The following is a 230,686-nucleotide window of genomic DNA, read 5'->3' as shown; positions in this document are numbered from 1 at the left end:
TGATTTAAAGTGTGAAATTCGGTAATATGCGCACAAAACATTGACCGTGGTATTTTCGATGAGACATTTAAAATCGACCGTTCATCCAGACATAGAGCATTTGGATGACAAAATTGTTTTTCAGCGCAATGCAGCGCGAGCCATTGTACTTGATGGTGAAGATGTGCTGTTGCTCTATACAGAACGTTACCATGACTACACGCTACCAGGCGGTGGTATTGATGATGGTGAAGATGTCATTGCTGGATTAGTCCGTGAATTAGAGGAAGAAACGGGCGCCCAAAATATACATGGTATTAAGCCTTTCGGAATCTTTGAGGAGTTTCGTCCGTGGTACAAGGATGACGCTGACGTGATGCACATGGTGTCGTATTGTTATACATGTAAAATCGAACGTGAGCTAGGCGAAACGGCGTATGAAGATTACGAAGTTAAAAATGGAATGCGCCCGGTATGGATGAACATTCACGAAGCAATTGCACACAATGAAAAAACGATGGCAGAAAGCCCGAAAAAAGGCATGAGCATTGAGCGCGAAACGTTTTTGCTTCAGTTGATTTCTAAAGAATTACTATAAACAGCTAGCTTGCATCATTACGACTTAGCATCTGTTGGCGCTATTGTTGGCAAAGATTTTAGAGCAATAAAAAAGTCCGGACTCCCCCCCGGAACCCGGACTTATTCCAGACGCGCAAGCGAAGCGTCATCTTGATATGTTAGATTTGTTTCGAACTATGAAAACAATAGCTGTTTTACATTTAGTGTGTAAATGATTATTAGGTCTGACCATTGGTTTTCATGTTTTTTTGCAAACACAATGTGACGCATATCTACCCAATTGCCAAGCGTAATTGGGGCGCTTTTTAGTAAACCACTACTCTTTCTTATCTTTGAGATACCTTACCTCAACTTTTTTGCACACGTTTGCATAGAGATCACGAGTTTTCAAATTCGCCGAACAGGATCTTGTAATTTTACGTTTCTCTGACATTGAGCTCTGTCGTAGCTTTTATCACAAATTAACTAGCGGAGGCAGTCGGCTAAAGTCGACCAGCGGTTGTGAAATCATAGGAGCGTCTGGAGCAAACAAGAGTAAAGGTTGAAATGATGAGGATTGTAACTGACCGATATCTATCAACTTTTCCAATGCATAGAAGCGGCTGACGTATTGACGAGTCTCGTTAGGCAGCGTGAGTTGTTGGAAATCTCGACTTCCTGCTCGCTGAATAGCACGTGCAACACGTCCTTCTCCGGCATTGTATGCAGCTAAAGTGAGAGCCATATTTTGATCGAATTTGTTGTATAAAAACGCCAGGTACTTGAGCGCGGCCGTTGTGCTGGCTTCTGTGTCAAAGCGATCGTCTTGTTTTGTATTTATCGTTAATCCGAATCGTTTCGCTGTGGTTGGTATCAATTGCCAAAGTCCGGCGGCGTTAGCATGAGAAACGGCTTTGGGATTGTAAGAAGACTCTAACATTGGCACTAAGGCTAGGCTATTTGGTAATGAGTGGTTTTGAAGCTGTTTGAAAATGTGGTTAATTACCGGCTTGGATGAATCGAGACGCTTGGCAATTTGTGGCTTGTATGGGGCTAATACTTGATACTGCGTTTGAATATCGACAGCATTTGGTTTTGCCTGGCATGTGAATGGAAGGTAGGACAGAAAGGCAATAAAAATAAAAAGGCCTACAGTACTCAGCCGAGATGGCGACTGAATCTGTAGGCAAGACGAACATCGTTTAGAACGATTTATCTTCATAAGTGTGTTGCACAGGTTGTTTGAGTTGACTGACCAACTCATGGAACGCCGCAGAGCTGTGGCCATTGCTCTGATTGTATTGTTGGCACTGACTTACCAACGTTTCCAATAGCGCCCATTGTTTTCTAGCTTGCATACCTATTTGGGCAGGCAAAGCATTGAAAATTCGTTTTACGCTGGCGTCATTACACGCTAACCCCAGCGCTCGCATACACTGGCTTCTGTCATTGGCGGAGCGGCTGAGTTTATTGAGTATCGGCATTTGTTTCTGAACATTGTCGTTCAGTGCTTCTCCATCAAACTTTAAGTACAATACCTTTTGCTGCTGCAGCAAAGGAAGCAGTTGTTGATAAAGCTTAATATCCTCAGATATAGAGCGAACAAATTGTTGAATTCGCTGCGATACTGCGCTTGCCATGATGTCTTCCTAGCGTTTTATTACTCGTGACCTGTATGGAACTGCATGATTGCCTTGGATAGCACTTTTGTATCTAGGCTAAGTTCACCACGCGCTAATGCGTTGCGTACTTGTTCTACTTTTTCCATATCAACATCAGGTAGTGATGCCATTTCAGCTTGAGCGCGATCTATCGCTACGGTATTCGCTTGAAATGCAGGCTCGTGTACTTTGCTCTGTTCGACGACGTCGACAGGCTGTTTGCTTGCTTGCTGTAATTTTGTTTGTGGGACATGACCGCCCGCGACTTTGTCGATTTTCATGCTGTGGTCCTCATCATCATGTTCTAAATTAAGTAGGCGGTTAGAATGTGATAAACATTAAATATTTTTTTTGTACTCGAAGTTCAGTGTTACTGACGAGAGCCAAAATTAAAAAATGTTACCCCGAGTCAAAAAATCAAAATTGAGTATGAACCTGGTTTAATCCAGTTACGACTGCTCTTATGACCTTGCCCGAACTTGGGTTTTCCACGTCAATTTGTTGCCCTTTCGCTCCATCTTCTAAGGCGACTCCTTTTGTGCTGGCACTAAATCCATTTTTGCTCGCAATGACTATGACTTCATTGCCTTTCTCGATTAGAGGTGGGGCCGACAAATTGGATGGATTAACCACTTGTCCAGCCCTCAAACGACGAGAGGTTTCTAAGCCTACTGCTTGCTCGGGGCGAGTATAAAAATCGTCTTGGCGAGAGATGGTTCGGGTTTCAAGCTTTATGTGTTTAGCCGTTACGACTTCATTTCGGCCAACCGTGGTTGTCGCGACCAAAACAGGCAGAGTCAGCGAAGACTTTATCGTAACGTTAATTCGCCATGGTGATGCGATATTGTCGCAGCTGACTGAGCGCTTGAGGTTACCGACTGGCAACGTGTTGTTGTCACGACCTGTGATAACTAAAGGAGATTCACATTCTGGCAAGTGATTGGCTGAACCGGGCACCCACATGTCGAAGTCCAGTTTGTACTTCCCCCACTGATTGGAGAGCGCTACGCGATCCACCTCTTGTTCGAAATCCGTTGCTACAACGGACCTTATCTCTTCAACGCTTAGGGTTTTGTCATTGGTGTTGGCGAATGCTTGTTCTGATGTCAAAGCGAGTAACGTCAGCATTATTGTTGAGGAAGTGGACACTTTCCTCTTGTTTTTAATGCTTTCCGAGAACCGGAAGTTTGGCTTCCATCCTTGTTTGTAAATCATTGATATATATAGCTATTTTTTATGGCACGTATCTTGTTTGTATGTTGGCGTATTCGAGCCAACTGTAAGGAAGATGCATGGCGATCACATTTGAAAATGCTTTAGGAGTACATCCAGAGGCACTTAATTTTCGCGTTCAGCGTACCAAAGTCCTCGCCAGTAACCTAGCAAATGTTGACACCCCTGGGTATTTGGCGAAAGACCTAAGTTTCACCACCGTAATGAACCAAGTGACGGCAGGTGGTGTGAACAAACCGGTGCCAAAGTTCCAGGTTCAGGCCCAATACTCGGTGCCTTACCAGAATAGCAAAAATGGCAACACCGTAGAGCTTGGTGTTGAACAAGCAAAATTCACGCAAAACAACATGGACTTTCAAACTAGCCTGACGTTTCTCAACATGAAATTTAATGGCTTAGCGAAAGCGATTGAGGGACGTTAATTATGTCATTCACTGATATTTACTCGATCACTGGTTCCGCGATGACAGCACAAACTGTGCGTCTTAATACGGTAGCCAGTAACTTAGCAAACGCAGATGCAGTATCTGCAAATCCAGAAGATGCTTATAAAGCGCTTAAGCCAGTATTTGCGACTGTGTACCAAAAAACGCAAATGACAACAGAAAATGGAGCTTATCCCAATGCAGAAGTTCGCATTGTTGACGTTGTTAAAAATGCTGGAGATGCAGAGAAGCGTTTTGAGCCGAACAACCCACTGGCTAATGATGAAGGCTATGTGTTTTACCCAGATATTGATGTAGTTGCTGAAATGGCAGACATGATGTCCGCAACACGCAGCTTCGAAACGAATGTTGAAGTATTAGCCAATGTAAAAAGTATGCAGCAAGGTCTGCTTAGATTAGGGCAGGGTAGCTAATGAGTATTGCACAATACACCCCTTTATCGTCTGACGCTCCAGTAAATACAAAAGCAAAAGACAGCAACGGTATCTCACCAAACCCTAAAGACATGAACAGTGCTTCTTCATTGGAGAATGAGTTTATTTCTTTGATGGTGGCTCAAATTCAAAACCAAGACCCACTTAACCCCCTTGATGGTACGGAATACGTTGGTCAATTGGCTCAGTTCTCGCAGGTACAAAGTACCGAGAATATGTCTAAGACAATGCAACAGAGCATGGTGTTACTGGACAACATGCAAGTGCTATCAACAACGGGCCTTGTTGGGCAAACGGTTTACGTCAACGCGGATGAATTTCAGCTTGGTGAAGACGTACAAAACGGAAAAATCGAACTCGCTCATAGCTCAAACCAAGTCACGTTAGTTGTTAAAGATGAATTTGGTCAATCAACTAAAGTGCCACTAGGTGCTCACGGCAAAGGTGACGTCGACTTTTCAATTAATCCTGAAGAACTTGGTCTTAAACCAGGCAAATACTCAGTGGCCGTAGAAGTGCAAGAAGGGCAAGCAAGTCCAAATGTGCTGATGGCAGGCACTGTTGAGCAAGTGCGCATTCCTAATACCGGTGGCGCAGCATTAGTCAATGTCCATGGCGTTGGCAACGTTCCTTTCTATCAAATCACTCAGTTTGGTGCTTAACCAAATACGGAAATCAGAGGTCTATTTATGAGTTTTAACATCGCACTAAGTGGTCTGGACGCGACCAACACAGAGCTAAACACAATCAGCCACAACATTGCCAACGCATCAACGTATGGTTTTAAAGGTGGGCGCACAGAATTCTCCGCTGTATACAACGGCATGCAACCTGGTGGTGTGGAAGTCGCGTCAATTTCACAGAACTTCGACAAAGACGGCAGTATCACAGGAACTGGCCGTGCGATGGACCTAGCTATTAATGGCGGTGGCTTTTTTGTTACTAAAGATAATATGGGTCAAATGTTGTACACACGTTCAGGTGTGTTCTCAACGGATAAGAACAACTTTGTTACGGCTAACAGCGGTGCAAAGCTTCAAGGTTACAGTGTCGATAGCAACAACAACCTAATGACAGGTTCTGTGGGTAATATTCAGGTATCGACTTCCTCACTGAATGCTAAAGCAACAGACAGCTTAGATTTTGTTGCGAACTTCGACGCAAGCGCGTCTGTTATTGATAAAGCCGTAACGCCATTCAATCCAAAAGATCCAAGCTCATTTAACTCGTCTTACACAACAAAAGTCTACGACTCATTGGGTAACTCGCACACGGTAACTCAGTACTTTACTAAGACTGCTTCTAACTCGTGGGAAGTGAACGTTCAAGTAGATGGCGGTACGACGCCAGTAGCAACTGTGCCTGTAACGTTTGGTAAAGATGGCTCGCTTTCAACACCAACTGCGCCGTTTAATGTTTCATTCCCTGCAGCAGGCGCGAACGCGATGAGTGTAGACATTAACCTGAAAGGCAGCACGCAATTTGGTGCAGCTTTTGGCGTAAGTACTAATAGTCCTAACGGTTACACATCAGGTGAACTTGCAGGTGTACGCGTTGAAGGTAACGGCATGGTTTACGCGACTTACACTAACGGCCAATCACAGCTACAAGGTCAGGTTGTTCTTGCTGATTTTGCAAACACACAAGGCTTAGCGAAAGTGAGTGGAACATCATGGACTCAAAGCTTTAGCTCAGGTGCTCCAATTATGGGTGTTCCGGGTTCAGGTACGATGGGTGACCTAACTCCGGGTGCATTAGAAGGTTCTAACGTTGACTTAACCAGCGAGCTTGTTGCTCTAATGACTGCACAACGCAACTACCAAGCAAACGCAAAGACAATTTCTACCAGCGACAAGCTTACTCAAGCTTTGTTTAACGCGGTGTAATGGGAGTTTTGCATGGATAGTTTGTTATTTACGGCAACGTCGGGTGCCAGCCGAGTTCTTAAAGCGCAGCACGTTCGTTCAAACAACTTATCAAATGCTGATACTGCGGGTTTTCGAGCGGATATGGAGCGTGTGCGTAGTGTAGAGATGCAAGGCCCAGGTTTTGATGGTCGCACTATGGTTGTGACCAACTCTGCCTCAACACGTTTCGACGCTGGCGATATTGTGAAAACAGGACGTCCGTTGGACGTTGCGGTTATGGGTGAGGGGTATCTCTCTGTAGAAACCCCAGCGGGTAACGAAGCTTACACCCGTGCAGGCAATATTCAGGTCGATACTTTTGGCGCTCTAACAATCAATGGGTTCCCTGTCCTCGGTGACAATGGTCCTTTGGTTGTGCCGGATTACCAAAAGATTGAAATCAGCGAGCGTGGTCAAGTCTCAGTGATCCCACCAGGTGGCGGCGCAGAAATTGTGGCAGGCACTTTGAAGTTGGTTAAACCGGAAATTAATCAACTGCAAAAAGAGAGCGATAGCTTGCTGCACAGCGTAGATGGCGTGCCATTCGCGGCAGATGAAACCGTGCAACTCTCTCCTGAGCACATTGAGGGCAGTAACGTATCTGCTATTGATGAATTGGTTAGTGTGATGTCGCTGACGCGCAACTTTGAAATGCAAGTTCGCATGATGAAAACGGCGGAAACTCTAGCAAAAGCTGGTAACAAATTAATGGCGGCGAGCTAAGTCTCGCCCCGCAAGGAGTAAAAAATGCATTCAGCATTATGGGTAAGTAAAACAGGCATGGCAGCGCAAGACACGAAGATGACTGCCATTTCTAACAACCTAGCAAACGTAAACACGGTTGGCTTTAAGCGTGACCGAGTCGTATTTGAAGATCTTTTCTACAGCATTCAGCGTCAACCAGGCGCACAAGTAGACCAAGTTAACGAACTACCAAGTGGTATTCAGCTAGGTAGCGGTGTTCGCGTTGTTGGCACACAAAAAGTGTTCACGCAAGGTAATACCCAAAACACAACGCAAGAGTTGGATCTTGCTGTAATGGGTCAGGGTTTCTTCCAAATAGAAAACTCGGACGGACAGATCATGTATACACGTAATGGTCAGTTCCATCGAAACTCAGAAGGCTTAATGGTGAACAGTCAGGGCCTGCCTTTAGAGCCTCAAATCCAGATCCCAGACAATGCGGTCTCTTTCTCTGTGGGTGTTGATGGCACAGTGACTACAACAACAGCAGACGATCCAACACCTCAGCAGCTTGGTCAAATTACACTTGCAAAATTCATCAATCCAGCCGGCTTAGAGGCCATGGGTGGCAACTTATTCCGTGAAACGGAAGCTAGCGGTCCAGCTGATGAGCTGATTGCAGGAGCTGATGGCGCCGGCATTATCAAGCAAGGTGCACTGGAAGGGTCAAACGTACAAGTAGTAGAAGAGATGGTCGACATGATCACCACTCAACGTGCGTATGAGATGAATGCGAAAGTGGTCTCTGCTGCAGATGACATGCTGAAGTTTGTTTCGCAATCAATGTAAGTATGAAATTGGTGATGATGAAGGAAAAAGCAATGAAATGGCTTTCTAAGAGTTGGGCAGTAGCCGCCGTGTTGCTGGTGGGATGTGCTGGCCGTCAGGAATTTATTCCGCCTGAGCCGAATGCTGAGGAATATGCACCACCAACGCTCGATTACACGCTGCCGGAAACCCAATCTGGTAGCCTTTATCGTCACCAATACACGATGACTCTGTTCCAGGATCGTCGTGCTTACCGAGTTGGCGATGTATTAACGGTTCAATTATCAGAAGAAACCTCATCGAGTAAAAATGCGGGTACTAAGTTCGGTAAAAGTTCAGCAATTAACTTTGTGGCGCCGACCATAGGCACGAAAACTATCGATGAGTTAGGGGTTAGCGTGGATGGCAAACGTAACTTCGATGGCAGTGCATCAAGTTCACAAGGCAACAAGCTTCAAGGTGCCATTACGGTAACGGTACACGAAGTATTACCTAATGGCGTATTGCGTATCAGCGGTGAAAAATGGCTTCGTCTGAATCAAGGCGACGAGTTTATTCGTCTAACCGGTATCGTCCGTGTGGATGATATTAACCGCAGTAACCAAGTTTCTTCTCAACGAATTGCTGATGCAAGAATTACCTACGCAGGTCGCGGAGCGCTAGCTGACAGCAACGCAGCCGGGTGGCTAACTCAGTTCTTCAACAGCCCATGGGTACCTTTCTAATGAAGACAATGCAATCTTTCTTTATGTCTCTCCTATTGGTGTTGACCTTGGGACTACCAGGCACTTCACGTGCTGAAGCGGAAATTCCGATCATGGACTTGGTCGATGTTCGCGGCATTCGAGAAAACCAACTGGTTGGTTATGGTTTGGTAGTTGGCTTAGCCGGCCAAGGTGACCGAAACCAAGTGAAATTTACCTCTCAATCTATTACCAACATGCTACGTCAGTTTGGGGTTCAAATTGATGACAGTATGAACCCTAAGCTACGAAATGTGGCTTCTGTGAGTGTGACAGCGTCCGTTGACCCAATGGCAGGCCCAGGACAAACGTTGGATGTGGTTGTGTCTTCAATCGGTGATGCAAAGAGCCTTCGCGGTGGTACGTTATTGCTAACGCCTTTACGTGGTATTGATGGCGAAGTGTACGCGATTGCGCAAGGTAACGTGGTTGTGGGCGGCTTATCTGCAGAGGGGCGAAGTGGCTCCAAAGTAGAAGTAAACACACCAACGGCGGGTCGCGTTCCGAATGGTGCGACTTTAGAGAGAGAAATCAAAACTGATTTCAACCAACGTGATGAAATCACCCTAAACCTGCGCAAGCCTAGCTTCACTACAGCAAAAAATATTGCGCGTGAAATTAACAACACTTTTGGGCCTAACGTTGCAGTTGCGATCAATAAAGCGCGCATTGATATGCGTGCACCAAAAGATACACAGCAGCGTGTCGTCATGATGTCGATGCTTGAAGAAATGAGCGTCGTTGAAGGCCGTAAACCTGCTCGTATTGTCTTTAACTCTCGCACTGGCACCGTAGTGATCGGTAAGAGTGTCAAAGTGAGTGAAGCAGCAGTAAGTCACGGTAACTTGACCGTGCGAATTTCTGAATCACAACAAGTTAGTCAGCCTAATGCGTTTGCAAATGGCGATACGAAAGTCGTTAACCAAACGGACCTTGATGTGAATGAAGATCTCGCTCAGATGGTGATTTGGCCTCCAGGCACGGAACTTAACACCATAGTTAATGCGGTAAATAGTTTAGGTGCCACGCCTACAGACTTGATGTCTATCCTGCAAGCTTTGAGTGAAGCGGGTGCATTGAACGCTGAATTGGTCGTGATATAAGGAGTTAAGGATGAAGCTAGACAGTACCAATGAACAAACTCAGTTAAATTCGATGCTTTATCACGACAACAGTGCATTGGCTCACATCAAGCATAGTCGTGATCAAGAAGGCGCACTTGAAGTCGTCGCAGGTCAATTTGAGGCAATGTTCCTACAAATGGTGTTACGCCAAATGCGTAGCAGTAGTGATGCTCTTGCTGATAAAGACAGCCCGTTTGCCAGTCAGCAACAAGGGGTATTCCGTGATATGTATGACGGACAGCTGGCGATGGAACTAGCAAAGAAACAGAGCTCAGGCATTGCCAATATGCTCATCCAGCAGCTGAGCCCGTCTATGCGTGAGGTTGCTTTCGATGCTGCGCGCAACATCTCATCCGCTAACGATGGTAAAGCTTCGAATTCTGAATCTATCTCACAAGTAGATTCTAAAGAGGTGGAGAAGAATTCAAGCCTATTTAATACCGCTTCTCAAGCCGTCGCCTCTGTTAAACAGGTATTCGGTGAGGCCGGTATGACTACCGCGTTTTCTCAGCCGTTGATCAGAAAAATGGAGCTGTAAATGAACCTAGTTAATATTGCCCTTTCAGGTTTAGGCGCGAACCGTGTGGCCCTAGACGTAACCGCGCAAAACGTGGCAAACGTGAATACCGTGGGTTACAGTCGTCAACAAGCGTTGATGGCGTCTGTCGATGATGGTAAAGCCAATCGCTTAAGTCCAGGTTTAGGGGTAGAAGTCACTAGCATTCGCCGCGTTACTGATCAATTTCTGATTAAGCAAACGTGGTCGACTAACAGTATGGCGGCATACGCATCTGGATACACCAGTAACATGAGTCAGCTGGAGAATACGCTTGGTGCCGATGGTTTCAGTATATCGGCTGGCTTGGACTCACTAAACGCCGCGCTTAACGATGCGACCGTTAAGCCAGAATCCATACCCTACCGCCAGCAGATCATTAACGAATCTGAAGCTTTGGCCCGCCGTTTTAATACGCTTACCGAATCTTTATACAATCAACATAAAGACATGAGCGACCAACGTAATGCAGCGCTTAACCACGCGAATAGCCTTATGGAAAATATCGCGAAGGTGAACAAGCAACTGGTAGAGATGCAAGGTACAGGTGGTAACCCATCACAGTTAATGGATGAACGAGATAGGTTAATCGGTGAGTTATCTCAAACCATTGAAATCAAAACAACACAGCAGCATGACGGCAGTGTTCAGGTCACACTAACCTCTGGTCAACCGCTTGTGATGGGTACGGACCATGGCAAACTGGAAGCCATTCCTGACCCGAGTGATCCTTACTTGGCGGACTTACACGTCACGTTCTCGAATCAAAGCTTTGCGATTGGTGACTCGCTTGGTGGCAAATTAGGTGCGATTAATGACTATCAAACCGAAGTGTTGAAACCAAACCAACTGGCTCTGAATGACATGGCGAAAGCTCTCGCGGATGAATACAACGCCGTGCTTGCAACTGGCAAAGACTTAAATGGCAACCCAGGTAAACCTTTGTTCAGCTATGACCCAGCAAACCCTGCAGCCAGTTTGGATATTACCAAGCTAACTCCAGATGAGCTTGCGTTCTCAAGTGATGGAACACCTGGTAACGCAGATGCGTTGCAATCATTGATCGAGTTAAGCAACAAGCCAGTGGCGGTATCAGGTTACGGCTCAGTAAGCTTGAACGATGCCTTTAGTTCAATGGTGGGTCAAACCGCAATTAAAGCACGCCAAGCTAATGCTGATTATCAAGCGAAGTTAGCCATGAACAAGCAAGCGCACGCAGCTCGCGATAATGTTAGTTCCGTAAACAGCGATGAAGAAGCGGCTAACCTAATGATGTTTGCTAATGCGCACAATGCCAACATGAAAGTGATCAGCACAGCAAATCAACTGCTCGATTCTATTCTGCAGTTATTCTAAGAGGAAAGTTTAGATGCGAATTAGTGACAATCAATTTAGTCAAATGATGTTGCACAGCTTGCAGAGCAATAGCGCGGGATTAGGCGAAGCTTTGCAACAGATGTCTACTGGCAAGCGCTTAACCAAGCTGTCTGACGATCCAATGGCTTCGATCAAGTTGCTTAACTTAGACCGAGAAACCAGTGCGATTGCTCAGTACAAAAACAACATTGAAAACGTAAAAACGACGCTATCGAGTCAAGAAACCCATTTAGATTCGATCAAAGAAAGCTTAAAAAGCATGCGAGACATCGCGCTTTGGGGTGCGAACGGCTCTCTTACTGACGAAAGTCGTGGCGGTATGATTACAGAGCTTAAGAGTTACCGTGATTCTATTGAGTCGTCTTTTAACGCGCAGGATGAAGAAGGGCACTACCTTTTCTCTGGTACTAAAACGGATACTGCGGCTGTAAGTAAAGCGAGCGGCAGCTACGTAATTGAAGGTAATAGTGACAAGCGCGTAGTAACAATTGCTAAAGGTGTCACGATGGATTCCAATATGACTGCAAAAGAAATATTGGACCTTGGGGGAGGCCATAACGTGCTTAACCAAATTGATGCGCTGATCAAAGAGTTTGAGAGCCCTACCGCCAACTTCAGAGCTGAAGTTGAGGCGAGTATCAGCGCTATCGACGATACTTTTTCAAACGTACTAGGGACCATGACTGAGATTGGTGGTCGACACAACAACTTAGATCTTGTTGGTGGCGCGCACAGTGAAAACAAGCTGTTCGTTGACAAAGTATCTGGAGACCTCTCTGCTCTGGACTATGGTGAAGCGTCGGTACGATTGAGTAATTACATGGCCGCTTTGCAAGCAACGCAAGCAAGCTATGTGAAGATCGATGGTTTGTCGCTGTTTGACCGTTTATAAGGTTAGGAAGTTCTTTTTATGGTAATGAGTACAGTAGAGGTTAGACCCCATAGCATACGCTTAGGTGGACAAGAACAAGCCTCTATCATGCCGACCCGTTCTGCAGACTCAAGTACGGCAATTAAACCGCGCCCGGCGCAAATTCAGGCTGACACTGCGTCAGCCTACTCTGTATCTGGTATTCAGCTTACGCAGGGTCAGCAGCAAGCCACGGCGGTTCAGATCGCGTCCAAATCGCTGCAGGTGATTGGCAAAGAGCTCACGCAAATTAAACGTGGTTTGACGCAAGCTATTAATCAAGGCGTACAAAATGTTCCTGGTTTGCAGGATACATTGGTTCGTTCTAAAGCCACCATCCAAAAAGTCGTTGAGCAAGCACGTTTCGATGGCCAGAAAGTCCTAAATAACGAACTGCACTTAAAACTGGATAAAGCGGATATTCGTCGCTTTTCTATTCCAGGTTTGAATGTTCATCGCTTAAGCGACAAGGCCGAGCAAATCCGTTTGGATTTTCCTCAAGGTCAAGCGGTGATGATTCAGTTTGATGGACAATCAGACGGTGAGCGAACGGTCAAAATGCTGGATCGCAGCTTGATTGCGTTAGGAATGCGAGCCTCATTAGCCGATGATGGCAGCATTTTATTTGAAGCCAGAGACAACGCTTATCAACAAATGCAGCAAAAGGTGATGGTAACGGGGGAAGGGCACCGCTTCCCTGCGGGACAGCCTAACGTTTTGAACTTAAAGTCTGAGCCAGATGGTATTGCGGAGCTCGGGTTTGATCTAGGCTCACGCGACGGCATCAAGCAGACGATTGCCAAAGTAAATCAGCATCTGAAACAAGTTCAAACGAGCTTGCAGGAAGCGAAAGCTTTTCATGGTGAACTGAATACTCAAATGCGTTCTATCCAAACCAAAACCGCACAGCTTTCAGTCAATGAAGTGAATGCAAAACTGGATGGATTCATGCAAAAGTCTGGCGAGTTTACTTCGACTTTTCAGGCATTGAATGCGCAAGCAAACGTGCGTCGTCATACCGTGGTCGCTTTACTGAAGTAACGAACACTCCAATGATTCCCGGCTTTACACTGTTATCGTCCCCCAATAACGAAAACAGCGCACTGTCGGGAATCTCTCTTTGACTCGTCTAGGGCTCGAGTGCTTTTGCCACCGAACGATTCAATTTCTGGAATAGCCATCCAAGTGCTATCAAAGATGCACCTAAGCCTAAGAAGCTTATTGCTCGCCAGAACCCATCCAGAGAGCTCACATCCCATAAGAATACTTTCAGTGCGACACCGGCAAGGACCACTAGACCGACACGCTGCATCATCAGCCCCTGTTGGGTCACGCCGCGCCAAGTCAGCAATCCACCTACGAGCAAGCCAGCCACTGAATAACTGAACAACTCTGCCATGCTGGTTGGCTGATACAGCATCATCGATGTGGTTTGCCAGAATTGACGGATAGACATCCCCAACCAAATGGCTGCAAGTAAAAAGCCTAGACTAGCAATCGCAAATCGATGAACTTGCAACGTATTCCAGCGCTTAAACGTTGCGATAAGCAGGATGCAAGCTGGTAACAGCCAGCCGATACTCAGCATGTTAAAGATGGGAAGTGCTTGTGCCGAGACGTTATCAGTCACCAACGGCGATTCTGCCGTATTAAGCAAAATAATCAATATAGCGAACGCGCACCAAAGCAAGTAACTATAGATTTCGTAGATACGGCTTAAGCGTTGCGCAAATTGGCTGCGGTAGCTGTATACCAAACCCATAACTAATGCTTGATTGGCAAAGACTGCCGCACTTGTGAAGTCGATGTGCCCCAAGTAACCATATTGCCCCGTTAACCAGTAGTTAGTTTGGGTGAACAATGCCATTAAGAATACATGTAAAAACGCCCCTTCAAACCAGTTGGTCAGTTCTCGGTCCACTTGTTTTAGTGTTGAACGAGCATAAGACAAGATGAAGAGAGAAGGCATATAACTCACAAGAACCCAAGCCCAATGCCCAGCTTCTACCGGTTGCCATTCGGGGATGAAAGGTAGCAGCGTGAGTCGGATAACCAGTATTCCCATTGTCACTTTAATCGCCCAACTCGCAGGTCGAAATAACCCGACTTGAGCCTGTAAGGCCATTATCGCAACTTGTATTGAGATTGCTGTTGTTAACCAAGTATCGCTCAACCAAACAAAAGCGATACCTACGATTAAAGCATGCATAACGGCAGAGCATTCTAATGCCAACGAACGTGCACGCTGACCAAGCACAACATAGTAAGTGGCCATCAATGCGCAGAAGGTAGTCCAATACCACAGGTAGCCTTGCATAAATTCGTCAACATAAAGCAACGTAATTAAGCTCATCGCGGGAGCCAGTACCAGCAGAAGCAGCCCACTGAGTTGCGAACGGTCACTAAGTGATTGGCAATATGTTCGATAGCCGATCAGTGCAATACTCACCGCCAATGCGAATAGAATGCTAGCTTCTCGCTCTAACATATACAGCGCATCAAAAGCGATGGTAAGAACAATCAGCGCGGTTGCTGAGACGAGAATAGATGGCAAAAATACACGTAATGACCAGCCTGTACGAAGTGCTGGTAGCCAGATGATCGCAACAAGCAGCGTATAACAGTACGCCATTTGTAGAGTGTTCAGCTCCGGCATTCTGGTGACGGCAGAAAAGGTCAATAAAGCAGTTGCGAGAGCGGTAGCGGTCGGCGAGTTTGTCCACTTGCTTTGATAGTGACGAAAGCGAGGATTGAGCATCCAACCCATTCTCGGAACCGCGAAAATGAGATACAAAGTGATGGAGAGATAAATCGCGAGCCACGAGAACAACCGTTCTGTTGGTACACTCTCAATCAACAGCAACATCCAAATGACATGTGGAATCGCGATACTTGGCGTAATCCATGCCCTACGCACTTTTTGCATCAATAAGGTCGCCGCGAACGAAATCGCGCAGATGTATCCGGCTAACAAAAAGTAGTTGGGTTCACTACCTCCAATCCACAGTGGTGCTGTGTAGCCACCAATTAAGCCAAGCACGGCCATTAACGGCCCTTGTCGCAATGATAATGCTAAACTGAAAAATGCCGCTGAAGCCAAGATGATCAACGAGATACTTGGCGTTAGCATTTGATAAACCACAAAGGCAAAAATGACGGTGCAGTAAATGCCCGTTAATCCCGTACCGGTAACGGCAGCAGGAACATACGTAAAGCCTTGGGCTCGTGCTGCCCGCTGCGGATTCTGTTGTTCTTTACGGTGAAACCACTCGCCAACAAGCACCATAAGTAATGAGATCACAAAGGCAAAGGACACTCGCATAAATGGCGAAAACTGGATGTGACTACCAATCACCTGTACGAGATAACCTCCACCGATCAGCATGGCCAATGCGCCTACCCAAACCAACCAATTTTCTTGAATGTTGCTAAGCAGGCTCTGAACTTTACTCTGAAGGAATGACTCATTTTCTTGACTAAAAACATCCAGTTGCACTTCTCTTATCTGGGCGTACCCTTGATTCGCAGCGCTCTGGTCCAAGTCTAGGTTGGCAGCTGGATCATGTTCCCCAGAGGATGAGACATTTTTCTGTGGTGATTCTATGTGAGGTGACGTCGCTACAGATGGTGTGTCTTTTTCGATGCTGGATTGTTGGTGCGCTTGTTGGTTTGAGCCCCCATGGACACTGGCTCGTAGTGATGTGACTTCCTCACGAAGTTTGGTTAGTTCTTTTTCTAAAAGTGCAGCTCGGTTGGCGGCTTTCACTCCGATGAGGATGGCGAGACACGCCATGAACAGTGCTAGTATTACGTACAATCCATTTCTCCTTGCGTACGTCGCGTGACCCACGATTCTTAACTTTGAGCACTTACGCTAAAGCTTAGTTCATGCTCTATGCCTTAGCCTCATATAGTGCTAGGTTCCGCGCTTTCTTTAGAAATCATTCTACATAATGAAACTCAATGCGTAATGATGAATTCGACAAAGTCGCACACTTGTGTGCCACTTTAAGACCTGATGAACAAAAATGAGTCGTTAAGTCATTGGGGGTCAACTATATTCATAGTTCTGATGCGATCGCCAAAGGACTTCAAACATGTGCGTTTCGTAGCGATGTCATCGAAGGTCAGTCGTTTGATTTGCACGTTCGGTTGTTTCTATTTGACCGTAAGGCTGAATGTATTCGGGTATAGCGCATTCACGCGAAAAAAGACAAAAACAGGTAATTATTGATGCAAGTGGGTAATGAAGCGCTGGTGCTGTCAGCGGTTGGGGTTATTGGTTTAGGTTGCCAATGGTTAGCTTGGCGATTGCGTTTGCCAGCGATTTTATTTTTGTTGTTGGCAGGGCTGATCGTCGGGCCATTTATGCAGTGGTTAAATCCTGATGAGATATTAGGTAATTTGCTCTTTCCGTTGGTTTCTTTAGCGGTGGCAGTGATTTTATTTGAAGGCAGTTTGACCTTAAACTTTAAAGAAATTCGTGGCGTGAGTGGTTCGGTATGGAGCATTGTTTCCATCGGGGCGATCATTTCGTGGGCAGCGACTAGTATCGCAACACACTATTTCCTCGGCTTTACTTGGGAGCTTGCCATGTTGTTCGGCAGCTTAACCGTAGTAACAGGGCCGACGGTCATCGTGCCACTTCTACGAACCGTAAGACCTAACAGTACGCTTGCTAACATTTTGCGATGGGAAGGGATTTTGATTGACCCGCTCGGTGCGCTTTTTGTTGTGATGGTTTACGAGTTTATCGTATCTCACAGCGCGATAAATAGCGTCGAAGTGTTTGGGACGATCATTGCTGTCGGCGTCATGCTAGGTGCGGCCTCAGGCTATGCAGTTGCGACGATCATGCGTCGCTCTTGGCTACCGGAATATTTGCAGCCATTTGCGGTTTTGATGGTGGTTCTAGGTGTATTTTCGGTCTCTAACCACATTGAGTCTGAAGCTGGGTTACTAACCGTCACCGTAATGGGTATGTGGCTCGCAAACGCTAAAGACATCAATATTCAGCAAATTCTGCACTTTAAAGAGCATTTAACCATTTTACTGATCACCGGATTGTTCATCTTCCTTGCGGCTCGAATCAGTCTGGATGATTTTGCTGCGCTAGGTAGCGGTGCGTTATTGTTGTTTGTATTTATGCAGTTAGTGTCGCGTCCGTTATCGATTTTTCTTTCAACCTTCCGCAGCAACTTGCGTCTCAAAGATAAGCTGTTTTTGTCTTGGGTTGCACCGCGCGGTATTGTTGCTGCTTCGATTTCGTCTCTTTTCGCGATCAAATTGACCGAATACGGCATTGATGAAGCGATTTTACTGGTCCCTATGACCTTCATGGTGATTATAGGAACGGTCGTGTTACAAAGTGCGACGGCACGTCCTATAGCGCTGACATTGGGCGTCGCAGAGCCAGCACCACGCGGCTTCTTGTTGATTGGTGCTAACCGAGTTGCAAGAGAAATAGGGCAGGCGCTGGCGCGTTATGACCGTCGCGTATTAATGACTGACTCAAACTGGGAGTACATCAGTCAGGTTCGTATGTTGGGATTGGATTACTATTACGGCAACCCTATTTCTAGTCACGCGGACGACAACTTGAACTTGATAGGAATAGGTCAAGTGGTTGCATTAACGCCCGATCAGCATTTCAACATTATGGCTTGCATGCAATTTGTCGACGAGTTTGGGGAAGATAAAGTTCACTGCTTGCAAAAAGTGAAAACCAACGGCAATGGTAGCGAGAAGCACTCCGTGGCTCAGGAGTACCACGGTAAATTGCTGATGGGCGGTAACGTAAGCTATACGCAGCTGGCCAGTTTATTGAGCCGCGGTGCAGAGATAAAACACACGAAATTGAGCGACAACTTTACGTATCAAGACTACTTAGCGCACCACAAAGGGAACTCGGTAGTACCGTTGTTCCACGTTGAAGAAAAAGGGAAAATTCAATTCTGTGATGACCCTGAGCAGTTTGCTCCAACCACCACAAGCACCGTTGTGTCTCTGATTCTGTCAGAAAGCGCAAAGTAAATTAGAGAAGTATGCGGCTCATTTTTATCGTGGTGTCTCGCACGCTGATTACTTCAACTTGGTGAAACACTCGCCTGCTTGTTTAAAACAGAAGGCGAGTTTCTCTTCCTATAATGTCAGAGTAAGTCGTGATTCATTACTGGTTTCGGAAAAGTAATCTCGTGAATTCAGAAAATTCGCATTGACGTTACTGATAAGGATCGCAATACTGCGCGACTGTTTTACTTTAGGGTGACATTATGGCTCCGCAAACTAACCGAAAAGATTTACATCTAGACGCTGTTTTACATCATGACATGAGCATGAAGCATAAAACGGCGGGCTTTGAGTCTGTCGAGTTTGAACACTGCGCGCTGCCAGAATGTGACTTTCAGGCGATCGACCTTTCGACAGAGTTTCTTGGCCACCGACTGGCGCTGCCGTTTCTGATTAGCTCAATGACAGGTGGAGCAAAAGACGCAGAAGTGATCAATTGTCGTTTGGCTGAAGCTGCCAGTGAATTAGGCATTGCGATGGGCGTGGGTTCGCAGCGTATTAGCTTAGAAGAGCGCCAACACGCAGGTCTAGGCAAAACCATTCGTGATTTAGCCAAAGATGTGCCGCTTTATTCGAACCTTGGAGCCGCTCAATTGCGCGACAAAGGTAAACTTGATAATGCGCAGCGTGCGGTTGAATCCATTCAAGCGGATGCGTTGTTTGTACACGTAAACCCAATGCAGGAAGCGTTTCAGAAAAATGGCGACCATAATTGGATTGGGGTCTTACACGCTATCGAGCAGCTTAAATCTCGCGTGAATGTTCCGATCATTATCAAAGAAGTCGGTTTTGGTATAAGTGGTCACGTTGCGCAGCGATTGGTTGACGCCGGTGTGGATGCTATTGACGTAGCGGGCGCGGGTGGCACAAGTTGGAGCGCGGTTGAAGGCTATTGCCAAGATAACCCGAAAATGCAGCGTGCAGCCGAGCTTTTTCGCGATTGGGGTATCCCGACGGCAAAATGTTTGACTCAAATAAGAGCACAGCATCCTACATTACCTTTGATCGCCTCAGGTGGTGTGCATAACGGACTTGAAGCGGCGAAAGCCATACATTTGGGCGCCAATCTCGTTGGGCAAGCGGGCGCAGTCTTGAAAGCGGCTACCATAAGCACTCAAGCGGTGGTCGAGCACTTTGAGCAAATGGCGTTAGAGTTACGTTTATCATGTTTTGGCACGGGGTCTTCTAAGATCAGCGCATTAACGCAAGCGCGCTGCCTATAGGTGTTTATGGTGTCATTTACGCAGCTTGGCTCAATAATTTTTCGGTGTCTTAACACGTAGACTGATAATTTCGTTATAGTTGATACAAAAGTCACTTCAACAAGTGACTGCTTAATTCAGACCGTTGAATGGGCATTTGTTGAAGCGATTGAGTTTTATTTTAATATTGTTTGCAACTGGAACCTTAAATTTATGAAAAAACTAGTCATGCTGATGTTGGCGGCTTCTGCTTTAACCGCTTGTAGTGATGAAGTGGGCACTGAAGGCTGGTGTAACGACATGCGCGATAAGCCAAAAACAGAATGGACAGCAGACAACGCAGTAGACTTTGCGAAGCACTGTGTTCTTCAAGATGGTGTGGGCAGCGAGCAATGGTGTGAGAACTTGAAAGATAAGCCAAAAGGTGACTGGAGTGCAAACGAAGCTACCAGCTTTACTAAGCACTGCATTTTTTAAGCACAGCGGAAAGCGCCTTTTCTGAGGCGACATTCTGTGAGGTAAACACCAAGCGTTATTGCTTGGTGTTTTTGTATCTAAAATAGCTCGATTTTTCACGTGTCGAGCGCACTTCCCTCTGAATGGAATGTTTTACATTTTCGTTTCATTTTTGAAAACCTGTATTGCCTGTCTTTAATTTTTCGTATTGCAGTGGCATGGTGTCGAGATAGCCATCTAATTCAATTAGATTCATAACAAAAAGGAATTCAAATGGAAGTACTAAAAGGCTCATGTCTGTGCGGCAAGGTAAAGTTGGAAGTGGCAGATGAATTCAAGTACATGGGAAATTGCCATTGCTCTGAATGCCGCAAGTTCACAGGTTCTGACTATTCATCTGCCGGTGGTATTGCGTTGGATAAACTGCTTATTATCCAAGGGAAAGAAGATATTCAAACTTATCAGAAAAGCGAAAATACCATGCTATGCTTTTGTCGCCACTGCGGATCAAGTCTGTATTCGAAAAAGAACAATGGGATCGTCAATATTCGCCTTGGTATCTTGGATGACACACCTTCTCACAAGCCCGATTTCCATATTTTTGTCGCGTCGAAAGCGCCGTGGCTCGAGATATCGGATAACCTGACTCAATTTGATGCAGGGCCAAAATAGAGTTGTTGTAGATAAGTATTTAGAAACAGAGCGCGTTACAATACGCTTGCGACGCGCTCTGTGCTTTTACTTTGTATATTAGAACGGAGACGACTATTTGGCGTCTTGTAGTTCTTCAAAGCCACCTGCATTGTGCAGATTCGTAAAGCCTTGCGATTGTAAGTATTGATACGCTTTGCCAGAGCGGTTACCACTGCGACAGTACAACACGATAGCTTGATCTTTATCGACGTCTTGAAAATGTTTATCAAGTTCAGATAAAGGGAAGTTGACGGCATTATCCAAATGCCCTTCAGAAAACTCTTGCGGCGTACGCACATCGACAATCATCGCGCCCTTGTCAATCAATTGCCACCCTTGTTCAGCGCGTTCAGAAGCCGACACGTTGGGGGAGAGGAAGCTCACGCACAATGTTGCAAGAAATAGAGATACGGCCTTTTTCATTGTTTGATTATCCTTTTTAAGAGTACGTAACCACTCTAGATTTGATTGAGCATATTTTCCATCATAAAGAGATGCTAAGTGGTTGTGAATGCGATAATTCGATAGAAAATTTTATTTAATTTAATAAAAAATTTTTATCAAATTCACCTCTTGAACTCTCATTTTTCGACCTTATTATTTTCATCGAAAGCGAGCTGTCGACTCGCAAATCCATCTTGATGTTTATTTTGTCTTTTATTTTTGGTTCCAAGTAGGAGGCACTTAAAAATGAAAATTCGTCCTTTAAATGACAAGCTAATTGTTGAAAGACAAGAGGTGGAAAATAAATCTGAAGGGGGAATCGTTTTAACTTCTCAGTCGGTGAAAAAATCAAACCGCGGGAAAGTCATTGCTGTTGGTTTAGGTAAACGTCTTGAAAATGGCGAACGCGCTGCGATGGAAGTCAAAGTGGGCGACCAAATCATTTTCAATGACGGTTACGGCGTGAAAACCGAGAAAATTGACGGCGCAGAATACTTAATTCTGTCCGAATCTGATGTGTTAGCAATCGTTGAGTAATTATTTTTGTAGTAGTTTTTTGAGGAGATAACCATGGCTGCAAAAGACGTATTATTTGCTAATGACGCACGTCAAAAAATGCTGAAAGGTGTGAACTTACTGGCGGACGCAGTAAAAGTGACACTAGGCCCGAAAGGCCGCAACGTTGTGCTTGATAAATCTTACGGCGCGCCAACCATCACCAAAGATGGCGTGTCTGTAGCGAAAGAAATCGAACTGAAAGATAAGTTCGAAAACATGGGCGCACAAATGGTGAAACAAGTGGCGTCCAAAGCGAATGATGAAGCGGGGGACGGTACAACGACGGCTACCGTACTGGCGCAATCTTTCATCAATGAAGGTCTTAAAGCGGTAGCCTCTGGCATGAACCCAATGGACCTAAAACGTGGTATCGACAAAGCCACTGAAGCGGCGGTTGAGAAACTACGTGAAATGTCTAAGCCATGCAGCGACAAAGAATCCATTACCCAAGTGGGTAGCATTTCTGCAAACAGCGATCGCGCGATCGGTGAAATCATTGCAGAAGCGATGGAAAAAGTGGGTCGCAATGGCGTGATTACGGTTGAAGAAGGCCAAGGTCTAAACAACGAATTGTCTGTGGTTGAAGGTATGCAATTCGACCGCGGTTACTTGTCGCCATACTTCATCACTAACCAAGAAAATGGCAGCGTCGAGCTAGACAACCCATACATCCTATTGGTGGACAAAAAAGTCAGCAGCATCCGCGAGCTATTGCCTGTACTAGAAGAAGTGGCGAAATCTTCTCGCTCGCTATTGATCATTGCTGAAGACATCGAAGGTGAAGCGTTAGCGACATTGGTTGTGAACAACATGCGCGGCATCGTGCGTGCGACCGCGGTGAAAGCGCCTGGCTTTGGTGACAACCGTAAAGCGATGATGGAAGACATTGCGGTACTAACTGCTGGTACGGTCATCTCTGAAGAAATCGGCCTAGAGCTCGAAAAAGCAACGTTAGAGCAACTAGGTAGTGCGAAGAAAGTGACCATCACCAAAGACACAACAACCATTGTGGGTGGTGCAGCAGAAGCAAGTGCGATTGCTGATCGTGTGGCTTCGATTGAAAAACAAATCGAAACAACCACCTCTCAATACGATAAAGACAAGCTTCAACAACGTGTTGCGAAGCTTTCTGGCGGCGTAGCGGTGATCAAGATCGGCGCTGCAACCGAAGTTGAGATGAAAGAGAAGAAAGACCGCGTGGACGATGCGCTACACGCTACCCGCGCAGCGGTTGAAGAAGGTATTGTTGCTGGTGGTGGTGTTGCCCTAACTAAGATCGCGAAAGAATTGGCGGATCTAAAAGGCGACAATGATGACCAAAACGTGGGTATCCGAGTTGCGCTACGTGCAATGGAAGAGCCTCTTCGTCAAATCGCAACTAACGCAGGTGACGAAGCTTCTGTTGTGGCGAACGCTGTCAAAGCGGGTGATGCCGATTACGGTTACAACGCTGCAACAGGTGAATACGGCAACATGATCGAAATGGGCATCTTGGACCCTGCGAAAGTAACACGTTCAGCGCTTCAATTCGCAGCGTCTGTTGCTGGCTTGATGATCACCACTGAAGCGATGATCACCAACCACGTTGAAGACAAAGAACTTGATATCTAACGTCATCAATCGTTAGTGATTAAGTAAGCGTTAAAATAACAATAACATTGCAAAACCTAAGCGGGCTCGCTTGAGCCCGCTAATCAGTCATTTGAGGTAAGTGTTATGACCCGTTTACCTGCGTTTTCTTTCTCAATATCTGAGCCGGGCGGTAATGAAGCTTCGTCAACGTGGCCGACTGCTATTCACTTCCCCCTCGTTCCAGCTGGGCCAGAGTTTTCGATCGAAAATGCTCTGCCTAAACGTCCGACAGTGACGATATTCACTATCGATCTGTCTCAGTTATTTAAAGGGGACGCTCGGGTCATCCATTAACTGTATCGAAACAGCCAGCGCACGTTGGCTGTTTTTTTCTAATTTAAAGTATTGATAATGTAGATTTTTAATTGATTACTGCCACTTGTTCAATGATCAATTTGAACTGGGGTAATCGGACCGCAAGCGCACTACACCTTTAAGCCCAGCATTGCGCCGAAAATGATCAATCCCGCCCCACATGCTTGATTGAGTCGATGCTTAATCTTCAACAAGAAAGCTTGTAGCTGGGATGACGTGAATAAAACAGCAACGATAGAAAACCAAATACCATGCAGCGCAATCATATAAATCCCGTAAAAAAAGGCGATGTGTTGCTGATTAGAGTCGGGAGAAATCACTTGGCTAAAAATACTCAGAAAAAACAGCATCGTCTTGGGATTGAGTAAATTACACAGAAACCCCTGCATGAAAAATCGCCACATTGAATACTCGCTCTGTTGAACGGTTTCTGAGTTTGATGCAGGTTGCGAGGAGAATATTCCTTTAATCCCAAGGTAGACAAGATAAGCGGCCCCAAGATAGCGCACGAGATTAAACAACCATTCATTTTGTGAAATTAAGTAACTGATCCCCAGCATGGAGTAAGCGATGTGGATGCTGATCGCCATGCTGATACCAATCGCACTATACACGCCTGCTTTTCGTCCTTGATTTAAGCTATTTCTTAATACCAAAACAAAGTCTGCGCCAGGGCTAATGACAATAAGCACACCTAATAACGCAAGAGTTACAAATTCCATATCGATTTCCTGTTTGAATGATGAAGTCTGGGATGTAGCGAAATTGTAGGCGTCTTTATTACTGACTATAATCGAAAAACATTCCCATATTGGTGAGAAAAACTCACAGATGCGTCACCTGAAATCTTTTTATGTCTTCCACGTTGCGGCGAGTTCTTCAAGCTACACTGAAGCGGCTGACAAACTGAACATTACCCACGGAGCCGTGAGTAAGCAGATCAAGCAACTTGAGCAATATCTGTCTCAACCTTTGTTCTTCAAAGAGGGCAGGAAAGTCGTGTTGACGGCGGAAGGCGAATTACTCAAGACATACACAGAAACGGCATTCCAAACGCTAGAAACAGGCGTGAATACGCTTATTCAAGAGAAGCATCAGCATCTTGAAGTGTCTTGTGAACCGACATTAACCATGCGCTGGTTGATGCCAAGGTTGGCCGCGTTTAATGATGAACACCGTGCTGATGTTCGTTTGTCGACGGCTGGTGGCCCGGTAACATTAGGATCAACTGGGCTTTCGATGGCGATTCGTCGAGACGATTTTGCGCAGCATCACGATTACGACAAAACCATTCTTGTGGAAGAGTGGGTGGGGCCGGTATTTTCTCCTGAGTATTGGCAATCCATTAAAGACAATTTGAAAGCAGCTCGATTGTTGAATAGCCAAACCAGACCGAATGCTTGGGCGGATTGGCAGCAATCAACACGTTGTGAAACTTTCAACGGCAACACTCAGCAATCATTCGCGCATTTTTATTTTTGCATACAAGCCGCAGTGGATGGCTTAGGCGTCGCAATGGGATCGTATCCTTTTGTCATGGACGATATTAAGCGTGGTAATTTGGTCGCACATTTGGGTTTTCTCCATCAAGTTGCAATTACGTTTTATTGAGTCAAGATAAAAAGCGTACAGAACTCGAACATAAATTTATCACGTGGTTACAAACGCAAATGGCAGAGTGTGTGCCACTGTCATCACAGCAGATTACGCAAGGCGAATAGAAGGCATAGAGCGAGATTACGTCAGTCAGTTTTATGGAAAAAGGCTTAGGAAATTGGAAATGGAAAACCTCAATATTGTTGAAATCAAATCATTTGTTCCGGCGAAAGATTACGCGCTATCAAAACGCTTTTATGAGGCGATTGGCTTTGAAATGGCATCGGACTTCGGTGATGTAGCATACTTCTCTCAAGGTAGCTGCGCGTTTCTTTTACAGAATTTTTATGAGCCAGAACACGGCAATAACTTCATGATGCACTTGCTCGTAGAAGACGCAGAAAGTTGGCATCAGCACTTATCCAAAGTGGGTCATGAAGAATTTGGTTCGCGTTTGACTGAGCTGGTCGAGCAACCTTGGAGCATGCGCGAATGTTGTTTGTTTGACCCTAGCGGCGTTTTATGGCGAATTGGTCAGAACATGAATACTGACTAACGCCAGTCTTATTTTCACCACATCTACGCGCAGGTATTGAGATCTCGATATCTGCGCGTTTTCTTTTTTACTTAACCTTGCCAACGTTTCTCGCGCACTCACGCCTTTTTCGAGGTGGTGTGCGATGGGCTAACGCCAAAAAACTCCTCAAGCAGCATGGCTTTGAGTTCCGCTCTGACTTCTGCGCCACCGATTAACGCCAAAAGTGCGAGTCCTCCTGGAATAAGGATGACCATTAATATCGGTCTTAAAATATACGAAAAGCAGAAGATGGTCGGGAAGAAAATCAATCCTTGGCCTAGTTTGTTTAATACGTACATGAGCGATTCCTTTTGTTTTTATATAAAATGAGCGTGCTCAATTTTATAAATGAGCGCGCTCAATTTGTCAATCTCAACCACGCAAGGTATGATCCTTTCAGGCTCATTAAGCAGACACATCAATGACGAAGCGACAACAAACCAGAGATAAAATTCTAAAAGCCGCATGGGCATCTTTTGCTCAAAATGGCTATGACATGACGACCACAAGGCAGATAGCGAGAGAAGCAGGAGTAGCCGATGGTACAGTGTTTAGCCATTTCCCGACTAAACTGTCGATTTTGCGCGAAGGGATGCTGGCGCAACTGCAACAGATCAGCCAAGAAACGCTAGTCAGTGTGGAAGGTAAAACCGATATCGACATTGGTTTGGCGCTGACGGAGAAATACTATCGCTACTATTTTGCGAACGTTGAGCTGAGCCGAGCTTTGTTGAAAGAAGTGATTTGGGATTTGGATTATTATCAGTCGTTTAACCAAGCTTTGTTTCAATCTGTAAACGGAAGCTCCGTCCTTGAGGGAAAAATACCGCTGATTTTTGACTGCTATTTTATGACGTTAATCTCGCACTTGAGCCGTGCAGAACCGGATGTTGAAGCGGCACTTGAAGAGCTTCATGCTAAGTTTCAGCAAATCATTGCGACTGCATAACATGGCCCCAACGCAGGATCTGAAAGAATATACTGCCTGTCATTTTATTTGCTGGGCTCCCATTTTCTCGTTTCAGTTGGCGTCTCACCAAATAGCCGCTTGTAGCTTTGACTGAACTGCCCGAGATGGAAAAAACCAAAGTCAAAAGCGATTTCTGCAATTGTTCGATTATCTTCAGGGCTTTGTAGCACTCTACGTACTTGATTCAGGCGCATTCGATGTATGAACTGCTTTGGGGAAGTATTACAGCAATGTTCAAAGGTGTACTGTAGTGTGCGACGACTGACGTGTACTGCGTCACACAGTTCACTGACGGTTATCGGTGTACGGTAGTCTAGATCCTGTAGCTGTTGTTTTATACGGTGCATCACGTGTTGACGATGAGAGATTGATATCGGATGGCTCGTGTGCAGTGAACTGAGTGAGAACAACTCCAGCACAATATCTTTTAAGATTGCTTGATGTGTGGTTTCAGACCATCTTGGCTCGGCGGAACCAAGTAACGTGCCTAAGTAGTATTTAAGTTGTTGAATGTGTTTTTCCGTCAAACCCGTTAAGTGTAATGTGTTGTTTTGGATACTCCCAAGCTCAAGTTGATTTTCTATGATGTGAACGAAGTTTTTGTCGAGCACTATTCCATAGATAGAAAACTGCTCCGGTGTCATTAACTCAAAATCAGCGCCACCTTGCCTAAGCAAAAGTTGGCTTGAATTAAACTGACTGTGATTTAGGTGTAGCGGCTTATTTTCCGCACTCAAACCCAACCAAATACCTCCCTCTTCAACCCTGCATTGCTGTCTTAGCGAGCGGTTACTGTCTTCACGAAACACATGGAAATTGGGAAATCGTCGTTCTCGAATTTGACCTAAAAATCGACCATCGCTGAGTTGGTCATATTCCTGTTGCCAGTTTATCAGACTCGCAGCTTGTTGGTTTGCATCCTTAGTGTGATGGATGCACAGCATTGGTGCAGTTTGGGGCATTTGGTTACTCATCCTTGTGATGCTCATTCCTTTTTTGTGAGTCATGTTGGAGCAGTATTTACATAACTCATTGTTTATTATTGGTTTATAAATGTTGCCAGTTTTTGATAACGCTACGGAACACATTTGGCAATACTTTCTTAAAGCTTATTGATAGTTCAGCAAAAAGCGAACCAAATAGTGAAGAGGAAGAGCAATGACGGCAACTTATCGTCGGCAACAAGGAAGTAAAGTCTATACCTTTAAGTCATTAGCTGACTTGATGGCGAAAGCGACACCGGAGCGCTCAGGCGATGCGTTAGCCGGGGTTTGTGCTCAGTCAGCGGCAGAACGTGTAGTCGCACAAATGGCGCTGTCTGAGTTACCACTTAAAACGTTTCTTAACGAGGCGGTTATTCCATACGAAAGCGACGATATCACTCGCCTAATTATCGATACGCATGACCTTGAAGCCTTTAAGCCGATTGAGCACTTGACGGTCGGAGATTTTCGAAATTGGCTGCTGAGTGAAGAAGCCGATGGTGAAACATTGGCTAAAATTCGTCAAGGTTTAACACCAGAAATGGTGGCCGCAGTCAGTAAGATTATGCGCAACCAGGATTTGATTCTCGTTGCTAAAAAATGCCAAGTTGTCACGGCTTTTCGGAATACGATAGGTTTGCCGAGTCGCCTGTCTACTCGCTTACAGCCGAATCATCCCACTGATTCTCTCAACGGTATCGCAGCGACCATTTTTGATGGTCTGATGTACGGAAATGGCGATGCGGTTATCGGTATCAATCCGGCAACAGATAATGTACCTCAAGCTATTAAGTTAATGAACTTAATGGATGAGGTGATTCAACACTATCAAATACCGACTCAGTCTTGTGTGTTAACTCATGTCACGAACACGATCGAAGCCATTGAAATGGGTGCACCAGTCGATCTCGTTTTTCAGTCGATAGGCGGCACGCAAGGGACGAATGATACCTTCGGAATCGACTTGTCGATTTTGAAAGAGGCCCATGAAGCCGCGCTGTCTTTGAATCGAGGTAGCGTAGGAAACAATGTGATGTATTTTGAAACCGGACAAGGTACAGCGCTGTCTGCGAATGCATTTCATGGGGTCGATCAACAGACTTGTGAAGCCCGTGCTTATGCTGTCGCGAAACAGTTTGATCCTTTGTTGGTTAATACTGTCGTTGGGTTTATTGGCCCTGAGTATCTGTTTGATGGTAAACAGATCATTCGTGCTGGGCTTGAAGATCATTTCTGTGGGAAGCTGCTTGGTTTACCTATGGGTTGCGACATCTGTTACACCAATCATGCCTATGCCGATCAGAATGACATGGATAACTTGCTGACACTATTAGGTGTGGCCGAGTGCTCGTTCATCATGGGTATTCCTGGGTCTGATGACATCATGCTCAACTATCAAACTACCTCATTTCACGATGCCCTTTATGCAAGAAAAGTACTCGGTTTGAAGCCAGCACCAGAGTTTGAACAATGGTTAATGGAGATGCAGATTTTCGAGAGCGTGCAAGACGTTCGATTAAGTGAGCAAATCTCTCGCTCGTTTTCGGGAGCAATTAACCAACTGAATAAGGGGTATTCTCATGGGTAAAGTAATCACCATTGCTCAGTCCCCACAAGATGAGTCTGAAGTTGTCACACATAACCCTTGGGGCAAGTTACGCGACTTCACCTCTGCTCGGATCGCTCTGGGTCGCAGCGGGAACAGTGTACCAACCAACGAGTTACTCTCATTTCAGCTGGATCACGCCCAAGCTATGGATGCAGTGCATTGCAGTTTGAATACTGAGTCTCTCGTTGCTGGTTTGTCGGACTCTTACTCGATTCTTGAAAATACCTTAGAACCTCCTGTCATAGTTAGCAGTCAAGTGAGTGACCGACTTATGTACCTGCAAAGGCCCGATTTAGGACGGCTGCTTGATGAATCTTCTTGGCAAACGCTCAACTTGATAGCAAATGAGCATAACACTGACATTGATCTTGCGATTGTTATTGCTGATGGACTTTCTTCCGTCGCAATTCAAAACCATGCCGTGCCTGTTGTTACTCGATTGATTTCTCTTTTAAGCGCTGATGATGAACATCAATGGAAATTCGCACCTATCACAATCGTAAAGCAAGGAAGAGTAGCGGTAGGGGATGATGTTGGTGAATGTTTTAACGCCAAGGCCGTGCTGGTTTTAATTGGAGAGAGGCCCGGTCTAACTTCTCCGGATAGCATGGGTATGTATCTCACTTGGGGGGCTAAACGAGGCTCTAAAGATTCCCAAAGAAACTGCATTTCCAATGTGCGTCCCCAGGGGCTCAACTATGACGATGCCTGTGAACGCGCATTTTACTTGCTCAAGGAGGCTCGAAAATTACAACTGTCAGGAGTGAACCTGAAAGATCGCTCCGATATCAATGAGCCAAGTGGCGCAAGCGTTGAAGATAAACACAGCGACAACTTTTTAATTTCATCAAAGTAGAAGGATTTACTATGTCTAAACATCAGGAGTACTTGGCCAAAAGGCAGCTAAAAAGAGGCACCGCAGGTTGGATTTTACTTGCTGGCTTAGGTGTCTCGTATGTTATATCTGGTGACTTTGCCGGTTGGAACTTTGGCATCGCTCAAGCAGGATGGGGAGGCTTTCTTATTGCTGCTATCGCGATGGCAATAATGTATTTCACGCTAGTATTGTCTTTAGCTGAAATGTCTGCGGCGATTCCTGCTGCGGGTGGTGGTTACAGCTTCGCAAGACAGGCGATGGGGCCGACAGGCGGCTTTTTCACTGGCTTATCAGTTTTGATTGAATATGCGCTCGCGCCTGCTGCGATAGTGATTTTTATTGGCTCAGCAGTGAATGAATTGGTTGGTATCGATGGCCCTGTTGTTTACGCACTTTTCTACGCCGTCTTTATCGCTATTCATATGGCAGGGGTAGGCGAAGCTCTCAAAGTAATGATGGTCATCAGCGGTTTGGCTGTGCTAGCTATTCTCATTACTGCTGCTGTGCTTATTGATCACTTTGACGTTAATAACTTATTCGATATTGCTCCGGCGACGGCTCAGGCAACAGAAATCTTGCCGTTTGGGTGGTATGGCGTATGGGCTGCGTTGCCATTTGCAATGTGGTTGTTTCTTGCGGTTGAAGGTGTGCCTTTAGCGGCAGAGGAGGCAAAAAATCCGGCAAAAGATGTTCCCAAAGGCATCATTGGTGCGATGCTGTTTTTATTGCTAACCGCAACTCTCGTAGTCGTCCTTTTGGCTGGTGCGGTTGGCTCAAAGGTCATAGGCGATAGCGCGGTGCCATTAGTTGACGCCCTAAAGCTTACGGGCAATTCAACGGTAGCAATGGCCGTGAACTTACTTGGATTGGCTGGCCTTATCGCTTCTTTCTTTTCAATCATTTATGGTTACAGTCGCTTGGTGTTTGCGCTTTCCCGCGCGGGTTATTTACCGCAAACTTTGTCATTAACCAGTGACAAAAAAGTGCCTTCTCGTGCGCTTTTGGTTCCGGGCGTTTTTGGGTTCTTGGTTTCACTTACGGGTGAGGGGGACTTAATCTTGGCGATGGCTGTTGTCGGTGCGACTGTATCGTACGCATTAATGTCCTTGAGCCATATTTTATTGCGAATTAAACAGCCGGAATTAACTCGTCCATATAAAACGCCTGGTGGGATAATTACTTCGAGTATTTCTCTGGTGCTTTCTTTGATCGCAATGACAGGTGTTTATGCTTTTGATCCCTCAGCCTTTTTCATGACAATGGGATTGTTTCTTATCGGTGGTGTTTATTATGGGTTATACAGCCGCAACAAACTGGTGGCAGCAACCGCCGAGGAAGAGTTTGCCATGCTGTCTGTAGCAGAGCTAGAGCTTGAATCAGATGTCGTACGATAGTCACTTTGATTCTTGTTATTCAGCATATTAAGGGAGCCATAGGCTCCCTTTGTCATTTCTATCAAAAGTGCATAGCGCACAAATGCATCACTTTAACTTTATAAGCGGTTAATCATGTGAAAGTCTAGTCTGGATAACGATGGCGCAGATCCATCACAGGTAAAGGTTAAGTTTTCAAGGAAAGAGCATGATAAACAAGGTATTTAATACACTTTTGGGAACAGAGTTACCGATTATTCAAGCGCCAATGGCCGGTGTGCAAGACAGCCAAATGACCATAGCCGTCAGTAATGTTGGCGGGCTTGGCTCGTTACCTTGTGGAATGCTGAACAAAGACGCCATCGTAAAAGAACTTAAACTTATCAAGCAGGCAACTAACCGACCGTTTAACCTCAATTTCTTTTGCCATGAAATGCCGGAGTATGACGCCAACAAGCACGAAAAGTGGCAAAAAACGCTGCAACCGTATTTTTCCGAGGTTGATGCAACCGTTCAGGCTCAGCCAAACGCTCCGACAAGGATGCCTTTCAATCATGATATTGCTGACGCGATTGAACCATTTGCACCGCCAGTGATCAGTTTCCACTTTGGTTTGCCAGACGATGATCTGTTAGCTCGAATTAGAGGGTGGGGAGGGAAGATCCTTTCGTCAGCGACTACGGTGGACGAAGCACTTTGGCTAGAAGCAAAAGGCGTTGACGGTATTATCGCCCAAGGCTTGGAGGCTGGTGGACACCGAGGTATGTTTTTATCGGATGATTTAACTACTCAATTAAGTTTGATGGCGTTATTACCACAAATCGCCAAACGGGTGAATTTGCCTGTTATTGCTGCAGGCGGAATCGCTGATAGAAGTGGGGTGGAAGCCGCGTTGAGATTAGGAGCGAGTGCCGTTCAAGTTGGCAGCGCCTATTTGTTGTGTGATGAGGCGAAAACATCGTCTTTACATCGATATGCCATTGCCAGTGAACGCGCGCAACATACCGCTGTGACCAATGTTTTCTCGGGCCGACCAGCGAGAGGCATTGTGAATCGCGCGATGTCGGAGCTAGGCTACATCAGTGAGTTTGCGCCGAAATTCCCATACGCCTCCATTGAAATGGCTCAACTAAGAGCGCTTATGGAAAAGCAAAACCGAGATGAATTCACACCGTTGTGGTGCGGACAAAACTCGTCGGGTTGTAAGGAAATATCGGCGGCAGAAATGACATTGTCATTAGTGGAAGGCATCGATTTAAACTGATATGCATCTTGCCTTTTAAAGCGATGCTGACTGAATGGTTACGAGTTATCCCTGTATTTATGTAGTAAATCTAATGGGATGTGGCAGTAATCATTCGGAAAGTTTGTGAGTCTGTCTTGGTGCTCATCATCACTTGGCACATAATTTGTGAGTGGCAGTACTTCTACGGCGATCTTGTCGGCGTCCGGTCGTGCTGCGATAAACGCTTTCGCGATGGTGAGATGCTGTTCGTTTTGGCTATAAACACCAGTACGGTACTTCTCACCTACGTCTTCACCTTGCTTGTTAACGCTGTAAGGGTCGATTATCTCAAACAAATACCCCATTAAAGTTTCAACCGAAACTTGCTCAGCATCGAACTGGGTTTTCACGCACTCTGCGTAGCCATCGTATTCGGATTGAGTGTTATCCGTTGTGCCATTTGCTCGCCCGGCTTCTGTGTTGATTACGCCCGGAAGGTGGCGCATAAATTCTTGCACGCCCCAAAGGCAGCCGCCTGCGAAGTAAATTTCTTCCATTACTTTGATCCTAGTCTCTATCGTTGTTGGGATGTAGGGAGTTAACCCCTCTTCTTCCATCCCATTTTCGTTGCCCTATTATCTGTTGATGGGAGCGATATTCGCAAGGTACAGCTTGGCTAATCAGACCACGCGTTTTTTCCTTTTTACTTTCAAGTTCTTTTCATATGAAACATCAGGTGAGTATACTGTAAGCTCATCAATAAGGAGCGAACCTGTGAACCCAAGACAAAATGAAATCCTGCAATTAGTGAACGACCGTAAACGCGTTCAAGTCACAGAGCTTTCTGACATCATTGGCGTGTCGGGTGTGACCATCAGACAGGATTTGAACTTTCTGGAGCAACAGGGCTACCTAAAGCGCGTTCACGGCGCAGCTACCGCGTTGCAAAGTGATGACATTGATGCCCGTCTAGAAGTACGTTTCGATATTAAACAATCGCTCGCAAACCAAGCTGCGGATTTGGTCGCACCGAATGAGACAGTGCTGATTGAAGGAGGCAGTGCCAATGCGTTGTTGGCTCGGACATTGGCTGAGCGCGGCGATGTGACCATCATTACGCCATCGGCGTATATCGCCCATCTCATCCGTAACACTTCTGCCAACATTATCTTGCTTGGTGGCGTGTATCAGCACCAAGGCGAGAGCTTGGTCGGACCGCTGACTAAGTTGTGTATTGAGAACATTCATTTCAGCACGGCCTTCTTGGGTATTGACGGCTTCCATCAAGACACTGGCTTTACTAGCCGCGACATGATGCGCGCTGAGATCGCAGAAACCATCATTGCGAAAAAAAGGCGCAATATTGTTCTAACGGATTCTAGTAAATTTGGGCAAATTTATCCCTCATCAATTGGTAAGACTGACGAAATATCAGTGCTGCTGACTGACAAAGCCGCTCCGAAAAGCGACCTTGAGCAAATCAAAAAGCGAGGTGTGGAAGTTATATTAGGCTGATTAAGCCACGCTTCGTTTTCGCTTCGCGAGCATTGCTGTTGGGGAGAAACCGGTGACTAGCATAGTGCCGCTAAGCACTAGAATTGTTCCTATGATGGTGTTAGAGCCGACGGGCTCATCTAGCACCAAGTAGCCCCATAAGATACCAAAAACAGGAACAAGAAAAGTGACAGTCAGTGCTGACGCTGGGCCGATATCAGAAACTAAGCGGAAATAGAGCAAATAAGCGAACCCTGTACATACAACGCCGAGCGTGACAACAGAGCTCCATTCGAAATGACTTGGTTCTGCACGCATTGGTAAGAATGGTAGCAGCGGCAGTACCCAAATAACCGCCGCCCACATGCTGCCGTGAGCATTGTCAAAAGCAGGCACTTGTGGCGCATTTTTAGTGTAGTTGGTAGCAATGCCATAGCTGAAAGAAGCCATCAAACTGGCGGCAATAGGGAGCATGGCTTCTTCACCTATGGTTGAAGTATCTAAGCCGACCAAGACTGCAACGCCTCCAATGCCTATTAGCATACCGAGAACAGATTTCGCTGTGAGTGGGCTGCGGTACCAAACAAAGCCAACTAGTGCTCCCCATATTGGGGCGGTTGAGTTCAATATTGCTAAAGTTGATGCATTCAGTGTCTGGGCTGCGTACGCAAAGAGTAAAAATGGAACTGCGCTATTGAATAAGCCAATAATAAAGAAGTGTTTAGTATGCGCAGTTAACGTGAGTTTCTTCTTCAAATATACGGCGATCAATAACAAAGCGACGGCGGCAAATGTAACTCGAAATTCGATTAAGTAAGCCGGCCCGAATGTGTTGGCGGCGACTCGCATAAACAGAAACGAGCCACCCCAAATAGCAGCGAGGCAGAGTAAGCGAAAAAAACTGACGGCAGTCATTTGACATCCTTGGTCGAGGTCTAGCGCCTCATCGATTAATTGTTGCGCTAACAGTGAATTAAACCAAGGATGAGGTCAACCAGAAATGTAATGCCAGTTCCGGATCTGGCTAGCTTGGGCTCACGTTGATGGTGTGTTGTTGATTTGTGATGACTTAATGGCTCTCTGACCATACTGCGAATTCATTTCCACTCGGTTCAGTGAAGTGGAATCGACAGCCGCCGGGGAATTCGAAAATAGGGCGGATAATTTTTCCACTATGCTGCTCTACTTTTGTCTGAGTGGCCTGAATGTCTGAGCTATAAAATACTAAAAGTGCGCCACCATTTGCGGTTTGGTTTATAAACTCAGATTTGAAGAATCCGCCATCCAACCCTTGTCCTGAAAATGCAGAATATTCTGGACCATAATCGGTAAAGCTCCAGTCAAAAGCACGCTCAAAAAATTGTTTGGTCGCACTGACATTAGTGGAACCAAATTCAACGTAATTCAATTTTTCATGTTGATGCATGGTGAAATCCTTCTCGGTTACTATCGTTTCTAGGCGAACTTTTCTACGATGATGTCGTCCGCTTTTTCGACAAATAATGCGCCATTATCTCTGAGCTCTGTCAGCACATTCTCTACATTATCAGGCAGCACCGCACGAGTTGAAGCAAGATTAACTACCACATTGTAGCCAAGTTCCAGTGCTTGCATGACGGATTTTTTCACACAAAAGTCTAAGGCAAGGCCACCGATAACTAAGGTATCAATCCCGTTGAACTTTAGAAATTCATGCGCGCCTGTCGTTTTGGTGTCGGCAATATCATGGAAAAAAATACCGTAAGGGTGTGCGTCAGGATCCATACCTTTATTAACTTGAAAATCATAGTCCAACACGGGTGGTAAGCCATCTAGCAGCTCAGAACCTGTTGTGCCAAGCACACAGTGGCGGTTCCACTTTATATCCACATTCGGTAAACCAACGGGCTCAAGCATATTGGCTGGCGATTCTGCATCCCATTTTGCTTTCGGTGGGTGCAAGTCACGACTGACCAGTTTTAATCGGCCTTTGGCATGATTGTTCAAAAGTTCCGGTACGATTTCCAACGCACCTGCAACGGGCAGTTCATCTGGACATAACTCACTAAAGCCTTTCTCTGGATCAACGTCGATCACTGCTGTAGTTTGATAGTTTACTCGAACAGTCATGGCAGACTCCTTGTCTGTCTGATTGTCTGCGTTTATCCACGCAAACAGTTTTGAAAAAAGGTTACTTCGTCGCTAGTCAGCGTATATACCATTGCGGGTTTTCCACCTTTGCCTTTGTTGGTTGAAGCGACTTTATTAGTGGGTTTTAGTACGCCTGAATCTATCAAGCGGCGCTTAATCGTCATTCGGCTGATATCAATACCAAACTCTTGATAAGCAGAAATGATGTCCGCAACCAAAAACTCTTTGTCTAATGCAAACAAAAGAACCGATGTGTATTCAATGGATGCACGAAGCTTTTGCCACGCTTTTTCAATGGTTTTTTGATGATCAAATGCGAGGGTTTCTTCTCCATTGAGAATAGCCTGTAGCGAAAACCATTTAAGTTGGCATTCCGGTACACCTGCATTATTTATTTGCTCTACATTGTTACGATCAACTAAGGCGTAGTGCGTAATGTTTAAGCTCCAGTCTTCTGGATCGCGCTTTGGATCACCGTCGATAAACGCTTCGCTAAAATGGCGAGGGTAGGTATGGATTTTCTCACGGCAAATTCGGCGACGCGCCGCTTCAAAGTTTTCATCGGCCGGGCGTCCGCCTTCACTGGTTAAGTCTTTATCAAAGACAAATCCGCCCGGTAGTGCCCAGACTCCATGGTATGGCCGATTTGGATTTGAACGTTTAATCAACAACACTTCCAATCCCTTATCGGCACAGCCAGATAGCCTGAATGGAATAATGTCGACAGATACGATCATGGTTGGGTCCTAATATTGATTTGTAAGTAATCTAGCGCATAACAAGTGGTCAATCAATGGGTAAGTAACGAGTTGTTAGAAACGTTTTCGGTAGTGTTCTTAATACGGTTTGAGCATAAATTTACGGATGACTCTGACTTATTCACAATGTTTGCTCGAATTCTAGACAAAAAAACCTTATAAAAATGAGTGGTTAGTAACAAAAGTTGACAAACTATAGATGGGTGTTTATTGTTTACGCAAATTAGTTAGTAACAAAAAGTTATATACCCAGGAAGGGCATGTAGAAGGGCACCTAATGACCACCAAACTATTTTCTTCCCGCATCATTCAAAGCGCTTTGGATTTCGATGTCTACAAAGTCAATATGATGAGCGCTGTAACAGCGCTTTACCCTGATGCGATGGTGTCATATAAGTTTATCGTGCGCAGTGAGGAAGACCTCTCTGAGCTTTTGCCTGAGGTAAAAGCCGAAGTCCTTAAACTGCAAGATATTCAATTTACGCAAGAAGAAATTGAATATATTAAGCGTGTCGCGCCTTACCTGAATCCTGACTTTGTTGATGCACTGCGCCATTTCCGTTTCAACCCACAAAGCGATGTCTCTTTCCATAACAAAGCCATGGCTGATGGCTCAAGCCAGTTAAGAATTACTATTAACGGTTTGTGGCGAGATACCATCTTGTACGAAACGATCATCATGAGCATCGTGTCTGAAGTTCGTAGCCGTCAGCGTTGGTCAGATATCCCTGTTGTGCAATTTACCACTGTTTTAGAAGAGAAAATTCGGCACCTAAAGTCGGAACTAAAACGTCGTAACATCACTAACTTTAAATTTTCTGACATGTCGACGCGTCGACGTTTTTCCTTCCAAGCTCAGCGCACTATGCTGGAATATTTGTGCCAGGAAGTGCCGGAATGTTTGACAGGAACAAGCAACTATCACTTAGCAAAAGAGCTGAATTTGACGCCTATCGGCACCGTTGCTCATGAATGGTTTATGGGACACCAAGCTCTGGTGAATGTGCGAGATTCGCAAAAAGTGGCGTTGCAACGTTGGCAAAAAATGTTTAATGGTGCACTAGGTATTGCGTTAACCGATACGATTGGTATCGATGCTTTCCTTAAAGACTTTGATGAAGAACTAAGTAACGCGTACTTCGGTGTACGTCACGATAGTGGTTGCCCTTATAGCTGGGGTGAAAAAATGATTGCACACTACCAGTCGCTGAATATAGACCCATTAACAAAAACACTGGTGTTTACCGACGGACTTAACTTCGAACAAGCGTTAGATATTTGCGAGTATTTCCAAGGACGTATTCAGGTGAGTTTTGGTATCGGTACTTTTCTTGCCAATGATATGGGTGATTATGTCAATAAAGATGGTGAAGCCTACCAGCCACTTTCTATCGTGATAAAAATGGTCACGTGCAATGGTTCACCGGTCGCCAAAATCAGTGACGAACCTGAGAAAGCCATGTGTGAAGATATCTTCTTTTTGATGAATCTCAAGCGCCGCTTTGAACAACCTCTTGATTTAAATGAGTGTCGTAAAATGATTGATCGTTTAGAAACTGAAGGTCAAAATTATCTCATCGACGCGTAGGCGTTATCCTCTCTCCATGATAAGCACCCTCTATCGTCACGACAAATTTATATAGGTAAACGTGGAGGGTGATTTCGTTATAGTAATATACAGAAGTAACCAGATACAGCGCAGGAAAGCACTCAAAAGTTGATGTGTTATCTGCCTTTGATAGGTGTAAATCGATACGTTACAGCATCGTGGACGGTGTATCTCATCCGACACTAAACTCAGTCTAATCACGTAGTTTATTCCCACGTACCATGAGCTCACTCGGGTATAGACGTCTATCTGCTTTTATGACTTTGGGCTTCACGTAGTTGCTTGAATCAGGAGTCAAAATGAACCTAGTAGTACATTTGCAAAAGAAAGCGATCCGAAAATATGGCTATGAGATGGCCACTCGCCAAGCATGGAAGTGTGGTATCAAGGCAAATCTTGTAAAGCGCGTGATTGGCCTTTTTAAAGGACAAATTGTTTGTGTGGTTGAAGGTTGCCGAGCAGAGTTTTCTTCTCCTCTTAATAACCCCCTTCACGAAGATGGCAAGCAGGGGCGATATGTGTTTGTTGGCGGTGTATGCTGGGAACCAAATAACATTATAGCGCCTGGTTTCCCTGATTTTATGTTTATGCACGTGCGTAATCTAAGCCACCGTCATAAGTATTTAACGGATGACGAACTATTTTTGAGCTTGGCTTAAAAATAAATCTCATAGACTAGTCCAGCCCAATCATAATCAGTAGTGATACAGTTTTAGCTCTGTTGACATTCTGCTGAGTGTTTCTTGACGTATCTCTTATAAAACAGTGTTTCTTTACTTGTTAATAACAGAGGGTTTGTTTTCGTCTGATGTGATTTCCCTTTTGCGATTTACCATAACGCTCATCAAAGCAAACCATACTGGGATGTAAATCATGAATATGAAATCTATCGCAATTGCAACGGCAGTTGTTGCTGTACTAGCAGGCTGTAAAGACAAAACGCCACCAGCTCCAACTCAAGCAAACATTACTTTGGTTGAAGCGGTGACTGAAACGGTGAAAAAGCCGCACCAAGTATGTAAAGACGTGGTAGTAACCGAGCAAGTTGCCCCTGCGGATGACAATAAAATTATTGGTACGGTTGGTGGCGCAGCAGCTGGAGCAGCGCTGGGCAACCAAATCGGTGGTGGCTCAGGTAAAGTGATTGCAACTGCAGCTGGTACGATTGCTGGTGCACTGACAGGTCGTAAGATCCAGGAGAATGTGCAAAAAGGTGATGTAGTAACAACGACGAAAAAACAGTGTCATACAGAATATACGACATCTGATAAAGTAGTGGGTTACGACGTCACTTACGAAGTTTCAGGTGCACCAACGACGGTTCGTTTGGCGAGCAAGCCAGCGACAAAAACGTTCCCAATTCAAGATGGTAACGTTGTTCTACCACAATAGTTAGCGACTTAACCGAAGCGATTAACAAGCCCTTTTATCTTTGAGATGAAAGGGTTTTTTCACATAAGCGGCGTTTTCATCTGTTTTCCTATTGGAATGTGCGGCCAGAAATACCCGTTAATTTCCGCGTTCGATACAATCACTTTTCTTAAAGTACGAACGGAAAAAACATGGAAGATTTTTACCTGACCGAGCACGGTCTGGCTGGTTATTTCGAAGCGCAATGGTTCGACAAGTTCATTGAGGATCAACAGATTGAGATGATAAGCAGTCGCTCAAAACAAGTCCCACTTTCTTTTTTGTCATCACCTCACTGCTCTCAAGTTGCTGATTTTATTGCGCAGGCGGTAATCGAAAGCAGCGTTCAGCCGTATTCCCTACTTGAGGTTGGGGCGGCGCTGGGAAGAAATTATTATGAGTTAGTGCAACGCTTACCTAACCTTAAAGAAGCGACGCTTGTGGAGCCTTCAAATAGGTTAATGGATGGCTTGAAGCAACTATTAATAGAAGAACAACGCGTCGAGCTTACTTACCTTCACGATGTGAACACCTTAAACACTTTAGAGGTAGAGAATAGAGATATCGTACAGAAATGTGCTCATGTTGATTTGACGCTAATTAACCAGTCTTTTGAGCTCGATACTCTCCAATCTCGCTTTGATTTAGTCGTATGTTTAAATGTGATTGATCAATGTGAGTCGCCACTTAGCGTGATCAATGCTCTAAAAAAAACCACCAAGGTGGGTGGGCTGATCGTTGTCTCTTGCACTTATCAGTGGAACGCGAAACACATCAAAAATAAAGAAGAGGCGGTTGATGATATCAAAGAATACTTTGCTGAAGGCTGGCGTCTAGTGTCGGAAGCCGAGCATGAATATCGCATCCGGTTTAATGATCGCTTTGCAAGGCAGTTTTTATCTCACGTAGTCGCTTACGTAAAAACCGATTAGAGCCACATAAAAAAACCGAGCACTTACGGCTCGGTTTTTTAGTCTTTGGGTTAGAGCACAACTTTAAGTAACGTGCGCTTCTTGTTGCTCTTGCAACTTTTTCTTGCGACGTTCTCGTTTAGAAAGCCAAACCAGAGGCACAACAATCATAATGGTTCCTATTGCCATAAATATATCTGGCACTTCTCCAAACCAAATCAATCCCACAAACACGGCACCAATTAAGCCACTGTATTCAGCGCTGGCAATTTTGTTGCTATCGATCGAGCGGTAAGCGATGACACATGTTGCTGCATAAATCATGATGAACAGACTTGATCCAGCAGCAACAGGGAAAGCACTCCAGTCCCAAGGTTCTGCTTCGATCAGAACAAGCAAGAAGGCTACTGGAATACCTGCCAAGTTTGTCATCAATAACGTTTGCATCACAGACTGATTTTTGGGCAGTTTTCGAATGAGCAAGTTATTGATTGCTAAAGTAATTGCAACAACTAAAGCTGAAATTGCTGCCCAATCGATTTGGTCTGGACGAATGATGACTAACACACCGGCAAAGCCCATTATCGCTGCGGCGACCGATTGCTTAGACAACTGTTCTCCAAAAAAGATTGCTGCAAGTGGCAACATGATCAATGGCGCGGCGTAAAAGATCGCGTTCGCAGTTGCGAGCGGTAAAGATGAGATCGCCAAAACCATGAATATTGCACCAAGTAACCATACGTGAGCGCGAACAGCGTGCCACTTAAACCCTTCAAGAAAAGGCGCATTTTTTGTTAGCAAGTAGACTGGCAGCAGGAAAAGCACCGCTGAAATTTGTCGGAAAAAGACAAATTGAAAAATAGGCACTTCATTTCCGACACTTTTAATTAAAGAGTCCGAAAGCACCGCAATGAGATTTCCAACAATTAATAGCAGCATCGCTGCTCCGACCGATGTAACTTTCACTTTTTCCTCTCCTCTTTCTTTGCCAAAGAGTAGGTGATGTCATAGGATGAAGTGAAGTGATATTTATTAGTTTAAGTATGAGATTTTTAGATAATGAAATTGCCACCACTCAGAGCGGTTCACTGTTTTGAATCTGTTGCCAGAAACTCTAGCTTTTCGCTTGCTGCTGAAGAACTCAATGTGACGCAAAGTGCCGTTAGTCACCAGATACGACTATTAGAAGATTATTTGGGTGAATCATTATTTATCCGTCAAGGCAGAAAGCTCTCTTTGTCCGATACGGGCACCCGCTATTTAGAGGATATTAGCCCAGCAATTAGCTCAATTGCGATGGCCAGCCAAAAGGTGCGAGAAGGGGACAAAGGCAGCATACGGTTGGCGATTTATAGCTCGCTTGCCGTAAAGTGGCTTATTCCGCGTTTGTCTGATTTTAAGCGCTTACATCCAGAAATCGATCTGACACTCAATATGGTCGTTGGTGATCCTGAACAGACAGACAGCGTTGGCGATTGTTTTATTACGGTAGAAAAGCCAAAGCGAAACTACATGTCGGTAAAGTTATACGCGGAGACGTTGTATCCGGTCTGCAGCCATAAAATTTGGAAAGAGTTGCAAGATCAACCGATTCCAGAAGCGCTTTGGCGATACCCTATTTTGTCGACAGACTCAATTTATCGTGAGAGAGGAAAAGACTGGGCTGAGTGGTGTAGAGCGGGCGGTTACACCTTGCCGAAAGATGTCGATGTTCAACATTTTAGTCATATGTTGTTGGCAATTGAGGCGGCGCGTTATGACCAAGGCATCGCATTTGCGAATGATTTTATGCTTAATGAAAGAGATAAAGCGCACGATTTGGTGTATATCCCTTCTCATGGATTGGAAACCGGCGACAGCTTCTATTTTATTCATAAAAAGAGTCGAGCCAAGCAAGCGGAAATCATCAAGCTCACTAACTGGTTGAAGCAGCAATGCTTGTGAAATGACTAAATTGTCAAAATTAAGAAAGAAAGTGGCAAAGTTGTGTCTAAATATTTCATGTTTTATTGAGTTTTTATTCATTAACATCCACTTGGTTTTGAAACCAAGTGAAATGGATAGCATGGCATGCTTAAGGATGGGCAAAACACAACCTCAATAATTAACAGGCAGTGAAATACAATGTTTAAAAAAACATGGCTAATGACAGCCCTTCTAGCAACATGTTCTGTTGCAAACGCAGCTCCTTACGTTGGTGCATCTGTAGGTCAAGCATCGTTTGGTGATGTTAATGGCTCTATCAATGGTGGTGGTACTAACGCTAGCACTAAACTTAAACTTGAAGATGACTCAAGCCTTTCAGGCAAAGTATTCGGTGGTTACAAATTCAACGAATACATTTCTCTAGAAGCAGCCATTGGTGGCTACGATGCTTTAGACGGCAAAGTTGTTACTGTTGGTGACATGAAGTATCTATCGATTCAGCCAAAAGCGACTCTACCGATTGGCGATCGTTTCAACCTTTTTGCTAAAGCTGGTCTTTCTTACTTCAATGCTGAATTCAAAATTAGCAACTCTGTGATTGACGGTAGCGCAGGCCATACCACCATTTCTGACAGCACTGTAACAGGCATGTACGGTTTAGGCGCAGAGTTCGCTATTACTGAAAACTTTGCTCTACAAGTTGAATGGGAATACATGATGCCTGAGCTAGACATTGCGAAATTTGGCAATGAAAAAGTAACGGTTGATGCAGACATCAATGTATTCTCTGTAGGTATGAGCTACCGTTTCTAAGAATACTTATTCAAGTTACCTCTTGGCTTAGTAAACGTTTTTGACTTCTGTTGGTTGAGCTGAGTCCAAGCTTTGAATTTGTTTAGATATAGCACAGGAAGTTTAGTTGCTAAGCGTCCTGTGCTATTTTTTTGCTTTGGAATAACTCTTAGGAATCTTTGTGAACGATGTCAATCTTAGGTATCTGGATCTACTGTTAAAGCACTTTGAACCTCACCAGTATCACCTTGTTACGCTTTCTGAGCTAGAAGCGGTGATTTGCACGTCGAGGCGCAATGTTTCTATTGTGATGAAAAAGCTTGCCACTTACGATTGGGTCGATTGGCAACCTGCGATTGGCCGAAGTAACGCTAGCCGTCTCAGTATTAATATTTCCCTCCAACAAGCGATGACCGAGTTTTTGGTTGAGGAGCTTGGCAGAGGAAGAATGAACTCAATAACGAAACTTATTGATTGGTTCGGTCAAACCGCGGTTAGAGCACTAACTATCGCTTCTGAAAAAGTGAATCGATTGAATGAATCAAATAACGCTATTTTGATTTCTTCTTACCCTTGGGTATCCAAAATCGACCCTGCGAATACTTACCGTCACACTGAATTACACGTCGCGAAAAGCGTTTATGATGTATTGCTGACCCAAAATTCCAATGGTGGTATCGAGCCATCGTTAGCACACGAATGGAAAATGGAAGGCAAGGTAATGACGTTATGGTTGCGGCCAGGCATATATCGCCATGATGGCGAGCCCCTTAACATACAGGATGTGGTTTGGAGTATAGAAAGACTTAGGGAGATAAAAGGACCAGTTCACGAGCTCTGGCAGTGTATTGATAGCGTGGTTGCAGAAACATCTAACTGCTTAAAAATTATATTGAAGTATCCGAACAAGTTGTTTCCATACATGCTAGCAACTCCTCATGCGTCTATTCTGTGTCGAGATGTCGTCTCTTTCGGTTCTAGTTATTCCTACCACATAGGGACTGGACCATTTAAAATCAGCGGCTGGAACCAGGAGAGTATGACTCTTGAAGCGCACAAAGAGTATTTTTCAGCACGCGCATTGTTAGATCAAATAACGCTGTCTCATGGTGATGTTAAAACCTTAAATATGTTGAGCTTTAACCAAAGCTCCGATCACGTTGAAGTGGAAAAAATTAGCGCATTTTCATATTTGACCTACCGCGAACGCGTGGAATCCCAACTCACAAAAGAGACTTGGTATCAACTCGCTGATTACATCCATGTGCAAAAGCGAATTTATGATGCGCCAAGTGCCGTTGACAGCATTCAGTTAGAGACTCACGAGCAAGATTTATCAATAACAGATGGTGTTGTGATACCTAAACTGAAAGGTAAAGTGGTATTAGCTGAACCTGTCTGGACGATTCCGAGTTTAATTCGTCATTCCGAATGGTTGCACAGTGTGATTCGTGCAACGGGATTGGAGTTGGAGATCGTCGTTATTGATGACATTAGTTTTCCTGAGGTAGTGTCTCACCAAGCAGACTTGCTCTTCATTGAGGAAGTCATGGAAGCACCATTTGAATATGGCATCTTCGAATGGCTGTCGATAGCAACTGGACTGCGTTTTAGTTTTGATCAAAGCCAGATGTTAAGCCATAGAGAAAAGGTTCGCAGAGCGATGGCAGATGATCACTCGCTACAGTCTTTATTAAACCTAGAGAAAGCGCTGCGCGATCAGTACCTATATTTGCCTTTGTTTGTTGGCTACGAAGAAGTGACAAAAACACAGCAAGTGCGAGGTGTGCAGGTGAAGAATACAGGCTATAGCGACTTACATAGGTTATGGATTGCTCATTCACACTAACGTCTGTGTGCAAGATGATGCAAATGTCCAACGCATAAAGCCATCGAAATGATGGCTTTATAAGGGCGTGTCGGATTAGAAGTTGTACGACACACTTGCGCCAACAACCCATTGGTTTGCACTATCAACGATAGAAGAGTCGCTGATACCGCTGCCTAGGCGCGTGTATTGTGTCATTTGGCTTACTTGCCAGTTGTCGTTGATCGGCATAACAAGTTTGTAGCCCACACCATAGCTTACCGTTGAATCACCTTTGTATGCTTTGCGGTTTGCGTTTGCTTCGCGTTGTTTCACACCAAAGTAGTAATCTACGTAGTCTTCACTTTGATAAGTTAGGTTAGCAAAAGGAACAAAATCAACACTACCGAATTTCATGATGTGGAAGTAAGTCGCGCCCGCTAAGTAACCTTTGTAAGCACCACTGATATCGTGCTGAAGGTACGTAGAAATGACGTTGTTTTGATCCAGTGTAAAGTCTGCGTTTAAACCTAGATCGACGGCGAAGCGGCGTTTATCTGTGCCTTTCAGGCTTTTCGCTGTATCACCGTCGCGCATTACACCGCTACCTACAAGGTAGGCACTCATGTTGATTAACTCATTGGTGTTACCGAAGAAGCGGTAGTTAATGCCACTTAGGTCGGCATTAAAGTCGTCACCATGGTAACCACCGTTGAGAATTGGTGCTGTATTATGCTTTTGATCTTTGAAAAGATCGCTGCCTTGAGCCACACCAGCTTCTACGTTCCAACCGCCTTCGTTGTTGTAGATGTTACCGTTACGAATGTAAGTATCGCCAGCGAAAGCTGAGCCAGCAGCTGTCAGAGTAAGTAGTGCAATTAATGTTTTTTTCATCATTTTTCCGAGTTGTTCTGTTTTGTTTTGAACACTGTACAAAATGACGTTGTAAGCATCTATCGGCAAAGCGTATGGAAATGTAATGAACAATCAGGGTAAGAAGCAGAATGTTGCTTCAGAATAGAAAGGTTGCTGGAATAGCTTTCGTTAAAATAACGAAAAATCCGAGCTGGGGTGGCTCGGATTTGGAGTATTTATCAGGTATTGATACTAACTTCTTACTGTTTCGTTAAGTTGTATAGTGGTGCTAGGTCACCCGTTACTTTTTCGCCATTCATGTCTAGCTTCATAAGTACGTTTTCACCAACAAAGTATTGGTTTGGTGCATCTTCATTTGTCAACGTTACGATGCTGCCATTTGCGTCCCAAGTGAATTGACCTTCAGATTTTGATTGACCGTCTTCTTTGTCTTGGTAGCTTTCTTCAAGTACGTAAGTGCCATCTTGATTTAGTGTGATGGTCATATCGATACCAGCACAATCCGCGCAAGGTAGTGTTCCTTTGTAGGTGCCGTTCCAGTCCAGAGCACTTTGTGCGTTGTGTTCAGAGTCTACAAATGTCTCTTCAGTAATTACCTGTTCTTCTTCTACTGGTAACGTGTCAATTGTCTCAGTCGTAACGTCTGCACTGGTGGTGACTTCAGTTTCCGTTGCCTGAGGTACTTCAACTGCGCTTGTTTCGGCAGGTTTCTCATCTTGACAGCCTGCAAGAATGATTACCGCGCCTGTTAGTGCCAACATTGTCTTTTTCATTTTATCCCTCTTTAAATCAAGATTTTGTATGAGAGTAATAGTAGACATTTATCGAGGATTTGCGTCATCAAAAAGCAATAGAATGATCTAACTATGTCAATAAAACCGGATATGAGCATGAAATTGTCAGGAAAATCAGAACAATGTAAATGTTGCTTTGGGTATCAAGCTTGAGCCCACAGATAAATATCTAAAAAGGGGAGTGGGAGTGAGTTAATTGATAACAGCCCACATTGTTGTGAGCTGTATTATCAACATCATCTAAGAAACGTTATTGAAGCTTGAGCGTGAAGTGCCTCGTTTTGTGCTTCGTTGATCAGAAAACAGCTCCGCAATAACCTGACGATTTAATTCGCCTTTCAAATGGCCGTGCTCATCGATGACGGGCAGTGAATGTTCACACGACATGACTTCAGTCAGCACTTGCTCAATGGCTAAATGTGGAGAGATGATAGGCACCTCTTCATAGATATCATCACGCCAATCTGATATATGAGTTAACTTCGCTGCGTTTAGCAATCCTTGCTGTGTTATCACGCCTTGATAGCCTGCATTGGTCTCATGGTAGGCATAATCACGTTTAACACGTTTCATTTCACTTAGTGCATCTTCAATGGTTTCAGCGCGAACACAGTACGAAGGTGGCTGCATCAGCGTTTCGACTGTCAGTGCTCGCGCTCTATTGACGTCTTTTACAAAGGCTTCAACGTACTCATCGGCAGGATGCAGTAAAATTTCGTCTGGTGAACCTTGTTGGACAAGTTCACCGTCTTTAAGAATCGCGATGCGATCGCCAAGTCGAAGCGCTTCATCTAAATCATGAGTAATGAAAATAATGGTTTTGTGCAGCTTCTGTTGCAGCTCTACCAGCTGATCTTGCATTTCGCTCCGAATCAGAGGGTCCAATGCTGAAAAAGCCTCGTCCATCAACAGTATTTCGGCGTCGGTAGCCAGTGCCCGTGCAAGGCCCACACGCTGTTGCTGTCCACCCGATAGTTGAGCAGGATACTGGTGCTCATAACCCGTCAGTCCAACGGTTTCTAACCATTCATTTGCTTTTTCTAAGCGCGCCTCTTTATTCATTCCCTGAACTTCCAAACCATATGCGATGTTGTCGATAACAGTGCGATGAGGCAGCAAGCCAAAGCGCTGGAACACCATAGACATCTTGTGACGGCGAAACTGTTCAAGCTCTTTGTTCGAAAGTTGCATGACATCCACCCCTTCTACCAAAATCTGCCCCATGGTTGGATCGATTAATCGGTTGAAGTGGCGAATCATGGTGGATTTTCCAGAACCGGATAATCCCATAATGACAAAAATTTCACCCTTTTGAATTTGCAGGTTGATGTCTTTTAGTCCGACCGTGTGGCCCGTTTCCGCTAAAACCTGCTCTTTACTATGTCCCAACTTAACGCGCTCAATCACGCTATTGGGCTTGGGGCCGAAGATTTTATACAGACCGCTGATTTCGATAAGTGGACTAGTCATGTTTTGAGTCTCCTAAATGAGCTTGAGTGCGTTTCGCATACGCTTGTGAAGCACGATCAAAAAGGATTGCTAGGGCGACAATTGCTAAACCATTGAGAAGACCAAGAGTGAAATATTGATTGGTAATAGACTTTAGAACAGGCTGACCTAAACCTTTTACCCCAATCATTGATGCGATGACCACCATTGACAGTGCCATCATGATCGTTTGGTTAATTCCCGCCATGATGGTTGGCATTGCAAGCGGAAGCTGAACCCCAAAAAGCCGTTGCCGAGTGCTGGCACCAAATGCGGTTGCGGCTTCCAATACTTCTTTATCAACTAGACGAATGCCCAAATTGGTTAAACGAATAACCGGTGGAATCGCGTAGATCACTACTGCGATAAGGCCAGGAATTTTCCCGATGCCCAATAACATCACAACTGGAATGAGATACACAAATGCCGGCATGGTTTGCATGACGTCGAGTAATGGTGTTACCACCGACTGAATGCGATTAGAGCGCGCCATAGCGATGCCGATAGGGATACCAAGTGCGATGGCAAGCATAGTACATACAGTGATGATACTGAGCGTACGCATAGTGTCTTCCCACATTCCAAAATAGCCAATCAGAACCAGCGAACCAAAACATGCAGCGGCCAGTTTCCAAGAGCGGCTGGCGGCATAAACGAGAGTGGTGCAGACACCTAAAATAATGAACCAAGGTGTAGAAATCAGAAGTTTTTCAAACCAGACAAGAAACGCAAGGAGCGGATCAAACAGAGACTCAATGAGTTCACCATACTCGCGAGAGAAATCTCTGTAGGCGCCGTCGAGTGTTTTGCGAATCGCCCTGAGATCAGAGGCATCCATTTCCGGGAATTCGCTGAGCCAATTTGAGTCAGACATATGTACTTCCTTTTTCTGATATACCTAAGCGCTTTCAAGAAACTTAATTTGGCAAGAAGAGTAGGGCACCTAGGCCAAGTAATGGTCGTTCGACAGGTTCTTTATCGAACGTATTACTCTTTAAGCTCAGGCGAATATCGTCAAACTTCTCTTTTTCGTTCCTTAGGTATACATCCTTTAAAATAAAACAATCATTAGTGTTCAAACTAATGATTTGCTTGGATTATAGTTTTTCTTCTTCAATAAAATGAACACATTAGCGTGTATTTGTATGAAAAATCTGCGCAAACTAACGTTTTTATTATCCGGTTAATTAGAATTGATCTTTTTGCTCGTTTGTCATCGAAATTTCTAAATTATTAGATGTCTAATTAATGCTGATGTATTACGTATTTGTCGTGTTGATTTTTGCAAACTTAGTTTATTGGCATATGCTAAAAATGTTATTGGCATATGCCAGTTTAAGGCGTAATTTGACTCCGTGTTTTTGAGGGACAATGATGGCAAGACCAAAGATAGAAAGACGAATATGCGGACGTGCGGCTCACCACTGCTTTAAGCCCAATGGCATTCCATTTAATCAGTTGGAGCAAGTCGCCATATTACCAGAAGAGTTAGAAGCGCTACGTTTAGCCGACTTAGAGGGGCTTAGCCAGCAGCAAGCTGCGGAGCAGATGGGCGTTTCTAGACAAACTTTTGGTAACACAGTAAAAAGTGCAAGATTGAAAGTCGCAAAAAGTTTAGTTGAAGGTCATGCATTAGTTTTTCCGAATGAGGAGTCAAACTTATGATTTATGCTATTCCTAATGATGGTGAGCGGGTGGCAAACCACTTTGTAAAAGCACCATACATCGCTATTTATTCTGATACTGACGGTATGCTAAAAAACTTAGCGAACATTGCTTCTATGCCACAAGCGGGTTGTAATGCGAAGTCTCAGTTGATTCAGTCTCTACAAGGGTACAATGTGGATGCTGTTCTTGTGCGAAATATTGGTGAACGTGTATTGGCAAAGCTACTTAGCAGTGGCACGCCAGTATTTAGGCTGTCTACTCGTAGTTCATTGGAAGATGTGCTTGCGGTTCCAAGAGAGCCTTTGATTGAGCCCTCTCAAGGACGCCCATCAAACAATCATAAGAAAAGTGTTCACAAACAAAAAGGCGGCTGCGGCTCCTGTGGTTGTGGTGGCCAAAAATCAAAAACCTCCTTGTTGGCAAGACCTAAAGCGCTACTCAAAGCGACATCTAGCCCTGCTATACTTAAGCTAGAGTCGATGGCTAATAAGGCAGGCTAATATGGTTTGGTTATTTACCTTTCTTGGTTTTCTCGCAATCATTTTGTTGATGTCACTTGGCGTCATTTTTCACAACAAGCGCATTCAAGGGAGTTGTGGTGGTTTGAATAATGTCGGCGTTGACAAGGTGTGCAATTGTGAAACCTCATGCGCAGAACCTGAAAGGCGTTTATATCAAATCTCAGAGCCTAACTCATCACCTGAGCGCTAAGGCTTTTGGCCCATTGCGGCAAGGTTTGCCGAAACCAGTCCAAATATTTGCTGGTCTGCGGATTCTCTCTGGAGACCAGTATGTTGACTACCTCGACAACGATCCACGCTTTTGCTAGTCCGATATCGCGCGCCAATTCTGTTGTTTCACCTTTCTCTGCGCACTCTATATACTTGCCTGCTACGTTCAAGTAATCATCAAATGTGCCCATGCCCTCGATGAGCGGCGCTAAATCTATCGCGACATGCCCTGTAGAAAAGCGTTCCCAGTCGAACAGCACCAGCTCGCCATTTTCGCGCTGTCCCCAGTTTCCAGCATTCGAGTCTCCGGAGATCAAGTTCTGTCCATCGAAAAGATGCGCCGATCGTTGTTGGAGGTTGTGGAAGAACTGCTCTGTCTCTGAGCCCAGTTCAAGTGTAGCGAGTGCTTGTTGAGTCGCTTGTGGTGTCCACTGGTGGCGGTGATAAACACCATCTGATGTTGGTGGAAGTTGGTGCAGTTTGACGAGTTGTTCAATGACTCGATCATCTTCAAGTAAGAATGCTTGCTCGACTGCGTGGGGAACGTATTCAATGTGCAGAACGTTTTTCTGGTCGTCGAATTGAATCAAGCGCGGTACGTGTATTCCAAGCGCGTTAAACTGTTCGGCATAGCGTTGATAAAACGCGACTTCTATTTGAGTAGGGTTACGTTTTTCTATTACTTGGACGCCATCTTTTTCGATGAGAAAAACTTTGGCACTGCCCATTTGGTTGAGTTCTTGCTGCGACACCGGACTTCCTGTCTTCATGTAGAGAGAGCTCACCTTAATCGCTGCACTCACGTTTGCCAATAGCCACGACAAAGTGCCTCAAAAATATTAAATGCAACTGTTTAAATATGATTTTGTCGTTGGTGTCTAAATTTTACACAGTTACGCCTGTACTCCGATAAATTCGTTCTACGCTTACTATTCGTCTTAATAAAGGAGAACCAAAATGGCTGTAATGAAGCAGGATATTCCAAATCGTGTAACGGTTTACCATGACAATATCGATCAAGAACAAGAGCTGAAAAATGCGATGCTGCCAGAGAAACCGCGCTACTTTAACGGTGCTCCGACTTACAAAGCGAACAGCATCGAAGAGTTTGAAAGCAAAATCAGTCAGATAGGTTTGTCTCTCGATAAATAATTTTTCTTTTACCTAAAAGCGCCCTCAAAATGAGGGCGCTTTTTTGTTTATGTGATTGATTTGAATCTTAGGGAATTAACCTTGTTGTGTACTGCCTTGGCAGACCTGTTTTTGCACTGCTGGTGGCGCAGGCTCGTAATGGCTTAAGGTCATACTAAAGCTGCCTTCACCACCAGTGATGGAGCGTAATCGACGAGCGTAATCTTGCAGCTCGTTTACAGGTGACTTGGCTCTGAGTAAGGTGAAGCTGCTGTCGATTGGCTCGGTGCCTTCGATTAAGCCTCGGTTTCCAGATAAATCTCCAGAAACATCGCCAACGTTCGCGGTTGGGATGTGCAGTTCCATCTGGACAATGGGTTCTAGCACAATAGGATCTGCGTTGTTAATCGCATCTAAAAAGGCTTTCTTACCTGCGATGACAAACGCAATTTCTTTCGAATCGACGGAGTGATATTTACCGTCATAAACGGTGACTTCCACATCCTTAATTGGGTTGCCAGAAATCGCGCCTTCCTCTAACGCTTGCAAAATACCTTTTTCAACAGCAGGAATGAGCGCGGTTGGAATGGCGCCACCCACTACTTTGTTGATGAACTTAAATCCGGCACCACGTTCGAGTGGACGAACCTTCAATTGCACTTCACCAAACTGGCCTGCACCGCCACTTTGTTTTTTGTGTCGATAATGCCCTTCGGCAGGTTTGGTGATGGTTTCAAAGTATTCGACGCTTGGTTGGCAGGTTTCGACGTCCAGTTTGTACACGTTCGCCATCTTTTCTAATGCGACTTTGAGGTGAAACTCCCCTTGGCCGCTGATGATGGTTTCGTTGGTGCGAGCGCGATGTTCGATGCGCAGAGAAGGGTCTTCACTGGCAATTTTATTCAGCACATCTCCTAATTTTTGCTCATCTCCACGCTTAAGAGGCTTCAAGCACAAAGAATACATGGAGTCAGGAAGGTCCAACGTTTTGAGTTGAACTCCATCTTCTTCGTGAGAGTCATGAACGATTGAATCGAATTCGAGATCATCCACTTTGGCTAAAACGCAGAAGTCGCCTGCAAGCGCGCGAGGGATCTCGGTTCTATCTTTGCCCTGCAGTTGATATAAGTGCCCAACTTTAAATGCCTTGTTGCTTTCGCCAATATAAAGCAGGCTGCCCGCATTGATTTCACCCTGATACACACGTAAGTAGGCAAGTTTTCCCATATATGGGTCGACGCTGACTTTGTACACGTGTGCGACGGTGTGCTCTAAGGTTTCGCAATTTACTTTGATTTTTTTGCCGTTCTTTTCCAGTAGAGGAGGGTTACCCTCGTTTGGCATGGGCATGATCTCCGCCAAGGTGCGCAGCAGCAACTCGACGCCCGCGCCGGTTTGTGCTGAGACAAAACAGACCGGAATCACATGTCCAGTTCTCAGTGCTTCTTCAAACGGATCATGCAGTTGCTCTGCGGTGAGTTCGGAGCCTTGTTCCAGATACAGTTCCATCAGTTCTTCATCGACTTCGATGACTTGGTCAATTAAGGTCTCATGAGCTTCATCTACCGTTGCAAGTAAGGTTTCTCGTCCCAATTCTGGTTCGAAATAGCAGTCAACTACAGATTCCCCGTCAGCCGAAGGTAAGTTGATCGGCAAGCAGTGGTCACCAAAATGCTCAACGATGTTCTCCATCAATCTTTCTAACTGATTACCGTGGTTATCGAGCTTATTGATGATGATCATCTGACATTTTTGCTGCTCTTTAGCAAAGGTGAATAAGCGATCGGAAGTTTGGTTTAGTGGGGTTTGAGGGTCGATGACAAGGGCAGATGTTTCAACGGCAGGAAAAACGCTGATAGTACGGCCAAGTAACTCGTTTTGTCCCGGAGTGTCGATGATATTGAGCCGGTGTTTATTCCAGCGCAGTGCGACTGGCGTTGCTTCAATACTGTGTTGATATTGGATGGATTGAGGGTCGAAGTCGGTAACGGTATCGCCTTTTTCTACGCTGCCTAAATGGTGCGTGGCATCGCAGGTGAAGAGCAGTTTTTCTATCAGCGTGGTTTTACCGGTCCCGGTTTGGCCGACAAAAGCGATATTGCGTATTTTGTTGATAGGCATAGAGCCTCCTTGCAAGATGGCGTGAAAAACCTACGAATTGCTAGGAAGTGGGTTGTTATAGAAACCCACGCACTGCATTGGAGTAGGGCGGGATTACCGCCTATTCGTTTTCCACGTCATTTTCCGGATGACTCGATGCATAAGACCACCTTCTTGGACTACTGGAATCTTAGCATGCCTCAATAACCATATAATTTATGTGACTTATTTCATGATGGGGCTGATTGTCTTTTAATCGAGATCATAAACTCAGAGGTTCTGACTTTTGGAGCAAAACCTCTGGATTGTTTAGGCTATTTGGAAAGAACGATTTCGCCGTCGCAATAAACCAAGCTTGGCGTTACATCTTGTCCGAGCAGCACCGGGCCATCAAGATCGACAACGCTTGCCTGAGCTGCAATAGGTAACGCGGCTCGCATCGCCAGCGACGTCCCCAACATACAACCGGACATGAGGCTAAAACCGAGTTTTTGGGCGTCGTCGGCTAATAATAGTGCTTCAGTGAGCCCGCCAGTTTTATCTAGCTTAATATTCACCATTTCATATTTGCCAACCAACTGATGCAATTGCTCTCTGGTGTGACAACTTTCATCGGCGCAAAGTGGAATGGGGTGCGGAATGCTGGCGAGTACGTCATCGCAGTCTTGTGGCAACGGTTGTTCGATCATGGTGATGTCTAGCGGTTCGAGTTGAGCAAATACCGTCGCGAGGTCGAGGCCTTGCCATGCTTCATTCGCATCTAAAACAATTTGCGCGTGCGGCGCAGCATCGCGTACTGCTGCAACGCGATCAAGTACGTGTTCACCATCCAGTTTTACCTTTAGCAGTTTTGCGCCTTGACTAACGTAAGCTTGCGCCTGTTTGGCCATCGCTTGCGGCGTGTCGATAGAAACCGTCATCGCCGTCACAATCGCCTCTGGTAACGCAAAGAGGTCGTTAACCTGCTGCTTGTGGCTCAAAAGCGCGTGAAGATGCCAAAGGGCGCAATCCAATGCATTTCTTGCCGCCCCCGCGGGCAATAACGATTGAAGCTGGCTTTTGAGAACCATGACATCAGCTTCGCCTTTGGCATACAAACTTTGCAGTTCATGTGCGGCGTGAGAAATCGCCTTAATCACCGATTCAACCGATTCACCATAACGAGGGTATGGCGTGCATTCACCTTGGGCGGTCATGCCTCGATGTTCAATTGTCACTCGGACTACGTGGCACTCTGTCCGACTGCCGCGAGAGATGCGAAATGGTGTCGCCATGGCAATCGTGACAGGTTCTACATGAATTTTCATCTCACTAGTTTTCCCTAAACCGCAGTTATTTTCTAAACCGTAAATGTTTCTTAAATCGTAAGGAGCCTATCTGCAACCGCATCAACGCCAAAACGTACAGGGTCGGTGACGGGCACTTGGTATTTGTCGCTCCAATCCTGGCATAACTGGGCAGCATCTTCTTCGCTGAGCGCCGAAGTGTTTAAGCAAATACCCACTAATTGAGCGTTTGGATTTGTTAGGCGAGCAGCGGCCAGATTCGCTTCTATCGTTTGTTCAATGGTTGGCAAGCTCGCATGTGGTAAGTTGCGGATGTGCGGGCGACCAATCTCATGGCACAGTATCAGAGCGTCAGCTTGTGCGCCGTGAAGTAAGCCCAAACTTACGCCAGCAAACGAAGGGTTAAATAACGAACCTTGCCCTTCGATGATGTCCCAATCGTGATCGGTGAACTCAGGGCTGATCGTTTCTACTGCGCCGGAGATAAAATCGGCAACTACGGCATCAATTGAAATGCCACTGCCTGCGATGAGAATTCCAGTTTGACCCGTTGCTTTGAACTCTGCGCGACAGTTTTTACGCTTTAATGTGTGCTCAATGGCGAGGGCAGAGTACATTTTGCCAACGGAGCAATCTGTTCCTACAGTAAGTACTCGCTTGCCTGCGCGAGCTTTGCCATTGCCGACCTTGAGCGGGACATCATAATGGCGAACATCATACAGTTTGGTTAATCCGCGTTGTTCTAGATCGGCAAGAGGAGAAAGTTCCGCCAAACGTTGGTGCATGCCCGATGCAATTTCAAATCCCATCTCTGCCGCTTCAAGTAAGGTTGCTTGCCAAGCTTCGGGAATGACGCCTCCTGGATTTGCCGTGCCGAGCACCAGCGTTTTTGCTCCTTGCTGCTGCGCTTGTTGTAGTGTCATGTCGGTTAAACCAAGCGATACGGTTTCTGGCGTCAGGCGGATTTGGCCAAGACAAATCTCAGGTCGCCATTGGTATATGCCACGCGCGGTTTTTGCTGCGAGTGGATCGGTTACATCGCCAAGAAAGAGTAGGTAAGGTTGAGCAATTTGCATGATGGTTCCCTTCGTCATCGTTATTGCTCATTAATGTAGCCAGACTGATTTAGGAAACCGAATGCTTATTTGTTAGGCAGGTATAACTTCAGGTTATACCTTTAACCCATCTGTTGTTTTAGGGCGGTGATAAATTGCTTTGTCGCAATGGATTGAGGTGTGTGCTCTGCGAATAAAATAGAGACGGAGAAGGACATATTTGGCTCCAAAGCATGCACGGAAACGGCATTATCTTGGCGATATTGTTTTGCAGTCCAAGGGTCTACAATCGCGAATCCTGCTTCGTTTTTCACCAGTTCAGCCGCCGCGGAGTAGCTGCGGACGGTAATGGCATGTTGATAATGCTCGTCACGCGCTGACAAGGTTTGATGTAACAGCAAGCCCAGAGGGTCTCGGCTATCTAAACCGATAATGGGTAAATCGTGACTGATGAGTTCTTCTAAAGTGACGGTTTTTTCTGTGGGTATCGCTGCGCTTTTAGGGGCAATTAGCGCCAAGTTTTCTTTTAATAACATGTGTCCCATGATCGCTGGTGGCGTTTCTTCACCGAACGCAATGGCGACATCCAGTTCATGTTTCAGTAAACCTGAGCACAGCTCATCGCGATTAGCCGTTGAGAGCTCAAAGGAGATGCCGTGCTCTTTCGACAGCAACGCGACAGTCGGCGCTAACAAGTGTGCGGCCAAAACAGGCGGAGCACCGACTCGTAAATGTTGAGTTCCCTGTTTGACTTTGTTGGTCAGAGAGCGAAATTGTCCGAGTTGTTGATAGACTTTTTCAGCCTCTGGCAATAAGGCTTTGGCTTCTTGAGTTGGAACGAGACGGCCCTTTACACGCTCAAATAAAGCGAAGCTCAGTTGTTGTTCTGTATGGGCGAGAACTCGAGTGACATTAGGTTGGGAAACGTGCAGTAAGCGAGCCGCGCCTGACACCGTTCCTGCTTGCATAATGGCGTAAAAGACTTCTAATTGCCTTAAGTTCACTGCGATTTCCCTCTGCTCATGTTGGTCACCTCAGAATACCCAACCTTGCTGATAAGCGATAGAGGTAAAAGTGCTGGCGTAAAAAATAGGAAGACGATGTTGGTTGCCTTCCTATCTCGCTTTTTCAATTTCTCAACTTCTCAATTTCTATGCTTCACTTTGCTGCTGCATGAAGGGGTAGGTCGTTAAACGGCTCGACGTCTCGACTGAGTAATCCCATCAAAATCACTGCTAACACCATGACAGCAGCCGCGATTGCAAAACCGTATTGTGTTAGTTCGTAATGACTCAATATTGCAATCAGGACGTAACTGAGAGATTGAATGGTGGTGGCAAACATGCTGATGCCGCCATCGACGCGACCTCGTTGATGAACCGCTACGGTGTGATGCATCCAGTTGACTCTCGCAATGCGATTTAGCGCGTTAAATACGCCAAACAGCGCCGTAAACAATAAGATGGTCAGCGGGCTCATCGCAAAACTCATCCCGATAAGCGCAAAAGAGACCATAACCATCGAAGCGAACATAATGTGGCTATGGGAGGCACGGCTTAGCACTTTGGTGACAATAAAGCCGGTTAGCAACGAGCCGAGGCCAAAACTGATGTTGAACCCTGCAAACCAATCGCCAGAGATGCCTTGTTCAGAAAACCAAATCGGCACCAGTTTGCTCAAATACGTCAATGCAGGATAAGAGAGGCAAGAGAGCAGAATAAAGCCATAAAATCGGGGTTCGAGACGGAATATTTGTTTGCTCTCTTTGAGTTGCGCGATGAAAGCAACGGATTTTGATGCCCTTAATTGTTGGGTATAAGGCGTCAGAATATAGAACATCGCTGCTAACGCAGAGGCGCTGGCCGCAAACAAAGCAAACTCTTTCATACCCCACATTTCAAGCAAAACAATACCCAACGCGCCAGCTCCGAGGGTCGTGGATTGCATTACAATTTCTTGCTGACCCGAAATTTTCGCATACTCATGGTGCTGATAATTTTCTTGGGTGAAGGCATTGTTGGTCGTCCATGCAAAATTACTCGAAACCCAATACACCAATTGCGCAAAAGCCAGCAACCAGTGTGACTCAAACCCTAACCAATAAGCAATGAACACCACCAAAGCCATACCCGATTGAATCCATTGATTGAGCACGAGTAGTACTTTGCGTGAATGTCGGTCAATTAAAGTGGAAAAGAAAGGCGTTGCTAGAAAAGCAATCGCGGTGCAGCTCAGAGAAACTAAAGCGACGAATGTACCCATGTTAGGTTCGGAAAGCATGACCCATGGCAGTGCCATCATGAACAAGCCAGAGGAGATACTGTCGAAGAAGCGGCCAGCTAAGTACGGCTGAGTTTTATTTTTCATTATGTTTGCCTCTAACTCCCGATGGATTTCAAAAGGTTGATGTCCAACTGTCTTGTGTTTAACAACCAAGTCGTTCGCGCTGAACACATTATCTTGAGATCGCCGGGGTTTAGCGTTAATTAAGATGGTGCAACTTTAAAACCTCAAGTAAACTTGAGGTAAAGCATTTTTTTAACAAAATTGATACACAGGGAGTCAAGGATGGAAATCAGCGTAGGAGAAGTGGCAAAACGTTCTGGAGTGAAAGTATCTGCCCTACATTTTTACGAGCAAAAAGGGCTGATTTCGAGTTGGAGAAATCAAGGTAATCAGCGTCGCTACCATCGCAGTGTGTTGCGCCGTGTTGCGGTGATCAAAGCAGCGCAGCAAGTTGGGTTGTCGTTAGAAGAAATTAAACATGCGTTAGATGAACTGCCGAAACACCAAGCCCCTAACAAAGCGCAATGGGAAGAAATGGCAAGCCATTGGCATGAACAGTTAGAACAAAAGATTCAAAAACTTAAAGCGTTGCAAAACGATTTAGGCGGATGCATTGGCTGCGGGTGCTTGTCGTTAGAAACCTGTGCACTGCGAAACCCAGAAGATGTATTAGGGAAAGACCACTCGGGGTCGAACTTAACGTTAGAAGAAGAGTAGCGATTATCTCTATTCTTTGTCGAAACTGTCGACTACGATCGCGCCCATCGAAGCAGGCATTGTGATGACGATAACGCGCTTTATCGCAACCAAAGGCTCATTCATGAGTGGCAGTTTATCAAGACAGAAAAGAACTAACGCTACCACAACGGCCGCAATGAGGTACGCGATAACCACACGAAAAATAAAGATGGATACGCGATTCTTGATGTGGCTTTGAAACACGCTTTGATACGCGAAAAAACTGAGGAAAATGACAGAAAGACTTAACAGCATGAGCAAGTTTGCCATTGGTAGGCTCTCACCCAATCGCCACGCTTCCTCCGAAAATGAGATCGGGACTGCTAGGGCAAAAGCACCAACCAATACTTGGCTAGCGTCTTCTAGATTAAAGTGGCTGCTCATGCTGTTTATTCCATTATTCGCTTGCTAGATGTAAGAGCTTTTCAAAACGCTCATTACCGTGCAGCAATTCGAGGTCTCGTTCTTCGGCAAGTAAATCACGAATGGATGGGCTGTATTCAATTGCGCGTTCCAAGTCTTCAATAGCTTGCTCTTCGATACCAAGGCGAGAGTATGCACACGCGCGTTGATACAATGCAGGACCGTTGGTGTAATCGACTTCAAGTACGCGGTTACAAATGCTAAGTGCCCAATGGTATTCGTTGATTTCCATCGCTGCGTCGGCTTTGTAAGTCAACGCTTCTAAATCACCTGGACGAATTAATAAGATTTCATCATAGATTTCAATACGTTGTTCTGGAGTTTGAGAGCTTTGTGCACGTAGCCATAAGTTATGGATCTCGTTGATTTTCTCAATCTCTTTGTTGTTTTCGCTGATAATGCGAGTTTTGCGTTTTAAATCTCGCTCAAGGGCGACAAACTTTTTCTCATATTCTTGGGCGATCTTCTCCAATCGTTTATCAGCCATCTCTTTGGTGTTGTGTTTAAACTCGCGCAGAGATTGCCATCCGACAAAGGCAATCAGCGATGCGACACCAGCAATGATGTAGAAGAAGTATGTAACGGTCACGTTGGCATAGTTCAACGATTTATCTGCGACCGTTAGCTCGCGATCGGTGATCTCTGTGATCATTCGCTTTTCTAGGCTTTGATAGTCCTGACGCAGCGCTTTTAGTTCATCTAAAATATAGCGTTCCATTAATGGTCTATCTAACAGATCCGATTCTGAATACTTTTCCTCCGATGCCATTGTTGGCAAGGCAAGTATCAGCGAGAAAAAAATACCAATAAATAAGCGCATATAACGTCCTTTCACGAGAAGAGTACAGATAGACCATGCAACAATAGCAAATAGCACAAACGTTTAGCAAAGTTATTACAAAAGAAATAACAGTCGTCTTCGTAGAAGTCATATTCTTGTTGTTTTTCAGTTTGTTCCTGGTGGTTATTTGTGGTGATATCTTTTATCCTCCTTACGAATTTATGATTAATGGAGTGAGCATGGACGCGCGAGCTAAGGATTACTTAGAACAATTCCTAGAATTATTATCACCAGAACAAAGGGAAGCTGTACCATCAGTCAGTGCTGACTATTATTGTGCCGACGAATACAACGCGAATGTATGCGCAGATTTGGTTCGTATTGGACAGAAAACTGCATCGTGCAGTTTGGAGCTTTGGTATCGAGAACATGGTGAAACCATGCCCCAAGTCGGTCATTTACAAGTAGTGACGAATTGGGATGGGGACCCGGTTTGCGTGATACGAATTACTGACGTAAGTACATGCAAATATGAGGATGTAACCGCAGAGTTTGCCTTCGCAGAAGGCGAAGGTGATAGAACCTTAAACTGGTGGCGTGATGCTCATACTGCATTTTTTAAAGCTGAATGCGATGAGTTGAACATCGATTGGCATGAGAAACGTACGCTGGTTTTAGAGCGTTTTGAAGTGGTGTATCCCGTCAATTAATCTCTGATAGCAGCACTGATTTGAAGTGCTGCTTTCTTTATCGAGAGACCATTTTTAGCGCTTTCGAGCGGTCACACTAAACATGTGCCAATGTTTTTGGCTTCCGACTACAGTGGTCCCGTCTTCATCTCTTTCATGCAATGAAATGAGGTCGTAACCTTCGAATAAGCTTTCCACTTCCTTTTTCGTTAATGCGGTAATGTTTGGATGCATTTCGGAGGTCACCCAGGAGTCTTTCACTCCCAAGAAATCGCCGCAGAAGATACCGCTCGGTTGTAATGCGCTGTCTATTTTTGTCCAGACTTGTTTGAAGCCTTTGTCAGGGCAAAAGAACAAACTGGCATTTGCGATAACCAAGCTGCACTGAGGATAATTAAACTCAGTAAAACAGCACTGCGAAACCGAAAATCGTTTATTACCTTCAAAGCGTGTTAAACAAGTTTTTACTGCATCTTCATTGCTATCACATGCGTGAACCTTAAATCCCTGTTCGAGTAGAAAGTGGCTGTCTCGACCTATTCCGCAGCCAATATCAAGAGCGACTTTGCCTTCTATCTTAAGTCGGTTTACGGCATTTTCCACGTTTGGGCGGTGAGGTTGGCTTAAAATTTTCTGATAGTATTCATTCCATTGCGCTGGCATTGAACTTCCTTATGTTGGTTGTGTCCCCTGCCCAAAACTAGCGTCCATTTTGTTTTGCTTGACTGGGGAGGTTTGCAGTATTGGCAGCTGTTATAGCTGATCTTCAATCGGTAATATTCCGGAGAACCAAGCGCCCATTTTTCGCCATACTCCTGCTTCTGGTTCGGAGTCGTATTCTTCGCCTGTTTTTACGTCGGTCCAGACAATGTCCCCGTCGCGCAGAGTTAAGGCGTAGGCGTTACTCGACAGTTGATTTGGCAGTTGTTCTAGAAACATTTGCACATATTCTGGCTGTTCGATAACAACGGCCATTTCGGTATTCAAAGCGGCCGAACGTGGGTCCCAGTTCATCGAACCAACGAAAAGTGTTTTGTTATCAATTGTCATTGCTTTAGCGTGTAAACTTGCTCTGCTACTCCCCGTGAGGCTCCACTTACTTTTGAGTTTCGCGCTCGCTTTTACTTCCCAAAGCTTGATTCCAGCTTCGAGTAGATCTTTTCGATATTTTGCGTACCAACCATGCACGGCAAACACATCGTTAGACGCGAGGCTATTGGTCACAATCGTGATATCAACGCCTCGCTTGGCCGCGTTACTTAATGCTTGAGTACCTGCTTCAGTTGGAACGAAATAGGGAGAAATGAGCACAAATGAATCCTCAACACTTTTAACCAATTCCGACAAATTATCAATAAGTTGGCTCTCTCGGGTCGCGACTTTATCGGGCAGATCAAACCATACTTTCGCTTCTCCCCAGTAGAGCTTGAGTTTGCCTTGTTTTAGATCTTGGTACATATCCAGTTGAGTGAAGTCATAGCGGCCGGTTGAAAACTTTTCCTCTAACCGGAGTTTATTGACCTGCTTTTGAATCGCTTGGTCGGTAATTTGCTGTGAATTCGGTGTAATCCATTCCATTGGTATCGAATAGGCGCTATTCCAGTAGAGGTCGAACTGATCGGCAGTTTGTTGTACCGCCTCACCATAGAGCAGAAGATCAAAATCACCAAACTCAACTTGCGATTCAAAAGAGAAGTATTCATTGCCGATATTTCTACCTCCGACAATGGCGGAAACACTGTCTGCAATCAGAGACTTATTGTGCATACGACGATTAAGACGTTCAAAATCGCTAGCAAGAGCGAACCAACGGGAGTCGCGATACTGATGTGGGTTAAATAAGCGGATTTCTATATTAGGATGTGCATTGAGGGCTGCCATCACATCGTCGTTTCGCTTTTGCATATCGTCAAGCAACAGCCTTACTCGAACACCACGCTTTGCCGCTTCATACAAGCGCCACGTTATTAGCTGACTCGTTTCGTCACCACGGTAAATATAGTATTGAAGATCAAGGCTTTTCTGGGCGGACTCGATCAAAGAGGTTCGAGCAAGAAGGGCATCGTGTCCCTGATTTAACGGTGCAAAGCCAGTTATGGACTTGGGGTCTCTCCCGTAAGCTTCAAAGTACTGCGCAAGAACAGAATCCTTTTGATAACCGAGCTGAAAGCTGGTGGACTTTTCACTGGCGTCATTCAACGATACGGATGAGCATGCCGATAAAATAGTGAGCAGCGAGGGGAAGAGCAACTTGGCGAGCGTTTGTAACAAAGCACATTTCCTTGTCTTACAGAGTGTTACCTACTCCAAATTATAGACTTAAGCTGACGCCACATGCACCCAGAACCGTTTGATAACGAGCGATTAATCAATGAATTGCCATAGAGCCTGCACTAAGTTCAACTTTTAGAGCGCAGATAATCATTTATTTTAATTATCATTATGGCCGTATTGGTCATAATCACTAATATCTGGTGATTATGACCAATAGCACACTGGATAAAATAATGGTTTTTCTATAACTATATGATTTTTAATAAGTAAATGCTTGGCATGTCATTTGCTGTTTAGAATAAAAGTTAAGTCAGAGCAACTTGCGCAGTTGGTTAATTTTTTGTTAATTTTATTGACTTTGAATTGGCAATAACTATCTAGTTCGCTGCTTAAAAGACTAGGCAAGCGCCGCTTTGATGTTTATTCAAATTCAATTCTCTCACCACCATGCTTACCGGGAGCAATGGACTGAATAAAAGTGTGGTGTTGAAAACAACAATAAAAAAGGATTTTCGATGTTAGCAAAACCCATATTACGTTGGCTTTTACCCTTCGTCGTCGTTGGAGGCTCTTATGCAGGATATGCTGCAATTGCCGCAACTGCGCCGGAAAAAGAGTCAACCAAAGATGCAATTACAGAACCTACTGTTCAGGCTTCTTCTCTTTTTCCTACTGATCACAAAGTGGTGATTACCAGTCACGGTGAATTAGTCCCTTTTGAAAAAACACACCTTTCCGCGCAAGTCAGTGGTGAAGTGATAAGTTGGCACCCGAATTTTGTAACGGGTGGCATCGTGAAACGAGGAGAGGTTCTTTTCACAATTGAAAGTGACAACTATGAAGCGTCGGTTTTACAAGCTGAAGCCGATTTAGCTAGTGCACGCGCAAACTTGATTGAGGAACAAGCGAAAGCCGAAGTTGCAAAACGTCAGGCAAAGAGACTGAGCGATAAGCAAGTGACGGATCTGTATTTACGCAAACCTCACGTTTTGAGCGCACAAGCCCAAGTGAAGTCGGCTCAAGCGGCACTCAAACGAGCAAAAAGAGAGTTAGAAAATTGCAAAGTCGTTGCACCTTACGATGCGCTGGTTGTTGAGCGTGATATTGGTGTTGGTCAATTTGTTACATCTGGTTCTCGAGTTGCCACGTTAAACAACATCGAAGTGGCAGAGGTGCACGTACCCATTGCCGGTTTTGATAGTGCATTTTTACCCGAATCCATTGGTGAACTCACTGCGACAGTGACGCAGCAAGGTGTGTTTTCTACCACTAGAGAAGGTCGAGTAGTTCGTGACTTAGGCATGATTGATAGCGCTACCCGAATGATTAACATGGTCATTCAAATCGCGGACCCATACGGTGTCGATAACCAGCAGCCTCCAATTAAATTCGGCTCCTACGTTGAAGTGAGCTTCACTGGTAAGGAACTTAAGCATATCTATCGCTTACCACAGGAATTAGTTAAAAACCGTACCGTGTGGGTGGTGAATGGCGATAATCAACTTCAACCCAGAACCGTCACGGTTTTGAGAGCAGAAGGTGAGTTTTTGCTGGTGGGCGAAGGTTTAGAGCAAAGTGATAAGTTGGTACTGACCTTACCAGAGTACCCTCAAAAAGGCATGGCGGTACAAATCGCAAAAAAGAGTGACGACTCCGAAACCGTCGTACAGTAAGTAGGAGTTTGTCATGGAAGATACTAAACAAAAGGGCTTAATTGCCTATTTTGCGAATAATCCCGTCGCTGCCAACCTTTTGATGGTGTTCATCATTATCATGGGTGTGGTGAGCTTTCTCTTTATTCAAAGGCAGATGTTTCCGAATATTGAGGTGAACTACATTGATGTTCGTGCGACTTATCCTGGCGCTTCTCCTCAAGAGATAGAAGAGAGTATTCTCGTTAAGGTCGAGGAATCGATTAAAGACGTCACCGGGATTAAAAAAGCAGTCTCAACGGCCTCTAGAGGTAGCGCGTATGTTTCCATCGAGGTAGACGTTAATGCCGATATCAAGCGTGTCTTAGATGATGTAAACCAACGTATTGATACCTTGTCTAACTTACCAGCGGGTATGGAACCAATCAATGTCTACCAAGTTGAATGGCGCCAAGATGTAATCGAAATGGGGTTAGTTGGGGACCGACCGCTCGAGGAGCTTAAACCGCTTGCTAAGCAAATCGAAGATGAATTACTTCAGTTAGAAAACGTCATGCTGGTGTATCTGAGTGCGCCAGAAGAAGAAATAGCGATTGAAGTTGACCCACTTGTTCTTCGTAAATACGACCTGACGTTGAGCGATATCAGCAGCGCGATCAGCCGTTACTCAGCCAACTTTTCTGCGGGCGAAGTAAAAACAAACTCAGGGATGATTGCAGTAAGGATTGAAAACCAATACTACCGTGGTGATGAGTTTAGAAATATTCCTGTAAAGCTTGGCGCAAATGGTGCAAAGGTTCTGTTGCAAGATATTGCCACAATAAAAGATGGCTTTACGGAAGAAGAGCGCTACTTTGAATACTCAGGTCAGAATGCGATCTACATGTCTGTTGAAGCAACTCGTGACCAGAACATTATCCCTGTTGCACAGTCCGTTCGTAATTATATTGAAACAAAAAACAAGACATTACCGCAGGATGTTAAGCTCAAAGTCTTAGTTGATACGACTTATTATTTAAATGGGCGTCTCGACATGATGTTGAAAAACTTGCTGCAAGGCGCTGCATTAGTCGCGATTATGCTGACCATTTTCCTACGTTTCCGCTTGGCTATGTGGGTAATGATTGGGCTACCTGTCTGTTTTCTCGGTGCCGTAATGATGATGCCTGCATTAGGAATCACGGTAAACATCGTGTCTCTTTTTGCCTTCATTATGGTGCTCGGTATTGTAGTTGATGACGCCATCGTGATGGGAGAGAGCGCTTACAGCGAAATTGAAGAAAAAGGCGGTGGCGTCGAAAACGTGGTTCGTGGTGTAAAACGTGTTGCCACACCAGCCACTTTCGGTGTGTTAACCACAATTGCTGTGTTTGCTCCTTTCTTGTTGTCTAGCGGTATTGATAGTGCATTCTTTTATGGTATCGCGGGGGTCGTGATTCTTTGTTTGATCTTCAGTTTGATTGAATCGAAGCTGATCCTTCCTGCACACCTTGCGCATACTCATTTTAAGCCAGTTAAACCAGGTGGTTGGCGTGACCGATTTAACCAACGTTTTTTTGGTTTTGTAAATGGTCCATATCGGAACTTTGTAACAACATGCACCCATTGGCGCTGGACAGTGTTTGCGGTGTTCTGTGGTTTACTGCTGATCAGCGCGGCTTTGATCAACGCGAATTATGTTCGGGTGATCCCTAACCCTAAAGTGCCGACTGACTATCCTGCGATCACTATTGAAATGAATGATACCGTTTCAAGTGAGCAGACCATCAGTGCACTCAAGACTATTGAACGTGTCATGCAAAAGATCGAATCTGAGACCATTGCAGAACATGGTCAAGGAATGATTCGTGATGTGCTGTCGTACAACAGAAGCCGCACCGAAGGTCGTGTATTAGTACCTCTGGTTGATGAAGAGTTACGCCCGTTCAATACATTTGAACTGGCTCGACGTTGGCGTGAAGCTATGCCTGTTATTCCAGGTATGAAGAGCATCAAAATCCGCGAGCAGAGTGCGGGTGGTGGTGACAGGGATGAGTTTGGCTACTTGTTGTTTGGTTCTAACATCAATGAGCTCAACGAGGCTGGGCGTTACTTGATAGAGCGTTTACAGCAGGAAGAAGGGTTATATGATATTTCATCTTCTATTGATTCTGGAAGCAAAGAAGTACTCCTGTCTCTTGCGCCTGTAGCGTACGATCTCGGTCTGGATCTCACCATGATCGCAGAGCAAGTTGGTGGCAGCTTTTATGGTGGCGAAGCACAGCGCATTATTCGTGATGGTGAAGAAATTAAAGTTATGGTGCGTTACCCGCAACTGACGCGTGAAGCATTCTCATCATTGCGTTACGCTGTGATTACAACACCAGCAGGTAAGAAGGTCATGCTAGGTGATGTGGTGAAGATCAACGAGCAGCCGGGCGTGAGTAGCATTCGACGTGAAGGCGGGTATCAAACCGTTTATGTTTATGGTTCGATAGACGAAGAATTGGTTGAACCTCAAGAAATCGTGAAGGTCATTGACGACAATATCTTACCGGATATGAAGCAAGCGTTCTCGAGTGTGAAAACAGAATTGGGTGGTGATATTGAAGAGCAGGCTGCGCAGCGTAATGAACAGATTTTGTTCTTTATTGCAGGCATGATCATCGTCTACATCTTGTTAGCTGTACCGTTAAAAAGTTATACCCAACCTTTGATTGTAATGTCCGTCATTCCGTTTAGTCTGACGGGGGCGATTTGGGGCCATTTCTGGCTAGGTTTAGACATCAGTATGATGTCGACATTTGGTTTGATCGCCGCTGCTGGCGTGGTTATCAACGACTCTCTGGTTATGACAGATTACGTAAACCAAGTGAGAGAAAAGGGTATGAACATCAAACAAGCGGTTGTTGAGGCGGGTTGTGCTCGTTTTCGAGCTATCACGCTCACCTCAATAACGACGTTTGCGGGTGTATTGCCGATAATGTTTGAAACGAGTTTGCAGGCGCGTTTTGTCATACCGATGGCTGTCGCTTTGGGCTTTGCGGTGTTGTACGCAACGGTTCTGACTTTAGTGTTGGTGCCTTGTTTGTATTTAATGCTTGAAGATATTAAAAATATTTTCAGATCGATTAAGAGGTTTATCCATCGTTTGATTAATCGTTTCAGAAAGTCGCCAGTGACGTCGAGCGTTGAAGCAAGCGTATCGAGTTAACAAGCTTGATGTTAACGATTAGGAGCAGCCTTCGGGCTGCTTTTTTGTTTCCGCATTTTGATTCAAAGTGATTTTTTAGTGGGCAGTTACGTAATTATCTGATGAGAAAACTGCCTGACAAAGCATTTCTAATATATATGTTTCTAATGTTTTAAATTCGCATGGTTAATTTGACACTTGGTTAGCGAAATTTACCAGACGAAGATAACGTTGAATATGAGTTTTTATTTAAGTTGTTGAAAAATAACAAAATAAAAGTTGGCATCGTATGTGCAATATATGAATTGTAATTAAAATTAACTGCTAATCCTCAAGGAGCTTATTATGAAAAGCGTATTTCTATCTACTCTAAGTCTTATTGCTGTAATGTCATCACCAATCGCTGCTGCTAACACTTTAGACAAAGAGGAGTGGAGCTCAGATTTACGTCAGGACTTTTCTGAAATGAAACATGAAGCTATAGCAGATATTCAGCAAATGAACATGGATGCCATTCACGCACGTGATGAGCGTATCGTGAAAAACATTAAAGATGAGCAAGAACAGTTAGTAAAGGTAACGTGCCACAAAGAGAAAGCAAGCAAGTCATAAACGCCGATAAAAGAGACTAACAGACGAAAATGAATCCAATACGAGTTCGGTGTTAGTTAGCAGTAAGCACTGACCTTGTTGCTCTACTTGCCAGCCTTTTAAGGCTGGCTTTTTTGTTTCTCATTTCATGGGTAGGGATCAGATCCTCAAGCTCATTATCAATAGTTGGCGTGTTTGATGAGCTATTGCTGGATGGAGCGGATGTAACTTTTAAAAGTGTAGATTTCAGTAAAGTGGAGGTGATGTTAGATATTTAAAATTTAGAAAAGATCCGATCTCCTTTTTGACCTTCATAATACCTTAGTATGTGGCTCACTTTTATTTGAAGAGGGATTAGTAATGACTTGGGAATTTATTGAAAGGAAAGAGGCTTTTGATTACATTGGGCTAAATAATAAGTCGGTTAATGAGGTTGAACAATTCTTACATGGAAGAGTGAGACTTTCAGCTGCACTCTTTAGCAATAAAAAACTATACTTATCAAGACAATCCCTCATCATGCTTGCGTCTCTGAATGAATATGATCAGAAGCAAGTTGTCAAAGAAATGTATTTTCTCTCATCTAATCCAAGCACACCGTCTGTAGTTAGACACAAACGCAATCCATTGCTTCGAATATTTCGAACTAGGTATCCCTTCAAAAATTATCATTACTTATTAACTTGTATCCTTAGAGACGGGAAAGTTGTAATTCATGATATTGCTTTTGATCGACAGTTGCATGGTAAGTCTATTTTTAAGCATTCACATCAAAGAACCCAAATGTATCATGTGAAGAAAGAAACAGGTAAAAATGGTGAGTATAATGGAGTGCAGAACAATGATGAAGCAAAGTTATTGTTGGCTGAGTGGGACCACACTAAAGCTCAAGTAACTCATCAAGTCAATACGCTTCATGCAACGGTAAATGGAATGTTGAATGATTATGAGAAAGCGGCGACACTGATGGGGGTACATACGCAGGTGGCGTACAAAGAAGATAAGCCAACAGAGTATACGTTGTTTCACAACCCTTCTGATAATGCGAAGCTGGACCTTATTGAATGTGTTTATGACAAAACTCGTTTTACTTCGCACAATGCTCAACACCTAGCAGCAGTAATGAAACAATGTGCAGAGCAGGGTAAGGAAGTAAAATGGACAGTGCATAGCCAAGGTGCCATTATTTTTAACTCTGCTCTTGAGTATGTTAGAAAAAATAATCCGAGCTTAAGACTATTGAATCAACAAATCGTTGTGCATGCAGGGGGAACAAATACAACGAAGATAGGGAAAAATGCACAGCAGCTTGGTTTGAAAGTTAATTACACAAAAACCCGAACGAATCCCTTTGATATTGTCCCAAATATTGCTGCGAGACAAACTCCATTATCTGCAAGTAGTCTCGTTCGTTGTTGTAAATTCTTGGGATTAGTGATGAATGGAGAGGTCACAGAGAGCCCACATACATTACCCTATTTCGGTGTGGAATCTTATCGACGACAACTGATGATGTCTGGTAATAATATGGCTAGTAAACGTTTAAAAGATATTGATGAATATTTAAAGAACAAGGGTTAGATATATGGGCCTTATTAAAATGTATAAAGATGGCTTTAGAGGAAAGCCAGATTTTGCAAACTTGTTACATAATGTATTCCAGATAGATGACTTAGTGCTGTCATTTGAGTGTCCGAACAACATATATGAAGGACATGTATACCAAGATTTTATTGAATTACAACGGTTCAATATTGATTCAAAAGTAGAGCGGCATGAAAAGTTTATAAAATTGGCCACGATTTATTTCTCTTTTCAAAATAAAATAATAAATCCACTATTACCAATCAATAAACAAGGTGGTTTATATATTCGGTTAAGGATTAAATCTTCAGATAAATATATTACTAGTGTTAATGAACTATCTTCATTTATAGAGAAAGAGTACGTGGATTTTTATCATGCTGTAGAGTCACCTGACGGCTCTCGAAAAGGTGATCATACAGAGTTGATGAATGATGCCATTGCGTACGCAAATCATCGTTGGGGAATGGACCCGATAAACGAAGAAAAAAAGAGAGCGAAAGAAGAGTTCCTTGTGGGAGAGTTTCTTCGTGGTTACCCTCCAATCAAATGCCAAGATATCAAGATTGGTGAAAATACATTTTCAAAATATGTAGAAGGAAATTTGGAGTATAAAAAAGACTATCGAAGAGTGTACAATTTGCCTATCAAAAATGAGTTTTACTTTAGTATTGAATTTTTATATGAAATCGAGCCTATGTTTGCTCAAAAAAAGTTTTTAGATTGGGTAAGACACGCGGATGAAATCTTTGAAAAAAATGTTTTAGAGTTGCTAGCACTGTCTCCGCTTATTGATTCACATACTACCTCCAAATCCGAAAGGTTGACAAAAAAAAGTTGATCCAGAGCGTTCATACTTAACTTAAAGAAAAAAGCCCGCGAAGAATGCTTTCACGGGCGAAAAAAGGGCACCAAATTGGGTGTCTATTCATTTTGGAGGTGGTCGAACGTCCATATAAAACTGACAATAGGCTTGGTGAGAGGCTTACCACCAGCGCGACCAACGAGGCTAAAGTTAACATTGTTGTAATGATTGTTAAAATGTTAATTCTTCAATCAATGTTTTCATTATCGTGAGTTTAAATTGTGAATGTGTTGCCTACGTGTATTTTTACTCTGTGAAATTCCGTTTTTGACAATAAGACATATTATAAATCTTGTGTTGGTTATTTGATTTGGTTATATAAAACTCAACATACTTAATCCTTAACTGTTCATATTCACACTTAATGAGACACAATAACTCTCTGTTTGTTAAGTGATTGTGTTTTTTAACGTGTTGGTGTTGAACAAAAAGCGACCTAAGCCGCTCTTGTTCATTTTGATAAGTTTACTTATCAGTCGTTTTAGATCTCTTCATGCTTATGGACTAGGCCGAAGTCAGCTAAAATGGCATACGCGGCAGGGATCATAAACAACACCAGAAGAGTGGATGCAAAGATACCAAACACGATGGAGATAACCAGTGGCTGAATAACCTGTGCTTGCAAACTGGTTTCAGTCAGTAACGGAAGCAAACCTGCTGCAGTGGTCATTGATGTTAGGAATACTGCTCTAAAGCGTTCCCGACTGGCTTTGACTACCGAGTCATGCACATTATCCCCTTCATCCACATGATGGCTTATGTACTGAACTAACAGAATCGAGTCATTCACCACAATCCCCGCTAGTGAGACAAAGCCCATCATACTTGGCATACTTAATGAGTGACCGAGTAGGATGTGTCCCCATACCACGCCAATAAAGGCGAGGGGAATCGCAAGCATTACGACGAATGGTTCCAAATAACTGCGGAATTGGTAACTCAGAATCGCAAACACGCCAAACAAACCAAGCAAGAAGCCTTTACCCATTGATGCGCCAGTTTCAGCGGTATCTTTGGCTTCACCTTCAAAATCAAAGCGAAGACCAGAATACTTTTGCATAAGTTTTGGCGCTTCATCTTGTTGGAACTGACGAATAATGGCGGTTGAGTTGGCTTTCGTATTGTCGATATTGCCGAATACGCTCACAGTGCGCAAGCCATCGATGCGCTGGATTCTTACGTAATTACGTTGGAAATCCAAAGTCGCAATGGTCGCGAGTGGAATTTGACTGCCATCGGACAAGATAATTGGGAAGTTTGCCAATTGCTGTAAGTCACCAGCTTGCGCTTTATCAAGGCGAACTTCGATGGAAATGTTTTCAACCCCAACTTGGATTTCGTCTGCGGTTTGGCCAAAGAAAGCCGCGCGCAATTGATTGGCGATGAGTTGGCCGTTAATCCCATAAGCTTCTGCACCCGGACGCAGTTTAACCAAGACTTCTTCTTTACCCATACGCATGTCATCCAACACGCCATGGACACCGTCAAACTCATTCAAGTATTGCTGAATGTCGATAGAGGCCGCTTTGAGCGCATCCAGATCATCATGTTTCGCTCGAATTTCAATCGCTCGTCCACCTGGCCCCATGGTCGGTTGTTTAAATACCAACGAGATAGGATCGGCAAGTTCACCAATGTCTTCACGCCATGCGTCGATAAATTCATCGATGAGTGTGTTACGACTCTCGGCGCCCAGCAAATCCAGACGTACCGTGGCAATGTGAGGGCCAGATTCATTCGCGTCGGCGTTAGCATTGAATTGACTGGTGATGTGCAGAACCAATGGATTGCCGTCTTCCACTTTCTCTGTCCATTCTTTATCTAGCTTTTGAGCGGAAGCGACGATCTTATCGACGACAGCTTCCGTTTGAGACAGAGAAGAACCCGGAGGAAGAATAATACGCGCTTCTGCAATGTCGCCATCCAGTTCAGGGAAGGGTTGGAACTTGAGTAAACCACCTACTAACGTGGCTGCGGAGATAAGAAGCAAGGCGACCACGCCACCCATAAAGGCATAGCGATACTCGACCACTTTATCCACTGCATTGACCAAGGTGGTGTTGCGGAAGTTTTCAAAAGAAGCGAGCAGCTTTTGTTTGAACTTCGGTGTCTTTCGCTCTTGCTTTTGTTTATGCAGTGAATGAGAAAGGTGGTTAGGTAGGATCAAGAAGGCTTCCACCAAACTTAAGCTCAATACGAGGATCAGAACTTGAGGAACTGCTTTAAGTACCGCACCCATTTCACCTTGCAGGAATAATAAGCTACCAAAAATACACACCGTAGTTAAAAAGGAAGAAATTACCCCCGGCAGTACCTTTTTCACCCCTTTAGTTACGGCATCATCGATCTCTTCTCCTCGGTCGAGGTGAGCGGCAATCGATTCGGCAATAACGATGGCGTCATCCATCATGATACCGATGGCCATGAGTAACCCGACCAAAGACATGATGTTGATGGACAGGCCAAGTTGCGCCATCAAAAATAACCCACCCAAGAAGGCAACGGGCAAACCAGCCGCGACCCAAAAAGAGTAGCGAAAACTAAAGAACAACCACATGGTGGCGAAGACCAGAATGATACCTTGCCAACCGTTTTTGACCATCATGGTCAGGCGATCCCAAAGTACGGATGAAAGGTCATTGGTCATTTGTAGCATCACACCGTCTGGCGCGATAGCTTGTTGTTCTTCTACAAATTGAGCAACCCGTTCCTTGATACGCAGTGCGTCATCTTCTTTGTTTTTGCTGACTTTTAGTAGGGCAGAAGGGTGACCATCGAAGAGGACTTTCTGTTCGTCCAATTCAAACCGGTCGGTAATCGTCGCAATGTCTCTTAGACGGATGATTGATCCATTTGGACCAGAGCCCACGACGATAGTCTCAAGTTCTTCTGGCGTAACGCGACGTTCGTCGAAGCGGATCAGAAAGTTCTTATCTGGTGTTTCGACATTACCACTTGGCAACTTGACGTTTTGACGACCAATCTGCTCCGCAATATCACCAACACTCAAACCAAGTTGTCGGATAGCTTGAGTGTCTAACTCTACTCGGTATTGGTGGTCAGAGAAGCCAGCAACTTCAACCAAAGAGACATCGTAATCGATTTTTAACGTGCGTTTAAGCTGTTCGGCATACGCTTTTAGCTCTGGCCATGTGGTATCTGCGGTGATGGCGACATCCACAACTGGCTCATTCCAATCTAGCTCTTGGACCACAGGAGACTCAATTTCTTGAGGGAAGTCGTTTATCGAATTGATCTGAGTTTGAACATCAACCAGCATGCGGCCGATGTCGGCTTCTTCATTCAGTTTTAAGATAAGACGCGCAGAGCCTTCAATCGCTTCACACTGAGTTTCTTTAATGTTGGCAAGGCCATCGACAGCATCTTCCATTCGGATACAGATGCTCTCTTCTACCTCTTGAGGGGAAGCGCCGGGGTAAACCACACCAGCTAGGATGTAGGGCGGATCAAACTCAGGAAAAGTTTCACGCTTAATCGTGGAAAGTGAAGAAATCCCCAATATCAGCAGCGTTAGCATCAGCAAGTTGGCTGCTGTTGGATGCTTGGCGAAGAATCGGATCATGAATCAGACTCCTCAATAGCCGTTTCTGACTGGTCAGGTGACTCTTTCAATAGCATGCCGTTAATCGCAGGCAGCAAATCGTTGATGATCAGCTTCTGACCTTGCTCTAGTTCACCATCGATCACCACTTGGTTATTGCGACGATATAACACTTCAACCGTGACGACTTGCAGACGGTTGTCATCTCCCATCAGGTAAATCTTATCGCCATGAAGCGCACGCTCTGGGATGACCCAACTCGGGTTCTCTTGTCCCTCAATCAAGGCACGCACAAACATGCCGTTCACCAATGGAGGCGCAGACGTTGGGTTTAATGCACGGTAGTCTTGTTCAATTTCCAGAATCACACCGGCAGTCGCTTGGCTTGGATCAACCGTTTCACTGATGCGTGCAACTTTCGCAGGCCAGCTTGCAGAGAGGTTACCGCTGCTGAGTTCAATGTTGGCATGAATCGCATTCATATCAGGTTGTGGAATACCAGATTCATCGCGGACAAACTCACCGATGCTCGCCGCCAAAGTTTGCATGTCATGAATGGATAGTTGAGCTTCCACTTCCATGACATCAATACCATGTCCTGTCACCATGGTTTGTTGGAGGTTAACCACTTGCTTTTTCTCAATTTCTACGTCAGCAATACGCAAATCGTAAGGAAGCGTGATGATGGTTTTATCAAGCGAGCGTTCGGCCTCATCCACTTTTGATGCATTAACTTTAACTAGGGCTTCCGCGACTCGTTTCTCATCCGGCATCAAACCAATTTGATTTTCAATATCCAGTACTAACTTACGTTGAGAGAGCGCGCTTTGCTCTTGCTGATCTACATCCGATTGAGACGTTAGGCCTTTTTTACGTAGGTTTTGCTTACGGTCTAACTCTTTGTTGGCGATGACCAGACGGTTGGCTTCTATCTTGAGGGTGCTTTTGAGATTCGCTTCTTCTTGGTTCAGCTTAGCCAGAGAGGTTTGGGCAGATTTGAGATCGGCTTGAGCTTGAACCAGTTTCAGTTCGTAATCGAGTGGGTCGATTCGCAAGATTTCCGTTCCTGCTTGCAGCACTTGTCCTTTTTCCAGTTGCGGATGACGGTAAACCACTTTGCCGGTCACTTCGGCTATCGCTTTCCATTCAACTTTCGGAGCGATTTTACCAAAGCCAATAGCAACAGGTGCAATTGCTTTGAGCTCAAGAGGAATTGTCTCGACCAACCTTGCACGATCACCCGCAGGCTTTACGGGCAAATCTGGCTTGAGGCTAATCGCTAAAAACAGAATGACGACCCCAACAGCAAGGGCAGGAAAGAACAGCAGCTTTTTATTCATTTTCATATTGGTCGCCCGAGTCTAAAAATCCATGTTTCATCAGTTGTATGTTGTGTTCGAATAATCGGTTCAAGAAGGCTTCTGAAAGTTCAATGCCATGAATGGCGAGCAGTGCTGGTGGTGCCATAAAAGGAAACACCATTAAGCTTATGTAAGAGACGCGACAAAGTTGAGGGTCGGCGTCTTTTCGTAAAACGCCACTGTCGATCAACTTATCAAAGATCACGCCTTGCATTGGCTTGCTGATATCTGCGAAGACCTTTTCGAGCAGTTTGCGTTGGGTTTCCGATGGGGGCATATTCATAACTTGGGCAACTAAGCGTGGGAACTGTGGTACCTTGATCATTTCGCGGTAGTAGGTACGCATTAGATCGAGAAAGTTTTGCTCGTTACTGTTGGATACCAACGTCTGCATCTGCTTTTGCATCGGTGACAGTGTTTCGCGCAACATGGTCTCGAACAAGCCTTCTTTGTTGCCAAAGTAGTAACGAATCATCGCCACGTTCACGCCTGCTTTCTGCGCGACTAGGCGAGTAGAGACCTTGTCATAAGCCATAATGGTGAAGAGTTCGCGCGCATGGAAAATCAGTTTTTCCCTTGCGTCGATATTATCTGTGGGTCTTCCCGCCCTTCGATGCGCTTCCGTCACAATCTTCTCTCAAAATATTAAACATTTGATTAATTATAAGACGCTGATTTCTCATGTGACATGTGAAAAATTAATCAGTATTTAATCAAGTGTTTAATTTGTGATGAAGAGAAGTAAAAAAGAGCAGAAAGAACTGCTCTTTGAACAAATAGAAAAGTATTTACTTAGGAAGAACGGTCTTGTGAGGCTAGCTCACCCCCAACTTAACACACTCCAATTCGGTCTGTTGGCGTGTTCTTTTAGTTGTGGGCATGGATTTACCAGATAAGCGTAGTTCGCGTATTCACAAAGCGGTAAATCGTTGATTGAATCGGTATAGAAATGGATTTCGGAATAACGCTCAGGCTGATTTTCTAGCCACTGTTTTAATCGCGTGACTTTGCCTTCACGATAACTCGGGATACCGTCGATTTCAGCAGTATAACGGTTGTTTTTCTCGATTAAATCAATTCCGAGTGCGGTTGGAATATTAAGACGGCGACCAACGGCTTCCACCAAAAAAGTGACGCTGGCAGAGATGATAACCATATCTATACCATCACGAGACAGTTGCTCAATCAGGGTTTTGGCTTGAGGGAACTGTTTAGGCAAAATATGGCTTTCAACACATTCTTCAACCAAGGCATTTACCTCTTCAATCGGCATGTTTTCTAGTGGCTTCATGGAGAACGCTAGATAGTCTTCCATGTCCATTTTGCCTTCAGAGTACAAGGCCATTAGACGCTGATCTTCCATAATAAATAAAGGATCAGTCGCGATGCCTCTATCAACCATAAACTCGTTCCAAATCATTGCGCAGTCAGCGTTTATTAGGGTTTCATCCATATCAAAAACATACAAAGGTTTGGACATGTTTAGGCTCTCACTGGTTGAATTTCGTTTAGGTTAAAGAGTAGCTCTAGTTGGCTGCCATTCGCTAGTAAGCGTTCTGAAGAGCGGTTAAGCAAGTCAACAGTGAGCTCACACTCCTCAACGTTCACTTGATAGCGAATAACATTACCTAGAAGCTGGTGGTTGGTGATCGTACCTACTTGTGGCGCTGAGATGTGGCTATCATATTGACGACCTTGCTCTTTTACATATATAGACTCTGGGCGAATCGCTACTTTCCATTCGGTATCAATGTTGAAGAGTTGCTTGGCTTTATTGGCCTCTACAAGGTTGTAGTGCCCCATGAAACCGGCCACAAACTCGTTAGCAGGATGAGTATAAATTTCTTCAGGTGTTCCTGCTTGAACAATTTCCCCTTTACTCATTAGGAAGATACGATCAGACATAATCATCGCCTCTTCTTGGTCATGAGTTACGAAGATAGTGGTGAGATTCATCTCTTTCTGAATGTCTCGGATTTGCTGACGAAGGTGTTTGCGGATTTTGGCATCAAGCGCAGAAAGTGGCTCATCAAGCAATAATATGCGAGGTTTCACCACCAACGCTCGAGCGAGTGCGACACGCTGGCGCTGACCGCCAGAAAGTTGATGCGGATAGTGTTTTTCTTTACCTGCCAGATCCACCAGTTTGATGACTTTAGCCACTTCACGTCGAATATCATCATTCGCAAGCTTTTTCATTTTTAAGCCAAATGCAATGTTGCCTTCGACGGTCATATTGGGAAACAGCGCATACGATTGAAAGACCATCCCAATACCACGCTCTTGCGGGACTTGATGCGTGATATCTTCTCCGTTTACCCAAATCTCGCCTCCATCGACAGGGTTAAGCCCAGCAAGGCTGCGAAGTAGTGTCGATTTACCACAACCGCTAGGGCCCAAAAGCGTAATGAATTCACCTTGCTCGATGTTAAAGTGAATGTCCTCAAATACGGTGTTATCACCAAAACGTTTAGTCAGATTTTTCGCTGTTACGTAGCTCATTGTTTGACTCCTCGGCTGAAACGACTTGCCAACCAAGTCAGTAAAAAAATAAATAGGAAGTAGGTCATCACTAAGGCAGACGTAAAGTGGCCGCTCGTCTGACGCATGTTATACAAGTAGATTTGCAGGGTTTCATAACGTGTGCCGACTAAAATATTGGCGAACACAAACTCTCCCAATAGAAATGAAAATGAAAGGAAAAGCGATGCCATCAGTCCTTTTTTGAGGTTAGGTAAAATGACCATCAAAAACGCTTTGGTTGTGCTTGCCCCTAGCAAGTGTGCAGCGTCCATTAAATCGTTAAGGTTAATTGCTTCGAAGCTATTAGAAATCGCACGATACATGAACGGTAACGCGATGGTGAAGTAAGTACCTACTAGAATCCAAGGAGTACCGATAAGGGAGATTTCACTGTCAGCATAAAGTTGAAGCAAGCCGACGGAGGACACCACTGGTGGTACAGCGAATGGTAGCAAAATCAATACGTTCATGAGCTTATCGAGCCTTGGAAAGTAGTAAAACACCACGAATATCGCTGGCAGAACTAGAATCACACTGAGGGTTAGCGAAGCAATACAAATAAACAGCGAACGCCCAAATGCTTGCAAAAAACGTGGGTCGGTCAGCAATTTAACGTACCAATCAAAAGTGAAACCATCTGGAAGCACCGTGGCACCCCAGCGTGATGAAAGCGAATAGACAAAGGTCGCTAAAATCGGGATGAGCATGATCCCAACAATGGAATAAACCACCGTTTTATGGAATCGATTATTAACGTTGTTCATGACTACTTCCTACCTGCATAGCTTTTCGAAATGAGCCATTGGTTAATCACTGTGATAAAGGCAAGTAACGCCATTAGAATCACCGAAATTGCAGCGGCGAGATTAGGTTCAAGGAACAGGTCTCCCGATACCAGACTCGCAATTCGAATTGTGATGACGTTATAGTTACCGGAGGTCAGCGCATAAACACTCGCATAAGCGCCAATTGCGTTGGCTATTAAGATAATAAAGGTACCGAATAAGGCTGGTGAGAGCACTGGCAGCGCGATTTTCGCCCAATACTGTGATGTTTTGGCTCCCAGTAGCGCAGCAGCAGCTTGCCAATCATCACTCAACGCGTCGAACGCAGGGTAGAGCAACAACACCGCCAGCGGGATTTGGAAGTAGATGTAAATGGCCAGCAGACCCCATTTACCATAAAGGTCGAAATCACCGAGTAAGCCATACTGCTTGAGCAAAAGGGTAATCGCCCCATTGGTGCCCAAAATAATGATAAAAGCGAATGACAGAGGTACGCCTGCAAAGTTGCTGCTCATGTTCGTAAACGCAATCACACCGTCGCGGACTTTAGAATCGACTCTGCGTAGAGAAGAGACCAACAGAGTCGCAATGGCTAAGCCAAAAATGCTCGACCATACAGCTAACCACAAACTGTTGCCAAACGCCTGCATCATAAAGGCAGAGCCGAGCACTTCAATGTAGTTATCGAAGGCAAACTCGCCATCGTAGATAAAGCTGTTTAACAGTACCCAAATCATCGGTGCGAGTTGAAATAGGTAGAAAAACAGCGCGAAAGGCACCAACCAAATGGCTGGCTTAAAGCGCTTTAACCAAGTACTTGCCAAATTTGAGCGTGATTCGCTAGAGCTAGGGGAGAGGACTGAACTTCTCATAGTGCTAACAATTCCTGAGTGTATGGCTTCGTGTGGTCAAGGTTTAGCAATTGACAAACGGTGCCACAAATATCAGTTTGCTTAATATGACAATCTTGATGGGTAAACTTATCACCAATGACAAACAGGGGAACTTCTCGCTCTTCAGGTAAAATCCCACCGTGAGAAAGATCGTTGTTCATGCCATGATCGCTGGTCACAATGATTTGATACCCATCAGCAAGCCATTGATCGATGTAGTTGGAAAGAATAATGTCTGCACCTCGCGCACAATTGCGGTATTGGCGAGAGTCTAGGCCAAACTTATGTCCTGTATCGTCGATATTCATCGGATGGATCAGTAAGAAATCAGGTTGATAGTTGCGGCGTAAATACTCTGCGTCCAGGAACAAGGCTTCATCAGGATAATGATCCCAATGGTAAAAGCAGCCGTGCTGGATATTCAGGGTTTCATCATGCGTGAAACGATCGCGAACAGGTTCAAATGGCGCGCGATTATAAAGCTCACTTACCCAGTGGTAGGCAGCCGCAGCGGTCACTTTTCCTTGGGCTTTTGCCAAACTGAAAATGGAATCGTGTTTGGATAGACGAACGATATTGTTGTTTACGATGCCGCTTTCTACAGGGCGAACGCCCGTTAAAATGCACTCATAAAGTGGGCGAGACATAGAGGGCAGCTCACACTGCACAGGATAAAGCGTTGCGCGAGTTTCTTGTTGGGAACGACTTTGTTCTAGAAGACCATTGAGGTAGCCCATGCAATCACGGGCTACCTGATAGTTCAGTCCATCTAGAACAACAAGGATGACCTTATTGCTCATAACGACTTACTCTTATTGCTGGTGGATTAAGACACTTTCTTGCCATTGACGTGGCAGCTTACGTGCGGACTTTTCCCAAGCTGAGAAGTCAGTCACTGGGTGAACATTGCTGTATTGGTCATTAGCAATTAGCTTGTCTTGCACTGCTTGAGGCAGTGTGATGTTGGTGCGGATTGGACGCGCATAACCTTCTGCTAAGTTAATTTGCCCTTGATCGCTGAAGATGTATTCACGAGCAAGCTTTGCTGCATTAGGGTTCTTCGCGTATTTATTGATTATGGTTGTATAACCAGAAATCACAGAGCCATCTTGAGGAATGCTCACTGTAAAGCGGTCGCGGTCAATTTTGTCGCGGTAGTTCAATGCATTGAAGTCCCACATGATCGCCACTTCCACTTCGCCTTTTTCTAGGTTGGCGATGTTCGGATCGGTAAATGAAAGACGACCTTGCTTCGCGAGTTCAGAAAAGAATTTGAGCGCAGGCTTGAGGTTGGATTCGTCTCCACCGTTGGCGAACGCTGCGGCGAGAACCGCGTTGTTTGCCTGTGCTGCTACGCCTACGTCACCTACGGTCACTTTGTAGTCGCCTTTTAATAGGTCATCCCACGTTTTTGGCGCGTCTTTTACGAGGTTATTGTTGGAGATAAAAGAAATAGTGCCAGTGTAAGCAAGTGCCCAATGACCATCTTCGTCTTTTGCCCAATCTGGGATGTCATTCCAAGTTGTTGGTTTATATGGCTGAGTGACGCCTTTTTTAACCGCTACACGTGCGAAGGCAAAGCCTACGTCACCAATGTCTGCGGTCGCGTTTTTTTTCTCAGCTTCGAATTTTGCGATTTCTTGAGCCGAGCTCATATCCGTGTCTTGGTGCTTAAGGTTGTAATTTGACTTTAAATCAGCCCAAGTGTCTTTCCAGTTTGCCCAACTGTCAGGCATACCAACACTGTAAACCGCCCCTTCTTTTTGTGCTGCTGCTACCAAAGATTCAATATCGGCTTCTTTCGCTACTGTTGGCGTAGCGAGCGTTACCGCAATGATTGCCGCTGGTGCGGTAATTGAACGACTTAGCAAAGTTTTCATTGTCTCCATCCTTCTGGACTAGGTCAGTAAGTTCGCTTTGTATGCTATGGATGGAATGTGACGATTTAGCGCAAGTAATTTGACAGTTTTGCTGATTTTATATGGCACTTATATTTCATACGTTCAGTATGTGTTCTGTTGATTAATGTCATTTTTTTGTTACGTAAACGCCTTATGTTATTCGTCAAATTATCGTTGGACTAGATCAGAATGAGAGCGACAGGCACCGGACAATTTGGTACCCAATTAGGAAAAATTAGAAGCAGCTTAAAACAGCAGATTCTTTCCGGCATCATGTCGGAAGGACAAAAACTGCCGTCAGAGAGAGAGCTCAGTGAGCTGTTTTCTACAACTCGAATCACTATCAAAGATGCGTTGGTGTCTTTGGAAACGGAAGGTCTTATTTATCGAGAAGAGCGCCGGGGTTGGTATGTATCTCCTGAGCGTATCTGTTACAACCCGTTGTCTCGTTCTCACTTCCATCAGATGATTCGAGAGCAGCATCGTATTGCAGAAACTAAGTTACTCAACGTGCGAAGTGAAATGGCCGCAGGTGAGTATGCCAAATCGTTAGAGGTGGAGCGAATTACCCCAATTTATGTAATTGAACGGTTACGTTTTATTGATGGGCGAGCGGTATTGTTTGTTGAGAACGTGCTCAAAGCGGCACTGTTTGAGGGTATATTGTCTGAGAACCTCACCATGTCCCTGACGGGCATTTATCGTGAGAAGTATGGTTACGAGACAAAGCGCTCTCGTTTTGATGTGATTCCAACGTCAGCTCCTGCTCATGTCGCTAAGGCGTTGAACCTAGCTGAAGGACAACCCGTTCTGAAAATTCGGCGGGTAAACTACAAACAAGATGGGCATTTAATGGACTGCGAATTCGAGTATTGGCGTCCAGACGCCGTGATGATTCGCATTGATAGCGTAGGATAAAGCGCAGAATTAAAAAGAGCCCAATGAAGGGCTCTTTTTCGCATATTGGTTAGAGAGGCGGTTTAAACGAGGCCTTGCTCTTTCGCCATTCTGCTTGCAATGCCGGGTGCTTTCCAAATGCTTGGCAGCAAAATGAAAGACACAGGCACGGCAGTAATTACAATGAAAGACTGCAATGCAGAAATACCACCAGAGCCCATTGAGATAAGCGCAATAGCGACAATACCCATAATCAGCCCCCAGAACGAGCGAATCACTGCGTTTGGTTCTGTTGAGCCCGTCATCACTACACTGATTGTGTAAGTCATCGAGTCACCCGTCGTCACGATAAATGTTGTCGTTAAGATCAGGAACAGAACCGAAATGATCATTGGGTAAGGTAATTCACCAGTAATCGCTAGCAGTGCTGCAGGCAAGTTAAAGCCTTCAAACGCAGATGAAATCAAACCAGGGTTATCAAGTTCAAACGCAAGGCCACTGCCACCAACGATACTAAACCAGAAGCAAGTAATCAGCGGTGCCGCGATGCTAATAGACATGATTAATTGGCGAATTGTACGACCACGAGAGATACGAGCAATAAAGATCGCCATCATTGGGCCATAACCGATAAACCAACCCCAGAAGAATACTGTCCACCAACTTAGCCAGCCTGTATCACCACGGTAAAGTGCCATAGGGAAGAAGTTATCCACCATACGACCAACGCCTTGCACGTAGCCATCAACGATAAAGCTTGTCGGCCCGAAGAACAGGATGTAACCAATTAATAGCACAGACAAAATGATGTTGTAACGACTGACGATTTGAATACCCTTGCTCAAACCGCTCAGTGCGGAAAGGGTATACATCAGGATCGCCGCCATGATAACCATGCTTTGCGTTACGAACGTATCTGGCAGGCCAAACAATGAGTTTAGCGCGTAGCTAATTTGTAAACCTAAGAAGCCGATAGGACCGATGGTTCCTGCTGCTACGGCAATGATGCTACATGCGTCAGCAACATCACCAATCCAGCCTTTAATGGCTTTATCACCAAAAACAGGGTAAAGCAGAGTACGCGGCTTAAGAGGCAGGCCTTTATCGTAATGCAAGTGCATTAAGACAATGGAAGATAGACCACCAAGGATCGCCCAAGCTAAGAAGCCCCAGTGCATAAAAGACTGAGATAGGGCATTGATTGCGGCAGTTTTCGGTGAGGCTTCCCCGTATAGAGGCGGAGCAGTCACAAAGTGCGCGATAGGCTCAGCAGCGGCCCAGAACACACCACCACCTGCAAGTAGAGTACAGAGTACGATTGACAACCACTTAAAGTTATCAATATCAGGTTTCGCTAGACCACCTAGGCGCACATAACCAGTGCGACCAAACGCAAGAGCCAAACCAATTAGGAAATTCAGAAGAAGCAGTACTTGCCAGTAAGCTCCGAAATATTTAGTAGCAAAGCCGAAGCCGGTGTTAACCATTGCGGTTAGAGAGTCGGTATTCGTTAGAGCAAGTAAAACGAATAGAGTGAGGAAGCTACCACTTAACCAAAAGACAGGATTGGTGAGTTCGAGGCGCTTGAGTAAAGATGGGGGATGAATAGCAGAATAGTCAGCATCCTGAATAGGCGCTGTGTGGGAGGCGGCATTCGTCATATTTGACATAATTACTTCGCTTTTTAGGGCTATGAAGCCGTGCATTTCCCCTCACATCGTTTCAACGAAAAGTGTGAGGATGTTCAAAAAGCCGATGATGTTAACATGTCGAAGTTGCAAATATAACCTTAGATTTCGATTAATTTTTAACAGGTTAGCCAAGTTGCTGATTTTTGGGTAGAGATCAAAAGAAAGAGTTTTTACGTGAAATGCACCGCATTTCGTATGTAATTAACATTTCCCTTGTTTTTGCATGGGATTATCAGGATTACATTGAGAAAACATGTTTTTCCCAAGCTAAGGTTTAACTCGATGGCTCACTTCGAACTTAACGGGCAGTGGATGCTTACCTCGCCACAGCGCCCCAATCTTGAAATTCCAATGTTTATTCCGGGCGATAATGTGTCGGCGCTTTTACAAGCAGAGCAGATTCCAGATCCTTATTTTGCCGATAATGAAAACAAAGTTCGATGGATTGAAGAGTGTGAGTGGCATATCTCACGTGAGTTTGACGTCGACGCGTTTACGTTGTCTGCCAAGCAAATTTGGATGACGCTAACTCGTGTCGATACCTTGGCAACCTTCTATGTTAATGGTGAGTTAGCACTAACTTGCAGCAACATGTTTACCCAGCAACGTGTGGATATTAAACCGCATTTAAAGCAAGGTACTAACACGATTCGGGTTGAGTTTGCTCGGGTGGATTTAGAAGGTATCGCAAGAGCAAAAAAACTGCCATTTCCTATTCCATCGGCAATGGGCAACAACCAAATTCCACACATGAACTTGATCCGCAAAACACAGTGCCATTCCGGATGGGACTGGGGCATTTGCTTGATGGTATCGGGTATTTACGACCCCATTCAAATCGACATTGTGAATGAGCTTTGGCTCAAAGGCTTCTCGACAGAGCAGCAATGGCAAGCCGATGGGAGTGTGTTTCTTGATGTAGTAGTTGAAGTGGAAACGGACAGTCAACGCCATGAAATGATGGTTGAATTTAATGGTGAGCGTCAATGTATTCAAACAAAAGGAAGTGGTCACTATCATTGCCAGTTCCACATTTTGGAGCCTCAACGCTGGTGGCCATCGGGTTATGGCGAAGCGTATCTCTATCCCATTACCATTTCTTGCAGAGAGCAAAAGTTAACGCACAACATTGGTTTGCGTCAGTTAACTCTAAATAATCAAGCTGATGAGCACGGCTCTGCAATGGAATTTATCGTCAATGGCGTACCGATTAATGCTAAAGGTGCCAACTGGATCCCTATTGACGCAATGCCGGGGCGAGAGTGCGAAACACGTTATCGCAACCTTTTGCAAAGTGCGGTTGACGCCAACATGAACATGATTCGCGTATGGGGCGGTGGTCAGTACGAGAGTGAAATCTTTTATAACCTTTGTGATGAACTTGGCTTGTTGGTGTGGCAAGACATGATGTTCGCCTGCTCGTTGTACCCATCAAACGACGAGTTTTTAAAAGAGGTAGAAGAAGAGCTTAGATTCCAAATCCCGAGGCTCAAGGAGCACCCATCAATCGCACTTTGGTGTGGTGACAATGAAGTGATTGGAGCTATTGGTTGGTATGACGAATCTAAGCGCAGTAAAGTCAAATACACGGTTAACTACGATCGCCTCAACCGCATGATTGAGAAGGAGATTACCGAGCAAGATAGCACTCGCCGTTTCTGGCCAAGTTCCCCATGTAATGGTGAACTGGATTTCGGTGATGCGTGGCATGATGATAGTAAAGGCGATATGCACTTTTGGGACGTTTGGCATTCAGGAAAATCATTCAGTGCCTACCTTGACGTGAATCCTCGTTTTTGCTCTGAGTTTGGTTTTCAATCTTGGCCATCTTTTGCTGAAGTTAAGCGGTTTGTCCCTGAGCAAGACTGGAATATTACATCCCCAGCTTTCGAACAACATCAGAAGAACCCTCGTGGTAATAGTATTATCACAGAGATGTTCACGCGCTATTTTCGTTTTCCCTCTGGATTTGAGAGCATGCTGTATTTAAGTCAAGTTCAGCAGGCAATCGCGATCAAAACTGCATGCGATCATTGGCGTGCCATTTCTCCAGTTTGTCGCGGCATGCTGTACTGGCAACTCAACGACAATTGGCCTGTCAGTTCTTGGTCTAGTTTGGAATACAGTGGTCGATGGAAGCAGTTGCACTACCATGCAAAACGCTTTTTTGCGCCGCAGTATTTGGTATTTTCCGAGCATACAGGCGAGTTGAGCCTACATTTGCTCAATGATGCCAAAGAGTCCGCAAGCGTCAACGCATTGCTCAAGTGGGTAGATTGGCAAGGGGAAGAAAAGCAATGTTGGAGCTTAGAACAAACAGTCATAGCAGACAGCAATACGATTTTGTGGCAATTGGATGAATCGATCGAGAAGGACGAACTTACGTCAGGCTTCTTCTATGTTGAAGCGCAAATCGGTGAAGACAGAATAAGCAACACATGGTTTAGTACTCATGAGCTAAAAACCTTGCCGATAGCGAAAGCCAATATAGGTGTCTCTATTGAAGGGAGGCGAATTACATTGATTGCGGATAAGCCTGCGTTTTTTGTTCATTTGGAGAGTGACGCTGATGGAAGGTTCAGTGACTCTAGTTTTACTCTGTTGGCCAAGGTTCCAATGACGGTTGAGTATTTAGGTGATGATGTTTCAGGTATGCAGCAGTCGTTGAGGGTATGCCACCTTAATGATTAAAGCGGGCATAGAACATCTATATGCTGATAACTAAAAAGGGAGCGTTTGCTCCCTTTTTAGTTACCAAGTATCCGTTATTAAGCTCAGGTTGAGACAGAAGTTTATTTAAGCTTCTGATGGACCCGATAGCTAACGACAAAGCCAATGTAGAATAGTGCAGCAAGAGTAATCACTGCCGTCGCGTACGCCAGCAGGCTGTTTAACCCTAAACCAAAAGCCAAAGTGAAGGCGATACCATGAATGGCTTCCGCAGGGATTCGGTACCAAGCAGCGTGGAAGGAAGATCCGAAGAGGATAAAGGTACTAAGTAAGACAATCGTGCCGCCTATAAAGCCGACCCATCTGCTGTTGTTCATGTTGCAGTCTCAGGGGTTACCGAGGTAACGTAACAAAATATTTCAGGATCGTATTATACAACCGATCATCGCGAAAAGCGCTAGAGAAATTTCGCGGATAAAACAGAGTGTTTTAATTCGAACAAAAGAATACGACCATAGCCAACTTAATACAGGAATAACAAAACATGTTGAGATTTATACAACGTCGCCGCATTAAGAAAGTGATTAAACTAATGAGTACCAGATTGGTGGTGGGATACGGCAGTCGTGAGTACTTTTCGGTTGGTCAGGTAAAGACGAGCACCAGCGAGTTAAGCGCGTGCCAACAAAAAATTGCGTTGGCATTATATGCGGATCCGCAACATCTTGATTTGGAAAACCAACCAGAGTTGCAAGCAATACGCTCAGACGTGGCGCATGATTTCTTTTCTGGTGCCGACTATACCGCTCAAGATGTGCTTAATTTACTCGGCTCTGGTGGCTGGAAAGGCGGCCGAATGGAAGATGGAATGTCTCATCATTTTGGTATGCACAGTCGCTATTAAAAACATGCGTTAATTTTATAAATTCGATAAATATTTTTGCTGTTAAAGATTAATTAAATTTTCTTTCAATTGGGTAACAATTACCTAATTATGCACCCGAATCCCAGCGCGTCGCTGGACTGGTTGGATTGCATACCATGAAATTAATCATCAAAGGATTGGGGCTGAGTGCTCTTGTGCTCAGCATGTTTGCTCATGCAGATAGCAAAACGTTGAACGTTTATGCATGGGGTGGCTATTTGCCGGAAGCATCGTTAAAAGCGTTTGAAAAACAAGAAGGCGTTACGATTAATTATTCGACCTTTGAGAATAATGAATCAATGTACACCAAGCTAAAATTGCTAAAAGGTTCTGGTTACGATGTGGTTTTTGCTTCTGCGTACTTCATTGAAAAAATGGGTCGAGAAGGACTGCTTTCGAAAATAGATCACGCTCAAGTGCCAAACATGCAAGACACAATGGACGGCTTACTTGGCCAAGCGCACGATCCGAAAAATGATTACTCGCTGCCTTATATTTGGGGCATTACAGGGATCAGCTACAACGAATCCATGGTTGAGCAACCAGTGACAAAATGGGCTGACTTATGGGAGTCTCAATACGAACAACAAGTTATGTTGATTGATGACGTCCGCGACGTGTTCGGTATGGCGCTGAAGAAAAATGGCCATAGCGTGAACACAAAAGACGAAGCTGAAATCGAACAGGCTTTTGATTCTCTAGTTGCGCTGAAAAACAACGTATTACTGTATAACTCAGATGCGCCGCAAGTCCCTTACGTGTCCGGTGAAACATCGGTCGGCATGCAATGGAACGGCAACGCATTCCAAGGACAGGTTGAAATGCCTGAGCTGAAGTTCGTGATGCCGGAAGAGGGCGCGGTATTATGGATGGACAACTTCACTATTCCGTCTGGCAGTAAAAACAAAGCATTGGCGCATAAATTTATTAACTTTATGTACCAATCAGAGAACCAAGCGGAAATCGTGACCAGTTTGGGTTATGCGTCGGCAACGAACGCTGGGCGTGACAAATTGCCAGAAGAGTTGAAAAATAACCGTACTATTTTCCCTTCATCAGAAGACATGAAAAAAGGCGAGTTTATTAATGATGTTGGCGCAGAAACGTTAGCGATTTACGAAAAGTACTGGCAACGTTTAAGAACGCAATAAGCAACGTCTTTGCCTATTGTTAGGCTTAAAATCGTTCAAATTTGGATTCCCCTCATCACGAAAGTGGTGAGGGGAATTTTTTATAGGCTTTGTACTGCGAGTGTTGCTACGCGGCACGCTTTACGAGGCAGAAGTGCTTTTTACCGCGTTGCAGTAACCAATATTGATCAAACAGTGGGAAGCTTAAACTCGGGTTATCAGCCCCCACTTTTTCACCGTTTACACTGATGGCGTTGTTGCTGATGTGTTCGCGTGCAACACGCTTCGAACTTGCTAAGCCCGACTCAATCAACAGCTCAACCAAATCTTGTTGTGTGCTCTGAATGCTTGGTAAACCATCCAACTCCAACTGTTTTAATTCACCCAAACTCAGTTGTTGCACATTACCGCTGAATAAAGCTTGAGTGATGCGCTCGGCGCTAGCTAGGCCTTCTTCGCCATGAACAAATCGCGTCATTTCCTCAGCGAGGATACGTTGTGCTTGTGGCTTACCTTGGCTTGCTTGGTCTTGCGCTTCAATGCTGGCAATTTCTTCGCAGCTCAAGAACGTGTAGTAACGCAGGAAGTGGTAAACGTCGGCGTCTTCTGCGCCAAGCCAGAACTGGTAGAACGCGTAAGGAGAGGTCTTGCTAGGATCTAGCCATACTGCACCGCCTTCGGTTTTGCCAAATTTGGTACCATCGGATTTGGTGATCAGCGGCAGAGTTAAGCCAAATACTTGCTCACCATTTTGACGGCGAGTTAAATCGATCCCGCTGACGATGTTTCCCCATTGGTCATTGCCACCGATTTGCAAACGGCAACCGTATCGACGGTTTAGCTCGGCAAAATCGTACGATTGCAGTAGGGCGTAGCTAAATTCGGTGAAGGAGATACCTTGGTCAGGTCGTTGCAGGCGTTGTTTTACCGATTCTCGGTTGACCATAGTATTGATCGAGAAGTGCTTACCCACATCGCGGAAGAAGTCGATCACATTGATCACTTTCATCCAGTCAGCGTTGTTCACCATGATCATCGGCTTGGTCAGTTGGTGGTTCATCAACTGCTGAATTTGATTAGAAAGATCGTTAACCCAGCCTGAGACGATTTCCTCTGAGTTCAGACTGCGCTCAGTCGCTTTAAAGCTTGGGTCGCCAATCATGCCCGTTGCACCGCCAATCAAGGCAACAGCTTGGTGTCCGGCATCTTGAAAGCGCTTAAGCATAATCAAAGGCACGAGGTGGCCGATATGCAAGCTGCCAGCTGTAGGATCGAAGCCGCAGTAAACGGTTTGTGGCTGTGAGAGAAGTGTCTGAATTTCTTCCAAATCGCTGGCTTGTGCAATCAAGCCACGATCTTGTAAATCTTGCAGTAATGGTGTCGTCATTCTTTTTGTCTGTCTTAGTGGTTGTTACATTTAGACTAAAACGCGACACCTTTTCTCGATATATCCCTTAAGGGACAGTTTTTATCTTGAATGGAGAATGAGGTGATTGAGGAAAAGCTGGAATAACTCACTCAATGAAGACACATTTAATTGCGAGTAAATTCGCTTTCGATGATTTTTGACCGTGCCTTGAACTAAGTGTAACCGCGCGGCAATTTCTTTGGTGTCAAACCCTTGAGCGAGAAGCGAAGCCACCTCTTGTTCGCGACGGGTGAGTGATTCTACGCCAAACGTTGCTAAAGCTTGCTCAATGGCTAATCGCATACTGCCAGAATAAGCACTCTGTGCAAAAACAGGCTCAGAAAAGGTAAATTCCGTTTGTTTCCAATGCTGCTGACAAAGCGACTGAATTATCGGGAAATAGGGCTTTAGCTTATTGATTTGTTGCTGAGAAAAGTATTTTCCATCAGTCATATATCCGAAGTACAGCATGACCCAACGGCCAGATTCAACTTCGACTAGCATGCTAAGCTCGTCTTTCCACCCTGTTTGATGATAGAACTGCTCGCAGTATGAGGTGAAGTCAACGCCTTTACGCGCCACGTCTTTGAGCGTAAATACGCCTTGTTGCTTTGTCTCGTTTAGTTTGAGAAAAAAAGGGTCATTTTGAAATGAGTCAGTAAGGTAGCGTTGAAAAAGTAACTCTCGCTCGTTCTCAATTGAGTCGTAGAGATAAATAGGATGTTTACCTTCTCGGTAACCTAAAATAACTGCGCAATCAAAATGAAAAAGAGTGCGAATGACACGCATAAGTTTAGGAGTAAAGTTAGGCGTGTTAAGAGCAGAAATTGCTTCTGCTAGCAGATTATTAAAGTTATTGTCAGGCATGGGATACCGAATTGCAGGTGGTTTTGCGCAAGCATAACCAAAAGCAATCCAACGAGAAAGGGAAGTCGCCATCTTCTGGTGACTTCCATAGAGAAAGTTGCGTAAGTGCTCAGTTTTGAGGAATCATATCCCCGTTAACTTATTGATAAGGGTGCATAACAACGGTTTTATTTAAGCAATTAGTTGCTATGCATTACTGCGAGTTAGTGAGCTCTTCGTTAACCCAATATTTAGAACCAGACACGTTAGCATCGATGAGCAAACCTTTAGCGTTCAACTGATAGACGGCGACGCCGCTGTTAAATTGTTTTGAAAGTTGCTCTGAATCTTCGCCCGCAACAGCAGAGGCTTCACTTGTGGCCTCCCATCCTTCGTTGACGAACGTATCAAAGTCTTCTTTGCTCTCAAACAGAACCACTTGTTGGTAAAATTTGCCGCCAGCGCCAAGTGCAACGCCCAAACCAAACATATTCATATAAGTGCGTTCTTCTGTTTCCTTATTCACTGCGACTCCTGACCCTGAGTTGGTGTGAAACAGCAAAGATAATTTACGAGAATCAAAGACCGCGTAGCCGTACGCGTTGTCGTAAATAGCTTTTGCCTCCGGCTTTTCATTAAATAACTTGAGCAAAGCGCTATCTGCCATTAAGTCCACGGCTTGGCGAGCTTCTTCTGGCGTATCGCCTTCCATCAGCTCATCAATTTTTTTGTCGGCAGCATCTATCCATTCTTTGCTTTTCTCGATGCTGGCTTCTGTCCATTCGCCTGCGGTATTGATCGCTTCCTCGGACCAATTCGTGAAATCTTGCCACGCTTGTTTTGAAAACGCTTTGGTGTCGTCCCAAGCATCTTGTGCAGTATCAGAAACTGCGTCGCCAAGCTCAGACATTTTATTGGAAATTTCATCCCAATCGGCATAAGCAGGGGATGCCAGGAGCATCAATGTAGTAAGGAGTGCGATAGGCTTTTTCATCAAATTCTCTCTGGAGTTATCGATATACCATTCATTTTAGGTCATCAGACTTTGATAATGAAATTGACTAAATGACGAACTTGAGAGAGGAATCACGAACTGATTGTGAAATGACGTGTGAATAACAAAGCCCTCACAAGGGGAGTGTGAGGGCTAGAGTTTATCGTGTGTTACTTGCTGCTAACTTTACCGAGTTTTAACCAAGTATCGATAACCGTATCTGGGTTTAGTGATACAGAGCTAATACCTTGATCCATTAGCCATTCCGCTAAGTCGTCGTGGTCTGATGGGCCTTGACCACAAATACCAACGTATTTGCCTGCTTTTGTTGCCGCATCAATCGCCATCTGAAGCATCACCTTAACCGCTGGGTTGCGCTCATCAAATAGATGTGCGACATCGCCAGAGTCACGGTCAAGACCAAGCGTTAGCTGAGTCATGTCGTTTGAGCCAATCGAGAAGCCATCAAAGTACTTCAAGAACTCATCGGCAAGGACCGCGTTGGATGGCAGTTCGCACATCATGATGACTTTAAGACCCTGATCGCCACGGCGCAGATCAAACTTCGCTAGCAAATCAATCACTGATGCTGCTTCGCTTGGTGTACGCACAAATGGGATCATGATTTCAACGTTTTTCAGACCCATTTCGTTACGAACGCGTTTGATTGCTTGAGTTTCTAGCTCGAAGCAGTCTTCAAACACTGGAGAAATGTAACGAGACGCGCCACGGAAGCCAAGCATTGGGTTTTCTTCATGCGGTTCGTAGGCTTTACCGCCAACCAAGTTGCTGTATTCGTTAGACTTAAAGTCAGACATACGAACAATAACGCGTTTCGGCCAAAATGCCGCAGCAATGGTTGCGATACCTTCTGTCAGTTTGCTTACGTAGAAATCGATAGGATCTTTGTAACCACGAATACGCTGAGTGATTTCTGCTTTTAGCTCATCGCTTTGTGCATCAAAGTTAAGTAATGCTTTCGGGTGGATACCAATCATCTTATTGATGATGAATTCAAGACGCGCAAGACCAACACCTTCATTTGGAATTTGTGCGAAGTCAAACGCGCGATCAGGGTTACCCACATTCATCATCACTTTGGTCGGCAGCAGTGGCAGTTCATCAACAGAAGAGCGTTTTACATCAAACTCAAGTTCACCTTGGTAAACGTAACCCGTTTCGCCTTCTGCACAAGATACTGTTACTGTTGCGCCATCAGTCAGTTTGCTTGTCGCATCGCCACAGCCAACGATTGCAGGAATACCGAGTTCACGAGCAATGATTGCTGCGTGACAAGTACGTCCGCCACGGTTGGTAACAATAGCAGAAGCTTTCTTCATCACTGGTTCCCAGTCTGGGTCAGTCATGTCTGTAACCAACACATCACCTTCCTGAACCAATGACATTTGGTCCAGAGAGTCAACCAAACGTACTGCACCTTTACCGATACGTTGACCGATGGCACGACCTTCAATCAAAACATCTGCTTTGTTCTGTAGCTCGTAGCGCTCAATCACGTTTTGTTCCGTTTGTGAACATACGGTTTCAGGACGAGCTTGAACAATGTACAGCTTGCCGTCGATGCCATCTTTTGCCCATTCAATGTCCATTGGACGCTGGTAGTGCTTCTCGATGATCATCGCTTGTTTGGCGAGCTCTTTGATCTCTTCGTCGTTCAGTGAGAACGTGTTGCGCTCTTCATCAGAAGTATCAACGATATCAACTTGTTTGCCGATCTCTTGGTTGTCAGAGTAGATCATTTTGATCAACTTAGAACCAAATGTTTTCTTAACGATCGGGTGTTCGCCCGCTTCAAGCATTGGCTTATGAACGTAGAATTCATCAGGGTTTACTGCGCCTTGAACGACCATTTCACCTAGGCCCCATGAAGAGGTGATGAAGACAACTTGGTCGAAACCAGACTCAGTATCAAGCGTAAACATTACACCCGAAGAAGCTTTGTCTGAACGCACCATACGTTGGATACCCGCCGATAGCGAGATACCACGGTGGTCGAAACCTTGGTGTACACGGTAAGAGATCGCACGGTCGTTAAATAGAGAAGCGTAAACGTGCTTAGTTGCTTCTAGTACTGCGTCGATGCCTTTCACGTTCAAAAACGTTTCTTGCTGACCAGCAAAAGAAGCATCAGGCAGGTCTTCTGCCGTAGCAGATGAACGAACTGCGACTGAAAGCTCAGGGTTGCCTTCAATCAGTTCTTGGTAGTTTTCACGGATTTCTTGTTCAAGGTCCGCAGGGAAAGGGGCCTCTAATACCCATTGACGGATGGTTGCACCTGTCTTACGCAGAGCTTCCACATCCTCAACGTCTAGTTCATCAAGTAATTGGTGAATACGCTCATCCAAACCTTCGTGGTCAAGGAATTGGTTAAACGCGTATGAGGTTGTCGCAAAACCATTTGGTACAGAAACGCCTGCGTTCGCTAGGTTAGAAACCATTTCGCCAAGTGAAGCATTCTTACCGCCGACTTTGTCGACATCATCCATGGATAGGCCATTGAACCAGAGGGTGTTCTTTTGCATGTCTTTCTCCAGAAACATTGCAGCTTAGTAGGGGGACTTAAATCGCTCTAAACAATCGCATGTTGGCTGTTATTACACGTTGACCATACATTGCTTCATTTAGATTGATATCAAAGGCAAACGATTACGTTCTGGCTGAAAAAAATTCAAAAGAATTTTTAAAGCTGTGGTGAACCTAACTGAAAGCCAAACTGATTTATTAATATTATGTTTACCATCCTACTCAAAAGATTTTGAAAAATTAAACAGAAATGCAAATAAATAACCAAAGTCGTGATGTGTTCTATGTTTCTGACGGTACGGCGATAACATGTGAGACATTAGGGCATGTTGTTCTCGGTCAATTTCCGTTCATTCCTAACGAAAAAACCTTTCCGTTTGTAGAAAGCCAGGACAAAGCTACTGACGTAGTCAAAGAAATTGAAACTTCCTACCAGCGCAATGGCGTCAAACCTCTGGTCTTTTTCTCAATTGTCGTTCCAGAAGTACGTGAAATGCTGCTTGAAGCGCCGGCATACAGTTACGATGTTTTGGAGAGTATTGTGCAGAAAGTGCAAGACGACATTCAGATGGCACCAAAGCCTAAGTTGCAGCGTTCTCGCAGCGTGGGGAAAGATTCCGACACCTATTTTGACCGTATTGCGGCCATTGAATACACATTGGCGCATGATGATGGCATTACGCTAAAAGGGTTGGAGCAAGCTGATATTATCTTACTTGGCGTGTCGCGCAGTGGAAAAACGCCGACTAGCTTGTATATGGCGATGCAATTTGGTTTACGTGTTGTGAACTATCCGTTCATTGCGGAAGATGTGAAGATGATGCGTTTGTTGCCTGAATTTGAGATCCATCGTCATAAGTTGTTTGGGCTGACGATCGATCCCGAGCGCTTGACTGAAATCCGTGAGAATCGTTTGTCTGGAAGTGATTACGCTAGCACAGAGCAGTGCAAGCTGGAGCTAGACACTGTTGAGGCTTTGTTTAGAAGAGAGGCGATCCCATATATCAATACGTCCTCTTTATCTGTTGAGGAAATTACTACGCGTATTTTGGAAAAAGCAGGAATGAAGCGTCGCTTGTTTGGCTAACAAGAGACGCTCATGTCGCTATGTGTAAGAGGAGGTGAGATGTATACCTCCTCTATCGAATGAACCTTAGACAGAATTAATAGTATTGGAACATCTTTTGGATGTCTTGATAGTTTTTGGTCTGAGTCAGTGACAGCATCAGTAAGATACGTGCTTTTTGTGGGTTCAATGTACCAGCGGCAACAAAGCCGTATTTTTCGTCATCAATTTCAGCATCCAAAGTGGTTGAGCCGCTAGGCGTTCGGGAGCTTCTTACCACAACAACGCCATCTTTACTCGCTTTCTCTAGCTCATCAAACACAGTGTGGTACAAGTTACCATTACCGACACCAGCACTTACGATGCCGTCAAACTTCGCATCCACAAAGGCTTTCACTGGCAAATTGGAGGCATTTGCATAGTTATAAACAATACCGACCTTAGGCAACTTAGTAAGCTTTGATACATCGAATGGGGTTTCTGTCGTATGTTTACGCTCTGGGCTTCGTTGATATTTGGCATCGCTATTATGAATGTAGCCGATAGCACCAAAGTTGGGTGACTGGAAAGTGCTGACGGAGGTTGTATTGGTTTTTGTCACATCTCGCGCATCGAAAATCGTGTCATTCATTGCGACTAGCACGCCACGTCCTTCTGAATCTTCATCGGTGGCTGTTACGACTGCATTGTATAAGTTGACTGGTCCATCAGCACTCATTGCGGTGGAAGGACGCATTGCACCGACGATCACGACAGGCTTTTTGCTCTTGACGGTCAGATCAAGGAAGTAAGCGGTTTCCTCTAACGTATCCGTACCATGAGTAATGACGATGCCGTCAACATCATCTTGAGCGAGTAGCTCATTAACTCTTTTCGATAATTTTAGCCACACTTCATCATTCATATCTTGTGAACCGATACTAACCACTTGCTCTCCAGAAATATCGGCAATGTTGGTCATACTCGGCACCGCAGAAATCAATGATTCAACGCCGACTTTACCTGCTGTGTAGTTTGACTCTGTTGCAGATTGACCTGCGCCTGCTATGGTGCCGCCAGTGGCAAGAATTTTAATGTTCGGAAGATCGGATTGCGCGAAAGACAAAGAACTAAGGCACAAACCAAGGGTTATCGTACTGAGGCGGAAAAGATTTTTCGTCATGGGAATCACCTGCTGTTAGGTTGGATGTTGGGGAACTCATCTATCCTAAAAACAGCGGGTTAGATTTTTTGAGTACTAGTTCAACAAATTGCAGATGAAGATCGTGATCAACTAATCACTTAAAGAATATCAAATCAACCAGTTAACCTAATTGACGTGCTTCTTTAACAAGTGAGATGTGCTAGTAACGTGCACAACGTGTTAAGCCCTATAATTTATTGATTTATAAATAAAGGAGGTAGGAGTCTCGTGATGAGGTTACTAAACATGAATTTAGCCGTGCAATTTTTCAAAGTTTACAGTGTAAAAAAAGCGGCTTTACCCCGGAACAGATAAAAGCCGCTTGCCAATGATGTGTTAATTCACATCTTATCGCATAATCATTTGTTCACGACCAGGACCCACAGACACCATTTTTACTGGTACGCCCATGAGTTCCTCAATGCGTAGAACGTATTTCTGTGCTGCTACTGGAAGCTCTTCAAACTTACGACAACCTGTGATGTCCTCGCTCCAGCTTTCCATCTTCTCGTAGATTGGCGCAAGAGAGGCAGTTTGAGGCCAGATTGGGTTTTCGCTGTGGTCGCCTTCGTAGCCAACACAGATTTTCAGATCGTTAAGGCCAGTCAAACAGTCTACTTTCGTTAGTGCAATTTCAGTTGCGGCTTGCAGTTCAACGCCATTCTTCGTAGCGACTGCGTCGAAGTAGCCCATGTCGCGTGGACGACCCGTAGTTGCACCGAACTCGCCAGCAAGTTCGCGGAAAGCGTCTTGCTCTTCCATTGCAGTGATCAACGTACCAGTACCCACTGATGAGCTGAAGGCTTTTGCAACCGCAATAACGCGTTCAGGACGAAGTGCCGGAAGGCCACTACCGATACCCGCGTACATTGATACAACGTTAGAAGATGTTGTCCAAGGGTACTCACCGTAAACAAGGTCACGACCCGCACCAAGCTGTGCTTCGAACAATAGAGTTTTGTCTTTCGCTTGTAGTTCTTTTAGAGGAAGCGTTACGTTGCAAATTGAATCGCGCCAAGGTGCAGAGACTTCTAGCAGCCAGTTCGCCAGTTCTTCAGCGGTTTGTTCAAACTCGAACGTCGGGTAAAGTGCACGCAGTTGCGGCAGTTTCCAATCCATCATGAATTGAAGGCGTTCAACCAATACTTCTGGTTGCTTCAACCAACCAACTAGGATGCCTTTCTTCATTACGCGGTCACCGTAAGCAGGTGCAATACCTTGACGAGTTGAACCGTATGCTTTGTCGCCTAAACGTTGTTCTTCTAGCGTATCTTCTAGTGCGTGTAGAGGTAGACACAGTGTTGCGCGATCAGAGATGCACATATTCACTTTTACGCCCGCTTCTTCAACTTCCGCAATCTCCTGAGACAGCAACGCAGGGCTGATAACCATACCCGGACCTAACACTGCCAAACAGTCTGGGTTGAATACGCCACTTGGTAGCTGGTGCAGCTTAAACGTACCTAGATCGTTAACCACGGTGTGACCCGCGTTGTTACCACCTTGGAAACGAATGCTCGCAGAAGCTTGCTCTGCCAAAAAGTCAACGATGCGGCCTTTGCCTTCATCACCCCAGTTTGCACCCACAACAACGATAGACGACATAATTTAATCTCCAAAAACAGATGCAAAAATCTTAAGGTGTTCGCCATAATAAGAGAAATTAATTATACTCATTAACTTGATAAGAATTTCATATCGGAATTGGCAATGTTAGATTTGAACTGGCTGCGAACCTTCGTAACTCTTGCAGAGGTAAAACACTTTGGTAAAACAGCGACGGAACTGCACATGACGCAGCCGAACGTAAGTTTGCATATCAAGCAGTTGGAGCAAGCCACGCGCACGAAATTGATTGAGCGAAATCCCGTGCAGTTGACGCAAGCGGGGAAGCGTTTGTTAGCTACGGCGCAGCGGATGCTTAATGAGCTGCAAATTTGTCAGTCGGATCTCAATGCCATCAACGATCTTACGCAGGGGACGCTTTCTATTGCGGCGAGCGATATTGTTTCACGTTTACTGCTTATCAAACCATTTCAGCAATTCAAAAGTGAATATCCGGGGATCGACTTGGCATTGTTCAATACCACATCTTCTCAAGCGGTGGATTTGGTGAAAAGTGCGCGTGCCGATATCGGCTTTGTTATCGCACAAAAAGAGAGTCAACCGCTGCATTTTACGCCTCTCACGCAAATTCACTGGTGTGCGTTTGGCGATAACATTTTTGAGTGGCAAGACAATCGAAAAGAGAGCCAGACGCTGATCCTGCTAGGGCACGATACTCGAACCCGAGAGCTGATTGATGCGTCTTTACCTGAACTAAATCTGCCTAAGCATCGCGTGATGGAAGTGGGCAGTGTGGAAGCACAAATCGACTGGGCGGAAGCGGGGTTTGGGACTGCTATTGTGCCGGATTTTTCGCTCGATCCGAGATTAAAGCTTTCTCGAGAAGTTACGCCTTTGCCAAGTTTTCCAAACACTGATTTCGGCTACATCGTGCGTCAAAATCAGGTGTTATCCAAAGCGGCAAAACAGTTGTTGGCTTGGGTTGGCGAGAATGTGTCGGTGGTTGAGGGCTAAGGCGATGAAAGAAAAGGCCATGAAAGAGACGAAGATTACGATTTCGCTCCCATCCTTGATTCACCGTATTGGGGGCGACCATGCCAAGCGAGCGAAAACACTCGCAGCAGAAAAACAGTGCGATCTTAAGCGAATTAGACGATCTCGTCATTGGCAAATCTCAGGCGAGGCTTTGGATGTAAAAGCGTTTTTAGAGCATCTCAAAAACGAAGAAGCAGAGACGATGCGATTTGCGATCAACAAGATCGAACAAGCTCTACTTGCTCACCAAGACAAATTGGAACCTTTGGACGTGAAGTTGATACGTTTGGTGAGACAAAACCCAAACATCACCTTAGCGGAGCTGATGGCTGAAACGAACTGCACGTTAGTTCAAGCTCGCACGGCACGATTTGATGCTGAGTTGCTTTAAGATCGGTTTGTGGTTTACTCACTTTATTAACAGATGTTAGGGTACCGATCAAAATCACTCACTAAGACCATTTTATTATGGATATTTGGCAGCTTCTCCTTTTTATCCCTGCTTGCTTTGCTCTAAATATGGCTCCAGGCCCAAACAATTTATTGGCAATGAATAATGCTCGTTGTTACGGCTTTAGGGCCGCGTTTACGGCCAGTTTAGGCAGAATTGCTGCTTTTTCAGCGATGATTGCGTTGTCTGCATCAGGTCTGGCTGTGATTTTGTATACGTCAGAAATGCTATTTTTGGCAATAAAGTTGGTAGGGGCGTTGTATCTACTGTGGATTGCGTTCAACCTTTGGCGTTCAGAGTCCAGCCCGATCTCTGACTTGGACAATTCGCGCAACTACGCAGGACTGGCGAAACAAGAATTTACGCTCGCTGCTGGCAACCCGAAAGCGATTCTTATTTTTACTGCATTCTTGCCGCAATTTGTTGATGCCAATGCCAACGTTCAAGAGCAGTTTTTTGCCCTTGGCTCCACGTTTTTGATATTAGAAATGGTCGCCATTTCAATCTATGCCATCTTTGGTTTGTACTTGAGACACTGGTTTTCAAACCCCAAAATGGCGAAACGTTTCAATCGCGGATGTTCGTTGTTTTTAGCCGCATCAGGTGCGAATTTGCTACTAAGTAAGCAATAACAACACATCATCTCCGTAGATTATTTTTCTATAAAAAGAGCCGCTGATGTTACATCAGCGGCTCTTTTAGTTGATGCATCGATTATTTATTGTTACCACATCAAATCGTCAGGCACGACGAAATCTGCGTATGGATCGTCTTCTGCTGGAATGTCCGATTCAGGTTCTTTTTGTTCGATGATGACGGACTCATCACGTTGAGCAATTTTATTCGCTACTCCACGTGGAATGACAACATAGCTTTCACCAACAATTGCGATTGCCAAAATACCTTTGATCAACTGCTCGCGGATAAGTGAATCTACATAAAGTGATTTCACTAGCGTACCGTGAGTGAAGTTGTATTTGATGTCGCCATCTTTTAAGTCGATCTTGTTCACCTCAATCAATTGATTGATCTGCGCTTTGATCTCTTTATTTAATCGCTCAGCATTTTGTTGCTCGCTCAATTGTTTATCACGCTCTAACTGTTGGCGTTTATTCTCTTCAACCGCCGCTTTTACTTCGCGTGCTTGAACGCGTGATTTTTTAGAGCCTTTCTTCGCTTTCTTTAGTTTCTTTTCATTAACTAAGCCAGCTTTCAGCATTTGTTCTTGAAGGGTAAGTTTTGCCATGTTTTATCCAGTTAGTGCGCAATTTTGGGCATTTTACCCACTATTGCCACTTGTAGTAAATAATAGTGCTTTCTATGGGTCTAAAATGTTTGGTTGGCTTGTTATCTCTTTAATGGAAAGTGCAAAGCGGGCCTTCTCCAAAGCCCGCGAGCATTACTGAAATCTAGGTGGGTTATGGCTGCCACTGTTTAGATGTGACGAGGTTATCCATCACTTTGTTTACCGCTTGATGCGCTTTGTCGACAATGGTGTCTATATCGTTACGATTCGCGATAAGCGGTGGAGCAAAACCGAGGATGTCACCATGTGGCATGGCGCGAGCGATTAAGCCTTGCTCTAAACAGGCCGCCGCGATTTGCGGGCCTACTTTCAAGTTTGGATCAAAGTGTGCACGGCGGAGCTTGTCTGAAGAAAACTCCAACGCATGCAACAAGCCAACGCCACGAGTATCACCGACCAATGGATGATCGTTAAACGTCTCCGCCATGCGTTGCTGCAAGTAAGCGCCGACTTCGGCTGCGTTTTGCACCAGGCCTTCACGTTCAATGATATCGAGGTTGCAGTTCGCGGCTGCCGCTCCCATTGGGTGACCAGAGTAGGTATAACCGTGTCCGATAGCACCCCATTGGTCGGTGCCGTTTTCTAGCACACTCCAAACTCGTTCACCGACGATCACGCCAGACAGCGGTTGATACGCCGAAGTTAATCCTTTCGCTACCGTGATGAGATCTGGTTTCATGTCGTAGTGCAGTGAGCCAAAATCGGAGCCGAGGCGACCAAAGCCACACACCACTTCATCCGCAATCAAGAGCACATCGTATTTGTCGAGCACTTTGCGAATCGCCTGCCAGTACCCTGCTGGTGGTGGCACAATACCGCCAGTACCGAGCACTGGTTCTGCAATCATTGCTGCTACCGTTTCTGGGCCTTCTTCCAAGATCATCGCTTCGAGTTGATCTGCGCAATATTGAGAGAATTCGAGCTCAGACATACTCTCGTCTTCACGGCGATAATAATATGGCGCGATGGTGTGTTTGATACGCTCAAGTGGTAAATCAAAATGGGCGTGGAACAGCGGCAAACCTGTCATTGAACCGGATGCGATACTTGAACCATGGTAGCCGCGGTCACGCGAAATGATTTTTTTCTTCTCTGGTAGACCACGAGCATTGTTGTAATACCACACCAACTTAAGTTGAGTTTCGTTCGCGTCGCTGCCTGACATGCCGTAGTAAACTCTGCTCATGCCTTCAGGCGCCATTTTGATGATGCGATCTGACAGTGTCACGAGCGCTTCGTTCGTATGACCGACGTACGTGTGGTAGTACGCCAGTTCTTTGGCTTGCTCATAAATCGCATCGGCCATTTCGGTCCTGCCATAGCCAATGTTTACACAATACAACCCGGCAAAGCCGTCTATCAGCTCGATGCCTTCTGAATCGGTGATGCGTATTCCGCTTCCGCTCGAGATAATTCTTCCCGGAAGCTCCCCGGCCGCATACTGCTTTAGGTGGGTTGAGGCATGAAATACTCTCTGACGATCGATCTCTAAAAGTTGTTGGGTTTTGTTACTCATGATCCTTCTCCTCGAATAATTGGATATCCATATTTCGTGTCTCAACTGCCACTGACGGTTGGTAAAGCGCCTAAGCAGCAGTATTTGATTTCGCTGTATTCTTCAAATCCGTGACGGCTTCCTTCTCGTCCAAGACCAGACTGTTTCACGCCGCCGAATGGGATAGGGTGCCCTGTCATTTTGACGGAGTTCACGCTCACCATGCCAAACTCCAAACCGCGCATGCAGTGCCAAATTTGGTGGATATCGTGACCATAAACATAGGCAGCTAAGCCGTATTCAGTGTCGTTGCTCATTTCAATCACGGTATCTAAGTCTTGGTAAGGCAATACGCCTGCCACAGGACAAAAATTCTCTTCGCGATACACCGCCATTTCAGGGGTTACATCGGCTAGCAATGTCGGCGCGAAGAAGTTTTCGCCTGGTACGGGCTGGTGGTATCCCGCTACCAATCGCGCGCCTTTGTCGAGCGCGTCACGCACCAAATCATGCGCTTTATCCACCGCAGTGCGATTAATAAGTGGTCCCATGGTGGTTTTTTCGTCTAAGCCATTGCCCAAAACGATGTGGCTCATTTCTTTGGCAAACGCTTCCAAAAACGCTTCGTACTTATCGTCAGGGACGAAAATACGGTTTGCGGCCAAGCAGTCTTGTCCTGCGGTTTGAAACTTCGCATCCACGGCGGCTTTGGCTGCTTGCTCGACATCCATATCTGGCAGCACGATGAAAGGGGCGTTACCACCGAGCTCCATACTGCACTTCTTCACGGTTTGTGCCGCGTCGCGTAGCAATAGTTTGCCCACTCGAGTTGAGCCTGTGAACGAGAGTGCTTTGACTTTATCGGAGTGACACAAGGTTTGTGACACCATCACCGCATCGCCAGTGATCACGTTAAATACACCAGATGGAAAGCCAGCTCGGTCTGCTAATTCTGCCAACGCTAACGCAGAAAAAGGCGTTTCACTGGCAGGCTTAATGAGCACCGGACAGCCTATTGCTAGTGCGGCAGCGGCTTTGCGTGTGATCATGGCATTAGGAAAGTTCCATGGCGTAATCAGTGCTGCGACACCAATTGGCTCGCGCACCGTTGATAGCTGCGCATTCGGAATATGACTTGGGATGGTTTCGCCATAACAGCGGCGTGCTTCTTCGGCAAACCAACGAACAAAGGATGCGCCGTAGTCAATCTCACCTACAGCATCACCTAGTGTTTTTCCTTGCTCCATCACCATCAAATGAGCAAGGTCTTGCTTTGATTCTAGAATCAGGTCGTGCCAACGCATGAGAATTTCAGCGCGCTCTTCTGCTTGCATTTTTCGCCATTGACGAAAGGCTTGGTCGGCTTCATCAATCGCTTGATAGAGTTGTTGCTGAGATAGCTTAGTGATGTAACCGATGACCGCGCCATCTGCTGGATTATCCACCGGATGAAATTGATCACCACTTACCCATTTGCCATTCACGTACGCTAAACCTCTCACCAAACGTACGTCTTTCATTATCGCCATCATGTCGTGTGAGGCTTTTAATTCTTCAGCGTGTAAGCTGTGCAGTGCTGCCATGAGTCCTTCTCCCAGCATCGTTGTCCATAATGAAACTGTAATGGAGAAGTGACCGAAATAATTTCTGATACCGAGGTTTAAAACGTCAGAACTTTCTTTTTAGTGCCGTAAAATATGGTGTTTTTTCTGTTCACGCCTGATACGCATTTTTCCTTTTATAACAAAGCGTTTTGGTTTACTTCGAATGTGCCCGCATCACGTTTGATTGTTTTTGTCACAATGTAAGTAAAGTAGCGCTCAATGCCCACATCTGAGTCTAACCAGTTGTCGATAAGCCGCTGATATTGGTCGATATCTTCTGACTGAATTTTAAGGATGTAATCGACACCACCGCCCGTGGCATAGCAATCAGTGACTTCTGGTGAATGTTGAACCAGTTGCTCGAAGCGTTTGAACGCTTGGGCGTTGTGTTCTTTGAGCGTAACTTCAACCATAACTGACGTTCGTTTGAACAAAATATCGGTATTTACTTTTGCTCCGTAACCTTCAATGATGCCTGCTTCTTCCAGTTTTTTGACGCGCTCCCAGCAAGGGCTCACGGATAGGTTGATGGCCTCGGCAAGGTGAGATTTGGTGATACGACCATTATCATGAAGTATTTGTAGAATTTTTACGTCGTAGCGATCGAGGCGCATTATGAGTCTCCCTGTTGAATACTAATCATTTCATAAAGGCTGATGACTGGTCGCTGTTATAAGGTGCTTTCCAGTTTGCTTCTGGTATGCCATTTGTTCTGATTTCTTTAGTTGGCTTTTCAATCAGCCTATCTCGCCGCAGTCTTCGGCTATAACTGCGATAGTGTCACCGATATTCACCATAGCAGGAAAACGACGTGCCGCGAAAATACCATTGCGCTGTGACTTGTACTCAACGGGGGCGGTACCTGTGCGCTCGGTCGAGAAGATTCTCACTAATACATCGCCCTTTTTGACGGTATCGCCAAGATCAAATAAGTATTCTGTGATGCCGTGGTGCTGGCTTTGCACATAACAACTTGCATCAGGCATATCTAATAACTTAGTTGGTTGGGTTGGTTGTTCGTAGTCACCGGGCAAGTTGCCTGAGAAGCGTAAGAAGTTGCGAATGCCACGGTCGGAATAAGCGATGGTTTCTGGAGTGCTGGTTCCGCCTCCTCTTAGTTCGGTGGTAACAAAGATTTTTCCCTGAGACTCCACGGCAGTGTCATACAGGCTGGTGGCGTCCATTTCGAGCAAGATCATGGTGTAAGGTGCGCCAAACAGTTTTGCACCTAATATGCAGGCTTCTTCTTGATCGAGATTGTCGAGACGATGGGCAGCGGCGAACGGCACGATATCTAACGTTTTACCACCTGAGTGAATGTCTAACGCAAAATCGCACTTAGGAACTAGGTAACGAGTAAAATAATCCGCAATTTTCTCGGTCACTGTGCCTATGGGGTTGCCGGGAAAGCTGCGATTTAAATTCCCTTTATCGATAAACGACGTACGTGAGGCATTTTGTACCGCAGGTAAGTTCATCATGGGTACAATAATGACACGACCTTGGATTTGATCTGCCTGAAGCGAGTTCGTCAATTTTAGCAGGCTGGTGATGCCTTCGTATTCGTCTCCGTGATTACCGCCAGTAAGCAGTGCGGTTGGTCCGTGACCATTTTTGATCACGGTGATAGGTATCATAATACTGCCCCAAGCGGAGTCGTCATGTGAATAGGGCAGCGTTAAAAAGCCGTGCTGTACACCTTCTCGGTCAAAGTCTATGGTGGCTGTGATCGAGCTTTTTTGCATATCAAGTCCTTTTAGTTCTCAGACCTGGCTCAACAGAGCTTAAGGTTTGAAAAATTAGTGTTTAACAAATAAGTGGCGTGGAAAGTCACACAATGTTTTTGCTCCATCATGGGTAATGACGATACTTTCCGTTGTTTCTAACCCCCAATCTTTGAACCACAGCCCCGGCATAAAATGGAATGTCATGCCTTCTCTCAAGATGGTTTTATCGGTGTCTCGCAAACTCATGGTTCGTTCCCCCCAATCTGGCGGGTAGCTCAAACCTATTGGATAGCCACAACGGGCACCTTCGCGTGAGAATCCCGCTTTATCGAGAACCTGGTTTAGTGCATTGGCGATGTCGGCGCAGGTATTTCCGGGCTTTGCCACTTTTAGGCCTGCTTCAAGTCCTAAAGTTAGGGCTTCGTCGGCTCGTTTGAACTTGTCGTCAGGCTCGCCAAGAAAAATAGTGCGTGAGAGTGGACAATGGTAACGGCGGTGCGCCCCTGCAATTTCAAAAAACGTCCCTTCGCCTTTCTTGAAGGGTCTGTCATCCCAAGTCAGGTGAGGTGCGGAAGCATCAGAACCTGATGGCAAAAGCGGCACAATCGCGGTGTAATCGCCAAAGTGGTCTTCATGCCCGAGCACGGCTTGGCGGTTAATCTCGGCAACAAGGTGGTGTTTCGGTAATCCTGGTTCAATCATGTCGAACGCGACGCGGTGCATATTTTCAACAATGCGAGCGGCACGGTACATGTATGCCAGTTCTTGATCGGATTTAACGGCGCGGCACCAGTTGACTAGTCCGGTTGCATCGAGAAGTTGAGCATTCGGTAGGTGCGTAGTGAGTGATTCGTAAGCGGTGGCGCTAAAGTAATAGTTATCTTTTTCTACACCGATACGACCACGATCCCAAAGGCGCGGAGCCAGTACGGCTTCGACCAGGAAATCCATCGGGTGTAGCGGCGGATTCATTACATAATGGTCTGGATAGTAGGTGATGTTTTCTGCCGACATATACGCAGTCCTGTATGCTCCGTTGGCATCTTGGCAGCGTCCAAACCAAACGGGTTCATCAGATGGACCAACAACGACACATTGTGGCACGTAAAAAGACCACCCATCATAGCCTGTCAGCCACGCCATGTTAGAAGGGTCATGAATGATAAGGACATCCAATTCTCTTTCTTCCATCGATTGCCGAACTTTCGTTAACCGATCCTGGAACTCATCCAGTGTAAAATGCAAAGCAACGCCTCTCATATTTTCTCCTTGTTAGAAATCCGACGCCTTATGGGCCTTCGGAGACGCTGAGGTATTTCTACCTTCTACCAGCTAGCCAGATCTGCGTTAAAAATGATTGCAATTTACCTCTGGGGTTGTATTTGGATTGAACGATGCTGTTTAACATGTTTGTTTAACCCATACATTTCATGTCAATCATTACAATTGTGGTTTATTTTTGTGCATTTCACCTCGTTTTGTGAGTTAAAGTTCGCCATTTGTTAAATGGAAGTTACAATGAGCGTTAAAAATGAATCAATTAAAATATTGTGTCATGACAATTTCTTTGAACCCGATCATTCGGCCAGGCACCGCTAAATACATCTCCATTGGTAACTATCTTGTCGAATGTGTCCGCAGTGGTTATCTAAAACCGGGAACTCGATTACCCACACATCGTGAGTTTGCAGAGCAAATTGGCGTCAGCGTACAAACGGTGAGCCATGCATATGGTTATGCAGAGAAAAAAGGGGCGATCGAGTCTTGGGTTGGGAATGGTACTTTTGTCAAATCAGGTTTTGTGGATGAAAGTACGGACACGGAGTTCATGCTGACACAAGAGATGAAAGAAACGCCGGATGAAATTGATATGTCGATTGCACATCCAGTGGTGACCGATCGCCACATTACGCTTTTTAATCAGGCGTTAATGGAGATTGCTGGGCAAACAAACAATCGTGGTTTGATCAGTAAAGCAAAGCCGGTAACAGGTCAGCCTCATCATATTGAGTCAGGAGTACGATTTCTAAGTAGCCAAGGGCTGGATGTGGGTGCCGATCAAATATTACTCACAAATGGTGCATGCCATGGTTTAACGTTGGCTTTAAGCACAGTTGTTGAACACGGTGATTTAGTTGCTTGTGGTCACTTGGTTGATCATGGCTTGATCTCTCGCTCGAGAATGCTTGGATTTAAGTTGCAACCACTTGAAATGGATGAGTTTGGTATAACGCCGGATGCATTTGAATGGGCATGTAAACACAAACCAATCAAGGTATTGTGTTGCACACCGAGCATGGCTAACCCGACTAGTGCGCATATGGATGTTGAACGCCGAGAGGCGATAGCGAATATTGCGCAGCAATACGACATCTATGTCATTGAAGATGACGTGTATGGAGCACTAGAACCTAACCGTGTCCCACCCCTTGCCACATTGTTACCCGAACAAGCTTTCTATGTCACCAGTTTAACCAAAGTTGTAGCGCCAGGCATGCGCACTGGCTATCTGACGGTCCCACGTCATTTTTTGCAGCACGCGATTGGTCGTTTAGCGGCAACGAGTTGGTCTGCGACTCCATTACCATTTGAAGTCGCTCATTTGTGGATCGAGAACGGTACGTTAAATCGACTTATTCGCTTTCAAGTCAATGAGTTTGCTAAGCGACAGCGAATAGCAAAAGCCGCTTTAGAAGGGCATGTTTATAGCTCGCACCCGAATGGACAGCACATTTGGTTGAGACTACCCGAGCAGTGGAATAGCGATGACCTGGTTGCTTCGGCAAAGCGTTCAGGGGTGCAGATCACGGGATATAAACCGTTTGTTCTCGATACTAATCAGCCAATGCCTTACGTGCGAATCAGCTTGGGAGCAGAAACAAACCGAGGCTACATCAAACACGGGTTATCTGTGATTGCTGAAATTCTCGATACCAACCCTCCCACCTCACACTTTTTGGTTTGAACGATAGGTTATTTATGCTTTTAACTGATGGGCTTAAACGTTTGTAACTGAGTTTTTTCTTGTCGCCATTGCCTTGGCGATTTTCCCGTCCAGCGACGAAAGTGGCGGCTGAAGACCGCAGTTTCTGCATAGCCCAGTTGCAACGCGATATCGGTAATACTCTGAATATTCTCATGCAATCGCTGTTCGGCGAAATCCTGACGCACTTGTTGTAAAAGCTGCCGATAATTTGTGCCCTGTTGTTTCAGCTTGTTTTGCAGCATTCTCGGATGCAGATCCAATGCTCTTGCAACGCGCTCAACGCTGCATTCTCCGGTTGAGAGCAGACGGCCAATCATGTTTGCTGCTTGGTCACTGAGATTGTTGGGGTAACGGGTTTGCAGCTCTTTGAGGTGCTGTTGAAAATGGCGCTCCAGTGCGTCTTCATCTTGGTGGTTCTTAGCGTTAAGCAGAGTCGCTTTAAGTAGGATACCGTCAAACTTATCACCGAAACGCAGTTTGTTCTGCTGGGCAAACTTGCTTTTTTCTACTTCCAATGTTGCGTGTTGAGTCAAATGTAGCGCGAAGTGACTTGCTTCAATATCAAGTAAGCTCGCAACAAACATCGCCAGATGCGACACACTGAGCTGCATCAACTGCGCGATACCTCGTTCGCTGTGCACATCAATATTGAGCGACAACCGTACCCAATCATCTTGTGGCGTCATGTTGAGAGTTACCCCTGACGAATGTAGATAGAGAAAATCATTCACCCGCGCCAAGGCATCACCGACCGTTTCCGCTCGAGAAACCAACATCGGCAAATCGCCTAAACTTTGCAGGTTTTGGCGCTCGGCGAGTAACGCACCAAACAACTGTTGCTTACAACGAGCAGCCGCTTCTTCCAGTAATTCAGCCAACCTAGGGTAGGCGAGATAGATATCGGGATCGCGAAACTGCGCGGCAGACAGGCCAACAGCGGCCATTATCTCTTGCGGATTCTGCCCCAGTTCGGAAACCAAGCTATCAAATTTATCGGCAGCGCCACTTCGTACGATATACATGTCTCGATTTTAAAATGTTAATAGGTTGTAAATCGCAATGTATCAAATTTACTTCGCAAAAGGTCAAGTGAGTGTCAGTGAGTTGATCTAGGTTACATTTTGATAACAACAACGCATGGATGAGAAGGTGTATGGAACTTATCAATAAAACGGCCATTGTGACTGGGGCAGCTGGTGGAATTGGCCAAGCCATCATTGCAAAGCTGAGAGAGCAAGGAGCCAAAGTGCTTGCTGTCGATATTTCAGAACAATCACTGCAAATGTACACAAGTTTTGACTCAAAGCAGTTGGGAACCTTTGTCGCGGACGTCACCGATTACCAACAAGTTGAAGCTATGGTGAAGTGCGCGGTCGAACAGTTTGGCTCGCTTGACATCATGGTCAACAACGCGGGCATCGGTGCACCGAAACCTCTGCTTGACCACGACCCAATTGCCGATTTTGAGCCGATCTCTAAGGTCAACCAAAATGGCGTTTACTACGGCATTCTTGCCTCTGGAAGACAATTCCAAGCGCAAGGCACGCCGGGCGTGATCCTCAATACTTCTTCTGTTTACGCACGAATGGCGTCTGAGATGACCTTTACCTACAACGTCAGTAAAGCCGCAGTCGATATGATGACCAAATGCGCCGCATTAGAACTCGCACCATTGGGTATTCGTGTTTGCGCTGTCGCTCCGGGACGCGTTGATACTCCGATGTTAAGGCAATACGAAGAGATTGGCCTGTGGGACCACATCCGCAAAGAACAGATGCGTCAAAACTTCACACAACCAGAAGAGATTGCTGATGTGGTGGCGTTTCTGGTCAGCGAGAAAGCCAACTGTATCAACGGTTGTACCATCAGCGCATCTGACGGTTTCGAGAATTTTAAGTACCCACTTATGGGATAGGCGAGTACGCCACATTACAGCAATAGCGAGGATGTAAGTTATGTCATTACCAGAAGTTATTCAGCACCAAGATTTCTTATTAACTCTTAATACCAATGAGGAGTCGCTCATCAAAGACGCGTTACCGGGTGTGGATGTTTACCCGTTGTTTCTTGACCCAGAAAACGGTACTTGGGTGATTCGTGCCAAATTCAAACCGGGTATCACTCTGCCTAAGCACTTCCACACTGGCGTGGTGCATTTCTATACGCTGAGTGGCGCTTGGCACTACATTGAGTACCCAGATCAAGTCCAAACTTCTGGTAGCTACTTATATGAGCCGGGCGGTTCGATTCATACCTTTCACTGCCCTGAAAGCTCAGGCGGTGCCGACGGTTTTATGGTGATCACTGGTGCAAACATTAACTTTGACGAAGAAGGTAACTTCATCAATATCATGGATGCGGGTTGGATTGAGCAGGTTGTTATTGCAACAGCGAAAGCACAAGGCTTCACCGCGCGCTACATCAAACCGGGTGCGATTGCTGGCCTGAGTGATGATCTTGCGGAGTAACCCCATGCAACAGATGAACAGTATCGTAATGCAGGATGGTAGTGTCCGCCTGAAGCAAGTCGAAATCCCCAAACCCGCTTCGGGACAAGTGTTGGTTCGCAGTCTCGCCTGTGGCATTTGTGGCTCCGACCTTCACATTACTCGACACGCGGATGAGGTATTTGATGTATTCCACCAGCTCGGGTTGATGCCTGATGAAGCCGGTGAGCACGCTCAAGTGATGTTGGGGCATGAGTTCTGCGCGGAAATTATCGAATACGGTGCCGATACGCAGCAAACGTTGTCCGTTGGTAGCCGAGTCACCTCAGTGCCGATGTTGCTCAGTCAAAATGGCGCGGGCATTGGTGTTACTCCGGGTACTTATGGCGCGTACTCTGAGTACTTCCTGCTTGATGAAGCGTTATTGCTACCTGTCCCAGACGGAATGCCGTCTGAGGCGGCGGCATTAACCGAACCACTGGCGGTCGGTTTGCACGCGGTCAATCGCAGTGAAATCGAGACGGAAGAAACCGCGCTGGTTGTCGGTTGCGGCCCTATAGGGCTGGCGGTGATTGCTGCACTGAAACAACGTGGCGTGAGCAATATTCTTGCGGTCGATCTTCAGGAAGAGAAACTGCAACTTGCTAGTGAGTTTGGCGCAAATCGATTGATCAACCCGACCAAGGAAGACGAGATCGCCGTTGGTGAGCAGTACGCGATGAACTCACGTCTGGTCATTTATGAGTGTGTGGGCAAGCATACCTTGATTGACGATTTTCTGCGCCGCGCCCCTGCCCGAGCGCGAATCGTCATCTCGGGTATCCATACTACACCTGCAATCATCAACTACGCGTACGCGACGGTAAAAGAGCTCGATTTGAGATTCTCTTACTACTACCAACCGCACGAGTTTGAGCAATGCCTACAAGCGATTGCCGAACATAAGTTGCCTTGGCAGAAAATGCTCACCGCCAAAGTGGGAATCGATGGTGTCGAAGACGCATTTACAAAGTTAATGACGCCAAATGATCACATCAAAGTCGTTATCGAACCTTGGCGCAGCGGCGCGTTAGAAGTGATTTAACTCTTAGCCAGATTAAGCTAGCTAAAACCAATTTTAGTTTGGTGACAGCCCCAACCGTAGCAGCTAGGTTGGGGCTTTTTTGTTAGGCCTGTTCTGCGCATTCCTGTTGCAGAGCAGGGTAATCGGTGTAGCCTCGTTCGTTTCCGCCAAACAACGTTGAGCCATCGAGTTCTGCCAACGGATGGTGATGTTGCAAGCGAGAGACTAAGTCTGGGTTTGCTACGAATGGCCGTCCGAATGCGACAAGATCCGCGTAACCTTTCTCTAATACTTCGTTTGCTCGTTGAGGATCGTAGCGACCGGCAACAATAATAGCGTTGCGAAAGCGCTTTCTAAGTTCGATTCGAAACGTCTCAGGAATCGTTGGTGCATCGGCCCAATCGGCCTCGGACAAGTGCAAGTAGGCAATGTCGCGCTCCTGTAGCTGTTTTGATGCCTCTAGGATCGTTGGCACGATATCTGGGCAGTCCATATCTTTAAACGTAATGAATGGTGCCAATCTCACTCCAACTCGATGCGCACCAACAGCGGCGATAACTGCATCCACCACTTCGATAAGAAAACGGATACGATTTTCTCGTGAACCGCCGTAGTTGTCTGTTCGATGGTTTGAGTTGGTTCTTAAGAACTGATCGATCAGATACCCATTCCCGCCGTGGATTTCTACACCATCAAAACCCGATTCAACGGCGCGTTTGGCTGCGTTCGCGAAATCACCGACAACTCGGTTGATATCCGCTTGTGTCATTGCGCGTGGCTCAACACAATCGACCATATTGCCGTTGCCTTGTTCATCTGCAATCCAAACTTGCGTCTCTACCGGAGCGAGCGCAGATGGTGCGATAGGCTGTTCACCATTTTGGAATGTTGGGTGAGACACTCTGCCCACATGCCATAGCTGACAAAACATCGCTGCGCCTTGTAATTTGACCGCTTGGGTCACACCTTGCCAGCCCGCCACTTGCGCATCGGTGTAAACGCCAGGTGTGAACGAATAGCCTTGAGAATCGTCCGAAATTTGTGTGGCTTCGGAAATGATCAGCCCGGCAGAAGCGCGCTGTTGATAATACGTTGCCATCATCTCATTCGGGATGTTGCCCGGCTGAGTGGTGCGTGCGCGGGTCATTGGTGCCATGACAATGCGGTTTTGTAGTGACAACGCTTTCAGTTGAGCTGGTTCAAACAGCTTATTTGTTCTTTGTTTCATGTTGCGCTCCTTAGATAAGTACTGGCACGTTGGTCGCTTTACGAGCGGTTGCCATCCAGTGAAGTACGGCTGGATCCCATTGCACTTCGGGCGCACTGAAAAAGCCGCGTAGAATGGAAAACATAATGGCTTGATCAACCAGTGACGTTTGCTTTTCTGAACTTAGGTTGAGCAAGGGTTTGGTTTGTTCTATCAAAGCGGCGACTTCTTTCGCAATCGCAGGTGTATCGTTAATCAAGGCTTCAAAATTTAACGCTTCGGTTTCTTTTTTTGCACGCCATGCTTGTTTAGCGGTTTCTGTTGCAAATTCCGGTAACGTCATGTTTGACCAACGCGGATATCCGACTTTTTGTAGCGGTAAAAACGCTTGTTTTTGCCAGTCTAAAACCGGTGCTGAGGGTTGGCTGCTTTCATTGGAAGATGCCAATTCAAGGAAGTAGTTGATGATGTCTAAGCTTTCCGCCATGGCTTCACCATCGTCTTTGATCAAAAGAGGAACTTGTTTTGCGCCGATGATGTTTGTGGTGGTGCTCTCGTCGTCATAAGCAATGTTGATGACGTCGAGTTGAATATTCAGCATGCCTGCAACAAAACGGACGCGGGCGCTAAAGGGGCAATGTTCATAAATGTACAGTTTCATTTTTTGTTTCCTATCTCTTGGCTGGGCAGGGCGTGTTGTTGTGCGTTGAACAGCGTTACGGCGTTTAACTTTGCCCTGTCACATAACGTTCTGGGTCTAAACAATGTTGATAGGGTCAGTATATGGATTCGACTTAATTTGATAATTGGGTTATATCTGAATTGATTATTCAGTTTTTCCAAATAATAAGGGCGCGAAGATGGATAAGTTTTCGGATATGACGTTGTTTGTCAGCATCGTTCAACATCAAGGTCTGGCAGCGGCGGGAAGGGAGTTAGGTTTGTCTCCGGCGACGGTAACGGCAAGGCTGCAAGCGATAGAAGAACGCTATGGCGTAAAGCTGCTCAACCGAAGCACACGCCACGTATCACTCACGGACGCAGGGGCAATGTACCATCAAGCTTGTCTGAACATCATTGATAGCGTGAAAGAGACGGAAAACTTACTGCAAACGGGTATTTCGGAAGTGCGCGGAACGTTGAAAATTTCAGCTCCACGAGATATTGGCAAACAAATTATTTCGCCGATGGTGTCGGCTTTTTCTGAGCAATATCCGGATGTGACGCCTTATCTTTATCTTAATGACAATTTATCGAACTTGGCTGAATCGGGGCTCGATTTGGTGATTCGTTACGGCGAGTTAGCAGACAGCAATCTCATTTCGCGCAGGCTGGCGTCGAGTCAACGCGTGCTGTGCGCGTCACCTGATTATTTGTCGAAGCAAGGTGTCCCAAACTGTCCACAAGATCTCGCGGATCATCGCTGCTTAGCCATGGTGCGCAGCAATGAAGAATTAAAAACGTGGCACTTTAAAGATGAAGAGTCTCACCAAACGATCACGGTCACGCCAAAGCGCTTTTCTGATGATGGTGAAGTGATTCGACAATGGGCGTTGGACGGTGCGGGGATTGCGTTGAAATCGATTTTAGATATTCAGCAAGACCTCAAACAACAATGTTTAGTAACGGTTTTGGATGGGTATATGAAAAACTTCAGCGCCTTTTCGCAAGGCGCTGAAGCGGATCTGCATGTCATTTATCAAAGCCGCCAATATCAACCGAAAAGAGTTCGCCTTTTTTTGGACTTTCTAGTTGAGCAATTTAGCGCGCTGAGTGATACCAGCAATCAGATCTAGATGCGATTCAGAGGTTTCTCGGCGGTGGCGATAAATCCCGACGGTACCAGGGTTTGGTTCGTTTTCCATGGTTAAGCATCGTAAGCCAAAGGATTCCAAATACGGTTTCAGGTGGCCGGTATAAGACATCACCGCGACGCTTTCTTTCAGTACATCAATACTGGCGAGCAGAGAATCCACTTCGTAAGTCGGTCTGTCATCCAGTTGCTGCCTTTCGCGTTCATTTTGCTTCGGGATTGGGTTATCGATGACGTGAGCGAATTTCTTAGCGTCATAAGTGACCGAAAGAGCGGGATATTCGTGCAGCATTTCTTCGGTGACGGTTTTCCCTAGCAGTGGATGGTTTGAGGAAACAAAATAGGCATCAACCGTTTGAAATAGTGGAATAAACGTAACATCGCATTTAGACGACAAGCCGACAATCTCGTGGCCGATGAAGAATTCAATCTGTTCGTTGATTAATGAATCCATCAAGCCTAAGTGGTTGCCAAATTCGACGTGCGTAGATGCCGAAGGCTGCTTGGTCAGATGTTCATTGAGTGCTTGTTTGACGAATAGCGGCCACCACGCATCGCCAGTACCCATTTTAATTTTTCCGACTTGGTACTGTTTCCGTTCATCAATACTTTGCATCATTTGGTTGTATTCATGCTGCATCGCGTTGCTATGGCGATAGAGGATGCGTCCGTATTCGGTCAACACCATGCCATTAGGATGGCGTTCAAACAGCGTTACGCCGAGATTCTCTTCCAGCTTCTTTAAATTGCTTGTTACCGTTGGCTGGCTTAACCCTGCCATTCTTGCCGCAGCGCTGATGCTTTGGCAGCGTGCAACCAGTAAAAATTGCTGCAGAGATTTGTCCATTTTCTTTCCCCTCTAAGAACGAGGGGTATTTTGCACAATTTCATTTATAAATCACAAATCTGTAATCTCATTTGATTGAAATTATGCGCATTTCATAGATCTACATCACTGTTGGGGTCTGACGTATAGATGTTATCTATAGCTCGCTCCTGACTTCCTATTTTCCCCTCAAAAAGGTGTTCTTTAGACTGTCACCAAAACAACAATCTAAGGGATGAACATGAAACCGAGTTTTATTGCGCTTGCTGTCGCGTCTTGTATTGGTCTTGCTGGATGTGGGTCAGATTCCTCTGATGCGCCAGTGTCAGTCGACAAACCAATTATTTCAGCCGACTTATATTTACGTGGTTTAAATGGGGATTGGGGCACGGCAGAGCATGCCAAGCTAAACTATTTGGGTAATAACGAGTACGAAACCGTACTGCGCGTCGCTCGAGGTAGCAATCAGTTCAAGATTGCTGATCCGGGTTGGCAGATCCAATACACCTATTTTGAGGAGCCCGCGGCGTTCGATAAAGCTCAGGAGTACCTACCAAAACCAGACACGAATGAAGCGTGTATGAACGATGATTGCAACTCTGAGATCACGTTTGAAGACAAAGGGTATTACAAGTTTTCTGTGAGCTTTACCGATGAAAGTCGCGCGACAATGACTGTGACGAAAGCAACGCAAGAAGAAGCGGAAAAATACTACTCTGATGCGATTCTCGACCCTGCAATGGTGCATGAAGGGCATCAGAGCAAAGAAGTGAAACTGTTCGCCAATTACGATGACTCGAGTGATACCGTGATTTTCTCGGTGAAAGATCCTAAAGCGGAGCTGCGTGAATTTGGTATTTCAACGACGACAGAATTGCGTGATGCGCTCGACCAAGGCTTAGTGATTAATGAGCAAACAGGGCCGCGAGTGGTGTCGGGTGATGTCGCGTTTGACGCGTTGTTTGCATTGACGATGAAAGAGCTAGACCAGCTTGCCGTTTCTGAAATCAAAGACGGCAATTACAACTACAACAACCCAATCAAAGCGGAAGTTTTTGAAACGGGCGCGAAGTGGCATTACGTATGGACGCGTGATTTGGCGTACGCAGCAGACCTTTCGCTTGCATTGATGAATCCAACTCGCGTGCAAAATGGTTTGAATTTCAAATTGTCTGCTTTCCGCGACACGACCGATCAGCAATACGATGGCGAGCAGATTGTGCAAGACACGGGCACGGGCGGCAGTTGGCCAATCAGTACCGACCGCACGACTTGGGCGCTTGGTGCAGAACGCTTACTTTCGGCATTGGATGGGGAAGAGTACAACCAATTTGCTGAGCGCGCTTACAAAGCGATCAGCAATACACTTGAAGCCGATCGCCTGGCGGCTTTTGATGCGAAATCCGGTTTATACACTGGTGAGCAATCATTCCTCGATTGGCGTGAGCAAACGTATTCAACGTGGACGCCAAACGATGTCAATACGATTGGTAGCAGCAAAGCGTTATCGACAAACGTGGTTCACTACCGCGCGATTCAGCTCGCGGCTAAGTTGGCAGAGAAGTACGATTCAACCAACGCGGTCAAATACACCGATTGGGCTGCACAGCTAAAAACCGCTATCAACGAGCAGTTTTGGAATGCCGAACGCGGTATGTACGTAAGTTATTTGTTTGATAATGGCAAAGACATCGCGGTCGACAAATATGACATGTTGGGCGAAGCACTTGCGATCATCAGTGGTGTGGCAAGTGATGCGCAGGCGAAACAAATCATGGCCAATTACCCACACAGTGAGTTTGGTGTGCCGGTTTACTTCCCTCAGCAACCGGACGTGCCTGTGTACCATAACCGCGCAATTTGGCCATTTGTTACCGCGTACAGCTTGCGCGCCGCGCATCAAACACAAAACGTGGCAGCAGTGAACAATGCCATTCAATCGTTGGTTCGTGGTACGGCAACTAATTTATCCAACATGGAAAACTTAGAGTGGCTTTCTGGTAAGTCATTCATCATCCATAGTGATCATGGTGAAGATCCAAGCTTGGATGGCCCAGTGATTAACTCTCAGCGTCAGCTTTGGTCTGTGGGTGGCTACTTGAACATGGTGGTAGAGACCCTATTCGGCATCCATACCGAAACAGGTAAGTTGGAAGTGAAGCCATTTATCACAAGTTGGGTGCGCAATAATTTGTTGGCTCAGTCTGAACAAATCACGTTGGAAAACTTTGCCTTCAAAGGAAAGAACTACTCGGTAACGATTGACTTGCCTGAAGTAAGCAAAGATGAAACAGGTTACTACCCAGTTGAAAATGTCACGATGGACGAAGAGGGGCATTTCCACGTGACACTGGGCGCGCTTGTGAATGTAGATAGTAGCATTACTTTAGTTTCTGGGGTGAAACCGTATGTGAGTGAAGATAGCCGCGTATATTCTCCGCAAGAGCCAACATTGGTGGTAAAAAGCGTTGATAATTCGGTTTCGATTGACGTGACGAGCAAGTACAACGTGAACTTGTATCGCAATGGCGAGCTGATTCAAAAGAACGTGATTGCTCAATCTTATTCCGATACGCCAACAGGTTTTGCTTGTTATTTGGCTGAAAGCATTAACGATAAAGGCTTCCGTTCTAACCCAAGCCAACCAGTTTGTGTCGGTGAAGAGATCCGCATCAAACTTGATGGCGAATATCAGCCACTCAAAGACAATATCTCAGTGGTTACGGTGAGCAAAGAGAGTGGCGTTGTAAAAGGTTCAGAGTCGTTTACAGCCCCTGTAACGGGCACTTACCAGTTTGATGCTTGGTACAACAATAACCTAGGGCAACTTAATACTGGCATCACGAACACCGTGAAACTGTTAGAGGTATTGGATGATGCAGGTAAAGTGGTTGATCAAGGTTACTTGCAGATGGGCCATATTGGTGAAAACCAAGGTATGCGTTACTCAACGCCAATAGAAGTGACGTTGGAGCAGGGAAAAACCTATCAGATCGCGTTGAAGGACCACTTCAATATGAGTTACCTCAAATCGAATGAAACCTACATTTACGCTGGTGGTATTGAGGGTGAAAAAAACGAAGCGCAAATCGCAGATATTCGAATCACACCTTTAATGTAGGCTGTTTTAACAAAGCAGTGTTCTAGAAAACTGTGTTCTAAGAAAGACAAAGCCGCTGAGATTATCAGCGGCTTTGTTGTATTTGCTATCGGTGGCCGTTTACAGATTAGTTTGCAGCCTGCGGACGAGGTTTACGGCGCTGACCTGACGGTTTGTTTCCTGCAGGCTTAGCATTGTTTGGCTTGCGGTTACCAGACGGTTTACCAGCGTTGCCACTCTTATTACCGTTTGGTTTATTTCCACTCGGTTTATTGCTATTTGGTTTGTTGCCGTTAGGTTTACGGTCATCTGGTTTACTGTTTGCACGACCTTGGCCTTCACGGTTGCCTTTAGGCTTGCCCGCACCGCCCTGGTTGGTGCTGTTTTTGTTGCCGTTGTTACCACCGTTGAAGCGACGTTTAGGTTTGTTTGCACCATTGCCTGCTTTCTTTTCGGTTGCCGGAGCGTTTTCGCCCGCAGCATTTGGCGCTTTTGGTTTTTTCGGCTTCTTAGGTTTTTTCGGTTTGATTGGGCGCGTATCCAGTTTAGATTCTGGCACCACATTGGTTGGCGCAAAACCTTCCAACTCTTTACGTGGTAGTACTTCTTGAATCAAACGTTCAATCGCAAACAACTCAGATGCTTCTAGCGCACACACCAGTGAAATCGCTTTACCTACTTCGCCCGCGCGGCCAGTACGACCAATACGGTGAACGTAGTCTTCTGCCACTTTCGGTAGCTCAAAGTTCACCACTTGCGGTAATTGCGGAATATCGATACCGCGCGCAGCAATGTCCGTCGCGACCAACACACGAATTTCACCCGATTTGAAATCCGCCAGTGCTTTGGTACGTGCGCCTTGGCTCTTGTTGCCGTGGATGGCAGCAGCCGGTAGATTTTGTTCGATCAGGAACTTCGCCAGACGGTTTGCGCCGTGTTTCGTTTTCGTAAACACCAGCACTTGCTTCCAATCGCCGTCTTTGATCAATTTAACCAACATCGGTGCTTTTTTCTTCACGTCTGCAGGGTAGATGCTTTGCTCAACCGTTCTCGCCGTCGAGTTCGCCGGGTTCACTGAAATCTCAACCGGGTTGTTCACCAAGCCTTTCGCAAGGTCGCGGATTTCATCCGAGAAAGTTGCCGAGAAAAGTAGGTTCTGACGCTGTTTTGGTAGCAGAGCTAGGATCTTACGAATGTCACGGATAAAGCCCATATCCAACATACGGTCTGCTTCATCCAGCACTAGCACTTCCAGTTGGTCGAACTTCACCGCATTTTGGTTGTACAAATCCATCAGGCGCCCTGGTGTCGCGACCAACACATCCGCACCTTTGCGAAGACGCAGCATTTGCGGGTTGATCTTCACACCACCAAAAACAACTGCACTGCTTAGTGGAAGGTGACGGCTGTACATAAACACGTTTTCTTGCACCTGAGCCGCAAGTTCACGCGTTGGCGTCAGGATAAGTGCACGAACTTGGTTAGCACGAACGCGAGGGCCGTTCGATAAACGCTCAAGAATCGGTAGCGTAAAGCCTGCAGTTTTACCTGTACCAGTCTGCGCTGCTGCCATTACGTCTTTCCCTTCCAAAATAGCAGGAATTGCTTTTGCCTGAATTGGCGAAGGGGTGTCGTAGCCTTTCTCTTGAATAGCTTTAAGGATTGGAGCAGATAGACCTAACGAGGTAAAACCCATATGTATGATTCTCAATTGTAGAGTTAGATAACAACGCGCCGAAAACAAATCGGTGCGAAAAGTGCGACATTCTGAGGCTTTTACGCGCAGGCTTCAACTAATTCCGTCATGGATAAATATTTGAACTGGATCTCATTTCTTTTTGGCAGGCAAAACTGATAACTGGTTTGGTCGATCGATTGAATGGTTTTACGTTGGCGATGCCCATTCTTACATCGCTATCACGGTATGCAGTTTTAGTTTATCAAATGCTGTTCGGAGTGTGGGGGAGGCTTGCTCTTTTCATTACTCCGCTTTTGCATGCATTAAAAACGCGCTAGTTAATTGCTGAAAGAGTGAATCTACCGACGGACGGTCGGATATATGATGGAAGAGCGGTGTGTGGACATCACCACGAATATCATCGTCATGACCACAAAAATGATTACACATTCGTACTGGTTCGACAATCTTCTCGACGTCGGCATCAATCAGAATGCATGCTTGTGACAATACCACTTGTCCGCCGCCTTTTTTAAGTAAAACACGCTGCGCGGTTCCCACGACTTTTTGCCCGCCAATGTTGAGGTTGTACTCGCCATCGCAGTAGGAATAAGGCGTAGCATGAACATCCACTTTCACGCCGAGCTGTTTAAAGAAAACCGTTAATATCGCACATAAATCGAGATACGCTTTTTTGATGTTGTAAGGCTCGCCTTCTGGCCAGTGGTAAATGTGAGATAGATTGATAATACCTGGCACCTGAGGGACTGGGGCACCACCGGTTTTACGAGAAAAGAGCTTCCAGCCAGACGTATTTAACGCATGTTCTAACTCATTAGACACTGGCCATTTCTTACCCGCGGGAAGCACGAGCGTTGGACTTTTTACTTGCCAAAGCAATAGCACTTGCGAGAGTTGGTTGGACTGAACTTGTTTAATGAGCTCATCTTCTTTGTCAAATGCATCAGCGACTTCCGTAGCTGTGAAGCGAATTAGCTTATTTTTAGCAACCAAACTCTATCCCTCGCGGCTATTTAATCATTACTGTTGTATCTCAGATACAGCTTTATTGCTAGGTCTGTGATTATTAGGTTTTTGCTCGCTAGCTGCATGATCACCTTTTGGATCTTTTCCGTTGTCCATTAATTCTACTTGAACACGCGATAAAAAGTTTTTGCTAGTCATCACATTAGCCATTCATAAAATCTGCCATCTATGAAAAATTTTGGCGATATAAGTATGAAAAAGCGAGTGATGACTCTCGCGTTAGCGGCATCATTAACGGGATGTGTGACGTTCCCAACTCAAGAATCTGAGCAAGTACAGGTGCTTTGGGACAATGTGAATGCGATTGAAAACTGTGAACTAATGGGTACCGTGATCGGCTCAGAAGGACACTTTTACGACTATTGGCTTCACGCCGATAAAGACATGGTTTGGGGGACGCTAAACCAAATGCGCATCAAGGCGGCAGATTTAGGCGCAGATACCTTGTACTTATATCAACCGTTGAGCTTTTCTACGTCAGTGACGATGTTTGCAAATGCTTACAAGTGCAAACAGTAGCTATTGGCTTGATCATAATTGAAAGACAGGCGCTGCTCGCCTGTCTTTGATGCGCTCTACAAATACTGGCTACCTTGCGTTAATTGACGTTTGCTGTCGCCACCGCTGATGTATCAGAAAACGACAATGTAAAGTCTCGCTCAGTATTAAGCACTTTGGCTGGAAACTCTAAGCTCAACTGCGTATGTGGCGCGACTTCTGAAGCAATGCTAGTAACGAATTTTCGGGTTTCTCCAGGAGAGATCGATATGTCACTTCCACCTTGTGATGAGAGCTCAGCGATACCCATTGTTTCAAGTGTGTTACCTGCAGTATCCGCCAGGTGTAATAAAGATTCTGACTTGTAGATTAATTCTCCACTTTCTGTGCGATATGCATTAAACGTGTTGAAATTTGGTTGTAACGATCCTTGTGATCCAATGTTAGTAACGGAAAATGTCACATTAGCGCCATCAAAGTTCTCGACTCTTACGAGTACGTTACCGTCTTGGTAACGAGCGGCTGCTGCCGCAGTTGCTTGTTGTTTCTGCCGCTGTTTCTCTTTTTCAATGTCGCTTAACTGTTTCTGCTCATTAGCGATTCGATTCTTTGCCATGTAGTACGACTGATCGACCATTGCTATTAAAGCGGGGATTGAATACAAAGTGAGGCCTTCCAAATGGTCAAAGTCGATTTTGGCATGTTGAGTACGTTTATGATTAGAAAATTGGCAGTAACCATCAATCAAACTGATGAAAGCCACTTCAAAAGTGCCTTGTAATCGGCTTACTTCCTGTGCTGCTTTCTCTAGATTTGAGCGGACTTTCCGAATCTCTTCCAAACTCTTTTGTGAAAGACGACCGTTTGGCGATACGTCGTTAGAAACCGAAACCAGTTCTTCGGTCACAAATGGATTGTTTTCGGCTGGAATCACCGTAGTTATACGGTTGGATTTGGTGATGTCTTCGCCCAATAAAACCATCATTTTTTGCGATGCGGCGCTTGTGTTGCCCGCTAATACGTCACTACAGTTTGGCGACGTATTGGCATACACGGCGAATGCGGTAAAAAGTGAAAGTGTAACGGACCAGCCGATGGTGACGAGTCCTGTCGTGGTTCGAGTATTCATCCTGATAACCCCTCTGTCATTTGGTGCGATTCACTGACGTAATTGCCAATCAAAAGATTGGCTCGCGACATTCAGAATGGTTCTGGTCAACCCTTCGTAGTGGGTCTGCCCACAGATGCTTTTTTAGTCGTTTATCAACCGCTAAGCCACGATTGATAAAGTGTCTGAAATTGAGAGCATTAACGCTGCGAAGTTGATGTCTTTGACTGAAAGATAGACGTAACTTTTCTAACCATCAAATACGTGATTGAGTTCTCATTTTTATATGAGTGAGAGGTTCAAGAGAAAACAGGCACTTACTGTAGAGAGTTGATTTGAAGGAAAAATATAAATTTTTTGGGGAACTTTTTTGATGCTGCCTTTGAGACTTTTTTTGAATCTCAAAGGCAGGTTCTTACACTCGCGCTCAATTACAACGTGTTGAGGACATCCGCGAGTCGAGAGACAGCTGTCGTCAGTTCTTCTGGTGTAGCATTGGTAAAGTTAAGACGCAGAGCGGCTTTTACCTTTGAACCTTCTGAATAAAAGACCGGGCTCGGCACTACAGCAACCCAGTTTGCGAGAAGGTTTTTCGCCAGTTCGAAGGTGTCGCATTCTGGAATTTCGACCCAAACGAACATACCACCATCGACGGGTTTGAGTACGCAACTTTCTGGCAGCTGTTTTTGCAGTTCAGCAAACATGACATCGTAACGTGATTTGTAAAGCGCACAGATGGTTGAAATGTGCGTTTCGAAGTTGTCATGTTGCAGCAGGCCATGCAGCAAAGCTTGCATAGGAATACTAGAGTGCAGATCGGCACCTTGTTTAATTTTGATAAGTGGCTCAAGGTAGCTGCTTTTGCCCGTAACTACACCAATACGCAAGCCTGGTGAAGCTATTTTGGAGAAAGAGCGCAATACGATGGAGTGCTGTGGGCAGAAGTCCGAAACCAGTGGAAGCGCTTCACCAGAAAAACGCAGCTCGCGGTATGGTGCGTCTTCAATGAACGCCACGTCGTATTGTATACAAAGCTCGGCAACTTTTTGGCGAGTCTCTAGCGCCCAGCATACGCCCGTTGGGTTGTGAAAATCGGGTACGGCGTAGAACATTTTTGGTTGCTGCGTGGCAAAGCATTGTTCGAGTTCTTCAAGGTTTGGGCCACACTCGGTTTGTGAAACGGTCACGATGTTGGCTTGCACTAGACCGAATACTTGCATAGCACCAAGGTAGCTCGGTGCTTCCATCACCACTTTATCGCCCGGGTTCACGTACGCACGCGCAATCAAATCTAGCCCTTGCTGAGAGCCCGTTGTGATCATCGCCAAATGAGATTCTGGCAGCTGGTAATAATCGGTCAAAAAGTTAAGTAGCGGGGCGTAGCCTGCTGTTGCGCCATATTGAAACACCTCTGGCATATTCGCGAGGTTTTCGAGCGTCGGTTTCATTAAGTCGATCGGGAAGGTTTTTTCGTCCGGTAAGCCACCTGCAAGAGAAATGACGTTCTTATCGCTCGCTGCTGCGAGGATTTCTCGGATGTAGGATGACTTAGTTTGTTGTAATGACTGTGCGATTTCCATGTGCTGTGCTTCTCGTAATTGTCTTTTTTATGTCAGAAATAGTATAGGTAAATTGCCAAGCTTGGTGTGTCCATTTATGCTGTTAAACATGTCCATTTATGCTATTTAAGCGAAAATTTACTCCGTGAGCCACCAACAAGTTTCTAGGATCAATGACGTGCTGTTTTACATTCACCAGGACATTAGCAGAGATTTATCGGCTAAAGAGCTAGCAGATGTAGCAGCCTATTCTGAACAGCACTTCCATCGTATTTTTAAAGATGTGGTAGGGGAGTCTGTCCATCAATATATCCGTCGCACAAGAATGGAATACGCCGCCAATCAACTGATGTTTGATACCAGCTCGTCGGTGTTAGACATTGCTAACAAGTGCGGCTTTAGCTCGGTATCTTCTTTTAGCCGAGCGTTTAAAGCAACGTTCGCTATGTCTCCTGGCGCGTGGCGAAAGCATGATTTACAAGTCGCAGAAAAGCCGTATCTAAAAGATCCGGAAGTGGCTGCGGGTTATCATCGGGTTGCTAAACGCGAGTTGCCAGAACCTAAAATTATGGAGGTTCCACAACGCTTTGCGGCTTATGTGCGGCATGAGGGTTATAGCCGTTCCATTCGCAATGCGTGGCTGATTTTGAAGGCGTGGGCAAGCTCTGAGAATCGGGACTTTTCGGTTCAATACGGTTTGCATCACTCCAACCCCGCTTGGGTCGAGCTCGATAAGTGTCGCTATGTGGCTTGTATGGCGATTGATAAGCCGCTTAAAGTACGCGGTGTCGTGAATCAAATGACGATTCCGGGTGGTTTGCATGCTGTTTTTCGCTTAACAGGGGTATATGGAGAGCTTCTTCCTCAATTGAGTATGGTGTTAGAGAAGTGGTTGCCGAATTCAGGCTTTAAGCAGCGTTCTACTCCCGCTTATGTTCACTATCATAAAAACCATTTCCTTAGCCATGATGAGGCGTTTGAGCTGGACTTCTATCTGCCCATCAGTTTTTTCTAACTGGAGTATTTATTTACTATCCGTAAGGAAGAGAATGCTAAGCTCTATATGGTGATTTTTTACAAATAATTGAAAATTAAATGAACATCGATCATGTAAAGCTATTTGTCCGTTTGGCTTCGACACACAACATCAGCATGGCTGGTCAGGAGCTTGGACTTTCTCCTGCTGTCGCTAGTGCGCACATCAACAAACTTGAGGACAGCTTAGGAGTTCGTTTAGTTCATCGCACCACACGCAAAGTTTCCTTAACTGAAGAAGGGCAGGCTTTTTTACCTCACGCGGAGGAGGTCCTTGCAACAGTGGAGGCAGCAAGGGGAGCTGTTGGATCAGGGCAGAGTGCGCCAACGGGAGTATTACGTATGACCGCTTCTGCAACTTTTGGTCGCTTACATATTGTGCCCGCATTAAAAGGTTTTATGGCGCGTTACCCAGGGTTAACCGTGGACTGCCGATTTTCTGATTCCATTATTGATCTGGTTGAGGGAGGTTTTGATGTCGCCATTCGTGTCGCTGAGTTGAAAGATTCTTCATTGGTCGCAAGAAAGCTTGCGCCAGATCGTCGTATTATCGTTGCATCACCAGATTATATTGAACAATTTGGGAGACCTAACAAGCCCCAAGACTTGACGAATCATGAATGTATTAACTTAGTTGGAATGAATAATTGGTCATTCAATACAAAAGATGGAATGTTCAATGTAAGAACTTCTGGTCGTTTTAAAACCGATAATGGTGATGCGATGAGAGACGCGACGGTAAACGGGTTAGGTATTTCTATCAACTCGGTTTGGAGTGTTTATCAAGAATTACAAAGTGGTCAGCTAGTGGAAGTACTCGAAGATCACCCTTTAGCGATGGATGCTGGGATTTGGGCTGTGTACCCAAGCTCTCGTTTAATTGCGCCTAAGGTGCGTGCCTTTATTGATTACTTTGCTGAATACTATGGCGCGCCACCTTATTGGGAAGAGGTTTAAAAGTCACAAAGACCATGATCCGTGCTCAGTTGGAATAGCAAAAAAAGCAGACCCATGCAGGGTCTGCAGTGTTAGAGAGATTAAAAGTCTGCGTCTGTATTAGTACCAACGGATACGTTAAGTCCGCTAGTTGATTGATAAATGCTGAAAGTTTCGCCAGCGACAATACCTTCTTCAGAATCGTCATTTGCCGTACAGGTATAACCGACCGAGTAAGTACCAGGTTCTACAAAACCGAATTCGTACTCGTAATTTGCATCATCAACGTCTTGAACCACGTTCGCTGCTGCGATTGGCATTGCTTGGCCTTCTGCGCCGGCAAATGGCCCCATGTTTTCTTCGGCGATATTTCCTTGATATAAGTAGACCGCGTGCGAATATCCATTTGCACTTGGGGTATCCGTTTCGCAGCTTTGATAGGTCAATGTTGCGACATCACCCTGAATCTCCCCCGTTGTAACCGTGTTAATTAAAGTGACGGAGGTGCGTTGAATGCTGTAGCCTTCGTTTTGGCCTGTTCCGTCTTTTAAGCCACGGCGCAGATCAAATTCAACTACGAACTCATTATTGTCAGGGTTGACTGCAAAGGTGTTGTTAAAGAACAGTACTCCAGAGTCAGGATCCTTTCCGACACCTTGTGGGCAAGCACCATCACCTTTGACGGTCAGTGGGATTTGATTTCCTGTCGCTTCGTCAATCACATACGATGGGTAGTTTGGATGATCGCCATCATTAGCAAACACGCAGAGTTTATAATTACCAGTTGGTATCAGTTCATCATCCACCAATTCCTGCGCGTCACTGCCTTGGAAATTGAGTAAGTTAACACTTAGTGGGAGTGGATCTTCACCTTCGGGAAGGGGGTTACCATCTTCGTCGACCAAATTGCCTTCTTCGTCTGTTTTATACACATCGAATACTTGTGGTATGCCACCATCCAGAGGAAGAAATGCAACTTTGTTATATGTGATCACCACTTCTGATACGTCATCAATAGGGGCATCTGATACGGACAAAGTAACAGGAGTCATTGTACTGACAGAGTCACTGTCTGAATTACAGCCAATAAGTGCAACGGCTATTGATGCACTGATTAGGCCAATTTTCATGCTGTTCATTAGATGTACCTTTTTATGAGAAGTGTATTAAATGTAGCTTATTATTGACAAAATACAGAATAACAACGAGCGGAGTTACCGGGTCGAAAACAGTGACGAACCATCATTAAGACGTTCAGTAAAAGTGTGCTCAAATCGACGATATTGTGCTCAATGAAGTGCTATGGTTAAGAATGTGTCGCTCAAAAAATGAGCGGGGATATACATCAATAACTCTAGCCAAGAGGTCTCTATGTTAGGTGAAAATCACTCATTAACTCATGAATTCCCAGAACATTTGGATACCATTACTCAGCTTGCCGAAAACGATGCATCATTTGCTGAAACCGTTAAAAACTACAATGCTTTAGATAAGGAAATCCGCGTACTAGAACTGCAAGGAAGCCCGATTGATGATCACGAAATGAACGTGTTAAAACATAATCGAGCTGAGCTCAAAGATTGGCTCCACTCGAGAATTATGGGTTCTTAGCGACGCAATGATCATCGGCTCGTAATCTACGAGCCGATTTTAGTTTCAAGGGACGATGCCAAGTATTCCAACATTAGGATTGCTGAGCAGGAGCTTGGAGTGGCAGGTGGCCTGTTTTTACCCAAATGACCGTTTCTTGCTCTACAAAAGGAAAGTGCTCACTCATATGTGGACTGCGTATCCAAGAGTAGGGAGGATAGGTTCCTAGCTCGTCTTTAAATTCCCCCGATAACACAAAAATTTCTTCACCACCAAAGTGACGGTGTGGTTGAAACTTCTCGCCTTTCGGCCATTTAACCAATGCGACATGTTCATGCTCAAAATCATGCAATGGCATGACTTTCAGCCCACCGATGCCAGGTAACCAATTCGCTTCGTTCGTGTTGATGCGAACTGTTTCAAGATCATCAGAATTGAATTGATTTAGTTTAACTAAAATCACACAGCCTTCTTTGCTATAGGGCGCATGTTGACTTCCAGGAGGGTTACGCAAGTAGGTTCCAGCAGGGTAGTCACCATCTTCGTCAGAGAACACTCCTTCGAGCACTAATATTTCTTCTCCGTGAGGATGAGGATGAGTCGAAAAGTGCGAGTTTGGCTCATACTTCACTACGCTGGTGGTGTGCCCTGATTCTTTGGCTTCTCTTTCCAAAGGTTTACGCCACACGCCTTTGGAAGGGCTGGCGATCCACTCCTGTTCCCCCGTTTCTATCACGATTCTTTTCGAGAAATCCATATTCAACATACTGAAATTCAGTTACTTATCTAATGATTGACTCTCAATAGTATACGTATAAAAAACATCAATTGATTCACTTGTTGATAGTCAAAATCAGGGATTGAATACGAGCTATCAGTCGGAACCGAGTTAAATTTCTGCTTGTGTAATGATAATTGTTATATTATAACATCGCAAAATTAAAATGTTATAACATAACAAAAGGAAAGAAGTAGTGAATAAGAAATTGGTTTCTCTCGCGATCGGTAGCATTTTTGCGTCCCCTGTTTTTGCCGATACATTATCGAACCCACAGATTGGTGTTGTTGTTGATGGCTACTACCAAGATGGTCAACGTCATAATTCTGAGCGTGAAGAGGGCTTTGGCCTAGGCCATACGGAATTGAACTTATCATCAAATATTGACGACAAGTTTCACGGTGCGTTGACCGCTGTTCTTGAAAGTCATGGCGATGAGACAGAATTAGAGCTTGAAGAAGCATTCATCGAAACTTTGGCATTGCCTTACGGTGTAAACGTGCGCGCAGGCCGATTCCTATCTGACTTCGGTTACCTCAACAATCAACACATGCACACTGACAGTTTCGTTGAACGCCCAATTGCTTACCGTACTTTCCTTGGCTCGCACTACTACGATGATGGTGTACGTGCAAACATCGTGTTGCCAACCGACCTTTATGTAAAACTTGGTGTAGAAGCGCTCAGTGGTAGCAAAATGTCTTCTGTCGAAGATGGTTCTGAAGTTGGCGTGTACACCACGACGCTGAAGCTTGGTAGTGACTTCTCCGAATCTTCAAGTTGGCAGTTTGGTTTAAGTTACCTGCGTAACGAAAACGGCAAGGTTAAAGAATTCGAAGATCACGACCACGGTCATGAAGAAGAGCATGAGCACGATCACCATCATGGCGCAGCAGTGACAGGTGCGAACCTTTACGGTGCTGATTTTGTTTGGAAATGGGCACCAGACGGTAATTACAAATACAGCAACTTCACGCTATCGGCTGAATACATGCTGTTAGACGGTGTGGTAGATAGCAAATATAAAAACGATGCAGAGTCACCAGACAACTTAAGCGCTTACTATGTTTCGGGTGTTTATCGCTTCAACCCAAGCTGGTCAGCAGGTCTACGTTACGGCGAAGCAGAAAGCTACGATGGTCATGCACATGGCGACCACATGCATTTTACTGAGCTGAATGATAAAGAAATGGATGCGATGATCGCATGGGATTCTTCTCACTTCGGTACTATCCGTGCGCAATACACTCGCATTGATAACCAAGACAGTGAGACAGACAACGTGTTCACTCTGCAATACGTGATGACATTTGGAGCGCACGGTGCTCATGCGTTCTAAGCTGACATTAAATAAATGTAGTTTGGTGATGATGGCGGCAGGAGCTGCCATCATTGCTTCGCCTGCTTCGGCTCTAAACATTTTCGTTTGTGAGCCAGAATGGAAAGCCTTTCTTGAAAGCCACGCGCCAGATGCCAGTATTTATTCAGCGACAACGGCTAAGCAAGACCCACATTACGTACAAGCTCGTCCTTCTTTGATTGCGAAGATGCGCCAAGCGGACATGGCAATGTGTTCGGGCGCAGAGCTAGAGGTGGGGTGGTTACCTATGCTGCAAGTTCGTAGCAGCAATGCGGCGGTGCAAAATGGTGCGCCGAGCATGATCTACGCGACGGACTTCGTGCGCATGTTAGATACTCATGCTCACGTTGACCGTAGCATGGGAGATATACACGCTCACGGTAACCCACATGTTCAATTTGCGGCAAATGACATGATTCCATTATCTCGTAAAGTCACGGAGCGCCTAAAAGCGATTGATCCCGACAACGCACAAAGTTACCAAGTGAATGGTATGAAGTTTCGTGCTCATTGGCGTAAAAAGCTTAAAGAATGGAATGAGAGAGGGGCTGCTTTAAAAGGTAAGCAAGTTGTCGGTTATCACGCGACGTATCGTTATTTGTACGATTGGCTCGGAATGAAGCAGATTGCCGATCTCGAACCTAAACCGGGCATTTCACCGACCACATCTCACCTGCAATCGCTTACCAAGTTAGATGCTGACAGTTTTGATGCGGTTGTTTACTCCTCTCATCAGGATCAGCGTCCAGCGAGCTGGTTGCAAGATCATACTGACAAACCTGTGATTCAACTGCAATTGACCGTTTCTGAGGGTGAAAGCTTGGATGAGATGTACGATCAGGTCATTGATGATTTACTGGATGTGTTAGTGCCGCCCGTTCCTGAGAAGATCTAAGTCATGGCGGATTATACATGGCTTTTACCTGCGGTTTTGTGTGGTTTAATTGCGTTAGTTGGCAACATCGTTCTGGGGCAACAAGTTCTTAATCGTCAGATCATCTTTATAGATTTGGCGGTGGCGCAAGTCGCGGCATTGGGGGCAGCACTAAGCCACTACTGGTTGAGCCAATACTCGCTGTTCTCAGGCTCATTCTTTGGCGAAATGATTGGCCCTTGGGTGATGTCTTTGATGCTTTGCGGTTTGATTGCCTTAATGGAGAAACGATACCAGCAACATTTAGAGCCCATGATTGGCAGCTTGTTTGTCGTGTCTGCATCGCTGGCGATCCTGCTGGTGAGCAAAGACCCACATGGCGGAGACTTTATTCAGGGCATTCTTAATGGGCAACTGTTATGGGCGACTTGGGCAGACGTTTGGCCTTTGGCACTTATTACCGCTGCGATGTTGCTATTAGTTTGGTTAAAACCTGCGTTTATGCGCGGTAGTGGTTTTTATCTGATCTTTGCTATTCTGATGCCCATTACGGTCAAGTTAACCGGCATTTATTTAGAATTTGCTTTGTTGGTGATTCCAGCTTTATGTGCGGCAGCATTGAAGGGAACTCGATTCTTTGTCGCCAGTATCAGCATTGGTATTGTTGGGATCTTATCGGGTATTGCCGCATCGGCTCGCTATGACTTACCGAGTGGTGCGAGTATTGTGATCACCCTGTTTATTGCTGGCATGTTGTTTAATCTCTTGCTTCAGCCTTTTCTGGTGAAAATAACAAAACCAGCTTTTGTAAGAGATTAAGAGACAAGTAATATTGGTCTGATGAAGTAGTATTTGAGTAATCAGACCAATACTTTTCTATCCAAGCCCTCCAATCGTGTAACTTTGCGCCTTCCAACACACTTTCTTACGTTGATCTTGCCATAGTCATCAAGTTGCCTTGATTAGTTCACATCCGACTCCCAGACTGTTTCTATAGTTTTTATAAGATATAAAAGACCCTGCGTATGAGAAGCGCAGTTGTAACGCGACTAGGCATAAAAACAAAAAACGCTAGGGATACAAGCGAATTTGTAATCTCAACATTTAAGGAAGACCAAGATGAAACCGGAAAAAGTAGCAGTAGTCACTGGTGCGGCTCGTGGTATTGGCCAAGCGATTTGTGAACAATTACTGGAGGATGGATTCCATGTTGTCGGGCTAGATATAGCGCCCGTGGAATGGAGTCAGTCGGCGCAGCTAAGCAGTTATCAAGTCAACTTGTGTGATGCCGAAGCCGTCAGTGAAGTAGTAGAAAGTGTTGTAGAGCAGCACGGAAGAATCGATGCTCTGGTTAACAACGCGGGCATCACTCGAGATGCATTGTTGCCAGATATGTTAGAGCAAGACTGGGACAGCGTGATCGACGTGAACCTAAAAGCGGTGTTCTTACTCACCCAACGTGTTGCTCCTGTCATGCTAGAGCAGGGCACAGGCAGTATTGTTAGCATTTCTTCTATAGTGGGAACGGATGGTAATATCGGCCAGAGCAACTACGGCGCAAGTAAAGGCGGCGTCATCTCAATGAGCAAAGGCTGGGCGAAAGAACTTTCAAGAAAGGGTGCACAGATACGCGTCAACTGTGTCGCGCCAGGCTTTATCGCCACCGACATGACCAAGAACCTGCCAGAGAAAGTCATTCAAATGATGGAAGGCAAAACCCCATTAGGGCGCATGGGCTCAGTTCAAGATATTGCCAGTGGCGTCTCTTTCCTAACCTCAGACAAGAGCGCCTACATCACAGGCCAAGTGCTCAAGATTGACGGTGGGCTGGTGTTATAGCTCGCTAATCAAAACGTCAAATACCAAACGCCCTTTACTTATATGAAGGGCGTTTTTGTTTGAGGAATGTTATTCGGGCTTTTGACACTTTCACTTTATTCGTTTCGCACTGCCGGACTTGTATGATTAAGTATAGAGTGAGTACACATAATTCACTTTTACATCGTTCTCTGTTATTAACCTAGATATGTAGCTAATCAAAAATATTAACTTCGAAATAGAATAGCTGTTGAGGTATTAAAGTATGATTTTGTTGCCCATGGTATTAATTTAAATGATAATGCCAAGAAATAATTAACTTTGAATACTCACTATGTACTTAAAAACTGTACTGTTTAGCGCGTCAACTCTTCTTATTTTGGGTTGTAACTCCGAATCAACTAACCCATCTACTGAAGAAAGCGGATGGATAGTTGTAAGCTCTCACTCCGAGCCAAGAAAGCATCAGGTAATTTACGAAAAACATAGCAGGAAAGGTCTAAGTCTTGCCACTAACGTTCCGGATCTTGACCTGCCTTTAACTTACCAACTGGCGAACCAAATTATTGAGGTCAAAGAAGAGCTTACATTTGGTGAAAATATTGACGGGAACCGCCTAACTTGGAAAGCTATTGGCAATGCTAAACTTAGAGAAAATCAAGTCCACTACGGAGTTAATAAAGATTACTCAGCTTCTAATGAAGGTATTGCTATCGGTTATGTTAACTTTGAGTCGAGGTTTGAGGCTGAAGGACAGCTTGGAATCGAAAAGTTAGTAATTGCGATGTATGACGATGTCAAGAGTGTCGAATTTTACTCTGGATGGGATAGTTCTAAAATATCTTGTTACCAAAATACGTTTGATGAAGACTTAGCTTGTTACGGTGAAATTTTAATTAACGACGATATAGTTCATGTTTTTGATAAATATCTGTCGTATGAATATGTAAACATGGTTTACGACACCGTTATGTCCAAAGGTCGAGAAGATATAATTGAGGCAGATTTTCAGCATCAAATTAAATACTTACTAGTCGAAGAGAATAACGTTGAGATGCATTAGCTTGATTACTTTTTGGTAATGAGTGGCTTTTCGAAGCCGAAGTGACCATGAGCAAGATTATTAGATTTTACAAAACTCATTTATGTTCAAAAAATGAGTTTTGTAGATATTAAAATGCATGGAGCCAAATTCTCTCACTGATTCTATGAAGTTTTTGTGCGCTCTAACCACAAGACAATCTATAAAAGACGTTGAGCCAACGTCTTTGCCACAATGCCACCTGTTAATAAGGCTTTCAATGCCTCTTTCTCATTACTATTCAAATGTGCGCTGGTTAATGATTTTTCTGTAAGTAACACAATTGAACGTGATAGAAGTAACAAAATGGCCTCTTAACGGTAACGTTCCCGAAAAGTTTATATATTATCGCCCTCATTGATATAAGTAGTAGAGACGCTCTGAGTCTGAGCGCTCTCAAATTCAGGCTTTAGATGGACATTTAAAGTCACCATAAGTTTGCGACTTTTCTTGGGAACGTTTGCAGTGTACCTAAGTATAAATTTACGTGAGACTATGGAAATGAAACTACACACTTTGACGATGGCAGTAGCGCTTGGACTGGTTACTGCACCTGCATTCGCAGCAACAGATGTTGACGCTCTTGAAAAGCGAATTAATGAATTAGAACAGAGACTTGAGCAGACAGAAAAAGCATCCACAGAAGCAAATGAGAAAGCCTCAAGCTTTGAGTTTCATGGCTACGCTCGTTCCGGGCTACTGATTAATGACGATCTGAATGGTGCAGTGGGTACTGGTCCTTACATGACGGCAGCTGGTGCTATTGGCGCTCCAGTTGGGCGATTAGGGGTAGAGGATGATCATTATGTGGAAGCAAACCTTATTCACAAACGTTTTGCAGATGATGGTTCCAGCGCATTGTTCCGAATCATGTTGGCAGATAGTACGGAAACCAATAACGAGTGGACGGCGAGCGAGAGTCAATTAAACGTTCGTCAGGTATATGCTGAGCTAAACAAGTTGAGTATGTTCTCTGAATCAAGAGCTTTTGCTGACGCGACGTTTTGGGCTGGTAAACGATTTGACCGTGATAACTTTGACATTCACTTCTTTGACTCGGATATTGTTTTCTTATCTGGTACTGGTGCTGGTGTGTATGACGTCCAAATGAGCGATTCGTGGAAAGCAAACTTCTCGATCTATGGTCGTGATTTTGGTGAGATTGATAGCTCGTCAACAGATGTTGAAAACTATATCGCGACAATGAACAACCGCTTCGGTAATTGGCAATTGATGCTGAGCGGCATGACGTCTGCTGATAACAATGATCGCGTAGAAGGCGCAGCGGACAAAGGTTTACATGCGATGTTTGCTTACCATGGCGATAACTTCTTTGGCATGAGTGAAGGCTTCTCTAAAACCGGTATTTTGATGGGTGATGGACTGGGTGCGGAACTTAAAGGCATCGGTTCAAACGGAGATTTGTTAGAAGACGCAAAAGCCGTACGCTTGTTCAGCTATGGTGTAACACGCATCGGCGACAACTGGCGTGTAGCACCTGCGTTGCTAGCAGAACACAGCCAAGATCGCTTTGCTGAAAATGATGAATTTACGTGGGCATCGTTCAACATCCGCTTAGCGCAAGAGTTTACGCAGAACTTTGAGATGGTTTATGAAGGCTCATACCAATACATGGACCTAGACAATGCGATTGATAAAGCAAGTGGCAGTTTTTACAAAGCGACAATCGCACCAACGCTTAAGATGTCTACCGCTGCAGGTTTCTTTGACCGTCCGGAGCTACGTTTTGCAGTTAGCTACGTTGATTGGAGCGAAGACTTGAATGGCTACTCGATTAGCCAGGATGCGGGTGCTGCAACGATGGGTGATGGTGGTGAAGTTCTGTTTGCACTGCAAATGGAAACTTGGTTCTAAAGGGATCTAACCGACAAAGAGTAATAAGAAAAGCGCCAACTGATTTCAGTTGGCGCTTTTTCATTAACAGGACTGACGCTCAATTGTTTTGAAGGTTAGTACCATCTTACTCATTTCAAAACTTCTGTTGGCAATTCTATCTAGTAGCAGTTTCGCACCATTTTCACCCGCTTTATCAAATGCATAGTTAAATGTTGATAAGGTTGGGGTGCACACTGATGCGAGCTCATCATCACCAACTCCTAGCACTAAAACGTCTTTACCCGGTGTTAACCCGAGCTCTTGAATCGCTCTCATCGCACCGATAGCAATACGGTCTGTCGCACAGAACAAGCCATCTAGCTTAGGGTTCTTTGTTAAGTGTTGTTTTGCCAATGAATAGCCAGAATCGATGGTAAAGTCACCACGAGCATGGAAGGCGATCTCAAAACCATGATGCTGTAGCGCTTGAACAAATCCTTCAGAGCGTTGCTTATCTACCGCGATATCGTCACCTTGCACACCAATAAAACCCATGGTTTGGCAACCTTTTGCAACCAGTCTATTTCCCGCTTCAAACCCTACTCGTGCGTCATCATGAATGATGCTTGGAATATTAAACATGGAACCATCTTGACCGACGAGCACAACTGGAACGGCTGAGTTTTGAATTGCTTTTACCAGCTTGGAATCGAGGTGGGTGGCGTAAAGAATGATCCCTTCAACCCGTTTTTGGTTAAAGATCTGAATGTATTCCAGTTCTTTTTCGTGGGCTTGGTGAGTGCTAGCAAGTAAGACGTGTTTCCCAGCTTTTTCAAGGACATCGGTTAATCCATCGACACCTTGGGATGTGGCATGAGAGGAAACCCGAGGAACAATGACACCAACCAGATTGGTCTTTTGAGATTTTAGATCTTTAGCGACTTGGTTCGGCACATAGCCACACTCCGCTACTGCTTGGCGGACCTTCTGTTTTGTCGCTTCTTTTACGCCATACTCATCGTTTATAACCCGTGACACTGTTGATTTTGATACGCCAGCCAGACGGGCGACATCATGCAGACTCGCCATTGTTCCTATCCATTCTGTTTTTCGTTTTTGGGATTGTTTGCAAAGAGAAGATGAAAAGCTCTTTGATAAGTAGCGATTCTAACCTCCTATACTGCTCTTAGGGAGAGAATTTGACGATCATTCTCACATTCTCTCTGCTTTATCTTTGATCATTTGGTCTTATTGAGCAAAAATCTGTTTTGCAAACGTTCCCGAAAATTTCGCAAGCTCAGATAATAATCCAATGGGGTATGAAATGAATTATCCGGCAGTAGCAAAAGAGTTGTTAACTCTATTAGGTGGTAAAAGCAACATCACCGCACTTGCACATTGTGCGACACGCTTACGCCTTGCCGTTGCAGATGAGCAAAAAATAGATGAACAAGCGATTGATAGCCTTGAAGGGGTAAAAGGGCAGTTCAAAGTTGCGGGTCAGTACCAAATCATTTTTGGATCAGGCATCGTAAACCAAGTTTATGCACAAATGGCGAAGTTGACGGGGATGAGTGAAATGTCCACCAACGACGTTGCGTCTGCTGGCGCAGAGAAACAAAACATTGTTCAGCGCGCGGTGAAAGGGCTGTCTGATATTTTCGTCCCAATCATTCCCGCAATCGTCGCTGGTGGTTTGTTGATGGGTATCTATAACCTATTGACTGCTCAAGGCTTGTTCATTGATGGCAAATCTTTGATTGATGCCAACCCAGGACTGACAGACTTGGCGAACATGATCAACACGTTTGCGAACGCGCCGTTTGTTTACCTGCCTATTCTGCTGGCATTTTCAGCCAGTAAGAAGTTTGGCGGTAACCCATATTTAGGGGCGGCGCTAGGTATGTTGATGGTTCACCCTGACTTGCTGAATGGTTGGGGATTCGGCGGCGCATCTGTGTCTGGCAACATTCCGGTTTGGAATATTCTTGGCTTTGAAATCCAAAAAGTGGGTTACCAAGGTTCGGTGTTACCGGTTTTGGTATCGGCATTCATTCTTGCGAAGGTTGAGCTAGGCTTACGTAAAGTCATACCTTCTGTTTTAGACAACCTTTTAACGCCATTACTGGCGATTTTCATAGCGGGTTTGCTGACGTTTACTGTCGTCGGTCCGTTCACGCGTGATATCGGTTTCCTATTGGGTGATGGTCTGAACTGGCTATACAACACTGCTGGCTTTGTTGGTGGTGCGGTATTTGGTCTTATTTATGCTCCGTTTGTTATTACTGGTATGCATCACAGCTTCATTGCGATTGAAACTCAACTTCTTGCGGATATTGCGACGACGGGCGGCACCTTTATCTTTCCTATTGCGGCGATGTCTAACGTTTCTCAAGGAGCGGCAGCGTTGGCGGTGGGCGTGATGAGCAAAGATAAGAAGATGAAAGGTATTGCGATTCCATCGGGTGTTACGGGTTTGCTGGGTATTACAGAGCCAGCCATGTTTGGTGTTAATCTAAAACTACGTTACCCATTTATTGCGGCAGTTTGCGCTGCGGCGTTATCGAGCGCGTTCATTACAATGTTTAATGTGAAAGCTCAGGCATTGGGTGCAGCAGGTCTTCCAGGCATCATTTCTATTACGCCAGAGAAGATTGGATACTACATCGCGGGTATGGTGATCGCGTTCTTGACCGCATTTGTTCTCACCATTGTTCTTGGTATGCGTGACCGCGCTAAAGTTGGTAGAAAAGCAGCGGCTTAATCTGAACTCCTTAAGGGTGGAGTCCCCCAAAATCCACTTCTTTTCCTAAATGTTTGGGGTGCTAGCCAAGCACTAATGGCTTGGCTAGCCTTTTTCAATTTTTACTTGGTAGTGAAGGTGTTCAACACGTTGGACTATCAGGGCTTTAATTTCAAGGTAAGCAAGATGAATCAAGTGTGGGTAACTGGTGATGCTGTTGTCGATCTAATACCGGAATCTGAGACTTCTTTACTCAAATGTCCCGGTGGTGCACCAGCGAATGTCGCCGTAGCAATTGCTCGTCTATCTGGTAAGAGTGCGTTTTTTGGACGTGTAGGTGATGACCCATTTGGTCGCTTCATGCAATCAACGCTCGATCAAGAGGGCGTGAGCACGGAATTTCTCGTTAAAGATCCTGAGCAAAGAACATCAACAGTGGTGGTGGATTTAGACGAGCAAGGTGAGCGCAGCTTTACGTTTATGGTAAAACCGAGCGCTGATCAGTTTATGTCTGTTGAAGACATCCCAAACTTTAAGCAAGGTGACTGGCTACACGTTTGCTCAATTTCACTGGCAAATGAGCCAAGTAGAAGCAGCACATTTGAGGCGATCAAAAGAGCAAAAGCCGCTGGTGGTTTCATTAGCTTTGACCCTAACTTGCGTGATGAAGTGTGGCAAGATCAATCAGAAATCCAAGCTGTCGTGATGAAGGCTGTAGCGATGGCCGATGTGGTTAAGTTCTCTGAAGAAGAGCTTTTGTTCTTAACTGACTCAACGTCGATGGCGCAAGGTTTACAACAAATAGCCTCTTTGAATATTGCTTTGGTCTTGGTGACACAAGGTGCGAAAGGTGTTTGGCGCGTCTTTGAAAGTCAGAGTGAACTGATCACAGGTCAAGTCGTTAGTCCGATTGACACCACAGGTGCGGGTGATGCTTTTGTCGGAGGGCTACTGGCATGCCTGTCTCGGCATGACGATTGGAAAAATCATCCTGTTGTTAGCTCTGCGATTCAATGGGCAAATGGCTGTGGTGCATTAGCGACGACGCAAAAAGGCGCAATGACCGCGCTTCCGACCCAGACAGAGTTGCTGCAATTTATTGGGCAATGATCTTCAGATCCAATTTCAGTTGAGAAAAATTATGAGCTTAAACAACCGTTGGACTGTAGAGCAAAGATATCGCCGACTTGAGCAAATCCCTCAGTGTGATAAAGAAGAAATGACACTTTCACGTCAGCAAGATAAAGGCTTTCCTAGTTTTCATATCGCCCCTAGATTTGGGCTGTTAAATGACCCAAATGGGTTGTGCTATTTCAATGGTGAGCACCACATCTTTTACCAGTGGACGCCTGTGGGACCAGTCCATGGAATGAAGTATTGGTACCACCTTTCTACTAAAGACTTCATCCATTTTACTGATCATGGTGTGGGTCTTCATCCCGACCAAGACTACGATTCACATGGTGTCTATTCGGGCGGTGCTTTGGTGGAAAACAACAAGGCTTTGCTGTTTTTTACTGGTAATAAGCGTGACCAAAACTGGAATCGAATTCCAACACAGTGCTTTGCCACCATGGATTCAGACGGCAACATTGAAAAGCACGGTGTGGTCATTGAGAACGAACATTACACGGAGCACTTTCGTGATCCAAAAGTTTGGAAGAAAGGCGACGACTATTTGATGGTGGTGGGAGCTCAAACCAAAACCGAGCATGGTTCAATGGCGCTCTATCAAAGCAAAGATTTGAAAACGTGGCAGCATAAAGGTCCAATTAAGACCAAGTTTTCTGACCTTGGGTACATGTGGGAGTGTCCTGATTTCTTTGAGATTAATGGTCAATCGGTGATGCTGTTTTCTCCACAGGGCGTGAGCAGTAATAATCCTTATGATTTCAAAAACATCTATTCTGTTGCGTATATCGTGGGTGATCAGTTGAACCTAGAGTCGATGACTTTAGAAAACCACCAAGATATTTTACAGCCAGATTATGGGTTTGATTTCTACGCCCCACAAACCTATTTAGATGAGAATGGGCGTCGCATTCTTATTGCATGGATAGGGTTGCCAGAAATCGACACGCCATCGGTCACACACCAGTGGGCAGGAATGTTGTCTCTTCCTAGAGAACTAACGTTGAAAGATGGTTTTCTTGTTCAAACTCCACTCCCTGAATTGGAGAGTTTAAGAAAAGAAGAGGTAGTCTTTGCACAGTCCCATACACTGGAAAGCACAAGTTGTTTGATCCAATTAGACCTTGAGGGCGATGGCTTTGAACTTGAGCTGAGTAACCTCAAAGGTGACAACATCGTCTTTAGTGCGACAAAGCACGAGTTTATGCTGGACCGTCGTCACATGTCTCATTTGTACGCAGAAGAATTTGGTAGCATTCGAAAAGCACCAAGATTGGACGCTAAGCAGACGATTGATATATATATCGACAATTCTGTCATCGAGATTTTCATTAATGGTGGCAAACACACGATGACCAGTCGTTTCTTTATTGATGACCTGAATACGGTAACGTTGAGAGGGTTGGAGCAAGCAAGGCTTTTCCCTTTGAAAGGTATTTCTGGTTTGTTTGAATCAGCTAAGTAACGGTTTTGAATACATTAAAACGCCCTTCATTGATTTAGTGAAGGGCGTTTTTCTTTCTAACTATCTAACTTAACTGCCTATCACGCACGTAAGTTGTTTGAACTAAGGTATCCAGAACAACTTCATTCTTGGTGACTTTGAAGTTTAGCGGTTGTTCTAAATCCCCAAATAGAGGTGCGCCGCCGAGTGTAGCTTACTCATCGTTGGCATCTCGAACCTAGTTCACATTACCGTGACGTTTTTACTTATAGCGTGAAAGAAAATCCCATAACCAAAGGTTCTAACTAAAAGAGATTACAGGACTTTTATTTAGCGAATTCGACCTAATATCTTGAGTATGCCTAATCGCAGTTGGCGAAGAGGTGATGTTAATAATGCTTGCTGGCGCGTAAGACCCGTCAGTTTGAAGATGCATTCAAACACAATAAGGGAAAACAATGGCTAACGAATACATTCCACCAAAAGTTTGGACAAACGATAATGAAAACGGCGGTCAGTGGGCGAGCATCAACCGTCCGGATTCTGGCGCACGTCATGAGCAAGAGCTTCCAGTTGGTGAGCACCCATTCCAACTTTACTCAATGGGTACCCCAAATGGTCAGAAAGTGACGATCATGTTTGAAGAGCTTTTGGCGGCTGGCGTAACGGCAGCAGAATACGATGCATACCTGATTAAGATTGGCGATGGCGACCAGTTTGGCTCTGGCTTTGTGGCTGTTAACCCAAACTCTAAAATTCCGGCATTGGTTGACCGTTCGGGTTCTGAGCCAGTGAACGTGTTTGAATCTGGCAACATCTTGTTTTATCTAGCAGAGAAGTTTGATCATTTCTTACCAAAAGAAGGCGCTAAGCGTGCTGAGGTAATGAACTGGTTATTCTGGCTGCAAGGTTCTGCGCCATATCTAGGCGGTGGTTTTGGTCACTTCTACGCGTACGCACCAGAGAAGTTCGAGTACCCAATCAACCGCTTTACAATGGAAGCAAAACGTCAGTTAGATGTATTAGACAAGCGTCTTGCGAACAATGAATTCCTAGGTGGCGATGAGTACAGCATCGCTGATATCGCAACATGGCCATGGTACGGCAACCTTGTGTTGGGTCGTGCTTACGATGCGGCTGAATTCTTAGACGTAGAAAGCTACAAAAACGTTGTGCGTTGGGCAAAAGTAATTGATGAGCGTGAAGCGGTAAAACGTGGTCGAATTGTGAACCGTTCATGGGGTGAAGAATGGGAGCAGTTACCTGAGCGCCACAGCGCAGAAGATATTGATAAAGTATTGAAACTTAAACCATAAGCAATCTTGGCCTAGCTACGTCAAATGAGTTTAGTTTTATCTATGCTTATACAGTGACCTTAATCAAATCTATAGCGCACCATATACGGTGCGCTATTTTTATTCTCATTTAGTCTCGAAATGCTAATTTATATCACCTCTTGAAGAGCATTTAGTTCGTAGATGAATCTTTAATGTATTTATATATTATGATGCAAAACAAAGCTCATATTTCCATGTTAAATATGGACTGGTCATACTGCTTTCTAATAATTAAATTATTTAAAAATTATAAACTGATTTTATATCCATTATAAATAAAATTAATGATAATTAATATTTGACATAACCACTAAATTTATGTGGAATATGCGGGTTGATTTGTTTTGAAGAAATAAAATCAATTTCTAGTACTTTTATTTAAGACAAGCTTAGCTTTTAGCGATGTTTAATTATTAATGCTTATATCATGAAAGAGGATATGTATGATGTCGTCGTTTGAGTCGTACTGGGTTGGGATACGTCAAAGAATAGCCGCACAAACCGAAGGTAACCGCAGTTTAAAGTCTCTAGTCATTAAAAAGCAGCGTGTGAACTTAAATAACAGTGGGTTATCCTTTCGCGCTAAGTCCGGATGTCTTATCCCTCACTGTTATACCAAGTTCTCTGATGAGATAAACCTAAAAACATCGAAAAAATCGTCTCTTAGTTTTAAAAAAGGAAAGCTGTACTTTTCTCCAGTTTAATAATAAATGAAATTTGCATAAATTATAATATTAGGTTTTTAAATTTATCGATAATTAATTGCGATTTTATGATGCGTTTTCAATATGTTTTCTTGGTAAATAATTAGCTGGGCTTATTGTTGATTGTTTTTGTTGTTTCCTATTTAGATATGGATAAAAGCTCAACTACTTTTCCTATACCAACTTACTCCCTGAATTGACTTGCGCGCTTTTTCTCCCCTCTCAAAAAACATAGCGTTACGGAATTATTTTCGCTCCTGTTTCATTCTTCAAGACGAAAGCTCTACCTACCTCTCATTATTTTCGACAAACATTGAGTAAAAGTAACCAATCGTAACAAGGTGGCTGTAACTGAGCGCCGTTTCAATATACTCGTTTTTTAACTAGGTAATCCCGCGCTTTGAATTCATTCGGGTACCGTTTGTAAGCCTTAAATGCTACTAAGATAAGATGTCATGATGAGAAAAAGTACTATATTACACACAGTGTTAATTACAGGGTTCGCTGCTGTATCCTCGTTGGCTTATGCTGCGCCTTCAGTTGTGCCAAATGCGCCGGAACTCAGTTCTCGTGGTTATGTTTTGATGGACTTCCATACGGGGAAAGTACTGGTTGAACGTGATGCCCACAAACGTTTAAACCCCGCGAGTTTAACGAAGTTGATGACTGCTTATGTAGCTGGTCAAGAAATTAATACAGGCAATATTACGTTGAATGATGAGGTTGTCATCAGCCGAAATGCTTGGGCAAAAAATTTCCCAGATTCTTCAAAAATGTTTATTGAAGTCAATACTTCCGTTTCTTTGTCTGACTTATACCGTGGTCTGATTGTTCAATCTGGTAACGATGCCAGTGTTGCTATTGCTGAGCATGTTGCGGGAAGTGAATCAGGGTTTGTGAGTTTGATGAATAGTTGGGCCGCCAAGCTTGAATTGTCTAACACGGCATTCACCAACCCTCACGGCCTAGACAGTGACGGTTTATATTCGACACCTTATGATATTGCCAAGTTGGGCCAAGCGATTATTCGTGACTTACCTGATATCTATCCGCTGTATAGCGAAACCTCGTTTACTTACAATGGCATCACTCAATACAACCGTAATGGCTTGCTTCGTGATCGTAGTATGAATGTCGATGGCATGAAAACTGGATATACAAGCGGTGCGGGTTATAGTCTAGCGACTTCTGCAACACAAGGTGATATGCGTCTGATTGCTGTGGTGATGGGAGCGAAGAGCGAGAATGTTCGTGAATCAGAAAGCAAGCAGCTGTTAAGTTATGGCTTCCGCTTTTACGATACGGTAATGCCGACTGAGGCGGGTGCGGAACTTGCGAAAGCTCGAGTTTGGATGGGCGAAAAAGACGAGCTTACTGTTGGCGTAGCTAACGATGTTTATCTCACTTTGCCAAAAGGAGATGTAAAAAAGCTGCAAGCGGAAGTTGAATACAACGGTGATTTAGTTGCGCCAATTTCTGAGCAACAAGTGGTTGGTAAAGTGCTTTACAAAGTCGACGGTAAGGTCGTAAATGAAGCCGAGCTCGTTGCATTGGAGTCCGTGGAGGAAGGCAGTTTATTCAAGCGAATTTTAGACTGGTTTAAGCAATTGGTCGCTAGCTGGTTCTAAACAGTAGCGAACTTCTGTCTATATCACTCTATCTTGTTAACTTTCTATTAAATCAGTTTACTAAGGCGACCAACGTGGTCGCCTTACGTTTTTGGAATACTCGTTGCGTTAAAACGCAGGCCTTCTTGTAAGGGTGTGTTTTACCTGACCAAGAGCGTTTTGTGTTTTTGGGTGCGAGAGAAAAGAAACTAGAACAAGAATGGAGTGACACGTGCACAAGATTTTATCTTTGACATTGATTTTATCGCTCATGGGCTGCGCTATGCCTTACCAGCAGGAGGTCGATAGCGGCCAATGTGTTGGAGTCATGACCTCTCAGGATGCATATGGTTATTTAAACCCAAACCATTACACGATGCAGGTACTCGCGCTAAAGCAAGAAAAAGATGTGAAAGATTATATTCGCTATATCGATCCTAAGCATCCGGTTTGGGTTAACTGGAAAAACAGCCGAGGCACGCGTTGGTATACGGTAACTGTTGGTGATTTTAAAACGAAACAGGATGCCTACAATGCGCTTTCTTCATTACCAAGCCGTGTAAAGCAGTCATCCCCGTTTGTGCTGACTTTTGCGGAAATGCAGCGTAAGCAACAAACGAGTGTTGTGAGAATGCGTTAGCCAACAAAAAACGGAAGCGATGGCTTCCGTTTTTGTATTTAGGAGTAAGCTTAAAGCGCCGCTAAAATCGTTTCTGCTTTGCTTGCTTCAAACTCTTTTGGCTCTTCAACGTTAAGCTTAGTCACTGTGCCGTTTTCAATGATCATCGCGTAACGTTGTGAGCGAATACCACCAAAGCCGCCTGTATCCATTTCAAGACCTAATGCTTTAGTAAAGCTAGCGTCGCCATCACCCAACATCAGAATCTCAGAAGCGTTTTGAGCTTCGCCCCACGCTTGCATCACAAATGCATCGTTTACAGAAACGCAAGCAATTAAATCAACACCTTTTGCCTTTAGCTCATCAGCTAATACCACATAGCCTGGTAGATGAGCTTCTGAACAGGTAGGGGTGAATGCGCCAGGTACAGCAAAGAGTACGACTTTCTTGTTCGCAAACAGTTCTGTAACGTCGTGGTTAACCATACCATCGGCAGTCAACTCACTAAGAGTTGCAACTGGTAGAGCTTGGCCTTGTTGAATCATGATTCTATTCCTTTTTGTGTGCTAGTTTAGCTTTCTCAGTCTAGCGTTTATAAATGCGGTTAACCACAGAGTCTTTGTAGGGTTTTAATACCTACGCGTTTGACCTAAGGCGTGGCACTGATGCCTTTATTGCAACGCTTCGTGCTGGTTTACGTATTGGCTAACAAGGTGACGATATTTCGCCTTTAACTCGTTATCGATAAAGCTGGCATCAATCGCGTTCATTGTAAATTGGGCAAGTTCACTCTTACTCATTGGATGTGCGTTGTTGACGGCCAGAAAGTTATCCGTCATGTAGCCACCAAAGTACACAGGATCGTCTGAGTTAATCGTTACGGCGACACCTTTTCGTAGCAAATCCACAATATTGTGATCTTTCATATCGTCGAATACACATAGCTTAAGATTCGATAACGGACACACTGTCAGTGGCATTTGGCTTTCGATTAAGGATTCAACTAATGCTTCATCATCAACACAGCGAACACCGTGATCCACACGGCTCACGTAAAGCATTTCAATTGCATCGCTAATATTTTGTGCGGGGCCTTCTTCACCTGCGTGAGCAACGGTAAGTAAGCCTTCTTCTACTGCTTGTTTAAATACGCGCTTGAATTTAGCTGGCGGATGACCTTGTTCTGAAGAATCTAGCCCAACACCAATGATCTTATCACGGTGTTTCAGAATAGCCTGTAGGGTCTCTATGGCGCTCTCTTCTGAAAGGTGACGGAGAAAACACGCAATAATTTGCGAGGTAATGCCAAGTTTTTCGTGACCATCTTTTAGCGCACGAGCGATTCCATTGATAACAGTGTCAAAGTCTATGCCGCGTTCTGTGTGTGTTTGAGGGTCAAAAAAGATTTCGGTATGAATAACGTTGTCTTCTTTACAGTGCAGTAAGTATTCCCAAGTGAGATCGTAAAAATCTTGCTCAGTACGCAGAACTCCCGCTCCTTGGTAATAGAGGTCGAGAAATGATTGTAAGTCTGTGAACTGATATGCGCTGCGTAGTTCACTCGGAGAAGAGTAAGGGATCTCGATGCCGTTTCGTTTTGCTAATTTGAATAAGAGTTCCGGCTCAAGTGAACCTTCGATATGTAAGTGCAGCTCTACTTTTGGAAGACCTTGAATAAATGCGTTCATATTCCACCTTATGTGTATTGTGGATGCAGTTACTCTAAGAATAGGTATAGATAGAAATAAATCGAACGCTATCACAAAGAGTAAGACCCACGATGATCTCAACTCTTCGTAATCAGCACTTTGCGGGAACTGGTAGAGACCCCCAAACCATATCATTGGGGTTATACGAAGCAAACGAGAGGGATTATACGCAAAAATATCGCTTTGGCTATACGCAAATAACCTAACTGTCATTAGTCACGGGGTTTCCTGTGAGCGAAACGACTATTTGCAAGTCACTTGAGTATAGAGGAGCCAGTTGTTTTTGCGTGTGTGAGAGGCACGTGTAATTAGAAGAGTAGTCTAAAAGAGTGGAGATTCGTTTGAGCAAAGGTAGGTGGCGGTACCTTGCACAACGATAAAGGCAGAGAAAGCACTAGAGAGCATTTATAGATCGAATAACTTATCAAATTCTCTTTGTTCCATAATGTCTTCTATGCGGCGTCGAGTTTTCTGCTTTACCGCCGCCGCGTTTTGTTCAGACTCTTTTTTGTCTTTTTCTGACTGCTTCTTACTTTTTCTAGCCATTGGATACCTTCCAAATTAGTTGCATTATCCATTAATGCATGAAAACTGAATCAGTTAACAGTAAAACTTCCTAACTTTGAACCTGAATCACAGAGAATAGTTCCAGATTGCGTTTTCTCACAATATTCAAAATCGATCATGAAGCTATGAGAAAGAAGTTTCGGTAATACGTGCCTTCGTAAAATATCACCATTTAATTGATGTATTTTAGCGTTCCAAGAGGTTTGAGGTTGTTCTAAATTAAATTCAATTTCTAACATTTATTCTCCTGTTTTTTAGTGATTTTCTCTTTGTTAAGTAATTGATACCAATGCCTTTGACGGCCAGTTCTTTTTGAGGACATGATTTTTCCTATAAATAATAAATTAAGCAGTACTATTCAGTTTATTTTAGATAGCACAAAGCAATGCCTAAAATTAGGCTGAGTGATTGATGAAAGAATATTTTTGAAGGAGAGAGGTTTGGTGCAGCATGGGCATGCTACACCAAGAAAAGCAGTCTTATAGAGGAGTTACTTCAGTCGCTTGAGGACCTTTTTTACCTTGCTCTACATTGAAGCTTACTTTCTGACCTTCAGTCAGTGTTTTGAAACCGTCAGAAACGATAGCGTTAAAGTGTACGAATACATCTTGGCCGCCGTTGTCTTGAGATAGAAAACCGAAGCCTTTAGTTTCGTTAAACCATTTTACTGAACCAGTTACTTTAGACATAAAAATACCTTTGAATTAAACATTAAAATTATGATTTGTTTTGTGGATCTTTTCTAAGCTATTGAATGTTCAATCAAGAGGAAGTTGTACGCAGGTGTCTGAATTGGGGATTCAAGATTTTACTGAGAGGAAACTTAAACTAAATGTTGCATTAACAGCTCTCTTCTAAGAGCCAAGGCACACTATACACCTTGTTTAGAAAATAGCTACATTTATTTTAGATAAATTAAATGTGCTCATTATTAACTCGATAAATTGTATTGTTCGAAAAAGTTGAATAAGTAGAACGAATAGTATGGCTCATAATTTTAGCTCATCAACCTAAAATAGAACCTTATCGATAGCCATAGATTGAACATGCGATTTGCAAGCGGTCACAAAGATAAACTAGGAGAACTAGTATGAGTACATTCAGAGAAATTCGTCAGCTTATTCCTGCGCAACCTACTGCTGATGGTGATGGAGTGAAAATTCGCCGAGTAGCGGGTTTCAATCATGCTAGCTTTTCTCCATTTTTGATGATGGATGAACTCAAATCAGAAGACCGTGCTGACTATATCGGCGGTTTCCCTCCGCATCCGCACCGCGGTATCGAGACGCTTACTTATATGTTGAAAGGTCATTTCCAGCATCGTGATCATATGGATAATGTTGGCGAGCTTCGTTCCGGTGGCGCACAGTGGATGGCAGCAGGAAGAGGCGTCATCCATAGCGAAATGCCTATTATGAGGGAAGGCGAACTGCATGGTTTCCAAATTTGGATTAACCAGCCTGCGAAAAATAAGATGCAGCCAGCTCAATATCATGACTTTCAACCTGAAACGATCACTGAGTTTGATACTCCGAATACGGGGGTTGTACGTTTGATTGCGGGTCATATGACTATAAACAACGAACGAATTCAGGGGCCGCTAACAGAGACAGGTGTTGCTGCCACGGTAGCCGATTGGAGAGCGATGGGTGGTCAAGCTTTGAATTTGAACACGGATCAAGACAACAACATGATGCTCTATGTCTATAAAGGTCGTATTCAATTAAAAGGTCGTGAGATCAATCAAGGCGAAATGGCCATTTTATCGAAAGGTGAATGGGTTGAATTGCAGGCCGAAAAAGAGAGTGGTGCACTGATCTTTATAGGTGAGCCAATTAATGAACCCGTGGTGCATTATGGCCCTTTTGTCATGAATAGCATGGAAGAGATAGAACAAGCCATCCAAGACTACAACTCTGGGTTGTTTGAAACTTACTAGTTTTGACAGTCTACTCGCTTTCTCAGTTAGCGAGCAAATTAAAACAGTTTTGAGCCTGAATATTGGGCTCGACCAGAAGCAAATACGATAATCCACTGCCATCGAATTTGCGTTAGCCACGTTTAATCCACGTGGCTTTTTTCTACTTCTGACTCCAGCGTATGATGGCTTCCTTTCCTGCTTCAATTCCTAACTCATAAGCATGACGCAGTGGTGCTGGCGATCGACTCAGCCGTTTCAACTTGAATGTTTCAGGAGGACACACTTGAATGATTTCGATACCAGGTGGTGGGTTGTTGATCAGCGCTAAGGTCTGATTGTAGCGAACTTCACGTGTCAACATCGGTTCAATTAATCCGGGCGTTTCTTTCAACATCCTCCTAGTTAGGGCGCTGAATCTTCCTCTTGGCTTTTGATAGCTTGCGGGCTGACTGCGTAAAACCATAATCTTTTTGGTTCCTCGATTTATTGCTTCTGCAACAGGAAGTGCGTCTGAGACGCCACCATCAACGTATCTAATTCCGTTCAGTGATACGCCATTTCGGTAAAGTACAGGCAGTGCGCTGCTGGCTTTCATTGTTTCTGCCAAGTCGTCGACATCAGGAAGGTGGTACTCCGCTTGCCCATTGTCTTGACGCGTCACGCCTAAAAAGAAAGGTCGTGAATCAGCTTTGAGCGCAGATTTATCGATGCCAAGTTCTTCGAGGGTGACATTCCACATCCAGTCTAAGTTCATCATATCACCACCACGTAGAAGTTGAGATGGAGAGATAAATTCTTTTCTTAAGCTGTAATCGAGGTAGATTTTTAAGTTACGTCCGGGCATTTTAGCTAAGTAGGCAGCCAAGTTGCTAGCACCCGCAGACACTCCCCAAAAGCTATCAAATGGAGAGAACTCGCTAGCAAGAAAATGATCGAGTATGCCGCATGAAAATACGCCTCGCATGGCTCCACCTTCGACAATCAATGCTCGAGAGCCTACTTTTTCCATCACTTCGCTCCACTCTTTATCAATCGGATAATAGCGTGCAGCTTAACGCATAATGGTTTTATACCCAAGTGGGCCAAAGGTCTAGGTTGCGTTCCTTTGAATAAAAAGGGCATCAACGGATGCCCTTGTCACTTTTAGCCTATGGAATTGCGGGTAATTGAGTCGCTAATTTAGTGAAGGAGACCGAGCGAATTAGCCCCCTTACATAGAGCCATACCTGTAGTCCCATACTGATCGTTGTTGGAATAGTTTGATGATCACTTGTTAAATAGGCATACAAACACTATCCAGAGCGTTGTAAGCAAAAGTAATGGGGTGAATACTTTCTGGATAGAAGCGCCATCAGTTAAATTGTAAATTTTGATGGATTCATTATAGAACGCTCGTTTGAATTCTTTGAAGCTAATGTCGCTCTTCGCATGCGACTGTTCATAGTGCTGGTGCGCAGCGTCCGATAGCTGGTATTCCAAGTCTTGGAGCTCGTACTCCTTGTTAAAAAACGCATCCCAAGCCGAAAGGCGGGCTATCGTTTTAGGAGATGGATCCCCATTTAGTTTCTCTAGACGCTTAGCATAAGCTGCTTGATATTTATCCACGGTATATTCCTGTCTGAATAGACGTTGAGTTAGAACATATGTAAAAAGAAAAATAAGTAATAAAAGGTTTTTTACGTTCTATACCTGTGATAAATGCTAAAAAGTTCAATGCTCTAGCACTCCGATGTCGCAAATGATATTGATGGAATTGCTCTGCGACAAATAAAATAATTACTCTAGATAACAACGAATTTTTGTTGTTTTTTAAAAAAACTGATCATGAGATTGAGTGGGGAGTTTTACCGAGAAGAATTTCGCTACTGTAACTCTCTATATTTACTCAAAAAGAGAAAATCTTAGAAGCTTTCTTTGATTGATGTGAGATATTTTAGGTCGAAAAGCATTAATTTTGGCTATGATTATAGTTCGTCTTTTTGTTGTTGAACTCTACTTCGAGGGGGAAAGAATCCATATTTCGAGCATAGGATAGCTCGCTTTTTCGTTACGTCGTTCTTGGAGTTTGAGTCAGTGACGACGCTATGAGTCTAGCATCTTGAACTCGATTGGGCGTATTAATTAATTATAAAAGTAAAGCAGTGCTGAGCTAGGATAAACTTCAACGTAAAGGTGACGGTATGAATATACAATCAGCCATTATTGAATATGCGATAGCGATTATAGGCTTACTTTTGACGGGCGTTACCCTCTGAGCATGACTGCCCAGAGGATAGAAAGCGCATTAGCTTTTTGCTAACGATTGATGTTGTATCGAGCCATTGCAGCTTCTTCTGACGATACAACCGTTTTACCAATTGGTGCGAGTGAAATAACCGCTAGCTTGAGGTGTTGGAGCGCAAACGGAATGCCGATTATGGTGACAAAGCATGCTGCGGCAGAAAGTACGTGACCGATAGCTAACCAAAGGCCTGCAAATACAAACCAAAGGACGTTACCAATAACGCCGAGCGGACTCGTGCCAATGTCCATTTCATTGGTCAATTCATCGCGTGAGATGGCCTCTTTACCGAATGGGAAAAAGGAAAAATTACCCATAACGATACACGCACGCCCCCAAGGTATTCCGATGATGCTAATAAAGGCCAAAATACCAAAAAACCACCATAGCAACCCCATAAATACGCCACCAAATACAAACCAAATGATGTTACCAAGTGTTCTCATTCTATTTCCTTTATTCTTGAATGTGATGATTCAGATACCTGAGAGCACCGTAAAACAAATCTAAACCGTCTGTTTTGTCGATGTGTGCTTTTGTGCCCTCATTCACCTGATTGATAGAATAATCGCCGTAGTCTTAACAGAGAATGAATGCCTTCCTTAAGGCAAGTCTTTTTAGTATAGAGCGTAATACTCAATCAAGCATATAGCCAAGAATCGCATTATCTAGAGACAACTTTCTCGAGATATTGACAAATTTGCTCTGCCAATCGATGGCTAGCAATGTTGCGTGTTACTACTTCATCAGCAATATTTCCAGACTCAACGACGCCAAACCAATCGAGCAACATCGAATGGAAACCTTTACTCGTTAGCATTGGCGTCCAGTCTTTCAAATTGATTTTTTGCTCTTGGTTAGCTTGCCATAGTTTGCCTTCAACGAAGGAGTCGAACTCAACTGCCTTGTTTGCATAACAAGCTTGAACGCGCTCTGTAGTGATACCGAAGTGGCGATTCATCGAGGCGTGGAGCAAAGTATCTCCATGTTGCCACTGAATATCTAAACGCGCCAACTGACCACCTTCAAGTTGATGAGTTACATAAGCATCTTTTAGATCGGCTTTGGCTGTGACGTTAACGCTGTCTAATGGGTGAATAAAATCATCAAATATAAAGGTACGAACATCCCCCGGTAGTTGGTGACGGTTCTTTTCCCAGCGTAGCGACTTTAAGTCAGATATGTTGCCTTGCTGCACTTGTGGCATATGTTGGTTGTAAAGTGGAATGTGACGACGGTTAAAGCCCACATAGAGTGGCTGTCTCTCTTTTTCGGCAATGTCGTACAGCTTTTCCACGTCATCAGCACTATTCGCTAATGGTTTGTCGACAAAGGTTGGAATTCCATGCTGCAGAAAAAATGCCGCTATTTGAGGGTGTACGCTTGTTGCCGCATGAATCATGACGGCATCGACGCCAAAGTGCAGAAGTTGCTGGTAGTCTTGGCAGATCTCTGAGATTCGATACTGCTTAGCCAGGCTCTCAAGTGTGTTTGGGTTGCGGGTACAAAATACAAGTTCGATATTTGGAAGCTGAGTGATAACAGGAAGGTATGCTTTCTGAGCGATATCCCCTAGACCAATAATACCAATTTTCATCCTAGTCCTTATCTCGATGTATGGATCGCGGACTGTCAGTATAACGCTTGGCGCGGCGATGAGTTTAAATACCTTGTTAGAAAAAGCCTGATTCACACTTTGAGCCAGGCTTTATTGAATGATTTAGGAAACGGCTCGGCAGGCTTTGAATATATCTAACTTGCTATCGTAGGCTTGAGTTTGTACATCCATAATGCCTAATAAAGAGTGGAACACGTTATCATGTGAGTATTGGCCTGCATTCTGTGCTTGTTTATACAAACAGTCGGTATTGATCTGCTTCGCTTGTTTAAAGCCCGAAGACAGCCACATAATCAAAGGAACACGTTTTTGGAAATCTGGTGCAAGGCCATAAGGCATACCATGTAAGAACAATCCGTTTTCGCCTAGTGACTCACCGTGATCCGATATGTAAATTAGCGCGGTATTATACTCAGACTCTAACGCTTTAAGTTTTTTGATGGTTTCTGCCAATACAAGATCGGTGTAGCGTATTGTATTGTCATATGTGTTCACTATTTGTTCGATGCTACAGTTTTCGATATCTGCACGTGGACAGTCTGGTTTAAAGAAGGCGTTGTCTCTTGGGTAACGCTGAAAGTAGGTCGGACCGTGGCTTCCTATAAGGTGCATGGCGACCACTCGGTTACCGTGCATATCCGCGACTTCCTGATCAAAATGATCTAATAGCGCCATGTCGTAACAAGTTTGGCCATTACACATAGGGCTTACTTGCTTTCGATCCACTTCGATTTTCTTGATCTTGTGGGCTACTTCTTTATCCCCACCGTCATTTTCTTTCCAAATGAGGTCAACCCCGGCGCGCTGCATTATATCGAGAGCATTGTCCTGGTTATCCGCTTTGGCGCGTTCAAACTCGTTTCGCGTGAGCTGTGAAAACATACAAGGCACAGATACAGCAGTCGCGGTGCCACAAGACGCGACGTCTTGAAATGAGATAACATCCAGTTTACTAGTATAAGGGTTTGTCTCTCGTGTATAGCCATTGAGTTGGTAGTTCTGAGTTCGAGCGGTTTCTCCTACGACAAAAACCAGTAGTGTTGGTTTGCTCTGTGCTTGCTGTACGGCGCTATTTGACTGCTTTGCATCTGTGCCGATTTCTCGATATGGCTCTGGCGTGGTGAAATATTTTTCCTTCACATACCCGGTCGCGCTGTAAACGAACTGGGTGGGTATGATGATTTTTTTTAGGTGGCTATTGTTGCGCCCTACAGATGCGTAGTCTTGATAGTACACGCTGGCAATGACGGCGATGACAGCTAGCGACGACAGCATCGATACTAATTTGGTAACATAGAAGTACAGTAATTGGTGACGTTGAGATTGCAGCTTGACCTTAAAGACAATTATCGCTGGGATAACTCCCATAATCAGCGTCCAAATTACAGAGTGAGCACTCAGGTAAGAACTCGCCTCGCTCGAATCGGTTTCAACAATATTGGCAATCATTCCAGAATCGAAAAGTGTGCCATAGTTATAGCTTGCGTAGCTCACCATACTTGAAACAATAATTAAAATTATAAAGAACGGCTTGCCGATCCAAGGCCAACTAAATAAATTAAAAAGGAAATTGAGCGCGGCAAGAAAGAAAATTGGTATTGTGATAATAAATCCAATTTTGACATTATCTAAGCGTGTAAAGATGCCGATCAGTTCTTTATAAATAGGGATATTTACGACGAGAGCGAAATACAGCGCCAACAGGAAAGTAAAGGTAACGTAAGAGATACCTCTCTGTTGTAAATCATGTGTCTTCATAATGAGTGTCTTGAATAAAAATTAGAGCAAGAACGAAGCCCAAATAAAAAGGGCAAGAGTTAACGCAACAAATACTGCTGCTGAGCCAATATCTTTGGCTCTACCACTGAGCTCGTGCCAGTCATCGCTAACACGGTCGACAACCGCTTCTACGGCGGAATTAATGAGTTCGACGATCAATACCAAGAACAGGCTACTGATCATCAGCACTCTTTCATATGTGGTGACAGGAAGGAAAAAAGCACAGACGGAAAGCACCAAGGCGAGAATCAATTCTTGTCTAAAAGCGGCTTCGTGTGTCCATGCGGCTTTCAATCCTTGAAATGAATAGCCGGTCGCATCCATGACACGGCGTATACCTGTTTTACCTGGCTTCAAAATATGACCTTACTATTTAAGCATTGGGATGGAACACATATCCCAGAGAGGTAACGAGATTAATCGTTACAGCGTGAAACATTTGTGAATAGAATCCATCGCGCGATAATTTAAGAAAAGTGCTTATTTAATCAAGATCGTAGACGGTATAGCCTTTGTTCTGGAGACATTTACGCAATACGAGAGATTGGGTTTTGGTTGAATCATTTGTTCCACTCAAAGCACCAGCTCCAGCTCCTACAGCTCCGCCGGCAGCAGCACCGACAGCCGCTCCACCTAATCCGTCTTCTAGCGCACCAGCAGCTGCGCCGATCAATGCGCCTGTAACTGCCCCATTAGTGGCTTCAGATTTCGCTGCCTCTGATTTGTCGACATTTTCTGCATAGCCTTGGCAGTAAAGAAAGTCTTGTTCATATGTACTAGGGTCAACATTGGTCATGTCGACGACAGGTTTTTGGTTGTAGGCGCAAGCTGTAAGCGTAGAAGTAAGCGCCATAATCAGGATAAAAGATTTATACATGAGTACTATCCATTTAGTGTGTGAATCTTATGGATTAAATGTACACTGTTTTATTGTTGGGCTCTGTCGCTTGAGTGTATTGAAGTGTCGTCTTCTGTAAACGGGGTAGGAAGGTTAAGTTAACTGTCTGATTTTTTGAGGCTAAGTGTGAAGCAAGCTCCTCCAAGTGGGCTATGGCAAATCGAAACTTCTCCACGTTGAAGCTCCATTATCTGTCTGACAATCGCCAAACCGAGCCCAAACCCGCTCGTCTTTTTGTTGCGAGATTCATCCGCGCTGTAAAATGGTTCGAATAGATGAGGCCAATGCTTTTCTTCAATACCTATGCCATCATCATGAACATTGATGAAGCAGCGGTGCTGATCGTGTTTTATCTCCACTAAAATCTGCTTATCTGCGTACCGCATTGCATTGCGCAGCAAGTTATCTAAGGCTCGCTTTAACAATTTTGGGTCAGCAAACGCGAGAACGTTTTCTGAGTTTACTTCTTGAAGCGAGATAGCGAGCGTAGTCTCTTTTTGCCATCTCTGTCGTAATTCTTTGACTAAGTTGAATAGGACGACTTCTTCTTGAGTTTGTAATGCTGTGTCAGGACGCTCCATCTTTGCGTAGTAAAGCAATTCTTCAACCATTTCTTCCATCTCGTCAATGTCTTCGACGATACTGTAAACATACTTTTTCTGTTGTTCAGTTAAGGTTGAATCCGATAACAAATCTGCTTGCCATTGTAAGCGGAAGATTGGGGTACGCAATTCATGTGCAACGGCGTTAGTTAGCATTTTATTGCTAGTGATCAAGCGAGATACTTTATCGGCCATCGTGTTAAAGCTTTTGTTTAACGTCCCAACAGACTTAGCGCTTGAGGTACTAGCTCGAGCCTTGAAGTTACCTGAGGCAAACTCAACGGTCACTCTCTCTAGCTCTCGAATTCGACGGCTTAAGAACCAGATCAACAATATGCAATACAGAGCAAATCCAGCTAAAAAGAACAACCAAACGATATTGTCGTCAAAGTTGGCTGCTTTAACCACAGGGCTATTCGGATTATCGCTCATTTTAAAGATAGGCGTGTTCGCATCTAGGCGGAACCAGATATCCCTTTCTTCATCGTAAGCGACGTTAACGGAGGTATCACTTTCAAACGCCTTTTTGATGTCTGTTGGAAGCTCTTCAAGCGTATGAGGCACCAACAAACGATGGCTTGATGTGGCAAATTGTTCCAACTGTTGTTGAGTATATTCTAATCCGTGTTCTTTATAGATAGGGTAGATCAGATCGTGAAAAGCTTGACCCTCATGCTCTTGTAATAGGTAGTCATAATCTGTGTTGATCTCATAAACTAAGAACTCGTATCCCCACAAGCTAGCCATAAACAGAATGATAAGGCCAACAAAGCTTTCCAGATAAATCCGTCTCATTATTCATTCCATGCATCAGGCATAAATAGGTAGCCTTTGCCGCGAACGGTAATGATTTTTTGTGGTGAGCAAGAAGCATCGCCTAGCTTCTTTCTCAGTGTCACTATGCGATTATCAATGGTGCGGTCTGTGCCATCGTATTCAATACCACGTAGTGTTTTGGTCAGCCACTCACGTGATAGTGTTTTTTCAGCATGCGTAGCAAGAACCCACAACAAATCGAACTCGCCGTCTGTCAGCGCAATTTCTTCTTGGTTCATTACGCACGATTTACGCAATCGGTTTAAACACAGAACACCAATTTGTAGGCCGTTTTCGGACTCGGTAGGCGCCGCCTCTTTTCTTCTTAATAGCATGCGAATACGAGCCAGCAATACGCGAGGTTTGATGGGTTTAGTAACAAAGTCATCTGCGCCTATTTCTAATGCGGCGACATGATCGAAGTCATCATCACTTGCTGTTAGCATCAACACTTTGCCTTTGTAGCATTCTCGGATTTGACGACATACACTCAGACCATCTTGTCCGGGTAGCATCAAATCTAACAGCACCACGTCTGGTTGTGTGTCAATAATCGCATTAGGTGCGTCCGTCCCATTGTCGATACATTTGACCTGAAAACCTTGTTCAACAAAATACTCTCCCAACATAGTTTGTAATTTGGGATCGTCTTCCACAATGATTAGAGATGGTTTGATTTGTTGTGCGTTCATTTAAGTGATGTATACAATATTTAATATCAATGGAACTTAAACAAATTTACGAATTATTTCAAATAAAGCTTTCTCAGAATAAGGTTATCGGATGAGTTAATTGGATAAAATTGCCAATTAATAATTTAAATCTAATCACCTATCACATTTAGAGAGATGCAAAAAGGCGCAACGTTTGCGCCTAGGTATGGAATCTTAAAGCGAAATTACCGCTTATTCGGTGGTACACACGACGCTGTTGTCGCTGCCAAATGCATTTGGAACGTAAGCATCAGCTTGTGGGTCATTTTCCCACTTCGCGTCATCGAGCAAGTAACGGAACTGAACATTCTGCGCTTTAGGTAAGCGGGTTTTAAATTTAAACTGACGACTTTTCTTCACTAATTTCATCGGTTCTGGCTGCCAGTTGTTGAAGTCTCCAGCAATTTGGACAGAGTCCCACTGATCTTTATCTAGCTCGAACGTGACTTCGACTTCATCTTTTGTCTTAAAGAATCTTTTTTTAAGCATTGATCTTTCCTTGTTCGTACAAAAACCGTTCTAACTATTACTCGTGTTTCATAATGATTTCAAGTTTTATCGAATTGTTGCTGGTACCTGATGAGGGGAGTATCCGAACGGTGAATAGCTCGTTGTGCTGGTTTCGTGTACTGAGGGAGCGTTAGAGAGAAAATTCACTAGCCTAAAATGGTCAAAGAACAGAGTTTGTTAGCGAGCCGAGAGTCCGTATCTTGAAGTCAAATCGTTATCATGTATTATCTTAAATCACCATTTTCCTTGATGTAGCTATGTTGAAGTTTAACCGTACATTGTTGACTGCGATAGTTTGCTTAGTTGCTATGCTTTTGAGTAGTGTCGCTCCTGTGGCGCAGGCTTCCGCTCCGATGAAAACAATTGAAGTACGCGATCTTATTGTTCAACAGGCTGCTCTGCACAAACAACTTGGCGTCAATGACGACTGCGTAGAATCACATCACGATGAGTCAGCCATCAATAAGGCACAACAATCTCACACGAGTTGTAGCTCTTCCTGCATGGTCAAAATTCCCGCCAACTTATCTCAAAACGACTTACTGCTTCTTCCTTATAGCCTTGCCTTGATTGATAGGCCTCTAGTCGAAAAAGTAGTGACAGTGATCACCAAACTTTATCGTCCTCCGATTGTTTAATTCCTCATCTCAAATTACTTGGGGTTTCCCCCTTTTTACCAAATGAAATGATTTGGCATTTGAATGCCATAAGGAAATAAACAATGAAAAAACTACTTGCCTTATGTAGTGCACTTTTACTGACTTTTACCGCTCATGCAGCGCAATTTGAAGAAGGGAAGCACTACAAAGTTCTGGATGTTAAGAAAGCATCGAAACCTGTTGTGACGGAATTCTTTTCTTTTTATTGCCCACATTGCTACAAGTTTGAGTCGCTTATTGAGCGTTTAAAACCTGCTCTGCCAAAAGAGGCAAAGTTTGAAAAGGTACATGTGGGGTTCATGGGCGGAGATATGGCGATTCCGATGGCCAAGTCCTACGCGACGATGGTGTCGCTAGGAGTTGAAGATACAATGATTCCTGCTATGTTTGCCCAAATTCATCAAAAGCGACAAGCGCCAAAAGACGAAGCTGAGCTGAAACAGCTGTTCGTTGATAATGGCGTCGAAGGTAAGAAGTTTGATGCGGCGTACAATAGTTTCGCCGTAAACTCAATGCAGAAAGGTTTTGATAAGCAATTCTCTGCCAGCACGTTGAGAGGGGTTCCGGGTGTGGTTGTGAACAATAAATACATTGTTTTGGCCAACGAAATTCGTACTTACGACGAGTACAATCAATTAGTTAACTACTTATTGACGCTGTAACTGTAAATAGCATTGAAGCTTAAAAATGGCGACGGTAGAGTCGCCATTTTTTATGCTTATCACTTTCGTATTATCTAAGAACGCTTGTACATGCTTGAGTCGGAACACTAGTCATAAATATGGCATGCGGATAAAACAAGCTAGCAGCAGTGATTGCAACATTACATGGCTGAGCAATCGTGGTTTTAATCACATTGGTAAGCACGGCTCCTGTATTATTTACTGTTTGAGCGGCGGCTTGTTGTGCTTGGTAAGACACGCAACCTGTCGTTGCATTGATCATCGCAGTGCTAAACAAAAGTTTGCGAAAAAACATATTCATATCCTTTGTGAATGCTTTGAATTACTTATATGTGGATTGGTTCATAAATGAAACAAAACAGTGTTCAAAATATGTGTGCATTCACGAAATGAACATTGTTTTATAAAAAGACGTTTTTTTGTGATCTTAGTACTGGACAGACCAGGTTATGAAACTAAAGCCAATCCGTGCATTACGATTACGCCGAAGGTCAGTTTGCTCCTCATTCCTTGATATCCCTTGGGCTCGGCGTCTTGTTCGACTTTCCTCACGAGCTTTTCTGCATACCAAACAGCAAGGTACCCAATTGCTAAGAGTAGGGTTGCGACTGCGTAATGTTTGTGGCCCTGCAGTAATGCGCCCCAAGCCAGTAAGACAAAAAGGTTGCTGAGAATTAATATATTTCGGCTAAGGCGATGGTAGTAATGCTCAATGCCATTACCCCAAAGGATGCCGGATAAAAAACTTAATATAACGGCGCTATATGCGATGAAAAATTGCTGACCACTTAAATTGAAGAATGAGATGTCAGTGAAAATCAGCCCTAAACTAAACACAAATGGAACCAGGCCTAAGTAACCGAGTTGTAGCATGGTTGAGCGTGTTGTCATGGTCGTCACCTTATAATTGTTGCTCTATCATATTGGTAAGCGTAGTACTTGTCGGTGATGTGGAGCTTGGAAAAGTAGCAATAACTTTACCTTCAGAGCTAATTAGAAACTTGTAGAAGTTCCATTTTGGTTTTATGCCTGCTTGGTTAGTAATCTGGTTGAAGACTGGGTTCGCATCTACACCTAATACTGAAGAGCGAGCCATCATTGGAAAGGTGACCCCGTAATCGAGATAACAGACTTTCGCTGTGTTTGTTTCGCTTCCTCTATCTTGTCGAAAGTCATTGCTCGGGAAACCGATAACGGTGAAGTTTTGGTCTTTGTAAGTTTGATAGAGGGTTTCTAACTGTTCAAACTGAGGAGTGAAGCCGCACTGGCTTGCTGTATTGACGATTAGTAGTGTCTTTCCCTTAAAGCTTTCGCATAGATCGACTTCTTCCGTTGAGTTTAACAACCTTTGCTTACCTTGAAGAATATCAGGGCACTCAGATGCAAGAGCAAGCGAATTCATGGAGAGAAAGCTAACGAGAGCGGCGAAGTTCAGTAATCCTTTCATGGTGTTGTTCCCCTTGTTTTCAATAAGTATAACTACTTAAGTGCAAAGAGGATCGATCAAAAAAGCCGCACAAATGCGCGGCTTTTTCAAGAGCTGAGATCTGACTATGCCAGTTTCAACTCGAACTGGTTCAGGTACATTACCATGTCTTCAATCGTCAGTACCGGCATGTTGTGCAGGCGACCGAATGCTACGATCTCCGGTGCCTTTGCCATCGTGCCATCTGGATTGGTCACTTCACACAGTACGCCAGCGGGTTGAAGCCCTGCCATTTGCATCAGATCAATCGTACCTTCTGTGTGACCACGGCGAGTCATTACACCACCTGGACGTGCGCGCAGAGGGAATACGTGACCCGGGCGAGCAAGATCTTCCGGTTTTGCGTGCGGGTTTGCCGCCGTTTTAATGGTCGTTACGCGGTCTGCTGCTGAAACACCCGTTGTTACACCAACTTTCGCTTCAATAGAAACCGTAAATGCGGTTTGGTTTGCGCTGTTGTTGTTTACCACCATTGGAGGCAGTTCCAGTTTGTCTGCTTGAGCATCTGTTAAGCACAAACAAACGATGCCGCTACATTCGCGGATCATCAATGCCATTTGCTCGTTAGTGAGGTGCTCGACTGAATAAATGATATCGCCTTCGTTTTCGCGATCTTCATCATCAAGAAGCAGTACGCCACGGCCTTCTTTTAAAGCGATAAGTGCGTTTTCAACGCGAGTAATTGGGTCGCCGAATTCGGCAAGTAGTGATGACTGATTCATGGTTAACTCCTAAATTTCACCAGAATCAGGGCGGTATGAGAGATCGCCGTAAAATACGATCAAAAAGAAGTGCACCAGCATTCTTAGCGATCTGACTCGCTATGCTGGTGTATTCTTATTCTCTTTCATCCGGACTATAACCGTCGGCTCTGGCATCTCACCAGATCTGCTGACCTCGACGAATCGAGCGCTCGCGGGCTCACTTGAAAAAGTATACCGCCGGTGGGGAATTTCGCCCCGCCCTGAGAACAATTAAAAATGTACCACTTCATCCAAGTTGTGAAGAAGTGGAGCTAGGATAGTACTGCGAACTGAATAGCTTGGAAAGTCGATTCCATCTGTATGATGGAAAAGTGTGCTATCGACGGAAATAATCTGTGCGAATAAAGTGATCAATCTGCTGCGGCACGAAGGTGTTGTAAATCAGGCTCGTATGCGTTTGCTTCACTTCGATATGATCTTGCATACCGTCCAGTCTTGTCTCTTCTACGGTAACGGTACCGTCCGACATGGTGTTGTCATTACGGATCAACAATGGGCGAGCGCCAATCGGCATCGTTCCTGCGATACTGCCGAGTTTTTGAGGGAAATCCCAGGCGTCATCATGTTTGTTTAATCCGTGGTGTGGCGAATTGCCTAAAATTGCACCCAATCCGAGATCTTGAATTCGACCTACAATGGACGCGCCTTTAAGAGGCGAACCGATAGCGACAACATGAGAGATTAAGTTAGTGCTCGGTTTTCTGTTGGCGAGATAGCGCTTAATCATCAAGCCTCCCAAGCTGTGTCCCACGAGCACGTTTGTGGTCAGTGGATTAAGCGAATGATCAATAGAATCAAACAGTGAAGACTCATCGATAGCAACAGTGTTATAGCTGAGTACTTGCGTTTCGTATCCGAGTTTTCTCAGCTTTTGGCTAAGAGGCTGCATGACCAGCCCATGCATATAAAGACCATGTAAGATGATGATTTTCATAATACCTCCTAGATTTATGACGTCGTAGATATCCTACTCTAATTAACAAAGAACTACTTGTGCTTTGTGGTGCATATTTACGTTTTGCTGCAAAGTTTGACTGCTGTAGCAAGCGACTCAGCCCAGTAAATCCTGTACTTGTTGTTGCAATTGATGACGATTTAAAGACGCAGGACTTAACACTTCACCGATTACAACATCCACTTTTGACCAAAAACGAGTCGGTCGTTTTGTGAGAGCATGTCCGCCTTTGTGGCTGAAAAAAGAACCCCAAAGCCCTTTTAACGCCATAGGGATGACAGGTACAGGGTTACGTTCAAGGATTTTTTCCACACCAGGGCGAAACTCACCCAATTGACCGTTAGACGTTAAACGACCCTCAGGGAAGATACAGACAACCTCACCGTCGTTAAGTGCTTGTTCAATCTGCTCAAATGCTCGTCGGTAAGTGTCGGCACACTTGCGTGGAGAACAGATCGGGATAACACCGGCATGACGGAATACATATTTAAGAACAGGTAGCTCGCTGATGGACTTGTCCATCACAAAACGAACCGGGCGAGTAGAGGTTCCCATCAAAATCAATGCATCGACATAGCTAACATGGTTAGCCACGATTAACGCAGCACCTTGTTCAGGAATATGTTGGCGCCCCTTTACGGACACACGATACATACAATGGCTGAGTAAATAACTGATAAAGCGTTGTGTAAATTCCGATACTTGGCGATAGACATAGATCGCCACGAAGAAGTTACCTATTGCCATCATGGCAAACAGTTCCACAATAGAAAGCTCCAGTACGCTGAGTACAACGATCGAAACCAAAGCAGACACCACCATAAACAACGCATTCATGATGTTGTTAGCAGCAATGGCACGTGCACACTCCCCTTTGTTTGAACGCGATTGGATGAACGCATAAAGAGGAACAATAAAGACACCGCCGCTTACACCAACAAGGAACAGGTCAATCATGACGCGTAGATGTTTTGATTCAGCAACGAAGTTTTGCACATCATAAAAGTGCACCGGAAGTGATAGATAACTCGGGACTGCCCATAGCAAGTCGACGCCAAAGACTGTCAGACCAAGGATACCGAATGGCAAAATGCCAAGCTCAACGTGGTTGAAAGAAAGTTTTTCACACAACCAAGAGCCTGTAGCGATACCAATGGAAAACAATGCCAACAGTAAAGAAACGACAGTGCTATCTGCGAACAAATGTTCGCGTGCGAAGTTAGGGAATTGAGTTAGGTAAGTCGCACCCATGAACCAGAACCAACTGATGGCAAGAATAGACATCCAGATGCCTCTCTGTTTTTTTGCCACTTTTAACGTGTTCTTTAAACCAGAAATCGGTTCAAATTTCGCTTTGTCATTCGATTGGCTAGGCATCGTTGGAATATTCACGCTGCTCATGAACCCAAGCAAAGACAAGGCAATCACGGTACAAGAAGCAATCAAGGTACCATTAGGAATGGCTAGCAGCAGGCCTGCGCTAAGCGTACCTATAAGAATCGAAAGAAACGTGCCCATTTCAACCCAAGCATTTCCTTTAACAAGCTCATTTGGTTTGAGCGCTTGTGGTAGCAAGGCGTATTTCACGGGACCAAAATAGGCCGATTGAGTGCCTGTCATAAACAGCAGAACCAGCATCAGCATGGCACTTTGGGTGGCAATAGCGGTTGCTGCGCAAGACATGATAGCTAGTTCGATGAGCTTTAGACGTCGGATTAATTTGGCTTTGTCCATGCTGTCAGCGACGGCACCAGCATGCGCTGAGAATAGAAAGAAAGGTAGGATGAATAAGCCTGCCGCCAAATTAACGAATAGATTGACGGATATTGGTAGGTTATCAATTTGGCTGTATGTCACCATCAATAACAGAACGTTTTTGTAGATGTTGTCATTGAGTGCGCCAAGGCATTGCGTCACAAAGTAAGGAAAAAAGCGTTTTGAGAAAAACATACGGGCCCCGATTAAACAAAGTCGAATGAGATGGGAGCACTTTATGCTCAATGAACGATTAAACCAGCTTTCTCTTTCAAGTGACGTTGTATGCCACCAAAAGTAACGAAGTTCGTTACTTTCATTTCCATTCGTTTATTGAGTTACTAATTCCGAGACTTCTGAGTAGGTTTTCTTTCCCATGGTTCAAACAGAGGGAACGTCCAACGACGCATCGCAATAATCAGAGAGGTGCCGTGCTTTTCGTCCATATCGAGAGAGCTATCATTTTGGCAAGCCTGATAAAACTCATCGATGACCTTTTGCAGTTTCTGTTGTAGCTTCTTGTTGGTTGGTACACTCATCAATCCTGTTGCCATGGAGAACTTTTCATCTTCACCAGAAAAGTAGCTTTGGAAAAAGGCGTCTTGAACTTGCTGTTGGAAGAACCGTTGAATAGGGCCGCCCATCTGCCACTTAAATGTCGGAGATATACGCAAACGAATTTTGTTATTTGGCTGTAAGTCGATGATGTTCAGACGATCCAAATGAGCAAGCTTTTGCACCAGTTCAAATTCATTGAAGGTGTATTGCTGAACGATTTGCTCAAACTGATAGCCATTTACAACACAGATTGCCACGAGTAGCAGGGCTTTATCATCAACCAACTGCTTTTCTTGCTCTAACGTTAGCGACTCTAGACCTTTATTGTGCGCAGCCGCAAGCTTAAACAGGTCCGCCATTTCTAAACCAATCAATTGGCAAATGCGTTCTAAGCGTTCAAGACTAATGTGTTGACCTTCAGCGAGTAAACGTTTGACGCTTCCTTCACTTAAATCAAGGTGTTGTGCAACATCAGCATAATGCAGCCCAGCTAACTTTAGTTGGCGTTTAAGCTCTTTAATTAACGTATAGCTTTCTGACATTTACGCTGTTACCTCGTCGTGTAACTGCTCTAGGTACGTTTGCATAAAGGTTTTGCGTTTTTGCGCTTCGCGTCTTGCTGACTCTGTGTTCATAGTTTCAGCGATTTTGAATAACTTGGTCTGAAAGTGATCCAGAGTGAATTGTTTATCGTTAAGTTCACGTTCTTCGGCAAATATATCGCTGTCGTTGTAAAGTTGCGCGTTAAATTGAGTGCTGACTTGAATGCATCGCGTCACGCCAATTGCGCCTAAAGCGTCCAGACGGTCGGCATCTTGGACGATTTTGGCTTCTAACGTATTTGGCCTGATGTTTGCGCTAAAGCTGTGTGCCTCTATCGCATGAGCAATGGCATCATGATATTGCTGCGGATAATCGATACTCTCTAAAAATGCTACCGCTTTTTTGGCTGCGATGATTGAGCTCTCTTTGCGATTTGGGTGATCTTTCGGGTAAGTAAAGCAATCATGCAAATAGGCAGCCGGTAATACAATCGCGATGTCTGCATTTTCTTCTTTGCAGAGCTGTTTCGCTGTTTTGACCACGCGTTTTACGTGTTTAAGATCATGAGCTGCATCTACTTGCATCTCTTGCTGCATAAATTCCAAAAATTGCGGTTCTATCTGGTTTAATGACGTCATGGTTCATATCTACAACTAAAATGAAGTCAGAAGTATGCCCAACGCTTAGAATAATTTCCAAGTGCGATGGTGTAATTGAGATTCAGCCACCAGAACCTTGTGCAACGTTTGGTACTGAGCCGTTTTATATGGCCTTTCAATGTGTTCAGTGGTTTATGAGACAAGAATAGACAGAGCGAGCAGTGATGTTTACCAGTAGAAAAAAGGCCTGACGATGTCGTCAGGCCTTTTTCGTTTCGCCGATCTTTTTAGCGTTTGAACGTTACTTGCTCTGCTTGTTCAAGATGAATATGAGTTGTTGCAGGCTGTGTTTCTGCAATCACTTTACCGTGACGAACAGAGTAGCGAACCGGCACTTGGCGACGTACTGCGTCAAAACCATTTTCTGCGGGAAGAATCAGTAAACTACCTGGTTTGCCTTCTTCAATGCCGTGCTTATCTTGAATGTTCAGTGTACGTGCTGAATTGGTGCTGATCAGATCCAGTGAGTTGTTGATTTGGTCGTAACCCATCACCTGACACACGTGCAGACCCATATGCAGCACTTGCAGCATGTTTGCAGTGCCTAGTGGGTACCAAGGGTCAAATACATCATCGTGTCCAAAGCAGACGTTGATGTTGGCATTCAGCATCTCTTTCACTCGTGTTACGCCGCGACGTTTTGGGTAATCATCAAAACGGCCTTGTAAGTGAATGTTCACCAATGGATTTGCCACGAAGTTGATACCGGACATGCGTAATAAACGGAACAGGCGAGATGCGTATGCACCGTTGTAGGAACCCATCGCTGTGGTGTGACTGGCCGTGACTTTATTCCCCATATCAAACTTGTGCGCTAATGCTGCCAGTGTTTCAACGAAGCGAGATTGTTCGTCATCGATTTCATCACAATGCACGTCGATCAGGCGGTCGTATTTTTGCGCTAACTCGAATACGTAGTGCAGCGATTCAATGCCATATTCGCGTGTGAATTCAAAGTGTGGAATCGCGCCAATCACGTCCGCACCTAATTTGACGGCTTCTTCTAGCAGCTCTTTGCCATTTGGGTAAGAGAGAATTCCTTCCTGCGGGAAGGCGACGATTTGGATATCTACCCATTCTTTCATCTCTTCACGCACTTCTACCATCGCTTTTAGGGCAATTAGGGTAGGGTCTGAAACATCGACGTGGGTACGAACGTGTTGTACGCCGTTTGCTATCTGCCATTTTAAGGTTTGTTTTGCGCGCGCTTTCACGTCTTCAATCGACAGCATTTCTTTGCGCTCAGCCCAACGTTCAATACCCTCAAACAATGTGCCAGAGATGTTCCAGCTTGGCTCGCCTGCGGTTTGAGTTGTATCTAAGTGAATGTGTGGCTCGCAGAAAGGCGCAACCGCCATACCGCCTTCAGCATCGATGATGTCACCGTTATGACTAAGCTCCACATCGTTGCTTTCAATGTGCTTGAATTGACCATCTTCAATCAAAATTTGCTGCAGACCTTCTTGTCCTTTTAGCGTTACGTTTTTGATCAGTAGTGTTGTCATGATGGTTCCTTACGCTGGCTGTGTAGCCAGTGCTTTTTTGTTAAGAATAGGATTAAGAATCAGGAAGCTAATTGCGCCGCCAAGTACAGCGTTAATCGGCACTACGCCAGGCAGGAAGTGTCCCGCACCAACGCCAATCACGACAGCGATAATGCCAGCCCAGTTAACGTTTTGGAATTGGGCGGCTTCAAAGTTTGCGTAGCGTTTACGGTTCGTGAAGAAGTCAGCGATGATCACACCGCCAATCGGTGGAATTGCCAAAGATAAGAAGGTCAGCCAGCCAACAAAGTTATTGTAGAGCCAGAGAGCGCAAAGTGTGCCAACAAGACCGTTCGCCATTGAGATGTATTTACTTGGTAAGCCTGTGATGTTGGAAAATCCAAGACCCGATGCGTAGAGCGCGTTGTCGTTGGTCGTCCAGATGTTCAAGCCAAGAACGATGATAGCTGGAATAAGAAGACCTTGCGCGATCATCACTTCAGAAATGTCTGATTGACCCGTCACCGACGCACCTGCCGCGCCAAAGATAAACATTAACGAGTTACCGATGAAAAATGCCACCATGGTGATCATCACGGCGCTGCGCGGCTTTTTACCAAAGCGTACGAAATCCGCCGTTAATGTACCAGCACTGACAAAAGAGCCGACAACCATCGCGAGAGCTATTGAAAAATCGAGTGGCTCGGTTGGTTGAACTTGTTGTAGTTCGCCAATACCACCAACGCTATTTACTGCCTCGATGACAGAGTAGCCGCCAAGTAGCGCAATGGCAGGAACGGCAATTGCTGACAACACCATCAGTGCGGAGATGCCAAAGTAAACGGTCGCGGTCATGAGCAAACCGGATACAAGGATCAACGTGTTGGTATCGATGCCCGTTGCTTTATGCACCGGAATCGCAAACATCGCGACACCAACTCCAAACCACCCAACTTGAGTACCGCCAAGAAGAGCGGAAGGAAGCCAAGAGCCTTTAGAACCAAAAGAGAAACGAGCAAGAAGGTGAGTAGAGAGACCAGTAGAAGCGCCGATGTAACCGAGGAAAGAAGTGTAAATACCGAGGATTAGGTTACCGATGAGAACAGCGAGGAAAAAATCATTGAAGGAGAGCCCAGTACCGAGAGAACCCCCAGTCCACATACTTGCGGAGAAAAAAGTGAGTCCTAACATCACCATTGTAAGTGATGCCACGCCTTTTCTGGCCGTGTTGGGAACTGGTCCAAGACTGTAATTATTGTCTCCAGCCATTATTACCTCCGCACATTGAAATATTTAATTATAGCACCTGGTTTTCAGGCAAACGGCGCGTATTATCGTGATGTAAATTTAATAGTCAATGATAAAATTGAAATTTAAACGTTTGCTTGGTTTTTGGTTTGTATTTTTTCCTTTAATAACAATGGTTTAATTTTCAAATTCTAAAATTGAAAAATTTATTTTTACGTATTTTCTATGATTTATAGACAGGTTTTCTATGTGAAATTAGTGTTTTGAATTGCCATTTGTTTTTATGGATTAAATTTATCTATAACTCTGGATTGTTCAGTCGATTTCTATGAAAAGAAAACGATTTCATGATGAGATTTTTGGTTTGGACGTTATTTGTTCTTTTCTTGGGTGTGTTTTCTTGGTTTTATTTTATGTAGGTGATTTATTTTTGTTGAGGCTGGTATTTCTAATGGTTTAGTGGGCGAATATTTGAATTTTATAAACAGTAAACAATCTGTTGTGGGTAAGAAAAGTGCAACCGAGCTCGGTCAGAGGATAAGAGGGCAATAGCCACATAAAAAAATAGCCAACCGCAAAGAGTGCGATTGGCTTATATACATGTGAACAAAATCAAGTTCACTAACAACGTCAGTTGGCTAGGTGACCCTCGGCTTAAGAAGGGTCGATTTATATAATGCAGTTACTGTGCCAACTTTAATATGCCCTAAAATACGTAGTTTCTGTGACATGCGTTGCTTAAAGTTTGAGTATGTTTGCAATTTGCAACTGCGTTATGCAATTTGACTCTATTATGCTAATGATTGATTAATAAACAATGAACCTTTTAAAGCATGACTAAACTCGCCGTTCCTAAAAAGGCGAAAAAACCAACTACATCTGTCACTGTTGTTAGAATCACCGAGCCAGCCAAAGCGGGGTCCAATTTAAACTTATCCAGAATAATGGGAATCAGCACACCAAATAAAGCTGCGGTAATAATATTGACGATAATGGCCAGCGCGATGGTTCCCCCAAGAACCGGAGATTGAAACCACAATCCGGCGAGCCCGCCGATGATTAACGCCCAAGCAATGCCGTTCAGAGAGCCAATACCCAACTCATTTTTCAAAAGCTTGAAGCGGTTACCTGGGGTGATCTGATTAAGCGCCATCGCACGAATCATTAGAGTGAGCGTTTGGCTGCCAGCAATGCCCCCCATGGATGCAACAATTGGCATGAGCACCGCCAAAGCCACCACCTGCGCAATTACATCTTCAAATAGTCCGATAGTGACAGACGCCAAAATCGCAGTAAGCAGATTGATGCCTAACCAAACACCGCGCTTTTGCGAGCTTTTTAATACTGGCGCAAACAAGTCATCGCCTTCATCCATACCTGTACCGGCCATCAAACGTGCTTCGTAGATTTCACGCTGTGTACTCAATGCAAACTGCCAATCGACTTCACCGATCAGTGTTTGGTCTGCATCAGTTACAGGGAGAGCGGGCAGTGTGCTGTGTTCTAATGCCTCTACCGCTTCAGGAAGCATCATTTTACTGTCTAGAACCGTCACAGCCTCAATAACGAGTGTTTTTAAGCGAGTATCGGGGTCACCACGTAAGATATCGAAGTAGTTGACCGTTCCACGATACTGTTTATTACGATTAATCAGATACACCTGTTGAGGTGTGTCGTAGCTATAGCGCTCCATTAACTGCTTAGCTGTCCCAATCGTAATGTTGAAGGGCAGGGTGATGATCTTACGTTCAGCCCAGTGGCCGAGTTCTTCATCAGCATACTCGTTTGCTTGATCGTAAAGTTCCAACTCATCTTTTTCTATCAACGAGAGCGCTTCGTTGATGATCGACTCTGGCAACGAATCGGCCCATTCGATGAGCGACAAGTTGTCGAGTTTAGCGAGAGTTAGCTTTAGCTCGACTTCAGATAACGCATTGATGATAGAGAAACGTACGTCCGCACGCATTTCCGTTAACACGTCGATATGTAGCTCTAGTGGTAAAGCTCGCCATAAGCGAACACGATCGTCGATTGGAAAGGCTTCTAGAATCAGGGCAACCGCGCCGGGCTCGAGGCCCGCTTCAATAGATTCATTGAGCGTTGCGACTTGATCCGCTTCTTCGGCTTGGCCAATTTGCTGGATTAGAGTGGAGAGATCTTGAAACTTGCTCACCGAGTACCCCGATAGTTAATTCGTTTTATGGAAGTATGGCATGTTATTGAGATGCACAACTATGCACCTTAACCTTGCTCAAGGTACTTGAAAGTAACAGAAAAACAATAGGCTATTCGCTGTTGATGATGAGATATGGCTGTACCAATTGGCGAATGTTCACTTTTGCGCCAATACGGGCTGCCAGCAAGTACATTCCGCCGATTTTTCTGTGTAAAAATAGGGCATCTGCTGGTGGAGTATGCCAGTATTCTTGCTCCATGCTTAGAATGGTGCCAGCCTCGCGAAGCTTTTGTGCTAAGCCGCTGGCTTTAAAGTCATAAGGCTCATCAACTAACATCGGTTCACATGCCATTTTCACTAGATCGAGAATCGCTTGGCGTTGGTCTGGAAGGATGGTTTGGCTGAAGAAGCCTATTTGTTCAAGCGCATTATTCAAGCCTTGTTCGTCATTGTTAACGACAGATGCGAAAGCTTGGCGATAACCAGTGCTGAACCGCTCGCTGTACTCTCGAGTGGCCCCGAAATCTAGCAAGCCGATTTGACGAGTGTTTTCGATATATAAGTAGTTGGCGAAATTTGGGTCGGTTTGTACCATCTTAAATTCGAACAGCTCCCTGAACAGTAATTCGAGTAGGCTGTGCATGACAAAATCTCGCGTACTCTGATCATAATGTTCGATTTGCTCAATCGGGCTACCATCAATGAATTCCATCGCGAGAACGGAGTCTGAGCAACTTTCAGTATGAATCTTGGGCACCACAAAATGAGGGTGCTCCTTCAAAGCGTCATGATAACGAATGGCAAATTGTGCCTCTCGTGCGTAATCGGCCTCGTCATGTAGCTGCTTTTTCGCTTCTTCGAGTAATCCTTTGTAGTCGACAGACTCGGGAATCAACCCAACGACCTTGAGCAGTGTACCGACATTATCGACGTCGCTATCGATACTTTTCCGTATGCCCGGATATTGCACTTTGACGGCTAGGTTATCGCCCGCATCGCTGTAGGCTTGGTGCACTTGTCCTATTGATGCACTGGCGATTGGTTTGAAGTTAAATGACAGAAACTCAGCTTTCCAATTCGTTCCCAGCGAACTTTCCATTACTGCGTTGAGTTGTTTTGCAGGCATTGGGTCTGCGTTGGAACGAAGACGGGAAAGAATATCGGCAAGTTCAGGTTCTAAAACATCACCAGCATCCATTGATAGCATTTGACCAAGCTTCATTGCAGCGCCACGCAGGTGAGCAAGTTGGTCAGTTAAGCGCGCGATGTTCTGTGGCGTCAGCAAGAGGTCTTTCGCTTTTGGTTTGTTGCCTTTGGCTATCTGCTTCGTGCCTTCTGCAATCACATTGCCTGCGACACGGGTAGCAAGTGAAGCGAACTTGCTGAATCTTGAGATGCGATGGGTAGGTAGGCTTCTTTCCTTTGCCGACATGAATCTTCTCCGCTATTTACTAACTAATTGTTATACGGGAAAAGGATATGTTTGGATACAAATGAAAAGAAAACCGCCAGCGTAACTGGCGGTTTGCGAGTTTAGATAGAGTAGAAGAAGTACAGTTGAGACTTCATTCGGATGATGATCCCGCGAATCACATCTAAGAAGGCCATGAAGCCTATCGGTTTTTCACCGCTGACCCATGCGAGGCCAACAGAGCCAACAGGGATGTCGTAGCCTTCTGGCTCATCAATCTTAAGACGAACAAAGTGGTGTTTGTTCTGTAAGTTCTTTCCAGTGGTGACACGTACGGAATCATCGAAACCCAGTAGATTACCTTGTGACTCACCTGTTGCTTCAACAATGCCTTCGACGGTCGCTGAGAAGATCTTACCTGGGTAAACGGACGAAGAGAATTCCGCTGGCTGACCCGGTTTGATGTTACGAATCGCCTGGTGGTTCACTCGCATTAGTACGTACTTTTCGTTGGTGTACATGTTGATACGCGGCATCATTGATACACGCTGACCTTCACGCAGGATAAAGTTGGTGACAAAGCCATCTGTTGGGGCATGAACTTTTGTACTATTCAAATCCCATTGCGCTTTTGCAATTTGCTCTTTCGCTTGGCGCAGTTCGGCTTGTTTGGTTTCAACTGCAAGTTCCGCTTTATGAATCGCCAGTTTTGCACGGGAAATATCGACTTGTTTCTTCTTGATTTGAGACTCAAGGGTCAACACGTTGTGACGTGCCATATCAACCGCACTCGATTGTTTGTCGATATCGCTTTCCGTTATGGTGTTGTGCACCACTCGGTTTTGCTCAACATAACGATCTAGCATTTTTTTCTGCAATTTGTAGTCAACTTTCGCCGCTTCCAACTGGCTCTTTGATGTTTCTAGATCTTGCACTAGCGCTTCGTGGTTAGCTTCTTCAATCTCGATGTCGCCTTTTGCTGTAGCTAATGCAACGCGAGCAGAATCAGCGGATACGTTCGCTTGATTTAATGCGATTTTGTATTGCGTTGGGTCAAGTTCATAAATGAGCTGACCTTCTTTAACTTGCTGATTCGGCTCAATGTAAATGTGGTCAACTTTACCTTTTACATTGGTTGAATCTGGACGCAATTGGATGTGTGGTGACTGCACGACAGAACCGCCGGATAAATCCATCGGGGTGAAGTTAATCAAACCTACCCAGACGAACATCAGCCAACTCAAACCGCCAAGATAAGCGAACGATTTGGTTGCTTTGTTCCAAGGCATGCCAACCAAACGCAGCAGATAGATGAAGAGAGCCCATACCGCTAAACCTTCTAACATTATGCTTCCTCTTTTGGCTGTGTTTCTGTTTGCGGTTTACTTTTCCATGTATCACGCAGATTGATGATGGCTTTTTCCATATCAACAAATGCAAAGATCACGGCTAGCACCCAAACCCAGTGCCAGACAAACCCTATCCAGGTCAGCGCAGTGATGAGCCCTATCTGATGATGGTCTTTGCTGTGTGCTTTATTGATAGGCAATTCATGGATTTTCCAAAAGCCGTAACACGCGCCCGCGACACTCGCAATTAAAACGACAGCAGCGACAACATGTAACGCCGTATCTGCGCCTGTACCGACAAATGGGACACTCAGTAAACTCATTAAACACTCCTCTATCAAACTGTTGGCGTATTGTGATCTGAATTTGATTTGCGGCTTTCTTTGTGACAGATTCAATCGCTATAGGATTAAATTTGATGTAATTGGTTATGAAAACGGTTCGGTTTATTCGCGCGATGGGCATTCTAAACATGCATAACCTCGCGTTATCTAAATACAATTTGGACTCGGATGAGTTAGGAATCCCAGTATCGGTGTTTCGTAACCCAATGACACTGATCCCGCTAAAAGCCGTTGCGGAATGGTATCGTTGTGTTGAACAAGCCAGTGCTGACCCGGATGTGGTGTTGAGTCTCAGCCGGGGTATTGAACTGCAAAAGCTAGGGCCAGTGGGACGCTGGTTATTCTCCGGCAATGATTTAGCCAGTACCATTCGGCGAGTGAATTATGGTGTGAGCAACCTACAATCAGGGGCGTTTTTTGCTGGCGAACAGTCGGGTAAAATCATCAAATGGACTTACCACAACCCGTTTATAGAAACGTCAGTAAAGGTGCACGATAGTATCCGCTGTGCGGTATTTATGATTAAGGTGTTACGCGAATTTCTTGGCAAAGATTACCAGCCTTTACGTGTCAAGGTTTCAGGCTCGAGAAAAAATACTGAGCGATACCGGGAATATTTCGGCTGCGAGGTGGAATGGAGTCAGCCAAAAACAGAGATATGGATCTCGGGAGATGACCGACTAGCTTCTCGCCAAGTGAGCCATCGAGAAGACAACCGTCTAGCGATGAGTTTTTCCGATTTGGATGATTTGCTTAATATGCCCGACCCAGAAGATGAGTTGAAAGTGATTTATGAAGTGGTGAATTACAGCAGCCATTATGGATTGCCAACGTTAGAGCGCGTTTCTTCTCTGCTTGATTTATCTGAACAGCAGTTTCAACGTCGTTTGCATAAATTAGGGCTCAATTTTTCGACGGTTTCTGGCTATGTATTGAGTAATATTGCAGCTGGTTTGTTGAGTAAGCGCGTGAGTATTGATGACATTGCCACGCGCCTTGGTTACACCAATGTGGCGAGCTTCAATCGTATGTTTAAGAAACATCGTGGATTAACGCCCAAGCAGTATACGGGAAGATTAGAGAAGTAGTGCTTCACTTATCTCTATGAGTACAAGCAATAAAAGCCCTCAAAAAAGTAGAGGGCTTTGTTTTTTTGTGTGTTGTTGTTTTATGTAATGGCTATTTTTTAGGGCGCCAACTTAGTGCACTTGCAACAGCGCCGATGGCAATTACATCCTTTTTTTGTTCGCTAAGTTCAGGGAGCATCTGTACCGCAATGGTACCGTTCGTCTGCACAGCGGCAATTTCTTGTGTGCCTTCCTTAAAGCTATACCCCAATGGAATGTCTACCGACATCATGGCGTCAGGACTAGTATGTACAGTTTCTACATTAAAGTGGGTGCTACCAATACGCACTACGCCTGTCTCTTTTTTCTCAAAGCTGATGTCGATGAGAGCGGATTTTGGCTCCATCGCAAACTCACCGACTTTTTTACCATCTTGAGTAATGTCACAGGTGTAAGGATCATTCCCACCAAAATCGACGCCCATGTAGTTAACCGACATACCGCCTCCAGTGCAGTTCAAAAGCCAAGTTTCCCCGCTGTCGATACGAGTCACTTCTGCGCCCATTGAACCTTCTTTGAAAGAGATACGGTTAAACCAACTTGAGTTAGAAGCACTGCGTGAATACTTGCCTTTGTACTTACCAGCAAAATCAAAATGGCCATCTGCACCGAATCCCCAAAAATCACCGTCGGTTTTGATCAGCATTTCTGGTTGTGCTTTTACGGCATCAGTACGATCCATGACGGCTAGGCCACCACAACCAACAAGGAGCAAGGGAGCGAATAGAATAAGTTTCTTCATGTTTTTCATTGTTTATAGCTTGGTTACATCTAGGGTTTGGTCGGTGAATTGGATGTTCTGAATGTCGTACAACTCGTCAGTGCCTGTATTTGGGCACTCAACAGAAACACTCTTTGCTTTGATAACAGTACATTCCGCCAGTTTGTGTGGCACGATATAGGTGTTGATACCGCCTTCACCATAAATGCTGTTGTCTTTGCTGTTGCCTTCAAAAGTATTGTTTTGATCATTACCGATCACATTCATCGCGTCGTCGCCAATGATCTTCACTTTTGTTAGCCACTGAGATTTGTAGGTGTACGCTTCTATCAAACCGTCTTTGTTGGGAGCCATACGGAAGGTAGGTACTGTGCCTGGATTTGTCTTTTCTGTGTAGAGCTTGACGCCCGCAGAGTCGATATTCGCGGTATATTGCAAGTATCCGTGGAATAAGCCACTGATCCAATCAACGGCTTGTGGATCTTGGGTTTGCATTTCTTCACGCGTTAACGCTTGGTAGCCATCTAAACCATGTCCGTTTGCTTTTGCTACACCCATGTAAGCTTCAAAAGCGGCAGCAAAATATTCGTGAGAATATGAAGGGCCCGTTTGTTTCACACTTTCAGGATCGAAGTCGTCCGATTTCCAATCGTCCCAGTCATACTGAGTAGGGCGCCACACCGTCGGTTTGCCCGATTGAATATCGTTATAGATGCTTAACGCATGAGCTTGAATGTCATTTTGCAGTGCCGCAGTCGCCGTGTTAGGTGCAATACCTTGCGCTTGGACCAAGTGTAAAATTTCTTCAAAAGCGGCGTCTCGTTCGGCTTTTTTACCAAGATTGGCGCAGTAATCGGCAAAATTACTCATGTAATGGCAATCGCCTTCAACTGTCAGTTCTCGATACATTAAAGATTGGCTATTCCTTAGCCAGTTTGGTGTTTCTTTACTAGTTACTAATGTTGACGCGATAGATGTGACAAGTGTATCCATATCATCTTCGTTAAGTACCATCATGCTTACAACAAACTTTTCTAGAGAACTCGTATCAAAAGAGTGTGCTAAGCCCGAGTTTGTAACTGCATCGTTCAATTTGTCTTGGCGAATCAGTTCGTTGATAAAGATTTTGGTTAACATCTCATCATTCTGTTCGTCGTTTTCGGTCAGCATTAGTGTGGCATCACGCTTGGCTAATGTCTTAGCGATACGAGACTTGTCAGCACCGTACTTAGAGTCTGGTTGGTTTGTGAGAAGGTGTTGGATGATTTTGGCTGCACGAAAGATTTTTTCATTATTCGCACCGTCATCAACAGCCACAATGTGAAATGTATCGTTGTTGTTTGCTTCGGAAAGGGAGATTTTCACATAGTGGGTGAAGCCAGCATCAGCAGCCACTTTTAACTTGGCTGGAAACTCTGTAGAAACGACAGTTGGGATTGTAACAGTGCTCAATGTTGGCATTGGTGGTGTTGGAGGTGTCGTTGTCGATGGTTTCGGATTAGATTCACTGCCGCCACAAGCAGTTAGACTTATCGCGCAAAATATGGCTAAAGGTGTTAATTTGGAATATCTCATTTCATGTTACTCGTAGACTTTATTAGAGCAAGAAACTTAGAAGCAACATAAAGTCCTGTCTATATAAGCAAACTAAGTCATATATGTTGATATTGTTTTTTGGTAAGACCTATTATTCGATATGTTTAAAAATATAGTAGATTTTTATTCCGAATTTTATTTTCTATGTGAAGCTATATTCTGATAATAAATAAGACATCAGGTTATTGCATGGTTTAAGGGGTATAGAATGATTAGGGTTATCGTATATGTATGGTTTGTAAGCGTATGTAAGCCTGTTTTTTATTAAAATTATCATTTAAGTGGGTTGCGCAGTATAGGACGAGCGATATACTCCCTCCATCATATTGGTGGAGTAAATGATTCATGGTGGGTAATACAATCTTACTGGTAGAAGACGACTCTGAGATTGCTCGATTAACCAAAATGTACCTCGAAGCCGAAGGATATACGGTAACTGTCATCGGTAACGGTCAAAATGCATTAGAAACGATTAAGGGGCTCAAGCCGGACCTAGTGCTGTTAGATTTGATGTTACCAGGAAAAAATGGCGCAGAAATATGCCAAGAGGCGCGTAAGTTTTATCATGGTATTATCATTGTTTTGACTGCGACCGATGATGAAATGAGCGAGGTGAGCTTATTTAAGTTCGGTGCTGATGATTACCTTACCAAACCGATCAAAGGCAATATCCTTCTCGCCCGTATTGAAGCAGCGTTGCGTCGCTATTGTCGTCAAGTTGATATCGTTGAAGAAGAAAAGCTGAGCCGATATGGCATTAGTCTTTGTCTTCGTCGCTCCCAAGCATTTTATTTGCAAAAAGATATTGGTTTAACGAGTTCTGAGTTTGAAATTTTAGAGCTCCTGATGCTGAATGTCGATAAGCCAGTATCTCGTGAATCATGTTGCCGTCTTGCCCGAGGCATTGAATACTGCATTACTGATCGTTCGATTGATATGCGTATATCGTCGCTAAGGAAGAAATTCTCCAAGGCTCATATCCATACGGCTACCATTAAAACCATACGTCACCACGGCTACATGCTGACAGGTAAATGACGCATGTTTTCCCTGTTTACTCGTCTATATGTGGGGTTAGTAACTGGCCTTGCGCTGACTGTTGCTTTGTTTCTCTTTATGGGGGAAGAGTACATGCGCAAAACAGAAGTTGGTGTTTTTTTGAGTGATGGTGCTTATTTTGTCGATCAATACATTGAGCAACGAGGCACTCCGGATTCTCTCTACAAGAAGTTAACCGAAAACGGCAAGCAAGATTTCTTTATCTTTGATTTAACATTGGTTGAAAACTGGGACGGATCACCGCCTTGTCGAGATTGTAATCTGCTGTACCGTATGCAAGGGATACCTGTTTATCTTATTGATGGCAGTACCTATGCTGCGGTATTCCCTTTGCCTAACACTTCGAAGAGTTTAGTTTTCAAAGAAAAAACGGATTTCTTTAGCCCACACGTTGATTGGAATGAAGATTCTGAGATTGTATTTATACTTACTCTACTTTTGGTTGTTGTATGCAGTTTAGGCATTATGGTTTACATACCTGTACGACGTCTTGACCGCCAAATTCGGCAACTAACGGCTGCGCAACAACAATTTGGTTCTGGTGAGTTGAATACGCGAGTCGAGCTAAAGCAATTTTCGCAACCCGTGAAAGAGCTCGCCCAAGGCTTCAACTGCATGTCTGAAGAGATTGAGAGACGAGTGCGCCAAACACACATCTTTACTCAAGCTATTCCTCATGAAGTGCGCACTCCGCTGAGTCGTATTCAGCTAGCGACGGATTTAGCTCGACGCACGAGTGGTGAAATGCAGGCAGAGTTACATGACGATATTGAACGATACGTTGATGTCGTGACGGATTTAACGTCCGACATTGTCATGCTGTCTCGCTTGAGTGTGAAAAACCACTCATGGATCGATTCTGTTGAAACCATGGAACTGCCACTTTGGTGTAAAAGCCGCATGAATTACCTAGGCTTAGAGTCCGCCATGTTGAGAGCAGAAAATAAACTCGCGAACCAATTGATTCACTTTCAGCCTACTTTGGGTAACCTTGTCCTCGATAATTTACTGCAAAACGCCAAGCGTTATGGTGAGTCCTGCGTTGAGGTGACGATTCGAACGGTAGCGGATTGCTGGAGCATCGATATTGAGGACGATGGTCCGGGCATCCCTGAGGCGATGCGAGAAGAAGTATTTATGCCATTTTCGCGCTTAGACAAAAGCCGCAACGCCGACATGAAAGGCTTTGGTTTAGGGCTTGCCATTGCTACCAGTGCAGCGCGGCAACTGGGGTGGGAGCTTTCTGTCGGCGAGAGTCACTTAGGCGGCGCACGTTTTACGGTGCTTATTCCTGCCAACGGTTAGAGTAGGCACTGCGGTAGTCTGGCTCTGCGATACCTTCATACAAATCGTCACAAGCTTGCAGCGGACCTACGACGGTTCGGTAGGGTAGGACACCTGCCCAAACAGGGATGTCCATGTCTTCCGCATCGTCGTTGACGCCAAAATTGCTGATTTTCACTGATGCTTCTAGGAGTGGAATACGCAGCAGCATGGTGGCTTTGAGTTCTTTTTCATTACTCAAACGGACTTGTTCTGTTCTCCCCGGAGCGATCTGTTCAATAAAGTGATTCAGCAACCTGTCTTTCTCTTGGTTATCTTCCACCATCTCAAACTGGCCAAAGACCACAACACTGCGATAATGCGCACTGTGGTGAAACGCACTTCGAGCCAATACCCAACCATCAAACAAAGTAAAGGTTAAGCACGTTTGCACTCCTTGTTTGAGTGAGCGTAACAGTCGACTGTTGTTGGCACCATGGATATACACGTAATCTTCGACACGCCATGCCAGCATAGGGATGACCACAGGGCCTGACTCGTTGGTTATCGCAATATGAGCGATTAGGCTTTCATCTATGATGGCGTGCAGTTTGCTAACATCAGAGACGGCTTTATGTGCGCCTTTCTTAATTTCCGTTCTATTGGTGTTGGATAGCATTTTCTCTCCTTGCTTGCTCACGATTACGAGCGATTTATCCTCATTCTTTGATTGCAATGTAGCGTTTAACTGGTAGCTTAAAGAGAGCCAGTTTTAACTAATGGATGGATCCAGTTTGTCTTTGATTGATATCGGTGACCTACATTTAAAAGACAGTGAAGGAACGCGTCAGCAAGCGTTGTTTTTGGCTATTCGCAAGAAAATTGTTCAAGGACTGTGGGTGAAGAATGGGAAGCTGCCTTCTACGCGGAAGCTTTCACAAGAGCTTAATCTAAGTAGGAATACCGTGATTTCTGCCTACGAACAGTTAGTGGCGGAAGGGTACTTGAACAGCCAAAAAGGTTCTGGCTTTTATGTTGCCGTAGAACTGCCAGAGCAGTACTTGCCTGAACCTAGTTCAGTTCAGAGAGACTCATCACCGAAAGCTCACTTTGATATCAACCGCGCATTTGCACCGGGTGTGCCGGATTTGGACGCATTTCCGATGGCGCAATGGCAAAAGTTACTCACTCGCCATATGTCTCGTACTTGCTTGTTGGGGAATCAAGATATTCAGGGTAGTTGGGCATTGCGCTGTGCTTTAGCTGACTACCTCGCATCAAGCCGTTCAGTGAATTGTTCTCCAGAGCGCATTATTATTACCTCTGGGGCGCAGCAAGCGTTGTCGATTGCGACGATGGTAGTGCTCAAACAAGGTGATAAGGTTCTGATGGAGCAACCAGGTTACGCGCAAATGCGGAAGTTGATTCAGTTCCAAAACTATCAATTTGAGCCTTTGTTCGTAAGAGAGACATTAGGTTTTGATGTGGAAGCGGTGACCACAAGCGATGCCGATGCCCTGTATATCACCCCAAGCAATCAATATCCGATGGGCACCACACTCAATACTGAGCAAAGAGGGAAGATCATCAACTGGGCAGTCGAACAGTCACGTTGGATCATCGAAGACGATTATGACAGCGAATTCCAGTTTGCTCATCGTCCCTATACCAGCTTACAGGGGCTAGCGGCTCAAATGGGTCGAGATGAGCGTGTGTTGTATGTGGGTTCCTTCAGTAAAGTGATGTTTAACGGATTGCGGCTTGGCTACCTTGTAGCTCCTGAACGTTTAGTAGAGCAATGTTTGGTGGTTAAGGATGCGTTAAGTGGTGATTCGCCGACGCATACACAAGAAGCATTGGCAGATTTTATTACTGAAGGTGGGTTATTACGTCATATTCGAAAAATGCGTCGACTGTACAAAACTAAGCATGAACAGATGCATTTATCCATTCAACAGCATTTTGGCGACCGTGTTTGCGTCGTTAGCCAAGCGGCGGGGCTTCATATTACGTTGAAATGGCAAGACGGTATGGATGAGCAGCGTTTTACGAAACTAGCAGAGCATGAAGGGATCATCTTGCGACCTTTGAGCTATTATGAACACCCAGATTTTCAAGCACGTCACTGGCATGGTGCCGTGCTTGGTTACGGCAATATCGCGTTAGAGAACATAGACGCTGGTATCCAACGTTTAGCTCACATATTTCGAAATGGGAAGCGATGACTATTCAACTACACGTGTTTGTCGCTTATGTCGCCACTGTTTCCAAGGCAGTAAAAGTAGAGTAAAAATGCCAAGTGCATAAAACATTGACCAGCCTAAACATATAAAAACACCGGTACAAAGCAGTAGGGACAGTCCCGCAAGTGTTTTACCAAATCCTCGAAGCAATTTGAAAGCGGCTAACATCGCCAACATGTAAACCAGAACGAATACACTGTTTGCGAGTTTTAGGAAAAACTCCAGATCGAGCTGTGATAGGGTTCCTATCACACAAGATATCAATAATATACCGCCAACTAATATGGTGGCTGAGAAAGGGACACCACGACGTGAAATCTTGGCTAGTGGACTAGAAGGACGATGTTCACGAGCTTGAGCCCAGACCATTCGCGCTAGACTCTGTGTGTATAAGTTAACGCTCGCGAAACAAGCGGAGAAACCTATCAAGCTGATTATCCATTTGGCTCCATCGCCTAGTAGTTGGGCACTAAGCCAGGGGATGGATGCGTTATCAAATTGAGCGTTACCATACGCGCCAAATTTTAAAATAACGACAGAGCATGCCCAATAGGTAGCCCCTGCTACAAAACAACCGACCACAATGGCAATAGGGAAATCTCTTTGAGGGTTTTTGAACTCTTCCCCCATATGGGCAAAAGCCTCTATGCCAACAAAACACCAGAACATCACGCCTAACGCTGCGGTAATAGGCCAAATTGACTCTTGTGTGATGGCGGGCATCACAAGATCGGCGCTGTTAACGTCGCCTTTCCATAAAAATGCGCCAACAAGTGCGAAGACACTCAAAGCAATAAGAGTTTGTAAATGACCTGATGATTTTGTGCCCATCAAGTTGACGAACACAAGTAGTACTACCGTCAGAATTTGTGCAAACAGATTGTTGCTAATAGGCTCTGGCAATATTTGTTGTAGGAAGCCTGCGGCGAGTGCAATCGCGGCCGGAACCCCTACCGGAATGACACTAACAAATAACCAAGCGACACTACTTTCCAGTTTGGCGTTAAAGGCTTTGCGTACAAAAAAGGCTGTTCCGCCCGCGTTGGGGTATCGTTTACCCAGTTGAGCAAAAGTCAGCGCAATAGGACAAATCGCGATGAACAATAAAATCCAAGCCCATAGTGAAAAATGGCCAGCTATACCTGCTGCGATAGCCGGGATCATAAACAGCCCAGTTCCCATTAATGTGGTGGATAACTGTGCGATACCTGATGTGAGTGAAATGTCTTTTTTGAGCTCTTCCATGCGAATTGATTCATCCAATGTTATGAGGCTTATTACGAAAAAGCTTGTGGCTTCTGGTTATTTCGTTTTATGTGTTTAAGCGATGCTATTTATGTGCTGAGTACTTAAGTTGGGAATTTGATTTCAATGTGTTATCTATTTTCTGTTGAAATGGATAACAGCACTCATCTCATGCCCGCCAAATAGCATATCCAAAATGTTAATAACAAAATGATTTACTAAACCGTCAATATGACGGTTGTTTTAAATAATTCCAACAAAATGTTGGTTTCTTATGCAGTTAGAATCGGTATAGAATGAGAAAAATAAGGAAAGCTTGGTAACGGTATGGACAAGTTTGATCATAAGATTGTGGATCTGCTCAGGCACAACGCTCGGCTGTCGGTGACTGAAATTGCGGATAAAGTAAACCTTTCTCGTTCTGCGGTAACGGCCCGTATTCGCAAGCTAGAGCATGACAAAGTGATTCTAGGGTATCACGCTGAAATTGCGCCTTCGGGTGGGGATTCGATTTGCGCCTATTTTGCCTTAAAGTTCGATAAATCAACCTCTACGTATTATTGCGAATCATACGCGGACGAATTATACAAAATTGATGGCGTAAAATGGTGTCATGCGATCAGCGGTGAGACGGACATGATGGTTTTTGTCGAAGTGCCTACGATGGCTCGCTTGAACGAAATCAGAGATCAAATTCAACGATATCCAGAGCTTCGAAACCTGATGACTCATACCGTCTTAGCTGAATTCTTTAACACGACTGGGAACCTGTTTGTGAAGTGACCATGAATGGATGCCATGTTGAAAACCCTTCTGAGCGAATATGTTAAACAACATTAATTTGAATCTACTTAGATCCTTGCATGTACTTTTAGAGGAGTGTCATGTCAGCCGGACCGCAGACCGTTTGCACATTACGCAGTCAGCTGTCAGTCGACAGCTTGCACAATTGCGCGATCTGTGTGGTGACCCACTGCTTATTCGTCAAGGTAATCAACTGATACCAACGCCACGAGCAATAGCGTTAAAATCAAAGCTTGATGCATTACTGGCTGAGTTTGACCATTTACTCGATGACCAACCTTTTGAGCCGCGGCAGTGGCAAGGTGAGCTTGTTATTGCTTCTAGTGACTACGTGGCGCAATACGTATTGCCCGATATTGCCTCTCACTTGGGTGAACAAGCGCCACAGTTAGATATGGCGTACCGACTGTGGCAACCCAACTTTCTTGATAAACTTCATGAGACGGGCATCCATATCGCGTCTTCTATGTATCCAGAAAAACCACAGAGTGTGTCGAGCGTTAAAATTGGTGAGGATTCATCAGTTTGTTTGATGAAATCTTCTCATCCGTTAGCAAAGCAGGACCAGATCAGTATTGAAGACTTGATTTCATATTCACACATCAAAGTGACTGGCGGCGGAGACAAAGATTCCTACACTGATTTAGCATTGAAAGAGCTAGGGCACACCCGCCACGTTACCTTTAAGGTTCCATTCTTCTCTGCTGCGATCAATCGCTTAGTTGCAAGTGAGCACCTGATGGTGGCTCCTGAACATATTGCCGTTAACCTCGCTAAGCATTGGGACTTAACCCATAAAGCATTACCACTCGAAACACCTATTCATCAATATTGGTTAATGTGGCACCCCAAATACGACACGGATCCTGCGCATAAATGGGTGCGAGAAGAGATTCGCTCAGTAATGCAAATCTCTGAATATTCCATTCGCTAATACGTACACCGTTTAGCTATGACTTGAAGTCATGATTAGTATGAATAACTTTGATTTCTAATTATACCTCTTCCGTTGATAGAGTGAGCTTCAAAGAGGGGAGATTCTTATGACACTAACAGTTTGGTTATCACTTTTTACCGTGTGTTTATTAGGGGCTATGTCACCAGGTCCCAGCTTAGCTATTGTCGCTAAGCACTCGTTGGCTGGTGGACGTATCAATGGATTAGCTACGGCTTGGGCTCATGCGTTTGGCATTGGTATATATGCGTTTATTACCTTGATTGGGCTCGCTGTTGTTTTGCAGCAAAGCCCGATGCTGTTCAAGACGATTAGCCTTGTGGGTGCGGCATATCTTGCGTATTTAGGGTTTAATGCTTTGCGTTCAAAAGGTGGTGTGGCTGCGAAGTTGGAGTCAGGTGAGGAAACAACGGTAATCCAGTCTGCGCGAGAAGGCTTTTTTATCTCGATTTTAAGTCCCAAAATTGCTTTGTTTTTTATCGCATTATTCAGTCAGTTTGTCGCGCTCGGTAATGATTTGAGTAATCAGATGATCATTGTTGCCACGCCGTTTGTTGTGGATGGGCTTTGGTACACCTTTATTACCCTAGTGCTATCGAGCTCTAAAGTCGTTGACAGAATTCGCTCTAAGGCAGTGTTGATTGATCGTTTGTCAGGGGTAGTACTCATGCTGCTGGCTCTTAGAGTGGTCGTAACGGTATAGACAAGCTCGCAAGACAGAAATACTAAAAGCAGCCCGTGTGGCTGCTTTTTTGTCTACTCTCAGTAACCCTTACACAATTTACGTAATTCTGACGCTAAACGTTGCTAAAATTAATATTATCAATAGTGTTACTTTGGTTCATATTCTCATTTGCTGTGAAAGCTACTTTCCAACGCATTGTTATAATGAGAACGATAGCCACTTAACGTTAATACTAACAGTGTCGCATATTAAGTCGAGAGTGCTTTATTGGATAAAAACGGACTTTCCTCTTACTTACCCTATGAAAGGGGTAGAGACTTCATGACCGTTTAGAAGGTGAGAGCAATATGCAAAGAATAGTAGATTTAGCTCCAGTAGTAATTTTGACCAGTGTTTGCAGCGTTGCTTGGATATTCTTTTCAACAAAGAGCATTTGGGTGTTTTTTGAACTGTTTGTATTTACGATGCTTGGCTTTGGCCTTTTGTACGGGTTACTACAAAAGGCTGATCCTAAACACTTTAACTTTGTTTTAAATCACATCGATGAAATTAAGAAGGAAGGCAAAGATGCTTGCCTAAGCGGCGCTCCGAAAGAATCCAACCCATACTCTGGTGTCGATGGTGATTTATGGGAGGCTGGTTACACAGCCTCCTACAACAAAAAGATAAAGCAATAAACCGCTAGGTGCTTATTCAATATTGTGCTTTTCAAAAAAGCACCCTGCCATTTTAAGGACAGGGTGAAAGCAAGAAGTTTCTCAGGAGCGGTCGGGGGAGAGAAACTCATCTAAATCTTATTTACTTACCGGCGAACCTCTTCAAATTCACCTTCAATCGCATCTGCTTTACCTGTATTAAACTCATATTCTTCGTGCATTTCTCTCTGCATTTTCTTGACGCGCTTTTCAATACGATTGCCGGTAATTAATGCTGCGATGGTCAACGGAATCGCAATGATCAAGCTAAATACTAACGTAAAAAAGCCGGTAATCAGTGCTAGTGCAGTTACAATAATCCGATTCATAATCATGACCTCTCTGTAATTTATGTGCTCAGATTAATGCTGTGAACATGAACAAAACATGAATGCTGACGTTCACTTTGTCCGGAGAGTGTCAAATGAATGAAACGAAAAAACGCCTGAGGGTGATCAGGCGTATAAACGGGGAAAAATATTAGTAATGCGCATGGCGCTTATTATTTAGAACAAATATGAGATATTGTCCGCTACGCTATGTGGTTAACGTTGTGGAGCAAAGTTCACCTATCGAGGGAATGTTTGGTAACGAACACCCATCATTTGTTCCATACAGTGCACAACTTGGCAGCTGTAACCGAATTCGTTGTCGTACCAGATGTAAAGTACACAACGCTTGTCTTGTGCGATAGTCGCTTGACCATCTACGACGCCTGCATGGCGAGAGCCAACTAAGTCAGTTGATACAATTTCTGTTGAATCGGTGTAGTCAATCTGTGCCGAAAGCTCAGAGTTCAACGCCATTTCACGCAAGTAATCGTTCAGTGAATCACGGTCTACGTCTTCACCTAAGTTTAGATTAGCGACTGCCATAGAAACGTTTGGTGTCGGTACGCGAATCGCGTTGCCTGTTAGCTTGCCTGCAAGCTCTGGCAATGCTTTAGCAACTGCTTTTGCCGCACCTGTTGAAGTCAGAACCATGTTTAGTGAAGCACTACGTCCGCGACGGTCACCAGAGTGGAAGTTGTCGATCAAATTTTGGTCGTTTGTGTATGAGTGCACGGTTTCAATATGGCCAGAAAGAACACCATATTTATCGTTCAGAGCCTTAAGGACTGGCGTGATTGCATTTGTTGTACAGCTTGCCGCAGAGATGATGGTGTCATCTTCTTTAATTACCGACTCATTTACACCGAATACAACGTTTTTGATGTCACCTTTACCTGGTGCTGTTAGCAGTACTTTCTCTGCGCCTTGACACGCTAAGTGTTGGCTCAGGCCTTCAGAATCACGCCAAACACCTGTGTTATCAACAACTAGCGCGTTATTGATACCGAAAGCTGAATAGTCTACTTCGCTTGGGTTATTTGCGTAGATAATTTGGATGTAGTTGCCGTTAACGATCAGTGCTTTACGCTCTTCATCGATAACAATACTACCGTTGAACTGGCCGTGAACTGAGTCACGACGCAGCAGGCTAGCACGCTTCTCCAAATCGCCTTTTTTACCGCCACGAACCACAATCGCACGTAGTCTTAGTGGGTAACCTGGACCACTTTTCTCAATGAGAAGGCGAGTAAGTAGTCGACCAATGCGACCGAACCCGTAAAGAACCACATCACGCGCTTTCAATGAAGAATCTGCGTCGCGAGCGCCATCAAGTGCAGTGATAAGGAAATCGTTTAGAGAGCTTGTATCGTCATGTTCATTCCAGTACATAGTTGCCAATTGGCCAACATCGACACGGCATGAAGAAATGCTCATTTCACAAAGCGCTTGAATAATAGGCATCGTGTGCTCAAGCGAAAGTGGGTTACCGGTATAACGTCTTGCAACGCGATGAGTTTTGAGAATGTCTATAGTAGTAGCATTAATAAGCGTTTTACCAAACAGAACCACTTCGATTCCTTTTTGACGATATAGCTTACCAATTAGAGGGGAAATAGATTCAGCAATCGTTTGGCTAGTTTGCCAGTCTTGGAGATATTTCTCTGGACTCATTGTTGTATTAGACCTTTCACGTTTTGGGGGCTAACCATACTCTCTGCTGTTGCCTCTTCGGCAGCGTGCAAGAGTGTGGTGGGTTATGTAATCGGGTTGTAATAGTTATGTGTGCGGATTCTAAGGTCGGAGTCCTTATTCTGCTAGGAAAATTAAATCCAGTGTAAAACACTACTTAAGGGGACGTTAGTGGTGGATTAATGTGACTAAAGCAGTGGTTTTCACGTATTGACATTTAGAAAGTAACTTACTTTTTTTGCGATGATAACGTTTGCTTTCAAATTATTTTTGTTGACAAAAATGGATATTTTGCATTTTTGTGTGATTTAACTCGATAAGGCAACTCAATAGGTAAACATACAATAGATGATTTCCTGAAAAGTGATGCGACTCTTAGTTGTGAGTGAAACTTTATTGTTTGCATCCAACTTTAAGATCAAAAAATATGACTTGAATCACAATTGCCACTTCATTAGCCGATGATAAAACACTCACAATAACCATAACCTAGGTAGGTGAATGTTGTTTGAAAGTAACAATGTCGTATATGCCTTTCAATGCAAGAAACTAGTCTAATATTAAATAAACGGATGAAATCAACCATTAGGCTGATGGATGTTGAGATTATCAATAAAAACACGCTTAGCACTCCTCGCACTATTACCCGCTGTGGTAATAGTGGTGTTTGCAGTTCAGCAGTTTTCTGATAATGCGTTGCGCGTGAGCCGTCTCAATCAAACGGTTAGTAATATTCAAGGTTTCCAATTGATATCCAAGGCCTCCCACTTTATTTACTCCATAGAGAAAGTACGCCGACAGCCTGATCTTCAAGTCTCTGCAGCCATTAATATTGAAGAACAAGGTGAAGTTATTTCTTCTTTGCATCAAAAGTTTGTGAGTAACCCTAATACTGCTGAGTATGCTGATGAACTGAAAGAAGCCATGCTGGGGGTATTGTCAGGTAGATTGAGTGAGATGGACGACCTGGGTGATTGGGCATTTCAACAGCTCCAAAATATGTCGCGCTCTTTGTTGCAAAATCATCAATGGTATGGCAGTGACGATGGCATTCGCATGCAAAATTTTATTGCCTACCTTGCTCAGCTCTCTTTTTGGACACAGAAAGAAGCTTGGCTGACGAACCGTTTAGTCCAAGACCCTAAGAGTCGGCTAAGTCAAAGTATGTTTTATCAGGCGATAGACCGACAGCAGCAAAATTTGGATGCGTTTTTAAACTTAGGTGGGTCATACGAGCAAGTGGATAAATTGCTTGGCTTGTTTACTTCGCCGAGATATCAGAGAAACTTGGCGTCTCGCGGACAATTAATCTCAGGAGACATGTCACAAAGTGACTACGCCGCGTATTTAAAAGAACTCGATTTTCGTGTGCAGCGCTTACAAGTGCTCATCGATGGGTTCACCAAACAAACTGAGCAGTCGCTTCTCACGCAGGTTCATGAACAAAAGGCCAATATAGCCATGATCAGTTTTGGCGTTGCCTTAGTGGTTATCCTGCTTTGTTGGCTCGGATTTAGTACTTGGTTCCGCGTTAACAGCAAACTCGATGCGATCATTCATACTTTAAACGCGTTGATCAACTCCGAAGAGAAGCAAACAAAAGTCAAAGTTGATGGAAGTGATGAACTGACCATTTTTGCTCAGCAAGTGAATCGAGTGGTTGAAGAAATGCAGAGACAAACTGAAGAAATACTGCATGCAAAAGAGTCAGCAGTATCGGCTAATCGTGCAAAATCTGTGTTTCTTGCCAACATGTCACATGAAATCCGCACGCCCCTTAACGGGATCATGGGCATGACAGAAATACTCTCTCAAAGTGAGTTGTCTTCGCATCAACAAGAAGTTGTTGATGACATTGACTCCTCATCTCAAACGCTGCTTACTTTACTTAACGATATATTGGATCTCTCTAAAATCGAGTCTGGACGATTGGAGCTGTCACTAGTAGAAGCGGATATCCGAGAAGTCGTGTATCAGTCGATGATTTTATTCCAATCCAAAGCAACATCTAAACAGCTAAAGTTAGGTATTAATTTAGCTGAAAATATCCCCATTCGCGTGATGGTCGATGATCATCGTGTCAAACAGGTAGTTACGAATCTGGTATCGAATGCGGTTAAGTTTACCGAAAGTGGGCATGTATGCGTTGATGTTAGTTATGAGGAGTTACTTGAGAAAGAACGTGGAGTGCTGAAGTTTAAAGTAGAAGATACCGGAATAGGCATTGATCAAGATAAGTTAACCACGATTTTTGAACCCTTTACTCAGGAAGATGAAGGAGTGTCGAGGCAATTTGGCGGCACAGGGTTGGGTTTGGCTATTTGTTGTCAGCTTGTGTCGATGATGGGGGGCAAGCTCGTAGCAACATCTACAAAAGGAGTGGGAACATGCTTTGAGTTCTCGATTGAGGTTGAAGCAATTCCGGTGTTTGGCTGGCGTTCGGAGGTAATTAATAAAGGGCTTTTGATCTGCTCAAATTACGACTACGCCGACCAAGTATTAAAAGAGTGTCGCTTAGCGAAAATCAATCTCTTTGGTGTTAATAATGTGAATGAAGTGCAAGCGATAAATGATGACTTTGATGTCATATTTCTGTGCCACAGTAACGACGCTAATACCGATGAAATCTTGGATAATCTATCATTTAATTACGATCTTCGCCGTGTGATTATTTGCCAGCATCATTTATCCACTCCCTACGAAAATGCAGAAAAAGTACATGCCGTACTCACATTACCTTTCCTTGGCAATCGATTTAAGCATGTCATTGATGATTTAGCTAAGGTTGAAAAGACTATGTCAAGTGACAATGTCACCAATAATGTTGTCAGCTCTGAATATCGAGCGTCGCGCTCTCATCGGAGGATCTTAATTGCGGAGGATAACTTGATGAACCAGAAAATAGCGAGTTTCTTTCTGGATAAAGCAGGTTATGACTATTTGATAACAAGCAACGGTCAAGAAGCGTTAGAAGCCATCACAAAGGGAGAAGAATTCGATGCAATTTTAATGGACTGCATGATGCCCGTGATGGATGGACTGACCGCGACGAAAGAAATTCGTCGTTGGGAAAAGAAAGCAGGACGTGAAAAAACGATGATTATCGCACTCACTGCGAGTGTTTTGGAAGAAGACATCCACAACTGTTTTGCGGCAGGCATGGATGCTTATTTACCTAAGCCGTATAAATCGAACCAGTTATTTGAGCTCTTTAGTGAATTAAAACTCGCCTAGCTAACATTTCAACTTAGACAAGGCGTCAAAACGATAAAGCCCCACTTCAGGGGCTTAGTTCTGATTATTCATTGTTGCGCGTTGGCTTGAGCGCCTGCGAGTTTGCGTATGGTTTGGCGATAGGTTAGGTATGCGGAAACACCAGCTAACAGGTTGCCGATACAAGCGCCTAAGAGTAAACCTCGGATTCCATCCATTTGAGCGCCAACCCACAAGCACGGTAGGAAAAAGACAAACAAGCGCAGCGCTGAAATGGTGAGCGCGGTGTAAGATTTGCCTAATGCATTACAAAGAGAAACCATTAGCATACAAACCCCTAATGAACCCAAACTGATCGGCACTATCAGTAAATGCATTTCCAAGACTTGCTCCACTTGCACATCACTTGTCATCAATAATGCGAGTGGGTTTGCGACGGCAAATGTAATGGCAGCAATCAAAAGTTGGAAACCTAGAATGAATTTTACGGCAATACTGACGAGCCTTTGGATATCTTCATAGTTCTTTGCTCCAAGTAAGCGTCCAACCATTGGAGGCATAGACATTGTCAGCGCTAAGACCGAAACGATAGCAAAGAACTCATAGCGTGAACCAAGCGCCCAAGCGGCGACTGCTGCGGTTCCAAAGCTCGCCAATAATTTTGTTGCTAGCATGGAAGACAACGGTGGCAGCAGTTGGCTAATCATCGCGGGGCCCATAATGTTACCGATAGATGCAACACTTTTGGCTACGTTAAGATCTTGCCATTGTGTCGTTGCCCAGTGGTTCTTCTTCACGCGAGGAGCGACGACTAAAATACCAAACCCAAAAGCGACGATGGTTGCTATTGCCGCTCCGTTAATACCCAAGTCAAACGTGAAAATAAATAGCGGATCGAGTACAAGGTTCACGCCGCTGGTTATCATCATCATTGTGCCAGGTAACATTGTATTGCCATTAGCTCGGCAGATACTGTAATAAAAATACAAAACTGCACCAGTCCATGAGCTTAATAACCACCAAGGCCAGTAACTGTCGATTATCGGCATAACAGATTCTGGAGCGCTTAATAGAGCTAAAATGGGGTAGCGCAAAAGCCAAATTAGCCCGCCAAAAATAGCGACACCAATTGAGCCGATCATCAATACTAATCCGCCAAGTTGTTTGGCATACTGGCTTTCATTCGCCCCAAGAGCTTTAGAAATGACCGCTGTCGTTGCGATCCCTAGACCGACTTGAATGCCGATAATGACCATTTGCAAAGGCAGAGTGAAACCTTGAGCGGCTAACGGTAAAACGCCGAGCTGACCGATAAACGCGCTATCCACAAGCTGAAAGCTCATTAAAGACAGAACGCCAAAAAGCATTGGCCAGGTCATCGTAAATAATTGTTTTGCAAGCGTTGGTTGTGTACTTGTCGTAGTTGAAGACATAGAAAGCTGAATGCGTTAGGAATAAGAGTTAGATTGATTGTACACGGCGGTTAGTTTAGAGACAAAAATAAACCCCGAGGAAGATATTCTTGCTCGGGGTTCGAAAATCTAGCTCACGCGTTTATTTTTTGCCGCTAGTTTGCTTGTCTTCTTCAGTCAGCTCACGAATGCGACGGCTGATGTCACGACGTGCTTTAGAGATCTCAGCGCTTTTAATGATGTGGTCATCAACACGATCTTCATAGTCTGCTTTCATATTTTTGATGATTGCGACGATTTCATCGTGAGTCATTTCTGGTTTGATGTAGTCTAGAAGGTTTTCTAGAAGATCAACACGTTTACGGTTATCACGAACTTTCTTCTCGTTATCAAGAAGCTCACGTTTTAGTTTGTTTTTACGACGAGCTTGGTTAACGATTTCAAATACGCTACTCATAGTTCTCTTTCCTAATTTTATGAATATCTTCCTCGATTAAAGCACAACATCCAGTGGCATAACAGTCTTTAGATCAATAGCAATGCAGAGTTGAACATTTCTCAACCAATTGCGCTGTGTCCATATAATCGTGCTGCTTTCTTCGAGTTTTGGCCAACATCGTAGAATCCATCGATTAATTGTCATAACGTGGCCTTCACTATATTATCAACACCATTGAATGCAAAATGATGAACTTGATATGGACTCTGGTAACACTGCGGAGCAAGTAAATAGTCAAGATAATGAGCAAGTCACTCGCTCTGTGGCTGAAAAGTTAAAAACGGCGTATATCAACGCCCGTGAGCAACTCGAAATCATCGAAGTTGAGCTTAATCGTTCAAAAATAATGATGGTCGACCAAGATGGCAATTTGACGAGAGTGCCGATTCTCTCGGAGCATTGATACCTGACCCTATTCGTAAGGGGTGTCAGGTCTTACGCTATGCTTTAGCCTGACACCAACACCTGAACCGCTAACGCTTCTTGCACTGCTGTGTGAATTTATGGAGTATGATTTCGAAGCGATTTAGGTACAAAGTCAAATGCAAAAATAATAAGGAAATGCATTATGAAAGTTGAGCTAACGGCAATTGAAGCACGAGTTATTGGTTGCTTGATCGAAAAAGAAGTCACTACCCCAGATCTTTACCCCCTCAGCCTAAACGCATTAACCAACGCGTGTAATCAAAAAAGCAACCGTGATCCCGTGATGTCACTCTCTGAGTCAGACGTTCTCGATGCCGTTGATGCTCTTATTGAGCGCAGGCTCGTCAGTGACGAAAGTGCGTTCAACAGCCGCGTCAGCAAGTATCAACACCGTTTCTGTAATACGGAATTTGGTGATTTAAAGCTGACAGAGCAGGAGAAGGGCATTGTATGCTGTATGCTTTTGCGCGGTGCTCAAACACCTGGGGAAATTCGTACTCGTACTAATCGTCTCGCGACATTTCATGATGTAAAAGAAGTGGAAACGGTCCTTGAGCATTTAGCAAGCGAAGAGAAAGGACCATTAGTGGTCAAATTACCACGTGAGGCTGGTAAGCGGGAGTCGCGTTATATGCATTTGTTCTGTGGTGATGTTGATGCGTCCGAACTTGCAGCGCCTGTGTCTGCTGCAAGCTCGAGCTCCGATCGAGTAAGTCAGCTAGAGCTCGAAGTCGCTCAGCTGAAAGAAGAGCTGGATGAATTAAAAGCTAAGGTTGAGTCACTGCTTTCATGATGGAAAATACAACGCAGCGTTGGAGTGTCTATCTGATACGAAATAACCGCAACGCGTTGTATTGTGGTGTTACCAATGATGTTGAACGAAGATTCAATCAGCACCAAACCGGAAAAGGAGCGAAAGCTTTGAAGGGAAAAGGCCCTTTGGTATTGGAATGGTCATCGGATTTTGACTCAAAGACGCTTGCCATGCGAGCAGAGTACTACATTAAGCAACTAACTAAAGCGAAAAAAGAGCTGCTCGTTATGTCAAAAGCAAATATTGTCGTCGACGAACATCAACAAATGATGTTAGAGATAGTGGCACTCTGATAAGCCCTTGCTACGCAAAGATACACGGAAACCGCCTATGTCACATTGGCGGTTTCTTTTTGTTTTTGGAGTACCATGTAGGAATAAACTGACGCATAATGGGCTGGTGTTCTGTTTAAAGGTCCTGAGTATGAAAAGCGCGAAATATCTCTACGTCATCGAGACAAAGGAAGCGACTCAATGTACTTTATTTGCATCCACTCAGACCAAGAACCAATTTACTATTGAAACAGGCACTAAGAGGAAGGTAGATTACAAGAGTATAGGATGACTCGGCTAGGTAATGAATAGAGCTGAATTAGGCTCATAAAAAAGCTAAAAGAGCAGTAGATGAAAAAAGCGTTAGTATTCTCCCTGATTTCAATGGCCGCTTTTGCGCCGAATGTGCAGGCCACCCAAGTTCTTAATGGGTATTGGGCATATCAAGAGTTTTTAGACCAGTTTCCACAACAGAAGCAGCTAACTAGTGCGTTGGCTGAAGTGGTAAGAGAAACCCCTGTACCCGTAGCAAAAGACAAGAAGCGTCCACTGAAAATTTCTGTTGTTTATCCAGGGCAGCAGATCTCTGATTATTGGATTCGAAACATCGATGCGTTTGAAAAACGCCTAGATAAGCTTGATATCGACTATCAACTAAATCAAGTGTTTACTCGTCCTAATGCAGATATAAAGCAGCAAAGTTTGTCTTTAATGGAGGCGCTGAAAAGCAACTCCGATTACTTGATCTTTACTCTAGATACCACAAGACATCGTAAGTTTGTTGAGCATGTCTTAGATTCAAAGAAAACCAAGTTAATTTTACAAAATATCACCACACCTGTTAGGGATTGGGAACATCATCAGCCGTTTCTTTATGTTGGTTTCGACCACGCAGAAGGAAGTCGTGAATTGGCCGTTGAGTTTGGCAAGCGTTTCCCTAAACATAGCCACTATAGTGTTCTCTATTTCTCGGAGGGCTACATTAGTGACATCAGAGGCAACACTTTTATCAACCAAGTGAACCGCGATAACCAGTTTGAACTACAATCTGCTTACTACACCAAAGCAACAAAGCAATCTGGGTATGAAGCTGCAAAAGCCAGTTTGGAGAAGTATCCGGACGTTGATTTCATTTACGCGTGTTCTACCGATGTAGCATTAGGTGCTGTTGACGCTCTTAAAGAGTTAGGTCGTGACGATGTCATGATCAATGGTTGGGGCGGCGGTTCAGCAGAGTTAGAGGCGCTTTCTAAAGGGGAGTTAGACGTTACCGTTATGCGTATGAACGATGATACAGGTATTGCAATGGCTGAGGCCATTAAGTGGGATCTAGAAGGAAAGCCAGTTCCCACCGTTTACTCTGGTGATTTTGAAGTCGTTACCAAATCGGACTCTCCAGAAAGAATTGAAGCATTAAGAAAACGTGCATTTAGATACTCAGATAATTGATGACAACTACATCAAAAACAAGAAAGCGTCGCTCACTGTCGACGCTTATTACCAAAATAATTATTCTCGTACTTGCTCCGATCATTCTAGGCATCTTTGTTCAGAGTTATTACTTCTCGAAGCAGATTATTTGGCAGGAAGTCGACCGAACCAAGCAGCAGACCTCTGCCCTGATCCTGAACATTTTTGATAGCCATTTTGCAGCGATTCAGATTCATCACAACAGCAATTCGAAAAGTGATGTTGTATTGGATTTTTATACAGAACGTGATGAAGAGGCACTCAATTACTTTTTCATGAGTATTGACCAGAGTGATCCTTCCCATACACCGGAGTTTCGTTTCCTAACCGATCATCAAGGTATTATTTGGGACGATGGCAACGCGCATTTCTATGGCATCAACAACCTGATACTTAGCCGACTTGCCAGTCAGGTGACCTTTAGCAACAACTGGTATTATCTGCCCTCACAGACCCCGATGGGAACTCGCCATCTGTTACTTCGTCGCGTACCCGTTTTACAACCTAAAACCGGTGAAGTGATGGGGTACTCTTACAATGTTGTTGTTTTAGATAATAACTTTGGGTTGATGGAAAGGTTAAAAAATGAAGGCAACGTCGACAATGTTGTGTTGGTCGCTAACAACACACCATTGGCAAGCTCATTAGTAGGAGATGAGGCTTATCAAATATTTGACGTACTCAAACGACGAGAGTCCCAGCACAAGCTTGACCAATTATTGATCATCAAAACCCCTATTGAGGTAAATGCCGCCGAGACCGACTTGTGCTTGCTTACTGTGCAAGACAATCAGAGCGTGGTGACATTGCAAATCCAACACCTGCTAGCAATGCTAGCCTCAGTTATCGGTATGGTCATGATTGCGCTAATGACTAAAGAATGGATCGAGAATCGAGTAGTTGAAGAGTTAGGATCCCTGATGGCATATACCCGCTCGGCTCGTGAAGAAAAAGGATTTGAGCGTTTTGAGGGGTCAGATATTGAGGAATTCGATCATATTGGTTCGACACTAGAAAACACTTTTGAAGAGCTTGAAGCACAAAAGCGCTCTTTCCGCGACCTGTTTAACTTTGCGTTATCACCTATTATGGTGTGGTCTGAATCGGGTGTGCTTGTCCAAATCAATCCGGCAGCACGCAAAGAGTTAGTCATGGAAAACGATGTTGAAACCATGCACCCAGTGTTCAAAGGTTTCAAAGAAAAGTTGATGCCACACCTTCGCATGGCGGCTCAGGGAGCTACGTTGACAGGCGTTAATGTGCCAATTGGAGACAAAGTATATCGCTGGAACTTATCGCCGATTCGAGTTGATGGAGATATTAGCGGTATTATTGTTCAAGGTCAGGATATAACCACGCTTATTGAGGCGGAAAAACAGAGTAACTTGGCGCGCAAAGAAGCAGAAAAATCTGCTCAAGCCCGTGCCGACTTTCTGGCTAAAATGAGCCATGAGATCCGAACGCCAATCAATGGAATTTTAGGGGTTGCTCAATTGCTAAAAGACTCTGTGGAAACAGAAGAGCAGAATAACCAAATTGACGTACTTCGACATAGTGGTGAGCACTTACTTGCTGTTTTGAATGATATTTTGGACTTTTCGAAGATTGAGCAGGGTAAGTTTAATATCCAAAAGCACCCGTTTTCTTTCACTGATACAATTCGAACGTTAGAAAACATTTATCGTCCTATTTGTGAAAGTAAAGGCGTCAACCTTGTCATTGAAAACAAAATAGATCCCAATGTTGAAATCTTTACTGACCAAGTTCGTCTGAACCAAATTTTATTCAACCTAGTCAGTAACTCAGTAAAGTTTACGCCCTCGGGTAGCGTGCGCTTGCATGCTGAACTGGAGCAGTTCTATGGTGCTGACAATAGCGTGCTGGTCGTGGAAATTACGGATACAGGTATCGGCATCGAGTCTGACAAACTCGACCAAATGTTCGAACCTTTTGTTCAAGAAGAAGCAACAACGACTCGAGAATACGGCGGCAGTGGCTTAGGGCTGACTATTGTGAAGAGCCTTGTCGACATGCTGGAAGGTGATGTTCAAGTCCGCAGTCAGAAAGGCTTAGGAACGACTTTTGTCATTACAATGCCAGTGAAAGATCGTGAGCGAGTACTCACCCCTCTTGATTCGAGTTTGCGTGTTAAGCCAGGTGAACTATTTACAGAGAGTCTCAAAGTGTTGTTGGTAGAGGATAACCATACTAACGCATTCATTCTAAAAGCGTTTTGTAACAAGTACAAAATGCAGGTTGATTGGGCGAAAGATGGGTTAGAAGCAATGGAATTCTTAAAAGATCATACTTACGATTTGATACTGATGGACAACCAACTTCCGCATCTTGGTGGAATTGAAACGACCAAAGAGATCCGACAAAAGCTGAAACTAGGCACGCCAATTTATGCGTGTACTGCTGACACCGCGAAAGAAACCAGTGACGCCTTTATGGAATCGGGTGCGAACTACGTGCTTCTCAAGCCGATTAAAGAAAATGCGCTCCATGAAGCATTTGTGGATTTTAAACAGCGGTTCTTAGTTGAGCGAACATAAGGAATTGGCTCACTACGGGATAATCCAATTATTCATTATCTGAAAAGCACAACACCATGACTGTGGGTTGTGCTTTTTTGTATCTGACCCTTTTACTCTTATACAAATCAGACTTTATTGGTCTCGACGTTTGTTGTGTACATCGCTGCATTTCAAATTCAAACATCGTGTTGTGTTACTTAGATTTCTGCCCCTTCACTGACGCACCCAACGTGATTTCAATCACAAAAAGATATTTACTTAGCGTGCTAACTATTTTATATTACTTAGCACGCTAAGTAATTGAGTAGAGCTTATGATTCAAGACATCAACAGTTTGCGAGACCTTTCTCTGGCTGAAAAATTATCTCGTGTTGCTCGTTTGTGGAAAATGGTTGCAGATCGCGAGTTAGAGCCTTTAAACCTAACGTATCCGCGTTGGACTGCGTTATGGAAGCTTTATCGAATGGGTGACAACATCAGTCAGAAGCATTTGGCTGAAGCGCTTGAGATCGAGTTAGCGTCGTTGATGCGAACATTAAAATTATTAGAAGAGCAATCTCTGATCGTTCGCCATTGCTGTGAACACGATAAGCGAGCACGTATTGTTAGCCTCACAGAAGAGGGGAAAACCCTACTAAAGCAAATGGAGGCTCGAATTCTTCAAGTTCGAAGCAAGCTCCTAACGGACATCAACGACCAGGAACTTCAGCAGCTTTCATTGATTCTTGATCAGATTGCTCACAATGCGCTTGATTCACTTAGCGAATAAGTCAGAAAACCGAATAAAAAGAGAAGTAAACGCCTATGACTCCAGATCAAAAATTCGCACGTTGGATCAAATATTCTTGCGTCGCGTTTGTCCTTGTCTTTGCCTATTTTCTAGTTGCAGATCTCGCCATGCCGTTGACGCCTCAGGCAATGGCAACGCGTGTGGTAACTAAAGTGGCCCCCCGTGTGAGTGGGCAGATTACACATCTTTATGTTGCCAACAACCAAGAAATAAGCCAAGGCGATCTACTATTTCAGATTGATCCCCAGCCTTATCAGCTCGCCGTAGAAAAGGCTCAACTTAACCTTGAGCGTGTGATTCAAAACAACGAACAACTTGATGCTTCTATTGCGGCGGCAAAAGCAGACGTTGAAGCGAGCAAAATCGTGGCGGAACAAAAAGTTCGCGAAGCGAAACGTCTTAATACCCTGTTTCACCGTAATGGTACTTCGCAACAGCAGCGCGATGACGCACAGAGCAGTGCAACGGCAGCTAAAGCGAACTTACTGGCCGCACGTGCTCGTTTAAAAGAGTTGGAAGTAAACCGCGGTGATTTAGGCGCGACGAATGTGAATATCCGCGTGGCGCAAAACCAGCTAAAACAAGCGGAACTTAATCTGTCTTACACTCAAGTCTCGGCGGAACATGATGGCGTTGTCGCTAACTTGCAGCTGGAGACGGGGGCCTATTCGGCAGCTGGTATACCTCTTGTCGCTTTAGTCTCCGATGACGTGGATATCATTGCCGACTTTCGTGAAAAGAGTTTACGACACTTTAATCAGAACAGCCGTGCGTTAGTGGCTTTTGATAGCTTACCTGGTGATGTATTTGAAGCTCGTATTACGAGTGTGGATGCCGGGGTCAGCTCGGGTCAATTCGATGCGGATGGTCGCTTAGCAACACCAACTGACTCAAACCGTTGGGTGAGAGACGCGCAGCGCTTACGTTTACATTTAGCTATCGATGAACCTCAGCAGCGCGCATTTCCAGCAGGGGCACGAGCAACCGTGCAGTTGTTGCCAGAAAACGCATTATCTGGCTGGTTAGCGAGGTGCCAGATCCAATTCTTGAGTCTTCTTCATTATATTTATTAACGAGGAGGCGATATGAAGTTATGGGACCACCCCATGTCGGAAAACGACTTCCGTCAGTGTTTGCGCATTGCAACTGGTGCGACCATTGGTTTCACTTTATGTAAAGTATTTGGTTGGAACTATGGCGTATTCTTTACTGTAACCCCGATGCTGTTACTTGGAATGGTGCCAGTCATGAGTCTACATGCCGCACGACAACTGATTTTTTCAGCGGTTGTGTGTGGATTAGAAGTTGGTGTTCTTGGTGGGTTATTTGGTGGGCACCCTGGCATGATGACAATCATTGCATTCGGGTTGTTCCTATATAAATTCGCCTGTATGTCAAAAGGGAGCTTGTTCTTATTTGGAGCGAACAGCGTACTGAGCTTAAGCATCATGCTGCATTTTGCGAGTTATCCAACCACTGACTTAAATGACCTAATATTTAGCAACCTGCAAGCGAATGTTATTTCAGTGATCGTTGCTTATGTGGTGACATTTTTGATTCCCGATGCGGAACCTCGTCAGCCACCAGCGAAACCGTCGCAGCCTAAACAGAGTCATCGAATGCGTCATGAAGCCCTTATGGGGGCGAGTATCGCTACAATGTCTTTCCTTGTATTCCAGCTATTTGACCTCAGTGACTCTATGTCTGCTCAGGCGACAACCTTACTTTTATTGTTTCCTATGCATTGGAACGGTGCTTTAGGGTATGCGCGAAAAAGAGCAATGGGGACCTTGATGGGGGTGACCTTTGGTGTTGTCGGACAACTTGTATTATACGATTGGTCGGATACCTTATTGTTTATCGTCCCATTGCTTTGGATTGGTGCGATGATGTTCAGTTATATGCACGTGAAAGAGTCTAGCGGTTCGGGAGCCGGATTTGGCGGTTTAACCACATTAGGCATTTTGTTCGGCCAATATCTTACTCCGGATGGTGACTTAATGTTCAGTGCGCTGTATCGCGTGAGCAGTATTTTGTTTGCTATTGTTGCGACGCTGCTTGTGACCTATACGGTTCACAGAATACTCAACAGCTTTGAGGCGACGCGCTTTAGCGAGCAGTAAGTTCAGACGTTACTGGTTAGAAAGGATTGCTCCAGTAACTCTGTTTTTAGTTCGTGAGTCATCGCAATGGGACTGGCAAACTTAATTCCAACTACCCATCCCTTCACCAATTTCTTAATGTTGGCAATGACACATCGATTTTCTTCTCCGATATAGTGGCTTAACGGGCATTCGATGGTAACACTCTCACCCACGTTGAATTCGGGCTCAATCAAGGTTGATATACCAACACCTGCTAGAGAGAAATCGATAAGGCTGCCGTCGTAGACATTCCCTGCATGAATAACGTTACAGTCCATTTGCAACTTGTAACGCTCATGTTCCCGAACTGGTTTGGTTGCAAATGTTCCTGGAATGCGGATAAACAAAAGGGGGGATGGTCGAACGGTCGTCGTCAGCACGCTGGACTTAAACGCAATGACATGGCCTAACTCCGTATCTGATACACCACGCACGATGACATCGGCGTTGGGGAGTTTTCTCATCACTTGCTCTTCAAGCAAACGCATTGGTATATCAAGAATCAAATAAGCATTTTCTTTCATCCCAAGATAGGTGGTGGAATACGTATATTGATCCTTAGGCCCAAATTCGAAATTAGTAGAAAGTTTCATTCCCGGTTTGAGAAACCTATGCAGTTCATCTTTAGTATGAGTGGCTGGCATCACATTGGCGTTTTAATTTTTTAGTTAAGCTGAGGCTATCAAAACGCCATTTTGTTATTCAAGATAGTAAGGCATAAGTTTTTGTAAAATCATCGCTATCTGTGAAGTGGTGGGCGATAAGTTTGGCTCATTCCACCTTTCATAAAGATTTGGCTTGCCACAATACTGCCGCATGTGACCAACATCAGCGCTAACCAAGTGAGAGAATCTGGTTGTTCACCAAAAATTGGAACGGCAAGAAGTGTCGCGACGACTGGAGTTAATGAACCAAAAGCAGCGCTGGCTTCGGCACCGATGATCCTAATTGCATAAATGAAAGTGAAAGAAGCGATTAAACCTGCGCCAACACCTTGTAGCATCGCGTGGCCAAATAACTCCTCCCATGGCCACTGGCTGAACGGTGTTACCACCAAATAACTGTCTACCCACCCGAAACCAACGGCGATGATGAGTAGAGCCAAAGACGCGATTGCAACGAATCCTGCACAGACGCGTGCATTAAGATTAGCGACACGAGCGCTGATGGTGAAAGCAGCCCACATGATGCTGCCAGTTAGAAACAGGATATGCCCTTGCAACTGAGACCAGTTGTACTCTGCGCCGCTATTAGAAAGAAGGAATACGAAAATCCCTAACAACACCGTAGAAAGCCCGATTAAGCGGTGAGCACTCAGCGACTGTTGATAACAAAGTACCGCGATAGCAGAAACAAACAATGGCAAAGTGCCAGGTACTAATGCACTGCCGTGCGCCACGGGAGCGAAATGCATAGCCGTTCCGACGACCAGAAGATAGGGAAGGCCGCTTCCAACCACAACACCAACCAGGTAGCGTTTAGGCACTACGCGCAGCGACTGTTTATGCTTAATCACAAATGGTAATAAAATTATACTTGGGATGAGAAAGCGAACTAACGCGATATCGGCTGGCTGCAAGGCAGAAATTGCGCCCCCTTTTAAAGAAATAAAGAAACCAGACCAAAGCAGTAAGGTCGTTAATATAGCTGCGTATCCCAAGATCATTATCGACATGTCCATTTGTAAATGATGTGTTAATTGTTGAATAAAACTCTTGCCAAAGGGGGGCAAAGTTTGACGTAATTAGGCTTGATGTTGGTGATAAATTGCGTATAAGTGTTAATTGTTAGTGATTAAAGGCACGGAAGAATAAATGGATAAAATTGACAGGCAACTTATCAATCTAATGCAGAAGGATGCCACTCTGACAACTGCAGAACTTGCTGATCAAGTAGGGCTATCGGCATCACCTTGTGCAAGGCGCATTAAGCGTTTGGAGCAGGAAGGTGTAATTAGTGGTTATCGAGCTATTGTGTCCAGAGACACTGTAGGCATCGCGATGACTGTATTTGTTGAAGTGAGTTTAAATAACCACCAAGCTTCTTCGATTGATGAGTTTGAACATGCCGTTGTTGAGATGGATGAAGTGATCTCATGCCATGTCGTATCAGGGGCCTATGATTACCTGTTAGAGGTGGTCAGTAAAGATCTCGCTGGTTATGAAACATTTACTAGAAAGTTACAGCGATTAGAAAATGTGAAAGATATTCATACCCACCTGGCGATTAGACAAGTGAAAGGAAATGGCAGTTTGCCGATTTATGCATAAGAAAGATGAAATTTTTCGATAGACTTAAGATTGCCCACTATCATCGAAAGCGATATAGACAGTTTGGTAAAGACAGAGCCCGAACTCTGGGATGGGCAGATAAGTATAGTCAGATCAGCCGTTTTGAGGCGTTGTGCCGAGGGTTAATGTTAGACGGTTCAAGTATTTTAGATATTGGGTGCGGCTACGGAGACTTGTTAGCGTTTATCGAACTTACGGGGGGGCATCCTCAAAGCTATATTGGCATTGATCAGCAAAAACAATTTATCTCTGAAGCCAGAAAACGAGATTTTCGCACGCAAAGTAAGTTTATATGTGGTGACTTTTCAACGTTGGTATTGCCTCGTTGCGATTTTGTTTTTGCTTCCGGATCATTGAACTATCAATCCACCAACCCAAATCACACCATTGAAATGATTGATAAAATGTTCCGAGCGACAGAGAAAGGTTGTGTGTTTAACTTGTTGGATGAATCCAAACTACCCAGCATGAAAATGTTAGCGTCGCACAATAAAGAAGGTGTCTTTCGCTATTGTCGGTTGCTGTGTCCGAATACACGATTGATTGAGGGATACTCCGAGCACGACTTTACGATTGCCATGATCAAAAAAGCGGAGTCCGTTTCCTGACTCCGCTTAATAAATTCTTAAGCCTTATTGGTTTTTGTATTGTGAGATTTCACAGTTACCTGTGTATCTATCAACCTTGAATGAGAACGCGGCTGAATGGTATTCCCTCCCATCACTCCATATTGTTTCTCCGAAGATTTTACAAAGATCCAAATCACTGATTGAACCGAACTCTTTTACGTGCCTAACTACTGACAAAAACTTGGCTTTGGTAGCATTAGGACATTCCCTGTTACTTAATCGATTGATAACCATGTTTGTAGCATCATCTCCAGCCAAATGTGACTTTTTATTAAATTTTATTAATGGCTAAACTAACCAAAAAATGTCCATAAGTAAAGCATTAATGTGACGTATGTCTCTATAAATTGATTGTCTTGGTCATGGTTTAGTCAAGTTTGTCAAAGGGAACAATCCCATTATTTACATTTGATATCATTCACGACTAAGGAAAGATAAAAAGCACGAATAACGTCCAATATTGGAGTGAAAAACCAACATCGTCTATTCAAAACTGGCTCTGTTTTTACTTCGAAACATCTTGAGCGTATTGAAGCGCTCGGGCTTCTTTATCATAGACTTGTGACAGAGTTTGATATTGTGAAGAGAGGCGCTTGTAATCTTCAGCAAGTTCCAAAGCGTTGGTGTTATACCATTCCGCAGTTATTTGATTGGCTGTTTTGTTTGACTCGCGGCACTTCTGGGCCAGTATCTCCCACCCATTTGCTGACCATTGGGATTGTGTGCTCAATTTAAGCAGCTGATTCGCTTTAGTTGTGAGCTCTTCTTTGTATTGAATCGATGCTTTTAATTGCGCTTTGAACACATTTTGGTTCGACTTGGCACGCCAAAGTAGCACGAGCTCATGCAGTGAAAAGGTTTCGGACAATAACTGACGCTGTTTATGTTCGGTCAAAAGTGTATTGAATACCTCAACATGCTGATTGTAATTGGACTCTAAACGATTGAATTGGGTAAGATTGTCATTCCACGACGATGGGTTACATTGAATATTGGCGTGCCCCGTTATCGGGAACAGAAGAAATAGTAGTATCCAATTGAGTCTGTTGATCATTATTGCTCGCGTTAGTTGACCTGCTCTTTTGAGTATATACCCAAATTTCTACGACATGCGTGCTGCTGGTGGGATAAGAATAAAGAATAAAGAATGAAAAGGAAAAGGGCATGAAGAAAATTCTCGTCGCATTGATTGTCATGCTGTTGCTCGGCGGAGCGGGGGCTGGATACTATTTCTTCTTTATGCAGAAAGATGAACCTGAAGCACCAAAGGCTACGCAAGTCGAGCAATCCTCACTGCAAAAAGAAACATCCAAACCGATTCTGGATTTAGAAGCCGCTCCCCCGGAAGTTACCGAGTACTACGTTATTGAGCGTCGTGTCAATGTTTACAACAAGCCTAACCTTAATGCTTTAGTTGTCGATACGCTCTATAAGGGAGAAAAAGTATCGGTGTTAGAAAAAGTAGATGGGTGGTACCGAATCTCCGGCTATCTTGTCTATGAAGAGGGTGGTGAAGAAAAAGCCGAATGGTTGAATGCTGAAGGGTTATCGGATGCAGAGCCAGTTATTAAAGAGCAAGAGCGCTTAGAGATATTGGATGAATACCTACAGAAGTCGGATGATTTAAAAGTTCACTTGGATATTTTCCGTAAGAAAACACAGCAATTGTTAGACGATGAAACCTGTGATCCGAGTGATTTTGAGGAGCTCGGAGGCTGGGTTCGTTCTGTGACGTTCAAAAAGCGCAACGTTTACTTCATCTATTGTGGCGGTTTGGAGCAAGAGAACAAGATCTACTTAGATGTTGATAAGGGCGATATTTTTTATCGATAACTCACCACCAATTACACTAGTTTTCTAAAGACGTTTTGATAAATGCAATAACGATGCAAACCTGAAATCAGAGATTTATAACTTTTTAGTTGTGAACCATAATCAATAGGAATACTATCAACGAGTCAAGTGACCTAACTTGGCTCTTTGTGTTTTTAGTGAGTTCCTATGCCTTGGATTTACCTTAGAAAGTTGATTTTGCTGCTATTTGCAATGGTATTGCTACCAGTGCATGTATCTGCTGCGCAAATCGACCACAAGGCTCACGTACCGCACTTTTCTAAGCTACAACCTTTTGTAGCCGTAAGTGTATCGCCAAACTCTTCCGTCGATTTTTCTGAAGTTTCAGAAGAAAGCTCTCAATCTCCAGTATCTGAAGGCCATGCAAGTCTCGATTCCGTTGCTTTGTTTAACTCTCAGCGCTGGACGTCTTACTTACGGGAAGGGCTTGATGACGAGCACGTAGATTTTGTCGGCGATCTCACTACTCCGTTTTACGCTGATGCGGGTTACGCATACAGCTTGATGGACATTAACTGGCGTCACAACCAGTCCACATTTTATCATTTCACAAGCGATCATCGCATTTCTGGTTGGAAAGAGACCAATGCCATGTACGTCGCACTCAATAGTCAGTTTTCTGCCTAAACACCATTTATTTGCACCATTGTGCACTCTTAACACGACGATTGTATTCGACAGGACGTGAGCGTTCTGAGCATTTCATACCCTGAATTTATTCTGGGAGCATCTGTCGTGTGTTAAGCCTTGTTATTAAAAGCTTCACTTCATCGTGAAGGGATGATGTTTACATGAAAAAAACACCAAAGCAGCAAAAGAACAGAAAGCTGATGAATCACTACTCAGCTTGGAAATATGTAGTATTAATCACGACGGTCATTATTTTAACCCTAAGTGCTATACCAACTTGGTTTGGCGAACAGCCTTCTATCCAGTTGACGTTTTCGGAGCAAAACAACAGTGAAATGTCGGTTGTTCATCTGAATCAACTGCTAAAAACCAACCATATTTCAGCCGACAAAATCATCGAAAAAGACGGCAAAACAACCATTGTATTCGATGGTGAAGATGCGCAAAGTAAAGCTCGTGCGTTGTTAAACAAAGAGCTAAATAAAGACGACAGCATCACTTTCTCATACGTATCGGTTGCGCCAGAATGGTTGAATGAGATGGGCTTTAGCCCAATTAAGCTCGGTCTTGACCTTCGTGGTGGCGTTCAGTTTTTGTTGAATGTTGATGTGAATAAAGCGTTTGAAGAACAACGTGATGCGTTGATTGATGAAATCAAAGCGAATCTACGTGATCAACGTGTTCGTGGTGTGCAAGTTCGAGCAGAAAGTGGCAACCGAATTACGGTAAACAGTGACAGCGAGCAAGCATTGTCGGAAGTGAACAATTTCTTGCGTCAAAACTACCCGGGCTGGATTTCAAAAAGTTCATCTCGTGGCTTTGTGCTTGAACCGAGTGAACAAAATATCCAAGAATTTCAATCGTCGACTCTTCAACAAAACCTGAAGATCATGCGTGGTCGTATTGAAGAACTTGGTATCACAGAAGCACTAGTGCAACGCCAAGGTAAAGAGAGCATTCGAATTGAGCTCCCTGGTGTACAAGATCCTGCTCAAGCGAAAAACGTTATTGGTGCAACAGCAAGCTTGGCGTTTTATGAAGTGAAAGATGCGAGCCAAGCACACAGCAGCCAAGATCTTGTTCTTCAAGACAATGACGGTCGTACGGTGATTTTGGCAAAACGACCAGTCCTAACGGGTGAGCACATCGTAAACGCTCGTGCTGGTGTCGACAAAATGGGTATGTCAGAAGTAAATATTTCTCTTGACCACGCTGGTGGTAAGAAAATGAGCGACTTCTCAGCAACTCACATCGGCAAGCCAATGGCGACCGTTTACCGAGAGTACAAAACAAACGATCGCGGTGTAACTGAGCGTAGTGAGCGCGTTATCAGCGTCGCGACTATTCAATCTCAACTTGGTAGCCAGTTCCGTATTACTGGGGCAGGTAGCATGGACGATGCGCAGCAGTTGGCGCTATTACTTCGAGCGGGTTCACTAACTGCGCCGGTTACTATTGTGGAAGAGCGTACTATCGGTGCTTCTCTGGGGGCAGAAAACATTGAAAACGGTTTTGCAGCACTGGCTTTAGGTATGGGACTAACACTGACCTTTATGGCACTTTGGTACCGCCGCTTAGGTTGGGTAGCAAACGTGGCGCTTTGTGCCAACATGCTTTGTTTGCTTGGCTTAATCGCCTTGTTACCAGGAGCGGTTCTAACGCTTCCGGGTATTGCCGGTTTAGTGTTAACCGTCGGTATGGCAGTAGACACCAACGTTATTATCTTTGAACGTATTAAGGACAAAATGCGTGAAGGCCGCAGCTTCGCTCAAGCGATTGATCTTGGCTTTGACAGCGCATTCTCGACCATCCTTGATGCCAACATTACTACCATGATCACCGCCGTGATTTTGTACGCCATCGGTAATGGCCCAATCCAAGGCTTTGCCTTAACACTCGGATTAGGTTTGTTAACCAGTATGTTTACAGGCGTATTTGCCTCTCGAGCAATGATCAATTTAATTTGGGGCCGCGATGCCCGTCGTGATGTGAGGGTTTAATCATGGTCGAAATGCTAAAACAAAATATTCGTAAAATTCGCTACTTTACTACGCTAGTTTCCATCATTTTAACGGTGATCGCGATCGTCGCTCTAGGCTTTAAAGGGTTGAACCTAGGTTTGGACTTCACTGGCGGTATGGTGACAGAAGTAAAGGTAGATAAGCAGCTAACTAACCATGATCTGCTTGACGTTCTGCAACCAAAGCTTGGTGAATCTGCGTCAGTGACACGCTCTGGTGAAGATGGCCGTTGGGTGATTCGTTACTCTGCGCCGGAAGATGGACAAACGTTGCCAAGTGTAGAAGAGGTGTTGAAGCCAATCTCTCACCAAGTTGATGTTGTCAGCAACAGTATAGTTGGCGCTCAAGTTGGCCAAGACTTGTTTGAACAAGGTGGCTTAGCATTGTTGATTTGTGTCTTGAGTATTCTCGGTTACTTGTGTTTCCGTTTTGAGTGGCGTTTAGCGAGTGGTTCACTGTTTGCTTTGGCCCATGATGTGATCTTAGTGCTTGGCTTCTTTGCAATTACTCAAATGGAGTTCAACTTAACCGTTTTTGCTGCTGTGCTGGCGATTTTAGGTTACTCATTGAATGACTCGATCATCATTGCAGACCGAATCCGTGAGCTGTTGATTGCGAAGCAGAGTTGGAAAACAGAAGACATCAATGACCAAGCTGTTATTGCGACGTTTTCACGCACTATGGTGACATCTGGTACGACATTGATCACTGTTGGTGCATTATGGATTATGGGAGGAGCGCCTTTGGCTGGTTTCTCAACCGCCATGTTTATTGGCGTTCTGTCGGGTACATGGTCTTCGATTTCGATTGGTACTGTGCTGCCTGAGTGGTTGAAACTGGAGCCGAAACATTATCTGCCTGTTGAGATCGACGCTGCGCCATAGCATCGTTCTTTTAAGGTAAAAGTGCTTGCGCCACTCATCTTGAGTGGCGCTTTTTTGTGCTTATTTCACGCGCATCAAGCGATGTTTCACAAGTCCCAAGTCGAACTCTAAGACTTGTGAGCGCTTCATTGCTTCGACTTTATTCAACATTGGCTCTTGGTAGCCTTTCTTCTTCATCCACTGAAGAGGTACAGAGAAAGCATCTTCATTAACGACATAAGACTCGCCTTTATGCTCACCGCTATAGACGTTCACAACCCAAACTCGGGCTTGAAAGTCCAATACTTCACCCATGACTTTAGCGATTTTATTCAGAATATTTTTCATTGTTTCCAGTTTGCCTTAGCTTAGTAGCAACCAGACACCAACTCCCATCATTAAAGTGCCTGCGATACGGTTCATTAGACGTACATTCTTAGACTGACCTAATACGTGTTTCAACCCTTTACCACCAGTAGCGTACAGAGACATGCAAATGAACTCAAACAGTAAAATAATGGAGACAAGTATGATCAGTTGCGGTGCAAGTGCTGCGTTTTGGTCTATAAAAGGCGGTAAAAGAGAAATCATAAATGCCCAGCCTTTTGGGTTTGCGATTGCGGTAACGAAGCCTTGCATGATAAGTGCGATATTGTCACTCTTTGGTGTTTCTAAGTTGTCGACATTAATCGCAAGTTTCCCTCGCGACCGCCACATTTCAACTCCAAGATAGAGTAAATAACCGCCACCAATGAACTTTAACGCGATAAACATCCAAGGATAATTGAGCATAATCGCAGCGATACCTAACACCGCAGAGACTGACACCAGCGCGACACCGAGAAGTTCTCCTATCATCATCCATAACGTGCGACGATAACCGATACTCATACCTAACGTTAGGGCGAGAGTCATGCACATACCAGGCGTGATTGAGACAAAAAAGAAAGTAGGGATGAACATACTGAGCAATGCAAGATTCATATCTGTTGATGATTTAGTGATTAAAGAGAAGCCACAAAGATAGTGCAAAGTGGAAAAGGATGCTACTACAAAGCGAGCGATTACTTTCACTAGTAGCTAGTTGATGTTCTTCGAATATATAAATTTAAAATGAAATTATATTTTAATCTATGCGTCATAATAGTGCGTATTGCACCAATATGAGACAAGCTCTTATATCATTTTTAGATTAAATATATTTAATTTATTATATTTTATCGGTATTAATCATCACTGTATTAAAATAATCGAATTGATAACCAAATTATCATTAAATGCAGTAATTAAATGATATGTTTGATAATTATTTTTACTGATAATTGAATTATTATTCTAATCTCAAGTTTGTTGTAATCATATAGGCTTAAAATTCAGATCTTAAATCATGACATAATGTAACGTCTACCATTCTGTATGTAAGTGCATGATATTTAATAATTATGTTTCTATTTCTGTTGGTGTGGCTTTTGTGGAAGTGTGATTTAAAACAATGACTTATGTAAAATTAACCATTTTATAACATTTCACGGGTAATGAGATCTAAATCAATCTTATGCAATTGGATGAGTTTTTTATTTGAAATGTAATATTTCTAGGTTAACTTAAAATAAAGGCAGCACGGGATTGGTTGTCAAAAGAATAAATAAACACGTCAGTTGGTGAACTATTTCATCAGTGTATTAAGTTTGCTTTTTAAATGCCGTTAAGAATGGAGTCTTCAATGAAGAAAGTCGCTTTGATCACTGGATCAAAAGGCGGAATTGGTTCTGCTATTTCCTCTCAATTAGTCAATGACGGTTACCGTGTAATCGCTACTTATTTCACAGGTAACTACGAATGTGCGCTGGAGTGGTTCAACAGCAAAGGGTTTACCAAAGATCAGGTTCGCCTTTTTGAGTTGGATGTAACAAACACGACAGAGTGTGCAGAGAAATTGGCGCAATTGCTTGGGGAGGAAGGAACCATTGATGTTGTTGTCAACAACGCAGGAATCACACGTGATGGCGTGTTTAAAAAGATGACTGCGCAAGCTTGGAATGATGTCATCAATACCAACCTCAATAGTTTATTCAACGTTACGCAACCCCTCTTTGCTGCAATGTGCGAAAAAGGCGGTGGTCGTGTCATCAATATCTCTTCAGTCAATGGTCTTAAAGGACAGTTTGGTCAAGCAAACTACTCGGCGGCGAAAGCTGGGATGATCGGTTTCTCTAAAGCCTTAGCATACGAAGGTGCTCGCTCGGGTGTGACAGTTAATGTTATCGCTCCGGGTTACACGGGTACGCCAATGGTTGAGCAAATGAAGCCAGAAGTGCTGGAATCCATCACGAACCAAATTCCGATGAAACGTCTTGCGACACCAGAAGAAATTGCAGCATCAGTGAGCTTCTTGGTCAGCGATGCGGGCGCCTACATCACCGGAGAGACTTTGTCGGTGAACGGCGGCTTATACATGCACTAAGGAGAGAAGATGATGGAAAAAGTATTTATCGTAGCAGCGAAGCGTACTCCAATTGGTGCTTTTGGTGGCAGCCTGAAAAATACTTCTGCTGGCGATCTGGCAGCAGTAGCGATTAAAGGCGCGTTGGAAGCGGCAAAGTTGCCTGGCGACAAGGTTGACGAAGTGATTGTCGGCAACGTTGTTGGTGCAGGTCAAGGAATGGGGGTTGGCCGCCAAGCGGCACTGTTTGCTGGGATTCCTGAATCTGTTCCTGCATATGGCGTAAACATGGTTTGCGGTAGTGGCATGAAAACGGTCATGGATGCCGTGTCCCATATCCGTAGTGGCGATGCTGAGATCGTTGTAGCAGCGGGTGTTGAAGTCATGTCTCAGATTCCGTTTGCTGCACCAAGCAGCATTCGTGATGGCAACAAAATGGGCAATCTGGAGCTAAAAGATCTGCTCGTAGCGGACGGTTTAACCGATGTTTACAACCAATATCACATGGGTGTGACGGCAGAAAACGTAGCAAAACAAATCGGCTTAACTCGCCAGCAGCAAGACGAATACGCGCTGTCTAGCCAACAGAAAGCGGTAGCCGCTATCGAAGCTGGCAAATTTCAAGACGAAATTGTGCCAGTGGAAGTAAAGCAACGCCGTGAAACCGTGATGTTTGATACGGATGAATACCCAAAAGCGAACGCGACAATGGAAGCCTTAAGCAAGCTACGTCCTGCTTTTGACCGCGAAGGCACTGTGACTGCGGGTAATGCATCAGGCATTAACGATGGAGCGAGTGCGATTATCGTGGGGTCTGAAAGCGCAGTTAAAGCGCATGGATTAACGCCGCTTGCTGAGATCGTAAGCTATGCGCAATCGGGTCTTGATCCGAAGATCATGGGCCTAGGTCCTGTTGAGTCGGTCAATAAAGCACTCGAAAAAGCAGAACTCACAGTAAATGATATCGACGTTTACGAGTTAAACGAAGCATTTGCAGCGCAAGCACTTGGCGTGATTCATCAGTTGGCGGAAACAAACCAAGTTCCAGTTAACGCGATTCAAGATAAAGCGAACTTTAACGGTGGTGCTATCGCGCTAGGACACCCGCTTGGTGCATCTGGAAACCGAATCTTAGTCACGCTGGTTCACGAGCTTCATAAGCAAAATGGTCAATATGGCGTTGCTTCACTTTGTGTGGGCGGCGGCATGGGCACGGCTGTGGTTGTAAAGACAGTTAAGTAATTATTTAAACGGACATTTTTAATTCTTTCTCTAGGAGACAAACCATGTACACAGATTTCTTCAAAACATTTAGCGATCAAACTGAAAAAAATCTAGAACCTTACTTGAAGTTCAACAAGCTAGTGACAAAAAACGTAGAAGTGTTGACCGAGCTTCAATTGAACGCCATTCGCACATACAGTGAAGTGGGTCTAAACCAGATGAAAGCAGCGACAGAAATCAAAGACGTAACGTCATTGACTGCTTTCAACAGTCAGCAACTAAGCGTACTTACTAAACTTTCTCAACAAATGATGGATGACAGCAACAAGCTTCAAGCGATTGCAAAAGAGTTCAAAGAAGACGTTGAGAAAATGACTTCGGAAAATCTAAAGACTGTTACTCCAGCGTAATTTGTCCGATTCTCGCCGCCCCTAGATTTGGGCGGCGTTGTTTTTTCCGAATATAGGAGTAAGACTATGTTTCAACACTTCTTTTCGGACTATCTTGTGAAGCTTCAGGAAACCAATCATCAGTGGTGGCATGATTTCGAAGTGAACAAGGCAGTCGTGAACTCTCCTTTAAACAAGGCCATGCAAGAAGTGAACTTTGAGGATACTGCCAAACTGTTCGAACAAGCTGCGAATCAGCCTGCTGCGATTTTAAAGCTGCAAGCACAGTGGTGGGAACAGCAGCTGCAAATTTGGCAGAATGTTGCATTGGCAGGGAACCAAGCACAAATCGTCGAAGCTGAAAAAGGGGATAAGCGTTTCTCAAACGAAGCGTGGCAAAATGAAGCCATGTATAGCTTCATCAAACAATCCTACCTTTTATTTAGTAAGACCTATCTGGACACCATCGAGTCTTTGGAAGGCTTAGATGAAAAGACGAAAGAACGTATTATTTTTTTCTCTCGCCAAGCCATTAACGCCCTTTCTCCTTCCAACTTCATCGCCACTAACCCAGAGCTTTTGAAGCTGACACTTGAGCAAAACGGTCAAAACTTACTGGCAGGCTTAGAGCAGTTGAAAGAAGACGTTGAGTCGAGCGCAGACATTTTAAAAATTCGTATGACGAATAACAATGCATTCCGCGTGGGAGATGACGTTGCGACGACACAGGGCAATGTGGTTTTTCAAAACGAATTGTTTGAGTTGATTCAATATCGACCTCTAACAGAGAAAGTGAATGCGACGCCGCTGCTCATCGTCCCACCTTTCATCAATAAATACTACATCCTTGATTTAACAGCAAAGAACTCAATGGTTCGATGGTTGTTAGAGCAGGGGCACAGTGTATTTATGATGTCTTGGCGCAACCCAGGCAAGGCACAAGCGCACATAGAGTTTGGTGACTACGTGACAGAAGGCGTAGTGAAAGCCGTCGCTGCAATTGAAGATATAACAGGACAAGAGCAAATCAATGCTGCTGGTTATTGTATCGGTGGTACTGTTTTAGCAAGCACGGTTGCCTACTACGCTGCAAAACGTATGAAGAAGCGCATTAAGTCTGCCACTTTCTTCACCACGTTGCTCGACTTCTCTCAACCAGGTGAAGTCGGCGCGTATATCAATGACACCATTGTTAGTGCAATTGAAGCGCAAAATAACGCAAAAGGGTATATGGACGGCCGTTCCTTAAGCGTGACGTTTAGTTTACTGCGTGAAAACAGCTTGTACTGGAACTACTACGTCGACAATTACTTGAAGGGTAACAGTCCGGTTGATTTCGACTTGTTGTACTGGAATAGCGATAGCACCAACGTCAGCGCTGCATCTCACAATTTCTTGCTTCGCGAGCTCTATTTAGAGAACAAGCTGGTGCAAGATAAAGGCGTCAAAATTGGTGGAGTATGGATTGATCTAAATAAGATCAAAATTCCTAGCTATTTTGTGTCAACGAAAGAAGACCATATTGCGTTATGGCAGGGAACTTACCGTGGTGCGCTGAACACGGGTGGTAACAAAACGTTTGTCCTCGGTGAGTCTGGTCATATTGCGGGCATCGTGAACCCTCCAGCTAAAAATAAGTATGGTTATTGGTTGAACGATAATTTGGATGACTCTGCTGATGAGTGGTTGAATAACGCGGAACACAGAGAGGGATCGTGGTGGACACACTGGAACGAGTGGTTACTCCAATTCAACCCTAAAGAGCAAGTTGAGCCTTTCCCTATTGGCTCAGAAAACCATCCGGTTATTGATGAAGCGCCAGGACAATACGTCAAACAGGTTCTGCCAGTAAAAGAATCTTAAACAACTCCCTATAGCAGTAAATCTTAGCGGCCTTTATGGTCGCTTTTTTATGTATGATTGCTTGTTTATTGTTGGCAAGTACCATTGAGCAATAAATAAAAAGCGCCGAGCATTTGCTCGGCGCTCAGTGTCAACAAATAGGCTAGTTGCCGAGTAGAGATGCGTTACGTTACACCTCTTTATCCTTACCAAATGACAGCAGCCAGAGAGAGATTGCTGCTACCGCCACAAAGCCGGAAAGAATAATCACTGGCATAGCACTGTAGCCAAGGATATGCCAAATTACAGATTCTAATGTACTCATGGTAAGTCTCCTTAGTGCCAGCCTTCAACGCCGCTCATGTCTGGTAGTTTGTGCGCAATACCTTTGTGACAGTCTACACATGTTTTCTCGCCTGAAGCTAGAGCGGTGGAGTGTTGTTCTGCCGCACGTGATCCTTGCTGAGAGTAATCCATGAAATCAAACTCATGACAGTTACGACATTCAAGAGAGTCATTCTTTTTCATACGTGCCCACTCTCGCTCTGCGAGGTGTCCACGACGCTCTTGGAACTTCTCTGGCGTATCGATCGTCTTCGTTACGAAGTGTGCAAATAGCTCTTTAGATGCCTGTACTTTACGAACGATCTTATCCGTCCATTCATGAGGAACGTGACAGTCTGAACAAATCGCACGAACACCAGAACGGTTGGAGTAGTGAATTGTTTCTTGAATTTCAGCAACGATCGGCGCGTGACAGCCAGAACAGAATTCTTCTGTGTTGGTTGCTTCCATACCTGTGTTGAATGCGCCCCAAAATAGAAGGCCACCAGCGAAGCCTAGAAATAAAACCACACCAGCGGCAGCTTTACTCGGGCTCGACAGTCTCTTCCAAAACGCTTTAAGTATTTTCATAAGTAACCTCTTAGTACTCGCGTTTCAATTACTGAAGCGAATCGACTGCCTTAAACTCGTTTTCCACTAGTGGTTTTGCATCCGTTTGTGGAACGTGACATTGCAAACAGAAGTAACGACGAGGAGACATATCTGCCAGTACCGCATCTTCTCTGTTTACATAGTGCGTTACGCTAATTTTAGTCGCACCTGACTCTTTTGCATTTTTCCAGCTATGGCATGCAAGACACTTGTTAGCATTTAACGAAATTTCGTAGTGACGAATGCTGTGTGGGATCAACGGTGGTTGATAAACATAGCTGTCTTCAACAATTTGATCTTTAGGGAAGTCTTTGAACTCGTCTGCTGGACGCGTATCTTCCAATTGAGACATTCCACGTAAAGATTCTAGACCTCCAATACCACCTGGATTATCCAACTCAGCTTGCGCAATGCCTGTCACTAACGCACCTACAGATAAAACTGCGACAAGTAATTTTTTCATCATTTCATCTCCGCCTTTATGGCTTAAATTCTTTATTAGGCCGCCATAATGACGGCCGTAGCATTCAGTATCTGAAGGTTAAGCAATCTTAGTGATTTTGACTGGGCACTTCTTAAAGTCTGTCTGTTTAGACAGTGGATCAGTCGCATCTAGGATAAGCTTGTTAATCAAAATACGTGCATCAAAGAACGGTACGAATACCAAACCTTTTGGCGGACGGTTACGACCGCGAGTTTCAACACGAACGCGTACTTCACCGCGTTTGTTTGCCATGAGTACTTCTTCACCACGACGAACATTGCGTGCTTTTGCGTCTTCTGGGTGCATGTAACACACTGCGTCTGGTACTGCTTTGTATAATTCAGGTACACGACGAGTCATGGTGCCTGTGTGCCAATGTTCAAGAACACGACCAGTACATAACCACATATCAAATTCATCGTTCGGTACTTCTGGTGGCGCTTCGTATGGCGCGGAAATGATCTTCGCTTTGCCGTCAGCATTGCCGTAGAAGTCCCAACCAGAACCTTCTTTCGCGTATGGGTCTGAACCTTCTTTAAAGCGCCACTGTGTTTCTTTACCATCAACAACAGGCCAACGTAGACCACGTACTTGGTGGTAGCGGTCGTATGGAGCCAAATCATGCCCGTGACCACGGCCAAATGTTGCGTATTCCTCAAACAGACCTTTTTGAACATAGAAACCGAAGTGGTGAGCATCGTCATTCAGTTCACGAGCTTCTTCGATAGGGAATTTGTCGACGTTACCATTGCGGTAAAGTACGTCGTACATTGTTTTACCACGGTATTGAGGCGCTTTCGCTAGAAGCTCTTCAGGCCACACTTCTTCCATTTTGAAGCGTTTCGAGAACTCCATTAGCTGCCAAAGGTCGGATTTTGCTTGACCGACTGTGCCCACTTGTTGGTACCAAGCTTGGGTACGACGCTCTGCGTTACCGTAAGCACCTTCTTTTTCAATCCACATTGCGGTAGGAAGAATAAGGTCTGCTGCTTGTGCTGTTGCTGTCGGGTATGGGTCAGACACAACGATGAAGTTTTCTGGGTTGCGGTAACCTGGAAGACGCTCTGTGTTGATGTTTGGACCGGCTTGCATGTTGTTGTTACATTGAACCCAGTAACAGTTCAAAACGCCGTCATTCAGCATACGGTCTTGCAATACGGCGTGGAAGCCAGGTTTTGGTGGAATCGTACCTTCTGGCAGTTTCCAGATGTCTTCTGCAATCTTACGGTGTTTAGGGTTAGCAACCACCATGTCCGCTGGTAGGCGGTGAGCAAACGTACCAACCTCACGAGCGGTACCACATGCTGATGGTTGGCCCGTTAGTGAGAATGGGCTGTTCCCCGGAGTCGAGATCTTACCGGTTAGTAGGTGGATGTTGTAAACCAAGTTATTCATCCATACACCACGAGTATGCTGGTTCATACCCATCGTCCATAGAGACATCACTTTCGTGTTTGGATCCGCGTATTGCTTCGCAAGCTCGATAAGCTTCTCTTTCTCAACACCAGAGATTTCAGATGCTTTCTCTACTGTGTATGGCGCTACTGATTTCTTGTACTCTTCGAATGAGATAGAAGTGAGTTTGCCAGAGTTCGGGTTCTTCGCTGCTTTTTGTAGCGGATCGTCGTCACGTAGACCGTAGCCGATGTCAGTGTCTGCTTGAGTGAAGTTCGTGTGTTTGTTCACGAAGTCCCAGTTTACTGCATCGTTTTCGATGATGTAGTTTGCGATGAAGTTAGCAATTGCAAGGTCAGACTGAGGATTGAAAATGTAGCCGTGGTCTGCCAACTCAAATGAACGATGGTAGTAAGTAGAAAGCACGTTCACTTTAACGTGAGGGTGGCTTAGGCGGCGGTCAGTAATGCGAGTCCATAGAACCGGGTGCATCTCTGCCATGTTTGAGCCCCAAAGAACGAAAGCGTCTGCGTTCTCAAAGTCATCGTAACAACCCATTGGCTCATCGATACCGAATGCGCGCATGAAACCTACAACGGCAGAAGCCATACAGTGGCGAGCGTTTGGATCAATGTTGTTTGATCGGAAGCCTGCTTTCATTAACTTTGATGCAGCGTAGCCTTCCATTACTGTCCATTGGCCTGAGCCAAACATACCTACGCTTGTTGGGCCTTTTTTCTCGAGGGAAGCTTTCCATTTCTCAGCCATGATGTCGAAAGCGTCATCCCAAGAGATAGGTGTAAATTCACCATCTTTGTGGAATTTGCCATCTTTCATTCGTAGCATCGGTTGAGTTAGACGGTCTTGACCGTACATGATCTTAGAAAGGAAGTAACCTTTGATGCAGTTCAGACCTTTGTTTACTGGTGCTTCTGGGTCACCCTGTGTTGCTACCACTTTGCCGTTTTGAGTGCCAACAAGAACAGAACAGCCTGTACCACAGAAACGACAAGGTGCTTTGTCCCATGTGATTTTGGTTTGATCAGAGCTTGCAATCAGGTTGGCTGCAGATGCTGGTAGTGTCACACCTGCGACAGCAGCAGCTGATGCAGCCGCGTTTGCTTTCACAAACGCACGTCTTGTCATTTTCATACTTCACCCTCGATTTGGGAATGTTGTGTTCCAGTGTCTTCTTCATCCGTTTCTTCAAGCACAGTTTCGATTTGGTGATAAACCAATACCGTGCTTAAGACGTTCGGTAAATTGTTAATGGCATCGATAGTGTCTGTGATGAAACCTTGGTTCTCAGTTTCAAGTACGACGATAATCTTGCCTTCAGGACTGTCACCATAGATTTCCGCATTTTCGTGTGCTTCTATCTTTTGTTTGATTTCGTCCAAATGTTCCGGCAGCACATGTACTACCAAACTTGAAATATGCACTTCATTTAGTGACATATAGCTCTCTCATTTATTTTTATTGCCTTTGGCCGACGACATTCGGCTTAGGCTGTTATATTGCTCACATTGATGGATGAAGTCGGGCACACTGAAACACAGGCGCCGCAGCCGTTACACTCATCAAGGTCTAAATTGGGTTGTGCTACTTTCCCCAGTTCTAATTTGAACTGAATTGCCATCGGGTCGCACATATCCCCACAACTTCGGCATTCGACATTTTGTTTTGCTAAGCAGTTATCGTTGATACTTGCTTTTGCTTGCCAAGGTTGTTCTGTTTTTGGCAAGAAAAGGGGCTCAGGACAGGCGTTTGCACATTGATAGCAAAATGTGCATTCATCGATGGAAAAATCGACCGAGGGGAATCCGCCATCACTTTTGGTTATAATCTTTGTTTCACAGGCCTCAATGCATTTACCGCAGCGAGTGCAATCGTCCGTAAACTGTTGCGGTTTAGTTAACCAAGGCAAACGTACGGCGTTGTCGGGGTGCGCTTTTCTTGCAAAGAGTCTTCTTCTGGAAAGGTCTACCACTTAGTCACCTCGAAACTTGGAACCCAAACTAAGCATAGTCCACAATTTTCATTAATAAACTGTCATTTAAACTAACGAAATTGTAGTTTTTGACATATTTGTATAAATACCTCTTAGGGGGTAAATGGTATGCAATATTGTTTTGGATCAATAAATTCCGTCGCAGGTGATCACATATTGATAAAGTTGAAAGGTAATGGGTTCATTGCGCGTACAAATAGGATTGTTAATGGGCGAGGAACTCAGATTGTTTAAAAATGTGAAAAAGTCAGTGACGCGCACGATTGCGTCCGCGATGCTTCTTATTTTGCTGCTCTCAGTCGCTACGACTGGTTTTGCGATTTTTACGTTAGCGTCCAGTTTGAACGATGCTGAAGCCGTCAATGTTGCTGGCTCGATGCGAATGCAAAGCTACCGTCTGGCGAATGATATTCAGGTTAAATCTGTTGACTATTCTTCACATATTGACGCATTTGAACATTCGATATATTCACCTTCAATGAAAGCGCTTCAGCATTGGTCTGTGCCTGAAGACATCACTCACGATTACTACCGTCTTATTATCAGATGGCATGAACTCAAGGCGGTGCTGAGAGGAGACAACCCGGCAGAATATCAACTCCTAGTGGCCGGTTTTGTTGAACAAATCGATGAGTTTGTATTTAAGCTGCAAAGCTTTTCGGAGCAAAAACTGATTAACTTAGCCTGGATCGGCGGGTTAGGGTTGGGTGGCATCCTTTGTGTCAGTATGTTTGTCGTTCATTTTGTGCGCCTCGAAGTTGTTCGGCCTCTGCGTGCCTTAGTTTTTGCTAGCGAGCAAATTAAAAATCGCTCATTCAATATATCGCTCAATGTATCTAGCGACAATGAAATGGGAATACTGACTCGAACCTTTAACCGGATGGCGACAGACCTTGGTAAGTTGTACCGAGGATTAGAACAAGCGGTTGATGAGAAAACACGTAAATTGCAGCATGCCAACCAGTCTTTAGAGGTGCTGTATGACTCGTCAAAAGAACTCACGGCGTCGCGTATTAATCAAGACAATTTCCAGGCGATTTTGCAGCATATCGTCAGTCTTGAGGGCATTAAAGCGGTCAAACTTGAAATCGAGCAGCTGGGAGAACCGAGCTGGATATTGATGGAAGGAGAAGAATGCTGCCAAGATTGTGATGAAGATTGCCACGGTAAAGCCCTGATGCTAGATGGCGAGCACTTGGGCTATTTATATTGGAAAGCAGGGTTACCTTGTCCGAACGAGGCTCTTATTGACAACTTCGTGCAGATTTTATCACGCGCCGTGTATTACAATCGGGCGCAGCGCCAAGCAGAACAAATTCTGCTGATGGAAGAGCGAGCCACTATTGCTCGGGAGTTGCATGATTCATTGGCTCAAGCACTCTCTTACTTAAAAATTCAGGTCGCTTTGTTGAAGAGAAGCGTAAAGAACTTGCCTGACGAAAAGGCGATCGCGCAGGCTAATCAAGTTATTGCCGAGCTAGATACGGGCTTATCTGCCGCTTATACGCAGTTACGCGAGTTACTGACGACGTTTCGTCTTACGATTAAAGAGGGCAGTTTTGGCCAAGCATTGCAAGACATGGTTGAAACGCTCAGTGAACAAACTGCTGCGGACATTACGCTAAAAAATAGACTTTCATCAACTGAACTGGATGCACATCAGCAGGTTCATTTACTACAGTTGATAAGAGAAGCGGCAATTAATGCTATCAAACATGCGCAAGCAGATAATATTCACATTCAATGTCTCGATAATGATGGAAAAGTCACAGTAACCGTTAGCGACGATGGAATAGGCTTTGAACATCAAGACGAAAAATTAAATCATTACGGTATGAGTATCATGCAAGAGCGGGCCGCTAGACTGCATGCCGATCTTCACATCGAAGCATCGATAAACAAAGGTTGTACCGTAAAATTAGAATTCCAACATAGTAAGGAAGTAAACAGTGACAGTGTGTAAAGTAATGCTGGTGGATGATCATCCACTCATGCGAAGAGGTATCCACCAGCTTTTAAGCTTTGAGCCTGAGTTTGAGGTCATTGCAGAAGCAAGTAATGGCGCGGATGCAGTAGCGAAAGCGCATGAGCTGGAACTGGATCTTGTACTTCTTGATCTTAATATGAAAGGCATGTCTGGCCTTGATACTTTGCAAGCACTGCGTGCAGATGGCTGTGAAGCCAGAATTGTCATTCTAACCGTTTCGGATAGCCCAGCAGATATAGAAGCAATAGTTCGAAGTGGTGCCGATGGCTATTTATTGAAAGACACTGAGCCCGATGAGTTGGTTGAGTTGCTAAAACAAGCGCACCAAGGGGACAAGGCATACAGCCAAGAAGTTTCTAAGTATTTGAGTGAACGTTCAGAGCAAGAGGACGTGTTTGATACACTGACCGATCGTGAATCGCAGATCTTAAGAGAGGTGGCAAGAGGTTTCCGCAACAAGCAAATTGCCGATCGTCTTTTTATCTCTGAGTCTACGGTTAAAGTACATATGAAGAGTTTACTTAAAAAGCTACAAGTTCCTTCTCGTACTGCAGCAACCGTCCTTTATCTTGAGCGCTTTGGCGACATCAAATAACATTGTTGGATTTGAATCTGTAATAATAAATAAAATCAACTAGTTATATTGATTCTGACGAATAAAAAAACCGCCTGTTAGGCGGTTTTTTTACTTGTCTGGGCGAATAGAGTACAAGTCACTGTTGTGCTTACCACACTCCAAATAGTGCTGATAAGCCACTTTTTTGCTTTCAGCAATGACTCTCATGCAGTGCATTTTCCCCTGTTCAAAATATCGAATCTCATATTCTACACTGGTATCAAGTTGCTCAGCGGCTGCCATACTTCGCCTCCATAAACCATCCAAAAAACATCCATGCAAATTATATGCCGTTATAGGGAGCGTCGTTCGGTACGTTTTTTAGCCGATAATTGCGCTCTAACTCACTTTTTTGCGGATAGCTGTGATCAAAAAGTTAATTTCAAACTCTATATATTATTAAGGTGGCAATCAATATTTGTCACACTGGTGTAAGTTTGCCGCAATACTAAGTGATACAGGTTGAGTATAGAACTTAATCAACAGAAAAGGGAATACGAATAAGTGACTAAATTAAAGGATGTATCTAATAAGGCGCTTCGTTATGGCCTTCTATTTTGCTTCGTATTTCTGCTTGCCGGTTGTGCGAAAAAGTTTTTATACAGCAATATCGATTGGTTCGTGCTCGATTACTTAGAGGACTATGTCTCGTTGCAAGGGGAACAAGAAGTCCTAGTGGAAGAGCGCTTATTATTGTTGGCAGACTGGCACAAGAAAGAGGAGTTACCATTATATATCGAACATTTAAAAGACCTTGAGAGATTAAAAGCGAGCGATATCACCTTAAATTACTTGCAACAAAATCGAGATAGAATGCGAGCGCATTACGATAGAGTGGTCAGCAAAGCAGCACCAGATCTTTTTGCGTTAAGTTTGCAATTAACGAAAGATCAAGAACGCGAGTTTTTGAGTAATGTACAAGAACATTATCAAGAGCGAAACGCAAAATATGCCGATAAGACAGAAGACGAAGTGCGTGAAATTATTCTGGATAACACTGAAGAGTGGATGGAAGAATGGCTAGGGAATCTATCAGGAAATCAGCGTCAATTAGCTCAAACATTTTCTCAGCAAGTTATTTTAAACAGCCCTTTATGGAGAGATTATCGAGCCACGGTATATCAAGAGCTCGAATACTTGTTCGACAACAAATCTAATGTTGTGACTTATCAAGATATATTTATGCGACTCTTGTTCGAACCAGAGAGTTATTATAGTGAGCAGCTTTCTCTGAATATTGACTCTAACTTTGCATTGGTTGATCAACTGACATTAGATGTTTCTCGTTCGATGACCGATAAGCAATGGCGTCATTTTCGTGAAAAGGTTAAAGAGTGGCGAGTACTGGCTGAGGAACTTTTAGATTAAATTCATGCTTCAATGAGCGAAAGCAAAGCGCAAAAGCCTTTCTTATCAAAAAATGATTCAAAGCAAATTCTTATTGAGCTATGAGCGTAACATAGCGTGAGGTTTGATGAGGCAACGTCAGATTATCAATGCGTGATAAGGCCTCATCGTACAAAACAATGAGAATAAATATGAAACATTTAGTTGAAAGATTTCTTCGATACGTCACGTTTGATACCCAATCCAATCCACATGTGACGCTTTGCCCAAGTTCACCTGGCCAGCTTGTGTTTGCTGAGTTACTTAAAAAAGAGATGCTCGAACTTGGCTTAAGTGACGTGACTTTGGATAAAAATGGCTACTTGATGGCTAAACTGCCAGCCAATGTTGATTATGCGGTTCCTCCTATCGGCTTCATTGCCCATATGGATACCGCGCCGGATGCATCTGGCAAAAACGTAAAGCCGCAATTCATCGAAGATTACCAGGGTGGCGATATTGCATTAGGGTTGGGGGATGAAGTGTTATCTCCCGTGCAATACCCAGATTTACATCACCTACATGGCCACAATCTTATTACTACCGATGGCACTACATTACTTGGCGCGGATAACAAAGCCGGTATCGCAGAGATTCTTTCCGCGGTAGCTCTGCTACTGGAAAACCCAGACATTCCACACGGCGACATTTGTATCGGCTTTACTCCGGATGAAGAAATCGGTCGTGGTGCAGATTTGTTTGATGTTAAAAAATTTGGCGCGAAATGGGCATACACTATAGATGGTGGCCCGCAAGGTGAATTGGAATACGAAAACTTTAATGCAGCAAACGCTGATGTAATTTTTCATGGAGTTAGCGTTCATCCAGGTACCGCAAAAGGCAAAATGGTCAATGCGATGAACTTGGCTGCGAAATTTCAAGTTCAAATGCCCCAAGATCAAACTCCGGAAACAACCGAAGGTTACGAAGGGTTCTTCCATTTAAAATCGGCAGAAATGGGCGTTGCACGAAGCGAGCTAGGTTACATTATTAGAGACTTTGACCGTCAAAGACTTGAGGATCGAAAAGCCTTTATGCAGAAACTCGTCGATGAAATGAACACGGGTTTACGCCATGGTTCTGTAGAGCTAAAAATAAAAGACAGCTATTACAATATGAGAGAAATGGTTGAGCCTTACCCTCATATCATTGAGCTGGCAAAGCAAGCGATGGAAGCGTGTGATGTGGAACCGATTATAAAACCTATTCGTGGTGGTACAGATGGTGCTCGTTTATCTTTTATGGGTTTGCCGTGCCCGAATATCTTCACCGGTGGTTTTAACTTCCACGGAATTCATGAGTTTATTTCTGTTGAAATGATGGAAAAATCAGTACTCGTTATTGTCAAAATTGCTGAGCTCACAGCGAAAAAACACAGTTAAAAGACTACGTCGAGACCTCTTGCAGATTTAATAACAAAATAGCCCAGATCTCTCTGGGCTATTTAAATATTAAGATGGAATACTAGCGCACGTCTTTGTCTTCAATTTCAATGTCTTCTAGCGGTAACCAGTCGACTTTCACACCCGCTTGGTCGAACATATCTTGACTGACTTGGATTTTATCTCCCCATCGAGATAAAAAGTCTTCAGACTGCTCAGGGCAGTGTACGTGTGAGATCCCTGTTTGAATGATCTTTGCCGCGCAGTTAGGGCAAGGAAAATGCGTTACCCAAATATCACATCCGTCTAAGTCACGTTTTGAGAACAAAATTGCGTTCTCTTCCGCGTGCAGTGTTTTAAGGTATTTCAACTCGCGCTCATCGGTGTCGACACTGTCAGAAACACCATGCGGATAGCCATTAAATCCAACAGATACAATGCGATTCTGTTTAGTAATAACGGCACCGACTTGTGTTGATGGGTCCTTACTCCAAGACGCCACTAGTTCTGCCATCTGGTAAAAGCGTTTCGCCCATTTAGAAATCATAGTCATCCTCTCTGTCGAAGGCGTTGAATTAATTGAATGATAACCCATTTATATTAAAAAAATAGTCAAAATCGGGGTCTTGAGTATGAAGGCGTCACTTTTTACCTTTTTAGCCACAAAACGTTCTTATCTTGAGCACTGAATCTCACTTTACGCCCGAATACAATACTCCCGTTAGTGTTTCCAAGCACACGCTAAAATTCGCGATCTCCTAAGGCGTATATTAAATAGTTATGATTGAGTTGTATGTATATTGCTCATTGAATACCACTGTTAACTAAATTACTTTATTTTCCTTTTGTTTCTCATGTTTACATTTAGAAACACCTTGGGCGCTTTTCAGTGAAGTTTTCAGTGGCAGCAAGGAGTAAGGTTGATAGGAATTCAACAATATCCTGTTCTATAAAGACGGTAAATACATGCAAAAGAAACCACTTGTCGCACTAATG

The 230,686-nt window shown here is 44.6% G+C and carries 223 protein-coding genes, 3 pseudogenes and 2 riboswitches (1 of these 228 running past the window's edge); of the genes and pseudogenes, 112 read left to right on the top strand and 114 right to left on the bottom strand.

All coding sequences use genetic code 11. The features are described from left to right. The first annotated feature begins 58 nt into the window (after positions 1-58). The gene (locus R7O03_RS01480; RefSeq protein WP_005374021.1) at positions 59-577 is read left to right on the top strand and encodes an NUDIX hydrolase; all 519 of its coding nucleotides are present in this window, start codon (positions 59-61) and stop codon (positions 575-577) included. Between the two features lie 435 nt (positions 578-1,012). Here the strand turns inward: R7O03_RS01480 and R7O03_RS01475 are convergent, their stop codons facing one another. The 4 genes from R7O03_RS01475 to flgA form a co-directional block, all read right to left on the bottom strand. After that, a complete protein-coding gene (locus tag R7O03_RS01475; RefSeq protein ID WP_054579235.1) occupies positions 1,013-1,759 on the bottom strand; it encodes a lytic transglycosylase domain-containing protein in 747 nt (248 codons plus the stop codon). Continuing rightward, positions 1,740-2,177, bottom strand: coding sequence for a flagellar export chaperone FlgN (flgN, locus tag R7O03_RS01470; RefSeq protein WP_005374018.1), 438 nt, complete (start codon positions 2,175-2,177; stop codon positions 1,740-1,742). The genes R7O03_RS01475 and flgN overlap by 20 nt, the downstream gene beginning before the upstream one ends. A 20-nt stretch (positions 2,178-2,197) precedes the next feature. Continuing rightward, complete coding sequence (gene flgM / locus R7O03_RS01465; protein WP_005374016.1) at positions 2,198-2,479, bottom strand: flagellar biosynthesis anti-sigma factor FlgM; 282 nt, start codon at positions 2,477-2,479, stop codon at positions 2,198-2,200. A gap of 136 nt (positions 2,480-2,615) precedes the next feature. After that, positions 2,616-3,413, bottom strand: coding sequence for a flagellar basal body P-ring formation chaperone FlgA (gene flgA, locus R7O03_RS01460; protein WP_005384406.1), 798 nt, complete (start codon positions 3,411-3,413; stop codon positions 2,616-2,618). A gap of 77 nt (positions 3,414-3,490) precedes the next feature. Between flgA and flgB the strand changes: the two genes are divergently transcribed. Genes flgB through R7O03_RS01400 form a run of 12 tightly spaced genes read left to right on the top strand, consistent with a single transcriptional unit; the run spans position 3,491 to position 13,481 of the window. Beyond that, positions 3,491-3,853, top strand: coding sequence for a flagellar basal body rod protein FlgB (flgB, locus tag R7O03_RS01455; RefSeq protein ID WP_005374013.1), 363 nt, complete (start codon positions 3,491-3,493; stop codon positions 3,851-3,853). Positions 3,854-3,855: 2 nt separating this feature from the next. Then, a complete protein-coding gene (gene flgC, locus R7O03_RS01450; protein WP_005374012.1) occupies positions 3,856-4,290 on the top strand; it encodes a flagellar basal body rod protein FlgC in 435 nt (144 codons plus the stop codon). After that, positions 4,290-4,973: a flagellar hook assembly protein FlgD gene (gene flgD, locus R7O03_RS01445; protein WP_318131329.1), complete on the top strand. Its 684-nt coding sequence runs from the start codon at positions 4,290-4,292 to the stop codon at positions 4,971-4,973. The genes flgC and flgD overlap by 1 nt, the downstream gene beginning before the upstream one ends. Positions 4,974-5,000: 27 nt before the next feature. After that, a complete protein-coding gene (gene flgE / locus R7O03_RS01440) occupies positions 5,001-6,197 on the top strand; it encodes a flagellar hook protein FlgE (RefSeq protein WP_017635110.1) in 1,197 nt (398 codons plus the stop codon). Positions 6,198-6,209: 12 nt separating this feature from the next. Continuing rightward, positions 6,210-6,941, top strand: a complete 732-nt coding sequence (flgF, locus tag R7O03_RS01435) for a flagellar basal-body rod protein FlgF (RefSeq protein ID WP_005374009.1) — start codon at positions 6,210-6,212, stop codon at positions 6,939-6,941. A 24-nt stretch (positions 6,942-6,965) separates the two neighbouring features. After that, on the top strand, positions 6,966-7,751 hold the full coding sequence (gene flgG, locus R7O03_RS01430) for a flagellar basal-body rod protein FlgG (protein ID WP_005374008.1): 786 nt from the start codon (positions 6,966-6,968) through the stop codon (positions 7,749-7,751). Between the two features lie 32 nt (positions 7,752-7,783). Then, positions 7,784-8,455, top strand: coding sequence for a flagellar basal body L-ring protein FlgH (gene flgH / locus R7O03_RS01425; protein WP_017635111.1), 672 nt, complete (start codon positions 7,784-7,786; stop codon positions 8,453-8,455). Then, positions 8,440-9,576 (top strand): flagellar basal body P-ring protein FlgI, encoded by a 1,137-nt coding sequence (locus R7O03_RS01420; protein WP_086026720.1) that lies wholly within the window; start codon positions 8,440-8,442, stop codon positions 9,574-9,576. The genes flgH and R7O03_RS01420 overlap by 16 nt, the downstream gene beginning before the upstream one ends. A gap of 10 nt (positions 9,577-9,586) precedes the next feature. Next, positions 9,587-10,135 carry a rod-binding protein gene (locus R7O03_RS01415; RefSeq protein ID WP_285384978.1) on the top strand — a complete coding sequence of 183 codons (549 nt, stop codon included), beginning with the start codon at positions 9,587-9,589 and terminating at the stop codon, positions 10,133-10,135. Then, complete coding sequence (gene flgK / locus R7O03_RS01410) at positions 10,136-11,509, top strand: flagellar hook-associated protein FlgK (RefSeq protein ID WP_005374000.1); 1,374 nt, start codon at positions 10,136-10,138, stop codon at positions 11,507-11,509. 13 nt (positions 11,510-11,522) lie between these two features. Continuing rightward, on the top strand, positions 11,523-12,422 hold the full coding sequence (gene flgL, locus R7O03_RS01405; protein ID WP_005373998.1) for a flagellar hook-associated protein FlgL: 900 nt from the start codon (positions 11,523-11,525) through the stop codon (positions 12,420-12,422). Between the two features lie 18 nt (positions 12,423-12,440). Beyond that, complete coding sequence (locus tag R7O03_RS01400; RefSeq protein ID WP_005373996.1) at positions 12,441-13,481, top strand: flagellin; 1,041 nt, start codon at positions 12,441-12,443, stop codon at positions 13,479-13,481. An 88-nt stretch (positions 13,482-13,569) separates the two neighbouring features. Here R7O03_RS01400 and R7O03_RS01395 read toward each other — a convergent pair whose 3' ends face one another. Further along, positions 13,570-16,233, bottom strand: coding sequence for a DUF2339 domain-containing protein (locus R7O03_RS01395; RefSeq protein WP_411977457.1), 2,664 nt, complete (start codon positions 16,231-16,233; stop codon positions 13,570-13,572). 440 nt (positions 16,234-16,673) lie between these two features. On the opposite strand from R7O03_RS01395, the gene R7O03_RS01390 reads away from it, so the two are divergent. The 4 genes from R7O03_RS01390 to R7O03_RS01375 all read left to right on the top strand — a co-directional run bounded on the left by R7O03_RS01390 (position 16,674) and on the right by R7O03_RS01375 (position 20,839). Further along, positions 16,674-18,473: a sodium:proton antiporter gene (locus R7O03_RS01390; RefSeq protein WP_318131324.1), complete on the top strand. Its 1,800-nt coding sequence runs from the start codon at positions 16,674-16,676 to the stop codon at positions 18,471-18,473. Positions 18,474-18,712: 239 nt separating this feature from the next. Further along, on the top strand, positions 18,713-19,732 hold the full coding sequence (fni, locus tag R7O03_RS01385; RefSeq protein WP_006741316.1) for a type 2 isopentenyl-diphosphate Delta-isomerase: 1,020 nt from the start codon (positions 18,713-18,715) through the stop codon (positions 19,730-19,732). Positions 19,733-19,924: 192 nt separating this feature from the next. After that, positions 19,925-20,188, top strand: coding sequence for a DUF3012 domain-containing protein (locus tag R7O03_RS01380; RefSeq protein WP_005395285.1), 264 nt, complete (start codon positions 19,925-19,927; stop codon positions 20,186-20,188). 252 nt (positions 20,189-20,440) lie between these two features. Then, positions 20,441-20,839: a GFA family protein gene (locus R7O03_RS01375; RefSeq protein WP_005388696.1), complete on the top strand. Its 399-nt coding sequence runs from the start codon at positions 20,441-20,443 to the stop codon at positions 20,837-20,839. A 93-nt stretch (positions 20,840-20,932) separates the two neighbouring features. Here R7O03_RS01375 and R7O03_RS01370 read toward each other — a convergent pair whose 3' ends face one another. Then, on the bottom strand, positions 20,933-21,283 hold the full coding sequence (locus R7O03_RS01370) for a rhodanese-like domain-containing protein (RefSeq protein WP_167415747.1): 351 nt from the start codon (positions 21,281-21,283) through the stop codon (positions 20,933-20,935). A gap of 267 nt (positions 21,284-21,550) precedes the next feature. Between R7O03_RS01370 and R7O03_RS01365 the strand changes: the two genes are divergently transcribed. The 3 genes from R7O03_RS01365 to R7O03_RS01355 all read left to right on the top strand — a co-directional run bounded on the left by R7O03_RS01365 (position 21,551) and on the right by R7O03_RS01355 (position 23,788). Further along, entirely contained in the window at positions 21,551-21,841 is a 291-nt protein-coding gene (locus tag R7O03_RS01365; protein ID WP_005373989.1) for a co-chaperone GroES, read from the top strand. A gap of 33 nt (positions 21,842-21,874) precedes the next feature. Continuing rightward, the gene (gene groL, locus R7O03_RS01360; protein WP_005388702.1) at positions 21,875-23,473 is read left to right on the top strand and encodes a chaperonin GroEL; all 1,599 of its coding nucleotides are present in this window, start codon (positions 21,875-21,877) and stop codon (positions 23,471-23,473) included. Positions 23,474-23,578: 105 nt separating this feature from the next. Further along, a complete protein-coding gene (locus R7O03_RS01355; RefSeq protein ID WP_005373984.1) occupies positions 23,579-23,788 on the top strand; it encodes a hypothetical protein in 210 nt (69 codons plus the stop codon). Between the two features lie 131 nt (positions 23,789-23,919). Here R7O03_RS01355 and R7O03_RS01350 read toward each other — a convergent pair whose 3' ends face one another. Next, positions 23,920-24,531 carry a LysE family translocator gene (locus R7O03_RS01350; RefSeq protein WP_213917179.1) on the bottom strand — a complete coding sequence of 204 codons (612 nt, stop codon included), beginning with the start codon at positions 24,529-24,531 and terminating at the stop codon, positions 23,920-23,922. Between the two features lie 109 nt (positions 24,532-24,640). Here R7O03_RS01350 and R7O03_RS01345 point away from each other — a divergent pair. Both R7O03_RS01345 and R7O03_RS01340 read left to right on the top strand, forming a co-directional pair. Continuing rightward, positions 24,641-25,530 (top strand): annotated as a pseudogene (locus R7O03_RS01345) (LysR family transcriptional regulator). Between the two features lie 59 nt (positions 25,531-25,589). Then, on the top strand, positions 25,590-25,961 hold the full coding sequence (locus R7O03_RS01340; RefSeq protein ID WP_318131320.1) for a VOC family protein: 372 nt from the start codon (positions 25,590-25,592) through the stop codon (positions 25,959-25,961). Between the two features lie 98 nt (positions 25,962-26,059). On the opposite strand, the gene R7O03_RS01335 is transcribed toward R7O03_RS01340, so the two are convergent. Then, positions 26,060-26,281, bottom strand: a complete 222-nt coding sequence (locus tag R7O03_RS01335) for a hypothetical protein (protein ID WP_017635120.1) — start codon at positions 26,279-26,281, stop codon at positions 26,060-26,062. Between the two features lie 122 nt (positions 26,282-26,403). Between R7O03_RS01335 and R7O03_RS01330 the strand changes: the two genes are divergently transcribed. Next, on the top strand, positions 26,404-26,931 hold the full coding sequence (locus R7O03_RS01330) for a TetR/AcrR family transcriptional regulator (protein WP_005373975.1): 528 nt from the start codon (positions 26,404-26,406) through the stop codon (positions 26,929-26,931). A 44-nt stretch (positions 26,932-26,975) separates the two neighbouring features. On the opposite strand, the gene R7O03_RS01325 is transcribed toward R7O03_RS01330, so the two are convergent. Continuing rightward, a complete protein-coding gene (locus tag R7O03_RS01325) occupies positions 26,976-27,926 on the bottom strand; it encodes a helix-turn-helix domain-containing protein (protein WP_005373973.1) in 951 nt (316 codons plus the stop codon). 184 nt (positions 27,927-28,110) lie between these two features. Between R7O03_RS01325 and R7O03_RS01320 the strand changes: the two genes are divergently transcribed. The 4 genes from R7O03_RS01320 to R7O03_RS01305 all read left to right on the top strand — a co-directional run bounded on the left by R7O03_RS01320 (position 28,111) and on the right by R7O03_RS01305 (position 33,058). Next, positions 28,111-29,523, top strand: a complete 1,413-nt coding sequence (locus R7O03_RS01320) for an ethanolamine ammonia-lyase subunit EutB (protein ID WP_005388715.1) — start codon at positions 28,111-28,113, stop codon at positions 29,521-29,523. Next, on the top strand, positions 29,516-30,400 hold the full coding sequence (eutC, locus tag R7O03_RS01315) for an ethanolamine ammonia-lyase subunit EutC (RefSeq protein ID WP_213874363.1): 885 nt from the start codon (positions 29,516-29,518) through the stop codon (positions 30,398-30,400). Before R7O03_RS01320 ends, eutC begins: the two co-directional genes overlap by 8 nt. An 11-nt stretch (positions 30,401-30,411) precedes the next feature. After that, positions 30,412-31,815: an ethanolamine permease gene (eat, locus tag R7O03_RS01310; RefSeq protein WP_005388719.1), complete on the top strand. Its 1,404-nt coding sequence runs from the start codon at positions 30,412-30,414 to the stop codon at positions 31,813-31,815. Between the two features lie 187 nt (positions 31,816-32,002). After that, positions 32,003-33,058 (top strand): NAD(P)H-dependent flavin oxidoreductase, encoded by a 1,056-nt coding sequence (locus R7O03_RS01305; protein WP_262671733.1) that lies wholly within the window; start codon positions 32,003-32,005, stop codon positions 33,056-33,058. Positions 33,059-33,096: 38 nt separating this feature from the next. Here R7O03_RS01305 and R7O03_RS01300 read toward each other — a convergent pair whose 3' ends face one another. Further along, positions 33,097-33,576: a peptide-methionine (S)-S-oxide reductase gene (locus tag R7O03_RS01300; protein WP_005388723.1), complete on the bottom strand. Its 480-nt coding sequence runs from the start codon at positions 33,574-33,576 to the stop codon at positions 33,097-33,099. A gap of 217 nt (positions 33,577-33,793) precedes the next feature. On the opposite strand from R7O03_RS01300, the gene R7O03_RS01295 reads away from it, so the two are divergent. Then, the gene (locus tag R7O03_RS01295) at positions 33,794-34,534 is read left to right on the top strand and encodes a DNA-binding transcriptional regulator YciT (RefSeq protein ID WP_017635127.1); all 741 of its coding nucleotides are present in this window, start codon (positions 33,794-33,796) and stop codon (positions 34,532-34,534) included. On the opposite strand, the gene R7O03_RS01290 is transcribed toward R7O03_RS01295, so the two are convergent. The 4 genes from R7O03_RS01290 to R7O03_RS01275 form a co-directional block, all read right to left on the bottom strand. Next, the gene (locus tag R7O03_RS01290) at positions 34,535-35,428 is read right to left on the bottom strand and encodes a DMT family transporter (protein WP_005373960.1); all 894 of its coding nucleotides are present in this window, start codon (positions 35,426-35,428) and stop codon (positions 34,535-34,537) included. Positions 35,429-35,582: 154 nt separating this feature from the next. Beyond that, positions 35,583-35,939, bottom strand: coding sequence for a VOC family protein (locus tag R7O03_RS01285; protein WP_318131316.1), 357 nt, complete (start codon positions 35,937-35,939; stop codon positions 35,583-35,585). A 29-nt stretch (positions 35,940-35,968) separates the two neighbouring features. Then, complete coding sequence (locus R7O03_RS01280) at positions 35,969-36,622, bottom strand: isochorismatase family protein (RefSeq protein WP_005389657.1); 654 nt, start codon at positions 36,620-36,622, stop codon at positions 35,969-35,971. Positions 36,623-36,654: 32 nt separating this feature from the next. After that, positions 36,655-37,380 (bottom strand): NUDIX domain-containing protein, encoded by a 726-nt coding sequence (locus tag R7O03_RS01275; protein WP_005373953.1) that lies wholly within the window; start codon positions 37,378-37,380, stop codon positions 36,655-36,657. 298 nt (positions 37,381-37,678) lie between these two features. On the opposite strand from R7O03_RS01275, the gene pncB reads away from it, so the two are divergent. The 4 genes from pncB (at position 37,679) to R7O03_RS01255 (ending at position 41,352) form a co-directional block, all read left to right on the top strand. Continuing rightward, complete coding sequence (gene pncB, locus R7O03_RS01270) at positions 37,679-38,989, top strand: nicotinate phosphoribosyltransferase (protein ID WP_213911844.1); 1,311 nt, start codon at positions 37,679-37,681, stop codon at positions 38,987-38,989. Between the two features lie 320 nt (positions 38,990-39,309). Then, entirely contained in the window at positions 39,310-39,669 is a 360-nt protein-coding gene (locus R7O03_RS01265; protein WP_033906302.1) for a hypothetical protein, read from the top strand. 214 nt (positions 39,670-39,883) lie between these two features. After that, complete coding sequence (locus tag R7O03_RS01260) at positions 39,884-40,402, top strand: glycine zipper 2TM domain-containing protein (protein ID WP_005373945.1); 519 nt, start codon at positions 39,884-39,886, stop codon at positions 40,400-40,402. 170 nt (positions 40,403-40,572) lie between these two features. After that, a complete protein-coding gene (locus R7O03_RS01255; RefSeq protein ID WP_151515797.1) occupies positions 40,573-41,352 on the top strand; it encodes a methyltransferase domain-containing protein in 780 nt (259 codons plus the stop codon). 63 nt (positions 41,353-41,415) lie between these two features. On the opposite strand, the gene R7O03_RS01250 is transcribed toward R7O03_RS01255, so the two are convergent. Further along, the gene (locus tag R7O03_RS01250) at positions 41,416-42,297 is read right to left on the bottom strand and encodes a DMT family transporter (RefSeq protein ID WP_005373940.1); all 882 of its coding nucleotides are present in this window, start codon (positions 42,295-42,297) and stop codon (positions 41,416-41,418) included. Positions 42,298-42,390: 93 nt separating this feature from the next. Here R7O03_RS01250 and R7O03_RS01245 point away from each other — a divergent pair, with 93 nt between their 5' ends. From R7O03_RS01245 to R7O03_RS01235, 3 genes are all read left to right on the top strand, one after another. Further along, positions 42,391-43,275, top strand: coding sequence for a LysR family transcriptional regulator (locus R7O03_RS01245; RefSeq protein WP_005387224.1), 885 nt, complete (start codon positions 42,391-42,393; stop codon positions 43,273-43,275). Between the two features lie 180 nt (positions 43,276-43,455). Then, on the top strand, positions 43,456-44,070 hold the full coding sequence (locus R7O03_RS01240) for an outer membrane beta-barrel protein (protein ID WP_005373936.1): 615 nt from the start codon (positions 43,456-43,458) through the stop codon (positions 44,068-44,070). 160 nt (positions 44,071-44,230) lie between these two features. Beyond that, positions 44,231-45,898 (top strand): ABC transporter substrate-binding protein, encoded by a 1,668-nt coding sequence (locus R7O03_RS01235; protein WP_151515796.1) that lies wholly within the window; start codon positions 44,231-44,233, stop codon positions 45,896-45,898. Positions 45,899-45,973: 75 nt separating this feature from the next. Here the strand turns inward: R7O03_RS01235 and ompV are convergent, their stop codons facing one another. The 4 genes from ompV to R7O03_RS01215 all read right to left on the bottom strand — a co-directional run bounded on the left by ompV (position 45,974) and on the right by R7O03_RS01215 (position 49,888). Next, on the bottom strand, positions 45,974-46,750 hold the full coding sequence (ompV, locus tag R7O03_RS01230; RefSeq protein ID WP_017635134.1) for an outer membrane protein OmpV: 777 nt from the start codon (positions 46,748-46,750) through the stop codon (positions 45,974-45,976). Positions 46,751-46,971: 221 nt separating this feature from the next. Next, positions 46,972-47,505 carry a copper resistance protein NlpE gene (locus tag R7O03_RS01225; protein WP_005373930.1) on the bottom strand — a complete coding sequence of 178 codons (534 nt, stop codon included), beginning with the start codon at positions 47,503-47,505 and terminating at the stop codon, positions 46,972-46,974. 261 nt (positions 47,506-47,766) lie between these two features. Then, entirely contained in the window at positions 47,767-48,996 is a 1,230-nt protein-coding gene (locus R7O03_RS01220) for a quaternary amine ABC transporter ATP-binding protein (RefSeq protein ID WP_086047542.1), read from the bottom strand. Beyond that, positions 48,989-49,888 (bottom strand): ABC transporter permease, encoded by a 900-nt coding sequence (locus R7O03_RS01215; RefSeq protein WP_213867561.1) that lies wholly within the window; start codon positions 49,886-49,888, stop codon positions 48,989-48,991. Before R7O03_RS01215 ends, R7O03_RS01220 begins: the two co-directional genes overlap by 8 nt. Positions 49,889-50,388: 500 nt before the next feature. Between R7O03_RS01215 and R7O03_RS01210 the strand changes: the two genes are divergently transcribed. Genes R7O03_RS01210 through nqrM form a run of 3 tightly spaced genes read left to right on the top strand, consistent with a single transcriptional unit; the run spans position 50,389 to position 51,393 of the window. Continuing rightward, positions 50,389-50,679, top strand: a complete 291-nt coding sequence (locus R7O03_RS01210; RefSeq protein WP_005373924.1) for a DUF134 domain-containing protein — start codon at positions 50,389-50,391, stop codon at positions 50,677-50,679. Further along, positions 50,676-51,182 carry a NifB/NifX family molybdenum-iron cluster-binding protein gene (locus R7O03_RS01205; protein WP_005373923.1) on the top strand — a complete coding sequence of 169 codons (507 nt, stop codon included), beginning with the start codon at positions 50,676-50,678 and terminating at the stop codon, positions 51,180-51,182. Before R7O03_RS01210 ends, R7O03_RS01205 begins: the two co-directional genes overlap by 4 nt. A gap of 1 nt (position 51,183) precedes the next feature. After that, positions 51,184-51,393 (top strand): (Na+)-NQR maturation NqrM, encoded by a 210-nt coding sequence (gene nqrM / locus R7O03_RS01200; RefSeq protein ID WP_017635136.1) that lies wholly within the window; start codon positions 51,184-51,186, stop codon positions 51,391-51,393. Here nqrM and R7O03_RS01195 read toward each other — a convergent pair. Further along, positions 51,371-52,183, bottom strand: coding sequence for an aminoglycoside phosphotransferase family protein (locus R7O03_RS01195; RefSeq protein WP_213867563.1), 813 nt, complete (start codon positions 52,181-52,183; stop codon positions 51,371-51,373). The two genes, nqrM and R7O03_RS01195, sit on opposite strands and share 23 nt — an antisense overlap. 187 nt (positions 52,184-52,370) lie before the next feature. Between R7O03_RS01195 and R7O03_RS01190 the strand changes: the two genes are divergently transcribed. After that, positions 52,371-52,565 (top strand): hypothetical protein, encoded by a 195-nt coding sequence (locus R7O03_RS01190; protein WP_005373920.1) that lies wholly within the window; start codon positions 52,371-52,373, stop codon positions 52,563-52,565. 75 nt (positions 52,566-52,640) lie between these two features. Here the strand turns inward: R7O03_RS01190 and fusA are convergent, their stop codons facing one another. The 5 genes from fusA to R7O03_RS01165 all read right to left on the bottom strand — a co-directional run bounded on the left by fusA (position 52,641) and on the right by R7O03_RS01165 (position 59,352). Continuing rightward, on the bottom strand, positions 52,641-54,665 hold the full coding sequence (fusA, locus tag R7O03_RS01185) for an elongation factor G (protein ID WP_047102779.1): 2,025 nt from the start codon (positions 54,663-54,665) through the stop codon (positions 52,641-52,643). A gap of 293 nt (positions 54,666-54,958) precedes the next feature. Then, positions 54,959-55,951, bottom strand: coding sequence for an N-acetyl-D-Glu racemase DgcA (dgcA, locus tag R7O03_RS01180; RefSeq protein ID WP_225473844.1), 993 nt, complete (start codon positions 55,949-55,951; stop codon positions 54,959-54,961). 50 nt (positions 55,952-56,001) lie between these two features. Beyond that, complete coding sequence (dgcN, locus tag R7O03_RS01175) at positions 56,002-57,006, bottom strand: N-acetyltransferase DgcN (protein ID WP_262629261.1); 1,005 nt, start codon at positions 57,004-57,006, stop codon at positions 56,002-56,004. A gap of 101 nt (positions 57,007-57,107) precedes the next feature. Then, complete coding sequence (locus R7O03_RS01170; protein WP_005373905.1) at positions 57,108-57,989, bottom strand: LysR family transcriptional regulator; 882 nt, start codon at positions 57,987-57,989, stop codon at positions 57,108-57,110. Between the two features lie 154 nt (positions 57,990-58,143). Continuing rightward, on the bottom strand, positions 58,144-59,352 hold the full coding sequence (locus R7O03_RS01165; protein WP_005373900.1) for an MFS transporter: 1,209 nt from the start codon (positions 59,350-59,352) through the stop codon (positions 58,144-58,146). 201 nt (positions 59,353-59,553) lie between these two features. On the opposite strand from R7O03_RS01165, the gene soxR reads away from it, so the two are divergent. Continuing rightward, positions 59,554-59,988: a redox-sensitive transcriptional activator SoxR gene (gene soxR / locus R7O03_RS01160; RefSeq protein ID WP_005373898.1), complete on the top strand. Its 435-nt coding sequence runs from the start codon at positions 59,554-59,556 to the stop codon at positions 59,986-59,988. A gap of 9 nt (positions 59,989-59,997) precedes the next feature. Here the strand turns inward: soxR and R7O03_RS01155 are convergent, their stop codons facing one another. Continuing rightward, complete coding sequence (locus tag R7O03_RS01155) at positions 59,998-60,393, bottom strand: DUF2391 family protein (RefSeq protein ID WP_005373896.1); 396 nt, start codon at positions 60,391-60,393, stop codon at positions 59,998-60,000. A 13-nt stretch (positions 60,394-60,406) separates the two neighbouring features. Further along, entirely contained in the window at positions 60,407-61,252 is an 846-nt protein-coding gene (locus R7O03_RS01150; RefSeq protein WP_005373890.1) for a tetratricopeptide repeat protein, read from the bottom strand. A gap of 200 nt (positions 61,253-61,452) precedes the next feature. Here R7O03_RS01150 and R7O03_RS01145 point away from each other — a divergent pair, with 200 nt between their 5' ends. After that, entirely contained in the window at positions 61,453-61,923 is a 471-nt protein-coding gene (locus R7O03_RS01145; RefSeq protein ID WP_005373887.1) for an ASCH domain-containing protein, read from the top strand. Positions 61,924-61,977: 54 nt separating this feature from the next. On the opposite strand, the gene R7O03_RS01140 is transcribed toward R7O03_RS01145, so the two are convergent. Together R7O03_RS01140 and R7O03_RS01135 are read right to left on the bottom strand one after the other, a co-directional pair. Then, positions 61,978-62,565 carry a class I SAM-dependent methyltransferase gene (locus tag R7O03_RS01140; RefSeq protein WP_213961018.1) on the bottom strand — a complete coding sequence of 196 codons (588 nt, stop codon included), beginning with the start codon at positions 62,563-62,565 and terminating at the stop codon, positions 61,978-61,980. Between the two features lie 90 nt (positions 62,566-62,655). After that, positions 62,656-64,173, bottom strand: coding sequence for a phospholipase D family protein (locus tag R7O03_RS01135; RefSeq protein WP_047102775.1), 1,518 nt, complete (start codon positions 64,171-64,173; stop codon positions 62,656-62,658). A gap of 518 nt (positions 64,174-64,691) precedes the next feature. Here R7O03_RS01135 and R7O03_RS01130 point away from each other — a divergent pair. The 5 genes from R7O03_RS01130 (at position 64,692) to R7O03_RS01110 (ending at position 72,016) form a co-directional block, all read left to right on the top strand. Continuing rightward, complete coding sequence (locus tag R7O03_RS01130) at positions 64,692-65,849, top strand: efflux RND transporter periplasmic adaptor subunit (protein WP_025767993.1); 1,158 nt, start codon at positions 64,692-64,694, stop codon at positions 65,847-65,849. 13 nt (positions 65,850-65,862) lie between these two features. Then, positions 65,863-69,021 carry an efflux RND transporter permease subunit gene (locus tag R7O03_RS01125; RefSeq protein WP_213961020.1) on the top strand — a complete coding sequence of 1,053 codons (3,159 nt, stop codon included), beginning with the start codon at positions 65,863-65,865 and terminating at the stop codon, positions 69,019-69,021. A 324-nt stretch (positions 69,022-69,345) separates the two neighbouring features. Further along, complete coding sequence (locus R7O03_RS01120) at positions 69,346-69,612, top strand: hypothetical protein (RefSeq protein WP_005373876.1); 267 nt, start codon at positions 69,346-69,348, stop codon at positions 69,610-69,612. 339 nt (positions 69,613-69,951) lie between these two features. After that, complete coding sequence (locus R7O03_RS01115; protein ID WP_213961021.1) at positions 69,952-71,172, top strand: hypothetical protein; 1,221 nt, start codon at positions 69,952-69,954, stop codon at positions 71,170-71,172. A 4-nt stretch (positions 71,173-71,176) separates the two neighbouring features. Continuing rightward, the gene (locus R7O03_RS01110) at positions 71,177-72,016 is read left to right on the top strand and encodes a hypothetical protein (RefSeq protein ID WP_025767990.1); all 840 of its coding nucleotides are present in this window, start codon (positions 71,177-71,179) and stop codon (positions 72,014-72,016) included. Between the two features lie 505 nt (positions 72,017-72,521). On the opposite strand, the gene R7O03_RS01105 is transcribed toward R7O03_RS01110, so the two are convergent. From R7O03_RS01105 to R7O03_RS01065, 9 genes are all read right to left on the bottom strand, one after another. Next, positions 72,522-75,623, bottom strand: coding sequence for an efflux RND transporter permease subunit (locus R7O03_RS01105; RefSeq protein ID WP_318131311.1), 3,102 nt, complete (start codon positions 75,621-75,623; stop codon positions 72,522-72,524). Then, positions 75,620-76,948 (bottom strand): efflux RND transporter periplasmic adaptor subunit, encoded by a 1,329-nt coding sequence (locus R7O03_RS01100; protein WP_213961023.1) that lies wholly within the window; start codon positions 76,946-76,948, stop codon positions 75,620-75,622. The genes R7O03_RS01105 and R7O03_RS01100 overlap by 4 nt, the downstream gene beginning before the upstream one ends. Next, entirely contained in the window at positions 76,935-77,591 is a 657-nt protein-coding gene (locus tag R7O03_RS01095) for a TetR/AcrR family transcriptional regulator (RefSeq protein ID WP_213891515.1), read from the bottom strand. The genes R7O03_RS01100 and R7O03_RS01095 overlap by 14 nt, the downstream gene beginning before the upstream one ends. A 192-nt stretch (positions 77,592-77,783) precedes the next feature. Then, on the bottom strand, positions 77,784-78,443 hold the full coding sequence (locus R7O03_RS01090) for an HAD family hydrolase (RefSeq protein ID WP_318131309.1): 660 nt from the start codon (positions 78,441-78,443) through the stop codon (positions 77,784-77,786). Between the two features lie 2 nt (positions 78,444-78,445). Beyond that, a complete protein-coding gene (locus R7O03_RS01085; RefSeq protein ID WP_005373862.1) occupies positions 78,446-79,465 on the bottom strand; it encodes an ABC transporter ATP-binding protein in 1,020 nt (339 codons plus the stop codon). After that, positions 79,462-80,250, bottom strand: a complete 789-nt coding sequence (locus R7O03_RS01080; RefSeq protein WP_176311437.1) for an ABC transporter permease — start codon at positions 80,248-80,250, stop codon at positions 79,462-79,464. Before R7O03_RS01080 ends, R7O03_RS01085 begins: the two co-directional genes overlap by 4 nt. Positions 80,251-80,252: 2 nt before the next feature. Beyond that, positions 80,253-81,143, bottom strand: coding sequence for an ABC transporter permease (locus R7O03_RS01075; protein ID WP_318131307.1), 891 nt, complete (start codon positions 81,141-81,143; stop codon positions 80,253-80,255). Further along, positions 81,140-81,964 (bottom strand): alkaline phosphatase family protein, encoded by an 825-nt coding sequence (locus tag R7O03_RS01070; RefSeq protein ID WP_005373854.1) that lies wholly within the window; start codon positions 81,962-81,964, stop codon positions 81,140-81,142. The genes R7O03_RS01075 and R7O03_RS01070 overlap by 4 nt, the downstream gene beginning before the upstream one ends. Positions 81,965-81,976: 12 nt before the next feature. Next, the gene (locus R7O03_RS01065) at positions 81,977-83,044 is read right to left on the bottom strand and encodes an ABC transporter substrate-binding protein (protein ID WP_005373851.1); all 1,068 of its coding nucleotides are present in this window, start codon (positions 83,042-83,044) and stop codon (positions 81,977-81,979) included. A 210-nt stretch (positions 83,045-83,254) separates the two neighbouring features. Between R7O03_RS01065 and R7O03_RS01060 the strand changes: the two genes are divergently transcribed. Continuing rightward, positions 83,255-83,983, top strand: a complete 729-nt coding sequence (locus R7O03_RS01060; protein ID WP_005387087.1) for a UTRA domain-containing protein — start codon at positions 83,255-83,257, stop codon at positions 83,981-83,983. 62 nt (positions 83,984-84,045) lie between these two features. Here R7O03_RS01060 and R7O03_RS01055 read toward each other — a convergent pair whose 3' ends face one another. After that, positions 84,046-85,632 carry a BCCT family transporter gene (locus tag R7O03_RS01055; RefSeq protein ID WP_005373846.1) on the bottom strand — a complete coding sequence of 529 codons (1,587 nt, stop codon included), beginning with the start codon at positions 85,630-85,632 and terminating at the stop codon, positions 84,046-84,048. A 303-nt stretch (positions 85,633-85,935) separates the two neighbouring features. Here R7O03_RS01055 and R7O03_RS01050 point away from each other — a divergent pair, with 303 nt between their 5' ends. Then, entirely contained in the window at positions 85,936-88,344 is a 2,409-nt protein-coding gene (locus R7O03_RS01050) for a beta-mannosidase (protein ID WP_225477507.1), read from the top strand. 101 nt (positions 88,345-88,445) lie between these two features. Here R7O03_RS01050 and R7O03_RS01045 read toward each other — a convergent pair whose 3' ends face one another. Next, positions 88,446-88,700 carry a hypothetical protein gene (locus tag R7O03_RS01045; RefSeq protein WP_206970384.1) on the bottom strand — a complete coding sequence of 85 codons (255 nt, stop codon included), beginning with the start codon at positions 88,698-88,700 and terminating at the stop codon, positions 88,446-88,448. 167 nt (positions 88,701-88,867) lie between these two features. Between R7O03_RS01045 and R7O03_RS01040 the strand changes: the two genes are divergently transcribed. Both R7O03_RS01040 and R7O03_RS01035 read left to right on the top strand, forming a co-directional pair. After that, on the top strand, positions 88,868-89,227 hold the full coding sequence (locus tag R7O03_RS01040) for a DUF6559 family protein (RefSeq protein ID WP_054577718.1): 360 nt from the start codon (positions 88,868-88,870) through the stop codon (positions 89,225-89,227). A 137-nt stretch (positions 89,228-89,364) separates the two neighbouring features. Beyond that, entirely contained in the window at positions 89,365-90,399 is a 1,035-nt protein-coding gene (locus R7O03_RS01035) for an ABC transporter substrate-binding protein (RefSeq protein ID WP_047102765.1), read from the top strand. A gap of 106 nt (positions 90,400-90,505) precedes the next feature. Here R7O03_RS01035 and tyrS read toward each other — a convergent pair whose 3' ends face one another. The 4 genes from tyrS to ppsA all read right to left on the bottom strand — a co-directional run bounded on the left by tyrS (position 90,506) and on the right by ppsA (position 96,169). Continuing rightward, complete coding sequence (gene tyrS, locus R7O03_RS01030; RefSeq protein WP_206970382.1) at positions 90,506-91,765, bottom strand: tyrosine--tRNA ligase; 1,260 nt, start codon at positions 91,763-91,765, stop codon at positions 90,506-90,508. A gap of 81 nt (positions 91,766-91,846) precedes the next feature. Next, complete coding sequence (locus R7O03_RS01025) at positions 91,847-92,653, bottom strand: response regulator transcription factor (protein WP_021707696.1); 807 nt, start codon at positions 92,651-92,653, stop codon at positions 91,847-91,849. Between the two features lie 193 nt (positions 92,654-92,846). Further along, positions 92,847-93,626, bottom strand: a complete 780-nt coding sequence (locus R7O03_RS01020; protein ID WP_005373824.1) for a hypothetical protein — start codon at positions 93,624-93,626, stop codon at positions 92,847-92,849. Positions 93,627-93,796: 170 nt separating this feature from the next. After that, positions 93,797-96,169, bottom strand: coding sequence for a phosphoenolpyruvate synthase (gene ppsA / locus R7O03_RS01015; RefSeq protein WP_318131304.1), 2,373 nt, complete (start codon positions 96,167-96,169; stop codon positions 93,797-93,799). A gap of 251 nt (positions 96,170-96,420) precedes the next feature. Here ppsA and R7O03_RS01010 point away from each other — a divergent pair, with 251 nt between their 5' ends. Further along, entirely contained in the window at positions 96,421-97,257 is an 837-nt protein-coding gene (locus R7O03_RS01010; RefSeq protein WP_005373820.1) for a pyruvate, water dikinase regulatory protein, read from the top strand. Positions 97,258-97,333: 76 nt separating this feature from the next. Here the strand turns inward: R7O03_RS01010 and ansB are convergent, their stop codons facing one another. Both ansB and R7O03_RS01000 read right to left on the bottom strand, forming a co-directional pair. Then, entirely contained in the window at positions 97,334-98,398 is a 1,065-nt protein-coding gene (gene ansB, locus R7O03_RS01005; protein WP_053304594.1) for an L-asparaginase 2, read from the bottom strand. 369 nt (positions 98,399-98,767) lie between these two features. Continuing rightward, entirely contained in the window at positions 98,768-100,024 is a 1,257-nt protein-coding gene (locus R7O03_RS01000; protein ID WP_005373814.1) for an adenylosuccinate synthase, read from the bottom strand. A 105-nt stretch (positions 100,025-100,129) separates the two neighbouring features. Between R7O03_RS01000 and R7O03_RS00995 the strand changes: the two genes are divergently transcribed. The 3 genes from R7O03_RS00995 to R7O03_RS00985 all read left to right on the top strand — a co-directional run bounded on the left by R7O03_RS00995 (position 100,130) and on the right by R7O03_RS00985 (position 102,103). Further along, complete coding sequence (locus R7O03_RS00995; protein WP_005373812.1) at positions 100,130-100,999, top strand: LysR family transcriptional regulator; 870 nt, start codon at positions 100,130-100,132, stop codon at positions 100,997-100,999. 19 nt (positions 101,000-101,018) lie between these two features. Continuing rightward, entirely contained in the window at positions 101,019-101,411 is a 393-nt protein-coding gene (locus R7O03_RS00990; RefSeq protein WP_017819813.1) for a ribosome recycling factor family protein, read from the top strand. 77 nt (positions 101,412-101,488) lie between these two features. Next, positions 101,489-102,103, top strand: coding sequence for a LysE family translocator (locus tag R7O03_RS00985; protein ID WP_017633575.1), 615 nt, complete (start codon positions 101,489-101,491; stop codon positions 102,101-102,103). A 92-nt stretch (positions 102,104-102,195) separates the two neighbouring features. Here R7O03_RS00985 and R7O03_RS00980 read toward each other — a convergent pair whose 3' ends face one another. The 6 genes from R7O03_RS00980 to doeA form a co-directional block, all read right to left on the bottom strand. Further along, positions 102,196-102,717: a DUF2058 domain-containing protein gene (locus tag R7O03_RS00980; protein ID WP_005387057.1), complete on the bottom strand. Its 522-nt coding sequence runs from the start codon at positions 102,715-102,717 to the stop codon at positions 102,196-102,198. Positions 102,718-102,889: 172 nt separating this feature from the next. Beyond that, positions 102,890-104,293 carry an aspartate aminotransferase family protein gene (locus R7O03_RS00975; protein WP_213871453.1) on the bottom strand — a complete coding sequence of 468 codons (1,404 nt, stop codon included), beginning with the start codon at positions 104,291-104,293 and terminating at the stop codon, positions 102,890-102,892. 41 nt (positions 104,294-104,334) lie between these two features. After that, entirely contained in the window at positions 104,335-105,855 is a 1,521-nt protein-coding gene (locus R7O03_RS00970) for an NAD-dependent succinate-semialdehyde dehydrogenase (RefSeq protein WP_318131302.1), read from the bottom strand. Positions 105,856-106,010: 155 nt separating this feature from the next. Then, positions 106,011-106,490 (bottom strand): Lrp/AsnC family transcriptional regulator, encoded by a 480-nt coding sequence (locus R7O03_RS00965; protein ID WP_005373784.1) that lies wholly within the window; start codon positions 106,488-106,490, stop codon positions 106,011-106,013. A 123-nt stretch (positions 106,491-106,613) separates the two neighbouring features. Continuing rightward, entirely contained in the window at positions 106,614-107,621 is a 1,008-nt protein-coding gene (doeB, locus tag R7O03_RS00960) for a N(2)-acetyl-L-2,4-diaminobutanoate deacetylase DoeB (RefSeq protein WP_005373782.1), read from the bottom strand. 54 nt (positions 107,622-107,675) lie between these two features. After that, positions 107,676-108,863 carry an ectoine hydrolase DoeA gene (gene doeA / locus R7O03_RS00955; RefSeq protein ID WP_005373780.1) on the bottom strand — a complete coding sequence of 396 codons (1,188 nt, stop codon included), beginning with the start codon at positions 108,861-108,863 and terminating at the stop codon, positions 107,676-107,678. Positions 108,864-109,134: 271 nt separating this feature from the next. Here doeA and R7O03_RS00950 point away from each other — a divergent pair, with 271 nt between their 5' ends. Continuing rightward, the gene (locus tag R7O03_RS00950) at positions 109,135-110,568 is read left to right on the top strand and encodes a PLP-dependent aminotransferase family protein (RefSeq protein ID WP_149192147.1); all 1,434 of its coding nucleotides are present in this window, start codon (positions 109,135-109,137) and stop codon (positions 110,566-110,568) included. Between the two features lie 20 nt (positions 110,569-110,588). Here R7O03_RS00950 and R7O03_RS00945 read toward each other — a convergent pair whose 3' ends face one another. Next, entirely contained in the window at positions 110,589-111,611 is a 1,023-nt protein-coding gene (locus R7O03_RS00945; RefSeq protein ID WP_213961034.1) for a helix-turn-helix domain-containing protein, read from the bottom strand. A 131-nt stretch (positions 111,612-111,742) separates the two neighbouring features. Between R7O03_RS00945 and R7O03_RS00940 the strand changes: the two genes are divergently transcribed. Genes R7O03_RS00940 through R7O03_RS00930 form a run of 3 tightly spaced genes read left to right on the top strand, consistent with a single transcriptional unit; the run spans position 111,743 to position 114,120 of the window. Further along, entirely contained in the window at positions 111,743-112,504 is a 762-nt protein-coding gene (locus R7O03_RS00940; RefSeq protein ID WP_054574554.1) for an SDR family NAD(P)-dependent oxidoreductase, read from the top strand. A 40-nt stretch (positions 112,505-112,544) separates the two neighbouring features. Then, on the top strand, positions 112,545-113,057 hold the full coding sequence (locus R7O03_RS00935; protein ID WP_213961035.1) for a 2,4'-dihydroxyacetophenone dioxygenase family protein: 513 nt from the start codon (positions 112,545-112,547) through the stop codon (positions 113,055-113,057). A gap of 4 nt (positions 113,058-113,061) precedes the next feature. Beyond that, positions 113,062-114,120 carry a zinc-binding dehydrogenase gene (locus tag R7O03_RS00930; RefSeq protein WP_318131300.1) on the top strand — a complete coding sequence of 353 codons (1,059 nt, stop codon included), beginning with the start codon at positions 113,062-113,064 and terminating at the stop codon, positions 114,118-114,120. Between the two features lie 82 nt (positions 114,121-114,202). Here the strand turns inward: R7O03_RS00930 and R7O03_RS00925 are convergent, their stop codons facing one another. Further along, positions 114,203-115,327, bottom strand: a complete 1,125-nt coding sequence (locus R7O03_RS00925; protein ID WP_213901421.1) for an alkene reductase — start codon at positions 115,325-115,327, stop codon at positions 114,203-114,205. A 10-nt stretch (positions 115,328-115,337) separates the two neighbouring features. Beyond that, entirely contained in the window at positions 115,338-115,967 is a 630-nt protein-coding gene (gene grxB, locus R7O03_RS00920; protein WP_029825713.1) for a glutaredoxin 2, read from the bottom strand. 199 nt (positions 115,968-116,166) lie between these two features. Between grxB and R7O03_RS00915 the strand changes: the two genes are divergently transcribed. Next, a complete protein-coding gene (locus R7O03_RS00915) occupies positions 116,167-117,102 on the top strand; it encodes a LysR family transcriptional regulator (RefSeq protein ID WP_318131298.1) in 936 nt (311 codons plus the stop codon). On the opposite strand, the gene R7O03_RS00910 is transcribed toward R7O03_RS00915, so the two are convergent. Next, positions 117,055-117,966: a LysR family transcriptional regulator gene (locus tag R7O03_RS00910; protein ID WP_276431530.1), complete on the bottom strand. Its 912-nt coding sequence runs from the start codon at positions 117,964-117,966 to the stop codon at positions 117,055-117,057. The genes R7O03_RS00915 and R7O03_RS00910 overlap by 48 nt on opposite strands. A gap of 220 nt (positions 117,967-118,186) precedes the next feature. Between R7O03_RS00910 and R7O03_RS00905 the strand changes: the two genes are divergently transcribed. After that, entirely contained in the window at positions 118,187-121,066 is a 2,880-nt protein-coding gene (locus tag R7O03_RS00905) for an MGH1-like glycoside hydrolase domain-containing protein (RefSeq protein ID WP_276431529.1), read from the top strand. Between the two features lie 106 nt (positions 121,067-121,172). On the opposite strand, the gene R7O03_RS00900 is transcribed toward R7O03_RS00905, so the two are convergent. Then, complete coding sequence (locus R7O03_RS00900; RefSeq protein ID WP_213970316.1) at positions 121,173-122,741, bottom strand: DEAD/DEAH box helicase; 1,569 nt, start codon at positions 122,739-122,741, stop codon at positions 121,173-121,175. 148 nt (positions 122,742-122,889) lie between these two features. On the opposite strand from R7O03_RS00900, the pseudogene R7O03_RS22760 reads away from it, so the two are divergent. Then, positions 122,890-122,967, top strand: a pseudogene (locus tag R7O03_RS22760) (VOC family protein); the annotation flags it as partial. A 59-nt stretch (positions 122,968-123,026) separates the two neighbouring features. On the opposite strand, the gene R7O03_RS00895 reads toward R7O03_RS22760, so the two are convergent. Continuing rightward, entirely contained in the window at positions 123,027-123,737 is a 711-nt protein-coding gene (locus R7O03_RS00895; RefSeq protein ID WP_213970317.1) for a biotin/lipoate A/B protein ligase family protein, read from the bottom strand. A 225-nt stretch (positions 123,738-123,962) separates the two neighbouring features. Between R7O03_RS00895 and R7O03_RS00890 the strand changes: the two genes are divergently transcribed. After that, the gene (locus R7O03_RS00890) at positions 123,963-124,289 is read left to right on the top strand and encodes a DUF4156 domain-containing protein (protein ID WP_025767966.1); all 327 of its coding nucleotides are present in this window, start codon (positions 123,963-123,965) and stop codon (positions 124,287-124,289) included. A 79-nt stretch (positions 124,290-124,368) separates the two neighbouring features. Here the strand turns inward: R7O03_RS00890 and R7O03_RS00885 are convergent, their stop codons facing one another. Together R7O03_RS00885 and R7O03_RS00880 are read right to left on the bottom strand one after the other, a co-directional pair. Beyond that, positions 124,369-125,397, bottom strand: a complete 1,029-nt coding sequence (locus R7O03_RS00885) for a hypothetical protein (RefSeq protein ID WP_151515754.1) — start codon at positions 125,395-125,397, stop codon at positions 124,369-124,371. 410 nt (positions 125,398-125,807) lie between these two features. Then, positions 125,808-126,956, bottom strand: a complete 1,149-nt coding sequence (locus tag R7O03_RS00880; protein WP_213970318.1) for a PLP-dependent aminotransferase family protein — start codon at positions 126,954-126,956, stop codon at positions 125,808-125,810. Between the two features lie 124 nt (positions 126,957-127,080). Here R7O03_RS00880 and R7O03_RS00875 point away from each other — a divergent pair, with 124 nt between their 5' ends. Next, positions 127,081-127,950, top strand: coding sequence for an AraC family transcriptional regulator (locus tag R7O03_RS00875; protein ID WP_005387011.1), 870 nt, complete (start codon positions 127,081-127,083; stop codon positions 127,948-127,950). Positions 127,951-128,030: 80 nt separating this feature from the next. Continuing rightward, positions 128,031-128,927, top strand: a complete 897-nt coding sequence (locus R7O03_RS00870) for a LysR family transcriptional regulator (RefSeq protein WP_213966636.1) — start codon at positions 128,031-128,033, stop codon at positions 128,925-128,927. Between the two features lie 80 nt (positions 128,928-129,007). On the opposite strand, the gene R7O03_RS00865 is transcribed toward R7O03_RS00870, so the two are convergent. Further along, positions 129,008-130,045 carry a DUF4382 domain-containing protein gene (locus R7O03_RS00865; RefSeq protein WP_213970320.1) on the bottom strand — a complete coding sequence of 346 codons (1,038 nt, stop codon included), beginning with the start codon at positions 130,043-130,045 and terminating at the stop codon, positions 129,008-129,010. A 232-nt stretch (positions 130,046-130,277) separates the two neighbouring features. Here R7O03_RS00865 and R7O03_RS00860 point away from each other — a divergent pair, with 232 nt between their 5' ends. Further along, on the top strand, positions 130,278-130,517 hold the full coding sequence (locus R7O03_RS00860; protein WP_005392770.1) for a YdcH family protein: 240 nt from the start codon (positions 130,278-130,280) through the stop codon (positions 130,515-130,517). A gap of 73 nt (positions 130,518-130,590) precedes the next feature. On the opposite strand, the gene R7O03_RS00855 is transcribed toward R7O03_RS00860, so the two are convergent. After that, positions 130,591-131,262: a cupin domain-containing protein gene (locus tag R7O03_RS00855; RefSeq protein WP_046875836.1), complete on the bottom strand. Its 672-nt coding sequence runs from the start codon at positions 131,260-131,262 to the stop codon at positions 130,591-130,593. 208 nt (positions 131,263-131,470) lie between these two features. Here R7O03_RS00855 and R7O03_RS00850 point away from each other — a divergent pair, with 208 nt between their 5' ends. The 6 genes from R7O03_RS00850 to R7O03_RS00825 all read left to right on the top strand — a co-directional run bounded on the left by R7O03_RS00850 (position 131,471) and on the right by R7O03_RS00825 (position 138,282). Further along, positions 131,471-132,613: a hypothetical protein gene (locus R7O03_RS00850; protein WP_213970322.1), complete on the top strand. Its 1,143-nt coding sequence runs from the start codon at positions 131,471-131,473 to the stop codon at positions 132,611-132,613. Beyond that, positions 132,603-133,529: a metal ABC transporter solute-binding protein, Zn/Mn family gene (locus R7O03_RS00845; protein ID WP_318131295.1), complete on the top strand. Its 927-nt coding sequence runs from the start codon at positions 132,603-132,605 to the stop codon at positions 133,527-133,529. Before R7O03_RS00850 ends, R7O03_RS00845 begins: the two co-directional genes overlap by 11 nt. 3 nt (positions 133,530-133,532) lie before the next feature. Then, entirely contained in the window at positions 133,533-134,327 is a 795-nt protein-coding gene (locus tag R7O03_RS00840) for a metal ABC transporter permease (RefSeq protein WP_005386997.1), read from the top strand. A gap of 300 nt (positions 134,328-134,627) precedes the next feature. Next, on the top strand, positions 134,628-135,347 hold the full coding sequence (gene fabG / locus R7O03_RS00835) for a 3-oxoacyl-ACP reductase FabG (RefSeq protein ID WP_206970363.1): 720 nt from the start codon (positions 134,628-134,630) through the stop codon (positions 135,345-135,347). Positions 135,348-135,660: 313 nt separating this feature from the next. After that, complete coding sequence (locus tag R7O03_RS00830) at positions 135,661-136,389, top strand: hypothetical protein (RefSeq protein WP_025767960.1); 729 nt, start codon at positions 135,661-135,663, stop codon at positions 136,387-136,389. A 519-nt stretch (positions 136,390-136,908) separates the two neighbouring features. Then, positions 136,909-138,282, top strand: a complete 1,374-nt coding sequence (locus R7O03_RS00825; RefSeq protein ID WP_031781088.1) for a carbohydrate porin — start codon at positions 136,909-136,911, stop codon at positions 138,280-138,282. A gap of 63 nt (positions 138,283-138,345) precedes the next feature. On the opposite strand, the gene R7O03_RS00820 is transcribed toward R7O03_RS00825, so the two are convergent. Next, on the bottom strand, positions 138,346-139,332 hold the full coding sequence (locus R7O03_RS00820) for a LacI family DNA-binding transcriptional regulator (protein WP_017819847.1): 987 nt from the start codon (positions 139,330-139,332) through the stop codon (positions 138,346-138,348). Positions 139,333-139,567: 235 nt separating this feature from the next. Between R7O03_RS00820 and R7O03_RS00815 the strand changes: the two genes are divergently transcribed. The 3 genes from R7O03_RS00815 to R7O03_RS00805 all read left to right on the top strand — a co-directional run bounded on the left by R7O03_RS00815 (position 139,568) and on the right by R7O03_RS00805 (position 143,582). Next, positions 139,568-141,007, top strand: coding sequence for a sucrose-specific PTS transporter subunit IIBC (locus tag R7O03_RS00815; protein WP_318131292.1), 1,440 nt, complete (start codon positions 139,568-139,570; stop codon positions 141,005-141,007). Between the two features lie 165 nt (positions 141,008-141,172). Next, complete coding sequence (locus tag R7O03_RS00810) at positions 141,173-142,096, top strand: aminoimidazole riboside kinase (RefSeq protein ID WP_017819849.1); 924 nt, start codon at positions 141,173-141,175, stop codon at positions 142,094-142,096. A 31-nt stretch (positions 142,097-142,127) separates the two neighbouring features. Next, positions 142,128-143,582, top strand: coding sequence for a sucrose-6-phosphate hydrolase (locus R7O03_RS00805; RefSeq protein WP_318131291.1), 1,455 nt, complete (start codon positions 142,128-142,130; stop codon positions 143,580-143,582). A 64-nt stretch (positions 143,583-143,646) separates the two neighbouring features. Here R7O03_RS00805 and R7O03_RS00800 read toward each other — a convergent pair. Further along, positions 143,647-143,766 (bottom strand): annotated as a pseudogene (locus R7O03_RS00800) (dihydrofolate reductase); the annotation flags it as partial. Positions 143,767-144,019: 253 nt separating this feature from the next. On the opposite strand from R7O03_RS00800, the gene yghU reads away from it, so the two are divergent. The 3 genes from yghU (at position 144,020) to R7O03_RS00785 (ending at position 147,849) form a co-directional block, all read left to right on the top strand. After that, positions 144,020-144,877, top strand: coding sequence for a glutathione-dependent disulfide-bond oxidoreductase (yghU, locus tag R7O03_RS00795; protein WP_005373705.1), 858 nt, complete (start codon positions 144,020-144,022; stop codon positions 144,875-144,877). A gap of 1,183 nt (positions 144,878-146,060) precedes the next feature. Then, complete coding sequence (locus R7O03_RS00790) at positions 146,061-147,230, top strand: D-alanyl-D-alanine carboxypeptidase family protein (RefSeq protein WP_171342685.1); 1,170 nt, start codon at positions 146,061-146,063, stop codon at positions 147,228-147,230. 211 nt (positions 147,231-147,441) lie between these two features. Next, on the top strand, positions 147,442-147,849 hold the full coding sequence (locus R7O03_RS00785; RefSeq protein WP_005373701.1) for an SPOR domain-containing protein: 408 nt from the start codon (positions 147,442-147,444) through the stop codon (positions 147,847-147,849). 50 nt (positions 147,850-147,899) lie between these two features. Here the strand turns inward: R7O03_RS00785 and R7O03_RS00780 are convergent, their stop codons facing one another. The 5 genes from R7O03_RS00780 to R7O03_RS00760 all read right to left on the bottom strand — a co-directional run bounded on the left by R7O03_RS00780 (position 147,900) and on the right by R7O03_RS00760 (position 150,793). Then, positions 147,900-148,373, bottom strand: coding sequence for a peroxiredoxin (locus tag R7O03_RS00780; RefSeq protein WP_005373699.1), 474 nt, complete (start codon positions 148,371-148,373; stop codon positions 147,900-147,902). Between the two features lie 126 nt (positions 148,374-148,499). Then, positions 148,500-149,516, bottom strand: a complete 1,017-nt coding sequence (locus R7O03_RS00775; protein WP_017819853.1) for an adenosine deaminase — start codon at positions 149,514-149,516, stop codon at positions 148,500-148,502. 89 nt (positions 149,517-149,605) lie between these two features. After that, a riboswitch (purine riboswitch) is annotated at positions 149,606-149,705 on the bottom strand. Positions 149,706-149,942: 237 nt separating this feature from the next. Further along, on the bottom strand, positions 149,943-150,083 hold the full coding sequence (locus R7O03_RS00770) for a PA3496 family putative envelope integrity protein (RefSeq protein WP_017633782.1): 141 nt from the start codon (positions 150,081-150,083) through the stop codon (positions 149,943-149,945). A gap of 50 nt (positions 150,084-150,133) precedes the next feature. Then, positions 150,134-150,343 (bottom strand): hypothetical protein, encoded by a 210-nt coding sequence (locus tag R7O03_RS00765; protein ID WP_005373692.1) that lies wholly within the window; start codon positions 150,341-150,343, stop codon positions 150,134-150,136. A gap of 240 nt (positions 150,344-150,583) precedes the next feature. Continuing rightward, positions 150,584-150,793: a cold-shock protein gene (locus R7O03_RS00760; protein ID WP_005373691.1), complete on the bottom strand. Its 210-nt coding sequence runs from the start codon at positions 150,791-150,793 to the stop codon at positions 150,584-150,586. 401 nt (positions 150,794-151,194) lie between these two features. On the opposite strand from R7O03_RS00760, the gene R7O03_RS00755 reads away from it, so the two are divergent. Further along, complete coding sequence (locus R7O03_RS00755; protein WP_213972664.1) at positions 151,195-152,043, top strand: pirin family protein; 849 nt, start codon at positions 151,195-151,197, stop codon at positions 152,041-152,043. Between the two features lie 142 nt (positions 152,044-152,185). Here R7O03_RS00755 and R7O03_RS00750 read toward each other — a convergent pair whose 3' ends face one another. The 10 genes from R7O03_RS00750 to R7O03_RS00705 form a co-directional block, all read right to left on the bottom strand. Further along, complete coding sequence (locus tag R7O03_RS00750; RefSeq protein ID WP_318131289.1) at positions 152,186-153,034, bottom strand: patatin family protein; 849 nt, start codon at positions 153,032-153,034, stop codon at positions 152,186-152,188. Between the two features lie 257 nt (positions 153,035-153,291). Further along, positions 153,292-153,630 carry a hypothetical protein gene (locus tag R7O03_RS00745; RefSeq protein WP_017635147.1) on the bottom strand — a complete coding sequence of 113 codons (339 nt, stop codon included), beginning with the start codon at positions 153,628-153,630 and terminating at the stop codon, positions 153,292-153,294. A 690-nt stretch (positions 153,631-154,320) separates the two neighbouring features. Next, on the bottom strand, positions 154,321-154,752 hold the full coding sequence (locus R7O03_RS00740) for a YccF domain-containing protein (RefSeq protein WP_005373685.1): 432 nt from the start codon (positions 154,750-154,752) through the stop codon (positions 154,321-154,323). 218 nt (positions 154,753-154,970) lie between these two features. Further along, positions 154,971-155,903: a Gfo/Idh/MocA family protein gene (locus R7O03_RS00735; protein ID WP_115386524.1), complete on the bottom strand. Its 933-nt coding sequence runs from the start codon at positions 155,901-155,903 to the stop codon at positions 154,971-154,973. 123 nt (positions 155,904-156,026) lie between these two features. After that, the gene (locus R7O03_RS00730; protein ID WP_318131287.1) at positions 156,027-157,682 is read right to left on the bottom strand and encodes a phosphoethanolamine--lipid A transferase; all 1,656 of its coding nucleotides are present in this window, start codon (positions 157,680-157,682) and stop codon (positions 156,027-156,029) included. A 21-nt stretch (positions 157,683-157,703) separates the two neighbouring features. Next, a complete protein-coding gene (locus tag R7O03_RS00725) occupies positions 157,704-158,060 on the bottom strand; it encodes a diacylglycerol kinase (RefSeq protein ID WP_017635149.1) in 357 nt (118 codons plus the stop codon). Positions 158,061-158,187: 127 nt separating this feature from the next. After that, positions 158,188-158,580, bottom strand: coding sequence for a glycine zipper family protein (locus R7O03_RS00720; RefSeq protein WP_005373677.1), 393 nt, complete (start codon positions 158,578-158,580; stop codon positions 158,188-158,190). Between the two features lie 119 nt (positions 158,581-158,699). Beyond that, on the bottom strand, positions 158,700-159,998 hold the full coding sequence (locus R7O03_RS00715; RefSeq protein ID WP_318131286.1) for an ATP-binding protein: 1,299 nt from the start codon (positions 159,996-159,998) through the stop codon (positions 158,700-158,702). After that, positions 159,998-160,711 carry a response regulator gene (locus R7O03_RS00710; protein WP_005373673.1) on the bottom strand — a complete coding sequence of 238 codons (714 nt, stop codon included), beginning with the start codon at positions 160,709-160,711 and terminating at the stop codon, positions 159,998-160,000. The genes R7O03_RS00715 and R7O03_RS00710 overlap by 1 nt, the downstream gene beginning before the upstream one ends. A 213-nt stretch (positions 160,712-160,924) precedes the next feature. Next, positions 160,925-161,221 carry an isoamylase early set domain-containing protein gene (locus R7O03_RS00705; protein ID WP_005373671.1) on the bottom strand — a complete coding sequence of 99 codons (297 nt, stop codon included), beginning with the start codon at positions 161,219-161,221 and terminating at the stop codon, positions 160,925-160,927. 278 nt (positions 161,222-161,499) lie between these two features. Here R7O03_RS00705 and R7O03_RS00700 point away from each other — a divergent pair, with 278 nt between their 5' ends. Both R7O03_RS00700 and R7O03_RS00695 read left to right on the top strand, forming a co-directional pair. Continuing rightward, positions 161,500-161,880 (top strand): hypothetical protein, encoded by a 381-nt coding sequence (locus tag R7O03_RS00700; protein ID WP_005373669.1) that lies wholly within the window; start codon positions 161,500-161,502, stop codon positions 161,878-161,880. Positions 161,881-161,963: 83 nt separating this feature from the next. After that, a complete protein-coding gene (locus R7O03_RS00695) occupies positions 161,964-162,563 on the top strand; it encodes a thiol:disulfide interchange protein DsbA/DsbL (protein WP_005373667.1) in 600 nt (199 codons plus the stop codon). A gap of 70 nt (positions 162,564-162,633) precedes the next feature. Here the strand turns inward: R7O03_RS00695 and R7O03_RS00690 are convergent, their stop codons facing one another. The 14 genes from R7O03_RS00690 to R7O03_RS00625 all read right to left on the bottom strand — a co-directional run bounded on the left by R7O03_RS00690 (position 162,634) and on the right by R7O03_RS00625 (position 177,295). Further along, the gene (locus R7O03_RS00690) at positions 162,634-162,879 is read right to left on the bottom strand and encodes a hypothetical protein (protein ID WP_005373664.1); all 246 of its coding nucleotides are present in this window, start codon (positions 162,877-162,879) and stop codon (positions 162,634-162,636) included. A gap of 152 nt (positions 162,880-163,031) precedes the next feature. Beyond that, complete coding sequence (locus R7O03_RS00685) at positions 163,032-163,475, bottom strand: DUF3429 domain-containing protein (protein WP_042522685.1); 444 nt, start codon at positions 163,473-163,475, stop codon at positions 163,032-163,034. Positions 163,476-163,485: 10 nt separating this feature from the next. Then, positions 163,486-164,031 (bottom strand): glutathione peroxidase, encoded by a 546-nt coding sequence (locus R7O03_RS00680; protein WP_005373657.1) that lies wholly within the window; start codon positions 164,029-164,031, stop codon positions 163,486-163,488. Positions 164,032-164,135: 104 nt separating this feature from the next. Continuing rightward, positions 164,136-164,792 (bottom strand): 3,4-dihydroxy-2-butanone-4-phosphate synthase, encoded by a 657-nt coding sequence (gene ribB / locus R7O03_RS00675; RefSeq protein WP_005373655.1) that lies wholly within the window; start codon positions 164,790-164,792, stop codon positions 164,136-164,138. Positions 164,793-164,905: 113 nt separating this feature from the next. Beyond that, positions 164,906-165,046: riboswitch (FMN riboswitch) on the bottom strand. Positions 165,047-165,150: 104 nt separating this feature from the next. Continuing rightward, positions 165,151-165,768, bottom strand: coding sequence for a hypothetical protein (locus R7O03_RS00670; RefSeq protein WP_005373653.1), 618 nt, complete (start codon positions 165,766-165,768; stop codon positions 165,151-165,153). A 117-nt stretch (positions 165,769-165,885) separates the two neighbouring features. Further along, positions 165,886-167,739 carry an MFS transporter gene (locus tag R7O03_RS00665; protein WP_318131285.1) on the bottom strand — a complete coding sequence of 618 codons (1,854 nt, stop codon included), beginning with the start codon at positions 167,737-167,739 and terminating at the stop codon, positions 165,886-165,888. Positions 167,740-167,885: 146 nt separating this feature from the next. After that, positions 167,886-168,644, bottom strand: coding sequence for a helix-turn-helix domain-containing protein (locus tag R7O03_RS00660; protein WP_005373649.1), 759 nt, complete (start codon positions 168,642-168,644; stop codon positions 167,886-167,888). After that, on the bottom strand, positions 168,645-169,283 hold the full coding sequence (locus R7O03_RS00655) for an HD domain-containing protein (protein WP_065275174.1): 639 nt from the start codon (positions 169,281-169,283) through the stop codon (positions 168,645-168,647). Between the two features lie 248 nt (positions 169,284-169,531). After that, on the bottom strand, positions 169,532-170,809 hold the full coding sequence (locus R7O03_RS00650; protein WP_005373646.1) for a cytosine deaminase: 1,278 nt from the start codon (positions 170,807-170,809) through the stop codon (positions 169,532-169,534). Positions 170,810-170,818: 9 nt separating this feature from the next. Further along, a complete protein-coding gene (codB, locus tag R7O03_RS00645; RefSeq protein WP_047101164.1) occupies positions 170,819-172,057 on the bottom strand; it encodes a cytosine permease in 1,239 nt (412 codons plus the stop codon). Positions 172,058-172,862: 805 nt separating this feature from the next. Beyond that, positions 172,863-174,209, bottom strand: coding sequence for a magnesium transporter (locus tag R7O03_RS00640; protein WP_005373641.1), 1,347 nt, complete (start codon positions 174,207-174,209; stop codon positions 172,863-172,865). Positions 174,210-174,321: 112 nt separating this feature from the next. Continuing rightward, positions 174,322-175,644: an AarF/ABC1/UbiB kinase family protein gene (locus R7O03_RS00635; protein WP_318131284.1), complete on the bottom strand. Its 1,323-nt coding sequence runs from the start codon at positions 175,642-175,644 to the stop codon at positions 174,322-174,324. 101 nt (positions 175,645-175,745) lie between these two features. Further along, entirely contained in the window at positions 175,746-176,969 is a 1,224-nt protein-coding gene (locus tag R7O03_RS00630; RefSeq protein ID WP_086047511.1) for an HlyD family secretion protein, read from the bottom strand. Further along, the gene (locus tag R7O03_RS00625) at positions 176,969-177,295 is read right to left on the bottom strand and encodes an MFS transporter (protein ID WP_017635162.1); all 327 of its coding nucleotides are present in this window, start codon (positions 177,293-177,295) and stop codon (positions 176,969-176,971) included. Before R7O03_RS00625 ends, R7O03_RS00630 begins: the two co-directional genes overlap by 1 nt. A gap of 107 nt (positions 177,296-177,402) precedes the next feature. Between R7O03_RS00625 and R7O03_RS00620 the strand changes: the two genes are divergently transcribed. Continuing rightward, entirely contained in the window at positions 177,403-178,404 is a 1,002-nt protein-coding gene (locus R7O03_RS00620; RefSeq protein WP_318131282.1) for an AraC family transcriptional regulator, read from the top strand. Between the two features lie 91 nt (positions 178,405-178,495). Here the strand turns inward: R7O03_RS00620 and R7O03_RS00615 are convergent, their stop codons facing one another. Then, the gene (locus tag R7O03_RS00615; protein WP_213885447.1) at positions 178,496-179,185 is read right to left on the bottom strand and encodes a hypothetical protein; all 690 of its coding nucleotides are present in this window, start codon (positions 179,183-179,185) and stop codon (positions 178,496-178,498) included. Between the two features lie 12 nt (positions 179,186-179,197). Further along, positions 179,198-180,739: a hypothetical protein gene (locus R7O03_RS00610; protein ID WP_248486479.1), complete on the bottom strand. Its 1,542-nt coding sequence runs from the start codon at positions 180,737-180,739 to the stop codon at positions 179,198-179,200. 366 nt (positions 180,740-181,105) lie between these two features. Here R7O03_RS00610 and R7O03_RS00605 point away from each other — a divergent pair, with 366 nt between their 5' ends. Both R7O03_RS00605 and R7O03_RS00600 read left to right on the top strand, forming a co-directional pair. Continuing rightward, positions 181,106-181,798: a response regulator transcription factor gene (locus R7O03_RS00605; protein ID WP_053349274.1), complete on the top strand. Its 693-nt coding sequence runs from the start codon at positions 181,106-181,108 to the stop codon at positions 181,796-181,798. A 3-nt stretch (positions 181,799-181,801) separates the two neighbouring features. Further along, positions 181,802-183,124: an ATP-binding protein gene (locus tag R7O03_RS00600; protein WP_005373622.1), complete on the top strand. Its 1,323-nt coding sequence runs from the start codon at positions 181,802-181,804 to the stop codon at positions 183,122-183,124. Here R7O03_RS00600 and R7O03_RS00595 read toward each other — a convergent pair. Further along, entirely contained in the window at positions 183,105-183,761 is a 657-nt protein-coding gene (locus R7O03_RS00595) for a pyridoxamine 5'-phosphate oxidase family protein (protein ID WP_318131280.1), read from the bottom strand. The genes R7O03_RS00600 and R7O03_RS00595 overlap by 20 nt on opposite strands. A 100-nt stretch (positions 183,762-183,861) precedes the next feature. Here R7O03_RS00595 and R7O03_RS00590 point away from each other — a divergent pair, with 100 nt between their 5' ends. Further along, positions 183,862-185,307, top strand: a complete 1,446-nt coding sequence (locus R7O03_RS00590; RefSeq protein WP_154204235.1) for a PLP-dependent aminotransferase family protein — start codon at positions 183,862-183,864, stop codon at positions 185,305-185,307. Here the strand turns inward: R7O03_RS00590 and yjeH are convergent, their stop codons facing one another. After that, positions 185,308-186,570, bottom strand: a complete 1,263-nt coding sequence (gene yjeH, locus R7O03_RS00585) for an L-methionine/branched-chain amino acid transporter (RefSeq protein ID WP_017819874.1) — start codon at positions 186,568-186,570, stop codon at positions 185,308-185,310. It lies immediately after the preceding gene. Between the two features lie 327 nt (positions 186,571-186,897). On the opposite strand from yjeH, the gene R7O03_RS00580 reads away from it, so the two are divergent. From R7O03_RS00580 to R7O03_RS00565, 4 genes are all read left to right on the top strand, one after another. Further along, positions 186,898-187,353 carry an Lrp/AsnC family transcriptional regulator gene (locus R7O03_RS00580; protein ID WP_005373615.1) on the top strand — a complete coding sequence of 152 codons (456 nt, stop codon included), beginning with the start codon at positions 186,898-186,900 and terminating at the stop codon, positions 187,351-187,353. Positions 187,354-187,393: 40 nt separating this feature from the next. Beyond that, positions 187,394-188,308, top strand: a complete 915-nt coding sequence (locus R7O03_RS00575) for a LysR family transcriptional regulator (protein ID WP_017819875.1) — start codon at positions 187,394-187,396, stop codon at positions 188,306-188,308. A 109-nt stretch (positions 188,309-188,417) separates the two neighbouring features. Further along, positions 188,418-189,032 carry a LysE family translocator gene (locus R7O03_RS00570; RefSeq protein ID WP_005373611.1) on the top strand — a complete coding sequence of 205 codons (615 nt, stop codon included), beginning with the start codon at positions 188,418-188,420 and terminating at the stop codon, positions 189,030-189,032. A gap of 329 nt (positions 189,033-189,361) precedes the next feature. Then, positions 189,362-189,691: a hypothetical protein gene (locus R7O03_RS00565; RefSeq protein ID WP_213886158.1), complete on the top strand. Its 330-nt coding sequence runs from the start codon at positions 189,362-189,364 to the stop codon at positions 189,689-189,691. Between the two features lie 125 nt (positions 189,692-189,816). Here the strand turns inward: R7O03_RS00565 and R7O03_RS00560 are convergent, their stop codons facing one another. Then, a complete protein-coding gene (locus R7O03_RS00560; protein WP_213886157.1) occupies positions 189,817-190,038 on the bottom strand; it encodes a hypothetical protein in 222 nt (73 codons plus the stop codon). A gap of 240 nt (positions 190,039-190,278) precedes the next feature. After that, complete coding sequence (locus R7O03_RS00555) at positions 190,279-191,712, bottom strand: glyceraldehyde-3-phosphate dehydrogenase (protein WP_005373606.1); 1,434 nt, start codon at positions 191,710-191,712, stop codon at positions 190,279-190,281. A 615-nt stretch (positions 191,713-192,327) separates the two neighbouring features. Here R7O03_RS00555 and R7O03_RS00550 point away from each other — a divergent pair. Further along, positions 192,328-194,964: an ATP-binding protein gene (locus R7O03_RS00550; RefSeq protein WP_206225807.1), complete on the top strand. Its 2,637-nt coding sequence runs from the start codon at positions 192,328-192,330 to the stop codon at positions 194,962-194,964. Between the two features lie 68 nt (positions 194,965-195,032). Here the strand turns inward: R7O03_RS00550 and R7O03_RS00545 are convergent, their stop codons facing one another. Continuing rightward, positions 195,033-196,376 (bottom strand): MATE family efflux transporter, encoded by a 1,344-nt coding sequence (locus tag R7O03_RS00545; protein WP_017635172.1) that lies wholly within the window; start codon positions 196,374-196,376, stop codon positions 195,033-195,035. Between the two features lie 121 nt (positions 196,377-196,497). After that, positions 196,498-196,812 carry a DUF496 family protein gene (locus tag R7O03_RS00540; protein WP_005373603.1) on the bottom strand — a complete coding sequence of 105 codons (315 nt, stop codon included), beginning with the start codon at positions 196,810-196,812 and terminating at the stop codon, positions 196,498-196,500. 241 nt (positions 196,813-197,053) lie between these two features. On the opposite strand from R7O03_RS00540, the gene R7O03_RS00535 reads away from it, so the two are divergent. The 8 genes from R7O03_RS00535 to R7O03_RS00500 all read left to right on the top strand — a co-directional run bounded on the left by R7O03_RS00535 (position 197,054) and on the right by R7O03_RS00500 (position 205,286). Further along, the gene (locus R7O03_RS00535; protein WP_031777159.1) at positions 197,054-197,257 is read left to right on the top strand and encodes a hypothetical protein; all 204 of its coding nucleotides are present in this window, start codon (positions 197,054-197,056) and stop codon (positions 197,255-197,257) included. Positions 197,258-197,422: 165 nt separating this feature from the next. Next, positions 197,423-198,073, top strand: coding sequence for a YceH family protein (locus R7O03_RS00530; RefSeq protein WP_005373594.1), 651 nt, complete (start codon positions 197,423-197,425; stop codon positions 198,071-198,073). Then, positions 198,070-198,387 carry a GIY-YIG nuclease family protein gene (locus R7O03_RS00525; RefSeq protein WP_005373593.1) on the top strand — a complete coding sequence of 106 codons (318 nt, stop codon included), beginning with the start codon at positions 198,070-198,072 and terminating at the stop codon, positions 198,385-198,387. The genes R7O03_RS00530 and R7O03_RS00525 overlap by 4 nt, the downstream gene beginning before the upstream one ends. Positions 198,388-198,717: 330 nt before the next feature. Further along, entirely contained in the window at positions 198,718-199,815 is a 1,098-nt protein-coding gene (locus tag R7O03_RS00520) for an autoinducer 2-binding periplasmic protein LuxP (protein WP_005385634.1), read from the top strand. After that, complete coding sequence (luxQ, locus tag R7O03_RS00515) at positions 199,815-202,391, top strand: quorum-sensing autoinducer 2 sensor kinase/phosphatase LuxQ (protein WP_005385636.1); 2,577 nt, start codon at positions 199,815-199,817, stop codon at positions 202,389-202,391. Before R7O03_RS00520 ends, luxQ begins: the two co-directional genes overlap by 1 nt. Before the next feature lie 295 nt (positions 202,392-202,686). Then, on the top strand, positions 202,687-203,142 hold the full coding sequence (gene slyA, locus R7O03_RS00510; RefSeq protein ID WP_017635177.1) for a transcriptional regulator SlyA: 456 nt from the start codon (positions 202,687-202,689) through the stop codon (positions 203,140-203,142). 35 nt (positions 203,143-203,177) lie between these two features. Further along, the gene (locus R7O03_RS00505) at positions 203,178-204,236 is read left to right on the top strand and encodes an HlyD family secretion protein (protein ID WP_318131277.1); all 1,059 of its coding nucleotides are present in this window, start codon (positions 203,178-203,180) and stop codon (positions 204,234-204,236) included. Between the two features lie 12 nt (positions 204,237-204,248). Then, positions 204,249-205,286 (top strand): DUF2955 domain-containing protein, encoded by a 1,038-nt coding sequence (locus R7O03_RS00500; RefSeq protein WP_065275183.1) that lies wholly within the window; start codon positions 204,249-204,251, stop codon positions 205,284-205,286. Between the two features lie 2 nt (positions 205,287-205,288). On the opposite strand, the gene R7O03_RS00495 is transcribed toward R7O03_RS00500, so the two are convergent. Together R7O03_RS00495 and R7O03_RS00490 are read right to left on the bottom strand one after the other, a co-directional pair. Continuing rightward, the gene (locus R7O03_RS00495; protein ID WP_064369362.1) at positions 205,289-205,951 is read right to left on the bottom strand and encodes a flagellar brake protein; all 663 of its coding nucleotides are present in this window, start codon (positions 205,949-205,951) and stop codon (positions 205,289-205,291) included. Positions 205,952-206,046: 95 nt separating this feature from the next. Then, positions 206,047-206,973 carry a DMT family transporter gene (locus tag R7O03_RS00490; protein ID WP_318131371.1) on the bottom strand — a complete coding sequence of 309 codons (927 nt, stop codon included), beginning with the start codon at positions 206,971-206,973 and terminating at the stop codon, positions 206,047-206,049. A 148-nt stretch (positions 206,974-207,121) separates the two neighbouring features. Between R7O03_RS00490 and R7O03_RS00485 the strand changes: the two genes are divergently transcribed. Beyond that, positions 207,122-207,577, top strand: coding sequence for an Lrp/AsnC family transcriptional regulator (locus R7O03_RS00485; RefSeq protein WP_005373581.1), 456 nt, complete (start codon positions 207,122-207,124; stop codon positions 207,575-207,577). A gap of 5 nt (positions 207,578-207,582) precedes the next feature. Next, complete coding sequence (locus R7O03_RS00480; RefSeq protein ID WP_085569145.1) at positions 207,583-208,206, top strand: class I SAM-dependent methyltransferase; 624 nt, start codon at positions 207,583-207,585, stop codon at positions 208,204-208,206. Positions 208,207-208,732: 526 nt separating this feature from the next. Here R7O03_RS00480 and R7O03_RS00470 read toward each other — a convergent pair. After that, positions 208,733-209,281 carry a hypothetical protein gene (locus R7O03_RS00470; protein ID WP_017635183.1) on the bottom strand — a complete coding sequence of 183 codons (549 nt, stop codon included), beginning with the start codon at positions 209,279-209,281 and terminating at the stop codon, positions 208,733-208,735. A gap of 110 nt (positions 209,282-209,391) precedes the next feature. Between R7O03_RS00470 and R7O03_RS00465 the strand changes: the two genes are divergently transcribed. The 4 genes from R7O03_RS00465 (at position 209,392) to secF (ending at position 213,616) form a co-directional block, all read left to right on the top strand. After that, positions 209,392-210,060 carry an SH3 domain-containing protein gene (locus tag R7O03_RS00465; RefSeq protein WP_005373574.1) on the top strand — a complete coding sequence of 223 codons (669 nt, stop codon included), beginning with the start codon at positions 209,392-209,394 and terminating at the stop codon, positions 210,058-210,060. Positions 210,061-210,228: 168 nt separating this feature from the next. Further along, positions 210,229-210,708, top strand: a complete 480-nt coding sequence (locus tag R7O03_RS00460) for a hypothetical protein (protein WP_005373572.1) — start codon at positions 210,229-210,231, stop codon at positions 210,706-210,708. 164 nt (positions 210,709-210,872) lie between these two features. Continuing rightward, entirely contained in the window at positions 210,873-212,711 is a 1,839-nt protein-coding gene (gene secD, locus R7O03_RS00455; protein WP_086047504.1) for a protein translocase subunit SecD, read from the top strand. 2 nt (positions 212,712-212,713) lie between these two features. Further along, positions 212,714-213,616, top strand: coding sequence for a protein translocase subunit SecF (secF, locus tag R7O03_RS00450; protein ID WP_005373567.1), 903 nt, complete (start codon positions 212,714-212,716; stop codon positions 213,614-213,616). A 60-nt stretch (positions 213,617-213,676) separates the two neighbouring features. Here the strand turns inward: secF and R7O03_RS00445 are convergent, their stop codons facing one another. Continuing rightward, positions 213,677-213,943, bottom strand: coding sequence for a hypothetical protein (locus R7O03_RS00445; protein ID WP_005373566.1), 267 nt, complete (start codon positions 213,941-213,943; stop codon positions 213,677-213,679). A gap of 15 nt (positions 213,944-213,958) precedes the next feature. Continuing rightward, positions 213,959-214,579 carry a LysE family translocator gene (locus tag R7O03_RS00440; protein WP_021035942.1) on the bottom strand — a complete coding sequence of 207 codons (621 nt, stop codon included), beginning with the start codon at positions 214,577-214,579 and terminating at the stop codon, positions 213,959-213,961. 739 nt (positions 214,580-215,318) lie between these two features. Between R7O03_RS00440 and R7O03_RS00435 the strand changes: the two genes are divergently transcribed. The 4 genes from R7O03_RS00435 (at position 215,319) to phaC (ending at position 219,514) form a co-directional block, all read left to right on the top strand. After that, positions 215,319-216,059 (top strand): SDR family oxidoreductase, encoded by a 741-nt coding sequence (locus tag R7O03_RS00435; protein WP_005373555.1) that lies wholly within the window; start codon positions 215,319-215,321, stop codon positions 216,057-216,059. Positions 216,060-216,071: 12 nt separating this feature from the next. Next, positions 216,072-217,280: an acetyl-CoA C-acetyltransferase gene (locus tag R7O03_RS00430; protein ID WP_104976598.1), complete on the top strand. Its 1,209-nt coding sequence runs from the start codon at positions 216,072-216,074 to the stop codon at positions 217,278-217,280. A 44-nt stretch (positions 217,281-217,324) separates the two neighbouring features. Beyond that, entirely contained in the window at positions 217,325-217,672 is a 348-nt protein-coding gene (locus tag R7O03_RS00425; protein WP_005373550.1) for a phasin family protein, read from the top strand. Positions 217,673-217,738: 66 nt separating this feature from the next. After that, on the top strand, positions 217,739-219,514 hold the full coding sequence (gene phaC, locus R7O03_RS00420) for a class I poly(R)-hydroxyalkanoic acid synthase (RefSeq protein ID WP_213883397.1): 1,776 nt from the start codon (positions 217,739-217,741) through the stop codon (positions 219,512-219,514). Positions 219,515-219,683: 169 nt separating this feature from the next. Here phaC and R7O03_RS00415 read toward each other — a convergent pair whose 3' ends face one another. The 6 genes from R7O03_RS00415 to napF all read right to left on the bottom strand — a co-directional run bounded on the left by R7O03_RS00415 (position 219,684) and on the right by napF (position 224,298). After that, positions 219,684-219,818 (bottom strand): TIGR02808 family protein, encoded by a 135-nt coding sequence (locus tag R7O03_RS00415; protein ID WP_005373546.1) that lies wholly within the window; start codon positions 219,816-219,818, stop codon positions 219,684-219,686. 11 nt (positions 219,819-219,829) lie between these two features. Next, the gene (locus tag R7O03_RS00410) at positions 219,830-220,408 is read right to left on the bottom strand and encodes a NapC/NirT family cytochrome c (RefSeq protein ID WP_005373542.1); all 579 of its coding nucleotides are present in this window, start codon (positions 220,406-220,408) and stop codon (positions 219,830-219,832) included. Positions 220,409-220,436: 28 nt separating this feature from the next. Then, positions 220,437-220,892 (bottom strand): nitrate reductase cytochrome c-type subunit, encoded by a 456-nt coding sequence (locus R7O03_RS00405; RefSeq protein WP_005389061.1) that lies wholly within the window; start codon positions 220,890-220,892, stop codon positions 220,437-220,439. A gap of 78 nt (positions 220,893-220,970) precedes the next feature. Beyond that, entirely contained in the window at positions 220,971-223,460 is a 2,490-nt protein-coding gene (gene napA, locus R7O03_RS00400; RefSeq protein WP_005389060.1) for a periplasmic nitrate reductase subunit alpha, read from the bottom strand. Then, entirely contained in the window at positions 223,457-223,765 is a 309-nt protein-coding gene (locus R7O03_RS00395) for a chaperone NapD (protein WP_318131275.1), read from the bottom strand. Before R7O03_RS00395 ends, napA begins: the two co-directional genes overlap by 4 nt. A 47-nt stretch (positions 223,766-223,812) precedes the next feature. Next, positions 223,813-224,298, bottom strand: a complete 486-nt coding sequence (napF, locus tag R7O03_RS00390) for a ferredoxin-type protein NapF (RefSeq protein WP_082240183.1) — start codon at positions 224,296-224,298, stop codon at positions 223,813-223,815. A gap of 247 nt (positions 224,299-224,545) precedes the next feature. Between napF and narQ the strand changes: the two genes are divergently transcribed. Together narQ and R7O03_RS00380 are read left to right on the top strand one after the other, a co-directional pair. Continuing rightward, on the top strand, positions 224,546-226,282 hold the full coding sequence (gene narQ / locus R7O03_RS00385; RefSeq protein WP_025767926.1) for a nitrate/nitrite two-component system sensor histidine kinase NarQ: 1,737 nt from the start codon (positions 224,546-224,548) through the stop codon (positions 226,280-226,282). A gap of 4 nt (positions 226,283-226,286) precedes the next feature. Then, positions 226,287-226,901 carry a response regulator gene (locus tag R7O03_RS00380; RefSeq protein WP_031777156.1) on the top strand — a complete coding sequence of 205 codons (615 nt, stop codon included), beginning with the start codon at positions 226,287-226,289 and terminating at the stop codon, positions 226,899-226,901. A 90-nt stretch (positions 226,902-226,991) separates the two neighbouring features. Here R7O03_RS00380 and R7O03_RS00375 read toward each other — a convergent pair whose 3' ends face one another. Further along, on the bottom strand, positions 226,992-227,165 hold the full coding sequence (locus R7O03_RS00375) for an RNA helicase (RefSeq protein WP_318131274.1): 174 nt from the start codon (positions 227,163-227,165) through the stop codon (positions 226,992-226,994). 261 nt (positions 227,166-227,426) lie between these two features. On the opposite strand from R7O03_RS00375, the gene R7O03_RS00370 reads away from it, so the two are divergent. Both R7O03_RS00370 and pepT read left to right on the top strand, forming a co-directional pair. Beyond that, complete coding sequence (locus tag R7O03_RS00370; protein WP_262592093.1) at positions 227,427-228,290, top strand: DUF6279 family lipoprotein; 864 nt, start codon at positions 227,427-227,429, stop codon at positions 228,288-228,290. Positions 228,291-228,460: 170 nt separating this feature from the next. Then, positions 228,461-229,690, top strand: coding sequence for a peptidase T (pepT, locus tag R7O03_RS00365; RefSeq protein ID WP_017819893.1), 1,230 nt, complete (start codon positions 228,461-228,463; stop codon positions 229,688-229,690). Positions 229,691-229,772: 82 nt separating this feature from the next. On the opposite strand, the gene R7O03_RS00360 is transcribed toward pepT, so the two are convergent. Beyond that, positions 229,773-230,237, bottom strand: coding sequence for a dCMP deaminase family protein (locus R7O03_RS00360; RefSeq protein WP_005373515.1), 465 nt, complete (start codon positions 230,235-230,237; stop codon positions 229,773-229,775). A 419-nt stretch (positions 230,238-230,656) separates the two neighbouring features. Between R7O03_RS00360 and vmeY the strand changes: the two genes are divergently transcribed. Next, positions 230,657-230,686 carry the start of a multidrug efflux RND transporter periplasmic adaptor subunit VmeY gene (gene vmeY, locus R7O03_RS00355; protein WP_054574704.1) on the top strand. Its footprint extends 1,098 nt past the window's final position, so only the first 30 of its 1,128 coding nucleotides appear in the window; its start codon is at positions 230,657-230,659; the stop codon falls past the right edge of the window.

This window comes from Vibrio sp. Vb2960 (genome assembly GCF_033337665.1).
Taxonomy (GTDB): domain Bacteria; phylum Pseudomonadota; class Gammaproteobacteria; order Enterobacterales; family Vibrionaceae; genus Vibrio; species Vibrio alginolyticus.
The sequence above is the reverse complement of the archived record's forward strand: the minus strand, read 5'-3'. Positions and strand labels throughout refer to the sequence as shown.

Coding starts and splice junctions, on each gene's coding strand:
- R7O03_RS01480 (WP_005374021.1), top strand. CDS start 59: ATGAGACATTTAAAATCGACCGTTCATCCAGACATAGAGCATTTGGAT.
- R7O03_RS01475 (WP_054579235.1), bottom strand. CDS start 1,759: ATGAAGATAAATCGTTCTAAACGATGTTCGTCTTGCCTACAGATTCAG.
- flgN (WP_005374018.1), bottom strand. CDS start 2,177: ATGGCAAGCGCAGTATCGCAGCGAATTCAACAATTTGTTCGCTCTATA.
- flgM (WP_005374016.1), bottom strand. CDS start 2,479: ATGAAAATCGACAAAGTCGCGGGCGGTCATGTCCCACAAACAAAATTA.
- flgA (WP_005384406.1), bottom strand. CDS start 3,413: ATGATTTACAAACAAGGATGGAAGCCAAACTTCCGGTTCTCGGAAAGC.
- flgB (WP_005374013.1), top strand. CDS start 3,491: ATGGCGATCACATTTGAAAATGCTTTAGGAGTACATCCAGAGGCACTT.
- flgC (WP_005374012.1), top strand. CDS start 3,856: ATGTCATTCACTGATATTTACTCGATCACTGGTTCCGCGATGACAGCA.
- flgD (WP_318131329.1), top strand. CDS start 4,290: ATGAGTATTGCACAATACACCCCTTTATCGTCTGACGCTCCAGTAAAT.
- flgE (WP_017635110.1), top strand. CDS start 5,001: ATGAGTTTTAACATCGCACTAAGTGGTCTGGACGCGACCAACACAGAG.
- flgF (WP_005374009.1), top strand. CDS start 6,210: ATGGATAGTTTGTTATTTACGGCAACGTCGGGTGCCAGCCGAGTTCTT.
- flgG (WP_005374008.1), top strand. CDS start 6,966: ATGCATTCAGCATTATGGGTAAGTAAAACAGGCATGGCAGCGCAAGAC.
- flgH (WP_017635111.1), top strand. CDS start 7,784: ATGAAATGGCTTTCTAAGAGTTGGGCAGTAGCCGCCGTGTTGCTGGTG.
- R7O03_RS01420 (WP_086026720.1), top strand. CDS start 8,440: ATGGGTACCTTTCTAATGAAGACAATGCAATCTTTCTTTATGTCTCTC.
- R7O03_RS01415 (WP_285384978.1), top strand. CDS start 9,587: ATGAAGCTAGACAGTACCAATGAACAAACTCAGTTAAATTCGATGCTT.
- flgK (WP_005374000.1), top strand. CDS start 10,136: ATGAACCTAGTTAATATTGCCCTTTCAGGTTTAGGCGCGAACCGTGTG.
- flgL (WP_005373998.1), top strand. CDS start 11,523: ATGCGAATTAGTGACAATCAATTTAGTCAAATGATGTTGCACAGCTTG.
- R7O03_RS01400 (WP_005373996.1), top strand. CDS start 12,441: ATGGTAATGAGTACAGTAGAGGTTAGACCCCATAGCATACGCTTAGGT.
- R7O03_RS01395 (WP_411977457.1), bottom strand. CDS start 16,233: ATGGCGTGTCTCGCCATCCTCATCGGAGTGAAAGCCGCCAACCGAGCT.
- R7O03_RS01390 (WP_318131324.1), top strand. CDS start 16,674: ATGCAAGTGGGTAATGAAGCGCTGGTGCTGTCAGCGGTTGGGGTTATT.
- fni (WP_006741316.1), top strand. CDS start 18,713: ATGGCTCCGCAAACTAACCGAAAAGATTTACATCTAGACGCTGTTTTA.
- R7O03_RS01380 (WP_005395285.1), top strand. CDS start 19,925: ATGAAAAAACTAGTCATGCTGATGTTGGCGGCTTCTGCTTTAACCGCT.
- R7O03_RS01375 (WP_005388696.1), top strand. CDS start 20,441: ATGGAAGTACTAAAAGGCTCATGTCTGTGCGGCAAGGTAAAGTTGGAA.
- R7O03_RS01370 (WP_167415747.1), bottom strand. CDS start 21,283: ATGAAAAAGGCCGTATCTCTATTTCTTGCAACATTGTGCGTGAGCTTC.
- R7O03_RS01365 (WP_005373989.1), top strand. CDS start 21,551: ATGAAAATTCGTCCTTTAAATGACAAGCTAATTGTTGAAAGACAAGAG.
- groL (WP_005388702.1), top strand. CDS start 21,875: ATGGCTGCAAAAGACGTATTATTTGCTAATGACGCACGTCAAAAAATG.
- R7O03_RS01355 (WP_005373984.1), top strand. CDS start 23,579: ATGACCCGTTTACCTGCGTTTTCTTTCTCAATATCTGAGCCGGGCGGT.
- R7O03_RS01350 (WP_213917179.1), bottom strand. CDS start 24,531: ATGGAATTTGTAACTCTTGCGTTATTAGGTGTGCTTATTGTCATTAGC.
- R7O03_RS01340 (WP_318131320.1), top strand. CDS start 25,590: ATGGAAAACCTCAATATTGTTGAAATCAAATCATTTGTTCCGGCGAAA.
- R7O03_RS01335 (WP_017635120.1), bottom strand. CDS start 26,281: ATGTACGTATTAAACAAACTAGGCCAAGGATTGATTTTCTTCCCGACC.
- R7O03_RS01330 (WP_005373975.1), top strand. CDS start 26,404: ATGACGAAGCGACAACAAACCAGAGATAAAATTCTAAAAGCCGCATGG.
- R7O03_RS01325 (WP_005373973.1), bottom strand. CDS start 27,926: ATGAGTAACCAAATGCCCCAAACTGCACCAATGCTGTGCATCCATCAC.
- R7O03_RS01320 (WP_005388715.1), top strand. CDS start 28,111: ATGACGGCAACTTATCGTCGGCAACAAGGAAGTAAAGTCTATACCTTT.
- eutC (WP_213874363.1), top strand. CDS start 29,516: ATGGGTAAAGTAATCACCATTGCTCAGTCCCCACAAGATGAGTCTGAA.
- eat (WP_005388719.1), top strand. CDS start 30,412: ATGTCTAAACATCAGGAGTACTTGGCCAAAAGGCAGCTAAAAAGAGGC.
- R7O03_RS01305 (WP_262671733.1), top strand. CDS start 32,003: ATGATAAACAAGGTATTTAATACACTTTTGGGAACAGAGTTACCGATT.
- R7O03_RS01300 (WP_005388723.1), bottom strand. CDS start 33,576: ATGGAAGAAATTTACTTCGCAGGCGGCTGCCTTTGGGGCGTGCAAGAA.
- R7O03_RS01290 (WP_005373960.1), bottom strand. CDS start 35,428: ATGACTGCCGTCAGTTTTTTTCGCTTACTCTGCCTCGCTGCTATTTGG.
- R7O03_RS01285 (WP_318131316.1), bottom strand. CDS start 35,939: ATGCATCAACATGAAAAATTGAATTACGTTGAATTTGGTTCCACTAAT.
- R7O03_RS01280 (WP_005389657.1), bottom strand. CDS start 36,622: ATGACTGTTCGAGTAAACTATCAAACTACAGCAGTGATCGACGTTGAT.
- R7O03_RS01275 (WP_005373953.1), bottom strand. CDS start 37,380: ATGATCGTATCTGTCGACATTATTCCATTCAGGCTATCTGGCTGTGCC.
- pncB (WP_213911844.1), top strand. CDS start 37,679: ATGACCACCAAACTATTTTCTTCCCGCATCATTCAAAGCGCTTTGGAT.
- R7O03_RS01265 (WP_033906302.1), top strand. CDS start 39,310: ATGAACCTAGTAGTACATTTGCAAAAGAAAGCGATCCGAAAATATGGC.
- R7O03_RS01260 (WP_005373945.1), top strand. CDS start 39,884: ATGAATATGAAATCTATCGCAATTGCAACGGCAGTTGTTGCTGTACTA.
- R7O03_RS01255 (WP_151515797.1), top strand. CDS start 40,573: ATGGAAGATTTTTACCTGACCGAGCACGGTCTGGCTGGTTATTTCGAA.
- R7O03_RS01245 (WP_005387224.1), top strand. CDS start 42,391: ATGAAATTGCCACCACTCAGAGCGGTTCACTGTTTTGAATCTGTTGCC.
- R7O03_RS01240 (WP_005373936.1), top strand. CDS start 43,456: ATGTTTAAAAAAACATGGCTAATGACAGCCCTTCTAGCAACATGTTCT.
- ompV (WP_017635134.1), bottom strand. CDS start 46,750: ATGAAAAAAACATTAATTGCACTACTTACTCTGACAGCTGCTGGCTCA.
- R7O03_RS01225 (WP_005373930.1), bottom strand. CDS start 47,505: ATGAAAAAGACAATGTTGGCACTAACAGGCGCGGTAATCATTCTTGCA.
- R7O03_RS01220 (WP_086047542.1), bottom strand. CDS start 48,996: ATGACTAGTCCACTTATCGAAATCAGCGGTCTGTATAAAATCTTCGGC.
- R7O03_RS01215 (WP_213867561.1), bottom strand. CDS start 49,888: ATGTCTGACTCAAATTGGCTCAGCGAATTCCCGGAAATGGATGCCTCT.
- R7O03_RS01210 (WP_005373924.1), top strand. CDS start 50,389: ATGGCAAGACCAAAGATAGAAAGACGAATATGCGGACGTGCGGCTCAC.
- R7O03_RS01205 (WP_005373923.1), top strand. CDS start 50,676: ATGATTTATGCTATTCCTAATGATGGTGAGCGGGTGGCAAACCACTTT.
- nqrM (WP_017635136.1), top strand. CDS start 51,184: ATGGTTTGGTTATTTACCTTTCTTGGTTTTCTCGCAATCATTTTGTTG.
- R7O03_RS01195 (WP_213867563.1), bottom strand. CDS start 52,183: ATGAAGACAGGAAGTCCGGTGTCGCAGCAAGAACTCAACCAAATGGGC.
- R7O03_RS01190 (WP_005373920.1), top strand. CDS start 52,371: ATGGCTGTAATGAAGCAGGATATTCCAAATCGTGTAACGGTTTACCAT.
- fusA (WP_047102779.1), bottom strand. CDS start 54,665: ATGCCTATCAACAAAATACGCAATATCGCTTTTGTCGGCCAAACCGGG.
- dgcA (WP_225473844.1), bottom strand. CDS start 55,951: ATGAAAATTCATGTAGAACCTGTCACGATTGCCATGGCGACACCATTT.
- dgcN (WP_262629261.1), bottom strand. CDS start 57,006: ATGCAAATTGCTCAACCTTACCTACTCTTTCTTGGCGATGTAACCGAT.
- R7O03_RS01165 (WP_005373900.1), bottom strand. CDS start 59,352: ATGAAAAATAAAACTCAGCCGTACTTAGCTGGCCGCTTCTTCGACAGT.
- soxR (WP_005373898.1), top strand. CDS start 59,554: ATGGAAATCAGCGTAGGAGAAGTGGCAAAACGTTCTGGAGTGAAAGTA.
- R7O03_RS01155 (WP_005373896.1), bottom strand. CDS start 60,393: ATGAGCAGCCACTTTAATCTAGAAGACGCTAGCCAAGTATTGGTTGGT.
- R7O03_RS01150 (WP_005373890.1), bottom strand. CDS start 61,252: ATGCGCTTATTTATTGGTATTTTTTTCTCGCTGATACTTGCCTTGCCA.
- R7O03_RS01145 (WP_005373887.1), top strand. CDS start 61,453: ATGGACGCGCGAGCTAAGGATTACTTAGAACAATTCCTAGAATTATTA.
- R7O03_RS01140 (WP_213961018.1), bottom strand. CDS start 62,565: ATGCCAGCGCAATGGAATGAATACTATCAGAAAATTTTAAGCCAACCT.
- R7O03_RS01130 (WP_025767993.1), top strand. CDS start 64,692: ATGTTAGCAAAACCCATATTACGTTGGCTTTTACCCTTCGTCGTCGTT.
- R7O03_RS01125 (WP_213961020.1), top strand. CDS start 65,863: ATGGAAGATACTAAACAAAAGGGCTTAATTGCCTATTTTGCGAATAAT.
- R7O03_RS01120 (WP_005373876.1), top strand. CDS start 69,346: ATGAAAAGCGTATTTCTATCTACTCTAAGTCTTATTGCTGTAATGTCA.
- R7O03_RS01115 (WP_213961021.1), top strand. CDS start 69,952: ATGACTTGGGAATTTATTGAAAGGAAAGAGGCTTTTGATTACATTGGG.
- R7O03_RS01110 (WP_025767990.1), top strand. CDS start 71,177: ATGGGCCTTATTAAAATGTATAAAGATGGCTTTAGAGGAAAGCCAGAT.
- R7O03_RS01105 (WP_318131311.1), bottom strand. CDS start 75,623: ATGATCCGATTCTTCGCCAAGCATCCAACAGCAGCCAACTTGCTGATG.
- R7O03_RS01100 (WP_213961023.1), bottom strand. CDS start 76,948: ATGAAAATGAATAAAAAGCTGCTGTTCTTTCCTGCCCTTGCTGTTGGG.
- R7O03_RS01090 (WP_318131309.1), bottom strand. CDS start 78,443: ATGTCCAAACCTTTGTATGTTTTTGATATGGATGAAACCCTAATAAAC.
- R7O03_RS01085 (WP_005373862.1), bottom strand. CDS start 79,465: ATGAGCTACGTAACAGCGAAAAATCTGACTAAACGTTTTGGTGATAAC.
- R7O03_RS01080 (WP_176311437.1), bottom strand. CDS start 80,250: ATGAACAACGTTAATAATCGATTCCATAAAACGGTGGTTTATTCCATT.
- R7O03_RS01075 (WP_318131307.1), bottom strand. CDS start 81,143: ATGAGAAGTTCAGTCCTCTCCCCTAGCTCTAGCGAATCACGCTCAAAT.
- R7O03_RS01070 (WP_005373854.1), bottom strand. CDS start 81,964: ATGAGCAATAAGGTCATCCTTGTTGTTCTAGATGGACTGAACTATCAG.
- R7O03_RS01065 (WP_005373851.1), bottom strand. CDS start 83,044: ATGAAAACTTTGCTAAGTCGTTCAATTACCGCACCAGCGGCAATCATT.
- R7O03_RS01060 (WP_005387087.1), top strand. CDS start 83,255: ATGAGAGCGACAGGCACCGGACAATTTGGTACCCAATTAGGAAAAATT.
- R7O03_RS01055 (WP_005373846.1), bottom strand. CDS start 85,632: ATGTCAAATATGACGAATGCCGCCTCCCACACAGCGCCTATTCAGGAT.
- R7O03_RS01050 (WP_225477507.1), top strand. CDS start 85,936: ATGGCTCACTTCGAACTTAACGGGCAGTGGATGCTTACCTCGCCACAG.
- R7O03_RS01045 (WP_206970384.1), bottom strand. CDS start 88,700: ATGAACAACAGCAGATGGGTCGGCTTTATAGGCGGCACGATTGTCTTA.
- R7O03_RS01040 (WP_054577718.1), top strand. CDS start 88,868: ATGTTGAGATTTATACAACGTCGCCGCATTAAGAAAGTGATTAAACTA.
- R7O03_RS01035 (WP_047102765.1), top strand. CDS start 89,365: ATGAAATTAATCATCAAAGGATTGGGGCTGAGTGCTCTTGTGCTCAGC.
- tyrS (WP_206970382.1), bottom strand. CDS start 91,765: ATGACGACACCATTACTGCAAGATTTACAAGATCGTGGCTTGATTGCA.
- R7O03_RS01025 (WP_021707696.1), bottom strand. CDS start 92,653: ATGCCTGACAATAACTTTAATAATCTGCTAGCAGAAGCAATTTCTGCT.
- R7O03_RS01020 (WP_005373824.1), bottom strand. CDS start 93,626: ATGAAAAAGCCTATCGCACTCCTTACTACATTGATGCTCCTGGCATCC.
- ppsA (WP_318131304.1), bottom strand. CDS start 96,169: ATGCAAAAGAACACCCTCTGGTTCAATGGCCTATCCATGGATGATGTC.
- R7O03_RS01010 (WP_005373820.1), top strand. CDS start 96,421: ATGCAAATAAATAACCAAAGTCGTGATGTGTTCTATGTTTCTGACGGT.
- ansB (WP_053304594.1), bottom strand. CDS start 98,398: ATGACGAAAAATCTTTTCCGCCTCAGTACGATAACCCTTGGTTTGTGC.
- R7O03_RS01000 (WP_005373814.1), bottom strand. CDS start 100,024: ATGTCGTCTATCGTTGTTGTGGGTGCAAACTGGGGTGATGAAGGCAAA.
- R7O03_RS00995 (WP_005373812.1), top strand. CDS start 100,130: ATGTTAGATTTGAACTGGCTGCGAACCTTCGTAACTCTTGCAGAGGTA.
- R7O03_RS00990 (WP_017819813.1), top strand. CDS start 101,019: ATGAAAGAGACGAAGATTACGATTTCGCTCCCATCCTTGATTCACCGT.
- R7O03_RS00985 (WP_017633575.1), top strand. CDS start 101,489: ATGGATATTTGGCAGCTTCTCCTTTTTATCCCTGCTTGCTTTGCTCTA.
- R7O03_RS00980 (WP_005387057.1), bottom strand. CDS start 102,717: ATGGCAAAACTTACCCTTCAAGAACAAATGCTGAAAGCTGGCTTAGTT.
- R7O03_RS00975 (WP_213871453.1), bottom strand. CDS start 104,293: ATGAGTAACAAAACCCAACAACTTTTAGAGATCGATCGTCAGAGAGTA.
- R7O03_RS00970 (WP_318131302.1), bottom strand. CDS start 105,855: ATGGCAGCACTGCACAGCTTACACGCTGAAGAATTAAAAGCCTCACAC.
- R7O03_RS00965 (WP_005373784.1), bottom strand. CDS start 106,490: ATGCGCCTCGATCGCTACGACGTAAAAATTCTACAAATACTTCATGAT.
- doeB (WP_005373782.1), bottom strand. CDS start 107,621: ATGCAAAAAAGCTCGATCACAGCCACCATAGACTTTGACCGAGAAGGT.
- doeA (WP_005373780.1), bottom strand. CDS start 108,863: ATGAGAGGCGTTGCTTTGCATTTTACACTGGATGAGTTCCAGGATCGG.
- R7O03_RS00950 (WP_149192147.1), top strand. CDS start 109,135: ATGAATCAATTAAAATATTGTGTCATGACAATTTCTTTGAACCCGATC.
- R7O03_RS00945 (WP_213961034.1), bottom strand. CDS start 111,611: ATGTATATCGTACGAAGTGGCGCTGCCGATAAATTTGATAGCTTGGTT.
- R7O03_RS00940 (WP_054574554.1), top strand. CDS start 111,743: ATGGAACTTATCAATAAAACGGCCATTGTGACTGGGGCAGCTGGTGGA.
- R7O03_RS00935 (WP_213961035.1), top strand. CDS start 112,545: ATGTCATTACCAGAAGTTATTCAGCACCAAGATTTCTTATTAACTCTT.
- R7O03_RS00930 (WP_318131300.1), top strand. CDS start 113,062: ATGCAACAGATGAACAGTATCGTAATGCAGGATGGTAGTGTCCGCCTG.
- R7O03_RS00925 (WP_213901421.1), bottom strand. CDS start 115,327: ATGAAACAAAGAACAAATAAGCTGTTTGAACCAGCTCAACTGAAAGCG.
- grxB (WP_029825713.1), bottom strand. CDS start 115,967: ATGAAACTGTACATTTATGAACATTGCCCCTTTAGCGCCCGCGTCCGT.
- R7O03_RS00915 (WP_318131298.1), top strand. CDS start 116,167: ATGGATAAGTTTTCGGATATGACGTTGTTTGTCAGCATCGTTCAACAT.
- R7O03_RS00910 (WP_276431530.1), bottom strand. CDS start 117,966: ATGGACAAATCTCTGCAGCAATTTTTACTGGTTGCACGCTGCCAAAGC.
- R7O03_RS00905 (WP_276431529.1), top strand. CDS start 118,187: ATGAAACCGAGTTTTATTGCGCTTGCTGTCGCGTCTTGTATTGGTCTT.
- R7O03_RS00900 (WP_213970316.1), bottom strand. CDS start 122,741: ATGGGTTTTACCTCGTTAGGTCTATCTGCTCCAATCCTTAAAGCTATT.
- R7O03_RS00890 (WP_025767966.1), top strand. CDS start 123,963: ATGAAAAAGCGAGTGATGACTCTCGCGTTAGCGGCATCATTAACGGGA.
- R7O03_RS00885 (WP_151515754.1), bottom strand. CDS start 125,397: ATGAATACTCGAACCACGACAGGACTCGTCACCATCGGCTGGTCCGTT.
- R7O03_RS00880 (WP_213970318.1), bottom strand. CDS start 126,956: ATGGAAATCGCACAGTCATTACAACAAACTAAGTCATCCTACATCCGA.
- R7O03_RS00870 (WP_213966636.1), top strand. CDS start 128,031: ATGAACATCGATCATGTAAAGCTATTTGTCCGTTTGGCTTCGACACAC.
- R7O03_RS00865 (WP_213970320.1), bottom strand. CDS start 130,045: ATGAACAGCATGAAAATTGGCCTAATCAGTGCATCAATAGCCGTTGCA.
- R7O03_RS00860 (WP_005392770.1), top strand. CDS start 130,278: ATGTTAGGTGAAAATCACTCATTAACTCATGAATTCCCAGAACATTTG.
- R7O03_RS00855 (WP_046875836.1), bottom strand. CDS start 131,262: ATGTTGAATATGGATTTCTCGAAAAGAATCGTGATAGAAACGGGGGAA.
- R7O03_RS00845 (WP_318131295.1), top strand. CDS start 132,603: ATGCGTTCTAAGCTGACATTAAATAAATGTAGTTTGGTGATGATGGCG.
- R7O03_RS00840 (WP_005386997.1), top strand. CDS start 133,533: ATGGCGGATTATACATGGCTTTTACCTGCGGTTTTGTGTGGTTTAATT.
- fabG (WP_206970363.1), top strand. CDS start 134,628: ATGAAACCGGAAAAAGTAGCAGTAGTCACTGGTGCGGCTCGTGGTATT.
- R7O03_RS00830 (WP_025767960.1), top strand. CDS start 135,661: ATGTACTTAAAAACTGTACTGTTTAGCGCGTCAACTCTTCTTATTTTG.
- R7O03_RS00825 (WP_031781088.1), top strand. CDS start 136,909: ATGAAACTACACACTTTGACGATGGCAGTAGCGCTTGGACTGGTTACT.
- R7O03_RS00820 (WP_017819847.1), bottom strand. CDS start 139,332: ATGGCGAGTCTGCATGATGTCGCCCGTCTGGCTGGCGTATCAAAATCA.
- R7O03_RS00815 (WP_318131292.1), top strand. CDS start 139,568: ATGAATTATCCGGCAGTAGCAAAAGAGTTGTTAACTCTATTAGGTGGT.
- R7O03_RS00810 (WP_017819849.1), top strand. CDS start 141,173: ATGAATCAAGTGTGGGTAACTGGTGATGCTGTTGTCGATCTAATACCG.
- R7O03_RS00805 (WP_318131291.1), top strand. CDS start 142,128: ATGAGCTTAAACAACCGTTGGACTGTAGAGCAAAGATATCGCCGACTT.
- yghU (WP_005373705.1), top strand. CDS start 144,020: ATGGCTAACGAATACATTCCACCAAAAGTTTGGACAAACGATAATGAA.
- R7O03_RS00790 (WP_171342685.1), top strand. CDS start 146,061: ATGAGAAAAAGTACTATATTACACACAGTGTTAATTACAGGGTTCGCT.
- R7O03_RS00780 (WP_005373699.1), bottom strand. CDS start 148,373: ATGATTCAACAAGGCCAAGCTCTACCAGTTGCAACTCTTAGTGAGTTG.
- R7O03_RS00775 (WP_017819853.1), bottom strand. CDS start 149,516: ATGAACGCATTTATTCAAGGTCTTCCAAAAGTAGAGCTGCACTTACAT.
- R7O03_RS00770 (WP_017633782.1), bottom strand. CDS start 150,083: ATGGCTAGAAAAAGTAAGAAGCAGTCAGAAAAAGACAAAAAAGAGTCT.
- R7O03_RS00765 (WP_005373692.1), bottom strand. CDS start 150,343: ATGTTAGAAATTGAATTTAATTTAGAACAACCTCAAACCTCTTGGAAC.
- R7O03_RS00760 (WP_005373691.1), bottom strand. CDS start 150,793: ATGTCTAAAGTAACTGGTTCAGTAAAATGGTTTAACGAAACTAAAGGC.
- R7O03_RS00755 (WP_213972664.1), top strand. CDS start 151,195: ATGAGTACATTCAGAGAAATTCGTCAGCTTATTCCTGCGCAACCTACT.
- R7O03_RS00750 (WP_318131289.1), bottom strand. CDS start 153,034: ATGGAAAAAGTAGGCTCTCGAGCATTGATTGTCGAAGGTGGAGCCATG.
- R7O03_RS00740 (WP_005373685.1), bottom strand. CDS start 154,752: ATGAGAACACTTGGTAACATCATTTGGTTTGTATTTGGTGGCGTATTT.
- R7O03_RS00735 (WP_115386524.1), bottom strand. CDS start 155,903: ATGAAAATTGGTATTATTGGTCTAGGGGATATCGCTCAGAAAGCATAC.
- R7O03_RS00730 (WP_318131287.1), bottom strand. CDS start 157,682: ATGAAGACACATGATTTACAACAGAGAGGTATCTCTTACGTTACCTTT.
- R7O03_RS00720 (WP_005373677.1), bottom strand. CDS start 158,580: ATGTATAAATCTTTTATCCTGATTATGGCGCTTACTTCTACGCTTACA.
- R7O03_RS00715 (WP_318131286.1), bottom strand. CDS start 159,998: ATGAGACGGATTTATCTGGAAAGCTTTGTTGGCCTTATCATTCTGTTT.
- R7O03_RS00710 (WP_005373673.1), bottom strand. CDS start 160,711: ATGAACGCACAACAAATCAAACCATCTCTAATCATTGTGGAAGACGAT.
- R7O03_RS00705 (WP_005373671.1), bottom strand. CDS start 161,221: ATGCTTAAAAAAAGATTCTTTAAGACAAAAGATGAAGTCGAAGTCACG.
- R7O03_RS00700 (WP_005373669.1), top strand. CDS start 161,500: ATGTTGAAGTTTAACCGTACATTGTTGACTGCGATAGTTTGCTTAGTT.
- R7O03_RS00695 (WP_005373667.1), top strand. CDS start 161,964: ATGAAAAAACTACTTGCCTTATGTAGTGCACTTTTACTGACTTTTACC.
- R7O03_RS00690 (WP_005373664.1), bottom strand. CDS start 162,879: ATGTTTTTTCGCAAACTTTTGTTTAGCACTGCGATGATCAATGCAACG.
- R7O03_RS00685 (WP_042522685.1), bottom strand. CDS start 163,475: ATGACAACACGCTCAACCATGCTACAACTCGGTTACTTAGGCCTGGTT.
- R7O03_RS00680 (WP_005373657.1), bottom strand. CDS start 164,031: ATGAAAGGATTACTGAACTTCGCCGCTCTCGTTAGCTTTCTCTCCATG.
- ribB (WP_005373655.1), bottom strand. CDS start 164,792: ATGAATCAGTCATCACTACTTGCCGAATTCGGCGACCCAATTACTCGC.
- R7O03_RS00670 (WP_005373653.1), bottom strand. CDS start 165,768: ATGAAAATCATCATCTTACATGGTCTTTATATGCATGGGCTGGTCATG.
- R7O03_RS00665 (WP_318131285.1), bottom strand. CDS start 167,739: ATGTTTTTCTCAAAACGCTTTTTTCCTTACTTTGTGACGCAATGCCTT.
- R7O03_RS00660 (WP_005373649.1), bottom strand. CDS start 168,644: ATGTCAGAAAGCTATACGTTAATTAAAGAGCTTAAACGCCAACTAAAG.
- R7O03_RS00655 (WP_065275174.1), bottom strand. CDS start 169,283: ATGACGTCATTAAACCAGATAGAACCGCAATTTTTGGAATTTATGCAG.
- R7O03_RS00650 (WP_005373646.1), bottom strand. CDS start 170,809: ATGACAACACTACTGATCAAAAACGTAACGCTAAAAGGACAAGAAGGT.
- codB (WP_047101164.1), bottom strand. CDS start 172,057: ATGGCTGGAGACAATAATTACAGTCTTGGACCAGTTCCCAACACGGCC.
- R7O03_RS00635 (WP_318131284.1), bottom strand. CDS start 175,644: ATGTCGGCAAAGGAAAGAAGCCTACCTACCCATCGCATCTCAAGATTC.
- R7O03_RS00630 (WP_086047511.1), bottom strand. CDS start 176,969: ATGTTAGAAGGTTTAGCGGTATGGGCTCTCTTCATCTATCTGCTGCGT.
- R7O03_RS00625 (WP_017635162.1), bottom strand. CDS start 177,295: ATGAGTTTACTGAGTGTCCCATTTGTCGGTACAGGCGCAGATACGGCG.
- R7O03_RS00620 (WP_318131282.1), top strand. CDS start 177,403: ATGAAAACGGTTCGGTTTATTCGCGCGATGGGCATTCTAAACATGCAT.
- R7O03_RS00615 (WP_213885447.1), bottom strand. CDS start 179,185: ATGAAGAAACTTATTCTATTCGCTCCCTTGCTCCTTGTTGGTTGTGGT.
- R7O03_RS00610 (WP_248486479.1), bottom strand. CDS start 180,739: ATGAGATATTCCAAATTAACACCTTTAGCCATATTTTGCGCGATAAGT.
- R7O03_RS00605 (WP_053349274.1), top strand. CDS start 181,106: ATGGTGGGTAATACAATCTTACTGGTAGAAGACGACTCTGAGATTGCT.
- R7O03_RS00600 (WP_005373622.1), top strand. CDS start 181,802: ATGTTTTCCCTGTTTACTCGTCTATATGTGGGGTTAGTAACTGGCCTT.
- R7O03_RS00595 (WP_318131280.1), bottom strand. CDS start 183,761: ATGCTATCCAACACCAATAGAACGGAAATTAAGAAAGGCGCACATAAA.
- R7O03_RS00590 (WP_154204235.1), top strand. CDS start 183,862: ATGGATGGATCCAGTTTGTCTTTGATTGATATCGGTGACCTACATTTA.
- yjeH (WP_017819874.1), bottom strand. CDS start 186,570: ATGGAAGAGCTCAAAAAAGACATTTCACTCACATCAGGTATCGCACAG.
- R7O03_RS00580 (WP_005373615.1), top strand. CDS start 186,898: ATGGACAAGTTTGATCATAAGATTGTGGATCTGCTCAGGCACAACGCT.
- R7O03_RS00575 (WP_017819875.1), top strand. CDS start 187,394: ATGTTAAACAACATTAATTTGAATCTACTTAGATCCTTGCATGTACTT.
- R7O03_RS00570 (WP_005373611.1), top strand. CDS start 188,418: ATGACACTAACAGTTTGGTTATCACTTTTTACCGTGTGTTTATTAGGG.
- R7O03_RS00565 (WP_213886158.1), top strand. CDS start 189,362: ATGCAAAGAATAGTAGATTTAGCTCCAGTAGTAATTTTGACCAGTGTT.
- R7O03_RS00560 (WP_213886157.1), bottom strand. CDS start 190,038: ATGAATCGGATTATTGTAACTGCACTAGCACTGATTACCGGCTTTTTT.
- R7O03_RS00555 (WP_005373606.1), bottom strand. CDS start 191,712: ATGAGTCCAGAGAAATATCTCCAAGACTGGCAAACTAGCCAAACGATT.
- R7O03_RS00550 (WP_206225807.1), top strand. CDS start 192,328: ATGTTGAGATTATCAATAAAAACACGCTTAGCACTCCTCGCACTATTA.
- R7O03_RS00545 (WP_017635172.1), bottom strand. CDS start 196,376: ATGTCTTCAACTACGACAAGTACACAACCAACGCTTGCAAAACAATTA.
- R7O03_RS00540 (WP_005373603.1), bottom strand. CDS start 196,812: ATGAGTAGCGTATTTGAAATCGTTAACCAAGCTCGTCGTAAAAACAAA.
- R7O03_RS00535 (WP_031777159.1), top strand. CDS start 197,054: ATGGACTCTGGTAACACTGCGGAGCAAGTAAATAGTCAAGATAATGAG.
- R7O03_RS00530 (WP_005373594.1), top strand. CDS start 197,423: ATGAAAGTTGAGCTAACGGCAATTGAAGCACGAGTTATTGGTTGCTTG.
- R7O03_RS00525 (WP_005373593.1), top strand. CDS start 198,070: ATGATGGAAAATACAACGCAGCGTTGGAGTGTCTATCTGATACGAAAT.
- R7O03_RS00520 (WP_005385634.1), top strand. CDS start 198,718: ATGAAAAAAGCGTTAGTATTCTCCCTGATTTCAATGGCCGCTTTTGCG.
- luxQ (WP_005385636.1), top strand. CDS start 199,815: ATGACAACTACATCAAAAACAAGAAAGCGTCGCTCACTGTCGACGCTT.
- slyA (WP_017635177.1), top strand. CDS start 202,687: ATGATTCAAGACATCAACAGTTTGCGAGACCTTTCTCTGGCTGAAAAA.
- R7O03_RS00505 (WP_318131277.1), top strand. CDS start 203,178: ATGACTCCAGATCAAAAATTCGCACGTTGGATCAAATATTCTTGCGTC.
- R7O03_RS00500 (WP_065275183.1), top strand. CDS start 204,249: ATGAAGTTATGGGACCACCCCATGTCGGAAAACGACTTCCGTCAGTGT.
- R7O03_RS00495 (WP_064369362.1), bottom strand. CDS start 205,951: ATGCCAGCCACTCATACTAAAGATGAACTGCATAGGTTTCTCAAACCG.
- R7O03_RS00490 (WP_318131371.1), bottom strand. CDS start 206,973: ATGATCTTGGGATACGCAGCTATATTAACGACCTTACTGCTTTGGTCT.
- R7O03_RS00485 (WP_005373581.1), top strand. CDS start 207,122: ATGGATAAAATTGACAGGCAACTTATCAATCTAATGCAGAAGGATGCC.
- R7O03_RS00480 (WP_085569145.1), top strand. CDS start 207,583: ATGAAATTTTTCGATAGACTTAAGATTGCCCACTATCATCGAAAGCGA.
- R7O03_RS00470 (WP_017635183.1), bottom strand. CDS start 209,281: ATGATCAACAGACTCAATTGGATACTACTATTTCTTCTGTTCCCGATA.
- R7O03_RS00465 (WP_005373574.1), top strand. CDS start 209,392: ATGAAGAAAATTCTCGTCGCATTGATTGTCATGCTGTTGCTCGGCGGA.
- R7O03_RS00460 (WP_005373572.1), top strand. CDS start 210,229: ATGCCTTGGATTTACCTTAGAAAGTTGATTTTGCTGCTATTTGCAATG.
- secD (WP_086047504.1), top strand. CDS start 210,873: ATGAAAAAAACACCAAAGCAGCAAAAGAACAGAAAGCTGATGAATCAC.
- secF (WP_005373567.1), top strand. CDS start 212,714: ATGGTCGAAATGCTAAAACAAAATATTCGTAAAATTCGCTACTTTACT.
- R7O03_RS00445 (WP_005373566.1), bottom strand. CDS start 213,943: ATGAAAAATATTCTGAATAAAATCGCTAAAGTCATGGGTGAAGTATTG.
- R7O03_RS00440 (WP_021035942.1), bottom strand. CDS start 214,579: ATGAATCTTGCATTGCTCAGTATGTTCATCCCTACTTTCTTTTTTGTC.
- R7O03_RS00435 (WP_005373555.1), top strand. CDS start 215,319: ATGAAGAAAGTCGCTTTGATCACTGGATCAAAAGGCGGAATTGGTTCT.
- R7O03_RS00430 (WP_104976598.1), top strand. CDS start 216,072: ATGGAAAAAGTATTTATCGTAGCAGCGAAGCGTACTCCAATTGGTGCT.
- R7O03_RS00425 (WP_005373550.1), top strand. CDS start 217,325: ATGTACACAGATTTCTTCAAAACATTTAGCGATCAAACTGAAAAAAAT.
- phaC (WP_213883397.1), top strand. CDS start 217,739: ATGTTTCAACACTTCTTTTCGGACTATCTTGTGAAGCTTCAGGAAACC.
- R7O03_RS00415 (WP_005373546.1), bottom strand. CDS start 219,818: ATGAGTACATTAGAATCTGTAATTTGGCATATCCTTGGCTACAGTGCT.
- R7O03_RS00410 (WP_005373542.1), bottom strand. CDS start 220,408: ATGAAAATACTTAAAGCGTTTTGGAAGAGACTGTCGAGCCCGAGTAAA.
- R7O03_RS00405 (WP_005389061.1), bottom strand. CDS start 220,892: ATGAAAAAATTACTTGTCGCAGTTTTATCTGTAGGTGCGTTAGTGACA.
- napA (WP_005389060.1), bottom strand. CDS start 223,460: ATGAAAATGACAAGACGTGCGTTTGTGAAAGCAAACGCGGCTGCATCA.
- R7O03_RS00395 (WP_318131275.1), bottom strand. CDS start 223,765: ATGTCACTAAATGAAGTGCATATTTCAAGTTTGGTAGTACATGTGCTG.
- R7O03_RS00380 (WP_031777156.1), top strand. CDS start 226,287: ATGCTGGTGGATGATCATCCACTCATGCGAAGAGGTATCCACCAGCTT.
- R7O03_RS00375 (WP_318131274.1), bottom strand. CDS start 227,165: ATGGCAGCCGCTGAGCAACTTGATACCAGTGTAGAATATGAGATTCGA.
- pepT (WP_017819893.1), top strand. CDS start 228,461: ATGAAACATTTAGTTGAAAGATTTCTTCGATACGTCACGTTTGATACC.
- R7O03_RS00360 (WP_005373515.1), bottom strand. CDS start 230,237: ATGATTTCTAAATGGGCGAAACGCTTTTACCAGATGGCAGAACTAGTG.